The following is a 230,686-nucleotide window of genomic DNA, read 5'->3' as shown; positions in this document are numbered from 1 at the left end:
GGGTTTGATTGGTGGGGGGAATGGTTTTTACTCTTTTGCCCCTTACTCATTTTAGCGTTACATTCCAATCAAAAATATCAGTGTTAATATTGTGTAAAATTAATGTTATGAATCTCTTGGTTTAGAAGGATTTCAATGAAAAAATTGGTTTTAATCATCTTTTTAACGCTAACGCTTTCAATATCTGCAAAAGAAGTAAAAATAGTGTTTTTAGAAACTTCAGACATTCATGGGCGGCTTTTTTCGTATGATTATGCGACTGGCGAGCAAAAACCCAATAATGGCCTGACAAGGATTGCGACTTTAATCAAAAAGCAGAGGGCTGAGAATAAAAATGTGGTTTTGATTGACAGCGGGGATTTGTTGCAGGGTAATAGCGCGGAGTTGTTTAATGATGAGCCTATCCACCCGCTAGTTTTAGCCGAGAATGATTTGAAATTTGATATTCGTGTGCTTGGGAATCACGAGTTTAATTTTAGCAAGGATTTTTTAGAGAAAAATATCAAGGGGTTTAATGGCGATGTTGTGAATGCGAATATCATCAAAACTGCGGACAATAAGCCGTTTGTAAAACCTTATGCGGTTAAAAAAATTGATGGCGTGAGGGTGGCGGTTGTGGGGTATGTGGTGCCGCATATCCCCACTTGGGAAGCCTCTACGCCTGAACATTTTGCAGGATTGGAGTTTTTGGACGCTGAAGAAGCGTTAAAAAAGACCTTAAAAGAGCTAAAAGGGAAGTATGATATTTTGATTGGCACTTTTCATTTGGGGCGAGAAGATGAGAAAGGTGGCGATGGAGTCCCTGATCTGGCGAAAAAATTCCCGCAATTTGACATCATTTTTGCAGGGCATGAGCATGCGGTTTATAACACCAAAATAGGAAAGGTGCATACCATTGAGCCTGGAGCGTATGGAGCTTATCTGGCAAAGGGCGTGGTGGTGTTTGACACCAAAACGAAGAAAAAAATCATAACGACTGAAAATTTACCCACAAAAGGCGTGCCAGAAGATGAAGAATTAGCGAAAAAATATGAATATGTGGATAAAAAATCAAAAGAATACGCTAATGAAGTTGTCGGCGAAGTTACAAAAACCTTTATTGACAGGCCTGATTTTATCACAGGAGAAGAAAAAATCACCACGATGCCCACCGCCGCATTGCAAGAAACACCGGTGATAGAATTGATCAATAAAGTGCAAAAATATTATGCAAAAGCCGATGTTTCAGCGGCAGCCTTATTCAATTTTGGCGCCAATTTGAAAAAAGGGCCTTTCAAAAGAAAAGATGTCGCCTATATTTACAAGTTCGCTAATACGCTCATTGGAGTGAAAATAACGGGTGAAAATCTGTTGAAATACATGGAATGGTCGTATCAATTCTACAATCAGTTGCAACCAGGAGATTTGACGATCAGTTTTAATGAAAATATTCGTGGTTATAACTTTGATATGTTTTCTGGCGTGAAATACCAAGTTGATGTTACAAAACCCGCCGGATCAAGGATTATTAATCCGACGATCAACAACAAACCCATTGACCCCAAAGCGATCTATAAATTAGCGATCAACAATTACCGATTTGGGACATTATCCAAGACATTAAATTTGGTTACAGACGCTAATAGGTATTATAATTCTTACGATGAATTGCAAGATAACGGGCAAATACGAGATTTAATCGTCAAATACATCACAGAAGAAAAAGGCGCAAAAGTAACCCCTGAATTGGAGGGTAATTGGGAAATCATCAACTACGATTTCAAAAACCCGTTGCTGGAAAAATTGAGAGAAAAATTAAAAGAGGGGAGCATCAAAATCCCCACTTCAAAGGACGGGAGGACTTTGAATGTCAAATCCATTAAGGAAAGTGAAGTTAAATAAAATTTTTTATTTTTATTATTCATTATTTAAGCCTAACTTAAAAAAGGGTGTTATATAATCCTAGATTGTTGGCTTTTTCACTTTTTCAGTGGTTTTCAAATAACTGGGTTTTAATTTTATTTTGCGTCTCTCATTTTTCGGGGGGGGGCATTTAGAAGCTGAATCCTAAAATTAGGGTTTGACTTAAAAATGATTGATAGGAGATAAATGGTGTTTTTTTCAATGTTTTCTTCGTTGGGGACTCGTATTATGTTTGTCGTGTTAGCCGCTCTTTTAGGTTTAGGGGGGCTTTTTATTGGTTTTGTAAAGGTTATGCAAAAAGATGTGTTAACGCAACTCATGGAGCATTTAGAAACCGGGCAATACAAAAAGCGTGAAAAAACGCTCACTTACATGACAGAGATTATTGAACAGGGCATTCATGAGTATTACAAAAGTTTTGATAACGCTACTGCAAGAAAAATGGCGTTGGATTATTTTAAACGCATTAACGACGATAAGGGCATGATTTACATGGTGGTGGTGGATAAAAACGGGGTGGTATTGTTTGATCCGGTCAATCCTAAAACCGTAGGCCAATCAGGGCTTGACGCTCAAAGCGTTGATGGGGTGTATTATGTTAGGGGGTATTTGGAAGCGGCTAAAAAAGGGGGAGGCTACACTTATTATAAAATGCCTAAATACGATGGAGGCGTGCCGGAGAAAAAATTCGCCTACTCGCATTATGATGAAGTGTCTCAAATGGTGATCGCAACGACTTCTTATTACACTGACATTAACACAGAAAATAAAGCGATTAAAGAAGGCGTCAATAAGGTTTTTAATGAAAACACCACGAAATTATTCCTTTGGATACTGACAGCGACAATAGCGTTAGTGGTTTTGACGCTCATATACGCTAAATTAAGGATCGTGAAACGCATTGATGAATTGGTTTTTAAAATCAGCGCTTTCAGCCATGGGGATAAGGATTTGAGGGCCAAAATTGATGTGGGTGATCGCAACGATGAAATCTCGCAAGTGGGCCGTGGGGTCAATTTGTTTGTGGAAAACGCCCGCTTGATTATGGAAGAGATTAAAGGGATTTCCACCCTCAATAAAACTTCAATGGATAAATTAGTCCAAATCACGCAAGAAACCCAAAAGAGCATGAAAAATTCATCAACCACCCTAAATTCCGTAAAAAATAAAGCCACTGATATAGCGAGCATGATGAATGCTTCCATAGAGCAGTCTCAAGGGTTAAGGAAGCGTTTAATTGAAACGCAAGCGTTTGTCAAAGAGAGTAAGGATGCGATCGGGGATTTATTTTCTCAAATCACAGAGAGCGCGCACACTGAAGAGGAACTCTCTAGCCAAGTGGAGCAACTCAGCCGTAACGCTGATGATGTCAAATCCATTTTGGATATTATCAATGATATTGCCGATCAAACCAATCTTTTAGCCCTAAATGCGGCTATTGAAGCCGCAAGAGCCGGCGAGCATGGCAGGGGCTTTGCGGTGGTGGCTGATGAGGTTAGGAATTTAGCCGGGCGCACTCAAAAGTCTTTAGCCGAAATCAATTCCACTATCATGGTGATTGTCCAAGAAATCAATGCCGTAAGCTCGCAAATGAATCTCAATTCGCAAAAAATGGAGAGCTTGAGCGATATGAGTAAAAGCGTGCAAGAAACTTATGAAAAAATGAGTTCTAATTTAAGCTCAGTCGTGCAAGACAGCAATCAAAGCATGGACGATTACGCCAAATCCGGACACCAAATTGAAGCTATGGTAAGCGATTTTGTAGAAGTGGAAAAAGTGGCTTCTAAGACTTTAGCTGATTCTTCAGATATTTTAAACATCGCTACACATGTAAGCGAAACGACCATGAATTTAGACAAACAAGTGAATTTATTTAAAACTTAATTGGGGGGAGTTTATTAAAAAGGGTTGGATTGTTAAAAGTTTCTGTGATCACGGCGTGTTTTAATAGCGAAAAAACCCTTGAAGACACCATTCTTTCCGTGCTTAATCAAACTTATAAAAACATTGAATACATCATTATAGACGGATCTAGCACGGATGGCACTTTAGAAATCATTCAAAAATACAAAGATAGAATCGCTTGCGTAATGAGTGAAAAAGATAAGGGCATTTATGACGCTATGAATAAAGGCATAAAGCGTTCTAGTGGGGATATTATCGCTTTATTGAATAGCGATGATTTTTACAAAGATGAGTTTGTGGTAGAAAAAGTGGTGCATGAGTTTGAAAACAAAAATTGCGATAGCGTGTATGCGGATCTGGTGTTTGTCAAACCTGATTGTTTAGAAAAAGTGGTCCGTTATTATGAAAGCGGGGAGTTTAACCCTAAAACCTTGCTTTATGGTGTGGCGCCAGCACACCCTACGCTTTTTGTCAAAAAAGCCATTTATGAACGCTATGGGCTTTACAAAACCGATTATAAGATTTCAGCGGATTTTGAGATGATTATCCGCTTGTTTGTGGTGCAAAAAATAAGCTTTTCTTATTTGAAAGAAGTGTTAGTCGTCATGCGCACCGGTGGGGTTAGCACGAATGGGTTTAAAAGCCTTTTATTAAGGAATAAAGAAAATATAAGAGCATGCCAAGAAAACGGCATTCAAGCGAATGTTTTTTCCATGCTTTTAAAATACCCTAGAAAAGTCATGGGCTTATTTAAAAGAGAGTCTAAAGGGAGTCTAAAACGAAACGATTAAAGAAAGATTAGCATTAAATCGTGGTTTGAATCTTTCTTGATGGTTATTATAGGTGTAAAAAACATTCCTCACTAAAGGCACTTCAATCCCAAACTGCAAGGACAAATAGCCGATAAAATCCACGATAAAACCAAAGCGAAAAGGGGCTTGAAAAAAGGTTTTCTTGGTTCTAGGAATGATTGTTGTGATAGCGCCGGATTTAATCGTATCCACCAATAACACCCCTTGCTCTAAAGCGATTCCTAAATAGCTCCTAAAACGATAGGTTTTTTTATCCACAAAAATCCAAGAAAAATCTAACGCGCCCCCATAATTTTGCACCATTAGGATTTGAGGCTGGGAGAGCGAAACGGAATGGGAATAGTTATAGACGCTAAAGATTCTAAAACCGACTTTAGGGTGGTTTCTTAAAAAATGCTCCAAGCCCGTAGCGGTATTAAACCCTATGCTATTAGCCAGAATAGTCAAGTTTTGGTTAGTGGTTGAATAAGTAGCTTGCGAATAGTTGTATCCAAAAATAAAGAAAAATTTAAGGCTTTTTTCTAAAGCCCTTTTTAAGATTTCTTGGTTTTTGTCTAGAACTTTCTGTTTTTCATTGTTTTTATCAAGGGTTAGGGGTTTAGGTTTGTCGTCTTCATTCTTGTTTTTAAAATTCTCTAAGAATTGAGACCAAGTGATTTCTTTAGCTTCTAAAAAGAGTGGATTCAACGACAAAAAAAGATAAATACTAAATAGAGTTTTCAAATACAGCCTTAAACTTTTTGTGGCTATTGTGCCTAATTATCTTAAATTGATTTTAAATTACTTGTATGTTTTTATACAACCCCCCAACACGACCGCTTTTTTAAGAATTTATCGCTCAATTAAAGTTTGGCTTAGAGCAAATAAAACACCTTTTCTTCTTGAAAAATGCTTTTAATTTCCACAAAAAGGGTTTTTTCTATGCGTTCTTCTAGCACGATAATAGGGTTTATGCTCTCGCTCCCGCTCACTAACGCCCTTAAAGACAACTCTTCTTCATAATTTAAGGGGTTAAGGTTTAACTCTTTTAAATTATCGTAGTTTTTTGCCATAAGAGTATTAAGGCCTTCTAAAGTCAAAAACAAGGTTTCATCTCTTTGGCTATAACCCACTAGCGCGTTTAAACGCTGGGAAAAAACCCACCTTAAATCGTTAATCCTTACTTTAGCCTTACTTTTAGAGCGCGCTAGAATATAACAATTCAAAGGGTTTGAATTTTTAGAAAGCCACACGCCCCCATTCAATAAGCGGTAAGTTGCGATCGTTTTTTGGGCTAAAGAAGGCTTATTAGCATCCTTTTTAGCTGCGTCTAGTTCTCTAAAAACTTGCGTTCTTTCTTCAACGCTTGCGGGTAAAATCTGGCGTTTTAAAGGCGAGTAAAGCTCAAAGGGGCTTCTGTTTTGGGATTCTTTTTGGATTTTTAAAGCGAATTGGCAACCGCAATAATTTTGCCGATAAAGCTCGTTTTCTCTCGCTAAAGCTTGCAAGTTTAAATCCAACTCGCTCTTAAAATGTTCAAAATTATCGTTTCTAAACACAACAAATTCCAAATTGTGCCTTTGCGCGATGTGTTGTCCCTTAGCGATAAGCTGGTTAGGGTCTTTTTTAGGGCTTGTGAGTAAGGTGGTGGTGAATTTTTCTTCCCCTAATTCAAAGGCTTTTAGAGCGCTCGCTTCTAAGCGTAAATCAAAGCACTCAAAACAGCGCTCGCTTTTTTCCCCTAACAATTCCTTACCCTTAGCCTTATCTAAAAATTTTTCTAATTCATAATCGCCTTCAAGCAATTCAATTTCTAGCATCTCGCAAGTGCGTTTCACATCTTCTAAACGCAACAAGTATTCGCTATAAGGGTGGATATTGGGGTTATAAAAAAACCCTATTATTTTTTCACCCACAAAAGCCTCTTTAGCCTTTTTTAAAAAATAGAGGTTATCCACTGAGCAACAAATATGAATGAGCATTAAAACTGCTTTTTATTCACATCTTCTAAAATATCGTTAGAGACTTTGTCAATTTCTTGACTGATTTCTAAAGAATCGCTAGCGATTTTTAGATTGCCCTCAGTAACCGATCTTAAGGCTTCAATAGAAGCGTTGATTTCTTCCACTTCTTTAACCTGGTTTTTAATGCTCTCGCTCGTGTCTGAAATGCTTTGAACGAGAATATTAATATTAGCTTCAATCTCGCTGAGCGATTTTTGCGTCCTTTCAGCGAGCTTCCTCACTTCATCAGCCACCACCGCAAAGCCTCTGCCATGCTCGCCGGCTCTTGCGGCTTCAATAGCAGCGTTTAGGGCTAAAAGATTGGTTTGATCAGCGATGTCTCTGATGATTTCTACAATGCTTTTAATGTCTTGGCCTTGTTCAATCATGGCTTCACTTTGAGAGCTCACGCCTTGAATAGAAGTGGTGATATTTTCTATCGTTTTAGAAGTTTCCATCAAGCTTTTGTGTTGGGAGTTTGAAGCCTTTTCTAAATTCTGCACGCATTCTTTTAAATTCGCGCTATCGTTCGCTAAATCTTTGGCAAAATTAGACGAAGTTTCTAGCATTTTTTGGATTTCTTGCCCTAAAGCGTTAGTAACCAGTTCCACCCTACCCGAAGCGTTTTGGATCCGACCTCTAAAATCCAAACCAGAATAGCTTTCAAAGATTTTGAAAATGCTTGGCATGTGAGTCCCTACGCTTTCTTGCAAATAATCCATGATCCCATTTAGCGCATCTCTCAATTCTTTCAAATCAGGGCTTGCGGGCTCAGCCGTGATGCGCACCGCAAAATTCCCTTTTTTCACATCTGAAACCACTTTAATGGTGTCTTGAACGGCTTGCTTGTCTTCTTGCATGGTTTTTTGGGTTTGCAAGATATTTTTATTGATCGCTGTTTGCATGCGCCCTAATTCGTCATTAGATTTCGTTTCAACCAATTTAATATCGCTGGAATTGGCTTGATTGTTCAATAATTTGAAGAAATGAGATAAAGTGCTAGAAACGGCTTCCAAACGATTGCTCACAATCGCTCGCATTAAGAGAGTGATCGCTATAATCAAGGCTAACACCATGATCGCGCTCGCTACGATCACCACAAAACGCACCGAGCCTACTTGCTCATAGACCTTGTCTTTTTCAATGATTAAAGCGATCATCCAATTAAGATTGTCTTTACTTTCTGTTTTGCCTAGCATTCTAAAGGTTTCAACGGCTAAAAAATTCTCCTTATGGCTGAAGGGATCCAGGTATTCTAAAGTCGCTTTAGAGCCGTTTTCTAAAATAGCCATCACTTCGTTGGTGGCTTTAGGCACGCTCTTATAAATTTCTGCGATAGATCGGTCTTGCAAACTCTTATTCGCGCTCAAAAGCACTTTACCTTTAACGCCAATTAAAAACAAATCGCTCCTGTTTTTAGTGATTTCATTGCTGAAGCTGTCAATAGAAAAGAAAATCATCAAAGCCCCTACAACCTCTTTTGTGTTTTCACTCAATAAAGGTAAAGAAATATCAACCCCATAAACTTCCGCCCCATTAGGCATTTTCCTATAATAACCCAAGCTTTTAGAAATTTCTTTATTTTTCATCGTTTTTTGCACTAAAGGGTTATTCCCCAATGACGGATTTTCCATTAGCTTAATCGTATCGTTATCCCTTAAAAGCGTTAATCTTAAATCTTCTCTGTCTTTAAAAAACATGCTCACCCCAGCGACATGCGAATTGGCTAAAATGAAGTTTTTTAACAAGTTGATTTTGATTTCTCTTTTGGTGTCTTTAGGGAGCATTTCTTTGATAATGCCCATGCTCGTATAAGCGTTTTCTAGAACCCCTTGCACTTCCTTAACCTTGAAATGCAAACTATCTTGCATAGAACGCAGAGCGTTTTCTTTTAAAATCTCTTTCACCCTGCTGTTTAAGGACACCCCTAAAATGCTCACGCACACGATCACAATCAACGCCACGAACAATATGATTTTATTACCGATACTCAAACCTTTAGACAAAACACAACCTTACTATGATGGAATTTTTTGCCCATTTGCGGCAAAATTTTAAACCGCATTATAGTATTATAAGCATAAATCAAAAATTAAATTGGGTTAAAAAGACGATCAATCATTCTCATTAAAAAACCATTTAAGGTTGCATTCGCTCTTTTAGGGTATGCTACGACTTGAAATTATCCAAATATAAAAAGGAATCATCATGCCTTTTGCCCCCACCCGTTCTTTGAAAGAAAAAAAGATTGATTTTATTGAAGCGATATTAAACCCCAACGCCCCAAAAGGCGGGCTTTACACTTTAGAGCATTTTGAAACATTACAATGGCAGGATTGTTTGAATCTGAGCTATAACGAGCTGGTAGAATGCGTGTTTGAGCGCTTGGGTTTAGAGATTCCTAAGGGTTTATTGACAAGCGCTTTAAAACGCTATGAAAATTTTGATAACCCTAAAAATCCAGCCCCTATTTTTGCGCTCAATGAAAGGCTTTTTGTCCAAGAGCTCTACCATGGGCCCAGTTTGGCGTTTAAAGACATGGCGTTACAGCCTTTAGCGAGTTTGTTTTCTAATCTAGCGGTAGGAAAAAATGAAAAGTATTTAATGCTCGTTTCTACCAGTGGCGATACCGGCCCTGCGACTTTAGAAAGTTTGGCGGGCATGCCTAATGTTTTTGTGGTGTGTTTATACCCCAAAGACGGCACAAGTTTAGTCCAAAAACTCCAAATGGTTACCCAAAACGCTAGCAATTTAAAGGTCTTTGGGATCAGTGGGGATTTTGATGATGCGCAAAACGCGCTCAAAAACCTTTTAAAAGACGATGATTTTAACGGCGCTTTAAAAGCACGCCAATTAAAATTAAGCGTGGCTAATTCCGTGAATTTTGGGCGCATCGCTTTTCAAATCGTCTATCACATTTGGGGCTTTTTAGAATTGTATAAAAAAGGCGCGATCAATTCTAAAGAAAAAATCACCCTAGCCATACCTAGTGGTAATTTTGGGAACGCTTTAGGGGCGTTTTATGCCAAAAAAATGGGCTTGAATATTGCTAAAATCAAGGTTGTAACTAACAGCAATGATGTTTTAAGGGAGTTTATAGAAACAGGGCGTTACGATTTAACCCACCGCTCTTTAAAGCAAACTTACTCGCCGGCTATGGATATTTTAAAAAGCTCTAATGTGGAAAGGGTGCTTTTTGATCTCTTTGGGTTTGAACGCACGCTAGAATTGATGCAAGCTTTAGAAGAAGAGAAGTTTTATGCATTAAAGCCTAAAGAATTAGCCCTTTTACAGGAGCATTTTTCTTGCGCAAGCTGCTCAGATGAAGCTTGTTTGAAAACCATCCAAGAAGTTTATGCCGAGCACCAATACCTGATTGACCCTCACACCGCCACCGCTTTAAACGCCAGCTTGAAAACTAGTGAAAAAACCCTTGTTTCTGCCACCGCCTCTTATGAAAAATTCCCTAAAACCACCCTTTTAGCCCTAAACGAGCAAAAGAAAAACGATAACGACAAAACCGCCCTAGAAACGCTTAAAAACAGCTACAATACCCCGGATAGCCAACGCATTGATGACTTGTTTGAAAGAGGAATCAAACACCAAGAAGTTTTAAAACTCAATGAGATCAAATCTTCTATCCTTTTGTGGCTAGAAAACACGCATTAAAGCTTTTTTTGAGCTTTTAACCTTAATAAGAGTTACATTTTAAGTTAAAACACACTATAATAAATAAACTCTAAACAAAAATTAAACTGAATGAAAGGAGTTTGAATGAAAAGAATCGTTTTAGTAGCGATAGCCTTACTGATGAGCGCTTGCGCGAGCTATAAGATCACGCCTGAACATGTTACTTCCTATAATAATGGGATTCAAGTGATGACCTCCACGCAAGCCAAGTCTAAAGTCCAGCTAGAAATCGCTCAAAGCAAATTGAAAGGTTTGAATGAATCCCCCTTAGTGCTGTATGTAGCGGCACAAGTTATAGAGGGAAATCCTGTAGTGTTTAGCCGTAAAGCCATTTCAGTGTCTATCAACCAAACGAATTTACCAGTCTTAAGCCTGAGACAGGTGATGAAATCCAGTTTTGATTTTGAGGGTATTTTACAAAGTTTTAATATCGCCGTGCCGACCACCCCTATTGATAATGTCAATATGATCACCCCGCCTATGTTTTATTACGGGCAAGGGGGATTTTTAGCTTATAACGGCATGATGTATGGGGGAATGGGCTTGTATGGGCCAGGCTTTGGCATGATGATGATGGATGATGTAGAAGAGCAAGAAGTCATGCAAGAAAGCCGCCAAGCTTTAAAAATCCTAGCGATCAATTACCTTAAGAAAAACACCCTTAATGTTGAGAACAAGGCTAAGGGAGGGTTTGTGGTAGTGGATACCAAAAACCTTAAAACCCCGGGTGTGGTGGTGGTTAAAGTCTTTTTAGAAGATGAAATCCACACCTTTAAGATTGATATTTCTAAGATGTGATTATCCCCTTTAAAACCTTTGGGTCAATCCACCTAAAGGTTTTTTCTTAATTTGGTTAAAAACCATTAAACCTTACTCCATTGTTTAGATTTTATCCCGCTAGTGCAAAAAACTCTGTCCTTTAGGTCGCGAGATGCAAGCGCATAGCCGTTAGGCTATATTCAAGCTAAAATAGGTTAAAATCCCCCTAATCTTTTATAGGGTAGGGAATATCCATGCAGACTATAAAGAGCCTTTCGTGTTAGCGTTCAATGGGAACGCCTTAAATTAGGAAGCCCCTTTCTTTAGAGAGAGTCACTCTCACGGCAAAAGGGGAGAAAAGCCCAACAATTAAACCCCCTTTTTTTGCGTTTATTTTTGAGAAGCTAAAAAATCCTGGATATTTTCTTTGGTTTTTTCTACTAAGGTTTTCAAGCTGTCGCTATACGCCCATGCGATATGGGGGGTTAAAAGCAATTTATTTTGGATTTTTGGGTTCAAAAACGCATGATCTTTTTCAAAAGGCTCTTTCACAAACACATCGCTCCCGTAATACAAATCTTTGGTTTCTAAAATTCCAGCCAGATCCTTTTCATTCACAATGCCCCCACGCCCCACATTGATTAAAATCGCCCCGTCTTTTAGGCTTTGCAATTCTTTTAGAGCGATTAAATCGCGCGTGCTTTCATTTAAGGGGGCATGAATGCTGATAATATCGCTTGTTGCGAGCAGGTTTTTTAAATTCAAGCGCTCATACTCTTCTTTTTTATCTTTAGGGGAATAATACACCACTTTTGCCCCAAAAGCTTGTGCGAGATTAGCGACTCTTTTACCGATTGTGCCTAAACCAATAACCCCCCATTGACTCCCTTTAATAAGCCCCATTTTAATGTCGCTAATGTGCGTAAAAATATCGCTTTGACTATATTCCCCGCTTTTGCAATAATGATCGTAATCATTAATCCTCCCCAATAAAGACAACGCGCACGCTAAAGTGTGTTGGGCTACGGATTCTGTAGAATAAGCGTTCACATTTTTGACTTCTATGCCTAAAGCTTTCGCACTTTTTATATCCACATTATCCGTGCCTGTAGCGGTGATGCAAATGAGTTTGAGTTTAGGCAATTGGCTTAAAATTTCTTGAGTGATAACGACTTTATTCAGCACCACAATCTCAGCCTCTTTGCAGTGCTCAACCACTTGATTAGGCGAAGTGATCTCATAAAAATCAAAATCCGCCACTTCTTTTAAAACTTTTAGTGCTTTTAACCCCACGCTTTTAGCGTCTAAGACCACGCCTTTTTTGAATGTTTTCATCTCTTTACTCCTAGATTTAATTTTAAAGTTATATAATTAAACCACAAAATCCTTTTTTAAAAGAAACTAAGCATGCCAAAACCCAAGAAAAACACCCTCCCTTGTAGCCTTTCTATCAAAATGTCTTATTTCATGCGTCTTCTCATTAAATGGCGCACCCGCTCTTTAAGCCATAAAATGATGACTCTGATTCAAATCTTAAGCATTCTGGCTTTAGCGAGCAAGGCCAGTGAAGATTTAGAAGAGCAACTCAAAAAAATCAAAGATTACATTTATAGAACCCTAAACGCTAAAATCGCCTCTGATGTGTATAACCGAGTGCTTATTTTAGTGAATGAATATTGCGCTAATGAAGAATTGTTTGATAAAGAGAGCGTTAAAATTTCAGATTTACTCATTCAAGACATTCAGCTTTACGCTTTAGTGGATGAAATGCTTAAAGAAGATAAATACCAAGTCCAGCACACCATTTTAAAGGGCATCATCAAACGCAAATACGATGAAGCCTACTCGCTCAATAGCGAAGACAGGATTCTTTTAGAATACCAAGAACGCTTGCTAGAACCCTCATACGCATCTTTTTCAAATAAAAAATTCAAATGATTTGAAAGCGTTACTTGCCCCACTTTTTAGGCTTTTATTGAAAAAGGGCTTTAAAATGAGCTAAAATTAGCGTTTCATTTGACAAATAAAGGGATTGAATGGCTTTTAAGGTGGTGCAAATTTGTGGGGGGCTTGGGAATCAAATGTTTCAATACGCTTTTGCTAAAAGTTTGCAAAAACACCTTAATACGCCTGTGCTATTAGATATTACTTCTTTTGGTTGGAGTAATAGGAAAATGCAATTAGAACTTTTCCCTATTGATTTGCCCTATGCGAGCGCGAAAGAAATCGCTATAGCTAAAATGCAACACCTCCCCAAGCTAGTAAAAAATGCGCTCAAATGCATGGGTTTTGATAGGGTGAGTCAAGAAATCGTTTTTGAATACGAGCCTGAATTACTAAAGCCAAGCCGCTTGACTTATTTTTTTGGCTATTTCCAAGATCCACGATATTTTGACGCTATATCCCCTTTAATCAAGCAAACCTTCACTCTACCCCCCCCCCCAGAAAATAATAAAAAAAAAGAGGAAGAATACCACCGCAAGCTTTCTTTGATTTTAGCCGCTAAAAACAGCGTGTTTGTGCATATAAGAAGAGGGGATTATGTGGGGATTGGCTGTCAGCTTGGTATTGATTATCAAAAAAAGGCGCTTGAGTATATGGCAAAGCGCGTGCCAAACATGGAGCTTTTTGTGTTTTGCGAAGACTTAGAATTCACAAAAAACCTTGATCTGGGCTACCCTTTTATGGACATGACCACTAGGGATAAAGAAGAAGAGGCGTATTGGGATATGCTGCTCATGCAATCTTGTCAGCATGGCATTATCGCTAACAGCACTTATAGCTGGTGGGCGGCTTATTTGATAAAAAATCCAGAAAAAATCATTATTGGACCCAAACACTGGCTTTTTGGGCATGAAAATATCCTTTGTGAGGAATGGGTGAAAATAGAATCCCATTTTGAGGTAAAATCCCAAAAGTATAACGCTTAAAGCGGCTTAAAAAAAAGGGTTTACTGGTGGTTTAAATCTTTGATTTTAGATCGGATTTCTTTATAGCGAGCGTCTAATTCTGATTTCCTGTCCATTGATATTTTGACAAACTCGCTTTCTTTTTCTATGCCGATAAATTGCCTCTCCAAAAGATTAGCCGCAATGCCTGTGGTAGAGCTCCCGCTAAAAGGATCGCCAATGAGGGAATTTTCATCGCTCGCCATTAAAAGTAAGCGCACTAATAAAGCGAGGGGTTTTTGAGTGGGGTGTTTGCCATTAACTTTTTCCCACGGAGCGATCGCTGGGAAACTCCACACATCGCGCATTTGCTTGTCGTTATTGATCTTTTTTAAAATTTCATAATTAAAAACATGCTTATGTTTGTGGCTTTTTCTCGCCCAAATGATTTGCTCAGCTGAATGCGTCAAATAACGGCAGCTAAAATTGGGAGGAGGGTTGGTCTTTTGCCAGGTGATGAGGTTTAAAATCTTAAAATCCAATTTTTGTAAAATGCGCCCCAAAGAAAAAAGATTGTGGTAAGTCCCGCTGATTAAAAGGCTTCCTGTGTTTTTTAAAGCCTTTTTGGCGTTGTTTATCCACTGGTAATTGAACTCATCAATATCATTGACGCTCTCTTCTTTATCCCAATCGCCTTTATTGACGCTCACGATTTTACCGCTCTGTATGCTTAAGCCGTCATTAGAAAGGAAATAGGGCGGATCAGCAAAAATCAAATCAAACCGGTTTTCAAATTGGGGCAAAACCTCATTACAATCCCCTTGATAAAGGGTGAAAAGCTGGTCTTGGCTTTTAAAAATGGGGCGAGAAAGATAAGGCGCTTCCATTTTTTATTCCGCTTGAATGCCTTTGTCTTTGATGTGTTTTTGCATTTCTTCATCATCTAGCACTTTATCAAAACTTTTCATCTCGATTGGCGTATCAAGCCCTTTACCAATCTGCTTGTTAATTTCTTCCATAAAAGGCTTAAAATCCACCGGACTTTGTTCTACAAGCATGTTAAGTGTGGGTATATTAATCTCTCTTTCCCTAGCTGGTAACAAGATTTTGGAGTTTGAAATCTCAGATTCTAGCTTGATCACCCCTATACCAAAGCTTTGGTTGAGTCGCCTCAATTCGTCTAAAACATCCTTCTCATCCTTCTTATCAATACTTTTTACTACCAAATACCCCTCATTAGCCCAAGTAGAATTGCTCACCGCTTGAAAATAGCTCTCTTTTAAATTGGTAAGTTTAAGATTAACTTTAAGCTCAAAGGAAAAAAGCTTGTGTTTTTTTTGACCGGTATGGTGTAAAAATTTCAAAATTTCTCCGTCATATTTATCAAAGGGAGAATATTTATTATAGGGAAAATACACGCCCACGATGTCAGGATAATTCCACTCACACTTGCCTTTTTTGTCTTTTAGGCACTTTTCATGATAGATGGTTTTGCATTGGAGATTGAAATCTGGATTTTCATAGAGAAATTTCACAAGCAGTGGGTGTAAATCCCTTTCGTTAAAAGAGGTTTCTTGTTTTTTGGCTGTGCCTGAACACTCGCTCTGTTCATCATCTTCGGCGTTTGAGGTTTCTTGTGGTGGAAATTCTCTTTCACGAGATTTGAGCCAATAGAAAAAGGCTCCTCTCTCTTTGCGTGCAACATAGAATTGCTTGTCTTCCTCTTTAATGTTGTGCTCACCAAGCTGACTCCCAAGACTATGAGAAAGTATTTTTCCGTCGTTGCATTCTTTATCCAATCCCATTTCACAAGCTTTCTCAAAAATTTCTTTAACGCTCAAAGGCTTCCCTGCTTGTTCTAAAACTTTTTTACCTAATTCTATGTAAGTCATGTTCTTTCTTTTTTGCGATTATGAGCAGAGACGATTATACTCAAAATGTTTGAAAATACCGCAACCCTTATAGGGTTTAGGCTGGGTGTCTCTCTTCACCCAACCTAAAATTTGTATTTGTAAAATCTGTAAAAGGAGTGTCGTAAAAGGAATGCTTAGAAACTATGGTGTCTCGTTAATACATTCTAAACAAAAAGTTTTTAAAGGCAAAAAGGCTGGCGGACAGGGAGGGATTCGAACCCTCGGTAACCTTGACGGCTACGCATCCTTAGCAGGGATGTGGTTTCAGCCAACTCACCCACCTGTCCTTTAAAAAGTAGAATTATAGTAAAAATAAGTTAAAATAAACCTTAAACTTTAATGGTTTCTAAACAAAACTAAGGGCTTTTATATTACAATTTTAAATTATGGATTAATAAAATTTAAAGGATAACACCATGCAATACGCACTATTATTTCCAGGGCAAGGCTCGCAATGTATAGGAATGGGAAAATCATTCTATGAGAGCCACACCCTAGCTAAAGAATTGTTTGAAAGGGCTTCTAACGCGCTTAAAGTGGATATGAAAAAAACGCTTTTTGAAGAAAATGAGCTTTTAAAAGAGAGCGCTTACACCCAGCCTGCCATTTATTTAGTGAGCTATATCGCTTACCAATTGCTCAACAAGCAAGTCAATGGGGGGTTAAAACCCGTTTTTGCTTTAGGGCATTCGCTCGGCGAAGTGAGCGCAGTGTCTTTGAGTGGGGCGCTAGATTTTGAAAAAGCCCTTAAACTCACGCACCAAAGAGGCAAAATGATGCAAGAAGCGTGCGCGAATAAAGACGCTTCCATGATGGTCGTTTTAGGCGTTTCTGAAGAAAGCCTTTTGAGTTTGTGTCAAAGAACCAAAAATGTGTGGTGCGCGAATTTCAATGGCGGCATGCAAGTGGTTTTAGCTGGGATTAAAGATGATTTGAAAGCTCTAGAGCCGACTTTAAAGGAAATGGGGGCTAAAAGGGTAGTTTTTTTAGAAATGAGCGTGGCAAGCCATTGCCCTTTTTTAGAGCCTATGACTTTTAAATTCCAGGAATTGCTAGAAAAAAGCTTAAAAGATAAATTCCATTTTGAAATCATCTCCAATGCGACTAACGAAGCGTATCATAGCAAAGCAAAAGCCGTTGAATTATTGAGCTTGCAACTCACTCAGCCGGTGCGTTATCAAGACTGCGTGAAATCCAATAATGACCGAGTGGATGTCTTTTTTGAATTAGGCTGTGGGAGTGTGTTAAAGGGGCTTAACAAGCGATTGAGCAACAAGCCCACCATAAGCGTGGGGGATAATAAAGGGCTTGATGAAGCGATTGAATTTTTAGAAGAATACGTGTGATTGGGAGAAAATGGTGCAAAAAATTGGCATTTTAGGAGCGATGAGAGAAGAAATAACCCCTATTTTAGAATTGTTTGGCGTGGATTTTGAAGAGATCCCTTTAGGGGGGAATGTTTTCCATAAAGGCGTTTATCATGATAAGGAAATCATTGTCGCTTATAGCAAGATTGGCAAGGTGCATTCCACTTTAACCACAACGAGCATGATTTTAGCGTTTGGCGTTCAAAAGGTGCTTTTTAGTGGGGTGGCTGGAAGCTTAAATAAAGACTTAAAAATCAATGATTTGTTAGTGGCTATTCAATTAGTCCAGCATGATGTGGATTTGAGCGCGTTTAACCACCCTTTAGGGTTCATCCCAGAAAGCGCGATTTTTATTGAAACGAGCGAAAGTTTAAACTCTTTAGCTAAAAAAGTCGCTAATGAGCAACACATCGCGCTCAAAGAAGGCGTCATCGCATCAGGCGATCAGTTTGTGCATAGCAAAGAAAGGAAAGAGTTTTTAGTTAGCGAGTTTAAAGCGAGCGCGGTGGAAATGGAGGGGGCGAGCGTGGCGTTTGTGTGCCAAAAATTTGGCGTGCCATGCTGTGTGCTAAGGAGCATTAGCGATAACGCTGATGAGGAGGCTAACATGAGCTTTGATGCGTTTTTAGAAAAAAGCGCTCAAACTTCAGCGAAATTCCTAAAAAGCATGGTGGATAAGCTTTAGGGTTTGTTTTTACCAAACGCAAACCATTAAAACCCTATTTTTAAAGAATGGGGGTTTAAATTTTATTTTAAACTCATTTTATAATTAGAATTTAAGCTATTTTTTAGTAAAATAACAAAGGATTAGGTGTATCTTATCTTATAGACCTAGCTTTTGATTGAAAGCATGGGTTCTTTATTTTATGGAGTGTTCAATGAAAAAGAAAGCTAACGAAGAAAAAGCCCCAAAAAAAAACAAAACAGAAGCCACACAAGAAAATAAAGCCAAAGAAAACAAAATTAAAGAAAGCAAAATTAAAGAAGCTAAAATCAAAGAAAGCAAAATCAAAGAAACTAAAGCGAAAGAACCTGTTCCTGTTAAAAAGCTTAGTTTTAATGAAGCGTTAGAAGAATTGTTCGCCAATTCCTTAAGCGATTGCGTTTCTTATGAGTCTATCATTCAAATCAGCGCGAAAGTCCCCACTCTAGCCCAAGTCAAAAAAATCAAAGAATTGTGCCAAAAATACCAAAAGAAATTAGTCAGCTCTTCAGAATACGCTAAAAAACTCAATGCGATTGACAAGATTAAAAAAACTGAAGAAAAGCAAAAAGTTTTAGATGAAGAATTAGAAGATGGCTATGACTTTTTGAAAGAAAAGGATTTTTTAGAGTGGAGCAGAAGCGATAGCCCGGTGCGCATGTATTTGCGCGAGATGGGGGATATAAAACTTTTAAGCAAAGATGAAGAGATTGAATTGAGCAAGCAAATCCGCTTGGGCGAAGACATTATTTTAGACGCGATTTGCTCGGTGCCGTATTTGATTGATTTTATTTATGCGTATAAAGACGCTTTAATCAATCGTGAAAGAAGGGTTAAAGAGCTTTTCAGGAGCTTTGATGATGACGATGAAAATAGCGTGAGCGATCCTAAAAAAGATGACGACAGCGAAGAAGATGAAGAAAACGAAGAAAGGAAAAAAGTCGTTTCTGAAAAAGACAGGAAGCGTGTAGAAAAGGTTCAAGAAAGCTTTAAAGCCCTAGATAAGGCTAAAAAAGAATGGCTCAAAGCCCTTGAAGCCCCTGTAGATGAAAAAGAAGATGAGCTAGTGCGTTTATTGACCCTAGCTTACAAACGCCAAACGCTCAAAGACAGACTCTATGATTTAGAACCTACCAGCAAACTGATCAATGAATTAGTCAAAACGATGGAAACCACTTTAAAAAGTGGCGATGGGTTTGAAAAAGAGTTGAAACGCTTGGAATACAAACTGCCCTTATTCAATGACACTTTGATCGCAAACCATAAAAAAATCCTTGCTAACATCACTAACATGACTAAAGAGGACATTATCGCTCAAGTGCCAGAAGCGACTATGGTGAGCGTGTATATGGATCTTAAAAAGCTTTTTTTAACTAAAGAAGCGAGCGAAGAGGGCTTTGATTTAGACCCTAACAAGCTAAAAGAAATTTTAGAGCAAATCAAAAGAGGGAAATTGATTTCCGATCGTGCTAAAAACAAAATGGCTAAATCCAATTTAAGGTTGGTGGTGAGCATCGCTAAGCGATTCACGAGCAGAGGCTTACCATTCTTGGATTTGATTCAAGAGGGTAATATTGGCTTGATGAAAGCAGTGGATAAGTTTGAGCATGAAAAGGGCTTCAAGTTTTCTACCTATGCGACCTGGTGGATCAAACAAGCTATCAGCAGAGCCATAGCCGATCAAGCCCGCACTATCCGCATCCCCATTCACATGATTGACACCATTAATCGCATCAATAAAGTCATGCGCAAACACATTCAAGAAAACGGCAAAGAGCCTGATTTGGAAGTGGTGGCTGAAGAAGTGGGGCTTTCGTTAGATAAAGTGAAGAATGTGATTAAGGTTACTAAAGAGCCTATCAGTTTGGAAACCCCAGTCGGCAATGATGATGACGGCAAATTTGGGGATTTCGTGGAAGATAAAAATATCGTTAGCTCCATTGATCACATCATGCGAGAAGATTTGAAAGCGCAAATTGAAAGCGTTTTGGATCAGTTGAATGAGCGAGAAAAAGCGGTGATCCGCATGCGTTTTGGGCTTTTAGACGATGAAAGCGATCGCACTTTAGAAGAGATTGGCAAGGAATTGAATGTTACTAGAGAAAGGGTGCGCCAGATTGAAAGCTCTGCGATTAAAAAATTGAGAAGCCCGCAATATGGGCGCATTTTAAGAAACTATTTGCGCATTTGATGTTAAGGTTTCTCTAAAGCATGCGTTATTTTCTTGTAGTTTTCTTGTTTTTGTTTGTGGGTTGCATGCAAAAGGATTTCACGCTCAAAGATTTATCCTTGCCCCAAGAGGCTTCAAGCTATCTTGCAAGCTCTCAAAATGGCGGTAATAATATTGACCCCCAAACGATAAGAGAAAATCTAAAAGAGAGCTATCTCAAAGCGTGGTATTCCCCATGGCTAGACATGAAAGTCAAAAGCAATAAAAAAGAAGTGTTTTGGATCCTTAAGGAGATGAATAAATCCACCGGTTATGGCGAAGATCTAAAACCCAACGCAAAAGCTTTCAATGATGAGCTCATTAAAAACATGGATATTGAGCATTACCCTAGCGTTAAGATTAAGGCTGTTGTAGCGCGAGATAGCGATGTTAGGGCTGTGCCTACCAACAAGCCTTTTTACCTCTCTCAAAAAGGCTACCCTTTTGACAGGTATCAAAATTCATTGATTTTTCAAGGCACGCCGGTTTTAATCACGCATTTCAACACGGATAAAACTTACGCCCACATTCAAAGCAGTTTTGTTTATGGTTGGATCAAAGTTAGCGATTTAGCTTACATGCATGATAAAGACATAGAGCTTTTAACTCATCTTAAAGATTATGTCATGCCTATAAAGGATAAAATCCCCCTTTATACAGACTATGGGGATTTTTACACCAATGCCAGAGTGGGCGAATTGTTCGCTCTCATCCCCCAAAGTCAAAAAACGCCCGAAAAATCCCCAAAAAAGGGATTAAAAGCCTATGGTTTTTTGAGGGATGCTAAGGGCTATGCAACTTTACAAAGCGTGATTTTAGAAGAAAAGGATTTTTTTGTTTTCCCTAAAGCTTTTACTAGCGAGAACATGGCGTATTTTATAGACACCATGCTAGGGCAAAAATACGGCTGGGGTGGGCTATTGGGTAATAGGGATTGCTCGGCTTTCACTAGGGATAGTTTTGCTAATTTTGGAATTTTACTCCCCAGAAATTCCTACGCACAAAGCCGTTATGCGAACAATTATGTGGATTTAAGCTCCATGAAGGCCAAAGAAAAAGAAAACTACATCCTTAAAAACGCCACGCCTTTTGGAACGCTCATCTATTTAAAAGGGCATATCATGCTCTATTTAGGCGCACACAACCATCAAGCGATAGTCGCTCACAGCATTTGGTCGGTGCAAACCCAAAAGCATTTTAAAACCTTGAGCCATAAAATAGGAGGCGTGGTGATCACTTCATTATGGCTAGCTGAAGAACATAACGGGGCGTTTTCTAAAAAGAAATTATTGATTGATAGGGTGCTTGGAATGAGCGATTTGAAAGATTTTGTCAATAAAACTTCAAGCCCTTTGAAGGCGAATTGATTTTCTTATACTATGATTACGATTTATCAATTTAAAACATTTGGAGAAAGACAATGAGTATGGAATTTGATGCTGTGATTATTGGAGGTGGGGTTTCAGGGTGTGCGACCTTTTATACTTTGAGCGAATACAGCTCTTTAAAACGCGTGGCTATCGTGGAAAAATGCTCTAAATTAGCTCAAATCAGCTCCAGCGCTAAGGCTAATTCACAAACCATTCATGATGGCTCTATTGAAACGAATTACACTCCCGAAAAAGCTAAAAAAGTGCGTTTGAGCGCTTATAAAACCAGGCAATACGCGCTCAATAAAGGCTTGCAAAATGAAGTGATTTTTGAAACCCAGAAAATGGCTATAGGCGTGGGCGATGAAGAATGCGAGTTCATGAAAAAACGCTACGAATCCTTTAAAGAAATCTTTGTGGGGTTAGAAGAATTTAACAAACAAAAGATTAAAGAATTAGAGCCTAATGTGATTTTAGGGGCTAATGGCATAGACAGGCATGAAAACATTATCGGGCATGGGTATCAAAAAGATTGGAGCACCATGAATTTTGCGAAGTTGAGCGAAAACTTCGTTGAAGAAGCCCTAAAATTAAAGCCTAACAACCAGGTGTTTTTGAATTTCAAAGTGAAAAAGATTGAAAAACGCAACGACACTTACGCGCTCATTTCAGAAGACACTGAAGAAGTGTATGCTAAATTCGTGCTAGTCAATGCCGGCTCTTACGCTTTGCCTTTGGCTCAGAGCATGGGTTATGGCCTGGATTTAGGGTGCTTGCCTGTGGCGGGTAGCTTTTATTTTGTGCCGGATTTATTAAGGGGTAAGGTTTATACCGTTCAAAACCCTAAACTCCCTTTTGCAGCCGTGCATGGCGACCCTGATGCCGTCATTAAAGGAAAAACACGAATCGGGCCTACGGCTTTAACGATGCCTAAATTAGAACGAAACAAATGCTGGCTTAAGGGCATTAGCTTGGAATTGTTGAAAATGGATTTGAATAAAGATGTGTTTAAGATTGCGTTTGATTTGATGAGCGATAAAGAAATCCGTAATTATGTGTTTAAAAACATGGTTTTTGAATTACCCGTTATCGGTAAAAGGAAATTTTTAAAAGACGCTCAAAAAATCATCCCCTCTCTTAGCCTAGAAGATTTAGAATACGCTCATGGTTTTGGCGAAGTGCGCCCGCAAGTTTTAGACAGAACCAAGCAAAAGTTAGAATTAGGCGAAAAAAAGATTTGCACCCATAAAGGCATCACTTTTAACATGACCCCTTCTCCAGGTGCGACGAGTTGCTTGCAAAACGCCCTTGTGGACTCTCAAGAAATCGCTGCGTATTTGGGCGAGAGCTTTGAATTAGAACGCTTCTATAAAGATTTATCCCCAGAAGAATTGGAAAATTAAAACGCATGCAAAAAGAACAAGAAGCCCTAGAGATCGCTAAAAAAGCCGTTAAAATCGTGTTTTTTTTAGGGCTTGTGGTGGTGCTTTTGATGATGATAAACCTTTACATGCTCATCAATCAAATCAACGCGAGCGCTCAAATGAGCCACCAAATTAAAAAGATAGAAGAAAGGCTTAATCAGGAGCAAAAATAAAGGCTTTTTGGTATTTTTACGATCAAATAGTAAAGAACCTATTTTTTATCAAGCGGTCTTTTGGGGATTTAGTTAAAAGAAAATTTTTAAACTTTAAACTTTCCTTAAATTCAGCAATATTTAAGCTTATTTCCTTATAATATTCGCTTTAATTTTATCAAAGGATTCTCATGACAAAGACTGCTAAAGTCAATGACATCGTTCATGATTGGGTCGTTTTAGACGCTAAAGACAAAGTTTTTGGTCGCTTGATCACTGAAATCGCTGTGCTTTTAAGAGGCAAACACCGCCCTTTTTACACCCCTAATGTGGATTGTGGGGATTTTGTGGTGGTTATCAACGCTAATAAGGTTAAATTTTCAGGCATGAAATTAGAGGATAAAGAGTATTTCACCCATTCAGGCTATTTTGGTAGCACTAAGAGCAAGACTCTCCAAGAAATGCTAGAAAAAACCCCCGAAAAGCTCTACCACTTAGCCGTTAGGGGCATGCTCCCTAAAACGAAATTAGGGAAAGCGATGATTAAAAAACTCAAAGTTTATCGTGATGATAAGCACCCTCACACCGCACAAACTAGCAAAAAGGACGCTAAATGAGAAAAATCTATGCTACCGGTAAAAGAAAAACCGCTATCGCTAAAGTGTGGCTCACTCCGGGTAAAGGCGAATTGAGTATCAATGAACAGAGCTTGAATCAATGGTTAGGCGGGCATGAAGCCATTAAAATGAAAGTCATGCAGCCCTTACTTTTAACCAAACAAGAGCAATCTGTGGATATTAAAGCGGTGGTTTTTGGGGGGGGCTACTCAGCACAAGCGGAAGCCTTAAGGCATGGCATCTCTAAAGCTTTGAACGCTTATGATATTGCTTTTAGAGCCGTTTTAAAACCTAAAGGCTTGCTCACTAGGGATTCAAGGGTGGTTGAACGCAAAAAATATGGTAAAAGAAAGGCTAGAAGAAGCCCGCAATTCTCCAAAAGGTAATTTTTATTTCTTTTTGCCTCTCCTTTGGGGGGAGCTTTGGAGAGCTTTGGCCCTCTTTTATTTTCTGCTTTTTTGTTCTCTCTTGTTTTATTAAAATTTCAAATATAATGTATAATAATCATTCTCTATCACTTAGTTTTAAAAGGGCAAAAGGAATGAGATCTACAAGAATTGGTTCTAAAATTGTCATGATGGTGTGTGCGGTTGTCATTGCGATTAGTGCTGTTATGGGCGTTATTATCAGCTACAAGGTTGAAAGCGTGTTGCAAAGCCAAGCCACAGAATTGCTGCAAAAAAAAGCTCAGTTAGTCAGTTTTAAAATTCAAGGCATTATTAAGCGCATTTTTATTGGCGCTAACACCCTTGAAAAATTTTTAAGCGATGAAAATAGCACTATCAACGACACCCTAAAAAGGCGCATGCTCTCTGAGTTTTTGCTAGCAAACCCTCATGTGTTATTGATTAGCGCGATTTATACGAATAATAATGAACGAATTATCACTGCTATGAATTTGGATTCAAAAATCGCCTACCCTAATACCGCACTCAATGAAAATATGACCAATCAAATCCATTCGCTCAAAGATACAACCCATTCAGATCCCTACTATAAAGAAATTAATGGCAATAAAATCTATGGCATGGATATTACCCTCCCCCTAATGGGTAAGAATCAAAAGATTATAGGCGCGCTGAACCTCTTTTTAAACATTGACGCTTTTTATACGGATGTGGTAGGCAAGAAAAAGAGTAACACCTTTTTAATGGGGAAAGATGGCAGGCTTTTAATCAACCCTAATCATAAGATCCAAGATAAGATTTTAAGCGCTATCAATCCGGATAAAAGAGTCGCTAAAGCTGTGGAGTATTACAATCAAAACGAAGCAGGCACTTTGAGCTACCATTCATTGAGCGGGAATACAGAAACCTTTTTAGCCATACAGCCCTTTGATTTTTTTGAAGGAAAAGGGAATAACGGCAATCAGTGGCGTTGGGCAATTGGGAAATATGTCAATAAATCTTTAGTCTTTAAAGAAGCCACAAACACCAAATTCATTATTATCACCACTTTGATTTTAGGCGTGCTGGTGTTAGCCCTTTTAGTCTTTATCATTATTTCTAGTCTTATAACCAAACGCATCAGTAGGGTCAATAACACCCTAAACGATTTTTTCAACTTGCTTAACAACCCCAAAAACAACCATGCCATAAGCCTAACGCCCCCAAGCGCTTATGATGAAATCGGGCAAATGCAAGCTTCTATCAATGAAAACATTCTTAAAACCCAAGAAAGCATTCAAGCCGATAATAAAGCCATTCAAAACAGCATTGAAGTAACAAACCATGTGGAAAATGGGGATTTCACGCAAGAAATCGCATGCGTGCCTAAAAATAAAGATTTGCAAGCCCTAAAAAATACGATTAATAGCATTATCCAGTATTTTCGTAACCAAATTGGTGCCAATATTGAAGCCCTAAATAACGCCCTAGAGCATTATAAAAACCTGGATTTCACCCACCACATCCAAAATCCTAAAGCCAACATGGAAAAAGCGCTCAACACTTTAGGGCAAGAAATTTCTAGCATGCTTAAAGCTTCTTTAGGGTTTGCAAACGCGCTCAATCATGAATCCAAAGATTTAAAAACTTGCGTGGATAACTTGACTAAAACCGCTCACAAACAAGAAAGAAGCCTGAAAAACACCACTCAATCCCTAGAAGAAATCACTAATATTATTACAACCATTGATTCTAAAAGCCAAGAGATGATCTCTCAAGGCGAAGACATTAAAAGCGTGGTGGATATGATTAGAGATATTGCCGATCAAACCAATCTATTAGCCCTAAATGCTGCTATTGAAGCCGCAAGGGCCGGCGAGCATGGCAGAGGCTTTGCGGTGGTGGCTGATGAGGTGAGGAAGCTCGCTGAAAGGACGCAAAAATCGCTCAGCGAAATTGAAGCTAATATTAATATTTTAGTTCAAAGCATTGCCGATAACGCTGAATCTATTAAAATGCAAAACAAGGGCGTAGAAAACATCCACAACTCCATTAACGCCTTGCAACAAGATGTGCAGGATAATTTGACTATCGCTAACCATTCTTTACAAGTCAGCACCAAAATTGATGGGATCTCCCAAGATATTTTAGAAGATGTGAGCAAGAAGAAATTTTAATTTCTGCTTTTAATTTTGAGCGTCTAAAATATAAAACCGCCTAAAGCAAGGGGCTTTCTAATCGCCCTAACGAACGCTAATATAAAAGGCTCTTTAAAAAAGGGGTGTTCATCGCAAAATATCCCCCCTACCACCTTAAAAGAATCATTTTTACTATAAAAACATTCCTTAAAATTTTAGCTATCACTCTTTGATATTGGGGGGTCAATTCCCCATATCACCCATATCCCCCATGTCTCCCATATCGCCACCCATATCATCGTTCATATCCCCCATATCGCCCATGTCATCGTTGCTATTACCCATGTCATCGTTCATGTCGTTGGCGTTGTTCATGTCATCGCCCATGTCGTTTCCGTTGCTCATGTCGTCATTAGCGTTACCCATATCATCGTTGCCATTGTTCATGTTGCTCATATCATCAGTGTTACCGGTATCAGTATTGCCGGTGTCTGTGTTGCCGGTATCGGTATTATTCATATCGCCGGTATTGTTCATGCCGCCAGCATCTTTATCATCAGTGGGGGTGTCAGTGGTGCTGGTATCGTTTGTGGTGTTAGTGTCGGTGTGAGTGTCATCGGTGTGAGTGTCATCGGTGTTAGTGGCACTGTTAGGGTTTATGAGCACATTACCCCCTTGATCCTTGCTATCATTTGCATGGGTGTTGATTATGTTGTTGGTGGGCGTTTGTTGCGTGGGTTGTTGCATGGGGTTATTCATCGCATCATTCAAATCATCTCTATCATCGCCATCAATTTTCAAACTCCCATCTAAATAATTCCCCACCACATCGCTGCTATGGCTTAATTGTTGCACACTGTCTAGGGCTTTATCCACTTGAGCTTGTTGCTCGCTTGAAAGCCCTTTTTGATCTTTTAAGTCATTGTCTAGCTGGTTCAAGTTATTGTCTAATTTGTCTCTCACTTCCATAGCTTTATTGACAACTGAATCAATCTTACTAGGACTCGCCCCATCTTGCTTCATTTCTTTGATTTGCCCCACTAAATGGTTAAGCTCTTTGGCTTGAGAAGTTATCGCATCCACGCTTTTAGTGGGCATGGCTTTAGTGTGGAAAAGCGAATTGTCTTTGAGCATGCGGCTGTTGTCTAAATTGACTAAAGCGCTATTCAAGCGGTTGGTTTGAATGCCTTTGCTGAATTTGGGATCACGATAAAAGCTCATAAGATTTGCCTGCTGCAAGGATTTATCGTCCTTATCATCTCTGTCATCATCAGTAGGCGTATCAAGTTGATTGACAGAAGCGTCATGGTCTAAAATCTCTTCTTGATCGATCGCATACATATAATTTTCTAACATCAAGTAATCTTGAACTTGCATCATGAAAAACATGTTAGGGTAGAATCCATACATGCCATCATAAAAGTCATAAAAATCATACATGCCCATGCCATACATGCCATAATAAGGGCTATAGTAAGAGTTGTAATAGTTGTTGCTCCTGTAATAAGGGCTTTGAGCCTTTTCATTCTCTTGTTGTTTTTTAAGATACGCCCCTACCACGCTCAAATCAGCGAGCATTTTTTGAGCCGTTTTTTGATCTTTTAAAGAAATGCCTAAGGGGATATAAATACCGGTGCGGTAACTATAAAAAGAATCCCTAGCGATGATTTTAAGGCAATATTTCAAATTCTTTTGCAATTTTAGGGCTTGCCTTAAATGCGCATGCGCTCTTAAATTCCCCAAGATGCCAGAGCCAAAACGCATTTTTTCCACTAACGCGCTGAATTTTTTCGCATCGCCATTAGCCGCATTGATATAGTTTAAAGCCGTAGCTCCCCACTCTGTGGTGTTACTTTTATAACCCCCAAAATTCACTACTTTTGGCGTTAATTCCCCTTTTAATTGCGAATCTTTTAAGTCAAACAACGCCCTATTCACGCTAATAGCGTTTAAACTGAGTGTCATCATAAAAAGTATTTTTATAGCCTTCATTTATAACCTTAAAAAATATCTTGCGAGCATTATAGACTATTTTTAGAAATCAAAATGACTTTTGAAAAAACAAGCCAAAGTAAAAAATAAAACCTAAAAAACAAAAGGTTCTGTTTTGAGCGCTTTTTTAGTTTTTAAAAAACCCTCTCTCTAAATAAAAACCTAGCCCCCCAACACAACAAACACCGCAAAAAAAAGAAAAAGAAACCAACAGAGAGAAAACCCTCTGTTGGAAAGAAGAGAAAGGCTTAGAAGTTGATCATGTAGTTGAAATAGATAGAGAAGTTCCTTTTATAGAACACATCCACCGATCCATCTACACCCCTTTCTTTATAGAATTGGTTGGTAAATAAAGGCAATTTAAAGCCCACTTCAATCCCGCTGTGTTTAGAGAAATTGCTCCTAAAGCCAAATTCCACAGGCATTTGGAAATAGCTCGTGTTCATGCTCGCTGAACAGCCGGCGGTGTTGTTGCAAATTTGCATTTGAGATTTCAAGTAGCTCTCTCCTTGCACGATGAACGAATCCTCTCCTAATCCAAAGCCTAAGAACAACCCTGCTGTGTTGTAGCCCTCTTTGCTTTCATAGAAGTTATAGAGCGCATCAAAGCCCACGCCATAAGCGAAATTATTCACTTGAGACGCGCCCTCCATGATTCCAAGCTTACTGCCTACAAAGCTTAAATTCGCATGGTTATAGCTGTAGTATCCATAAGTCCTAAAGCCAAAGCGTTTGGTTTTACCAAAGAACCACTTATACCCTGCCATCGCATCTACCCCATACATTTGCCCGTAATTATTGGTGTTCATCACGCTTGGCTTGTAGGTTGCTTGGGCTTGAGCGACAGCGGTTTGAATGTTTTTATGCACATTCATAAAAGCGTCTTTTTGAGCCATTAAATTGGTTTTTAGCGCGTTTAAGAAATTTATGGCATCTATCGTTGTGCTACTAGCGCTGCTACCGGTAGTTGCAAACGTAACGGCTTGCGTTTTTTGCGTATCAGTTGTAACAAGATCGGCTAGAGCCGTATCCACTTGATTGATAGCTTTATCTAGCGCGCCCACAACCTCATTAGAGCCGTTTGTCAATTGCCCAATCGTTGCGCTAGAAGAATCCAAATAGCCTTTTAAAGTGTTTTGAGCGCTTTCTAATGCGCCAAACGTGCTGCTTAGCCCTTGAGCGTTTGAAATCACACTGCTTAAATCGGTACTGCTATTCAAAAGAGCGCTAATCGTTGTGGTTTGTTTAAACATGGTTTCTACCCCGCTTAAAGTGGTGTTCATGCCACTCACGCTCACACTCTTAAAACTATTAACCGTAGTGGTATCTTTAACTAGCTGGCTTGCCACGCTACTACCACTTGAACTTGGTGTGCTACCGCTACCGCTTGAACTTGGCTTCTCTTTAGCTGGTGGGGTTGATGGAGTTGGTTCGCTACTAGCGGTTTTTTTGCCGCATAATTACCAAAAACATGCGATAGTTTTTGCAATGCTGCGTAGGTTTCTAAATCGGTAGCGTTCATGCTCCCTAAAAGCACGCTACTGGTCGCTAAAGAAACAAAGCCTAATTTTTTGAATGACTTTTTCATGACTTGTTCCCTTATTTTTTCATCCAGATTGCACTTGGATTGACTTTAGTGTCCGGTTTGGAAGCGCTCTGCGTTTCTTGGGCTGGAGCTGTTTGATTGCTGCAAAACATTGAAGTATCTATCGGGGTGTTATTGTTAGCGTCTGGGGTGCGGGTGGTGTTTTGGTTTTCTAAATTAGAATATTGAAACCCTCCCCCTAAAAACGCACCGCTTTTTTCTGCCATGGAAACACTAATGGCTAACGCCATACCTAAAAAAACCTTTTTCATTTAAAACTCCTTAATGTGAGAAATCCTAAGAATTTCTTTTCTCATTGCATTCATGCATGGTGCAAAAATATAGGGAGCTATCAAAATTTGAGAGTTGTCTTCATGCATTCGCTTCTGCAGAATACAATCCGCTTTTACAAATATTAAGCTTTGGAGTTGTATCATAAAAAAGTGAATTTTTTGTTAAGAATGGGTTAAATAAAACTTTTTATTTTTTAAAAGTGTTTATATATATATATATATATATATATATATATATATATAGAATTTAAAATTATATTTAACTAGATTTTACGGAAGCTCTTGCACTGTTTTTGTGGGGCGAAAATTTGAAAAAAGCATGCTAGGGTTTTTGGCAAGAGTGGGTGGTTAAAAAAATGCTTGGGTGTTTTATCGCTTTTGGGCGTGTCGGGTAAAAATCTTATTCAAACTGGCTTTGGGCGTGGGCGATTAAAGGGTTAATCACTTCATCTAAATTCCCTGAAAGCATGATTTCTTCTAAACTATACAGAGTTAAATTGATTCGGTGTTCGCTCAAGCGGTTTTGCGGGTAATTATAAGTGCGGATCCTTTCGCTCCTGTCCCCACTACCCACTTGCTCCTTTCGGTCTTTGGCGTTAGCGAGTTGCTGCTCTTCAATTTGTTTTTCATAAAGGCGCGCTTTTAGGATTTTTAGGGCTTTATCCTTGTTTTTATGCTGGGATTTTTCATCTTGCATGCTCACGCTGATATTAGTGGGAAGGTGTGTGATGCGCACCGCAGAGTCTGTGGTATTGACGCATTGCCCCCCATGCCCGCCAGCGCGAAACACTTCAATCTTTAAATCGCTAGGGTTGATAGAAACTTCCACATCATCCACTTCAGGCATGATCGCTACTGTGATAGCGGAAGTGTGGATGCGCCCTTGAGATTCTGTTTCAGGGACTCTTTGGACTCGATGCGTGCCTGCTTCAAATTTGAGCCTTGAATACACGCCCTTACCCTTAATCAAAGCGATGATTTCTTTATAGCCCCCTACGCTGTTTTCGCTAGAGCTCACTATCTCTACTTTCCATTTTTTCAAATCCGCATAACGGCAATACGCCTTAAACAAATCCCCTACAAAAATGCCCGCTTCATCGCCCCCCGTGCCGGCCCTTAACTCTAAATAAATGTTTTTATCATCGTTAGGATCTTTGGGGATAAGGAGTTGCTTAATGGCGGTTTCTAGATCGCTTTTTTTGGTTTCTAAAAGTTTTAGCTCTTCTTTAGCCAGTTCGCTCAATTCCTTGTCCTCTAAAAGCTCTTTATTTTCTTTGATATTCTCTAAAACGCTCAAATACTCTTTACTCGCTACAGAGATTTCTTCAATGGAGCTTTGCTCTTTGCTCAATTCGGTGAGTTTTTTAATATCGCTAACCACTTCAGTGCTAGAAAGCAGTGCTGTGAGTTCGTCGTATCGCTTGAGAATGGAAGAAAGCTTTTCAGCTAGAATAGACATGCAAGACTACCTATAAAAAGATGTGAATAAAAGATGCAACAATCTAAAAAACGCAAAAAGAAGCCCAATAATAAAAATCCATTATTGAGCTTAAAGAAGTCAAAAACGCCCCAAAACTAAGCGAGAGCGATTTTTTTCACTGAAGCGTTAAGCCTTGAAACTTTCCTAGAAGCGGTGTTTTTCTTTAAAATCCCCTTGCTGACAAATTTATGCAACTCTTTATTAGCGATTTTCAAACGCTCTTGAGCTTTTGCTACATCATTGACAGCGACCGCTTCACGCACGGCCTTAATGATATTTTTAACTTTAGTTTTATAGAACCTGTTGCGTTCGGTTCTTTTAATGGTCTGTCTGATTCGCTTTTCTGCGGACTTATGATTTGCCATAGCCTTGTTTTAATCCCTTTGTAATATAAAATTTGGCATAATCCTATCTAAAAATTGATTAAAAATAGTTTAAAAGGTATTTTATAACGATGAAAATTTTTGGGACTGATGGCGTGAGGGGTAAAGCAGGGGTGAAACTCACCCCCATGTTTGTGATGCGTTTGGGCATTGCGGCCGGATTGTATTTTAAAAAACATTCTAAAACGAATAAAATTTTAATTGGTAAAGACACTAGAAAAAGCGGCTATATGGTAGAAAACGCTTTAGTGAGCGCTTTAACTTCCATAGGCTATAATGTGATTCAAATAGGGCCTATGCCCACCCCTGCGATTGCGTTTTTAACCGAAGACATGCGCTGTGATGCGGGTATTATGATAAGCGCGAGCCACAACCCTTTTGAAGATAATGGTATTAAGTTTTTCAATTCTTATGGTTATAAGCTTAAAGAAGAAGAAGAAAAAGCGATTGAAGAAATCTTTCATGATGAAGAATTACTGCATTCTAGCTATAAAGTGGGCGAGAGCGTCGGTAGCGCTAAAAGGATAGATGATGTCATAGGGCGCTATATCGTGCATTTAAAACACTCTTTCCCCAAACATTTGAATTTACAGAGTTTAAGGATTGTGCTAGATACGGCTAATGGCGCGGCTTATAAGGTGGCTCCGGTAGTTTTTAGCGAGCTTGGGGCTGATGTTTTAGTGATTAATGATGAGCCTAATGGGTGCAATATTAATGAGCAATGCGGGGCTTTACACCCTAACCAGTTGAGCCAGGAAGTGAAAAAATACCGCGCGGATCTGGGCTTTGCTTTTGATGGCGATGCTGACAGGCTGGTGGTGGTGGATAATTTAGGGAATATCGTGCATGGGGATAAGCTTTTAGGGGTGTTAGGGGTTTATCAAAAATCTAAAAACGCCCTTTCTTCTCAAGCAATTGTCGCCACGAGCATGAGCAATTTAGCCCTTAAAGAATACTTAAAATCCCAAGATTTAGAATTGAAGCATTGTGCGATTGGGGATAAGTTTGTGAGCGAATGCATGCAATTGAATAAGGCCAATTTTGGAGGCGAGCAAAGCGGGCATATTATTTTTAGCGATTACGCTAAAACAGGCGATGGCTTGGTGTGCGCTTTGCAAGTGAGCGCGTTAGTGTTAGAAAGTAAGCTTGTAAGCTCTGTTGCGCTAAACCCCTTTGAACTATACCCCCAAAGCCTAATAAATTTGAATATCCAAAAAAAGCTTCCTTTAGAAAGCTTGAAAGGTTATAGCACCCTTTTAAAAGAATTAGACAAGCTAGAAATCCGCCATTTGATCCGCTATAGCGGCACTGAAAACAAATTACGAATCCTCTTAGAAGCTAAAGATGAAAAACTTTTAGAATCCAAAATGCAAGAATTAAAAGAGTTTTTTGAAGGGCATTTGTGCTAAAAACCACAAAAAAAAGCCTGTTGATTTTTATAGGGGTTTTTTTTCTTATTTTTGGTGTGGATCAAGCGATTAAATACGCTATTTTAGAGGGGTTTCGCTATGAAAGTTTGGTTATAGATATTGTTTTAGTGTTCAATAGAGGCGTGGCGTTTTCCTTGCTCAGTTTTTTAGAAGGGGGTTTGAAATACTTGCAAATCCTTTTGATTTTAGGGCTTTTTATCTTTTTAATGCGCCAAAAGGAGCTTTTTCAAAACCATGCGATAGAGTTTGGCATGGTGTTTGGCGCTGGGGTTTCTAATGTTTTAGACCGGTTTGTGCATGGGGGCGTGGTGGATTATGTGTATTATCATTATGGCTTTGATTTTGCCATTTTTAATTTCGCTGATGTCATGATAGATGTGGGCGTGGGCGTTTTATTGTTAAGACAATTCTTTTTTAAGCAAAAACAAAACAAAATTAAGGCATAATTACCCTTTCTAAAATAAAGGGTCGCGTAGCTCAGTTGGTAGAGCACTACCTTGACATGGTAGTGGCCGCTGGTTCAAGTCCAGTCGTGGCCACCATTATTACTCCAATCTTAATTCTCATTAATTCTTGTTTTTTTGTGGGTTTTTGATCTTTATCATGATTCTAAAGGGTATTAAACGCGCTTACAAATAACGCTTTTATGGTGCTTCAAAGCTATAACACTAATTCATTTTAAATAATAATTAGTTAATGAACGCTTCTGTTAATCTTAGTAAATCAAAACATTGCTACAATTACATCCAACCTTGATTTCGTTATGTCTTCAAGGAAAAACACTTTAAGAATAAATAGGAGAATGAGATGAAACTCACCCCAAAAGAGTTAGATAAGGTTGATGCTCCACTATGCTGGAGAATTAGCTAGGAAACGCAAAGAAAAAGGCATTAAGCTTAACTATGTGGAAGCAGTAGCTTTGATTAGTGCCCATATTATGGAAGAAGCGAGAGCTGGTAAAAAAAGTGCGGCTGAACTGATGCAAGAAGGGCGCACTCTTTTAAAACCTGATGATGTGATGGATGGTGTGGCAAGCATGATCCATGAAGTGGGTATTGAAGCGATGTTTCCTGATGGGACCAAACTCGTAACCGTGCATACCCCTATTGAGGCTAATGGTAAATTAGTTCCTGGTGAGTTGTTCTTAAAAAATGAAGACATCACTATCAACGAAGGCAAAAAAGCCGTTAGCGTGAAAGTTAAAAATGTTGGCGACAGACCGGTTCAAATCGGCTCACACTTCCATTTCTTTGAAGTGAACAGATGCTTAGACTTTGACAGAGAAAAAACTTTCGGCAAACGCTTAGACATTGCGAGTGGGACAGCGGTAAGGTTTGAACCTGGCGAAGAAAAATCCGTAGAATTGATTGACATTGGCGGTAACAGAAGAATCTTTGGATTTAACGCATTGGTTGATAGGCAAGCAGACAACGAAAGCAAAAAAATTGCTTTACACAGAGCTAAAGAGCGTGGTTTTCATGGCGCTAAAAGCGATGACAACTATGTAAAAACAATTAAGGAGTAAGAAATGAAAAAGATTAGCAGAAAAGAATATGTTTCTATGTATGGCCCTACTACAGGCGATAAAGTGAGATTGGGCGATACAGATTTGATCGCTGAAGTGGAACATGACTACACCATTTATGGCGAAGAGCTTAAATTCGGTGGCGGTAAAACCCTAAGAGAAGGCATGAGCCAATCCAACAACCCTAGCAAAGAAGAACTGGATTTGATCATCACTAACGCTTTAATCGTGGATTACACCGGTATTTATAAAGCGGATATTGGTATTAAAGATGGCAAAATCGCTGGCATTGGTAAAGGCGGTAACAAAGACATGCAAGATGGCGTTAAAAACAATCTTAGCGTGGGTCCTGCTACTGAAGCCTTAGCCGGTGAAGGTTTGATCGTAACGGCTGGTGGTATTGACACACACATCCACTTCATTTCACCCCAACAAATCCCTACAGCTTTTGCAAGCGGTGTAACAACCATGATTGGTGGCGGAACTGGCCCTGCTGATGGCACTAATGCGACTACTATCACTCCAGGCAGAAGAAATTTAAAATGGATGCTCAGAGCGGCTGAAGAGTATTCTATGAATTTAGGTTTCTTAGCTAAAGGTAACGCTTCTAACGATGCGAGCTTAGCCGATCAAATTGAAGCCGGTGCGATTGGCTTTAAAATCCACGAAGACTGGGGCACCACTCCTTCTGCAATCAATCATGCGTTAGATGTTGCGGACAAATACGATGTGCAAGTCGCTATCCACACAGACACTTTGAATGAAGCTGGTTGTGTAGAAGACACTATGGGCAGCCATTGCTGGGCGCACTATGCACACTTTCCACACTGAAGGCGCTGGCGGCGGACACGCTCCTGATATTATTAAAGTAGCCGGTGAACACAACATTCTTCCCGCTTCCACTAACCCCACTATCCCTTTCACCGTGAATACAGAAGCAGAGCACATGGACATGCTTATGGTGTGCCACCACTTGGATAAAAGCATTAAAGAAGATGTTCAGTTCGCTGATTCAAGGATCCGCCCTCAAACCATTGCGGCTGAAGACACTTTGCATGACATGGGGATTTTCTCAATCACTAGTTCTGACTCTCAAGCTATGGGCCGTGTGGGTGAAGTTATCACTAGAACTTGGCAAACAGCTGACAAAAACAAAAAAGAATTTGGCCGCTTGAAAGAAGAAAAAGGCGATAACGACAACTTCAGGATCAAACGCTACTTGTCTAAATACACCATTAACCCAGCGATCGCTCATGGGATTAGCGAGTATGTAGGTTCTGTAGAAGTGGGCAAAGTGGCTGACTTGGTATTGTGGAGTCCAGCATTCTTTGGCGTGAAACCCAACATGATCATCAAAGGCGGATTCATTGCGTTGAGTCAAATGGGCGATGCGAACGCTTCTATCCCTACACCACAACCAGTTTATTACAGAGAAATGTTCGCTCATCATGGTAAAGCCAAATACGATGCAAACATCACTTTTGTGTCTCAAGCGGCTTATGACAAAGGCATTAAAGAAGAATTAGGGCTTGAAAGACAAGTGTTACCGGTAAAAAATTGCAGAAACATCACTAAAAAAGACATGCAATTCAACGACACTACCGCTCACATTGAAGTCAATCCTGAAACTTACCATGTGTTTGTGGATGGCAAAGAAGTAACTTCTAAACCAGCCAATAAAGTGAGCTTGGCGCAACTCTTTAGCATTTTCTAGGATCTTTAGGAGCGAACGCTCCTTAAATCCTTATTTTTTAGCTCTCTGATTTTTTGTTTATCAAAAAATTGGGGGCTTTTTTTGTTTTTATTTTTTGTCAATTTACTATTTTTCTTTATGATTAGCTCAAGCAACAAAAGTTATTCGTAAGGTGCGTTTGTTGTAAAAATTTTGTTTTGGAAGGATAAGGCAATGCTAGGACTTGTATTGTTATATGTTGGGATTGTTTTAATCAGCAACGGGATTTGCGGATTAACCAAAGTCGATCCTAAAAGCACTGCGGTGATGAACTTTTTTGTGGGTGGGCTTTCCATTATTTGTAATGTGGTTGTCATCACTTATTCTGCGCTCAACCCTACAGCCCCTGTAGAAGGTGCAGAAGATATTGCTCAAGTATCGCACCATTTGACTAATTTCTATGGGCCAGCAACTGGGTTATTGTTCGGTTTTACCTACTTGTATGCGGCCATCAACCACACTTTTGGTTTGGATTGGAGGCCCTACTCTTGGTATAGCTTATTCGTAGCGATCAACACTGTTCCTGCTGCGATTTTATCCCACTATAGCGATATGCTTGATGACCACAAAGTGTTAGGCATCACTGAAGGCGATTGGTGGGCGATCATTTGGTTGGCTTGGGGTGTTTTGTGGCTTACCGCTTTCATTGAAAACATCTTAAAAATCCCTTTAGGGAAATTCACTCCATGGCTTGCTATCATTGAGGGTATTTTAACCGCTTGGATTCCTGCTTGGTTACTCTTTATCCAACATTGGGTGTGAGATGATCATAGAGCGTTTAATGGGCAATCTAAGGGATTTAAACCCCTTGGATTTCAGCGTGGATTATGTGGATTTGGGATGGTTTGAAACGAGGAAAAAAATCGCTCGTTTTAAAACCAGGCAAGGCAAAGACATAGCCATACGCCTTAAAGACGCTCCCAAGTTGGGTCTCTCTCAAGGGGATATTTTATTTAAAGAAGAGAAGGAAATTATCGCCGTTAATATCTTGGATTCTGAAGTCATTCACATCCAAGCTAAGAGCGTGGCAGAAGTAGCTAAAATATGCTATGAAATAGGAAACCGCCATGCGGCTTTATACTATGGCGATTCTCAATTTGAATTTAAAACACCATTTGAAAAGCCCACACTAGCCTTATTAGAAAAGCTAGGGGTTCAAAATCGTGTTTTAAGTTCAAAACTGGATTCCAAAGATCGCTTAACCGTGAGCATGCCCCATAGTGAGCCTAATTTTAAGGTCTCACTAGCGAGCGATTTTAAAGTGGTCATGAAATAGAAAATAACAGATGGATAAAGGAAAAAGCGTGAAAAGCACTAAAAAAAGCGTGGGTATGCCCCCAAAAACTCCAAAGACAGACGACAATGCTCATGTGGATAATGAATTTCTGATTTTGCAAGTCAATGATGCGGTGTTCCCCATTGGCTCTTACACGCATTCTTTTGGGCTAGAAACTTACATCCAGCAAAAAAAGGTTACCCATAAAGAAAGCGCTTTAGAGTATTTAAAAGCCAATCTCTCTAGCCAGTTCCTTTATACGGAAATGCTGAGCTTGAAATTAACCTATGAAAGCGCCCTCCAACAAGATTTAAAAAAGATCTTAGGGGTTGAAGAAATCATTACGCTATCCACAAGCCCCATGGAATTACGATTAGCCAACCAAAAGCTGGGCAATCGTTTCATTAAAACCTTACAAGCCATGAACGAATTAAACATGGGCGAATTTTTTAACGCTTACGCTCAAAAAACCAAAGATCCCACCCATGCCACTAGCTATGGCGTTTTTGCGGCGAGTTTGGATATTGAATTGAAAAAGGCTTTAAGGCATTATCTTTATGCGCAAACTTCTAACATGGTGATCAACTGCGTTAAAAGCGTCCCACTATCTCAAAACGACGGGCAAAAAATCTTATTGAGCTTGCAAAGCCCTTTTAACCAGCTCATAGAAAAAACCCTAGAATTAGACGAAAGCCACTTGTGCGCAGCAAGCGTTCAAAACGACATTAAGGCGATGCAGCATGAGAGTTTATACTCGCGCCTTTATATGTCTTGAATTTTAATCTCAAATTGAAAGGAATTTTATGGTAAAAATTGGAGTTTGTGGTCCTGTAGGAAGCGGTAAAACCGCCTTGATTGAAGCTTTGACGCGCCACATGTCAAAAGATTATGACATGGCGGTCATCACTAATGATATTTACACTAAAGAAGACGCAGAGTTTATGTGTAAAAATTCGGTGATGCCACGAGAGAGGATCATTGGCGTAGAAACAGGAGGCTGTCCGCACACAGCTATTAGAGAAGACGCTTCTATGAACTTAGAAGCGGTAGAAGAAATGCATGGCCGTTTCCCTAATTTGGAATTGCTTTTGATTGAAAGCGGAGGCGACAACCTTTCGGCGACTTTTAACCCAGAGTTAGCGGATTTTACGATTTTTGTGATTGATGTGGCTGAGGGCGATAAAATCCCCAGGAAAGGCGGGCCAGGAATCACGCGCTCAGACTTGCTTGTCATCAATAAGATTGACTTAGCCCCCTATGTGGGAGCGGACTTGAAAGTCATGGAAAGGGATTCTAAAAAAATGCGCGGCGAAAAGCCCTTTATTTTTACGAATATCCGCGCTAAAGAAGGTTTAGACGATGTGATCGCTTGGATCAAGCGCAACGCTTTATTGGAAGATTGATGAACACTTACGCTCAAGAATCCAAGCTCAGGTTAAAAACCAAAATGGGGGCTGACGGGCGGTGCGTGATTGAAGACAATTTTTTCACGCCCCCCTTTAAGCTCATGGCGCCCTTTTACCCTAAAGACGATTTAGCTGAAATCATGCTTTTAGCGGTAAGCCCTGGCATGATGAGGGGCGATGCGCAAGATATGCAATTAAACATCGGTCCAAATTGCAAGCTAAGGATCACTTCGCAATCCTTTGAAAAAATCCATAACACTGAAGACGGGTTTGCCAGCAGAGACATGCATATTGTTGTGGGGGAAAACGCTTTTTTAGACTTTGCGCCTTTCCCGTTAATCCCCTTTGAAAACGCGCATTTTAAGGGCAACACCACGATTTCTTTGTGCTCTAGCTCTCAATTGCTCTATAGTGAAATCATTGTCGCAGGGCGAGTAGCGCGCAATGAGTTGTTCCAATTCAACCGCTTGCACACAAAAATCTCTATTCTACAAGATGAGAAACCCATCTATTATGACAACACGATTTTAGATCCCAAAACCACCGACTTAAATAACATGTGCATGTTTGATGGCTATACGCATTATTTGAATTTGGTGCTTGTCAATTGCCCCATAGAGCTTTCTGGTGTGCGAGAATGGATTGAAGAAAGCGAAGGGGTGGATGGGGCAGTGAGCGAAATCGCTAGTTCTCATTTATGCGTGAAAGCTTTAGCGAAAGGCTCAGAACCCTTATTGCATTTAAGAGAAAAAATCGCTCGTTCCATCACGCAAAAGATTTAAAAGCGCTTCAAAAAGATTAAATTCCTTTAGTCTTTTTAACCCCCCCTTTTTTAATCTCCTCCTTTTTTTGACCCTATAAGCTGAAGGGCTTGAATTCAGTATGGCTGTCTTTAGAGGCGTTTATCAGGCGCGCGTTGAGTTCGTGCAGCTTTTGTTCGCTTTTGAGAACGCTCAAGTTTTCCCTATTACACTTAAAGGCCAAGCGTTGTTTGAAATGGTTGTTTAACAATTCTTTTAACTTGTCAAGATTGTAATTGGCATTAATTTGTTTGAAGTCATGCGCAAAGATGATGCAATACTGCTCGTTGTCTGTGGCTTTTTCTAAAAACGATTTTAATTTTTCCACCCCTATTTTGTCGTGTAACTCTTTGGCTTCGTTTAAATTGTCTATCATCAGCACGCTATTAGGGCTCATGGCGGTGTCTAGAACGCTCCCTAGAGGGCTTTGCATGGGCGTGATGTGGTGTTTTTTCAACTCATCAAGTTCTCTCACAAGGCGTTTTTCAGCGTTATAAAAGAGCAACTCTTTGTTGGCAGCCTTGAAATTTTGAGCGAAGAGCTTCATCAAGGCGATGCGAGCGTTCAAATCTTGGCTCACCACCAACAAGTGCGATTCGTTACTTTCAAACTCAACTATCAAGTCCTTTTGCTCATAATCCACTTCTTTGCCCAGATGCAAACGCGTTTCATTAGCCTTAAGGGTGTTGGGCATTTCTAAAGCCGTTTCGCCATTATAGATTTTATGCTCTATGGGTGCGAGATTTCTTTGGTTAAATTCTTTATGGATTTTTTTGATAAAAAGCGTGAAATTATCAGGGGCTTTAGGGATACTCATCTTGGTGTGGTATTTTTGATGCCCCCCATTGTTATTAAAAATGCCTTCTGGCCTGACAAGCTCACAAGCCACATCATCACTCAAAATACTCCCGCTGTCTTTTGCATCCATAGGCAAAGCGATGCGGTTGGCGATTTGAGCCATAAGGCTTTTATTGCTGTCAGCGCCGCGCATGGTTTGAGTGGCTAAAATTAAATGCACGCCATAGCTACGGTCTTTTTTGAGATGGTGGTTAAATACGCTTCCACTCTGTCTTTTTCTTTAGTGGTGCTGTCGCTAAAAAGCACTTGAAATTCATCAATCACCACAATCAGTCTGGGCATTTCGCCATGCTTTCGGTAATCGCTCAAATCTTTCACATTAAACTGCTTGAACAGTTCGCCTCTTCTTTTCGTTTCTTTATCAAGCCAGCTTAAAAAACTAACGCCAAAACCTACCGAACTCGCCACGCTCACCAGTCTCGCATGCTCTAAAATCGTCGGATTTGTGTATGCGTTAAATTCCACTCCCTCTTTATAGTCTAACAAAAAGAGTTGGATCTCATTAGGCGCATAATAGAAGGCCAAATTTTGGATCAACACATGCAAGAAATTGGATTTCCCGCTCCCACTGCGCCCGCAAATGAGCGTGTGGTTTTGCGCTTCACCGATCTCAAAACACACCTCTTTGTGGTTAATATCCCACCCCACCAGCACAGACACTCTAAACTGAGAGCTTTTGGTCCAAAATTCTTGTTCTCTTTGTAAGTCTTTCAACTCCCTTTTAACTTGTTTCTTTTGCTCGTAATACGCTTTAATTCTAGTAGTGAAGTCTTGCATGTGCTTAGATTGGATACCATGATCATTGATCACTTCTGCATTAAGATATTTTAAGCGCTCAAAACTTGTCCTGTCTTTAAAAAACTCCGCATAGCGTTTCAAATCTTCTGCGGATTGATTGTTTTTTTCGCTCTCCAAATTGACAAAGCTCAAAACCCCATTTTTAGAGCCAAAACGCATGATTTTTTCCAAATAATAAAGCGCATCGCTACTCAAAGCATCTACCCCGCTTAAAAAAAGCGCTTTTAAAGGCAATTGGTCTTCTTTGTTTTCATTATAATGCGCGAAATCTTTATAACCGGCTAGTTTTGTTTGCAAATTGACCTTTAAATATTCATACAAATGCTTTAGGGCTTCTTTTATTTCCTCGCTTTCGGTTAAAATCCTTTGCTGGTAAATAAAATCATTGTCCTTGTTTAAAAGCCGTCGCGCCAGATTGAAAATGCCCCCTAGGCTCAGCGCATGATCACTTCTAATTGCACTAAAGGTGCGCTAGATAGCAAGCGCATGAGCATTTCTCTTAAAAACTGCCCGTCTTTTTCATGCTCTATATACAAGCTTTTAGGGGGGAAAGGATAAACTTTAGGCAAGCAAAAATCCATATTAGCGCCATTTTTGCCTTTAATTTCCAATAAACCACAGCTTAAAAAGTGGGGGTAAGCTTTCGTTTCATTGAATTGCGGTGCGTCTGTGAATTGCGCTTGGATTTGCCTGACACTCTTTTGATATTCCTCTATTTCTGAAACGATCGGCTTGAGAAAACTCTCTGGCTCTTTTTGATGGACGACTTTATCTAGGGCATCATCCAGTTTTTGCAACAAAATATTGACTTCAATCATTCTTTATCCTTAGATTTTAAGTATTCATCATAGCGTCTGTTGGCTTCTTTTTCATGCTCTTTAGCTTCACGCACAAGCTTATCAATCTCGCTCTGTGAGTGGAAATTCCTATCAATTCTCTTCATCAAACTCTTGGCTTCTTCAATTTGCTCATCAATCCTTCTTCTTTGGTATTGCGCATCTTGCTCTAAATTTTCTAAATCATGCGCGATTTTTAGCATATCCTCTAACACCTCATCTCTGATTTTCTGCCCTAAATCATCTTGCATGGCATTTTCTGCAAAATCATCGCAAATCTTTCTTAATTCAAGAGTGCAACTCTCCAAATAAACTTTATGAGAAAACATTCTAACCCCTTGATTCTAGTTTTTTTAAAAACATTTTAAGGTGCAACAGCGCATGTTTTGAGCCATCATCAGTGTCTAAAAACAGCACCACACCACTAGCCGTATTCAAAAGATAATACCCCATACCCGTCATTAGCAAAGATGATTTCTTCAGGATCTAACCATTCTTTTAAACTCTGCATGAAATCAATCAATAAGCCCTTGCCCTCTAAATTGAAATTCAAAACATGTTTGAATGTGTAAGATTTATTGCCCACCATAAAAGATCGCCATTGGCTAAAATCATAGTTTGATCGCTTGACAAAGTCCTTAAACGCATCGCTCAACCCCATTTTTAATTGATCTTCTAACCCACTCAACGCCTTTTCATTGAGTGGCTCTACAAATTCCCAATTCAGTTCTGAGTTTGTAGGAATTGTTTCCATAGTAAGTATCCTTTCGTGTGCTTCACGCCTAATAATAACCCTTCTCTCACCAACGCCAAATTCCCTAAAACATTCGCATCAAAATGCCACAAATACCCCCTAGGAATGAAACCTTTTGCGATCTGTTCCAACTCTGTCGCATCAAAGCCCAAATCCCTATTTTTAAGCGCGGCTTCTAAAGCCTTTAGGGCATGATGAGCGCATGCAGGTTTATCTAAATCCTCTAAAGGCACAATGACGCTAAAAACGCTATCAAACTCCGCTAAACGCAACTCATTAAAGCGGACTTCTTCTGGATAGGGGTTTTGCTCATCTACAATAAAGCCCTCTTTTTCTTTTTTTAAAAACTCGCCATAACCCAACGCATGGCGCTTATCATTTTCATACCGCTCTAAGATGGGCGCTGTTTTTTGGCTCAAATTTTCTGTAGCGCGCTCTAACTCTGTTTCCAAATTATTAAAAGTTTCGTTCATGGCGTTCAAATCATTAGGGGATTCTTTGATTTTTTCTGTAAAATCTTGTAAAGCTTTCTTGCAATTTTTAACGCAATGCTTTTTGGCTAAATTCAAGCTCTCATCATAAGAATGAACGCCTAAAGAACTCGGCATCAAATCCTCTAAATTCTTTTCAAATTCTTGCCCTCTAAAAGCTATGATGCGATCTAATTCATCGTCAGACAAAGCGTTATGATGGATTTTATCTTTCAAATCGGCGTATAAAGAAAAGCTAAAATCTTCCCTTAAATTTTTAAAGCGCTCATCATCGCTAACTCTTTCTAACTCTGTTTTTAAATGGTTAAAGGCTTCGTTCATAGCGTTCAAATCGTTGGGGGATTTTTTGATTTTTTCTGCAAAATCTTTTAAAGCTTCCTTAAAATTTTTAGCGTAATCCTTTTTGGCTAACGAAAAGCTCTCATCAAAAGAATACGCGCCGCTCATCAAATCTAGTTCTTGCTCTTTAGGCGCTTTAGCGCGATCTGACTTAGAAGAAGCGTTGATTCTGTCTTTCAAATCAGCGTATAAAGAAAGGCTAAAATCTTCCCTTAAATCTTTCAAGCGTTCATTAAAAACGCTTTTTTTAGGGTTATAAACAATCGTAGGGCTTTCAAAATCGCCCTCGTTCAAAATTTCTGGGGGCACGATATTGTATTGGTTATCTATCGCTTCACGCACATAGTTCAAGCTCTTGATAAAATCCTGGTGTTTATCGGTATAAAAGTTCAACGCCTTTTTAACGCTCTCCCAAGCTCCCTCCACAAGTTCCTTGCTCGCTCTGGCTTGAGTAGAGTAGATTTCAAGCGCTTGTTCTAGTAATCTTACATTTTTTCCCTATTTTTCTGTGTTTTCTTTCATAAATTTTAAAACCATTTCAGCGGCTGTAATTGCTTCCGTAGCAGCAATTCTGACAGGAGGAAAAATAAACGATAAAAGAGAACCAACTTGCAAGCCTCTTAAAACATATTTAGCGCCCTCTTCATTCCTTTTGGCTTTTCTTAATTTTTCTATATCGCCTTGCAACTTGAGTTCAATTTTTCTGCGCTTTAACAGGATTTCTCGCGCGTATCCATCAAGGTTTTTGATAAATTGAGCGCATTTTTCTTCTTGCAAGGATCCTTTAAAATCCCTGCATTTTTTAACGATTTGTTTGACTTCTTCGGTGTCCGTTTTCCATTCAGCCATAAACTATCCTTAATAATCTTCTTCTAAAACCCTAATCCTCTCTTTAAGCCATGCGATTTGTTCTTGCACGGCTTCATCAAACTCGTTGAAAGTGCTTTTCAAATTGTTGGTGTTGGCTAGAGCTTTATCGCTGTAGCGTATCTCTAACCCATCAAAGCCTCCCCATTCTTCTTTAGTTTGGAAAATCTGGTATTCATTAGGCTTTAGAGAATCCCGACCGATTTTAGCGTGGAATTTCCCTTCTTTTTCAACGCCCAAATCGTATTTAAACACAGGGTTGGCATCTATAGAGGGCATTTCAATCCCGCCTGCTTTGTTCCTGCTCTCTAAAAGCCCAAAAGCCACACCGGTTTTGCAAGTGGGCTTCACTTGTCTCCCCCAAACCTCAAAAGCATCTTTTCCTGTAAGTTCTAAAATCTGTTTGTCTGACGCTTCTGTGCCTAGCGACTCATAAAGAATGAATGCAAAATCATCTTTAGAAGCCATTTGCTTGTAAGCTTTTAGCTGCTTTTCTTTGGCGTTTTCAAACGCTTGTTTGACCAGCACCGATTTGCTCGCATTCCCTCCTAAGAAAATATGAAACGCCCGACACTGATTGTCAATATTTTCAGCCATCACTTTAGAAAATCCTGCAAAGAAGTTGGCAACGCCATCATCTATCTTGCTTTTTAAAAGCTCTAAAAGCTCTTTGCAATCAATTTTGAGTTCGATTTCTTCTACTTCTTTCCCATTCCTATCAAACAGCGTGATTTTAGAACCCTTTTCAAAGCCTTTTATCTCAAACTCTTCATTTTCTTCTATCGCTTCTATGATATGAGCGTCTAAATTTTCTAAAAAGCCGCGCAATGTAGAAGCAATCGTTTGCAAATTCAAGTGCTCTTCTCTGGATTTTTCATAAAAGATCCAAAGCGTTGCTCATTGATCCCGTCATAGTTGGGCTTAGCGATGACAATGTCTTTTTCTTTTAGCGTTTGAAAATTTTGGGCATACGTTTCAAAAGCCAACAATTCCAATAAATTTTCACCGCCTAAATACTTATCCCCTCCACTGCTGAAATGCGTCATTTTGTAAGCGAATTTAGGGTTAGTGCTTTTTTCCCATTTGCCAAAGTTAAAATCCGTCGTCCCACCCCCAAAATCAAACACCCCGTAATAAATGGGCTTGTCTAATTTTGCTGATTTATCAAACCCATAGCTTTTTAAAGCGCTAATGGCATACGCGCAAGGCTCGCTCGCTCTTAATTCCACTTTGAAATTTTTAGCTGTTTTTTCATCGTCAAAAACATGCCTGGGTAAGGATTTTCTCAAGCCTTTTTCAAAACTCTCTCTGATTTTTTCAGTCTGAGACTTTTCATACTTGATAGGATAGGATAAAAAGTATTTCAAAAACACGCCATTATGCATGTTGTTGATGCAGCGGCCAATATAGTAAGAATAGATTTCTATGGGGTTAAAATCCGTGCAGTGAGCAAAGCTTTCTAAAGAAAAATCCTCAAATAAATCCCTAAAATTCTGTTTTTCATCCGCTCCAGCCCATTGCTTCAATTTAGAAAAAAACCGATACAAATCATTACCCTTAGCGTCTGTAAAATACTTCTGGGCTTCATGCACCACTTCCATATCATTATGTTTTGTGAAAGGGCGGTGATCTAAAGCGTTGTAATCTTTAAGAAACTTTTCTTTGTTTCTGAACTCTACTATCGTGGGGTTTTCATACTTTTCTAAGCCCACTGCATCTACATCCCCACTAATAGAGAGCAAGCAGCATCTTCCGTTCTTATTCATATAGATTGCAGTCGCGCTTTAGTCCCAAAGTCAATAGCGACAAAACCATCCCTTTTTAAATCTTTCAAACTTGAACGGGCATAGAAATTCTCTTCTTTGCCATTATGGTCTTTGGGTAAATTATCAAACCTAAAGGTTACGCTTTCTTTAGACGAGCTAGGCACCCATAAATCACAATACCCTCCATCTAAATCAAGCAATTGGCTTTGACTATAACTCTAGGCCTACCGCTATTTCATCCACATTGAGCATCACCTTTTTAAACGCTTCAAAATCCACATCCACATCGCTATAAGAAACGATTTCTAAGGTTTTTCCTACAAGCTCATTAGTGATCTTTTCAGCTTGCGCTAAATTGTCTATGAATCTTTGATTCTCATCAGAAAGATACCTTAAAGAAGCCTCATTATTGACAATCGCATGAAGCACTCTCATTGCTTGCTTGAATTTGATTTTATCTTCTTCTGACACTTCTTTTTTGAAATGAATCGGACTTTTTTCATTGAATGCGGCTTTATCTTTTAAAGACAGCTTGCACAAAATCTCTACTAACGGGTGGCCAATAGGCAGTCTTAAACTTTTTAAGGGTGTTACCATAAATTTCTCCTTTATTGTGGTTTTGGTTGTTTTGAGGGTTGCTCTTTCAAGCCATCAACCCTCTCTTTGAGCGCTATATTCTATTCTTCTGATTTTCTGTTTTGGCGCTTTAAATCCTCTATCGCGCTTTTAAAACGCCTGTTTTACAAATCCAGCTCACTTTTGTCTGTGGCTTCTAAGCTCTTCAGGAGCGCCATTTTTCGCTCCAACTCTATTTTTTCTTTGGTTATTTTTTCTCTAGCCTGTAATAACTGATTGCTAGAGTTTGCTAAATTTTTTTGAGCGCTTTCTAACTTTTTGAGCTTGTCGGCTAGGCGTTGGTTGTCTTTTTCTGAATTAGCGCATAATTCTTTTAAAAACCCATGCGCATCTTGCAATTGTGCTCGCTCGTATTTTAGGCTATCTTGCTCTTTAGTGAGTGCGATAATTTGGTGGTTGAGCTTGTCGTTTTCTCTTTTTAACTCGGCGTTTGCTTTAACTAGATTATCTTTTTCTCTTAACAATTCGGCATTTTCTTTAGTCGGCCATTCTTTTGATGCTAATAAGCGTGTGTTTTCATCAGTTAGATTTTCGTTTTCATCTTCTAACTCACTGATGCGAGCTTCTAATTCTTCTCTCACTTGTCTCACTTGATAGAATCCCAAGCATTTTTCAATGAATGTTCCCATTTTATGATCCCATATCCACGATAGTGTAATAGGTTGTTTTTTTGTCGTATGTGTAGCCTATTAAGACCACTCTTTGCATCTTGCCAGAAGTGTTTTGCTCTGAGTATAGCTTTTTGCATGTAGAGTCATAAGCGCTTGGCTCTTTCAAACGCTCAAATTTATTATCCTTAACATATTCAAAAAGCAAATCAAACAATTCAGCTAATTTTTCGCCTTTATCGCTTCTCTTATCGCTTAATTCTTGGCTCGCTTTGTTATAAAGGCTTTCTAAATAGTATTTGCTGTCGCTAAGAACCGATGCGATCAAATCCATTGCGCTATGGGTTTCTTTCACAAACCCAAAATTCAAGCACCCTTTGACTTCCAAAAAGACTTCATAGAGTTTTTCTAATTTTTCGTATGGAGCGTATTTTTGCTCTAACTTGTCTTTTTCTTGGTTCGCTTGGATCACTTGATTTTTTATCTTTGATAGATCTGTATTGAGATTGTCTTTTTCTGTGGTTAGAGCTTTATTTTTGTCAGTCAGATCGGCGTTTGCTTTAGTTAGATTATCTTTATCTATAGTTAGTGCGGTGTTTTCTTCTTTTAATTTGTTGATTTCTTCTTTAACTCCTTTAAGCGCTTCCTCTTTTCTTTGAGAGTCTTTTGAATTTTCTTGGGTGTCGTTAGAGGATTTTCTAAAAAAGAGCCTATGCAACGAGAGATTTTGATAAGGGGTTCAAGGTCTTCTAATTGGACTTCTAATTTTTTAAAGCGATCTTCAAGATCTTTAAGAGATTTTAAAAGCTCTTCATTATTTAAAGGTTCTTCATTATTGGGAGGGGGTGGAAGCAGTTGTTCTTGAAATATTCGTATTTTTTTCTGTATTCGTATTTTCTACAATATGAACGCCACTCATCAGAATATCTCCTTTTATCTTAATATCAAAAAAGATTGCTATTGTAATTTGAGAAAACTTAAAATGAGCTTTATTATCCCCCCCCCTTTTTGCCCCCTCCTTATAAACCCCTAGAATGTAGAATCCCAGTGGTTTAAACTAGAAGAATAAGGGTCAAAAAAGCCCTTAGGCGTGTATTGCACTTCTTTTTTTGTAGAAGCGTCTTTTAGAGAATGGTCTTTAGGAAGACAAGCAAAGCGCTGAGTATCAAAGCTAGAACAACCGCTCAATAACAACGCACCGAGTGTGCCAATCATAATACCATTTTTAATTGTTTTCATTTTATATCCTTTGTTTTGTAAATCCGTTTAATTTAAAATCGTTTAATTGAATAAGCTAAATTTTAAATTACACGGCGAGAATGATAAAATTCATTTTTAAACGAAAAGTAAACGAACTTTTTAAACGATAAAAAATTCCTCTAATTTTTGTCTTAAGAGGTAAATAATTACCACTTTTAAAAAAATCAATTTTAATAATTAAATTCATTTAGTATAAAAACAACCACAAATTAAAAATCATTATTAAAAATGACCGCTTAAAAACCCGCTTAAAACATGCTACAATCAAGCCAAATTCTTAAATAAAAGGTAAGCTCATGCAAAAAATCATTGACGATTCATTAGAATTAGCCAAAAAACTGCAAGATAGTATCAGTAACCATTTGAGCGAGCAAGAAAAAGCGTTCCACTCTAAAATGCAAAAGCTTTTAAATAACCCTGAAAACAAAGTCATGCTCATAGAACTTATGGATCGGAGTTTTAGATGCCTGGATAATAAAGCCCGCTTTGAAATGATTGAGCATGTTTTAGACAAATACAAAAGCCGTGAGATTTTTTCTCCGTTTGAAAAATTGCTTTTAATGGGGTTTTTGAGCTTTGGGAAAATGCTCCCTGATATGAGCGTGCCTTTCTTTGTCAATAAAATCAGAAGCGACACGAAAGCGATGGTCTTGGATCAAGAAGAGAGCCAATTAAAAGAGCGGATTTTAAAAAGAAAAAATGAAAAAATCATTTTGAATGTGAATTTTATTGGCGAAGAGGTTTTAGGCGAAGAAGAAGCTAATGCGCGTTTTGAAAAATACTCTCAAGCCCTAAAATCCAACTACATTCAATACATTTCCATTAAAATCACAACGATTTTTTCTCAAATCAATATCCTTGATTTTGAATATTCTAAAAAAGAGATCGTCAAACGCTTAGACGCTCTTTATGCCCTAGCTTTAGAAGAAGAAAAAAAGCAAGGCATGCCTAAATTTATTAATTTGGATATGGAGGAGTTTAGGGATTTAGAGCTTACGGTGGAGTCTTTTATGGAGTCTATCGCTAAATTTGATTTGAACGCTGGCATTGTGCTGCAAGCTTATATCCCTGATTCTTATGAATATTTGAAAAAACTGCACGCTTTTTCTAAAGAAAGGGTTTTAAAAGGGTTAAAGCCCATTAAAATCCGCTTTGTTAAGGGAGCGAACATGGAGAGCGAAGAGACTATCGCTTCCATGAAAGACTGGGCGTTACCCACATTTTCTAATAAGCAAGACACCGATTCTAATTACAATAAAATGCTGGATTTTGTTTTAGAGGGCGATAATTATAAATACATTCATATTGGCGCAGCAAGCCATAATATTTTTGAAATCGCTTATGTTTATACGCACATCCATGCCCTTAATGACCCTGTTGTGTTAGAGCATTTTAGCTTTGAAATGCTAGAGGGCATGAGCTTGCAAGCGAGCCAGGAACTAAAAGAGATGCACAAACTCATTCTTTATGCGCCGGTGTGCGATGAAGCGCATTTTAACAATGCGATCGCTTACTTGGTGAGGAGATTAGATGAAAACACCTCAAGCGATAATTTCATGAAGGCTTTCTTTAACCTCAAAGTAGGCACGAGCGAATGGAAAGACCAAGAGCAACGCTTTTTAAACAGCCTTAAAGGAATCGCTACTTTAGACAATGCCACCCACAGGACTCAAGATAGAAACGCCAAACAAAGCGGGCATACCACCTACCCAAACCACTCCTTTAAAAACGAAAGCGATACCGATTTTATTTTAAAAGCCAACCGAGAATGGGCTAAAAAAGTGCGTGAAAAAATGCATAACGCTCCTATTTTAGAGCTTTACCCAGAAATGGATGGGAGGTTTGAAGATCCTAATTTAACCCCTTTAGAAGTCTTTGATAAAATCCATCATAGAAAAATCGCTAGCGTGCATTTAGCGGATAAGGGAGCGATTTTAAAAGCCCTAGAAGTGGCTAAAAGCGATAAGAGCCGTTTCAGTCAAAAAAGCTTTACAGAAATCCACGCCTTAATGAGTCAAACCGCCCAGCTTTTTAGAGAAAGGCGAGGCGATTTTGTAGGGATTTCGGCTTTAGAAGTGGGTAAGACTTTCGCTGAAACGGACGCTGAAGTGAGCGAAGCCATTGACTTTTTAGAGTTTTACCCTTACAGCTTAAGGGTGTTACAAGAGCAGAATAAAAAAACGAAATTCGCCCCCAAAGGCGTGGGTGTGGTCATCGCCCCATGGAATTTCCCTGTGGGCATTTCTGTAGGCACTATCGCTGCCCCCCTAGCCGCTGGCAATCGGGTGATTTACAAACCCTCAAGTTTGTCTAGCGTAACGGGTTATAAGCTTTGTGAGTGCTTTTGGGATGCGGGCGTGCCTAGAGATGTGCTCATTTACTTGCCCTCTAAAGGGAGCGATATTAGCGAGCATCTTTTAAAAGATGAAAGCATCAAGTTTGCCATTTTAACAGGGGGCGAAGACACCGCTTATAAAATGCTAGAGGCTAACCCCACTTTAGCCTTGAGCGCTGAAACAGGCGGTAAAAACGCCACTATTGTGAGCAAAATGGCAGACAGAGATCAGGCGATTAAGAATGTTATCCATTCAGCTTTTAGCAATTCGGGGCAAAAATGCTCCGCCACTTCGCTTTTAGTGTTAGAAAAAGAAGTCTATGAAGATGAGAACTTTAAAAAGACTTTGATAGATGCGACTCTAAGCCTTAGCGTGGGCGATCCTTTTGATTTCAAAAACAAAATCGGTGCTCTAGCGGACAAGCCTAATGAAAAGGTCATCAAAGCCATAGACGAATTGAAAAGCTATGAAAATTACGAAATCCCGGTAAGCTTTGTCAATGATAACCCCTATTTGATGAAGCCAAGCATCAAATACGGCACTAAAAAAGGCGATTTCACACACCAAACTGAGCTTTTTACGCCTATTTTATCCGTGATGAAAGCAAAAGATTTAGACGAAGCGATAGACATAGTCAATTCTACCGGTTACGGGCTGACGAGCGCGTTAGAGTCTTTGGATGAAAGGGAGTGGGAATATTATTTAAAACGCATTGAAGCCGGTAATATCTATATCAACAAGCCCACCACAGGAGCGATTGTCTTGCGCCAGCCTTTTGGAGGGGTTAAAAAATCCGCTGTGGGGTTTGGGAGGAAGGTAGGCATTTTTAACTATATCACGCAATTTGTGAATATCCACCAAGAAGAAGAAGATGAAAACGCCCTAAAAAACCCCTTAAGCGAAGCTTTAGAGGGCTTGACTCAAAAAGGCTATGATGAGCATACGCATGAGTTGAAGCACGCGATTTTTATGGCAAAGAGTTACGCTTATCATTACAAGCATGAATTCAGCCAAACTAAAGACTATGTCAAGATCAGAGGCGAAGACAACCTTTTTTCCTACACTAAAGTTAAAAGCGTGGGCTATCGCATCACCGAAAAAGACACTTTAAGCGATATGTTAGGCGTTGCTTTGGCATGTTTAATTTCTCAAATCCCTTTAACGATCAGCACAGAAAACGAACGAACGAACAAAGATTTAGCATTTTTCTTAGAATGCTTAAAAGCGCTCCAAGCAAACGCCCCTATTGTTTATGAAAGCTTGCAAAAATTTAGCGAGAAATTGAACGCTTTCAATCGTGTCCGTTATTTAAAAAGCGATTTGGATTTATTGCACAAACAAGCGAGCAGATTAGGGATTGTTTTAGCCACGGCTAAACCCTGCTTGAATGGGCGTTTTGAATTGCTGTATTACCACTTAGAGCGATCGGTTAGCATCTCTTATCATCGTTACGGGAATTTAGGCTCAAGGGTTTTAAGGCAACCAACTTGCCACAAATCATGCTGTGCTGAAAAATAAATATTGTATTAAATAAGGAGATTAAAATGGGACATGTTGTTTTAAGCACCCCTATTGTTACGATGTTTGTCGTTTATTCGCTGTTAATGCTCTATATTGGTTTTTATTTTTACAAACAAAATGAAACGACTGAAGATTATTTCTTAGGCGATCGCTCCATGGGCCCTATAATTAGTGCTTTGAGCGCGGGGGCGAGCGATATGAGCGGGTGGCTTTTAATGGGATTGCCTGGAGCTTTATATGTGGGGGGCTTAATCAATTCACACATCGCCATAGGGTTGAGTTTGGGCGCGCTCATTAACTGGGTTTTTGTGGCTAAACGCTTACGCATTTATACGAGCGTGATCGCTAATTCCATCACCATTTCAGATTATTTTGAAACGCGCTTTAGCGATGACAAACACATCTTGCGCTTGATTTCAGCTTTTGTGATTTTGATCTTTTTTATTTTTTACATTTCTTCAGGGCTGGTGAGTGGGGCTAAACTCTTTGAAGCGACCTTTGGCATTCAATACACCTACGCTTTAAGCATTGGCACGCTGATTATTGTATCTTACACCTTTTTAGGGGGGTATAGGGCGGTGTGCTGGACAGATTTGATTCAAGGGCTTTTGATGATGAGCGCTTTAATCGTGGTGCCGATCGTTATGATAATCCATCTTGGAGGGATTGGAGAGGGGATTAAGATCATTAGAGAAATCAAGCCTGAAAACCTTTCTTTCTTGCAAGGATCTAGTATAGTCGCCATCATTTCAAGCCTTGCTTGGGGGTTAGGCTATTTTGGGCAACCCCATATTTTAGTGCGTTTCATGTCTATCCGCTCCATTAAAGATGTCCCCAAAGCGACCACTATTGGGATTTCTTGGATGGTTATTTCTTTGATTGGGGCATGCGCTATGGGGCTTTTAGGCGTTGCGTATGCGCATAAATTTGATTTGAGCTTAGAAGACCCTGAAAAGATTTTCATTGTGATGAGTCAATTGCTCTTTAACCCTTGGATCACAGGCATTTTATTGAGCGCGATTTTAGCGGCGGTGATGAGTACGGCCAGTTCGCAACTGCTTGTAAGCTCTTCTACCATTGCTGAAGATTTCTATGCGACAATTTTCAATAAAAACGCTCCGCAAAAATTAGTGATGGTTATTTCTAGGCTTTCGGTTTTAGGGGTGGCTTGCATCGCTTTTTTCATTTCAACGGATAGAAACGCTAGCATTCTCAGCATCGTGAGCTACGCATGGGCTGGCTTTGGCGCGAGCTTTGGCTCTGTGATTTTGTTTTCACTTTTTTGGTCAAGAATGACGCGCATTGGTGCGATTGCTGGCATGCTCTCTGGGGCTAGCACGGTGATTTTATACGATAAATTTGGCAAAAGCTTTTTGGATATTTATGAAATCGTTCCGGGCTTTATTGTAGCGAGCATCGCTATTGTTGTGTTTAGTTTGTTTTCTAGCGTGCGAGCAGGCACTAAAGAGGCTTTTGAAACCATGCTTAAAGAAATTAAAGAAATTGAAAGCTTGAAGCATTAATACTTCAAATGAGTTTGGTTTAATCTTAATTAAGGAAAAAGTCATCAAACTAGCCCAAGCATTAGGAATCAACATGATCATTGGCGGACCTCCCTGTCAAGGCTTTTCTGATAAAGGGAAAAATTTAGGGCTAAAAGACCCTAGGAATTTTTTATTCTTAGAATATATAGAAATAGTAAAAGCCTTAAAGCCAGAAATTTTTATCATTGAAAATGTGAAAAACCTCATCTCTTGTGCTAAAGGCTATTTTTTAGAAGAAATTAAAGAAAGATTGAACGCTTTAGGGTATCAATTAAGCTATCAAATCCTAAACGCTAAAGATTATGGCGTGCCTCAAAACAGAGAGAGGGCCTTTATTGTGGGGGCTAGTCGTTTTAGTTTTGATTTTAATCTTTTAGAGCCTTCTCAAAGCGTGAATGTTCAAGATTTAGCCTATCTTTGTTCTAATGAGGGGGCGTTTGAGAGCGATTACTTAAACCCTATCCAATCAAGCTATCAAGCCTTGATGCGAAAAGATAGCCCTAAATTATACAACCATCAAGCCACCAACCACTCGCAAGCCGCTTTAGAGAAATTAAAGCTCATTAACAAAGAACAGGGCAAAGAATGCTTGCCTAAAAACTTGCATGGCAAACAGCAATTCAAAAGCACATGGGGGCGTTTGAGCTGGAATAAAGTAAGCCCCACTATAGACACACGATTTGACACTCCAAGCAACGGCACCAACTCCCACCCTGAATTGCACCGCTCTATCACGCCCAGAGAAGCCGCCAGGATACAAAGTTTTAGGGATAATTATATCTTTTATGGCAATAAAACGAGCGTTTGCAAGCAAATCGGTAACGCTGTGCCTCCCCTTCTAGCCCTAGCCTTAGGCAAAGCGATCTTAAAAAGCTTGAGAAAATGATACAAATTTATCACGCTAACGCTTTTGAAATCATCAAAGACTTCTACCAGCAAGATTTAAAAGTGGATGCGATCATCACAGACCCTCCTTATAACATTTCAGTTAAAAACAATTTTTCCACCCTAAAGAGCGCTAAAAGGCAAGGCATAGATTTTGGGGAATGGGATAAAAATTTCAGGCTTTTAGAATGGATCAAGCGCTACGCCCCCTTAGTCAATCCAAACGGCTGCATGGTTATTTTTTGCTCTTACAGGTTTATAAGCTATATCGCTGATTTTTTAGAAGAAAACGGCTTTGTAGTCAAAGACTTTATCCAATGGGTTAAAAATAATCCCATGCCAAGAAACATTAACCGGCGCTATGTCCAAGATACGGAATTTGCCCTGTGGGCGGTTAAAAAGAAAGCTAAATGGGTGTTTAACAAGCCCGAAAATGAAAAATATTTACGGCCCTTGATTTTAAAAAGCCCTGTGGTGAGCGGACTTGAAAGAGTTAAACACCCCACGCAAAAAAGCCTGGCTTTAATGGAAAAAATCATTTCCATCCACACAAACCCTAATGACATCGTGCTAGATCCTTTCATGGGGAGCGGCACCACCGGTTTAGCGTGCAAGCGTTTAGAACGGAATTTTATCGGTATAGAATCAGAAAAAGAATATTTTCAAATCGCCAAAGAGCGTTTGAATTTGCTTTAAAAACGCTATTTGAATGAGATTGTGTTATAGTTATTTAAAAGGATATTTTGAATGAAAAGAATGTTAGCGGAGTTTGAAAAAATCCAAGCGGTTTTAATGGCGTTCCCCCATGAGTTTGGCGATTGGGCGTATTGCATCAAAGAGGCTAGGGAAAGTTTTTTAAACATCATTCAAACCATAGCCAAACACGCTCAGGTGTTAGTGTGCGTCCATACTAACGATACTATCGGCTATGAAACGCTTAAAAACTTACCCGGTGTAGAAATCGCAAGGATTGACACTAACGACACATGGGCTAGGGATTTTGGAGCGATCAGTATTGAAAATCATGGCGTTTTAGAGTGCTTGGATTTTGGTTTTAATGGCTGGGGGTTAAAATACCCTTCCAATTTGGACAATCAGGTGAATGTCAAACTCAAAAGTTTAGGGTTTTTAAAACACCCTTTAAAAACGATGCCCTATATTTTAGAGGGTGGGAGCATAGAAAGCGATGGGGCCGGGAGTATTTTAACCAACACCCAATGCCTGTTAGAAAAAAATCGTAACCCCCATTTGAATCAAAATGGAATAGAAAACATGCTTAAAAAGGAATTAGGGGCTAAACAAGTGCTGTGGTATTCTTATGGCTATCTCAAAGGCGATGACACCAATAGCCATACCGACACGCTCGCTCGCTTTTTAGATAAAGATACTATTGTTTATAGCGCATGCGAGGATAAAAACGATGAGCATTACACGGCCTTAAAAAACATGCAAGAAGAATTAAAAACCTTTAAAAAACTAGACAAAACGCCCTATAAACTCATCCCCCTAGAAATCCCTAAAGCCATTTTTGATGAAAACCAACAACGCTTGCCGGCGACCTATGTGAATTTTTTATTGTGCAATGACGCTCTTATTGTGCCCACCTACAACGACCCTAAAGACGCACTCATTTTAGAAACCTTAAAACAACACACGCCCCTAGAAGTGATAGGGGTTGATTGCAATACTTTAATCAAACAGCATGGAAGCTTGCATTGTGTAACGATGCAACTTTATTGAATAAAATCACGCTTTTTGGCGTGGTTCAAGGCGTGGGCATGCGCCCTTTTATTTATACCCTAGCTCAAAAATTAGAGCTTGTAGGCTTTGTGCGTAACACCCAAGCGGCTTTAGAAATCATCCTACCCGCTCATAAAACAGAGTCTTTTTTAAACGCCCTAAAAAAAGGGTTGCCCCCTTTAGCGTTGGTTGAAAAAATCATTATTAACCCTTATGATAAAACGCTCAAATCCAATGATTTTAGGATTTTAGAAAGCAAGAACCACCCCCTAAATTTGCTCAGTCAAATCCCTAAAGATTTAGGCGTGTGTGAGGATTGCTTGTGCGAAATTAGAGATAAAAACTCCCCCTATTTTCATTACGCTTTCAATTCTTGCGCGAAGTGTGGGGCGAGATACAGCCTTTTAAACGCTTTGCCCTATGACAGAAAAAACTCCGCCCTAAAACCTTTCAAACTCTGTGGATTTTGCGCATTCGTTTATAAAGACGCCAATAACAAACGCTTCCACATTCAAGGCATCAGCTGCAAAAAGTGCGGTATTACGCTCAATTACAAGCACTTCAAAAATGATGACGCTCTTTTAGAATGCGCTAAAGACATTCAAAAAGGTAAAATCATCGCTCTTAAAGGTTTGGGAGGCTTTGCCCTCTTGTGCGATGCGAGAAATTTTCAAACCATAGAAAGATTACGGCTTTTAAAAAACCGCCCCCTAAAGCCTTTCGCGCTCATGTTTAAAGATTTAAACACAGCCAAACAGCATGCGTTTTTGAGTGCATTAGAATGCGAGAGTTTAAATTCCACAAGCGCCCCCATTCTTTTAGCGCGTAAAAAACCGGACACACCATTAGCCCCCAATATCGCTAAAAACTCCCCCTTTTATGGCGTCATCTTACCCTATACCCCTTTGCATGCTTTATTACTGGATTTATTGGATTTCCCTATTGTGTTCACGAGCGCGAATTTCAGCTCCCTCCCTTTAGCGAGCGATGAGGCTGAGATTGACGCCTTGAGTTTCATTTTTGATTTTAAACTCACGCACAATCGCGCTATCATTCATAGGATTGATGACAGCATCGTGCAATGCATAGACAACGCCATGCGCCCCATGCGTTTGGCTAGGGGGTTTGCCCCACTTTATCTCACTTTGCCTAAACGCTCTAATCATTCGCAAAAAAAGATTTTAGCGCTTGGAGCGGAGCAAAAAGGACATTTTAGCTTATTAGATAGTGGAACTTCCATTCTTTTACTCTCGCCTTTTTGTGGGGATTTGAGCGTTTTAGAAAATGAAAAACACTTTAAAGAAACTTTGAATTTTTTCTTAAAAACCTATGATTTTAAACCCACGCTCTTAGCTTGCGATAAGCATAAAAACTACACCACCACCAAAATGGCTTGTGATTTTAATACGCCCTTGATACAAATCCAGCACCACCATGCCCACTTTTTAGCGAGCGTTTTAGACGCATTATTACAAGACCCGCACTTAAACAACCCTTTTATAGGTATCATCTGGGATGGGAGTGGGGCTTATGAAAATAAGATTTATGGGGCGGAGTGTTTTGTGGGGGATTTTGAACGCATTGAAGAGGTGGCTAGGTTTGAAGAATTTCTGCTTTTAGGGGGGGAAAAAGCGATCAAAGAGCCTAAACGCCTGGTTTTAGAAATCGCTTTAAAACACCAACTCAACAAGCTTTTAAAACGCATTCAAAAACATTTTAAAGAAGACGAATTAGAAATTTTTCAGCAAATGCATGACAGAGAAATTCAAAGCACCGCTACCAATTCCATAGGGCGTTTGTTTGATATAGTAGCGTTTAGCTTAGATTTAACAGGAACGATTAGCTTTGAAGCAGAGAGCGGGCAGGTTTTAGAAAATCTAGCCTTACAAAGCGATGAGATCGCTTTTTACCCTTTTAAAATCAAAAACAGCGTGGTGTGTTTGAAAGAATTTTATCAAGCGTTTGAAAAGGATTTAGGCGTTTTAGAGCCCAAACGCATCGCTAAAAAATTTTTTAACAGCCTAGTAGAAATCATTACCGCTTTGATTGCGCCTTTTAAAGAGCATGTGGTGGTGTGCAGTGGGGGCGTGTTTTGCAACCAATTATTATGCGAACAATTAGCCAAACGATTGAGGGGGCTAAAGAGGCAGTATTTTTTCCACAAGCATTTCCCCCCTAACGATAGCAGTATCCCTGTCGGTCAAGCCTTAATGGCGTATTTCAACCCTACAATCATCAAAAAAGGATAAAAATGGATAGCGTAACTCTAGCATGCGGGAACGGGGGGAAAGAAACAAACGCTTTAATTGAGCGAGTCTTTATGCCCTATTTAAAAGAATTGATTAGCGCCTTTAATGAAGACGCCCCTAAATTTGAAGCTAGTGGGGAATATTGCGTGAGCACGGATAGTTTTGTCATCACGCCCTTAATTTTTAATGGGGGAGATATAGGCAAGCTTTGCGTTTGCGGGAGCGCGAATGATGTGAGCGTGCAAGGGGGCGAACCTTTGTATTTGAATATGGGTTTTATTTTAGAAGAAGGCTTAGAAATCCCTCTTTTAAAACAAATTTTGCAATCCATACAAAAAGAATTGCTTAAAGCCAACCTAAAACTCCTCTCCCTAGACACTAAAGTCGTGCCAAAGGGGAGCGTGGATAAGCTTTTTATCAACACAACCTGTATCGGTAAAACCATCAAGCCAGGGATTTCTTCACACCATTTAAAACAAGGCCAAGCCATTATCATAAGCGACACTATCGCCAATCATGGGGCAAGCTTGTTTGCGATGCGTCATGAAATCAAGCTTAAAACCAATCTAGAAAGCGATTGCCAACTGCTCTATCCCTTATTAAAACCCCTGTTTTTAAGCGATCTCAAAATCCATGCTTTAAGAGATGCGACCAGGGGCGGGTTAGCGAGCGTGCTGAATGAATGGGCGAACAGCTCCAAAGTGAAAATCGTTATAGAAGAAGAAAAAATCCCCTTAAAAGAAGAAACTAAAGGGATTTGTGAGATTTTAGGGCTAGAACCCTACGCACTAGCCAATGAGGGGGTGTTTGTTTTAGCGCTTGATCAAAAAGACGCCCCCAAAGCCTTAGAAATTTTAAAAAGTAATGAAAAAGCTAAAAACGCTTGCGTGATTGGCGGAGTGTTTGAAAACCCTTATCCTAGCGTGGTTTTAAAGAACGCATGGGGTTTTGAAAGGATCTTAGAAATGCCAGAAGGCGAATTATTGCCTAGGATTTGCTAAGGCTAAGGCGCTTTTTAGAATAAAATCACTATAACCAATCTATTTGAGAAAACTTGCAATAAGGGAGAGTTAATGGCGGGTGTTACAAAAAAGCGGGCTTGATGATAAAAAACGCTTGAGAGCGAAACGCGCACCAAACCCCTTTTAATGGCTAAAAAGCTTGTTTGAAACTAAATAACCACAATATCGTAACTACCGCCAGCCTGACACTTAATAGCGGAGCGTTTTTATAGCTCTATGATTTTATTTCAAACCTCTAAAAGCTTCAAATAATACTCATAAGCTTCTTTGATGCCCTGCTCTAAAGGGATTTCTAATTCCCATTTTAAAGCCTTTTGTTTGGAAATATCCATAAGCTTTTGCTGCATGCCCACTGGTTTGGACAAGTCTTTCACAAACGCGCCCTTATAATCTAAAACTTGGGCGATCATTTTGTAATACTCTTCAATGCTGTAATCCACTCCAGAGCCGACATTCATCACGCTAGGGATTGAAGCGATATTCTCATAAGCTAGAGAAATGAACCTGGCTAAATCTTTAGCGTTTAGATATTCTCTCCTGGCCGTGCCATCGCCCCACATCACAAACTCTTTTTCATTTTTTAATTTAGCGGTGTGCATCCTAGCAATAAGCCCTGGTATCATGTGCGCTATTTTTTCTTCAAATTTGTCAAACTCGCCATAAAGGTTGCAAGGCACTAGGGTTTTATAAAAAACGCCTTTTTCAGCGCTCACATATTCGCAATACTTCATCACAGAGAGTTTGGCTAAAGCATAGCCCTCGTTGGTTGGCTCTAAAGAGCCGTTCAATAAATCGCTTTCTTTTAAAGGGTTAGGGGCGAATTTAGGATAAGCGCAAGAGCTCGCTAAATTAATGGCTTTTTTCACGCCCAAATCTAAAGCGCTAGAAAAGAGGTACAAACCCATCAATAAATTCTCAACCATGTAAGTTGAAAGATCGTTCATGTTAGCGACAATGCCCCCCACTCTCCCGGCGCAATGGATAATGCCTGTAGGCTTGTGTTCTTTCAAATAAGCTTGAACATTGTCTTTATCCAATAAATACAATTCGCTTTTTTTAGGGGTGAGCAACGCCACATCAGGCTTATTTTTTTTAAAATACAACGCCGTGTTCTGCCCCACCATGCCATAGGCGCCGGTGATTAAAATAATCTCATTCATAAAAATTCCTTAAAATATAGCCCCCATCTTGCAAGTAAAGGTTTTTCTGGCATTCTTTTAAGTCATGTTCTAACATGTCCTTAACCAACTCTTTTAAATCGTATTCCCTGACCCAGCCTAGCTCTTTTTCTGCCTTAGTGGGATCGCCTAAAAGCAAATCCACTTCAGTAGGCCTGAAATAGCGCTCGTCTATGCGCACCACAATTTTGCCTTTTTCTAAATGGCTTAAGTTTAACTTTAAAGCGTTCGCTCTTTTTTCATCAACGCTTTTAATCAAACCGATTTCTTTAATCCCTGTATTTTGAAATTCTAAACCAATACCGATAAATTCAAAGCTCATTTTCACAAAATCGCGCACGCTTGTGGTCTTCCCTGTAGCGATCACATAATCTTGTGGAATGGGCGCTTGGAGCATTAAATGCATCATTTTCACATAATCTTTGGCATGCCCCCAGTCTCTTTTAGCGTCTAAATTCCCTAAATACAAGCAATCTGTTAAGTTATACGCTATCGCGCTAGCGGCTCGTGTGATTTTACGAGTGACAAAAGTTTCACCCCTTACCCTGCTCTCATGGTTAAAAAGAATGCCATTAACCGCAAACAAGTTATAGGCCTCTCTGTAATTTTTGGTGATGTAAAAGGCATACATTTTAGCGACCGCATAGGGGCTTCGTGGGTTAAAGGGGGTGTTCTCATTTTGTGGGGTTTCTAAAACTTCGCCATACAATTCGCTCGTGCTGGCTTGATAGAATCGTGTTTTCTTTTCTAAGCCTAAAATCCGCATGGCCTCTAAAATCCTTAGCGTGCCAATACCATCAGCGTTAGCGGTGTATTCTGGGGTTTCAAAAGAGACTTTCACATGGCTTTGAGCGGCTAAATTATAAATCTCTGTAGGCTTAGTGGTAGCGATTAAATGGATAAGATTAGAGCTATCGGTCATATCCCCATAGTGCAGGAAAAAACGCCTTTTATGATCGCTATGCAAATCTTCATACAGATGATCGATCCTAGAAGTGTTGATGCTAGAAGAGCGCCTTTTTAACCCATGCACTTCATAACCCAAATTCAGCAAGTATTCAGCCAGATAGCTCCCGTCTTGCCCGGTAACCCCGGTGATTAAAGCGATTTTTTCTTTCATTATTTTTCCTTCATTATTTTCCTTGATTCTGTCTGTTAAAATCATCATCAACCCTTACAATATCGTCTTCACCGACATACTCGCCCACTTGAACCTCTATAATAATTAAAGGGATTTTGCCATAATTAGCCAGGCGGTGTAAGGTGTTTTTAGGGATATAGGTGGATTCATTAGCTTGCAATTCAAACAATTGACAATCCAACTCCACGCTCGCCATCCCGCTAATCACCACCCAGTGTTCGCTCCTGTGGAAATGCTTTTGTAAAGAAAGCCTTGCGTTAGGTTTGACTTCTAAAATCTTAACCTTGTAACAACCGCTCTCATGCAAGACTTCATAACTCCCCCAAGGGCGATACACTTTAGTGTGCGTTTGTAGCAATTCTTGGTTGTTTACTTCTATCTCGCTCACTAAAGTTTTTAAATCTTTAGCCTTGTCTTTATGAGCGATTAAAAGAGCGTCTTTAGTGTCAATAATGGCTAAATTCTCAACCCCTAAAAGAGCGCTCACTTTATGGGAAAACACTAAATTATTCTGGCTTTCTTTGGCAAAAATAGGCGTTTGATTCAGGCTGACATTTTCTTTAGGATCGTTAGCCACTTCTTCAAAAAGAGCGTTAAAATTCCCTAAATCGCTCCATTTGGCGTTTAATCCTACCATTTTGATTTTGTGGCTTTGTTGCATTAAAGCTATATCCACGCTCACATCTTCTAAATCTTGCATGCTCTTTTCGCTCAAACGAGCGATCTTTTTTTCAAAAAAATACGCGTTTTCTAAAGATTCAAACGCTCTTTCGCACCCCTTTAAAATAGTGGGGGCATGCTTTTTCAGTTCGTCTAAAAAAACGCCCGCTTGGAAAACAAACATGCCGCTATTGAAATAAAAACCCCCGCTTTTTTGAAACTCTATCGCTTTTTCTAGGCTTGGCTTTTCAATGAAGCGCTTCACATCTAAACCATTAGGGCTTTCAATATACCCAAACTCCGTGTTGGGCTTTTCAATATTGATCCCAAAAGTGACTAAAAAACCTTTTTGGGCTAAATTAATCGCTTTTGTTATTGCATTTTCATACGCTTGAAGGTCTTTAATCAAATGATCGCTTGGCGTAACGATGAGTAAATCTTCCCTCTCGCTCATTAAAGCGCTCAAAGCAATAGCGTTAGCGGTGTTTTTACTCAAACTCTCTAATAAAAAACCCCCGCTTTTGTTTTTGATTTCGCTCTCTATTTCTTCTAGGGCTAAAAAATAATGCTTTTCATTGCACACAATGAGCGTTTCATCCACTAAGGAAGCGTTTCTTTTAAAACTCAATTTAAACAAGCTTTCATTGCCAAAAAGCTTTAAAAATTGCTTAGGGTATAGGCTACGGCTTAAAGGCCATAGGCGTTTCCCGCTCCCCCCACTCAGTAAGATATTTTTAATTTTCATGAGTTTTCTTGTCAGGCTCTCTTTTGTTTTTTAGGGTTATTATAGCGTTTTTAATCGGGCATTTTTGAGTCACTTCAAAAACTCAGCGATGACTTCATTCTCTCTGGGTATAGGAAAGAAGATGTCAGTATTGGGCGAAATGAAGACCCTACTTCCCTCTCTAATCACCACAATAGGAGCGATTTTGCTCTTGTCTCTTAAAATTTGATTGACCACTTGATTGATCCCCATGCCGCTTTGCCTCATCAATTGCAATAAAAGATAATCCCCAAAGAAATTGGTAGCTCCTTCTTTATTGCCCCTGTTGTTTAAAGCCGAAGTGATCCCAATCAATAAGCCGTTAGTGAGAGTAGAAAGCAGTAACGGCACGCCATAGCGCTGGAAATTCCTTTCAATCAATTCCCCCACCAAGCCGTTATAGCCTTTAATGTCCGCCCCTTTAGCGTTAGTGAGCATGATATTGATGCCATGGGGGGTGATGATGCGGCTCCATACAATATCCAAGCGGTATTCGCCCATTTTGTTGTTGTTGCTGTAATAGCCTATGATTTTAGAGCCTTTGGGGATTAAGACAGCCTTGCCCATGTGAGCAAAAATATCGCTTTCCACTTGCGCGATGACTTTACCGGCAATCTGGCTAGAAATAGGCGTGATCAAAAAGGCGGGTATCATTTTATCGGCTGTAATGGTGCGTAAAAGCTTGTTTTCATTGGTAGCGATGTCTTTTTCTTTAAGATTAGTAAAACCATCAATGCCCTTAGGGTTATCCATGGGGAAAATCAGGTTTTCTTCGTAATTTTTAGGGCTTTGTTTGAAAGGGGTGATGCGAGAGGCTAGTAAATCTAATTGCTTTAGAGAAAAGTCTTTTTTAGGGGGGGTTGTGTTTGCTTTTAAATCTATGGGAGGGCTAGTAAAAGTTTCTTCTTTAGAAGAGTTCATTTCTTTGGAGTTTAGGGCTTTTAAAGCGGCTTTTAGCTGTTCTTGTAAAGCTTTGATGGTAGCGTCTTTGGAGCTTTCTGTGTTGGTTGGCTGTGGGTTTTGAGTGAAGGTGTAGTCTTGTAAGGGGTATTTCACCTCATCGTCATTCAAAAGGTTGGGTTGGTTATTTAGGGGGGCTTTTGGCTTTTGATGATAGATTAAAGAAATTGTTGTAATCGTTGCAAAACCCCCTACAAAAATAAGCGCCCCCTTAATCCACTTATTCATCTTTACCCTTTTTGATAAAACGGATACACAAATAGTCCTTACCCAGCCTTAAAGTCCATTTAGCCGAAACATCTTCAGCGATAATGTAATCGCCCACAATCCTAGTATTTACCGGGTTATCATAGCCATCAACGACTTTATAAATCACCGGGAATTTAGAGAGCGCTAATTTTTTGTCAAATTTGAAATAAGTGAATTGCTTGTCGTTGAAAATTTCTTCAGGCATCAAAGAGAGTTTGGATTTTTTAGAACAAATCCCTAAACAATACCATTTCCTTTGAGAGCTTTTTAAAGCCCTATAACCTTTTTGAATGTCTTTTTTAACGATTTTCATTGCATTAGTGTTATCGCCAATGGTTATAGTCTCTTCTTCTTTGGATTCTTCTTTTTCTTCTTTTAAGGGTTTGTTGTTGTTTGTGGGGGCATTTTCAAGGGTATTTTCTTTGTTTTGTGGCTTCATAAAAGCGTTGGAATAATAATTTTTATCTTCTATGAAAACCTGTAAATTAGGGTGTTTGGAGCTAGTGAAAGTGGTAGAAAACACATAGAAAGAAAAAATCTTACCCTCATTATCAATCACGCTGATATTAGAATCCACGCCAATTTGTAGGGGTTTGATGAGCAAAATGCGATCGTTACTTTCTAAGATTTTCGCATCAAAGCCCACCTTATCCCCTAAAACAAAATCGCTAATGGGTTTTGAAAAAAACAATAAGGTCGCCATCGCATAACGCAAGCGGATTTTATAGGTTTGCCCTTGAAAGTAATCAACATTCAAAGTGTTGGACATTTTTGAGCGGTTTTTGTCAAAAAAACTCCCTTGAATAGCGTTTAAATCCTGCATGGGGTGGTTTAAATTCGCCGGGGCTGTTTCGTTAGTTTCTTCTAAAAAATCATCGGCTTTTAAAGCGTTAAAAACCAACAAAAAGCCCACAAGAGTGCATAAAACCTTACGCATCAATCGCCCCTATTAGTGATTTCAGTGATGCTGTAGCGAGTGATTTTAAAGCCGGTAGGGTTTTTAGGCATGGAAGCGTAATCAAAATCCGGGGTGTCAAACAAATAACTCAGCACGATTTTATAACGCTTTTCATACACTAGCTTGTTTTCATTCATGAGTTTAGCCGCAATGGAGACGCTCGCAATGGGGTTATTGTCTTGCTGGTAGATCGCAATATTGACGATGTGGACTTCTCTTTCCAAATGGCTTTGCGCATAAATGCTGTTTTGCGTTTTGATCAAATCCTCAAAGCGTTGCCACACTTTAGAACTGCTTTGCAAACGCACCAATTCATAGCGCGATTTATCGTCAATGCGATTAATGCTCTCTCGGTTTAACACATACGCCCCAATGAGCGAACGAGCCAACGCTTCATTACTAGAAATGCTTTTATCCGCTCTTTGGATAATGGCGTAATGCTTGTCCTGGTTTAAAAAATCCACGAAATGGTGTTCGGTTTTTTGTAAGGGTAAAATACTGATTAACACAATCGCTAAAACAAGAGCGATAAAACTCATCAAGCCTAAGAGTTTATAAGCGATTTTCAAGCGGTTCCTCTCTAATCTGAACACGCTTTGCATGTCCAAATCGCTCACCGAAAAACCAGAAAGCTTGTTTTCTAAATGCTTTTCTTGGTGGCTTAAAAGCTCTTCTAAATAGATCAATTGCTCGCTATTGAAAGGCTTTTCTTTCATGCAAGATTCAACCTGTTTTCATATAACTTTTCATGCAATGTGCAAGGGCTTTTTTTCATCTCATGCACCTTACTGGTGCAACCAAACAACATGATTCCCATAATGACAAAAAAAATTCTCATTAAATTCCTATTTATTTAAATTTCATTTTTTGTATTTATTGTATCCTTTTTAACCTTTTTTTGCTTGAAATTTGGGATTTTTACATCTAATTGAGTGGTTTCTACCTTGAATGTGGGGGAATGCGTTTCTTTTTCTTTAGTGGCACTTTCTCTCATAGAAGAAGAAACGCTAGAAGAAACGGATGGGGTCGTGATATATTGTAAGGAATTAAGGGCGTTTTGGCTAAGGTTGGCACTCAAATTGGTGGCGAGTTTGTAAGTTTCTTTAAGGCTGTTTTGCACCCTAAACAAAGCGTTGATGAAAAAAGGCACGCCTATGATAAAAACGCAACACAAAAATAACGCTACCACCAATAAAAGGCTTAAGTCTTGTTTTTCTTGCATATGCGCGTCTATTAAAGCCTTAGTAACCGACACATTCAAAAAGCCCACCAACAACAAAAAAGGCTTGTAAAACCCAAGAGCGAAGCATTTTTTTAGGCACGCCACCACAACGCTTCTCCATGTTTTAAAAAACCCAAACGCTAAAAACAGCACCCCTAAAGAGCACCACACATGCACTTCTAAATACACTAAAATAATGATCGCAAACAGCACGCTCAAAAAAAGCCCTTGCAAAATGCTTAAAAAAAGCCACACAGACATTTCATTATGGCTCAAATCGCTGATAAAACTAAGGGCATAAAAACCATGATTAAAGATAAAATCTAAAGAAAGCGTGTGGTTAGAAAAATTGCTCAAGCTTTGAGAGAGGCTTTGTGTGATCATGTTAGGCGCAATAAAAATAGCGTTTTGGAAAAATTCATAAAAACGCATGGGATTTTTTAAAGCGTAGTTAAAAAGCGCAAAAAACCCCACAAACAATAACGCTTCTGTTAGCGCGCTAACACTGAAGAAATTCTGTTCTTTCAAACTCCTATAAGCAAAGAGCATGAACGCCAAAGCGACCACGCTATTAAACACCAATTGCGCATGCAAAGTGTAGAGAAAAAATTCAGCGAAACGCCCTAAAATCGCCGTTAAAGGCGTGATAAACCAAGAAAGGATAATTTCATAAGCGTCATTTTTCATCAATATTTCAACGGACTTTAATGTAAAATTCAAAGCCTTTACGCCACACTAATAATTCAATTTTAGGCGCGCTTAACGCTTCTCTTAAAGCTTTTGGGTTGGACGCCACATTTTTACGATTCACCCATAAAATCCTATCCCCAAGCTTTAAAAAATCCAAGCCTTTGGGCAAATGACTGCCTATTTTAGCGATAATAAAACGCTTGTCTAAAGCGATGCCATAGCGCTCTAAAAAAGTGTCTTTGAGCAAAAACCCCCCATAACGCTTATTGACTTTGAGCGTTACTTCTTTGATTTTATGGTTTCGTTTGATGCTTACTTTTGCAAGGCTTTGGTATTTAAGATTGCTCACTACCCATTCAAACTCCGCTAACGAGCGGATCTTTTGGTGGTTGATTGCTAGGATTTCATCGTTTTTTAAAAAAGGGTTTTTAGGGAAAAAGGGATCAAATTGCGCCACCACTAAGCGCTTATTATCTTCTTCTAAACGCACCCCAATATCCCCATAATAAGGCTCTTGTTGGTTTAAAAAGCGCTTGATAAATTTCGTTTCTATAAAGCCATTCCCCCCTACCCCTAGCCCTAACATTTGATAGCAAATATTGCTGATAACGCCATTTTTTTGAATCTTTTGTGAAATTTGAGCGTAGCGCTCATAGCCTTTTTGCTTTGAGAGCAATCGCGTTTCTAGGGCTTCTTTATCCCCTATGCTAGCCATTGGCCTTATAAGGGCGTCTTTGTCTAAATCCCTTAAGGTATAAAAATACTCGCTTGGTGCACTTTGCAACAAATACAGCCCCACAAAGGGATCGGATTTGATGACTTTGGCGTGTTTAGGGTAGGTTTTGGAATAATACAAATACACGCCCTTAGGCAATTCTTTTAAAGCCACGCCCCCATTTTGAAGGCTCGCTTTTTTAAAAAAAGCCTGACAATGTTTGAAATCATAAGCCCCTAATCCGTTCAAAAAAACCAATAGAATGATAAGGGCTTTGTGAAACATCACAATTTGGCAAAATTCCCCAGCATGTTAAAGGCTAAATTTTTTCGGTTTTCTTCTACGGCTTTATACCCATCATTCAAAGCGCTCATCAAATAGATTTGCATCGCTTCTTTATCTTCTAACAGGCTGTCATCAATTTGCAAATCCACTAACTCCCCCATTCCATTAAAACTCACGCTCACCATTCCCCCACCGCTTTTGGAAGTGTGGATCGTGTCTTTATTCTTTTCTTCTAGTTGAGAAAACTCTTTTTTCATGCCGTCTAATAACCCACCCAATTGACTAAAATCCATCTCTAACCCCTTATTTTTCTAAAATTTCATTATTTTCATCCACTAGCACGATGCATGGCTTGTGCGCGTTGATTTCGTCTTCATTCATGCTCGCATAAGCTAAAATGATCACCACATCGCCTATGGCCACCTTTCTGGCTGCTGCACCATTGATGCAAATTTCGCCCCTTTTTTTCCCAAAAATCACATAGGTTCTGAAGCGTTCGCCGTTATTGACATCCACGACTTCTACCTTCATGCCCTCTCTAAGCTTGGCGAATTTGGCTAAATCCTCATCTATGGTGATCGAGCCTACATAGTTGATGTTAGCGTCTGTGATAGTAGCCCTATGGATTTTACTATAAAGCATTTCAAAAGTCATTTTCTTTCACCTTTTGTGTGCACTTGATTTCTTTCAAAACCAATTGGTTTTTTTCTAGCAAGCAAGCGATCTTACAAGGTTTTTTAAACGATTGCAAGAGCAGTAGATCGCTTAATGGGGTTTTGATCTCATTGTGAATGATTTTTTTAATTTCTCTCGCTCCTAAAATCGTTTGATAGCTTTTTTGCGCGATGAATTTCAAAACTTCTTTATGGAATTTTAAGGCTATGTCTTGCTCTAGCGCTAGGGCTTTTAATTTGTCTAATTCCACAGAAACAATGCGTTCAAAATCCTCCAAACCAAGTGCGTTAAACGGCACGATCGCATCAATCCTAGATCGCAATTCAGGGGTCAAAAGCTCTTTAACGGCCTTATCATACTTGGTGTTTTTAGCGTTAAAAAACCCTAGCGCATCCTTATCCTTACTCCCCACATTTGAAGTCATGATCAAAATCACATGCTTAAAACTCGCCTGATTGCCTAAATTATCGCTCAAAGTAGCGTTATCCATCACTTGCAACAACAAATCATACACATTAGAATGGGCTTTTTCTATCTCATCTAAAAGCAGCAAGCAATGCGGGTGTTTTTTAATCGCATTCACTAGTAACCCCCCTTGCTCAAACCCCACATAACCGCTAGGACTCCCGATGAGTTTTGCCACGCTGTGGGCTTCTTTGTATTCGCTCATGTCAAAGCGTTCAAAATGCAAATTCAAATTCAAGGCCAGTTCTTTAGCTAACTCTGTTTTCCCCACCCCACTAGGCCCCACGAATAAAAAGCTCCCCACAGGCTTATTTTTTGCAGAAAGCCCGCAATACTGGATTTTAATCGCATTGCTGACAAGATTGATCGCTTCTGCTTGGGCAAAAATCTTATTTTTAAGCGATTTTTCTAAATTCCTTAAAAGGGCTTTTTTATCGCTACTCAAACGCATTTTAGGGATTTTAAGCTTTATGGCGAGCGCTTCTTTCACATCATCAACGCTGATTTTTTTGCCCTTTTTAGGGCTGATTTTTTTCCTCGATCCCACCTCATCTAGTAGTTCAATCGCTTTATCCGGCAAGAATCTATCATGCATGTAATCACTCGTTAAATCCACGCATGCCTTAAACACGCTCTCATCATAACGCACCTGGTGGTATTCTTCATAAAGAGGAGCGATCTTTTTTAAGATCAAATAACACGCCTCTTTAGAAGGCTCTTCAACTTTTATTACTGAAAAACGCCTGTTGAAAGCCTTGTCTTTTTCAAACACGCTGCGGTATTCTTCAAAAGTGGTCGCTCCTAAACATTTCAAACTCCCATCCGTTAGAACCGGTTTTAATATATTCGCCGCATCTAAGCTCCCAGCGTTACTGCTCCCTGCGCCTAAAAGGGTGTGGATTTCATCAATGAATAAAATGATACGGCCGTTTTCTTGGATCTCTTTGAGCGTTTTTTTCAAGCGTTTTTCAAAATCCCCTCTGTATTTTGCCCCAGCCACCATTAAAGCTAAATCCAAAGAATAGACCTCATATTCTTGCAAAAACTCCGGCACTTCTTTTTGAGCGATCTTTAAAGCCAAAACTTCAGCGATGGAGGTTTTCCCTACGCCCGCTTCGCCAATTAAGAGCGGGTTATTCTTTTTTCTGCGCCCTAAAATTTCTATCACTCTTAAAATCTCTTCTTCTCTGCCAATGACTGGATCTAAAGCGTTATCTTGGGCTAAAGCGCTCAAATTCTTAGCGTATTTTTTTAGGGGAGTGTTTTTGGGTACTTCTTCATTATTGGTGTCACTAGGAATGCCATGGTTATCCAAATCCAATAAAGCAGGGTTAGAATACAAACGAGCGATACCAAAACTATCCATGAGTTTTGAAGCGTAACAATCGGGGTGATCCAGCATTAAAATAAGCAATTCTTCCACGCCCACGCTCTCAAAACCACTCGCATACATTCTTTTAAGCATTCTTAATAGCACAAAACTCCTGGCAGGCATTTTGGCTGGATCACTCTTTAAAGGCACATATTGGAACAAATAGTCTTTAAGGATTTGTTTTAATTTATCATAGTCATCTCTTTCTAAAGCGCCAATAATCTTTGCCCCGCTCTCATGCTCTAAAATGACCAACAGCACATGCTCTGTGGTGCAAAGGGCATGGTTAAGATCTAATGCTAAATTTAAAGCTCGGTTTAGGACTTCATTGAGATCTTGATTGAATTTAGCCATTATCTTATCTCTTCTACCAATAATTTTAAAGGGAGATCTAGCTCTCTGGCTTTATCCCTAACCCATTCTGCCCTATGCCTGGCAATATCATAAGGATAGACGCCACAAACCCCCTCGCCATCACGATGGATGCTTGATGTGAGGGCTTGAGCCTCTTCTAAAGACTTGTCAAAAAAATCCCTCAAAGCAGAGATGACAAATTCCGCTGTCGTAATGGGGTCATCAACCATGATCACTTGCGCCATGGTGGGGGTGGGTATGCTATACATTTTCATTTCATGTTGCTTATTCATGCTACTTGGCGATCACAACAGGGATACTGGATTGTTCAACAAGGCTATTTTGGTGCGAAATGAACAAACGATACAACAAATTGGATTCGCTCGCTCCAATCAATAACAAATCATAATCCTTAGGCCATATCCAAGACCACATCAATCAAATCACCGCTTTTTAGAACGCTCTCGCACTCTATATTTTCTTCTTTGAAAGCGTCTTCAAATTGCTTTAACAAAGCCTTAGCTTTTTCTTCTTCTAAGGCTTCTGTCTGGCCATAATCCATCATCCCGCTTTCGCTATAAATAAACACTTCCATGCTCACATGCAACAAGGTAAAATGGACCTCTTTAAGCGAATGGGCTAATTTGACAGCGAATTTAATAGCGTTATAACATTCTTGCGTGTCGCTAATCCCAAATAAAATATTCATAAGAACCAACCTTAAATGGAGTTTTGATATTATACCAAATAAACCCTAATTACCGCATGAAAGCTCAAAGATAAAGCACTGCAACCCCGCTTAAAGGAAAGCTCAAGGATAAAACGCTATAATATCGTTCAAAAAAGGGTATAAAAATGAGATTGAAAAAATACTCTCCTGTAAAATACTCTCCTGTGCCAAAGAGATATAAATTTTTACAAATTGTTAATGAAGCAGAAGCTACAAGTTTGGCTAGATAAAATAGGCCTAGATTCAAAGTAAAAGACAACTTCTTTTCTGGTGGTTATTGGGGAGTTAGGGGCTATAGCTCTATTGGAAGTCGTATTGAAGCGATATATCGTATTTATAGGATTTCTCACACAGCCCGCATTACTTTCTCTTTGGACGAGATAGAAAGGTGGGAAAAAAACATTTAGAGCAAGGACTGGGAAACAGCTTTAAACCAAAAAAGAAAAAGAAAACAAAAGCAAAAAGGAAAAAGTGAGTAAGACACTATTAGCTAAAGCGTTTGCTAACACCACAGACACCGATGCAAGCTATTGCTTTATCTCAGATTTAGCGGCACAACTTGATAATATCAGCCCAAGACTATCTAAAAGCATCATAACCGCTATAGAGCAAGCAGAGGGCGTTAGACTGACTCATGCGTTAATTGACAGGGTTTTGTATAACTCACTCCACAATATTTTAAGCTTCATTTTTGATAATGTGAAGTTGCCACAAATTAAAAATGCATTGACAGCTCAAATCTTTGAGAGTGCTTATCAGTTTAAAAATTAAACCATGCTCTTTATCAGCGCGACTAACACTAATGCCGGAAAAACCACATGCGCTAGGCTATTAGCCCAATATTGCAACGCTTGTGGCGTTAAAACGATTCTATTAAAGCCCATTGAAACAGGCGTCAATGACACAACCAACCACTTTAGCGATGCGCATTTATTCTTGCAAGATAACCGCCTTTTAGATCGCTCTTTAACCTTAAAAGACATTTCATTCTATCGCTACGCTAAAGCTTCAGCCCCCCTCATCGCCCAACAAGAAGAAAACCAAAACGCCCCCATTGACACGAATAATTTAATCCAACGCCTCCAAAATTTCACCAAAACTTACGATTTGGTCATCGTTGAAGGGGCTGGGGGGCTATGCGTGCCTATCACTTTAGAAGAAAACATGCTGGACTTTGCCCTACAATTAAAAGCCAAAATGCTTGTGATTAGCCATGACAATTTGGGCTTGATTAATGATTGTTTGCTGAATGATTTTTTATTGAAATCCCACCAATTGGATTATAAAATCGCTATCAATTTGAGAGAAAATAACACCGCTTTTCACAGCATCAGCTTGCCCTATATTGAGCTTTTTAATACACGCTCCAATAACCCCATTGTGATTTTCCAACAAAGCCTAAAAGATTTAATGAGCTTTGCTCTTAAATAAAGTGCAGACAGAACGCACGCTGATAAAAAAACCCATTAACAGCAAAGCGTATAAAATCCAGCTAAAAATGGGTTTTGAAATGTCAGCACTCTCTTTTAAGGGCTTTAAAAAAATCACATTAGGGAACATGTTAAACAAATTGATCCGCCAGCCATAGTATTTCACTTCCACTTGCTGATTGACTAAACTTTGAGCGAGGGCTGAAATATCAGCCGAATTAAACTTAAAATAAAAAGGGAAGCTAAAGCGCGTGTCTTCGTTACGATAAACGGTTACGCTTTTTTTATCCTTAGGGTCGTAAGTTTGCACAAAATAGACATCTCTAGCAAGGGTTTTTACTTCCTTATTATTGGGCGTGTTTTCATTTTCATTCATTCTTTTAACTTCCACCCCACTAATGACAGCCACGCTATAATGGGGCATGCAATAGCTCACTAATAGCATGAGCGCTAAAAAGATCGCCGTTAAAATGAACAAAACCACATTACGCACAAATTTTATCAACTTCATTCCTTATGATAGTATTAGCCTTTTTTCGCATTCAAACACCATTTAAGAGCTTAAAAAACGCTCTTTCACATGTTTTCAATCATCACGCTAGCAAATTCAGAGCATTTCACTTCTTTAGCCCCATCCATCAAACGAGCGAAATCATAGGTTACCTTCTTGCTCTTAATCGCTTTTTCCATAGCAGAAACGATCAAATCAGCCACTTCCACCCAGCCCATATGCCTTAACATCATTTCCGCGCTCAAAATAATAGACCCCGGATTGACTTTATCCAGCCCAGCGTATTTAGGAGCGGTGCCATGGGTGGCTTCAAACATGCCCACTGTGTCATTGAGATTAGCCCCAGGAGCGATACCAATACCCCCCACCATCGCCGCTAACGCATCAGAAATATAATCCCCATTCAAATTCATGGTCGCAATAACGCTGTATTCGCTAGGGCGTAAGAGGATTTGTTGCAAAAACGCATCAGCGATCATGTCTTTAATGATGATTTCTTTACCGGTTTTAGGGTTTTTCAAAGAACACCATGGGCCTTTATCAATGACTTGAGCGTTAAATTCTTTTTGAGCGAGCGCATAGCCCCATTTCATGAACGCTCCCTCGGTGTATTTCATGATGTTACCTTTATGCACAAAAGTTACGCTTGGCTTGTCGTTATCAATAGCGTATTCAATCGCTTTCCTAACCAGTCTCTCTGTGCCTTCTTTACTAATGGGTTTTACCCCTATGCCACTGCTTTCAGGGAAGCGGATTTTTTTAACCTTTAGTTCATCTTGTAAAAAATGGATGAGCTTTTTCGCTTCCGTGCTGCCTTCTTGCCATTCAATGCCCGCATAAATGTCTTCAGAATTTTCTCTAAAAATCACCATATCCACTTTTTGTGGTTCTTTAACTGGGCTTGGGCTACCATACCACCTAACCGGTCTCAAGCACACATACAAATCCATTTTTTGGCGTAACGCTACATTCAAAGATCTAAACCCTTCACCAATAGGCGTGGTCAAAGGCCCTTTAATAGAAACTTTATAGTGGTTAATCGCTTCAATAGTGTCCGGTAATAACCATTGCTCTTCTGGGCTTAATTCTTTATGATCTTTAAATTTTTGATAGCATTTTTCGCCCACAAACACCTCATACCATGCGATTTTTTTCTCGCCTTTATACGCTTTTTGAACCGCACTATCCACGACTTTAATCATCGCTGGGGTAATATCTGATCCAATGCCATCGCCCTCAATGAAAGGGATAATGGGGTGGTTTGGCACATGCAATTTGTTGTCTTTAATCGTAATTTCTTCGCCCTCTTTAGGCTTTTGTAAAATTTTAGGGTTGTAAGCCATCTCTCATCCTTTTTATAAAATTTGAGTAACTATACTAGCGCAAAAATACTATATAACCCCTAAAAATCTTTTTTTGAATGCGTGTTTAAAAGTAGCGATTGGAAATAACTTGAAAAAACGCAATGTTTTTAAAAAAATATTTAATTTTTTGGCTTATAATGGAGTGCTACCATTCTAAAAACTTTAAGGAAGTCAAATGTCTGTCACTTTAATCAATAATGAGAATAATGAACGCTATGAATTTGAAACGATTGAATGCACCCGTGGGCCTAAAGCGGTGGATTTTTCCAAGCTTTTTGAAACGACCGGGTTTTTTTCTTACGATCCAGGGTATTCTTCCACCGCCGGGTGCCAATCTAAGATCAGCTATATCAATGGCAAAAAAGGCGAATTGTATTACAGAGGGCATAGGATAGAAGATTTAGTCGCCAAATACAAATATGTGGATGTGTGCAAATTGCTCCTCACAGGGGAATTACCCAAAAATCAAGAAGAAAGCTTGGAATTTGAATTGGAATTACGCCACAGAAGCTTTGTGCATGAGAGCTTGTTAAACATGTTTTCAGCTTTCCCTAGTAACGCCCACCCTATGGCGAAACTCTCTAGCGGCGTGTCCATTTTATCCACCCTTTATTCCACGCACCAAAACATGCACACTGAAGAAGATTACCAGACTATGGCCAGAAGGATTGTCGCTAAAATCCCCACGCTTGCGGCTATTTGCTATCGTAATGAAGTGGGAGCACCCATCATTTATCCGGATATCGCGCGCTCTTATGTGGAAAATATCCTTTTCATGTTAAGAGGGTATCCTTATAGCCGATTGAAACACACCACTCAAGGTGAAGTGGGAATCACGCCCCTAGAAGTGGAAGCCTTTGATAAAATCCTAACCTTACACGCTGACCATGGGCAAAACGCCTCTTCTACCACGGTAAGGAATGTCGCTAGCACCGGCGTGCATCCTTATGCAGCCATAAGTGCGGGCATTAGCGCTTTATGGGGGCATTTGCATGGCGGGGCGAATGAAAAAGTGCTTTTGCAATTAGAAGAGATCGGCGATGTGAAAAATGTGGATAAATATATTGCACGCGTGAAAGACAAAAACGATAGCTTCAAACTCATGGGCTTTGGGCATAGGGTGTATAAAAGCTACGATCCGCGCGCAAAAATCTTAAAAGGTCTAAAAGACGAACTGCACCAAAAAGGCGTTAAAATGGACGAAAGATTGAGCGAAATCGCTGCGAAAGTGGAAGAAATCGCGCTAAAAGATGAGTATTTCATTGAAAGGAATCTCTACCCTAATGTGGATTTCTACTCCGGCACGATTTTAAGGGCTTTAAAAATTCCGGTGCGTTTTTTCACGCCGGTGTTTGTCATTGGCCGAACCGTAGGCTGGTGCGCTCAGCTTTTAGAGCATGTCAAAAGCCCGCAAGCTAGGATCACACGCCCAAGACAAGTCTATGTAGGGGATTAGGCTTTGTTTGAATAGAGCGTTGATGGAGCGTTGATTAAGCTTTAAGAAACGCTTCAAAGCTTGTTTAAAAGAGCCAAGCATCTTTGTGTCAAGCGAGCGATAATTTAACCGTATGCAACCAAAACTCAAGGATAACCACACCTTCACAAGCAAACCCTTGAGTTTTTGGAAAAAATGGTTGTAAAACATCTCTCTTAAGAAAATTTAAGAAACCATCTTTACAATAAATTTACAACAAACCCAAAACAATCAAAGTTAAAACCCCTTTTTTGTAACTACTCTCTTAAAGGGTTAGACGCAAAAATCAAAAGAAGCGTCATTCGCCACAAAATGCCCCCTATTAAAACCGCTTCTTGTGTAATCTTGTGTCGTGGCTTGTTGGTATTTGGCTAATCGTGTGTCTGTCTTAAACTCATAGCGTTTTTCAATATTATTTTTATCCACTAAATCCCCAAACAACACGCTCACGCCATAAATAGGGTTTTTTAACTCACTAGAATAACACACCGAATAAAAGTTATTTTTTAAAACTTTACAATCAATGTTAGTGAGAATACCATTAGCATAGGTCTTAGTGGGGTTAGCGCTATTTACTTGATCCTTGATTTCATTAAGCTTTTTAGTGGTGTAGCTGTTAATAGCCTTAGTGAAATTATCCAGCATGTCCGCTTGGAGCCAACTCATAGCGATCAGGCTAAAACAGAGCAGGTTTTTAAAGATTTTCATGTTTTGCTCCTTTTTGATTGGCTTGAATACTACAATAATATTTTTAATCGTTTGTTTTTACCCCCACAACTAATAATGATGAAAATAGTTCTTTTAAAATTATTTATTGTTAGTTCTGGTTTACTTGACATTAGATCGATAAACAGGTGGTTCTTAAAGTTTTGTTCGTCATTTGGATTTAGTATGAATGAGGTAATAAGTTTATTGGCAACTAGCTTATCAAAAATATTATGTTCTATTTTGCTAGTTTCCATAAAACTTTTTATCTCAGCCATTCTTTTCTTCATTCTCAGAAAAACCAAGAGTCTCAGTGATTTCTCAAATTCATTATGATCAACGCAATACTGATATGTTCCAAGACCAATAATATTTTCTGTATCTGTTTGACCAACACATGCACTAAAACTAGTTTGATACCACTGCACAAATAACCTTTCTTGAATAACTAACTCTACTCCGATAAAACTTTGAACAATTACACTCTAAAATAGAGTGCAAAATTTTTCAATTTAATTACGGTATGACAATTTCATGGCTTACTCCTTTTATAACTTAAAAATTACGGAGATGATAATATAATTATGATTTTTTTATTACCGATTACATATTCGTAATAATATTTTTTGTAGTTTGGGTATATTTTACACAATAAAGCGTCACTAAAGTAATTTTTAAAGATGTGAAAAGTGTTGAGGTTATCAGTATTGGTATAGGGATTTGCTAACTGACTAGCTTCTAAAGAAGGTGTTAGTTTTCTGTATAGTGGATTTTTAGCCAATTTTTTCTATCTAAAATCGCCTACAATCAACGCTAGGAAAAAAACTGAAGAAAAAAAAAGCTACCTACAACTAAAAATGCAAAAAACAAAAGCACACAAGCAAAAACAAGAGATCTTACAACTTATTACTGATATTGCTTTCACTCATCTCTAATTCCATGATATAATCTGTATCGCTTTAGTTTAAGCAAAAAAACCGGAGATGGATTATGGAATTAGAAAACTTTTACACTGGATTAGATGAAATTAGTTTTGATATTATTGAGACTCATTTCTTTTTTGGAGATTCTACGGCTTGTTGTGCTAGTGGAACTTGTGACTGGCTGAAGTAAGCTCAATGAAGAAAGATACAGAACCAAATCGTTTAAGATTGTATGAGACTCTCTTCAACAATTGGTTCAACCTTGAAGAGATTGTATCTATAGAAAAGTATATATCTAAGTATAGATATATACTTTTCAGACGAATGGAGTTCTTTTTAGTTCCGACCATTGCTAAACTAATATTTGATGCTAAACAAAATAAAATTCCCAACGCATATGAATACTACTTTAACAACACAAAAATAATTCTAAACAAACTGCATGAAATTGGTATTTTAAACAGAGTTCGCTCAAACCTTATCAATTTTACTATCCTAATAAAAAATACTATAGAAAAATCAATAGAAGCACTCTTGCTATCCAAGATTATTTCTTATAAAAATGATATTAAGAGCATTGAAGTAGAGTTTAGTGATTTGCATTCGCTCGATTTTACTTCCATATTAGTAACAATCAAAAAAAACAGAAAATTTTTTATTAAATCCTCACTAACAGACCCATCAAAAGTATTTTACGATGTATGCAAAATATTAAATATACACACAAAAAAGAAAAATATATATTGGCAATCGGACTTACTAAATGTAGCTGACTATATCGATTATGACCCTGATGTAAAGGATATAGAGTTTTTTTACAAAAGAGTTGCAGAATTAATGGCTGTTTCTGCAACATTAAATCTTACCGACATCCATCTAGAAAACTTGTTAGTCTCTGATGGATTACCAGTCATACTAGATTTTGAGACATTATTTACATTCAAAGAAACATCTTCTGGTCTTATTGATAACACTATAACAGATGTTGAGGCCACATTATTTATTGAACCAGTTCAAGAGCTTATCAATAACAACACACTTGACAATAAGAGGAGAAGTATTATTTCTGGGTTACAGGGTGGCGAGGTTAGGAACAAAAGTTTTCTCTACCCATTTGTGATTAATGATGGCAGCGATGAGTTTAGGGTAAGCTATAGAAAATTAAGTCATTATCAATCACATAATAGAATATCATCTAATAAAACTATTATACAACCGCATCTCTACTCAAAAACAATCACAAATTCCTTTACAGAAACAATGCTTGGAATTTGCAAAAACAAACAAAGATTATTAAATGTTCTTAATGAAAACTACTTATCTAATTTTAAATACAGACATATCCTGAGACCAACATCATTCTATAGTTTTATATCTGTCAGAAGTTGGCAACCTAAAGAATATATTAACTGGGACACTTACTGGAATAAGATTGAGCTAACACTGGATAACCAACAAGTAAATTGTTTCTCAAAGAATGCCAAAAAACAAATTATTCAATACGAAATACAAACCATACAAAAAGGACTTGTCCCATTATTCTATCGTGATATCAATACATGCAACTTGTATACAGCGGATTCACAAACAATAAAAAATGCCTTTAGGAAACCGCTAATTAAAAACATAAAAAGTAAAATTAGTCAAATATCCGATGAATACATTCATCAAAATGTTTTATCAATAGAAGAAAGCTTAAATTTATCCGGATCCATCAACCAGGAAGAGAAAAATATCGGATGGATACCATAAAAAACATTCCATTAAGGACTTTTATTTTACTCTATAAAAGCTCACCAAAATGTGTTGTGTTGGCATCAATTACAGTGCTATTTGTCGGCATTCTTCCATCTCTGAATATTCTTGTTATGATAAAATTGATTGATATTGTGGTGGATCTATTACAAAAGCATACGCATTTTGAATACAGCTTGCTGTTACCAACTTTACTACTATGGGGAGCCTTGCTGTTTTTAACGCATGTGTTCTCAGGAATTTTATCAAGCTTGCAGACCATTATTGCTGAACAATTTTCTATAAACATCATCACTCATCTTGCTAATAAACTCACACAAGTTAAAAATCTAAATTTTTTTGAGAACAAAGACCATACTATCAAGCTTAACACTATCCATAACGGACTGCACATCCGCCCCCTAAATTATGTCAGTAATCTTTTTTTCAATCTACAACGCATTATAGGGCTTATCAGTCTGTTTGGGATATTATTTTCCATTAGTATTTATCTACCCTTTATAATGATTTTTGCAACAGTACCTTGTATTCTCATCTTCAACCATATAGCAAAAAAACATAGTGCTTCCATAGATAAGCTTCAAGACCAAAAAGAAAGCATGCAAAATTACCTATACTCTGGACTAGATAACCAAAAGAACAAGGACAACCTATTATTTAACTTCATGCTAAATTTTCACCATAAATTTATTGAAACAAAAGAATTGTATCTCAATAATTTTGTGAAAGTAGCCCAAAAAAACTTAATATTTACCATATATGCTGATGTTTTAATCACCACTCTAAGTATTGCACTATTTTTTCTAATGGTTTTTATTATCCTTTCAAAATTAATTGGTGTGGGAGCAATTGCTGGCTATATCCAAGCATTTAGCTCTACCCAGCAGCAGCTACAAGATTTATCATTTTATGGAAAGTGGTTTTTTGCTATCAATAAATACTTTGAAAATTATTTCTGTATTTTAGATTACAAAATACCGAAACCAGAAACACAAATCAAATTAGAAGAAAAAATCCATAGCATTACATTTGAAAATGTTAGTTTCTCTTATCCTAATTCAAAGCTTATTTTTGAAAACTTTAATCTCTCTTTACACTCTGATAAAATTTATGCATTAGTCGGCAAGAATGCTAGCGGAAAAACCACGCTGATTAAATTATTGCTAGGGTTTTATATCCCAAATTCAGGTCAAATTATTATCAATAACAAATACTCGTTACAAGATTTAGAGCTAAACAGCTACCACCAACAAATGAGCGCTGTATTCCAAGATTTTTCTCTTTATGCTGGGTATAGCATTGATGATAATCTTTTCATGCAAAACAACCCCACAAAAGAGCAATTAAAACAAAAGAGAGAAATGCTAAAATCTTTTGATGAAAATTTTCAAAATTGTCTTAATGATTACAGCAACGCATTATTTGGAGCCCAATATAATGGTGTAGATTTTTCTTTAGGTCAAAAGCAACGCATAGCTATCATAAGAGCCTTTTTAAAACCAAGTCATTGTGTTGTTTTAGATGAACCAAGTAGCGCTATTGACCCCATTGTAGAAAAAGAGTTTTTGGATTTTATTTTTAAACAAACGCAATCTAAGATGGCTTTAATCATTACGCACCGCATGGGTAGTGTCAGACAGGCTAATGAAATTATTGTGTTAGACAAAGGCAAACTTGTAGAACAGGGCAACTTTGAAACCCTTATAAAGAAACAGGGCTTATTTTCTGAATTGTATTTGAAGCAGCAATACTAAAGCAACTTACCGCCGTTACTACAAACTTATAAAATCTTATAAAGAGCTATAAAATTCTCTTAATTTAGGATTTTTGTTGTATTCCTAGTTCAACCTTGCTAGTTGTTAAACGATTTTTGGATAAATCATTCAACAGAGCTGTCAAGTCCATAGGCGTAAATTCGGCAGTAACTCTACCTACTAAATGCTTTAAAAGATTGATAGCAGCGTTTATATCTCTATCTAATTCAAAGCCACACTCTAGGCATTGATAAATCCTATCTTTAAGTTTTAAATCTTGTTTAACCTTTTGACAATTAGAGCAAGTCTTAGAGCTTGGATAGTAAGTATCAGCTCTTAGAATTTCTTTATTAGAGTATTTAGCTTTATATTCTAATAGCGTGTTAAACACAGACATAGAAACATCGCTTAAAGATTTAGCTAACCTGTGATTTTTAAACATGTTTTTGACTTTCAAACTCTCTAAACAAAACGAGTTTGAGTGCCTTATAAGAGAGCTTGTGAGCTTGTGTAAAAAATCAAGTCTGATGTTAGCGATTTTTTCATGCAAGTGGGTAAGCTTTTTAGAATGCTTTAAGTAATTATTAGATTTCTTGGTTTTATCCCCTTTGGTTTTTGGGTGGATTTTTTTACTCAGTTGTCTGCTAATTTTTACAAGCTTTCTAGTAAGCTTATCTAAGGGCTTAGGGGCATAGATATTTAAGCCATTAGACAAACTCACAAAGGATTTAATCCCTATATCAATCCCTAGTTTATTATGACTCTCTTGGAGTTTATGGGTTCGCTTGTATTCACTCTCATCAACACCACAAGAGATTGAAACATAGAAATGATCGCCCTTTTGAGTGATGGTAGCGTTATTGATTTTGCCTTGAAATCTTAGTTTTTCAGTGAGTTTGATTGGGGGTAAGTTAGGTATTTTTAAATAATCAGTATTAGCTGTTTGAATGATTTTAATTTGATCACCCCCTATATAAAAAGAACCTTGAAACTCCCTTTTCTTTTTAAATTTAGGGTAACTCACTAAACCTTTTTTTAAATCCCTAAAAAACTTGTTAAAGGCTAGATTCAAGTGGATAAAAGGCTGTTGGGTGGCGTATTTAGTTACTTCATAAACGAAATTAAATTGCGATTTTTTAAGAGCGTTAAATTCTTTTTTAAGCTGTAGATGGTTAGTTTTAATACCCAGTTGGTAGTTTTCTTTCCATTTAGCTAACCCCCAATTATAAGCGAACCTAGTGCACCCAAAAGCTTTTTTAAAGTAAGTAGTATGCTTGTTATTAGGCTTTAAAGCGATTTTATGCGTGATTGAGATAGCTGACATTGTTAGTTATTACTTCTTGCATTTCATCTAAGAGTTTTTTGTTTTTCTTAGACCTAGAGCCATACAATCTAGTGCTAAAGACGGTTATAATTTCTAAAACATCTTTGGCTAATTCTTCTTCAAACCTCACATTCTCATCACCCTTATTGATGATAACCACTTCTACTCCTTTAGCTTCACAAATACTGAATACCAATTCGGCTCCAAAGCGTAATAATCTGTCTTTATGCGTTAATACAAGGCGTTTGACTTGATTGTCTAAGATTAAGTTTAAAAGCTTGGTTAAGCCTTTTTTATAATAGTTCATGCCACTCCCTAAATCTTGTATCACTTCATAGTTAAAGCCACATCTAGCGCAATAAAGCTCTAAAACTTGAACTTGTCTGATTAAATCATCTTGTTGGTCATGCGAGCTTACTCTAGCATAAGCTATTGTTTTTAATTCATCTTGATTAAAGACTACGCTTCTATTGATACGCCTTAAACTTTCTAACTTGTAACGCCTTTCACCGCCTTTAGTGAGTTCATCAGGTTTTAACAAATCTTTTTTATCCCAATTGCGTAAGGTTTGGATAGTTACACCCAAAATCTTACTCGCTTGACCGATTGATAGCATTCTTTTATTCATGCAAGCAGTATAACACAAAACTTAATAACCTATACAAAAATTATAGTATTTTATAGGTTATTATGGGATTTTAGTTTCTGTTTGTAACCCTTAAATAGCCTAGTGCCTAGCGTTTTGATGCGTTAAGCGGTGCGCATTGAATGATTAAAACTTAAGAATAAAAAATTTCATTGTATTTTTTAGTGATCTCATCTATCCCCCATGCGTCTTCGTCAATATCGCCCAAGCTTAAATAGTCTTCGTTAGAGTCTAAAAGCGCGCAATAAATCCTTTTTTGCTCGTTTAAATCTAAATTTTGGAACTCTTCGCTATGGATTTCACCAATCTTACAATCGGTGCGTTTTAAAAAGCGCCCATTAAGATCGTTAAAGATTTTTAGGCATTCGCTCTTGCTTTTAGCGTTAAGGATTTGTTTTTTAACTTCTAAATTCACTTCTTTCAATTCAGCATAGACAAAACTCCCGCCCCCTTTAAAATCGCATTTTTTAGAAATGCCCCCTTGCTCGCCCTCTATGACTTTTTTTAACCTTTCTTTGGTGATCGTTTCTATATAGTCCATTTGTTCGATGCCAATGTAGCGGCGTTTCATTTTGTGCGCCACCGCGCAAGTCGTCCCGCTCCCGGCAAAAAAGTCTAACACGAGGTCGTTTTCGTTGGTAGAAATCTCTAAAATTCTTTGAATTAAACTTTCTGGTTTTTTGCCATTTTTTAATGTTACTTGTCCTTCATTTGAAATACCTTGCCAAAAATCCTCTGTAAATATATTGCTTAATGGCTCTAATTTATAAATTATTTTTTTATTATCATCTGCTTTAATCAAATTTTTAAGCATCGTAATTGTTTGACTTTTATATAAAAAATATTGTGTTTTTATTCTCTTATCTTTGCCTTTTGATGGTGCATACTCATACATAAATAAATCTTCATCGTTTGTAAAATCAGTGATATGATTTTTTAATTTCTTCCCTATACCGCCACTTAGAGCTGTAGGTCTAAAAATCTCGTCTTTTAACCTATAAAAATCTTGCTCTGACATTGTCTTTACGGATAGTCTTTGTATATTGAAATTACCCTTTGATATTTTATAATATTTAATATTATCTTTTTCACATATAAATTCTTTTTTCCTATGATCAATATTATTGATAATAGAATTATATTGTTCGCTCGTTTTTGATTGAGAATTTATAATTTCTTTTGAAATTTTAATTGAATTGTAAGTTAAGTTTTCAAAAGATTTTGCATAAACTAGAATATACTCAGAGCAATTAAAAATCATTTCTGTATCAGTCGTTAAGCCACCCGCACTTTTTACCTTACAGGTAATCGTAGCCACAAAATTCTCCCTAAGAAAAATCTCATCCATCAACACTTTCAAGTAAGCTTGTTCGTTGTCATCGCATTGCACAAAAATCACGCCATCATCGCTTAAAAATTCCCTAGCCACTTCAAGCCTGTTTTTCATAAACACTAGCCATGAGCTGTGGTTGAAATTATCGTTATAATTAAAGCTGTCATTGCCCGTATTATAAGGAGGGTCAATGTAGATGCATTTAACTTGTTTAGCGAATTTCTTTTTTAAAGAATGAAGAGCGATCAGATTATTGCCTTTGATAAGGTAGTTTGTGTTTTTATCTTTTAAAGCGCTTTCTAAATCGCCCTCTCCATGCATTTCAAAACGGCACAGTGCTTTTTTCTTTAAAAGCGTGTCAATTTCTTTTTTATGCAATATCTCATGGTAAAAAAGCTCTTTAGATTTGGTGCTGTTATCTTTAGCATTGCCTAGTAAAACATTGTCTTTAAAAGGGAAATTCAAAACGACTAATTCGCTGGATTTTATAGGACGCCCTTGTGAATATAAGCCTATTTTATTTTCAAATCGTGTGAAAGAATTTTCTAATTCTTTGGTTAAACATTCTAATAACGCTTTTTGATTGAATACAAGAGAATTAGCGATCGTTTTAAAAAAAGCGTTTTTGTAGTCGTTAGCGTTTTTATCTTCAAGCATGAAAGTTAAAAGCTTTTCATCATTCTGTAGGATTAAAGTTTCTAAGCGTTCTTTAGTGAAACGATTGATTAAAGCGTCTAATAGGGTTTTTAGTGGGTTTTTTAACATTCTTGATCCTTAAAGATTTGATAGAAAGCGGTTGTAAATTCGCTATTTGCTACGCTATTTTTGAGCGTGAAAAACGGCAAGCCTTTTAAATCTAATTTTTTGTTATGGCTTTTAAGCGTGGCGTTTTCTAGCATTTCTAAAAATTCTTCTTTCCAAGCGCTAGAATGCTTTAAATGTTCGCCTTTAGCTTCCATGTAACAAGTGAAGCCTAAAAATTCATCGCTATGCGTTTGGGCAAAAAGGATAAAATCCGGCTCAAAACCTTGCGCGTAATAAGGGCTATTTTCTATATTGCAAAAAACTTTTAATTCAGTGAAACGATCATTCCTTAAAACGCACCATTCTTTGAATTTCTTGTCTAAAACCTCTTTATGGTCGTTGATGAAACCTAAAAACTCCCTTTCTAAATCGCTGTCTAGTTTTCTCATGTCTTTAAAAAGCAACCATTCATAAAGGGGAATGCCTTTTTCCAATTCGCTAGCGCTAAGGCTTCTGTTATGCGTTTCAAATTCTTTTAATTCTAATGCGCTCACATCGTATTTATCTTGCTCTTTTAAAAGCGTGTCTTTTAAGTTTTCAATGATATAGACAGCGAGTTTTAAAAGGATTTTGTTGTCGTCAAACTTTTGGTTTTTATGAAAGTTCGTTTTTAATGGAGAAATATAGCGCTCTATAAATCCCACTTTATTGCTAAAGGCATGTTTTTTAAAGGCTTTTTTAAGCGTTTTGAAATCCAGGTTTTTTAAATTAAGGGCTTTTAAAAAATAGTTTAGGGGGATCTTATCTAAGGTATGGGGTATATAATAAGTTGTATCGCCTTTATTTTTTTCTTTAAAATCCACTTTCTTTTCATGCACGCCAAAAGCAAATAAAGGGACATGCAAACTTTGGAGTTTGACTTTAACAGGGTCTGTATAGTCTTTATTGAATAGGTTTTTCTTTTTGTTTTTTGTGTTGCTCGCATAGTAGCATTTGAGATTCTTGGTGGGTGTTAAAGGGATAGTCTGTTTTTCTACAAATCCTAATCCTAAATCTTGTAACTCTTTTTTTAATTTAGCGATAAACTCGCTGTCATAAATGGCATGGTAGTCTAACCTTTCTAGCGCGCTTAAGGGGTTAAAAAGATCAAATTTGCATTGGTAAAACTCTATTTGGTTTGGTTTTAAATCGTTATAGCTAAAGGGGTAGTATCTCGCTCCTCGCCCTATGAGCTGGGCGTCTTTAGTGGTGTCTTTTTGACTCGCTTTATTTTTAAGCCTGACAATGTCAAACAAATTCAACACATCCCAGCCTTCATTGAGCTTATCCACGCTAAAAATCACTCTTTTAGGGTTTTGTCTGTCTTCTAGGGAGTTCAATAAAAGCATGCTCTTTTCTAATTCTTTTTCGTTATTGGTGTTAATCTGAACGCTTTTTTTGAATTTCGTTTGCAATAATGCAGCAAGGTTAGGGGTGTAATGTTGCTTGTCAAAAAAGTTTTTAGCGTCTTTAAAAAAAGCGTTGCGGCTGTGATTGAAAAAATTTTCTAAATCTAAAGGGCTTAAATTTTCTAAAGAGGCGTTGAAGCGCTCTTGATTTTCTTTGCTATCTTCAATTCTCTCGCTTTTAAACAAAATGCATGGTTTAAAGCTTTCAATATTGTGGTGTTGGGCTAATAATTCTTTATACAAACTTGAAACGCATGCCCCTAAAAAGCGCGTTTCTAATTCTTTATTTTCATAAGAAAGGGAGTAGATGTTTTTGCAAAATTTATCCTCGCTAAATTCTTTTAAGGTGTAAGTGATCACCTTTAAGTTTTCATATTTGTCTTTAACGCTTTTTTCATTAGGGATAGTGGCGCTAAATTCCAGCAATAAATTGTCTTTATTTTGTTCTAGGGCTAATTTCACAACGCTTTCCCAGTTGCGTTTTTCACTAAATTCTGCATCGCTTAATTTCTTTTTAGTCTCTGTGTTTAAATGGTGCGCTTCATCCGCTAAAAAAACCAATTTTTGATCTTTTAAATCCTCTATGCTGATAGTGTTTTCTTTAACTTTAGTGAATAATGAAAACAGGCCTTGAATGGTGCTAAAATAAATGTTGATAGCGCTTGTTTGGCTCTCGTTTAAATTATTGATGCTTTTAATTTCTGTGTTTTCATCATTGATATGGATATTTTCACTAAAAAGGTATTTTGATGAGACGCTGTCTGTAAAATTCAATTTCGTTTTTTCTAAAATGCTGGTGCTATTCACAAAAAAGATAAAGTTTTGATAGCCTTGCTTGTAGCATTCTAAAATCAAACCCGCCATCACTAAGGTTTTGCCGCTACCGGTTGCCATTTCAAACATGAAATGCTTTTGAAAGGGATTGGATTGTCGTTTTTCTAAATAATTGTGTATCGCTTGTTTTTGATAATCTCTAAACTCGTTTTTTAAATTACTGGTGATGTGAGTGGGTAGCTCTATTTCTCCATTATTGGGTGCGTTATTGGGTGCGTGATCTTTTATTGCTGATTGGGGGGGGGTAACCTTGAGTGAATAAATCTTGCATGAAATCCCTTAATGAAAAAGTGAGGAAATTATAGCGTAAAGTTTTGAGATTGACTTTAGAGACGCTAGCGAACAATTAAATTAAAATCAAATAAAGTTTTAGTTTTAATATTTAATGGAATAAAGCCCTTAAAATCAAAAGTGCTTCTTTTTCTTTGCTATAATCAATCTCAAAAAAACCAACTTTTTTAAAACAAAGGAATGATGATGCAAGAGATTTTTTTATGTTCTATTTCCAATGTGCGCAGTGGGGATTGCAAAGAAGATTGCGCTTATTGCACGCAAAGCTCACACCACCAAGGAGCGATTAAACGCTATAAATTTAAAGATGAAAAAGTGGTTTTACAAGAGGCTAGAGCGTTAAGGGAATTAGGGGCTTTAGGGTTTTGTCTGGTTACTTCAGGGCGCGAATTAGACGATGAAAAATGCGAATACATCGCCAAATTAGCTAAAGCCATCAATCAAGAAGAATTAGGCTTGCATTTAATCGCATGCTGTGGGCGTGCGGATTTGGAGCAATTAGAGTTTTTAAGAGATGCGGGCATTCATAGCTATAACCATAATTTAGAGACTTCGCAAAATTTCTTCCCTAAAATTTGTTCCACGCACACATGGGAAGAAAGGTTTATCACATGCGAAAACGCTTTAAGAGCGGGATTAGGCTTGTGCAGTGGGGGGATTTTTGGGCTTAATGAGAGCTGGGAAGACAGGATTGAAATGCTTAGGGCGTTAGCTTCGCTCTCCCCGCACACCACGCCGATTAATTTTTTCATTAAAAACCCGGTATTGCCCATTGATGCAGAGACTTTAAGCGCGGATGAAGCCCTAGAATGCGTGCTTTTGGCTAAAGAGTTTTTGCCTAACGCTAGGCTTATGGTGGCTGGAGGGCGTGAAGTGGTGTTTAAAGATAACGATAAAAAGGAAGCCAAGCTTTTTGAATACGGCATCAATGCGGTAGTGTTAGGGGATTATTTAACCACCAAAGGCAAAGCCCCTAAAAAAGATATAGAAAAACTGCTCTCTTATGGCTTGACAATGGCGACAAGCTGTCATTGATGAGAGAACTTTTTAAAAGCGTTAGAGGGTTTTTTCGCCTTCTTAGAATGATTTTCCCCGAGCGTCTGAAAAACGCCTTTTTGGGCTTGAGCGAATTGTTTTACTACGCTTCCAGCTTGAGTTTTTATACGATTTTGTCTTTATCGCCCATTTTGTTGTTTGTGTTTAGTCTTTTTGTGTCTAGTTACATGCAAGCGCACAGCGGTGAAATGGAAGCCTTGATTTTCCCCAACGCCCCTAAACTCATTGGCGCGATTAAGGATTTTTTAGAAAATTTTAAAAAAACAGACATAGCCTTAGGCACGCTTGAAGAAGTGTCTATTTTAGTGGCGTTGGTGCTTTTTTGTGAAAATTACCGCTCCATTGCGTCAAAAATTTTTCAAGCAAAGCCTAGAGATTATGCGCATTTTAAGGGTAAAGAAATCTTTTTATTTTGGGGTTTTGGCACGACTTTAGTGTTTTTATTCGCTCTGCCTTTGGTGGTTTTTTTTGACATTAAGATCCAAGTGTTTTTTGAAGATAAAAATTCAAATTTGTTGCATGTTTTAAGATGGATAGGCACTTACGCGTTTTTTTTGATCCTTTTTACCATTCCTACGAATAAGGTGTTTAAACATTATTTTTGGGTGTTTTTATGGGTGTTTTTTACGAGCGTTTCTTGGCATGTGCTGAAATGGGCTTTCACTTATTATGTGCTGTATAACCGCACTTACCATGAGCTTTATGGGAGCGTTTCTATTTTGTGGTTTTTGATGAGCTGGGTGTATGTGAGCTGGCTTGTGATTTTAATTGGCATGTATGGGTGCAAGGTGTGCGACACATTCGATCCTAAAGAAGTGTTTAAGAAATTTTTAGGCTTTTTAAAAAAAGAAACTTGATGAAAAAAGTTTTCTTTTAGATCGGTTCTAAAAATCTAAAAACACAAAAACCATTCAAACACAACTTCAAACCCCATACCAACCCCAAAAACCCCAACTAAAAAATTAAACACAAAAGAAATAAAAAGCCACACCAGCGGAATAAAGAAGAATAAAAGAATAAAAGAATAAAAGAATAAAAGAATAAAAGAATAAAAGAATAAAAGAATAAAAGAATAAAAGAATAAAAGAATAAAAGAATAAAAGAATAAAAGAATAAAAGAATAAAAGAATAAAAGAATAAAAGAATAAAAGAATAAAAGAATAAAAGAATAAAAGAATAAAAGAATAAAAGAATAAAAGAATAAAAGAATAAACCATAAACCCCTAAAACAAACCAACAACATTGAAACCAAACACTAAACATTAAAAATAAGATTAAAGAAAAAGATAAAAAAGCAAGACTAAAAAACATTTCCCTATCCCTGCACCGACCTACATTCCCACTCTTGAAAAGAGCAGTATTATCAGCGATGAAGAGCTTGACTTCCAGGTTCGGAATGGTTAACTGGGTAGTTCCTCTTCTCTAAAGGCACAAGGAAAAGGGAGCTAAAGATAAAACGCATTTACCCTTAACTCCCCTTTCTCTTTATAGGGAGCTGTTTTTAGAAGATAGTTAATAGCCCTTAATTAAAACAAGTTAGATTTTATCTTGTTTCTCATTAAAGTTTAATCGTATAAAAGTCTTTATAAAACTCCAACTCTCTTACACTCAGTAAGGCAGTGGTAACTTATCCGCGCTTATTGTCATTATCTTATACAAAAAGCAAAAAACAAGCCAAACGCTCTATTAGTAGTAGTCAGCTAAACGCATTACTGCACTTACACATCTACCCTATCAAGCACATAGTCTTTGTGCGAGCTTCAGGGAAAGTTTATCTTGGAGTTGGCTTCCTGCTTAGATGCTTTCAGCAGTTATCACATCCGTGTGTAGCTACCCAGCGATGCTCTTGGCAGAACAACTGGTGCACCAGTGACACGTCCATCCCGGTCCTCTCGTACTAGGGACAGCTCTCCTCAACTTTCCTACGCCCACGGCAGATAGGGACCGAACTGTCTCACGACGTTCTGAACCCAGCTCGCGTACCGCTTTAAATGGCGAACAGCCATACCCTTGGGACCTGCTCCAGCCCCAGGATGCGATGAGCCGACATCGAGGTGCCAAACCTCCCCGTCGATGTGAGCTCTTGGGGGAGATCAGCCTGTTATCCCCGGGGTACCTTTTATCCTTTGAGCGATGGCCCTTCCACACAGAACCACCGGATCACTATGACCGACTTTCGTCTCTGCTTGACTTGTATGTCTTACAGTCAGGCTGGCTTGTGCCATTACACTCAACTTGCGATTTCCAACCGCAATGAGCCAACCTTTGCAAGCCTCCGTTACTTTTTAGGAGGCGACCGCCCCAGTCAAACTACCCACCAAGCATTGTCCTGCCTGTGGATAACACAGGCCAGTTAGCTAACAGAAACATCAAGGGTGGTATCTCAAGGATGGCTCCATAAGAGCCAAAGCCCTTACTTCAAAGCCTCCCACCTATCCTGCGCATGATATTCCCGTTAGCAGTGCTAAGTTGTAGTAAAGGTCCACGGGGTCTTTCCGTCTTGCCGCGGGTAGGAGGAATTTTCACCTCCACTACAATTTCACTGAATCTCTGGTTGAGACAGCTCCCATCTCGTTACGCCATTCATGCAGGTCGGTATTTAACCGACAAGGAATTTCGCTACCTTAGGACCGTTATAGTTACGGCCGCCGTTTACTCGGGCTTCAATTCAACGCTTCATCTTGCGACTGACGCATCCTCTTAACCTTCGAGCACCGGGCAGGCGTCACACCTTATACTTCCTCTTACGAGTTGGCAAAGTGCTGTGTTTTTGGTAAACAGTCGGGAGGGACTCTTTGCTGAGACCGCATTGCTGCGGCACACCTTATCGCGAACTTACGGTGCTAGTTTGCAGAGTTCCTTAACCAGAGTTCTTTCACGCGCCTTAGAATACTCATCTCATCTACCTGTGTCGGTTTGCGGTACGGACGACTATGGATATGCTTAGAGGCTTTTCTTGGCACGACGGTATCAGCGATTCTCCCTTTGTCCTAAAAGGACTCAAAGAGCCTGTTTGGGTTTCAAATACAGAGGTGGATTTGCCTTCCCTCCAATCTACGCCCTTAGACTAGCGCTTCCATCAGCTAGCTCGCTTAACCCTATGCGTCCCCCCATCACGCTCCATAGTCGGTATTGGAATATTAACCAATTTGCCATCACCTACCCCTTTCGGACTCGGCTTAGGACCCGACTAACCCTACGATGACGACCATCGCGTAGGAAACCTTAGATTTACGGCGGATACAATTCTCATATATCTTATCGTTACTCATTCCTGCATGCTCACTTCATACCGCTCCAGCACTCCTTACCGGTATACCTTCAACGCTGGTATGAACGCTCTTCTACCACTGTGTTTAACACAATCTACAAATTCGGTGTCTATCTTAGCCCCGTTATATTTTCAGCGCATGACCACTAGACCAGTGAGCTGTTACGCTTTCTTTAAAGGATGGCTGCTTCTAAGCCAACCTCCTGGTTGTTTGAGTAGCCACACATCTTTTTCCACTCAGAATAGAACTTAGGGACCTTATTTGGTAGTCTGGGTTGTTCCCCTTTTGACGATTGATTTTATCACCCACCGCCTGACTCCCAAGATACGATAAAAGGTATTCGAAGTTTGATAGGGTTTGGTACCGCGGCGAGCAGCCCTAGCCCAATCAGCGCTCTACCCCCTTTTATTATCACTTGAGGCTATACCTAAATATATTTCGAAGAGAACCAGCTATCACTAAGTTTGTTTGGCCTTTCACCCCTATCCACAGCTCATCCCAACCCGTTTCAATGGGTACGAGTTCAGTCCTCCACGCGCTATTACACGCGTTTCAACTTGGCCATGGATAGATCACTTAGCTTCGGGTCTGCAACATCTGACTTAATCGCCCTATTAAGACTCGCTTTCGCTACGGCTTCGCATTCGCTTAACCTTGCCAGATACCACAACTCGCAGGATCATTATGCAAAAGGCAGTCCATCACCCTGATAAATCATAGGGCTCTGAATGATTGTAAGCAGATGGTTTCAGGTTCTATTTCACTCCGCTCACTGCGGTTCTTTTCACCTTTCCCTCACGGTACTTGTTCGCTATCGCTCAAAGAGTAGTATTTAGGGTTGGAGAGTGGTCTCCCCGGCTTCAACCTGGATTTCTCGTGTCCTGGCCTACTCTGGATCCTGCTACCTAAGAACGCCTTGTCGCATACAAGGCTATCACTTTCTATGGCTTACCTTTCCAGGTAACTCTGCTAAAGCGTTCTCTTGGATGTTGCAGTCCTCAACCCCGAATGCAAGCACTCGGTTTGCCCTTTTCCCCGTTCGCTCGCCACTACTTAGGGAATCTCGTTGATTTCTTTTCCTCTAGTTACTGAGATGTTTCACTTCACTAGGTTCGCTCTCTAAATTAGAGTAACTAATATCTCTATTAGTTGGGTTGCCCCATTCGGACATCTACGCATCAAAGCTCCTTGACAGCTCCGCATAGCTTATCGCAGTCTAGTACGTCCTTCATCGCCTCTCTTTGGCAAGGCATCCGCCATCTGCTCTTAAAAGCTTGTTTTAAATTTTAAAATATCCTTTAAAACCCGCCCTTTTATAATGAATAACGACAATTGCACGAATATTCTTCAGCGCTACCACTGCCTTAATGAATATAAGACAGAGTTATTGTAGTTTTACTTTACTTTTACATAGGCTATTAACAATATTAAATCAAATAACTTCGTTTTTCTTTAAAAACTTGCTATAATCGCTCTTAAATGTTAAACCCTTTAAAGAAGACTAAAAATGCTTGATCCCTAATCTTTAATCTTTTTTAATTGCCAAGTTTTATCAGCTAATGAGCTTTTTATTGTTGAAAGCTTTTTGGCTTTTATGACTTGAACTTGTTTAAAAACTTTTTAGCTTTTATAACTTGTTTGAGTTGTTTCAAATTAAAGAACTTTTTAAAGCTTGTCTTTAAAAACGAAATGTAATTATAGACATGCAATGCTTAAAGTTTGCTTAAACTTTTTAGAATTTGAAAGAAATGGATAAAAGCGATTTGGAAATGATTGGGAAGGGTGTAGGAATAAAAAGCTTTAAATTAAATAAAGCCTTAAATCAATAAAGCCTTAAATGAATTAAGATAAAGTGCATCGCAAAATAAAACGCATCATCAAATAAACGCATCATAAGATAAGAAGATAAAACGCATCATTAACCATTGATTAAATACCCACTAGATACAACACCCCATGTTATCTTTTTTTAAAAAGGGGTAGAAATGGCATTCAATCATTCAATCATTCAATCATTCAATCATTCAATCATTTAATCATTTAATCATTTAATCATCCAATCATTTAATCATTTAATCATTTAATCAATCAACGCTACTCTGTTGTTATAACTTTTACAAAAACCCATTTAAAAATCCCCTATTTTTTATTATTCCCCCTTTCATTAACCCACACAACATTTTTAAACCATTTGATTCGATAAGCCCCATTTTTCAATCAGTGGGGCTTACAGAGTTAAATTTAAAGGAGAAGTGATGGCTCAGTTAGAAGATTTGAAAGTGCATGAAAAATACAATTTGTTGTTGTGCATGGTTTCAGGCGCATACAAGGGAACCATTCTAGGAAATGAGAATTTTAAAGAGTTGTGCGATGAATGCACTTTGGGCTATTTTCGCTCACGACGGAACAAAGCGGCTCAGCACAAGCATTTTGAACTCATGCGTAAAGCGGATTACATCATTGGCATTGTGAATGAGGATTCAACGACTAGAGGGGCTGAAGTCCAACGGAGCGTTTTTGCCCTAAAGATTGACCATGACACTATTGGGATTGATGAAGAGGGAGCGCTAAAGGTTGAGGGCGTTTGTGCTCAAAAAGGGAGCCAGGAATACGAAGAATTGGTCAATAAAAACACTTGGCATTTCACGCACAGCACCCGACTTGGGCAACCAAAATTGATTGAACGAAAAAATTAAGGGTTATGGTTTTTACCCATAAGCCATCATTTAAGAAAGGATTTTAATGGAATTGTTGGATTTAGACGGAGTGATGGCAAAAGGCGTGTTTGAAATCCCGAGCTATCAAAGGGGGTATGCATGGCAAAAAAGGCAATTAAAAGATTTTTGGAACGATTTAGAGCATGTGTCCAAACTGGGAGATAAATTCCACTACATGCACAGCTTAACCTTAAGAGAGCTTGAAAATGAATTTGAAAATAGCGCTTTTGAAATCATAGACGGCCAGCAACGATTGGCTACAAGCCTGATCTTACTAGGCCTTTTAGCAAAAACCACCCAAAACAAAGACCCAAAGTATTCTTTAATCAACCTTGAACCCATTTTATCCTATAAGTATTATGGTTTGAGTGAAGCTTTTAGGGCGATCACTGAAGAAGAAAACGATTTGGAAGCGTTCAAAACTTCTTTTTACGCTAAAAATCTTATTGAGGCTTACGCATTTTTTCAAGAAAAAATCAGCGGTACGCCTATTGAAGCACTTGAAAAAATGTTTGATGCCCTTATAAAGAAAATGCTTTTTAGCGTGGTAGAATTGAACGACAACAGGATCGATCCTTTCAGCTCTTTTGAAACGATTAACAATCGTGGTAAGGATCTATCCACTCTGGAATTATTAAAAAACCGCTTGCATTTTGTGGCGCACAAGATTTGCGATGGCAAAAAATTAGAAAAGCTCCAACAAGAAATCAACGACACTTACACGCTCATTTATCACGATTTGAGGCAGTTTTAAGACGATCATTTAGAGGGTTTTTTAAAGCATTTCGTGGCGTATTATTATGGCGAGAAAGGGGATTTTAAAAAAAAGGTTGTTGGAGATGGAGTTTAACGCTCATAAAAGATATACCGACAACACCAACTTTAATGAGGAGTATGAAAAAATAGATGATTTGTTATTTTATCTTTCTTATTCTTCTAAAGTTTGGAATTTCTTGCACACGCTTGATGAAAAATCTATCACCCTTATTGTTGATGACAATAAAAAACTTGAGATTGAAATCACGCCTAAAATGCGCGGCTTGTTAGAAAAGATGCGGCGTTTAAACGCCTTGAATGATAACGCTTTTTTACCCTTATTGCTCTCTCTTTTAACCATACAGCGCGCTGGAAAAAGCGCTAATGAACAGCCTTATACCACCAAAGAATTAGAGGCTTATTTAGAACATTTAGAGAGTTTCGGGTTTTTAATTTATGGGGTTGCTGGCAAAAATACAGCTAAAAACGAATGGATTGAATTAGCCTTCAAAGCGATTCAAGCGTATAGATTTTGGGGAGATAAAATAACCATTGAAGATCTTCCAGCGCTAGAAAAGAATTTTTTCAACAGACAAGGAAATAGCGCTTTAGAATTGCTTGAAGAGAGTATCCATTCTCTAAAGAATGCTGAAAAATGGTATCAATGGGGCAAGGCGCTGAATTACTTGCTGTATGAATACGAGTTGCACCATAACCCTGAAACGACTCTGAATTTTGATGGCAGTATAGAAAGCATTGAGCATGTCTTGCCCCAAAATCCCGATCAAGGCTATAGCGCTAAAGAAAAAAATTGGGCCAAAAACCCTAACATCGTGCATGCTCTAGGGAACTTGCTCTTAATGGCTAAAAACGCTAACAGCTCTTTAAGCAACAAACCTTTTGATGAGAAAAGAAAGCAATACCTCAAAGGCTCTTATAGTGAAAAAGAAGTAGCCAAAAACGCTTCTTTTGGGGTCGAGCAAATCAAAGAAAGGAGCGAAAAATTATTAGACTTTTTAATCGCGCATTATCGTATCGCTGAGTTAGTGGGTGAAAGCGCCATTAAAGCTTTTAAAAACGCTTCTTTAGAAGACATTAAATGAGGCGATCACTCAAAAATAAAGAGTCTGTTTTTAGCGCTTCAAACCACAACAAGGAGGAATAACGCCATGCTGAAAAGATAAAGAACATTGAATAACTGATTGCAAGCGGATTTTAAAATTTTTATCAAGGAGTATTTTATGGGTTTTCAAAACGAAAATCAGTTAAAAGTAGGCGCGTTGGTCAAAGCCACGATCAACGGCAAAGTGGTGGAGGCTAAAGTCATTGGTATTGGGTTTAATCGTGTAACCCTAAGGAGTGAAAAAGGCAATGAAGTTTCTTACGCTTTCAATAGCGAAAAATTCTTAAAATGGTTTAATCAAGTGCCGTTGAATGAAATTGCGAAAAATCACGCCGAAAGCGGCAAGAAAGACATTTTAGAGGGTCTTAAAATCGTAACGAGCGGTCCGACTATTAAGCAAAGGACTACTACTCCTAAAGAGAAAGAGGACAAATATAAACTCGCTTTTGGATTTAATAGAGAGGGTATGTCTAGCTCGGAGATTATGATTGAGAGCTATACTTTAGAGGAGAGAAAAAGTAGGCTCGGCGTGTTATTATCTCCGATGTTTTATGAGGGTAAGGGAAATCAAATTACCGCTATCATTATTATTGCCCTTGCTCACGCTAAAGACTTAAATAAGCATAGCGATGCGGAGTGGTTTAAAATGATTGAGGCTCGCAACGAGGATGAGTGCGAGGTGGATACTTTTGATAATTTGGATAGGGTTGCGCTTACTTTGTATTGTAATGTAATTAAGGCTTATGCGGAGGGGCGTGAGGAGTTTCAAAACGATTTTAACGATTTCTCGCCGAGTGGTTTTTGGGCACAAGTCTTACCTAAAAACAAAAATGAGGCGTTGTTTGTGGCACAACTCTTATGCGATGGCGGTATCAATAAATACGGCTTAAGCTGTGCGGGTCTTACCGCTGGGTTATTAGCTGATAATCTCGATTATTATGGATTATCGGAGGCAATAGAGGAGGTAGAATAACCCCCCCACCCTTATGGGGTGGCTCTTTTTTTCTCTCTTATTTTTCTTTTTCTCCCCCTAATTTGTCTATTTAATTTGGAAGGGCTTAAAACCCTATCTTTGCATGTTATTTCGCATTCAAAAGGCGTTTTTCTTTAAATTCCTGGTATTCTTTGATCGCGTAATTCACAAAGGGCTTGATCGCAATCCCGCCCCTAGAGGCAAAATCCCCATACACTTCCAAATACTTTGGCTCTAGCAATCGGGCTAAATCTAGTAATATCGTATTGATACAGCTCTCATGAAAATTCCCATGGTTTCTGTAACTGAATAAATAGAGTTTTAGGGACTTGCTTTCTACCATCTTGTCTTTAGGGATATAGCGGATATAAATCACGCCAAAATCCGGCTGAGAAGTGATCGGACAAAGGCTCGTAAATTCCTTACACTCTAGCGTGATTAAGGGGTCTAAATTGGGGTTTGGGTTGGGGAAAGCTTCTAATAACTGGCTATTGTATTCAAAAATATAGGGCGTTTTAGCGCCTAAGGATTTTAATTCAGGGGTCATTAATCTTCCTTGATTTAAGTTATAATAAGGCTATTTTAACCCATTTTTTAGGAAACTCATGAACAAACGCATAGAAACCATTACGGCTTTATTAGATGAAAAAAAGGCTTTTGATATTACGCATATTGATTTGTCCAAAACCCCCTACTTGGTAGAAGATGTCATTATCGCCACCACGCTAGCGAATAAGCATGCCCTTTCTTTATTGGACGCGCTTAAAAACACCCTTAAGCCTTTAGGCGAAGTCTTTTACCAAATAGATGAGTCTAATGAAGAGTGGATCATTTTGGATTTAGGGGATTTGATGATCCATCTTTTCACCGAAGAATGCCGTAAAAAATTTGACTTAGAAGGGTTTTTGAATGCCTACAAGAGGGAGAGCGTTCATCAAAACGCCTAAGAAACTCGTCGCGCTTTTAGGGCCTAGCGGGAGCGGGAAAAGCGCTCTTTCCATTGAATTAGCCCAAGAATTGGACGCTGAAATCTTTTCTTTGGATTCTTTGAGTATTTATAAAGACATCAATATCGCTTCGGCTAAACCGAGCTTGAAAGAGCGAAAAAATATCAAGCATTACGCCCTAGATTACCTTAACATTGATGAAAAAAATAACGCTTCTCTTTTTAAAACCCTTTTAGAGGACGCTATGAGGGTGTCCTCTAAAGAGGTATTACTCATTGTGGGGGGGAGCAGTTTTTATTTAAAATCCATTTTAGAAGGTTTGAGCAGCATGCCAAAAATTAGCGGTGAAGAGGTTGTAAAAATAGAGCGAGAAATCAACTCTTTGGCTAACCCTTACGCATTTTTAAAATCCATTGACCCCACAAGCGCTTTTAAAATCCATCCAAACGACACTTACCGCATCCATAAGGCTTTAGAAATCTTTTATTCCACCCACACGCCCCCAAGCGAGTATTTTAAAACTAACCCTAAAAAACCCTTTGAGCATGCTATCTCATTATTCGCTCTTTCTATTGAAAAAAATGCGCTTGCAAACAACATCAAACAGCGCACCAAAAACATGCTCCATTCAGGTCTTATTGAAGAAATCAAAGCCCTTTATGCTCAATACCCTAAAGATTCACAGCCTTTTAAAGCCATAGGCGTTAAAGAAAGCATTCTTTATTTAGAAAAACAACTCACCTTAAAGGAGCTAGAAGAAGCGATTGTTTCTAACACCATCCAATTAGCCAAGCGCCAAAACACTTTCAATAAAACCCAATTCAACAACCTTTACACAGGAAGCGTTAAAGAAGTTAAGCATGCGATTTTAAACCACTCAAAAAGCGCTATTAAAGGATAATCTCATGGATACGCAAACTTTGCAAAATCAAATTATCCCTATTTTTATGAGTTTTGATAAGAATTACGCGCTAGGGGCTGGCGTGAGCCTTTATTCCTTGCTTTCACATGCGAGCAGGCACACAAGCATGATAGATTTTAGCCCCCTAAATCAAAACAACGAGCTTTTAGACGCTAACATCGTGTATAAAATCCATTGTTTGATTAAAGGAGTCACTTTAGAGCAGCAAAACAAGCTTTTAAAAACCCTTGAGCCTTTTAAAAAATTCGCTTCATTAGAGTTTATTAATATCAATTCGCTAGACAATTCCATAGAAAGCTGCCTTAATGAGTCTTGTTCCAAGCGTTATGGCGGGCTTCTTGTTTTGTGCCGGCTTTTGCTCGCTTCACTCTTCCCTAATTATTCTAAAATCATTTCTATAGATGTGGATACGGTGTTTTTGGGCGATGTTGCAAGCGCTTATTTTGCACTAGATAACGACCCCACTAAATCACTTGGCATGGTGAGAGACACTTTTTCCCACCTTCCTTTTGAAGCCTTTTGTCATTTTTGCGAGCGCGCTTGCAAGAATTTTAAAATGGATTTTTCACGCTTTAGCCCAGACGAATTAAAACGCATCCATCAAGGCTTTAACATGGGCTTTTTGGTGGCGCATCTGGATCGGTGGCGTCAAGACGGGTTTGAAAAAACCGCCTTGGAATTTCTAAAGATTAGGGGGAAAGACCTTTTCTACCCTGAGCAGTGTTTGGTCAATATGGTGTTTTGGGAGCGCATTTTAGAATTGCCCATTTATTATAATTGTTATTCTGATTTTTTCAACCAGCACTACCCTAAAAACATCGTCATGCTCCATTTCATCAAATACAAGCCGTGGCGTTCTGTCAGTTCTTTAAACGGACGTTTGATTTGCTATGAAGCTGAAGCGAGTTTTTGGCTTGCAAACCTTTTTTGCACCCCTTTTAAAAACGATTTTTTTAAAGAACGCCTTGAAATGGCTAAAGACCAACAAATGCAATCTTTTAAAACCCACATCCGATCAAAAACGATTAGGGATTATTTTTATTTTAGGATAAAAAATATTTTGAAAAAAGTTTTCAAACTTTCTTAAATGGCATTCATGGAAAAATTATTGAAGTTTTTAAAATTCTTTGCCAGCAGCGTAACTCTAGATGAAAAATTTTTAATGTTCCTTCTTTGCAACGCTCTTTCTAACGCTTACAAAAATAGCGATTTGTTTTCTTTCTCTAAAGGCTTTTTAGGCGCTTTTTTAATCGGGTTTGTGGTGTATTATGGTTGCGCGCTAATCCCTAAAAAACGCTTGAAATATTCATTAGAATGGCTGTTTATAGGAAGCGGTATTATTTTTAGCGTGGCAGAAATTTTTACGCTCTTTATGTTTAAAATGCCTTTTTCCAAAGGCTTGACTGACACGCTTTTAGCCACAAACAGCTCTGAAACGATGGCGTTTATAAAAAGCTATAAAAATTATTTGCTTTACTACGCTTTGATTTTGATCGCCTTATTGGTAACTATTAAAATGATTCGCTTTAGAGTGCTTGTGCCTGGTGTGATAGCGGGCGTTTTAGGGCTTTCTATCCTTACAATAGGGAGCGTTCGTAACATTAAACACCTTACAAAGAACGATGCGATTTTAAAAAGATCATTGTTTTCCCTTTCCTTAACTAGGGGGTTTTATTCCGCCTATTTGAGCTTGTTTGATCGCCAACAAGCCATAAAATTTTATAGCTTTTTAAATAACCTTTATTTACCAAGCGATTATCTTTCTAGCACGGGCGATGTTAAAAATGTCGTCTTAGTCATCGGCGAAAGCGCGAGCAGAAATTTCATGCAACTCTATGGCTATAACGCCCCTAATAACCCCTTATTGAGCGAACTCGCCAACGAGAGAGAGAGAGAGTAACAACCTGTTCGTGTTTTCTGACACGATAAGCAAAGAAGGTAGCACTTCTGATGTCTTTGAAAGCCTGCTCAATTATAGCGATGCTGAAACGACTAAACCTTGGTATCATTACCACAACATGATAGATATTTTCAAGCGATCCCATTATGAAACTTTTTGGTTAGAAAAACAATTCGTTGATCAATGGTCATTAATACAAGATCTAGTTTCTAGTCGCTCTAAAAACCGCTACCTCCTTCAACGCGATAGAAACCGCTACTTCCTTCCTAAAGAATGGACAAGCTATGATGAAGATATTTTAACTTTTTATTCCAAAAATATCCCATCCCAATTAAAAAGCAAGAATTTTATCGTGTTCCATTTGCGTGGCTCACACAAGACTTACAGCGAACGCTTCCCCCAAAGCTTTGCCAAATTCAAACCAAGCGATTTGTCTTTTTCTAATTTGCATGCGAGCAATGATAGAGACAAACAAATCGTTGCTGACTATGTCAATTCGCTTTATTATAACGACTTTGTTTTGAATGGGATTTTTAACCTCTTTAAAGATAAAGACGCTATTGTGTTTTATTTGAGCGATCATGCGCAAGATATTTTTGAAAGCGGCCCTACTTATGGGCATAGCTGTTCTAAAGCGGGATTAGAAATCCCTTTTATGATTTATGTGAGCGATATTTTTAAAGAAAAACACCCCGAGAAAGTGGAATTGATTAAAAACGCTTTAAACAAACCTTTCATGAGCGATGATTTAATCCATTCTCTTTTGCCTTTGGTGGGCATTCACACTAAAGATGAAATAGAGAGTAAAAACCTTTTTAGCCCTAAATTTGACACTCAAAGAAAAAGGACTACTTGTCGTTGTGGGTTTGGATCATGATAGGACTAAATAATAATAAGGCTCTGTTCTCATCAATAGGGATAAGCTTGATTCCACATAAAGCCTTTCAACCCTACCTTAAAATCTTCACTTCTTCTTCTAAATGAATGCCGTATTCTTGTAACACTCTGGTTTTGGCGAGTTCTATCAGATCTAGGGCTTCTTTAAACTCCGCGCCCCCCAAATTCACCAAAAAATTCGCATGCTCTTTAGCAAAGCCCACTCTTTTTAAGCGATAACCCCTTAAGCCCACGCCCTCTAAAAGCCTGCCCGCATGATCGTTAGGTGGGTTTTTGAAACAGCTCCCAAAATTAGGCAATTTGGGGTGGCTTTTGCGCATGCTTTTACACGCTTTTAAAACTTCTTCTCTAAAGCCATGCGTTTTTTTAAACCTAGCCTTTAAGACAACGCCATTAAATTTGCTGCTGCGATAATCTAACCCTAGCGCTTCACTCCCTAGCCATTGGTTATTAACACAAGCGCTTTCTAAAACATTTTTTATTTCAAATTCTTTCATGCCAGCATTCATTTTAACTAACGCCCCTAAAGTGCCAGGCAATTGCCCTAAAAACTCCAAACCCCCTAAATCATTCGCCCTAAAATAATTAAAAATTTTAGACGAGTTGGCCGCTCCCCCTATTTCAATACATTCGCCCTTATCGCAAATGTAATCGTAATTCTTGCCCAATAAAGCGAGATTTTTCGCGCCAGGAGCGACTAAAAGGTTGTTCGCTAAACCTATAATCTGGTGTTCTTGAGAAATTTCATTATCGTTTTCTAAAACGCTCACTTTTAAAGGCGCACCGATTTTCACGCTGCTGTAACGAGAAAAATCAATGATGGTTTCTAGCATTTTCTAGCCTATGATTTTAGGAATGAGCTTGATTAAAATTTTGGTGTAGTCTAAAAGCATGTTCGTCATCCACGGCATGGTTAAAATCAGCACCCCAATCACGGCTAAAATCTTAGGCACAAAAGACAAAGTCATTTCATTGATTTGAGTGGTCGCTTGAAAAATGCTGACTAATAGCCCCACCACTAAGCCCGCTAGTAATACCGGTAAAGAAATCATCAAAGTGATTTTATAAGTTTCAATGGCGAGTTTCATGAGCTGTGATTCCATGATATTCCTTTTATCTTAAGATTTCTTCTAATTGCTGAAAGCTTTGTTCAAAAGGCTGTAAAGCGTTTTCATCTTGCGCTAAAAATTGCTCCATTAAAGCCTTTTTCTTAATCGCTTCATCAAGCTCTTTATCATTCCCCATTTGATAAGAGCCGATGCGAATGAGCATTTCATTTTCTTTCAATAGTGCATACAAACGGCGGAATTTTCTCGCATAAAGGTTTTGAGACTCGCTGATGATGTCTTTAGCCACCCTTGATGCGGAGTTTAAAATATTAATAGGCGGGTAGATCCCATAATCGGTTAATTCCCTGCTTAAGACAATATGCCCATCTAAAATACTCCTGGCCTGATCGGCTATGGGATCGCTCAAATCATCGCCCTCTACTAGCACGCTAAAAAAAGCCGTAATGCTCCCCTTATTTTCTTCCTTGCCCGCTCTCTCCATTAATTGAGGTAATAAAGAAAGCGCGGATGGGGGATAGCCTTTGGAAGTGGGAGGTTCGCCTAAGGCTAAACCGATTTCTCTTTGAGCCATAGCGAAACGAGTCACTGAATCCATAATGAACAACACATCTAGCCCCTGGTTTTTAAAATACTCCGCCACGCTCATCGCACAAAAGGCCCCGTATTTGCGCATTAAAGGGCTATCATCGCTCGTAGCGACCACTAACACGCAAGAGCTTAAATCCCCTTTTAAGTTTTTCTCTATAAATTCAGGGATTTCTCTGCCCCTTTCCCCAATCAAAGCGATCACTTTAATAGGCGCTAAGCAACCCCTAGTGATCATGCCCATTAGCGTGGATTTACCCACCCCAGAGCCGGCAAAAATGCCCAGTTTTTGCCCCTTACCGCAAGTCAAAAGCCCATCAATGCTCTTCACTCCCACGCTAAAAACCTCATCAATCAAGCCTCTTTTTAAAGGGGCTATAGGCGTTGTAATCACAGGCGCTAACCGCTCATAATCTAGCGCCCCCTTATTGTCAATGACTTGCCCTAAAGGGTTAAGCACCCTCCCTAAAAGATTACGGCCCACAGGGAAATTCAACCCCTCTTTTAAAAACAGCACCTTATCGCCAGCCCTAGCCCCCTCTATAAAGTTAAAGGGCGTGAAACCAAACTGCTCTTTTTCTGCCACCACCACCATTCCCACGCATTCAGTGCCATCGCTTTTTTCAATCTTCACCACATCGCCCACAGACGGGTTAAAGCCATCCGCATAAACGATATTGGGCATGATTTTTTTCACGCTCCCGTAGCGAGGCGATAGTTCAAAATGCTGATTCAAGCGGTTTTTTAAGGATTTTAGGGGCATTTAAAGCTCTTTAGTCCATAAGACTTCAGCGATTTGGCGCTCATTGTTGATTCTATTCACATGCACGATCACATCAATCGCGCTTTTAAAATACGCTCGCATTAAATCCTTATCCAAAGAATGCGTATAACGCATGCTTAAATTCAACGAAAGGGCTTCCAAAGTGTTTTGAGCGCTATTAGCATGAATGGTTGAGAGCATGCCCTTATGACCGGTGTTTCCTAAACGCAAAAAGAGCGCTGCATTCCTAGTGTCAATCTCGCCCACAATGAGCCTGTCCGGGTTTAAGCGCATGGCCATATTGAGAGCGTCTTCATAATTAAAGCGCGTGTTCTCTTGCTTGCCCACTAAAAGCCCCACGCAATTACTAAACGCTTTTAAATCCAATTCTTGGCTGTCTTCAACGCTCACCACCCTTTCATCTTTATTGACGCAATCTAAAAGAGCGTTCAATAAGCTTGTTTTGCCGCTTGAAGTCTCCCCGCTAATGAGAATGTTATGCCCTTTAAGCGCTAAATCTTTCAAACCCTTTGGATTGCTTGCTTTGAAAGTAAAATCCTCTAAACTTAAGGGCTTAAGCCTAGGCACACGGATATTGAGCGTGATTTGATGGTTTGTGGTGATGCTAAAATGATTCGCGCTCACCCTATAGCGCGTGAAAGGGATAGAGCAATTTAAAGTGGGGTGCTCTTCATCAAAAAACAACCCCCTAAAACTAGCCAATTGCTCGCAAAATCTCAGCAAAAACGCCTTATCAAAAAGCGCATGCCCTCTTTTTTCTCGTGTGTTATTGATTTTATAAAGCCAAAGCTCCTGCTCGGTATTGATTATCAGCTCTGTGATTCCGCTTTCTAAAAAAGGGGTGAAATGGCCAATTAGGGCTTGTAAAACTCTATGGGTTTGTAAGGTTTCCAAAACCCTATCCTTTTATCATCGCTCTTTTAAAACCTGTTCGCAACGCTTGCAAGGGGCGTTTTCTAGCTCGCTTTTAAAACGCCAACACCTAGGGCATTTATAAAAGGGGGCTTTAAAGAGCGTGAATGCTGGCGTTTCGCTCAATTTTTCTTTTGCAATCCCTACAAAGCTTACCATCAGCAATTCTTCTACTAAATTTTCACACAACGCTTTTTCTCCCACTTCAATAGCGCATTCCAACGAATTTTTAATGACGCCTTCTTTTTTCAATCGGTCTAACTCTTCATTAAAGGCAGAGCGCAAGGCTAAAACGGCTTCAAAATTTTCTGGTTTTTTAAACTCTTTAAGGTGGAGTTTTTCTGAAACGCTAATGTCTTTTAAATCAAACACATCTTTGGCTTGTAAAAAAATGCGAAGCGCTTGGCTATGCTCTAAAACTTCTTCAATCGTGTGCGTTAAAATCGGGGCTAAAAAGTAGCACAATTTACTAGCTGTAGCGAGTAAGACCATTTGAATGGCTTGGCGTTTTTCATTATTTTTGCTATCGCAATACAAGCTATCCTTACAAGCGTCTAAATAAATCCCGCTCAATTCATTGGTAACAAACGCCATTAAAATATTCAAGCCTTTCACAAAATCATGCTCTTCAAACGCGCTATTGACTCCAGCGCTTATGGCTTCTAAAGCCTCTAATATAAAATGATCTAAAGGGCTGAAGTTATGGGAGCGTTCTAAATTCTTAAGATCCATATCGCTAAAATTGGCGAGTAAGAATTTCAAAGTGTTGCGGAATTTTTTATAATGCTGTTCTGTTTGAGTGAAAAAGGTTTGAGAAACCCTCAAATCGTTTTGGTAGTCATTAAACGCTACCCACAAACGCACCACATCGCTCCCATGCGTTTTGAGCAGCTTGTCCAAAGACACCACATTGCCCTTAGACTTGCTCATTTTCTCGCCCTTTTCATCTACGATGAAGCCATGCGTAATGACCTTTTTAAAAGGGGCTTGGTTGTTTAGAATGCAACCGATTAGAAGCGAGCTTTGAAACCACCCCCTATGCTGATCGCTCCCTTCTAAAACCACATCGCTAGGGCTTTGCCCTTTTTCTCCTTGATAGTCTTCTAAAACCGCCTTAAAGGTGCTACCACTATCAAACCACACGTCTAAAATGTGCATGACTTTTTCATAATGCGTGGCGTTCTCTTGATAGCTAGGGGGTAATAAATCTTTCACGCTGTATTCCCACCACACATCGCAACCTCTCTCTTCAAAGAGCTTAGCGGTATGCTCTAAAACTTCGCTTTCAAAACAAGGCTTATTGGTGCGTTTGTCTATGAAAAAGGCCAGTGGCACGCCCCATTTTCTTTGCCGGCTCAAGCACCAATCAGGGCGGTTTTCTATCATGGTTTTTAGGCGGTTTTTCCCGCTGCTTGGCACAAATTCCACCTTTTCAATCGCATTCAAAGCCACTTCTCTTAAGGTTTTTTGAGAGCCATCATTTTGGATAAAAGGCTCATCCATTAAAATAAACCATTGCGTGGTCGCTCTGTAAATCACAGGCTTGTGCGTCCTCCAACAATGCGGATAAGAATGCTCAATCTCTTGCTCTAGCAATAAAGAATCGCCCAATTGCTCTATAATGCGTTTTTGAGCCTTAAAAACATGCTCACCCAGATAGCTTTCATCTAATAATTGGTTATGGATAATGCTCTCATCATAGCAACCCTTTTCATCTACAGACATTAACACTTCTAAATTATATCTTAAGCCCAAATAGTAGTCCTCTTCACCATGCCCGGGCGCAGTATGCACGGCTCCTGTGCCATCTTCTAAACCGACATGCTCTCCTAGAGTGATTAGGGAATCTCTTTGGTTTAAAGGATTGAGCACTTTCAAGTATTCTAAATCATTGGCATTGAATTCATGCGTGATCTCACTATCCACCACCCCTAAAGCGGCTAATTTTTCATGCAAGGCTTTAGCGACTAAATAGCCTTTTTTTGTGAGCGCATAGATAGCGTCTTTTTTCAAAGCGATCGCCACATTCGCATACAAAGTCCAAGGCGTGGTCGTCCAAATCACCAAGCTCGCTTTTTTGACTTTTAATTTTTCTAAACTCTCCTTTTTCAAACCAAACGCCACGAAAATGGAGGGCGATTTTTTCATCTTGTATTCCACTTCAGCTTCCGCTAAAGCGCTCTCGCACGCATAACTCCAATAAATAGGTTTATGGCGCTCTTTCAAAAGCCCTTTTTTAGCCACTTCCACTAAAGCCCTATAAATGCTCGCTTCAAATTTAAAATCCATGGTTTTATAAGGATCGTCAAAATCTCCCAAAACGCCTAATTGCAAAAATTCATTCTTTTGGATTTCTAAAAACTTTTTCGCATGATCTCGGCACTTTTCTCTAAACAGCGTGGGGTTTTCTAGGCTTGTTTTTTCTTTTTCTAATTGCTCTAAAATTTGCTGCTCAATGGGCAAGCCATGGCAATCCCAACCGGGCGTGTAATAGATTTTCTTCCCTTTAAAATATTCTCTTTTAACGACAATGTCTTTTAAAATTTTATTTAAGACATGCCCTAAATGCAAATGCCCGTTCGCATAAGGCGGCCCGTCATGCAAAGTGAAATCCCCATGGTTATCTTTCCTATTCTGCATGCGTTTAAACGCTTGTTGCTCTTGCCATTTAGCGTAAGTCTTAGGCTCATTAACGCTCAAATTCCCTTTCATAGAAAAGGTGGTTGTGTTTAAGTTTAGGGTGTCTTTGTATTCTTTCACTGATTGATCCTTGGTCTTTTATTGATCTTTTATCTTATGATCCTTTTGTTTTAGGAGCGATATAAAGGTGCGTGTCTTTTCGTGGCACATTTTTTAAAGTGGGGATTTGTAAAATCGTGTATTCTTCTATCCCTTTTAAATAGTGCAAGCTAATCGCATCGCCCGCTTTCACTTCTTTACTAGCCTTAGCGCAACTCCCATTGAGCCACACTGCCCCCACATTGCACATATCTGTCGCTAAAACGCGCCGCTTCACTAAACCCACTGATTGTAAAAATTTGTCTATTCGCATGCGTTTATTTTACCCTATTCTTTAAGTTTTTATCCATAACTTATAAGGGTTTTAGTTTTAGCATGTTAGCATTCAGCCATCACTCTTTTTAAGGAATTTGTTTGAAGTTTCAAATTGTGAGTTTGTTAGCCGCTCTTTTATTAGCCTCTTGCTTGCCCCCTAAAGACCATCATTCTGGTTTGGTGAATCTTTATATCGCTCATCAAGGCCAAAGCGTGCGCACTTATTGGCGCAAAGTGGATAGAGAAGTCGTCGCCAAACACAATGAAGCGCTTAAAAAAAACCCTAAAGCAAAGATCAAAGACCCTAGGGGGCCTTTATTCATGCTAGGGAGTGAGCGCTTCATGCTTTTATGGAAAAACCGCTACGCTTTAGCCAAACCCCAATCGTTCAAGCTAGAGCCTGGGTTTTATTACTTGGACTCTTTTAGCGTGGAAACTCAAAAAGGCATCTTGCAGAGCGCTCCTGGCTATTCATACACTAAAAATGGCTATGATTTCAAAAACAACCGCCCCTTTTTCCTAGCCTTTGAAGTCAAACCTGATAGCAAAATCATTCTTCCTAGCGTGGAATTGAGCCTGATTAAAACCCCTAGAGGCTTTTTAGGGGTATTTTTATTTGATAATAATGAAAAGGGGGCTAACGCTAAGTGGATTGAGGGGAGTTTGAATTTAAAGCTTAAAAACGCTTCCTTTAAAGACGCATGGGGGTTGGAACCATAAAGCGCAAGGCTTTGTTTTATGGAGCGTTGGCATTAAACTTCCTTTTATTTTAGTTTTCTTGTATCTTTGGAATGTAGGTTATAATTTCTATGGATTTGTTAGCGTTTCTTTGGAATACAGATTTAAACCCTAGCATAGAATAAAAAGCTAAAAATAAAAATTGATTTTAAAAATGGAGGGCAACTTGCATATTCTTTGATTGAAAAATGGTTTTAATATTTTGAATGCTGTAAAGCATTAGTTTGATTGAATTCAATGGGTTTGGTTAGAATGGGTTAGATTTGAATGATTATATTTTGAAGCCAAAGCCAGAGACAACCCTAGTCAAGTTGCCCCTAGCCACACCGATATTACTCGTGATGCCCGTGGCAACAACCTTCTTCTTGATGATGACTATCGCTAGTGCTGCAACAACCTTCTTCATGATGAGAGCTGTGGTGGTGATGGTGGTGTTCACCGCCATGGTAGTGGTGGTGGTGTGTGTGATGGTGATGGTGGTGGTGTCCGCCGTGTTGTTCTTCATGGTGTGCCATGATGACTCCTTTGATTAAAAATTTAAATTCTAGCTCACTGGCTAGGATTTCATTCTACAATATAAAATCTAATCAATTGTTAATGGAAGGAATTTTAACGCTAATTTTTAATCCATAATTCCCTAAATTTTGAATTATCGCTTGAGTAAAACCAACACCCCCATTAAAAAAAAGACAAACGCCACAAAGAAGAGTTTTTAAATTTGTTGGGAGAGTTTTTTCTCCCTCAATTGCCCGCAAGCCGCTTCAATATCCAAGGCTTTAGACTCTCTAATGGTGCATAATAAGCCTTTGGAGTTTAAAAAATCCGCAAACATTCTAGCGCTCTCTAAACTGGGGCGCTCAAACTTAGAGCCTTCATGCGGGTTGAATAAAATCAAATTCACTTTGGATTTAATGCCGTTTAAAAGTTTTAAAAGTTTTTTAGCGCAATCCAAGCTATCGTTTAAATCTTTGATCAAAAGGTATTCAAACATCACTCTTTTGCGTTGCTCTAAAGGCCATTTCCTCACTTCATTCAAAATGCATTCAATGTTGTATTTTTTATTCAAGGGCATTAAAGATGAGCGCGTTTTGTCATCTACGGCGTGTAAGGATATGGCTAATTGCACGCCTAAGTTTTTGCCCGCTAAAATAGGGATTTTATCGGCTACGCCACTAGTGGAAATGGTGATTCTTTTAGGCGAAATTTGCATGCCGGTATTGAAAATCTCAATCGCTTTACACACCTCATCTAAATTGTTCAAAGGCTCGCCCATTCCCATAAAAACAATGTTGAGCGCTTTTTCAATGGGGAGGTTGTTGTCTTCTTTAATGAGTAGGACTTGCTGGATAATCTCGCTCGCTTTTAAGTTCCTTACAAAACCGCCTTTTTGAGTGAAACAAAACGCGCAACCCACTTGACAGCCTATTTGACAAGACACGCATACGGTGTATTTTTCCCCCTCTAAAACAGCGTTCGTCTCTTCGTCAATCTTTTTATCCTTCATTTTCAAAAACACCGCTTCAAAAGTATGGTTGTCTCTTAAAGACTTAAAAAGGTATTTTTTAGAGCCATCAACGCTCTTTCTCACATGCGTGATTTCTATCGTGCGCAAAGTAAATTCTTGCTCCAAATAAGCGATAAAATCTTTTGAAAAATTATTTTGCATGTCTTTAAAGCTTGTTTTATACTTCGCATAGAGCCACAAATAAAGCTGTTTAGCCCTAAAACTTGGTTTTAAAAGCTGGCTCAATTCCTTTAGAGTGAAATCATAAATACTCATTTTCATGCTTTAAGCCCTAATTCTAAAAGTTGGTGCAAGTGCAAGACTCCTAAAACCTTATTATGATCATCTACGCACACTAAAAGCTGGATCTTATGGTGCTCTAAAAATTCCAACGCTTCTAAAAGAAGAGCGTCTAAATTCTTAAAGCTTTTAGGCTTTAAAGTGGCAAAACGCTTCACCTCACTCTCCAAGTTAAGCCCTTTTAATAGCGCCCTACGGACATCGCCATCGCTCAAAATCCCCACAAGCTCGTTAGCCTCATTGACTAAAATCGCGCTGCCTAGGCGTTTTTCACTCATTTCTATGAGCGCGTCTTTAAAGCTTGTGCTAGGAGCGATTAAGGGGAGATTCGTGGTTTGCAGTAAGTCTTTAACCTTGACAAAAAGTTTTTTGCCTAAAAGCCCGCCCGGATGAAAGGAGGCAAAATCTTCTTGGCTAAAGTTTTTCGCTCGCATCAAGCATGCCATTAAAACATCGCCTAACGCTAGAGTTAGGGTGGTGGAAGTCGTTGGAGCGGTGTTAATCGGGCAAGCTTCTTTTTTAATTTTCAAGCTCAAATAATAATCGCCGAGTTTAGAGAGCGAGCTATTAGGGCTTTTAGTGAAAGTGATGATTTTATGGCTCAAGCGTTTTAAATGGCTCACTAGATTCAACAATTCTAAAGACTCGCCCCCATAGCTAATCATTAAAACCACATCGTTTTTTTCCACCATGCCCAAATCCCCATGCATGGCTTCTGTGGGGTGTAAAAACGCGCTTTTGTTACCGGTGCTTAGCATAGAAGCAACGATTTTTTGCGCCACTAAAGCGCTCTTACCCACGCCCACTATCACAAGCTTACCCCCTTTTTCTTGGCTTTTTAAAATGAGCTTGACAATCGCTTCTAAATCGTTAGGTTTTTGGAATTGCTTAACGCTTTCTAAAAGCGCGCTCGCTTCATCTCTTAAGACTTGCGCGGCGATAGCGTTATAATCAAGTGGCATGGACATGGCAAATGATAGCCGGGTATTTTCTAAACTTTTTAAAGAGCGCTTTTCTGATGAAATTACGGGTGTGATCTTCTAATTTTTTAGGGTTATTCAAAATTTCGGCGTTGCTGGATTTTAATAACAACTCCAATCCCCCTTGAATTTCTTTCATCAAATGCTTTTCATCTTTAAAGCCCACAAGCCCTAAACTGGAAAATTGAGAGCTTTCTAAAAGCGCTTGTTTGTTTTTATTCACAAAAATCGTAGCGGCAAACACCCCAGCGCTAGCGACTTCTTCTCTTTGTTGCACGATGCTTGTATCAATACTCAAATTGCTTTGGTTATCCACATAGCTTTTTCCGCTTTTAATCGTGCCTACTTTTTTAATGAACGCAGGGCCAACTTCCACTTGATCGCCATCTTCCATTAAATAGATATTTTTTTCAGGCACCCCGCAAGAAATAGCGGTTTGCTTGTGGCGCGCGACATGGTTATATTCCCCATGCACGGGTAAGAAAAACTTAGGCTTAATGAGTCTTAACATAAGCTTTTGCTCTTCTTGGGCGGCATGCCCGCTCACATGGATATTGTCAAATTCTTGATAAGCCACTTTAGCTTCTTTTTTGATTAAAAAATTCAATACCGCTGAAACGCTCGCTTCATTGCCAGGAATGGCTTTAGCAGAGATGATGACTAAATCGTTGGGTTTGATAGAAATGTGGCGGTGTTCATCAGTCGCCATGCGATAAAGCGCGCTCATGGTTTCGCCTTGTGAGCCGGTCGTTACGATTAAGACTTCATTGTCTGGGTATTTAGCGACTTCATTGGCTTCAATAAAAGATTGATAAGGCAAATGGATATAGCCTAATTCTCTGGCGATGTCTAGGTTTTTTTCCATAGAACGCCCGATCACAGCGATCTTGCGGTTGTATTTAATGCCGTATTGTATGGCTTGATACACCCGGTGGATATTGCTAGAGAATGTGCTCATAATCACCCTCCCTTGCGCTTCTTTAAAAAGCGTATCAAAAGCCGGCGCTATGGTGCTTTCACTCGGTGTAGTCCCGGATTTATGGGAGTTAGTGGAATCGCTTAAAAGAAGCATCACCCCCTTTTCGCCATAGTGCGCCAAACGATACAAATCAGTGGGCAAATTATCCACTGGGGTGTGATCGATTTTAAAATCGCCGGTGTGGATGATGGTCCCGGCTTTAGTTTGGATCGCTAAAGCGCTGCTGTCAATAATAGAATGCGTGATGTGAATCCATTCAATGATAAATTCGCCCACGCTAATGGGGCAACGCTTTTCTACGATTTTAAAATACGAGCGGTATTTTTTCAAACCATGTTCATCAAACTTGCTCCCAATCAACCCCAAACTCAAGGGCGTGCCATAAAGGGGGAATTGCAACTCTTTAAACAAATAAGGCGTGGCCCCTATGTGATCTTCATGGGCATGGGTGATGATAATGCCAGCGATTTTGTCCTTGATTTGGTGCAAGTAGGAAAAATCCGGGATTAAAATATCCACGCCAAAAAGCCCTTCTTTAGGGAAGCTCATGCCCGCATCAATCACGATCGCGCTTTTTGGGGTTTCAATGACCATCATGTTCCCCCCAATCTCACCCAAGCCCCCTAAAGGCGTGATTTTAACGCTCGCTTTAGAGTTTAAATTCATCTTATAATGCGGGTTTAAATGCTCCACTTGGATCTTGTTATTAGCTTCAACGCCCTTTTTTAGCTCCTTATGAAAGCCTAAAGTCCCTCTCTCATTCACATGCAAAATTTCCGTAACGCCCTCTACTTTATTGTTATCCAATTCTTCTTGGGCGTAATTTCTAGTCTTTTGGGGGGTGTGTTTGGCTTTGTGGTGGTGGTTTGGCTTTTTGTTGGGGTGGCGCTCTTTTTTATGGTGCGAAGGCGCTTCATGGTTTGAAGACTCTGCGTTTTTTTGCGCGTTTTCTCTAAAACGCTTTTTGCGGTTGGTGAATCGCTCAAACGCTCCGGCTCGTGCCTCATGATGAGCTTTTGGGTTTTCACTGCTGTTTTCATTGTTTTCATTGTTTTCATAATGGTTGTTATCAGTCATAACGATTATTCCTTTCAATTTTTTAAAAAGGCATTAGCCTTTTAAAAGGTATTCTAAGAGCTTGAGATAATCTTTTATCTCAGACGCCCTCACGCTTGTTGGTTGGTTTTCTAACGCTAAAAAACCTAACACCTTATCAAGCTTTTCTCTATAAGAAATGCTTTTTTTAAGATTGTTTGAAAGCGTCTTCCTGGGAGATGAGAAACAGGCTTTCAAAAAATCTTCTAATGTTTCAAACCCTTTTTGTAGGGCTTCTTCAAAAAATGGCGCTTGGAGTAATGAAGCTAACGCCTTCTCTTTCAGCGGCTCTTTAACCACTTCAAACACGCTAGAAAACACCTTTGGAGGCGGGCTAAACGCGCTAGACGGCACATCAAACAAAAGGGTAGCGTTCCCTATTGCTTGAGTTAAAACGCTTAAGGCGTTTTGTGAATCTTTAGCGCAAAATTTGAGTGCCACTTCCTTTTGCGTCATCACCAATAAGCCCCTGCATTTAGGGTCTTTGAGCGCGTTTAAAACAAGCCTGGTAGCGATATAATAAGGTAAATTAGAGATCAAAAAATAAGGCTCTTCTTCTTTTAAAAAAAGAGCGTCTTTTTCCACTAATTCTAATGCAAAAGGCTTTTTTTGCGCCTTTAGTTTTGATCGCATTTTCTCGCACAAACTGCTATCTATCTCATAAGTCTTTAAAGGATAGCGATCCAACAACTTAAGAGTCAAATCCCCTAGCCCCACGCCAATTTCAATTAATTTCAATGGGTTTAAGGGGGGCAAAGCATTAACAATTCTGTCTAAAAACGACTCGTCCGTTAAAAAATGCTGTCCTAAAGACTTTTTAGCTACTACCATAAGAAGCGCTTCTAAAATTTCTCATATTATACCTTAAAAAGGGGATTTGTCTTTCCTTTTTAATGCAACTTCTTTAATTATAGCTTTTTTCATTCAAAGATGTTGGTAGTTTTGACAAGAGAAGCGCTTAAATTGGCGCTCGTATTAAAAATTAGTATTAAAATCTTTTTCGTTAATAATTGGTTAGATTTCGCATTATAAAATGAGATCCTAGCCGATGAGCTAGAATTTAAATTTCAATTAAAGGAGTCATCATGGCACACCATGAACAACAACAACAGGCTAACAGCCAACACCACCACCATCACCATGAACACCACCACCATTACTACGGCGGCGAACACCACCACCATAACGCACAACAACACGCCGAACAACAAGCAGAGCAACAAGCTCAACAACACCAACAACAACAACAAGCACACCAACAGCAACAACAAAAAGCGCAACAACAAAACCAACAATATTGATTGGAGCGTTTGTGGGAGCGGCCTTAGGGCTACTCCTAGCTTTTAACCCTTTCTTTTAATCCAGTAAATCTTTAAACTAGCTCTTTTAACTCCATTAGATTTTTAAACTTTAAAATTCCTCTTTTTTATGATTGTCAATTGGCTCTGTTTTTTGTCAAATAAAGACAAGCTTTACTAATTGAGTGGTCGTAATGGGACACAAAAACTTCGCCATGCGTATTTGGCGCGATCTAGGGGTGTTTTAAGGGGGTTTGTTGTAGGATTTCATCACGCCCCATAGTTGCGATATGGGGCAAATCTGTTCTTAAAAGGGTTTATCATGAAAAGAAAACATGATAAAAACTCTTGGTTAGTATTATACATTAAAATCTCTTTTAAGGGGTTTAAAGTAATCTTTTCTATAGAAAAGTAATTATTAGCCAAAGTTCCCCTAAGCTTAAAAACTTAGGGGTTTCCTTGTAAAGCGGGTTTGTCCTTGACTTTTGGGGCGTTGGTCATTTTGTTATAAAACTTATTTTCTTAAGGGGATAGAAATAATTCTCCCCTATAAAACTAAATCCCCTCATAGAGTGCTTTTAAAAAATACCGCTTGCTCTAGCTTTTTGATTATTTGTCTTAAAAACTACTCCCTTAAAAACCCGTATTCATAGACTTTAGGCTGTATTTCTTTGGCGAGATCTTTTAGGGCGTCTTGCAAGTTAGCGTAAAGCTGTTTGTAATGTTCGTCTTTGGCTTTAGCGGGCAGGTTTAATTTGCCTTGCGCGTTACGGCCTTGAAAAAATTCTTTGATGTCATAAAGGCTTGCGTTAGCATTATAGTGGGGGTTTGTGGAATCTTGTGTGTGGTAATAGCGATAAATTTCTCTGCCAACATCAAACACCCTTGAAGCGCTTTGGCTAAATTCTAGGGGCTTGTTTTCTTTTTTAGCGTTTAAAAAGAGGCTATCGCCCTTCTCTTTGATCCCACCCTTTAAAAAGTCTAATAAAGCGTGGCTAGAATACCTTTCTTTGGCATTGACTTCAGTTTCGCTAAAGGGGATGAAATGGTTAGTCCCTTGAGTGGTGGTGATGCGGTTTTGGGTATGAAAAAGCATGAAAATCAAACAATTGTTTTTAAACTCGCTGTCGTCTTGGAAAGCGTCATCATAAGGGGCGTAAAATTGATCCCTATCGTTTTGCCATGTGGCTTTGATGCAATGGCGGATGGAGAAAAATACAGATACCAACAAAATTGTAGTTGCAATGATTGGAAAATATTTTACATGCGATTGTTGTGATTTATCAATAACGCTAATATGGACTAAATTTTGATGTTGAAAACTATTGCGACCAGGATCTAAATAGCCAAAAATAGTGTCTCTTTTCTTTGGCTGAAACTTTTGTAAATAGTCTGCTAAAAATAGAACCTTATTGCACGAGTGTATATTTTTATACCCCAAAAATTCACCAAGCGAGTCAAACACTTCCAAATTGAGTGCGTTGGTGGGTTTTAAGGGGGGGGTAGCGGTATCCCACACCAAAAAGCCGATGGGGAATTGCCCCTTCACATTATCAAAAGTGTCTGCTGGCACCATAAACCCCTCTAAAAATTTGGCTTTAAAGACTTCTCTGAATTTTTTAAAGTTGCTAGAATTAAGGTATTTGAGCTTTGAAAAACTCGCCATGATGCAGCCGTTCAATTCCATATAAATGCGCATGAAAAATTGAGCGAAAAGTTCGTTAGACCCAGACCCCAAAAGATCTTTATAGGTTTCATGAGTCTTATTGTTTCTTGCGACTTTGGATTTGTGTTCGCCTGTGCCGCTCATTTTAGCTTTGTTGCCCGCTTCCGCATACGGCGGGTTGATATAGATAATGAGCTTTTTTAACTTCTCTTTATCTTTTAAAATTTCTTGCAAGCTTTTTGGCGCTTTCTCAAAATTATCGTTTAAAAAGTCAAATTGGAAAACATGGTTTTCTAGCAGATTCAGTTTGTTGGCAGCGGCCAATTCTTTAACGATCGCTACATCGTTGCTGTCTAAAGTGGATAGAAAACAATTAGCTTTATTAGTCAAACCATTCAAAAGATTCCCAGTCCCCCCAGCGCAATCCCAAATGATATAATCCTCTTGATAATCTTGCCCCAAAGCTTTAGCTAAATATTCTTGACTCTTTTCTACCCAGATTCTAGGGGTGAAAAACGCTCCCTTCCTTTCCCTCACATCGCTTGGCACTAACAAATCGCGCCGCTCTAAAATAAACGCTTGAAACTCTACTTTAGGAGGCCTTTTATAAATCATCCAAAATTCTTTGTGGGCTTGTTGGCCGTCTGTGAAACCAACTTCCATAAAATCTATTTTACCTAACTCATTCACACCCCTTTTTAATTTATAATAACTGGAGCTTAAGATCGTTTGCAATTTCTCAATAATGGTTTTATCGCCATCGCTGAGCAAATCCGCTAAATAATAGTCTGCGTCTAAAATGCCTTTAGTTTTAGCCACCTCCCAATCTATGTCAATGGTGGGTTTGACAGCTTCGAACCACCTTTGATAGATCGTAAAGAAATTGTTTTTATCAATCTGGATTTTGTTGAGTAAATGGCTAGAGTTTAAATTGTTTTCAATAAATTCTTTGCATTCCTGGCTTTGGGTTTTAAAGTCAAAAACGAATTTATGGGATTTGCACATGGCTTTAAACTTATCTAAAGCGTGTTTAAAACCCTCTGTGTTGTGGTTGCTTGGAGTGATAGAAAAATTTATACCGCTTTGATAAAAAAAGCTTGTGATTACATCATCAAAGGCGATAAATTCCATTCTAAAAGCGTCAAAAGCGCACAAATAAGGCGGCGTGTGGTGGGTGTAAAACCTGTGCTTGCCTATGGTTAAAAGAAGTTGCGTGAAAGCTTTGTCCAAATCGCCAGAATTGCCCCTTTTAGCTTCGCCCCATAAAATGGGTAAGATAGTGTTAGGGTGCTTATAGCTTAGCATGAAGTCTATCTCACCCTCGCTATAAAGGAATTTTTTATCCTTAAAGAACTCGGCTTTGATCTGGATTTTTAAGGTTTCTTCATTGAGTTTGCTGCAATCTAAAGGCATTCAAAACACCACTGTTTTGTTTTCATGCACAAACACCCGATCTTCTAAAACCAGTTTTAAAGCCCTAGCCAAAACCAGTTTTTCTATATCCTTACCCGCTAGGCGCATTTTTTCCACGCTGTAATTGTGGTTAATGGGCAGAGTGTCTTGTATGATAATTGGCCCGGCATCAAGGCTTTCATTCACAAAATGCGCCGTGGCCCCGATGACTTTCACGCCCCTTTCAAACGCTTGCTGATAAGGGTTAGCCCCAATGAATGCGGGCAAGAAACTATGATGGATATTGAGAATTTGGTTTTCATAGTGCTTCGTAAAGTCATGGCTTAAAATGCGCATGTATTTGGCTAAAACGAGCAAGTCTGCACTCACTTTGTGTTTTAATTCTAGGTTTTTAATGATTTCTAAAACTTCTTTTTCATGCAAAATTTGATCAACGCAAGGCGCATAAAAATAAGGGATGTCAAATTTTTCCACTAAAGGGCGTAAAATCTCGTGGTTGGAAATAACGCCTAAAATTTGAGCGTTCAATTCCCCTCCATACACCCTTAAAAGCAAATCCCCTAAGCAATGGCTCTCTTTAGTAGCGAGCAGAATGATGTTTTTTTTATGCGTTAAAATGACTTCAATCAATAGTTCGCTAAAGTTTTCTAGGGCTTTAAAAAGAGCGGTTTTTAAGGATCGCTCTTCTTGCTCTTTAATTTCAACATTCAAGGGTTTAATTTCTTTTTGGATTTTTAGCCGCATGAAAAAGCGCTGTTTTAAGGGATCAACAAATTCATCGTTTTTGACAATGTTATAGCCCTTGTTAGCGATAGTGGTGCTAATGGCGCTCACCAAGCCTTTAGAATCTCTAGCTTGAATTTTTAAAATAAATTCTAACATGTTCATCTCATCAATAATTGATAGCCAAACGCTTGCGTGATGATATTTGTCGCTGATTGCGTGGCTTTTTCAATGAAGCGCTCCATGGGGCTTTTTTCTAGCCAATAAGCTTTTTTAACCTTACTCAATTCCATTAAGCGATTTTGCGCTTGCTTGATCGTGCTGATTTTGTCAATGAGCTTTAATTTTAGAGCGTTTTGAGCGCTAAAGACCTTCCCTTCAGCAAAATCCTTATAATCCTTAGCGTCTAATTTCCTGGCTTTTGCGACATCATTCACAAACATTTGGTATTGCTCATTGACTAAATTTTGCAAAAATTCTTTTTCGTTGGGTTTCCATGCCCTAGTGAAAGTGCCTATTTCTTTGTATTCGCCCGCATGCACGCCTTGAGTGGCTACGCCGACTTTATTGAGCAAATTTTCCACATTCGCGCCCGAAAAAATCACCCCAATGGATCCTATCAAACTCGCTTTAGAGGCATAAACTTCGCTCGCTTGCATGCCCGCATAATAACTCCCGCTCGCCATAACCCCCCTAGCATACGCTAAAACAGGCATTTTTTGCTTCAAATCAGCGATTTTTTCGCTCAATTCCACGCTCGCTGACACCGCCCCACCAGGAGAGTCAATCAAAAGTAAAACGCCCTTAATGCTAGGGGTTTTTAAGATTTTATCCACTTCTTTGTCAAAATCCTCTGTGCTAAAAATCGCCCCATTTAAATAGAGTTTAGCGAGATTGGGCGGGGCACTTGGCGCGCTTTCTTTAGCGCTAAAAAAGACTAGTACAATCAATAACAGCACAAACGACTTGAAATACTTCGTGATAAAATCTAAAGGCACGATGATTAAAGCCTTAAAGATTTTTTGAATGAAACTCCACATGCAATTTTCCTAGACTTAAAAGTTTGATTATAAGAGTGTATTATACTTCAAATGTTTTAAGGATTAAATCATGGCGTGTAAATTTTGCCCTAAGATCAGAAAAACAGATTGGATTTTTATTTTAATCGCTGCTTTAGGCTTTTATTTTGTCAATAAACTAGGGTATGCACCAAAATTCAATACCCCCACTTCAAAGCTTTCACACTCTCTTTCACGCCCTATTGAAAAGCCTGACAATATGACCGAAGAAGAAAGGAAAAAGCGCTTCATAGAGTTGCAAAAAGCATGCTTGCTCCATAAAGACAAAAAGGCATGCGAAGAGGTTTTTTAGATTGCATTTGTTGTTTTTGCGCTTTTTTAAGGTCATTGTAAATTGATACGCCCTTTTTGTTTGTAAAAAGGCTTTTTTTAGCGATGATTTTTAGCTATTCCAACAGCCCCTAAAACCCCCAAAATTTAGGCACTCTTAAGCTAAGTCTAAGTCTAGTATAATCAAAAGATTTTAAAGGAAACTTAAAATCGTGTTTGTAAAGGTTTGAAATGAGTGAAAACATTAAAAAAAATTACGAAAGCTTTTGTGGTTGATTTAGATAGTAGTGAAAATCAAAATATTTTAAAATCTAGCTCACGCCCTTTTAACAACCAGGCCCATCAAGTTAATGAAGTGGTTGAAAAGATTGCTGAAAAGATTTATAAATTGATTGAAAGTGCCAAACATCCTAACGATGGCATCATCTTAAATCACAATAAAATTAAAGAAGCCTTTTTTAGCCCGTTCGAACCGCAGCTAAAAGACGCTCAAGTGTTCCTATCGCATTCGCATGCGGATAAAAATAAGGCTTTAAAGGTTAAAAACTATTTAGAAAGCGAAACAGATCACAGAGTATTTATAGACTCGCTTTTTTGGGATTATAAAAATAATGTTCTAAAAGAAATGAAAAAACATCATATTGATGTTAGCAAAATTGAAGACACTTTCACGCTCATTCTCAGAGAATCTTTACAAGACATGATTGAAAAATGCCCTTATTTCGTATTTTTACAAAGCAACAACAGCGTTTCAAATCAAGGGCTATCGCACACCACTTATTCAGCATGGATTTATGAAGAATTAAAAATCGCCCATAGTTTGATAGCTGACAGCACTCTACAAGAATCACGCATTAAAGCCATGCGTGTTTCTCATAATATCACAAACTTATTAAGGAGGTTTAAATCTATCTCTCTTGATAGTTTGTGTAATGAAATTTTCTCAACTTTATTATAAAGGATCTAGAATGAAAACTTATCAAAAATTACTGGGCACGAGCTGTTTAGCGCTGTGTCTGGTGGGCTGTGGGAGCGGTGGTGGCGGTGAATCACCGGTTGAGATAAGGGTATCTAACAACGGTGATTTTCAAATCAGCTCTAAAGTAGATAGCGTTACTATTCAAGGCGTGAAGCTCAATAGAGGTAATTGTGTTGTCAATTTTGTTCCAGTAGAAGAGGCGGTTCAAATGGGTCTTTTAATTTTAAGTCAAATTACTCCAATTTCTGTGCAAGATTTTAAAGATATGGCAAGCGTTTATAAAGAATTTGATCAAAAGGAAAGGGTGGCAAACATAGAAAACAGAATTTCTCAATTAAAGCAAAAGGGTGTGATGATGGAGCCTCAAACCCTTAAATTTGGAGAAAAAATAGAGGGCATTTCTCAAGGGTGCGATATTATAGAAGCAGAAATACAAACCGATAAAGGCACTTGGACTTTCAATTTTAATAGATAAACGATGGACAACACCCCCACAGACAGAGAAAAAGAAAGAGCAAAAATCCTTGCCGAAGAGCTCAAAATCTTGCAGGGCGTTATCAACAGAATGGTGCAAAATTCTTTAGAGTGCAAGAAATGGACTCTCGCGCTCGCTGTGGGGGTTTTATCCCTCAAAATAGATGCAATCTCTCATCTTTATGGGTTATGCGTTTTAGGGGTGTTGTTAGCATGCTTTTATCTTTTAGACGCTTATTATCTCATGCTAGAAAGGTTGTTTAGGGAGCAATATAAATGGCTGATAAAAAACAGACTTAAAACCGATGAAAGGCTGTTTGAAGTCTTTCCTGCTCATCAAACTTGCCGGTGTGTGCTATGCTTATGTGCCATGCGTTAGTTTAGCCTTTTCCCTTATTGGGCGTTAGGTCTTTGTTTGGTGATCTATGGTTTTGTTTTTAATTCCGTTTCAATAAAGTGTTGGCTATAAAAGAGCTTGACTTCAATCAATAGTGAGACTTTATCCATTAACATACCAAACACTGGCATTTTTGAATTAGTTTGATGATCTTATTAATATGGTTGATTTATGAGTGGTTTTTGTTGTTTTAAGAGCTAAATATCTATTTAAAAACACTAAGTCGTTTCTCTAAATCAAGCCTTGAGAAATCTAATTGCATATTTATCTAACATAGCGGTATCCAAATTCGATCCGAAATGGTGCTATTACAGAGAGTTTTTGAATCCCTTGTATCTAGCACTCCCCCCACATAGGGATAGGGGGCAGAAATCCCCCTTTCTCTTTAAAATTTAGTGAATTTTAATCAAACTCCCTTGAGAATCATCATTCTGAAAATAAATATACTTTTGAGTTTGAGTATCTGCAGAATTTTTACTGACTTGATACTCAACTTCTCTCCTAACAAGCTCTTTCATATCCCTTCTAAGTTTATCAAAATCATTTTTAAGTTCTCTAAGCTCTTTGTTCTCATCTTTAAGATTCCTGTTTTCGGCTTCAAACTCTCCTACCTTATGTTCTAGTTTTGAACAATTTCTAGCTCTTCTCTCTACATCTTCAATGCCATTTGTAGCAATATCTAATCTAGTAGCCGCAACTCTTTGCTTTGGGTCGTTAAGTCCCTTAAAGTAAGTTTTGATCATTTAATTTTTTCCTTTCTTAATAATTTAAAAAACATCCTTATTATATCTAAACTCAAAATTAAAGCCAAAGTCTTATGAAAGGTTGTGAAATTCAAAATTAATTAAATGAAACTAATAAAACAAAGAAGATAACAAGCAAAACAAAAAGAAAGATTAAGCCCAATCCTTCAAAACTAAGCAACAAGAAGTTCTTTTGTCAGGTAATACTCTTGGCTTTCAATAAGCGAATATCAAAAGCTTTTCTCTAGAAAGGAGGTGATCCAACCGCAGGTTCACCTACGGTTACCTTGTTACGACTTCACCCCAGTCGCTGTGTGTGCCGTGGGCAGTAGCCAATTTAGCATCCTGACTTAAGGCAAACACAACTCCCATGGTGTGACGGGCGGTGAGTACAAGACCCGGGAACGTATTCACCGCAACATGGCTGATTTGCGATTACTAGCGATTCCAGCTTCATGCAGGCGAGTTGCAGCCTACAATCCGAACTGAGAGGTGTTTTGAAGATTGGCTCCACTTCGCAGTATTGCTTCTCTTTGTGCACCCCATTGTAGCACGTGTGTAGCCCTAGGCGTAAGGGCCATGATGACTTGACGTCGTCCCCACCTTCCTCCTCCTTACGGAGGCAGTATCCTTAGAGTTCTCAGCATGACCTGTTAGCAACTAAGAAAGGGGGTTGCGCTCGTTGCGGGACTTAACCCAACATCTCACGACACGAGCTGACGACAGCCGTGCAGCACCTGTTTTCAAGGTCTGGCAAGCCAGACACTCCACTATTTCTAGCGGATTCTCTCAATGTCAAGCCTAGGTAAGGTTCTTCGTGTATCTTCGAATTAAACCACATGCTCCACCGCTTGTGCGGGTCCCCGTCTATTCCTTTGAGTTTTAATCTTGCGACCGTACTCCCCAGGCGGGATGCTTAATGCGTTAGCTGCATTACTGGAGAGACTAAGCCCTCCAACAACTAGCATCCATCGTTTAGGGCGTGGACTACCAGGGTATCTAATCCTGTTTGCTCCCCACGCTTTCGCGCAATCAGCGTCAGTAATGTTCCAGCAGGTCGCCTTCGCAATGAGTATTCCTCTTGATCTCTACGGATTTTACCCCTACACCAAGAATTCCACCTACCTCTCCCACACTCTAGAATAGTAGTTTCAAATGCAGTTCTATGGTTAAGCCATAGGATTTCACACCTGACTGACTATCCCGCCTACGCGCTCTTTACGCCCAGTGATTCCGAGTAACGCTTGCACCCTCCGTATTACCGCGGCTGCTGGCACGGAGTTAGCCGGTGCTTATTCGTTAGATACCGTCATTATCTTCTCTAACAAAAGGAGTTTACAATCCTAAAACCTTCATCCTCCACGCGGCGTTGCTGCTTCAGGGTTTCCCCCATTGAGCAATATTCCCTACTGCTGCCTCCCGTAGGAGTCTGGACCGTGTCTCAGTTCCAGTGTGTCCGTTCACCCTCTCAGGCCGGATACCCGTCATAGCCTTGGTAAGCCATTACCTTACCAACAAGCTGATAGGACATAGGCTGATCTCTTAGCGATAAATCTTTCCCCCGTAGGGAGTATCTGGTATTAATCATCGTTTCCAATGGCTATCCCAAACTAAAAGGCACATAACCTATGCGTTACTCACCCGTGCGCCACTAATCAGCCTTCTAGCAAGCTAGAAAGCTTCATCGTTCGACTTGCATGTATTAGGCACGCCGCCAGCGTTCACTCTGAGCCAGGATCAAACTCTCCATAAAAGTGTTTGTCCTAAAGCTCTTTTGTTTTTTGATAGGCTGTTATCATTCCTAATAACAGCTCTAGCGTATCACAAGAACTCGTTTTATACTTTATTGAATAAAACGGGTTGTGTTCTTAAGTATTACAACAACAAAACAGAAAGAAACTTTTTAAAAAGGTTTATCTAAACGCTAACCTAAAAATACTCTCATGCTATTCAACCATCACATTATATATAACAATACAATCAATGGTATTGAATGGCACTAGTTGGATAAGAATTTCTTATAAAAGAATGAAAATGAATCCTCACTCTTTCAAATAAGTTATCCTTAAATAATGTTAGAATATCCCTTTAAAAAGAACTTCTATCAATTTGCTTAGTTTTCAAAGATCGTTTGCTTTAATCAGCTACCCTTGCAAGCTATCAAGCGGCTTTTTAAAAGCCCTTGCTGAAACAAGGAAATGAAAGTATAGTCATAGAAAGCTTAAGGTTTGCTTAAACTATAAAAATTTTTGACAAAGTAAGTTAAAATTTTAAAACGATCGGGTTTTGAAAAATCCAAATACCGCCAAAAATACGCGTGCATTCCCCATAAATACATCATTAAGCGCTAATTTCGTTTTCAAAAATCACTCCATAATAGAGAGCAAAAAGTGAAATCATGGGTTAGAAAAACCCGCTTGAGCTATCTTAACTCTTTTAAATTGGGTGCTTTTTTGTCCACTTGGTGGAGGAAGCGCGTTAGTTCTTCTTATAGAGATGGTCTTTAAATGGATTGTTAAAAGGCTCGTTGGAGTTCTCTTTCTTGGGGGTGTTACTTGTGGTGGCGGCTTTGGGCAACTTGGCTAAAATCTCAGCGGCACTACGCTCTCTCACATCGCAAGACTTCCTCAAATCTGGGGGGACAAGGTTAGGGCCTTCTTGAATGTTGGCGATGAAGACTTCAAAGCCTTTCTCCCAAGCGGCTTCTAACACAGGCACAAAATCGGTATCCTTGCTAAACAGCAAAATACACCCTCCTTGTTTGGTGCAATATAGCTTGGTAATATCGTGCGCCAACAGCGCATCAATTTGTTTTTGACGCAACTTTAAATGCGGTATGGGAATTTTAGCTTCTATAATTATAGACTTCTTTATCTTCGAACTCATATACGAATTCAAACATTACCCGACCGACTCGTAATTTCACTTGATTTTGTTGGGCGATCTCGTGGTTGAAAGCTTGGATAATCCCTGATTTATTCACTCTCTTCTCATAATCTTTGGGATTCTTGTCTTTATACTCCTCGAGTTCTTCGTTTTTATTGCCCTTGATTCTAGGCTCGAGTTCTGTGAAAGGCTCAGACGCATAAAAATAGATCCGCTTCAATTCCTCTTCAGACTCCAAAAACGAACGGATTAACGCTAAGAGCTGCTCGGGGTTGTTGAAATTGAAATGAGGAGGGCTAAAATGCTTGTCTGTTTTGAGGTTTTTTTTGGATTGCTATGAGATCGTGTAACAGATTTTGCCAATCCACAAAAATCGTGGTTTCAGTTTTCTCCATGTTTTCTCCCAAAATACGAACTTTGCCATAAGGGTTGAGTATAGCATGGGGATCTAAACATGCCTTGTTCCTTAAAGAAAATAAAAGTTCTGTTCTCATCCAATACGGACACTCAAAGCCTTTTAAAATCTGACAACCAACGCTCCCTTAAAAACAGAGTCAAAAATTCAGTTTAACAGATAACAAGTAGAGAAAAAAGTTATTGAAATTTTGCCTTGAAAAAACGAACGCTAACGCTAAAGAAAGTTTTAAAAAGTTGGTAATAAAAGTTAAAGAAAAACTATTCTTAAAAGAAAGGGTTAAAAACTTATTCTAACCCTTAAAAAAAATTAATGGCGGATTTCTTTAATCCTTGCTGCCTTACCTTTCCTATCGCGCAAATAGTAGAGCTTCGCGCGGCGCACCCTACCCACACGCAACACCTCAACACTCGCCAAACTTTCGCTATAGAAAGGGAAAATTTTCTCCACGCCGATATTGTTAGCCCCTATTTTACGCACGCAAAAAGTCTTATCCACGCCATTGCCTCTAATCGCAATGCACACGCCCTCAAAATACTGAGTTCGTGTTTTTTCGCCTTCTTTAATGGTGATACCAAGCCTCAAAGTATCGCCGGCTTTAAATATTGGCATGGTTTTGTCTTTTAATTGAGCGTCTTCAAACTGCTGAATGTAGCGGTTTTTCATGTGTTTTCCTTAATGTCAATTTCATGATTTGTGCTGTTTGAATAAATCAAGGCGGTAAAATTTTGTCCTTAATTTTGACAAATCAAGTTTTAGTTGCTTGATTTTAGCATGATTTCCTTTAGAATATTCTAAAGGTGCAGGGATTTTATTGATTTCTTTGGATTTAAAAACAGCGTTAGCGAAATTAGGGGCTTCCAAATAATGGTTTTCAAAGCTCTCATTCTCTAAAGATTGAGCGTTACCCAAAACCCCTTGAATGTGGCGAGCGATACTATCTATCAAGCACAACGCCCCAAGTTCGCCCCCTGTTAAAATAAAATCGCCTATACAAAAAACCTCATCAGCACCAAGTTCAATAGAGCGTTCATCAAAGCCCTCATAACGCCCGCACACCAAAACGACATGCTTTTTTTGAGCCAAACGCATCGCGTCTATTTGCTTGAAAGGCTTGCCCACCGCGCTTAAAAAAATCGTGTGTTTAGGGTTTTTAACAGAATGGAGCGCGTTTTCTACCATCTCAGGGTCTAAAATTTGCCCTGCACCCCCACCAATGAGCGTGTGATCCGCTTTTTGATATTTATTAGCGCTAAAATCCCTAAGGTTCAATACTTCTAATTCAAAAAGATTTTTTTCTAACGCTCTTTTTAAAATGGAGTCTTCAAAATAAGGCCATACGAGTTGCGGGAAAAGGGTTAAAACGCTGAATTTCACTCAACTATTCTCTAAAAGCGTTTTAGCGTTATTGGTGGTTATTTTTTTGTCTTGCAAAAGGATTTCTTTGATATAAAAATCCCTATAAGGGATTAAAAAAATCTTAGCCAAACCTTTTTCAATCAAACTTCTTGCGGTTTCAACCAGAAAATAATCTATTTGAGAAATCCTTTGGATTTCTATGACTTTTCCTAAAATCTCGTTTTCTTCCACCACGCTAAGCCCTACTAAATCGCAATAAAAAAACTCCCCATCTTTTAAAACACAGAGTTTTTTACTCTCTGCTTCGCTCATAAAAAGCCCTAAATTAGTCAGCTCTTTAGCCTTTTCTGGCGTATGGATAGTTTCTAAAAACAACAGGTTTTTAGCATGTTCATAAGAATGGATTATATATTCTTTAAAAGAAGAAACATAGGAGAAAGCATTCAAGGGAGCGACACTCACCTTAACGCCTTTTTTTAAACACTCCGGAAAATCGCTCTCTAAATGAAGCTTTAACCCTCCATTAAGCCCCACGCTTTTACCAATTCTGCCCACTAAAAGCATAGAAACCATTCAAGGCGTTTGATCGCCTAAAACATGGGGATTTTTATCGCTATTTTTACTAGCAAAAACAACGATTTTATAAGAAAACCCATCTTTGGCTTTCACACCAGAAACAAACGCCTTAATCGCGCTCACCATTTTGCCCTCTTTACCGATCACATGCCCCATGTCTGATGGGTGGGTATAAATAGTGATTTGTTTGACTTTATCTTCTAAAAGCGTGTACTCTACGCTCAAAGCTTGAGGAAAAGAAACAACCTTTTTTAAATATTTTTCTAAAAAAGTTGCCACGCAATACGAATAGTCCTTACACTCAGCTTGAGAAAAAGGCGTGTTCAAAGGATCTAATTCGCGCATTCAGCCTCACAAAACCTTAGGCTTTTTGAGAAAGTTTTTCCACCCTCTCGCTCATTTTAGCCCCTACGCCTTTCCAGTAACTCAAGCGCTCCTTATCAATTTTAATATCTTTAGGCTCGCTTAAAGGGTTATAATACCCAATGGATTCAATCCAACCTCCATCCCTTCTTTTCCTAGAATCGGTTACCACCACTCTGTAAAAAGGCTTTTTCTTTCTCCCAATGCGTGTGAGTCTAATGACTGTCATTACAAAAATCTCCTAAAATATTCATATTAAGTTTGAGATTATACAACAAAAGCGCCTAAAACATGCTTAAAAATCAGCGCATTTTAGGGGGTGTTTGATTTTTAGCCTGACTCATTAGATTCATCAAATCGCTAATGCCCTTTTTATTCGTTAAGCGTTTCGCCATTTTGCTCGCTTGATCAAAGCGTTTGATGATGCGATTGATTTCAGACACTTCTAAGCCGCTCCCTAAAGCGATCCTTTTTCTTCGGCTGCCGTTTAAAATCTCGGGGTTTTCTTGCTCTTTTTTGGTCATGGAATTGACCATAGCCTTGATTTTTTTCACTTCTAAAGAGCTTTCTAAATCCGTGTCTTTTAGCGCGTTTGCCATATTCCCTAAACCTGGAATCATAGAGATTAGAGAACTCATAGAGCCTAATTTTTTCACTTTTTCAATCTGGTTTAAAAAGTCATTGAAAGTGAATTGCCCTTTTTTGAGTTTTTTGCTCAAATCTTTGGCTTCATTAGGGTTTAAAACGCTGGCGGTTTTTTCAGCGAGCGAGATAATATCTCCAGCCCCCATCAAACGCCCCACAATCCTTTCAGGCACAAACACATCTAAATCAGGGATTTTTTCCCCGCTCCCAATAAAACGCAAGGGTAAGCCTAATTGGTAAGTGATGCCTAAGGCGATACCCCCTTTAGAATCGCTGTCAAATTTGCTTAACACCACCCCACTCACGCCTATTTCTTCATTAAATGTGTTCGCGCTTTTGACCCCATCTTGCCCGCTCAATGCGTCTGCGACATACAGCACCTCATGGGGGTTTAAGATTTCTTTAACTTCTTTTAATTCTTGCATAAGCTCTTTATCAATGGCTAAACGCCCCGCGCTATCCACGAGCAAAACATCAAATTGCGCTTCTTTAGCCCTTTTTAAAGCGTTGTTAGCGATTTCTTTCACGCTTTTATTTTCTTCATAAAAAACTTCCACGCCCACCTGTTTGCCCAAAACCTTTAATTGCTCCACTGCCGCTAGGCGTTGCAAATCGCATGCGCATAAAAGCACTTTTTTATTTTTGGTTTTTAAATAATGAGCGAGTTTAGCGGTGGTGGTTGTCTTACCGCTCCCTTGCAAACCTGCCATTAAAACCACGGTGGGGGGCGTTTGAGCGAAAGTAAAACCACTGCTCCCTTTAGCGCTTAAAATTTCTAACAAACTCTTTTCTAAAGCGTCTAAAAATTGCTGCTTACCAATGCCATTAAGTTTCGTTTGACTTTCCACTTTTTTGAGCAATTCTCTAGCCACTTTATGATGCATATCATTTTTTAAAAGCGTTTTTTTCAATTCATCTAACGCCCGATCTAGCGCTTTTTCATCATCTTGAAAGCGGATTTTATTGAGTGCGTTTTTAAACCCATCGCTTAATGCTTGAAACATTTTCTATCCTTTTATTATGGTTGTTCTAACAAATCCAATTCTTGCTTAATTTTACTTTCTTTTTCTAAAAGCGTTTTTAAACTCTCTTTGGCTTTTTCTAGCACGCTTTTAGGTGCGTTTTTGACAAAATTTTCATTGTGCAAATTGAGTTTTAATTTTTCTTTTTCCAGTTTTTCTAACTGCTTTTTTAAACGCGCAACAAGCGGGCTTAAATCAAGATTTTCTAAATTCGCATGAGTTTGGCAAAATTCCCCCACATCGCTCACGCTCTTTAAAGGTTTAGAACTAATCACGCTGACTTTTTCTAGCCTCGCTAATTTTTGGGCGTAAGTTTGCAAACGCTCTGTGTTTTCTATGGCTTCCCTTAATCCCACGCTCGCTTCTTTTAAAACAATCGGTGGGGTTTCTAGCATGATTTTTAAACGCCTTAAAGACACAATGCAATCTTTAATCACTTCAAATTCATGCTCTAATGGTTCATCTTGCGTTAAATCTTTAGGGTAAGGCATGATCATGATAGAATGGGTGTTTTCTAGATCCGTGTTACTGAGCTTGTGGTATAAAGACTCGCTGATAAAAGGCATGAAAGGGTGCAAGAGTTTTAAAGCTTCTTTTAACACGCTCCCTAATTCGTCTATCGCTTCATTTTCCACTTTAGAAAATTCAATGAACCAATCGCAAAATTCCCCCCACAAAAAGCGGTATAACAAAGTCGTCGCATCATTAAAGCGATAATTATCTAAAGCGTTACGCACTTCTTTAGTTACAAAATTTAAGCGCGATTTCGCGTAACGCCCCAAAGGCGTTTGGTATTCACTCAAACGCTCTCTGTCTTTAAAAGCTTCTTGTTTGAGCTTCAAATAACTCACCGCATTGAAAATCTTGTTGGCAAAATTCTTGTTATTTTCTAAATGCGCAGTAGAAAGCTTAATGTCCCTACCCGTAGCGCACAGATTGGCTAAAGTGAAACGCAAGCTATCTGCACCGTATTTTTCTATCATCTCTAAAGGATCGATCACATTACCTTTAGATTTGCTCATTTTTTCACCCTTTTCATCCCTGACTAAGGCGTGCAAGTAAATATCTTTAAAGGGCAATTCGCCTAAAAGCGATTCGCTGCAAAAAAGCATCCTAGCCACCCAAAAAAAGAGGATGTCAAACCCGGTAATGAGCGTTGTGTTAGGGTAGAAATCTTTCAAATCGTTTTCATTAAACAAATCGCTTTTTTCTTGCCCCCACCCCAAAGTAGAGAACGCCCATAGCCCTGAACTAAACCATGTGTCTAGCACATCTTTATCTTGCTCTAGTTTTTCACTCTTACAAGTAGGGCAGTTTAAAGGGGTGTCTAGGCTTACAAACTGGTGGTTATTTTCACAAGTAAATACCGGTATTTGATGCCCCCAAAACAATTGCCTACTGATACACCAAGGGCGTAATTCCCTCATCCAAGCGTTATAATTATTGATCCAATTAGAAGGGTAGAATCGTGCCAAACCCTGTTGGATTTTTTCAATAGAACTTTGAGCGATCTCAGGCTTGACAAACCATTGCTTAGACACATAAGGCTCTACCACATTATGACAGCGATAGCAATGCCCCACTTGATGCGTGTGCTCTTCTATCTTTTCCAATAAGGCGTTTTCTTTTAATTTTTCTACGACCTTATCTCTAGCCTCCAATCGCTCCAGGTTCTCAAATTCCCCGCAATGCGCGTTTAAAATCCCCTTTTCATCAAAGATTTTAATCGCCTCCAAATGGTGGCGTTTGCCCACTTCATAATCGTTAAAATCATGCCCAGGGGTAACCTTCACACACCCTGTGCCAAACTCCATTTCCACATGCAAATCAGCGATAATAGGGATCTTGCGATTAATTAAAGGCAAGATCACTTTTTGCCCCACTAAATGCTTGTATCTCTCATCATTAGGATTGACCATAAGAGCGCTATCGCCAAACAAGGTTTCAGGGCGTGTGGTAGCCACCACTAAATAATCTTTTTGATTTTCTAAATAATATCTAATATAATACAACGCCCCCTTACGCTCTTCATACTCCACTTCAATATCGCTCAACGCCCCATCTTTAGTGCACCAATTCACCATGTAATTATCTTGAATGATTAAGCCTTTTTCATACCATTTCAAAAACGCCAATTTAACCGCTCTTTGCAAGCCCTTATCCATCGTGAAACGAGTCCTAGAAAAGGCCGCGCTCACGCCTAAATGCTTCATTTGCTCTAAAATCGCTCCCCCGCTCTTTTCTTTCCATTCCCACACTTTTTGAACGAACGCTTCACGCCCTAAATCTTCTTTTTTAATCCCTTGATTTAAAAGTTGCTTTTCTACGACATTTTGTGTTGCAATGCCGGCGTGATCCAGCCCTGGCTGATACAAAGTCTTATACCCGTCCATGCGTTTGTAGCGTGCTAAAATATCTTGCAAACTTAAAGTTAGGGCATGCCCTATGTGTAAAATGCCAGTCACATTAGGAGGGGGCATCATCAAGCAGAATCGTTTGTTTTTTTCTTGGATTGCTTCATTGCCATCAATTTCAAAATACCCCCTATGAGAGCAAATTTCATAAATCTTTTTTTCTATCTCTTCTGGTTGGTAGGTGGTGGGTTCTTGTTTCATTATTATTATTATCCTAAAATAGAGCGTTCCTTAAAAAATGGTTGGATTTGGAACGCCTTTTGCTTTTACGCTTTTAATTGTTGCGTATTTTCTTAAAATTATACAACAAAGCATTTAAATTAAAAAGGATAGTCCAGTGAATTACTTTTTAAAAGCCCCTATTTTAGGATTTGAGCATATCCATGAAGTGCGTTTGGAAAAAATTGATTCCTTATTCAGCCGATTAATTGGCCAAACCAATTCCCCCATGGCGTTGGATATGGTTTTAGTGAATCCTTATTGTTTGAGGGAATACAGCTTTGTGATACCCAAATACATAGAATTACTGCTAGAATTAGATTCTCATTCCAAAGTTGAGGTGTATTGCGTGGTCGTGTTGCAAAAAAAATTAGAAGATTCTATGGTTAATTTCTTAGCCCCTTTGGTGTTTAATTCCAAAAATGGCTTTGGCGCTCAAGTCGCACTTTCTATGATGGATTATCCGGATTTTGGCTTTAGAGATCCTTTAAAAAGCTTTGTGATTCAAGAAAGAGAACGAGCTTAAGGGTTTTTAGCATGAAATTCGCTCTCACAGGGGGAGGCACAGGTGGGCATCTCTCCATCGCTAAAGCCTTAGCCATAGAATTAGAAAAACAAGGCATAGAGGCTATTTATTTAGGCTCAACTTATGGGCAAGATAAAGAATGGTTTGAAAATAGCCCCCTGTTTAGCGAACGCTATTTTTTCAACACGCAAGGCGTGGTCAATAAAAGCTTTTTTAAAAAAATAGGCTCTTTATTCTTGCAAGCTAAAGCCGCATTTAAGGCTAAAGAAATCTTAAAAAAACACCAGATCACGCACACCATTAGCGTGGGAGGGTTTAGCGCAGGGCCGGCGAGTTTTGCAAGCTTACTCAATAAAATACCCCTTTATATCCATGAGCAAAATGCGATTAAAGGCTCTCTTAATCGCTACCTTTCCCCTAAAGCTAAAGCGGTGTTTTCAAGCTATGCCTTTAAAGATAAAGGAAATCATGTTTTAACCTCCTATCCCGTGCAAAACGCTTTTTTTGATTTTGCTAGGACTCGCACTGAAATCAAGCATATTTTATTTTTAGGCGGTTCGCAAGGGGCAAAAGCGATCAATGAATTCGCTTTATTAAACGCTCCTAAACTCACCAAACAAGGGATTAAGATCACGCATATTTGTGGCTCAGACGCTCATGAAAGAATGCGTTTTTTTTACCAGGAATTGGGGCTGTTGGATAAGATAGATTTGTTTGCTTTCCACAATAACATCACAGAAGTCATGCACAGGGCGGATTTGTGTGTGAGCCGAGCGGGTGCTAGCAGCGTGTGGGAATTGTGCGCCAATGGCTTACCCACGATTTTTATCCCCTACCCTTTTGCAAGCAATAACCACCAGTATTACAATGTCTTAGAATTTGAAAAAGAAAACCTATGCTATGTCGTGCCTCAAAATGAATTATTGCCTAAAAAACTCTTTGAAGTCATTAGAAAGCTCAACCAAAAAGACGATCAAGGCAATAAAAACCTCACCACTATCAGCAACAAATTGCAACAAAAGATCGCTAAAGACGGCGCAAAAACCATCATTGAAACGATTTTGAACACCTAAAATAGCCCATTTTAATCAACAATTAAGCGACCAACCATTAAACTTAAGCGATAAATAAGATAAAATTTAGGATAGCTCAAATCTTTTAAAAAGAAAAGGATAACCCCTTGCAAGACTTTATTTTTAATAAAAAATGGCTTATCTGTTCTAGCCTACTCCCCTTATTTTTTCTTAATCCCTTAGCGGCTGAAGATGACGGGTTTTTTATGGGGGTGAGTTATCAAACTTCTCTAGCCATTCAAAGGGTGGATAACTCAGGGCTTAACGCTAGTCAAGACGCATCCACCTACATCCGCCAAAACGCTATCGCTCTAGAATCTGCGGCAGTGCCTTTAGCCTATTATTTAGAAGCGATGGGGCAACAAACTAGAGTTTTAATGCAAATGCTCTGCCCTGATCCTTCTAAAAGATGTCTGCTCTATGCGGGGGGCTATCCTAAAGAAAATAACGGCGATACAGGCAACAACCCCCCAAGAGGCAATGTCAATGCCACCTTTGATATGCAATCTCTGGTCAGTAATTTAGACAAGCTCACCCAACTCATCGGCGAAACTTTAATCCGTAACCATGAAAATCTTTCTAACGCCAAAGTCTTTAATGTCAAATTCGGCAATCAAAGCACTGTTATTGCCTTGCCTGAAGGTCTAGCCAGTGTCATGAACGCTTTAAACGATGATATTACCAACGCTTTAACCACGCTCTGGTATAACCAAACCTTAACGAATAAATCTTTTAGCACCCCTGATGGCAGTTCTGTGAGTTTTAGCCCTGAAGTCTTGCAACACCTTTTACAAGACGGCTTAGCCACAGCAAGCGGTAATCAAACCATTTGCAGCACTCAAAACCAATGCACCGCCACTAATGAAGCTAACTCTATCGCTCAAAACGCCCAAAACATCTTCCAGGCTTTAATGCAAGCAGGGATTTTAGGGGGATTAGCCAATGAAAAGCAATTTGGCTTCACTTACAACAAAGCCCCTAATGGCAGCAATTCCCAACAAGGCTACCAAAGCTTTAGCGGCCCAGGTTATTACACTAAAAACGGCAACGCTAACGGCACGCAAGCGCCCTTAAAAGAATTACCTGCTGGAGCGACAATTGGATCAGGTAATGGCCAATATACCTACCACCCTAGCTCGGCAGTCTATTATTTAGCTGATAGCATCATCGCTAATGGCATCACCGCTTCTATGATTTTTTCAGGCATGCAAAATTTCGCCAATAAAGCCGCTAAGCTGACAGGCACTTCAAGCTATAGCCAGATGCAAGAAGCGATCAACTATGGGGAAAGCTTACTCAATAACACCGTAGCGTATGGGGATTTCATCACCAATTGGGTCGCTCCCTATTTGGATTTAAACAATAAAGGTTTGAATTTCTTGCCTAGCTATGGAGGAAAAGCTAACACTAATAATTCAACCCCACAAAATAATTTAACCCCGCAACAAGCCCAACAAGAGCAAAAAGTCATCATGAACCAACTAGAGCAAGCCACAAACGCCCCCACCCCTGCACAAATAGACAAGATCTTAGCCAACCCCTATTCCCCCACGGCAAAAACTTTAATGGCTTATGGGCTTTATCGCTCTAAAGCAGTGATTGGCGGGGTGATTGATGAAATGCAAACTAAAGTGAATCAAGTCTATCAAATGGGCTTTGCTAGGAATTTTTTGGAGCATAACTCTAATTCTAACAACATGAACGGCTTTGGCGTGAAAATGGGCTATAAGCAATTCTTTGGCAAAAAGCGCATGTTTGGGCTTAGGTATTATGGCTTTTATGATTTTGGTTACGCGCAATTTGGCGCAGGACCTTCTTTAGTGAAAACCACTCTCTCTAGCTATGGGGCAGGCACAGACTTTCTTTATAATGTTTTCACCCGAAAAAGGGGGACTGAAGCGATAGATATAGGTTTTTTTGCCGGGATCCAACTTGCAGGGCAAACCTGGAAAACGAATTTTTTAGATCAAGTGGATGGCAACCATCTTAAGCCCAAAGACACTTCTTTCCAATTCCTTTTTGATTTAGGCATAAGGACTAATTTTTCCAAAATCGCTCATCAAAGAAGATCTCGTTTTTCTCAAGGGATAGAATTTGGCGTTAAAATACCGGTGCTTTATCACACCTATTACCAATCAGAAGGCGTTACAGCGAAGTATAGAAGAGCCTTTAGTTTTTATGTGGGCTACAACATAGGCTTTTGATTAAATATAAGGGAAAAATATGATAAGAAAAGCTAAAAAATTTATACCATTCTTTTTAATTGGCTCTCTCTTAGCTGAAGACAATGGCTGGTATATGTCTGTAGGCTATCAAATCGGTGGCACGCAACAATTTATCAATAACAAACAACTCTTAGAAAATGAAAGCAGTATCAATAGCATCACTCAAAGCGCGATCAATATTGCAGGGCCTACTACCGGCCTTATCACTTTAAGCTCTCAAAGCGTCATTGACGCTTTAGGCTATGGCGTGAGTAACACCGTGGGCAACCAATTAGAGGGCATTTCTAATATCTTAAATCAAATTGGCAAAAGAAAAGACTTTTATTCTAGCCGTCAAATCTCTAGCATTTCCCAACAAATCATAGGACTTAAAGGAAGCTCTGATCCTTTGAAAGCCCATTCTTCACAAATCACAGCCAAACTTCTCTCTAACACCCAGAGCGCGTTTGATCAAGGCATCGCGCTAAGCTCTAACATCATTAGCTCTATCAATGGCCTTAATCCTAGCAACAACACCAAAGAAGTCAAAGCCCAGCTCCAAAACACCGCACAATCCATGGCAGAATTGTTGCAACAAGTTGAACACAGCATCACTAAAACCACTAGCACCACTTACGCACAATCCTTACTCTCCAATCTAACCGATGCGGTGAATGCCTCTAGCAATAATACCGCTTATGTGAGCGCTCTTGTTAACGCTTTAAACACTTTAGGGGTAGGGGTTTTCCCCACCACAACCTCAACGCATGTGGTGTTAAACCCACCGGGACAAATCGTATTTTATCCCACTAATTCCATTTTAGGCTCTACTTCTTCAAACAGCAATAACCAACAACAATACAACAACACCCTTTTAATGAACACCTTACAAGGGGAATTAAGCGCTAATAATCAAAATAACCCCAATGGTTGCGCCAATCAAGTCCAATGCTTAGAGCAATTCATCCAAAATTTAGCCCCTTTAGCCGCAACCCCCACTTCAAATAACCAAGCCAACCAGCAAGTCCAAGCCATCGCTCAAAAGCTTCAAAGCGTTGCTATCAACACTTTAGACAACAATGCGATCAACAACACCACCTATAATTTAAACAACTTGCACAACGCTTTGAATTTCCAAGCCTATCAAAGCACGATAGAACAATACAATAACGCTTTAAAACAAATTTCTTGGATCAGTTTTACTGAGCCTAAAAACTTGCTCAAAAACACTTCCAATAACTACCAAATCGGCACCGTTACCAACGCTCAAGGGCAAAATATCAGCGCCTATGATTGCGCAAGCGCTACCGGGAGTATTACTAGCAACGCTTCTAGCGGGATTTCATGCTCAGCCACAAGCTCCACAAGTTCCACAAGCAGTTTTGATAATTCTTTAGTCGCTACATCCAAAGTCCAAACCATAGGGGGCAAAGAGCAGATCGGCGTGAATTCTTTTAACCTTGTTTCTCAAGTGTGGAGCGTTTATAACTCTTTAAAAACTTCAGAAGAAAATTTGCAAAAAAACGCTAAGATACTATGCCCAAATGGCAGTAACGGCTCGCAAGATGCATGCAATAACAACAATTCTTCAGGGGGTTTGAGCATCAGCGGGAACTCCCAATTGCAAAATATTTTAAGCTCTACTACTAGCGCTAATACTCAAGCTAAAAGCAACGCTTCTAAACTAAAAGCGATGGTAATGGTGAATAATGAAGAAGAAGCTAAAACGACTAGCTTCAATCAAAGCAGTGGGGCAACCACTCAATCCCCTAACAGCACGGTGATGGGCGCTTTAAATGCCGTATTGCAAAATGTCAGCAATTTCCAACAAAGCATTCAAAACGCTTTTCAAAACCAAGAAAGTAATATCCAAGCTTGGGCGAATGCGATTTATAACACTAATGGGAGTCAATCGCAAGAAATGACTCCTAACAATAACCAAGATTTACGCATCCAATTAAGAGCGAATTTTTACCAGCTCATCAATACCATTAACCAGCAAGTACCTACAGACATGAGCGCTTTAATCGCTCAGAGCCAACAAACCCAGCAAACAAGCGGATCAGCAAGCAATAATAACCCATGCGCGAGCGGAATGAATGGGAGTGGTAGTAACTGGTGCTATCAGCAATGGTCGGATTCTAAGGCTTATTACAGCGGGTTACAAAGCGCTTTAGGGTATCAAACACAAGCAACAACTCAAAGTGGCAATAGTGGTGGGAACAGCATCACCTACAATGTCCAACAAATCACGCTCACTAGCGGTGGTTTGCTCAATCAAATTATCACAAATCTTAAAGGCGTTAATGGGAGCAGTAATGGGGGTAATGGGAACGGAACTAGTCAAATCAACACAGCCTACCAAATGCTCACAGACGCCAGCGAGGGAAAGCTGGGGACTTATAGCAATAGTGGGGGTAGTGGAGGAGGTGGCGGGGGCGGAGGCAGTAGTAATAATAACGGCTATACGCCATGCAATAGCACCAACGGGAGCAATGGAACGAGTGGGAGCAATTGTTATGGACCCAATAAACAACAAAGTGCCACCACCGCAACCACTAGCGAAAATAATAGCTTGCAAAAAGTCTATAATGACGCCCAAAAAATAGCCAACATTATCGCCAGCTCTGGGAATAATAAGGGCGTTGAAAACGGCTTAAAACAATTCTTTGAAGCGTTAAAAAACAATAGTAGCAGTCTCAGTAATTTGTGTAATGGTAATAGTGGCACTAGCTCTACTTGCTCCGGTGGGCTTATCAACCTTTTAGGGGCAATCCCCACCAATGGGGTGAGCGATACGAATAATTTAATTAATTTGCTCACCGAATTTATTAAAACCGCCGGGTTTATCCAAAATAATGACAATAATAGCAGTAGTGCTAGTCTTACAAGCGCTTTTCAAGCCATTACGAGCGCTATTTCTCAAGGGTTTCAAGCCTTGCAAAACGACATTAGCCCTAATGCGATTTTAACCTTGCTCCAAGAAATCACTTCTAACACCACCACCATTCAGTCATTCTCGCAAACCTTACGGCAGCTTTTAGGGGATAAAACATTCTTTATGGTGCAACAAAAACTCATTGATGCGATGATTAACGCTAAAAATCAGGTTCAAAACGCGCAAAATCAAGCCAATAACTACGGCTCTCAACCCGTTTTAAGCCAGTATGTGGCCGCTAAAAGCACCCAACATGGCATGAGCAATGGCTTAGGGGTTGGTTTGGGCTATAAATACTTCTTTGGTAAGGCTAGGAAATTGGGCCTTAGGCATTATTTTTTCTTTGATTACGGCTTTAGTGAAATAGGCCTAGCCAATCAAAGCGTGAAAGCGAATATCTTTGCTTATGGGGTAGGCACGGATTTTTTATGGAATCTATTCAGGAGGACTTACAACACTAAAGCGTTGAATTTTGGGCTATTTGCTGGGGTCCAACTGGGCGGTGCAACCTGGCTTAGCTCCTTAAGGCAACAAATCATTGACAATTGGGGGAACGCTAATGACATCCATTCAACGAATTTTCAAGTGGCGCTGAATTTTGGGGTGCGCACCAATTTCGCGGAGTTTAAGCGTTTTGCTAAGAAATTCCACAATCAAGGGGTTATAAGCCAAAAGAGCGTGGAATTTGGGATCAAAGTGCCTCTCATCAATCAAGCGTATTTGAGAAGCGCTGGGGCTGATGTGAGTTACAGGAGGCTTTATACTTTCTATATCAATTACATCATGGGGTTTTAAAAAAGGGTGTGTCATGGAAATCTTACAATTCATCGGCTATGGGAATATGGCTCAAGCGATTTTAGAAGGCTCTCATGAAATTTTATCCAAGCGTTTTATTTTAGAGATTACCGGGCGAAACCCTGAAAAGATCGCCCCCTTTTTACAAGAAAAAAACATTCAAGCGCGCATCATTCCCTATAAAGACGCTATTGATATACACCAAAAATTCGTGTTTTTACTTTTTAAGCCTTATAACCTTAAGGATTTTAATTATCAAGGGCAAGCTAAAAGCGTTTTGAGCGTGCTAGCTGGTGTGGGTTTTAAAGCTTTAAGCGATGCGATAGATTCTTTGCATTACCTAAAATGCATGCCCAATATCGCGAGCAAGTTCGCCCTTTCTTCTACAGCGGTGTGCGAAAAATCGCCCATGCCCTTAATAAGCCAAAAGGCTTTGAGCATTATTGAGAGTTTTGGGAATTGCGTGCGAGTGGGTAATGAAGAGTTGGTGGATGCCAGCGTGGCGACAAACGGGAGCGCGCTTGCGTTTTTAAGCTTGGTAGCGAGCAGTTTGAAAGATGCCGGTATTAGGGAGGGCTTGAACGCTAGAGATTCTTTAGAATTGGTGAAAATGAGTTTTAAAGGCTTTGCCAGGCTTTTAGAAAAAGAACGCCCCGAGATGATTATAGAGCAAATTTGCACCCCTAAAGGCGCAACGATTGAAGGCTTGAGCGTTTTAGAAAAAAAGGGGGTTAGGGGAGCGTTTATCAAAGCATGCCAAAAGAGCGTGAAAAAAATGCGCCCTAAAAATTACACTCTTAAAAAATAAGCGCGATGCATTTAGACAGGCAGAGTTTAGAAAAAGCCAAGCATTTGATCCAAAGCGGTCTGATTGACACCATAGAAGTAGGCACGATCAAAGGCTTGCAAGAAATCCATCGGTTTTTGTTTGAAGGGTTGTATGAATTTGCTGGGAAAATCAGGGATAAAAATATTGCTAAAGGAAATTTCAGGTTCGCTAACTGCTTGTATTTGGATTTGATTTTACCCAGAATTGAGAGCATGCCGCAAAGCCATTTCAATCAAATCATAGAAAAATATGTGGAAATGAATATCGCTCACCCTTTTTTGGATGGTAATGGCAGAGCGGCTAGGATATGGCTTGATTTATTGCTTAAAAAGGAATTGAAAAAAATCGTGCTTTGGGATAGGATTGATAAAGCCGCTTATTTGAGTGCTATGGAAAGAAGTCCCGTGAATGATTTGGAAATCAAAACGCTTTTAAAAAAACATTTGAGTTCTAATATCAACGATCCCTTAACTTTCATTAAAGGCATCACGCAGTCGTATTATTATGAAGGGCTTTAAAATTCCATTCTTAAAAATTAAAAGCTTTATTTGTCAGCGTTAGAGAAGGTCTAAAACTAATCCTGTGCGCGTTCAATCAAACTCAAAGGCAAGTTAAAAGCTTTAATGAGTTCGCTCTCTTTTTGGCGTTGTTCGCCCTTATCTTTTTCATGGTCACAGCCTAACAAGTGCAACACCCCATGAATGAATAAAAGAGCGATCTCATCTTCTAAGCTATGCCCTAATTTCAAGGCGTTTGTTTGAGCTAATGGCATGTTAATCACCACGCTCCCTAAAGGGGTGTGAGGAATCGCTTCTAAAGGGAAGCTTAAAACATCGGTAGCGTAATCACAACCCCTAAAATCCCTGTTAATTTCTCGCATGGTTTTATCGCTCACTAAAACAAGCTCAATAATTTGAGTGGGGGCTAAAACATTTGCGATTTTTTCTAATAATAAAAAGTCTAATTCTAGCGGGGTTTGATTGTCTATTTCTAGCATTAAAGATATAAAAAGGAGTCTAAAAAGCCCTAAAATTTAGGGCCTATAAGATTAAGCGAAAGAACCTTTAATTTGTTCTACCCATTTTGAAATCCTCTCATCAGTGAGATCATCTTGATTGTCTTCATCAATCACAAGACCCACGAATTTACCGCCTTCTACCGCTTTAGAAGCTTCAAAATGATAACCATCAGTGGGAGTTTGCCCTACCACTTTACCGGCTTTGGCTTTTTCATAAATGTGGAAAATGCCTTCTGCAAAAGTTTCGCTGTAAGTGTCTTGATCGCCCAAGCCTACAAGCCCAATGGTTTTATTCGCAAAGTCGCTCGCTTCTAGCGTGCCTAAAAAGTCTTCCCAATCTGTTTGCAAATCGCCCGCACCCGCTGTTGGAGCGACCAAAATAACCTTTGTAAAGCTATCAAATTGCTCTTTAGAAGCTTTAGCCACATCAATCACCTCGGCATTACCAATAGCCTTGCTGATTTTTTCAGCGATAGCTTCAGCGTTCCCGCTGTCTGTCCCAAAAAAGATACCAATTTTTCCCATATTCTCAATCCTTATTTTTAAGATATTAACGCATCCGCTTATACGAATGCTTGTGGGCGTAGTTTAGCGCATTTAATTAAACATCTTGCTTAAAAACCCATTTTGCGCGAATATCGTTTCAATAAAAACCATATTAAAAGCAACACAAGAACCAAACCAATAAGAAAAAACGAAGTGTAATGAGAAAGCCTTTCATACAGCGTTTTCACCCAATCGCTCGCTTGAAAAGAAACGCTCCCCACGATCAGCGCCCACAAAAAACTGGATAAAACATTAAGCCATAAAAATCTTTTTAAAGGGTATTTGCTAAAACCAACCGCCAAAGGCACAACGCTTTTAATCCCATACAAATATTTATTGACAAAAATCATGAGCAAGGCGTAGCGTTTCACCCACAAACTCGCTAAAGCAAGCTTTCTTCTGTGCTTTTGGAAATATTGCAAAAATTCTCTTTTTTGATAGCGGGCAAAGATTACAAGAGCCCCACTCCCTACCATATTCCCTAAAAAAGCGACAAGAATGGTTATTTTTATGTCCAAAGCGTGCGTGGTCACGCTCAAAATAGAAGCGATGACAATCCCCACATACCCACCCCCCAAAGAATACACAAACAAAATAAGATAACCCCACTCCTTAAAACCCTCTTGAAAACGCAACAACGCTTCTTGCATAAAACCCTCTTTTGATTCGTTTTTATTTTCATGTTATCCAAACTTATTCAACCTATTGGTGATTTAAACGCTATCTTTTAGTATAATGACAGCGTTATTCTAATAACCTAAAAAAATAGAGATGAATACAGAAATTTTAACCATCATGTTAGTTGTCTCAGTGCTTATGGGATTGATAGGCTTAATAGCGTTTTTATGGGGGGTTAAAAGCGGTCAGTTTGACGATGAAAAACGCATGCTTGAAAGCGTGTTGTATGACAGCACAAGCGATTTGAACGAAGCGATTTTACAAGAAAAACGCCAAGAGAATTAAAAAGAAAATAAAAGGATAGAAATGAACCAAGAAATTTTAGATGTGTTGATAGTGGGTGCAGGGCCTGGGGGCATTGCCACAGCCGTAGAATGCGAAATAGCCGGCGTTAAAAAGGTGCTTTTATGCGAAAAAACCGAAAGCCATTCAGGCATGATAGAGAAGTTTTATAAAGCCGGTAAAAGGATTGATAAAGATTATAAAAAGCAAATCGTGGAGCTTAAAGGGCATATCCCTTTTAAAGACAGCTTTAAAGAAGAAACTTTAGAGAATTTCACTAACCTTTTAAAAGAGCATCGCATCACGCCAAGCTATAAAACCGATATTGAGAGCGTGAAAAAAGAAGGCGAACACTTTAAAATCACCACCACTTCTAATACAACCTATCATGCTAAATTTGTGGTGGTTGCGATCGGGAAAATGGGCCAACCAAACCGCCCCACTACTTATAAAATCCCTGTTGCACTCTCCAAACAAGTGGTTTTTAGCATCAACGATTGTAAGGAAAATGAAAAAACCCTTGTGATCGGCGGAGGCAACTCAGCGGTGGAATACGCCATTGCTTTGTGTAAAACCACCCCTACCACTCTCAATTACCGCAAAAAAGAATTCAGCCGCATCAATGAAGACAACGCTAAAAACTTGCAAGAAGTCCTAGACAATAACACGCTTAAAAGCAAGCTTGGAGTGGATATTGAAAGCCTAGAAGAAAATGGCGCTCAAATTAAGGTCAATTTCACCGATAACACGAGCGAAAGTTTTGATCGCTTGCTGTATGCCATCGGCGGTTCTACCCCTTTAGAATTTTTTAAACGCTGTTCCTTAGAATTAGATCCCAGCACCAATATCCCTGTAGTGAAAGAAAATTTAGAGAGCAACAATATCCCTAATTTATTCATCGTGGGCGATATTTTATTCAAATCAGGGGCGAGCATCGCTACCGCTTTAAACCATGGCTATGATGCCGCTATAGAAATCGCTAAAAGGTTGTAGTTTTATATTTTATTCTATAGCAAAACCCATTTCCTTAAGGGGATAGGGGGTACGATAATACCCCCTTAACCCCCTTAATAAACCCCCTAACCCCCAAGACCGCTTTTTAATAAGCTATCGCTTGACTAGCGTCAAGCTCTTTTACATTTTCATTTAAAAAATGCTTTTTGGCATTTTTTGCATTCTATATTCATCACTCAGCAAACGGCTTAGCCTTATACAAAAAGAAAAAGAGCGCTATAAGCGTTAAGGCAAAATGCATGGTTATGATAGTTAGGGGCGAAAAGTAACGCAACTCCAGGCTGCTGAGCGATAAGATTAGCACAGAGACCACGCGCACACAGCTTGATAAAAGCGATGAGAGCGATGAAATGTTGTTTTTAGAAACAAATTTGGAGAATTGATACCCCAAGCAATAACTCATATAAGTGAAAAACGCCACCATGAACGCATACACCCCTATGAAACAATAAGGGATATTCGTAAGTAATAAGGGGCTAACGCCCAGCAACACCAAAAGCGAACTTAGGGCGATTTTTTGGCTGTAATTTGAAGCTTTTAAAAAATGAATGAGGATGGAAATCACTTGAAAAGCGATATAAAATATAAAAAGGTATTGCTCTTTAATGCCTTGTTTTAAAAAATACGCTTGCCACATTTGAAAATGACTCATAAAAAAGACGGGCGTAATCAAATGCCCCACTAACAAAATTTTAAGCTTGGGGTTATCTTTAAGCTCTTTAAGACTGCCTTTGACCTGCTCTTTAAGGAGTTTCAAACTTTTTTGGCTTTTAAAATCTTCTTCTTTTTCTTTAAAATAAATGACGATCGTTAGCGCACAGAGCATGATTAAAAAAATCCCCACGACATACAGCATCGCATGGACTTTGAGATACAAAAACGACCCCAAAGAACTCCCTATAATCATGCCCAAATAAGCGATTTGATTGTTTTTAGCTAAAAACCGGGACAAATCCTTTTTATTTTCTTTAATATCTGTGATGAGTGAAGCTTCAATCGTGCCGCTAGAGCATGCGCCATACAAACCATACAGCCCCCATGCTAAAAGCATGAAGATAAAGCTATCAAAAAATAGCACAAACGAAAAACTAGCGATTAAAAAGGTATTAGAAACAAGGAATAAATTTTTCCGGCTCATCAAATCCGCTAAAACGCCGCTTGGGTATTCAGCCACTAGCACGCAAAAGCTAAAAAAGGTTTGCACGAGCAAGATTTCACTCAAACTAAGCCCTTTAGAAAGCAACAGGGGAGTTAAAATCGCATGGGGCAAGCTTTGAGCGATGATTAAGAGAAAATTCGCCCCATAGTAAGCTAAAATGTTTTTTCTTAACATTTGAAAATTGTAATTAAAACTAGCTTATAATACAGCGTTATATCTTTTAATTGAAGGGGTATTGATGCTAACCCAATTAAAAACTTATCCAAAATTACTCAAACATTATGAAGAAATCAAAGAAGCACATATGCGCGATTGGTTTTCTAAAGACAAAGAGCGAGCGAGCCGTTATTTTGTGCAATTTGAAAGCTTGAGCTTGGATTATTCCAAAAACCGCTTGAACGATACCACTTTAAAGCTTCTTTTTGAATTAGCGAATGACTGCTCTTTAAAAGAAAAAATTGAAGCGATGTTTAAGGGCGAAAAAATCAACACCACCGAAAAAAGGGCCGTTTTACACACCGCTTTAAGAAGCTTGAATGACACTGAAATTTTACTAGACAACATGGAAGTGTTAAAAAGTATTAGGAGCGTTTTAAAACGCATGCGAGCCTTTAGCGATAGCGTGAGGAGCGGTAAAAGATTAGGCTATACCAATCAAGTGATCACCGATATTGTCAATATCGGCATTGGGGGGTCAGATTTGGGCGCTTTAATGGTTTGCACCGCCTTAAAACGCTACGCCCACCCGAGATTAAAAATGCATTTTGTGTCTAATGTGGATGGCACACAGATTTTAGATGTTTTAGAAAAACTCAATCCAGCCAGCACGCTTTTTATCGTGGCTTCTAAGACTTTTTCTACTCAAGAAACCTTAACCAACGCCCTAACCGCTAGAAAATGGTTTGTAGAAAGAAGTGGCGATGAAAAGCATATCGCTAAGCACTTTGTAGCGGTATCCACTAATAAAGAAGCCGTGCAACAATTTGGCATTGACGAGCATAACATGTTTGAATTTTGGGATTTTGTAGGGGGGCGCTATAGTTTGTGGTCGGCTATTGGCTTATCCATTATGATCTATTTAGGGAAGAAAAATTTTAACGCTCTTTTGAAAGGAGCGTATTTGATGGATGAGCATTTTAGAAACGCCCCTTTTGAAAGCAATTTACCCGTTTTAATGGGGCTAATTGGCGTGTGGTATATCAATTTTTTCCAATCCAAAAGCCATTTAATCGCTCCTTACGATCAGTATTTAAGGCATTTCCCTAAATTCATTCAGCAATTAGATATGGAAAGCAATGGCAAACGCATCAGCAAAAAAGGCGAAATCATCCCCTATGACACCTGCCCTGTTGTTTGGGGCGATATGGGCATTAACGCTCAGCACGCCTTTTTCCAGCTCTTGCATCAAGGCACGCATTTAATACCCATTGATTTTATCGCTTCCTTAGATAAAAAGCCTAACGCTAAAGGCCACCATGAAATTTTATTCAGCAATGTTTTAGCGCAAGCGCAAGCTTTCATGAAAGGCAAGAGTTATGAAGAAGCGCTTGGGGAATTGCTCTTTAAAGGCTTAGACAAAGATGAAGCTAAAGATTTAGCCCACCACAGGGTGTTTTTTGGCAACCGCCCTTCTAATGTCCTTTTATTAGAAAAGATTTCACCAAGTAATATGGGGGCTTTAGTGGCTCTTTATGAGCATAAAGTCTTTGTGCAAGGGGTTATTTGGGATATTAACAGCTTTGATCAATGGGGCGTGGAGCTTGGGAAAGAACTGGCCGTGCCGATTTTACAAGAATTAGAAGGGCATAAAAGCAACGCTTATTTTGACAGCTCCACTAAGCACTTAATAGAATTGTATAAAAATTACAACCAATAGGTTTTATCTTACAATAAGATAAAACCTAAAAACAATCAAGCAAAACTTAACCCCATTCTCAAGCACTCCGTTCACAATAATCCGTTAATCATAACGGATTTTATCGCCATATTAGCCATTTGAATTTAAAGAGAGTAAATTTTCCACAAATTAATCGTTTTTAGCTTTTAAAAGCTTAACTTTCTCATCATATGCATTATTTTACATATTATAATTATTTCAAAGCTAAGAATAATAAAAACTAAAGAATAGATTTATCTTTAAAAGCATTTGCATTTATCAATCTCATTTTAGGAGGCATGCATGAAAAAGGCAAGTCAGGTTTTATTCTTTGGGGCACTTTTAAGCTCTTCTTTACAAGGTTTTGAAGCTAAGCTCAACGGCTTTGTGGATCAATCCAGCACTATCGGTTTTAACCAGCATAAAATCAATAAAGAAAGAGGTATCTACCCTATGCAGCAATTCGCAACGATTGCGGGCTATTTAGGGCTTGGTTTTAGCCTGTTACCCAAAAAGGTTTCAGACCATGTTCTAAAAGGCAAAATAGGGGGCATGGTCGGATCTATTTTCTATGACGGCACGAAGAAGTTTGAAGACGGATCTGTGGCTTACAACCTCTTTGGTTATTATGATGGGTTCATGGGGGGTTATACAAACATCTTACAAAGCGATGATTTAGCGACACAAAACATGAAACACAACAAAAATGTCCGCAATTATGTCTTTAGCGATGCGTATTTAGAATACGCTTATAAGAATTATTTTGAAATAAAAGCCGGACGCTATCTCTCCACTATGCCTTATAAAAGCGGTCAAACGCAAGGCTTTCAAGTTTCTGGGCAATACAAGCATGCGCGCTTGACTTGGTTTAGCTCTTTTGGGATGGCGTTCGCTTATGGTTCGTTTTTGAAGGATTGGTTTGCCGCTAGAACCACTTATAGCGGAGGCTTTACTAAAAACGATAAGGGAGGTTATGATAGCCATGGGCGAAAGGTGCTTTATGGCACGCATGCCGTGCAACTCACCTATAAACCTCATCGTTTCCTCATAGAAGGCTTTTATTACCTTTCGCCTCAAATCTTTAACGCTCCAGGCGTTAAGATTGGTTGGGACTCTAACCCTAATTTTAGCGGCACAGGCTTTCGCTCTGATACAGCTATCATAGGGTTTTTTCCTATTTACTACCCTTGGATGATCGTTAAATCCGACGGGAGTCCGGTCTATAAATACGACACGCCTGCCACTCAAAACGGGCAGAATCTCATTATCCGCCAACGCTTTGACATCAATAATTACAATGTTTCCATCGCTTTTTATAAAGTCTTTCAAAACGCTAATGGTTGGATAGGCAATATGGGGAATCCAAGCGGTGTGATAATGGGGAGTGACAGCGTCTATGCGGGTTTTACAGGCACAGCCCTTAAAAGAGACGCCGCTACCATTCTCCTTTCTTGTGGCGGCACTCATTTTGCCAAAAAATTCACATGGAAATTCGCCACACAATACTCCAATTCAGTGGTTTCTTGGGAAGCGAGAGCGATGATCTCTTTAGGCTATAAATTCTCTGAATATTTGAGCGGCAGCGTGGATCTTGCGTATTATGGCGTGCATACTAACAAAGGCTTTAAACCGGGTGAAAACGGGCCTGTGCCTAAAAACTTCCCTGCCCTTTATTCTGACAGGAGCGCGTTATACACGGCCCTAATAGCGTCATTTTGACGCTATGATCACAAAAGATAGCAGGCGTCATTTTGATGCTATGATCACAAAAGATAGCAGGCGTTTTTTTGATGCTGTCTCCTATGATGGGATAAGCGTTTTTTTAACGCTGTTTCTCTAATCTCTATATAAAATTTCTTTTCAAGCCAAAGCCCTTTTTTAAATCATACCCATTAAGCAAAATACCTATCATCTTTAAATCATCTTTAAATCATCTTTAAAATTGAGCTTTTAAAAAATCAAGCGATAGCTTTTTAAGAGCCAAAAATAAAAACCCCAAACACCTTTAGTGTTTGCACGCTTCACGAACAAAATCAAACTTTTTTGGATTTAAAGGGGGGTTAAAACCCCTTTTTATTCAAGAGGCTTTGATATAGGGCGTTTCAGCCAATGGCGGGTAAATTTGATTTTTAAAATAAGCGTTTGAGCAAATCCTAACGCTCACTATTAAAACCAGTAGCGCTACAAGCATGAAAAACACGCACAAAATCGCATCAATAGCGTGGTTAAAAAAGGATTTTTGGAGCGTTTTTAGCGCTTTTTCATCGGTAGTGAGCGCGATTTTTTCTTTGATGATTTGCATTTGCGCCACATGCGAAACATTATTCAGCACGCTATCATTACTCTTTGGCACCACCTTTAAAATACCGCTATAAAAAGTGATAAATAAAATCAAAACTGCCGGCAAAGCGCTTATCATCGCCCCTTTAAAACGCCCCATTTTAAACAACACCACCGTAACCAACAACAACGCCATGCCCGCTAACATCTGATTGCTCACGCCAAATAAAGGCCATAGCGTATAAATCCCCCCTTTAGGATCAATCGTGCCTTGATACAAGAAATACCCCCACCCCGCCACGCACAAAAGAGTGGCAAAAATCCCAGCCTTATAAGAGCTAAGATTGCCCAAAGGCTTATAAACATTACCGAGCAAATCTTGGATCATGAAACGAGCGGTTCGTGTGCCAGCATCCACAGCGGTTAAAATGAACAAAGCTTCAAACAAAATCGCAAAATGATACCAAAACGCCATCACGCTTGGATCCCCTAAAATGTGATACACAATCATCGCTAAACCAATCGCAAAAGTGGGCGCCCCACCGGTGCGGCTCAAAATGGAGCTTTCGCCGATGTTTTTGGTCATCTCACTGATTTCTTCAGCGCTGATACTAAACCCCCATGAGCTAATCACCGAAGCCGCATCAGCTATATCTTTACCGATGCTCACTTCTGGCGAATTGATAGCGAAATAAAGCCCTGGGTGCAAAATCCCTGCGCACACCAACGCCATAAGAGCTACAACGCTCTCCATCACCATAGAGCCATAGCCCACTAGCCTTGCGTCGCTTTCTTTAGCGAGCATTTTAGGGGTCGTGCCTGAAGAAATTAAAGCATGAAAACCGCTAATCGTCCCGCAAGCCACCGTGATAAACAAGAAAGGGAACACGCTTCCTGCAAACACAGGCCCACTGCCATCTACAAAGGGCGTGATTTTAGGGATTTGTAAGGGCGGAGCGACAAAAATAATAGCCACAACCAACACCCCTATAACGCCAATTTTTAAAAAAGTGCTTAAATAATCTCGTGGAGCGAGTAAAAACCATACCGGTAAAATAGAAGCCACAAAACCATAGCCCATGATCATCCACGCTAAAGAACTGGCATCAAAGGTGAATATTGACGCTAATTTAGGATCTAAAGAAACGTATTTACCCGCATAAATCGCTATAATCAATAAGATAAAGCCAATAACAGAAACTTCTAAAATCTTATGAGGCCTGAAAAACCGCATGTAAAGCCCCATAAGAATCGCAATGGGAATGGTCATAGCGATCGTAAAAAAGCCCCAAGGCGAATGCGCTAAAGCCTTCACCACCACCATCGCTAAAATCGCAATGATAATGAGCATGATCCCTAAAATGCCCAGACTTGCGATCATGCCTACAAATTGACCCATTTCAAGCTTGATCATTTCGCCTAAAGACTTGCCATCGCGCCTAATGGAAGCAAAAAGCACCACAAAATCATGCACGCAACCCCCTAAAACCGAGCCTATCAAAATCCATAAGATAGAGGGCAAGTAACCCATTTGAGCGGCTAGTATCGGGCCTACTAAAGGGCCAGCCCCAGCAATAGCGGCGAAATGATGCCCAAAAGTGATCGCTTTATCGGTTGGCACAAAATCCCTGCCATCATTCCTTACGCATGCGGGCGTGGCTCTGTTATCATCTAGCTTTAACACCCTATAAGCGATAAAATGGCTATAAAAACGATAGCCTATGCTATAAATGCAAGCGCTCGCTACTACAAGCCATAGCGTGTTAATGCTCTCGCCCTTGTGTAAGGCTAACACCCCTAAACAGATCGCCCCTAAAATAGCGGCAACAACCCAAGCCAAAGAAACTAAACTTTTTTGCATGTCCTCTCCATTTAATGGTTGTTTAACCATTATTGTTAATTTCAGCCAGTTTTTTATTATAATTCAAAATTTCTTTGAATAAAGACTGAATGGCTCATAAACTTTCAATAATAAAGGCTTGGTTTTTCCAAACTTCTAACAATTAGGGTAAATAAGAGCCGTTTTTAAACATGATGCTTTAAAGCGTCATTAATTTTAAGGTATAGCGTTATGGCATTAGATTGGGATTTTATGCTTCACTCCATCCCTGCGTTTCTTAAGGGGTTAGAACTCACGCTTTATATTTCTTTTTTTGGGATTTTGCTCTCTCTTTTGGTGGGGTTTTTGTGTGCAATCATTTTGTATTTTAAAACGCGCTTTATCTCCCCTATCGTCTATATCTATGGCGAAATCGCTAGGAACACGCCCCTACTCATCCAGCTTTTCTTTTTGTATTACGGGTTGAATGAAATCGGTTTGAGCGCTTTAGAGTGCGCGATTTTAGCGTTAGGGTTTTTGGGTGGGGGGTATATGAGTCAAAGTTTTTTGCTTGGGTTTAAAAGCTTAGCTTCCATTCAAAAAGAAAGCGCTTTGAGTTTAGGGTTTGGCCCTTTGAAAATGATGTATTACATCATTTTGCCTCAAAGTTTAAGCGTTTCTATGCCTTCTATAGGGGCGAATGTGATTTTTTTACTCAAAGAAACTTCTGTGGTGGGCGCGATAGCCCTAACCGATATTATGTTTGTGGCGAAAGATTTTATTGGCATTTATTACAAAACGACTGAAAGCCTTTTGATGTTAAGCATCGCTTATTTGATCGCTTTGCTCCCTTTAAGCGTTTTGTTTGTGATCTTAGAGCGTTTCTTTAAAAAGAAAGTGGCTTAAAAATGGGAGTTTTACTAGAATTAGACAACCTTAAGCGTTTGCTAGAAGGGTTTGAGATTACGCTTTTGATCGCTCTTAGCTCTGCGGTTATTTCAATCGTTGTTGGGATACTTTTGGGGAGTTTGATGGCGTTTGGTTCTAAAATAGTGGTTTTGGCGTGTCGTGTGTATTTAGAAAGCATTCGCATTATCCCGCTTTTAGCATGGCTTTTTATCGTGTATTTCGGGTTAGCAAGCTGGTTTGATTTGCATATTAGCGCTGTTTTGGCGAGCGTGATTGTTTTTAGCTTGTGGGGTGGCGCTGAAATGATGGATTTAACCAGAGGGGTTTTAACTTCCGTGAGCAAACACCAAATAGAAAGCGCTCTGGCTTTAGGCATGGATTCAAAAAGGGTGATTTTTAACATTATTTTCCCCCAAAGCTTTTTGTCTTTATTGCCCTCAAGCCTTAATTTATTCACGCGCATGATTAAAACCACGGCTTTAGTCTCTCTCATTGGAGCGATTGATTTGTTAAAAGTGGGCCAGCAAATCATAGAGCTTAACCTCTTACGCATGCCCAATGCGAGCTTTGTGGTTTATGGCGTTATCTTAATGTTTTATTTTAGTTTATGCTATAGTTTGAGCCTGTATAGTTCCTATTTAGAAAAAAAATTCCAACACATTAGAGGGTAAAATGAGCGTGATTTTAGAAACCAAAGGGTTAAAAAAAACCTATCAAAACCATTTGGTTTTAGACGGCATCAATTTCACTTTAAATAAGGGTGAAGTGGCAGTGATTTTAGGGCCTAGCGGGTGCGGGAAAAGCACTTTTTTAAAATGCCTAAACGGGCTTGAAAAGATTGATGAGGGTGAAATTCTTTTTGAAAACACTAACCTTAACACCAACGCCACTAACTGGAATAAAATGCGCCAAAAAATAGGCATGGTGTTTCAAAATTATGAATTGTTCCCGCATTTAAATGTGTTAGATAATATCTTACTCGCTCCTATGAAAGTGCAAAAACGATCCAAAGATGAGGCCATTTCTCAAGCCATAGAGCTTTTAAAACGAGTGGGTTTGGAGCATAAACAACAAGCTTACCCTAAAGAATTGAGCGGCGGGCAAAAACAGCGAGTAGCGATCGTGCGTTCTTTATGCATGCGGCCAAAAATCATGCTTTTTGATGAAGTAACCGCCTCTTTAGACCCTGAAATGGTTAAAGAAGTTTTAGAAGTGATTTTAGAATTAGCCACAACGGGCATGAGCATGGTGATTGTAACGCATGAAATGAAATTCGCGCAAAAAATCGCTCATAAAATCGTGTTTTTTGATAGCGGTAAGATCGCTGAAGAAAACAGTGCTAAAGAATTTTTTAATAACCCAAAATCTCAAAGAGCGCAAAAATTTTTAGAAACTTTTCATTTTTTAGGGAGCTGTTAAATAAAGTTTGCTAAAAAGATGATTTCAATTTCAAAAAAAAGGTGTTTTTATGAAAACAAACGGGCTTTTTAAGGTATGGGGGCTATTTTTAGTTTTGATCGCTTTAGTCTTTAGCGCATGTTCTGATAGCCATAAAGAAAAAAAGGACGCTTTAGAAGTCATTAAACAAAGAGGGGTTTTAAAAGTGGGGGTCTTTAGCGATAAGCCTCCTTTTGGCTCTGTGGATTCTAAAGGGCAATATCAAGGCTATGATGTCGTCATTGCTAAACGCATGGCCCTTGATTTATTGGGCGATGAAAATAAGATTGAGTTTATTCCTGTAGAAGCTTCGGCTAGGGTGGAATTTTTAAAAGCCAATAAAGTGGATATTATCATGGCTAATTTCACGCGCACCAAAGAAAGAGAAAAAGTCGTGGATTTTGCTAAGCCGTATATGAAAGTCGCTTTAGGGGTGATTTCTAAAGATGGGGTCATTAAAAATATAGAAGAATTGAAAGATAAAGAGTTGATTGTGAATAAAGGCACGACAGCGGATTTTTATTTCACTAAAAATTACCCCAATATCAAACTTTTGAAATTTGAGCAAAACACAGAGACTTTTTTAGCCCTTTTAAACGATAAGGCTATCGCTCTAGCCCATGACAACACTTTATTGCTCGCTTGGACAAAACAGCACCCTGAGTTTAAATTAGGCATTACAAGCCTTGGCGATAAGGATGTGATCGCTCCAGCGATTAAAAAAGGCAACCCTAAGCTTTTAGAATGGTTGAATAACGAAATGGATTCCCTCATTTCTAGCGACTTTTTAAAAGAAGCTTATAAGGAAACTTTAGAGCCTGTTTATGGCGATGGAATCAAACCGGAAGAAATCATTTTTGAATGATTTTTTAGGCTTTGTTTTCTTGATAGAGCGTGTTTTGATCGCTAAATTAGCGGTTTTGTGATCTTTTTGTTTTTAATTTTGAGATATATTTGTTTGATTTTACATTGAAAGGATTTGTTGATGAGTTATTTTTATAAGCGTTGTTTGAAATTTTCATTGGTTGGGTTGCTAGGGCTTTTGAGCGTTCAGCTTGATGCTAGGAGTTTTATTGATGGGGATTTAGACATTCAAAAATTCAGTTATGAAGATTCTCTGCTTAAAAAGGGAGACCCTAATGGTGCACATAAGGTGCAGGTGCGAAACTATAATGGCAAAATGCAAGAAGCTGAGATCCACTCAGAAATACGCATCGCGCTCAAACCGGGGGTTAAAAAAGAAGTTAAAAAAGGCAAGATTTATAGCGCTCAAATCAATGATGGCATGTGCTATGCTTTTAGAATGCTCCAAACCGGCGATAATACCACGGGCCTTGACTCTAAAGAGTTCCCCAAGCAAAGTCGTGAAAAAAAGGGCCGAGTGGTTACTTTAATCGGTAAAGATGAAGTGCCTTATCTTATTTTAGAGACAGATTGCCAAGTGGGCGATATTGCAAAGATCTCTTTGGTGGGTAATTTTGATGGCACCGGGTTTCTTACAGAATATAAATTCAAAGACGCTAAACCCATTTACTAGCCTTTATTCTTTGCTTCATTCTTAAAATCTCTTAATCTTTTGTGGTTGGGAGATTTTCTTATTCGTTGGGGGTATTTGTGATCGCATCTTAAAATTTTAAAATTTGCATGCCTTTTGATTTCAAACGCTAACCAATCAAACCTTATTTAATTTAGCATTTTTACATTTTTAAAAACAAGCCAAAAAGAAAGAAATAAAAAGAAAGAAAATAAAAGAGAAACCCCCCCCTTTTTTTAGGAGTTTTCTTCTTGCTTATACCCTTTAAGCGCAAAGAAGAGGATATAAAAATAGCACAACAACGGCACACCATAAGCGTAGAGCAGATTTGACTCGGTTGCTGTTAGCATGTCTGTAACCACGCCTTGAATGGGGGGGATTAACGCTCCTCCCACAATCGCCATGCTAATCACCCCAGAAGCTTTAGAAGTGAGATGCCCTAAATTGAGCGTAGCCAAAGAAAAGATTGTAGGGAACATGATGGAGTTGAAAAAGCCCACAAAAGTCAGAGCGAATAAAGCGATCTTGCCTCCAATCATAATGGCTAAAGCAATGAGAACAATAGAGCTTAAGGCGTTGAAAGCCAGGTATTTATTAGGGGCAACTTTATTCATCAAAACGCTACCCAAGAAACGGCCCACCATCGCGCCTCCCCAATAATACACCAAGTAATGCGCGCTTGATTGAGGGTCTAAATTCAAAAGCTTTTCAAAGCTTAGCACCAAGAATGAGCCAATCGCAACTTCTCCGCCCACATAAAAAAAGATCCCTAAAGCCCCAAAAACAAAGTGTTTGTGCGAAAACAGGCTTTTTTGAGTCGTTTCTTTAGGCATTTCTTTTTCCACATCAGGCAATTTCAAAAGATACATGATGAGCGCTAAAAGAAGCGAAAACACTGCCAAGCCCAAATAAGGCATTTGAACGCTTTTAGCGTCGGCTAATTTATCTATCAAACTTGCATTATCGCCCATTTTAGTCGTGCTAAAAATCAACAAGCTCCCAAAAATAGGCCCTAAAGTCGTGCCAAGCGAATTGAACGCCTGAACTAAAACCAGGTTTCTGGCTTCTTTACCTTTTGAAAGCAAGGTTACAAAGGGATTACCGGCGGTTTGCAAGCACACAATCCCGCTCGCTAAAATAAACAACGCGCCCAAGAAAAACCCATAAGAGCCAAAATGCGCCGCCGGATAAAACAACGCACACCCGGCTCGCTGTGATCACAAAACCAAGCACCACACCAAAAGGGTAGCCGATTTTACTGATCACATTCCCAAAAACGCCTCCCATGATGAAATACGCCCCAAAAAAGCAAAATTGAATGAGCGAAGCTTCAAAATAGGTCAAGTCAAAAATGGGTTTTAAATGCGGGATTAAAATATCGTTTAAAACCGTGATGAAACCCATTAAGAAGAATAGCGCTGTTAAACTCCCCAGCGCCAAGGTGTTAGAAGTTTTTTGCATACCATTTCCTTTTATTGAACTGATACAATAATAATAATGCTATTGTAATTGTTTTGAGATAATAAATTACCCAAATTAAGGAAAAAAGCCACAAAATGGGTAAAAAATGCAAAGCTCTTTAAAAAGAGCTTAACGAAAGATAAATACAGAAACAGAAATGATGCAGAGAATGATAATGCCAGAATTGATGGCTTTGAAGTCTTTTTGGACTAATTTGATGATACCATAAGACAAAAAGCCAAAGGCTAAGCCATCGGTGATGGAGAAAGTTAAAGGCATCATCACCACGGTTAAAAAAGTGGAAACGCTAACGGCCATGTCTTTAAAATTCACCCCCTCTAACACGCTAAACATCAAAACCCCTACTATCACTAGCACTGGGTAAATCGCATTGCTGGGAATGGCTTTTAAAAGAGGCAAGCAAAAGAGCGTTAAAACAAAAAATAGCCCGGTAAAAACCGCTGTAAGCCCTGTGCGGCCCCCCTCTTCAACCCCACTCGCGCTTTCTATAAAAGCGGTCGTGGTAGAAACGCCCACCACCGCGCTCCCTAAAGAAGCCACCGCATCCGCTTCTAAAGTCCTTTCTAATTCCTTGTTTTTTTCTTCATCATTGAAAAAATCAGTCTTGTGGCCAATCCCTGCAAGCGTGCCCAAGGAATCAAACAAATCGGTTACAAAAAAAGTGATGATGACTGGCACTAACGCTAAAGTGAAAGCCCCACTCGCATCAAAAAAAATGCCCTTAAAGTCTAATTGAAAAGCGATAGGGCTAATGCTAGCGGGCATGGAAAAAAATTCGCTAGGGTAAGGAGCCAGCTTTAAAACCCATGCGAGAATGGAAGTGATTAAGACCGCTATAATAAAAGAACCCTTGATTTTGAGCGTGTAGAGTGCAAAAGTTAAAACAATCCCCACAACCCCCAATAACACATGCGGATCGCTAAAATCGCCTAAAGTTACAAGCGTAGCCTTATGGGTAACTACAATATGCATTTCTTTAAGGCCAATAAACGCAATAAAAGCCCCTATCCCCGCGCTCACCGCACGCCTTAAATCGATAGGAATGCTTCGCATGACCCAACTCCTAAATTTAGTGAAAGACAGGATCACAAAAATCGCTCCAGAGAGCGCTACGATGCCTAAAGCGCTCTGCCAAGGGAGTTTTAACCCTTGAACCAACCCGAAGCTAAAATAAGCTGACAGCCCTAAGCCCACGCTCATAGCGATGGGGGTGTTTGCCCATAGTCCGTTAAACACGCTCGATAAGATAGTGATAATGGCCGTTGCACTCAAAAGGGCTTCATAGGGCATGTTGGCTTGAGAAAGGATAAGAGCGTTTAAGGGCACGATGTAAATCATGGTGATAAAGGTCGTTAAACCCGCTCTAAACTCGGTGGCGATGTTAGTGTTGTGTTCTTTAAGCTTGAAAAACCCCATGTTAGATAACTCCTTACTATTTGGTATAGATTAATTTAATAAGGGGCTTTGGAGTCATGCTAGCGCTATTTTATTTTAAATTGCCTTAAGATTCTTGATTGTGTTGTTTAAATCAAGAGAAGTGAGTAAAAAACCCTTTTTTTAGAAAAACTCCGCTAAAAAATTTTTTAATAAAAACCACAAAAAAGCTCATCTTGTAAGGTCATTTTACTCTTTAAATGGTTTTTAAAGAGAGCGTTTTTTAAATTTGAAAAGATTGTTGTAAAACGAACGCCCCCATAAGCACAATTATGGGGATAAATTCTAAAAAGGAGTTTGCCATGGAAAATTAAAAGTGGCGAAAGTATTATACCTTAAAATTTCTTTTTTAGAGCTTAATCATTGTTTTTTGAAAATTTTTAGCTTTAGAGATTTTTTAGAAACCCCCCCTTTTTAAAAAAGAGGGTTTTTAATAAGCGAACACATAATTGAGATACACGCTATAAAGCCTTCGGTATTCTAGTTTAGTGTCTAAAAAAGAATAGTAATTCGTGTTAATGGTAGGGATTTTCACGCCCAATTCCATGCCATGCTGAGCCACATGATGGCTATCTTTTTTCTTAGGTCTAGCGAGATTAGTTCTCAAGCCTAAATTGAATAAAAATTGGAAGTTGGCCGTATTCACTTTAGCGCTATAGACATTGCTGATGGTTTTTAAATTCACAAATTGAGAATTAAGCCATGAAGTCCCTGCTAAGGCAATGCCTCCAAAAAGCCCCATAGAAAAATGGTTGTTCTTGCCTAAAAAGTTGGTGTTTTTATCATTGATGAAATTAAACAACAAATCGCTACCCACCCCATAAGTCCAAACATCAGAAGCCGAGTTAAAGAAATTGGATTTGATATAGGCGTGGTTGTAATCAAAGAAACCATAATACCTTAACCCCCATCTTTTCTTTTTGCCAAAAAATTGCTTATAGCCCGCTTGCACCCCAAGGCCATTCATCGCCCCGTTATTCGTGGTTGAAGAAGCGATCATTCCCATATTCCTAAAAGGGTTGTTGCCAAGTTCTTGAATAAGGGTGTTGGCTAGGTTTTGCGCTTGATTGATTTGAGGCGTTTGGCTGTTAAAATCAGCGGCGCTTGTTTTTAATGAAGACAGAGTTTCTTTCACGCCAGCGCACCCGTTCCCCCAATTGTTCTTTTGATTTTGCATTGTCATATTCGTGCTGCTTATAGCGCTCGCATCGCATTTCCCTATGTAGTCTTTAAGATGGCCTAAAGAAAGTTTGTTAAAATCGCTCTCCACTTGATTGGCTAGTTTTAAAATTTCTGCTTGAGATTGCGCGTTTTTGAGCATTTTTTGAGCTAAAGCCGTAAGACTGCTAGGGGTGTTAAGGTTGAGATTATGGGGTTGTGTGATATTTTTTGGTTGGTTGGCGCTGAGTTGTTGGGTTTTTTTAACGATTTCTTGCGCGTTATTGAGCATGTCTGAAGCAGCGCTAAACTCCGCACCAAAAGTCTCGCATGCATTTTTGCCACCACCGGCTGTTTGCCATGAAGGGGCGTTTGTATTATTAGTCATACCACTGCTAGATTTCGCTATCAACATGGGGCAATAATCTTTAAGGGTATTGACAATCGTTTGTGCTTGAGTTAAAAGATTTTGCGCGCCGTTTGTTGTATCGATCACAGAAGTTGTCGTTTTAGTTTGATTACTTCCTTGATACTTTGATGTGGTTACATGCGCTTTTAACTTTTCCCCTTTGCTATTTAAAGGAGCAAGTCCGGCTTGTTTTAAAGCTTTTGAAAGGATTTGATAGGCTTCATGGATGGCTTCGTATTGCTCAATAGATAGAGAAACATTTTTGTCTGCTTTTAATGTATTTGCGCCATTAGAACTATGAGTGCCATCACTATTTATGCTCCCACCGCAATTGATTGTAGTGCCGTTGCCATTCTCATCGGTGTAGTGGAAATCTTTTTGATTGTTTTCGCCTGGACTTTTGGTATAACCTCCACATACGACCGCATAACCCATGCTATTCCATAGCCCTAACACCGATCTTAACGCTAAAAGCGTGGCTTGATAGGCAGGGGAATTGGTTGTCCCACCGGCTAAAGTTTTTGCGCGTTCGTTCAAATTATTAACCGCTTGATTGATCGCTTGCGTGCTTGTCTTTGAGTTTGTGCCATTATCGTTGGTTAAAAGCCTGCTTAATTGTTCATAAGTGTCTGAAAGTTTTTGCACCTTGTCGGCGTTTTTCACTTTTTGAACCGCTTCACCGATTTGATAACCCACGCTTAAAAAAGCGCCGTTGTCTTCAGCATGGAGCAATGACGCCGCAAGAGTTAGAGAAAGTAGAATCGTTTTTTTTGTTTTTTTCATAAATGTTCCTTAAAGTAATGTTTTAATTGCAAAATGTATCAAAATGAGAATTTATTTACAATTAGTTTAATTGTAGCATAAATTTATTGAATTTCAAAAAAAGTTTTAGGGTGTTTTGACATGCTCAATCAAGCTTTTAAAAGTGTTTTTAGAAAGATTGTTGTAGAATAAACACCCCCATAAGTCGGATTATGGGGATAATTTTTAATGGGAGTTTGCCATGAAAACAGAAAATGGTAAAAACTCTTGGAAAACATTATACCTTGAAATTTCGTTTTTGGGGTGTAAAGTTGTTGTTTTATTGAAGCGATAGTTTTGTAAAACGGGGTGTAAAGTTGTTGTTTTATTGAAGCGATAGTTTTGTAAAACGAAGTTTCTGTAAAACGATAGCTTTTGTTTTTCAAAAGTTCCCTTAAGGCTTTTAGCTTTAAGGGTTTTCCTTTAAAGTTTATCCTTAAACTTATGGGGGCAAAAAATAAAGTTTAAAAAGATCGTTAACCCATCATCTCTAAAGCCAGAATTATCATGTTATCAAAGCTTTCTACCCTTTCTTTAGGGCTTAAGGCTTCTTTAGTGATCAAGTGATCTGAAACCGAGCATAAGCATAAAGCCTTAGCATTCAATTCCATCGCCGTGGCGTATAACCCTGCCGCTTCCATTTCAATAGCCAAGTGGTTGTATTGGGCCATTAAATCAAAGGCATGCGTTTCAAAAGAGTAGAAAAAATCGCTTGAAAAAACATTGCCCACTTTCAAATCAATACCCAAACGCTTTGTCGTTTGATATGCTCTTAAACTCAATTCAAAATCAGGCGTTGCGCTCAAATCGTGGTTTAAAAAACGCACCCGATTGGTTTTAGAATCCGTTGAAGCCCCCATCGCCATGATGATGTCTTTCAGGCCAACTTTTGGGCTAATCGCCCCGCAAGTGCCAATCCTTAAAAGCTCTTTAACCTGATAGGTTTTAATGAGTTCTGTAACATAAATCGTGCATGACGCAATGCCCATGCCATGCCCCATTAAAGAAATCCCCTTACCCTTATACTTCCCGCTAAAGCCTAGCATGTTACGCACATTCGTGATCTCTTTGGCGTCTTGTAAGAATTTTTTCGCAATGTAGCTCACCCTTAAAGGATCGCCGCATAAAAGGCATTGAGGATAAAAATCGCCGATTTTGGCGTTGATGTGAGGGGTCATGGTTGTCCTTTAAAGTTTAATAAGTTTTTGCCATAATCTAAGGGGCTTAATCCCAAAAAATAAGCGATACTTTGCCCAATATCCGCAAACGACTCGCTCTTGCCTAAAAAGGCTGGTTGTAAATCTTTATGATAGAACAAAACAGGAATGTATTCTCGTGTGTGATCCGTGCCTTTAAAGCTGGGATCGCACCCATGATCGGCGCAAAGAATGAGCAAATCGTTTTCCCTTAAATTTTCTAAAACCTCTTTTAAGCGCGCATCAAAATACTCTAAAGCGTTAGCATACCCGCTAATATCGCGCCTATGCCCATAATCGCTATCAAAATGCACAAAATTCGTAAAAATCAAGCTGTTGTTTTGAGCGTTTTTGACCTGCTCTAAAGTAACATCGCATAATTCCATTAAACTACCGGCTTTGAACTTTTGAGTGATCCCCACATGAGCGTAAATATCAGCGATTTTTCCAATGCTAATGACTTCGCCTTGTTTTTCTTCAATGAATTTTTCAAAAAGCAATTTTTTATGGGGCTTTATCGCATAGTCTTTGCGGTTAGCGGTGCGTTTGAAATCCTCTCTATTTGCGCCAATAAAGGGCCTTGCGATCACTCTGGCAATCTTTAAAGGCTCTAGAATTTGAAACGCTTCTTCACAAAGAACGTATAAGTTATCAAGCCCAAACTTTTCTTCATGCGCAGCGATTTGAAACACCGAATCCGCTGATGTGTAAAAAATGGGGTATAGAGTTTCTAAATGCTTTTCGCCTAAATCTTTAATGATTTCTGTCCCTGATGCGTGGCAATTCCCTAAATAGCCCTTAATCTTAGTTTTACGCGCAATTTCATCTAAAATTTCTTTAGGGAAGGAATTGTTTTTGTCTTTAAAATACCCCCATTCAAAAAGAACGGGCGCACCCATCATCTCCCAATGCCCAGAAATCGTATCCTTAGCGCTAGAAAGTTCTTTGGCGTAAGCGTAAGCCCCTATTAAATTAGGTTTAGATTCAAAGCCTAAGGGCAATTCATTGGCGGCTTCTAAAGCGCTCAACCCTAAACCCAAACTCTCTAAATAAGGCAGTTTCAAAGCCCCACTGCGATCGTTAGAATCAGCTAGGTTGTTGAAACAAGCCTTAGCGATATTGCCTAAAGTGTTCGCTCCCAAATCGCCAAAATCTTTAGCGTCTTCACTAGCCCCTATACCAAAAGAATCCAATAATAAGATTACCACTCTTTTTTGCATGTTTTGTCCTTTTAATGAGCGTTTAGCCCTATGAATAACCCAGCGATAGTCGCGCTCATGAAATTAGAAAGCGTGCCTACAAGCACCGCTTTTAAAGCAAGCCTTACAATGAGATCTTTCTTTTTAGGCACTAAACTGCCAAGCCCTCCAATGAGCATAGCGACTGAACTTAAATTAGCAAATCCGCACAACGCAAAAGTGATGATCGCTTTAGTTTTCTCGCTCAAGATTAGAGGAGGGTTATCGCCCAAATAAGGTAAAAATTGCATATAGCCCACAAATTCATTGAGCGCGATTTTAATGCCTATGATTTCTCCAGCAATCCCGGCCTGACTCCAAGGAATGCCTAGCATAAAGGCTAAGGGTTTTAAGAGCGTGCCTAAAATCAACCCTAAAGACAAATGCTCCATGCCTAAAAAACCCCCCTACAACCCCTAAAAGCCCGTTAATGAGTGCAAGCATTCCCACAAAGGCTAAAAGCATCGCTCCCACATGCAAAGCTAAATTTAGCCCTGTGCTTGCCCCATTAGCGATAGCTTCTATGGCATTGACATGCTTTTCTGCAGAAGCATCTGCATGGCTAGAAATGGTTTCGTTTTGCGGGTAAATGATTTTAGCGAACAACAAACCCCCAGGAGCGGACATAAACGAAGCGGCTATTAAATAAGGTAAAGGAATGCCCATGCTCGCATACCCGGCTAACACAGGCCCCGCAACGCTAGCCATGCCCACGCACATGACCGCAAAAATCTCTGAATCGCTCATGCTTTTCAAATAAGGTTTAATGACTAAGGGCGCTTCTGTGTGCGCTACAAAAATATTAGCCGCTGCGCTCATGCTTTCTGCTTTAGAAGTGCCTAAGCATTTTTGCAACGCCCCACCGATGAGATTGATCACTAAAGGCATGATTTTTAAATAGTATAGGAGTGAAATCAAACTAGCAAAAAAGATAATTATCGCTAAAACATTGATCGCAAAGATAAAGCCTCCTATCCCTTGATCGCCCTTAGCGTTTGGAGCGAGATTGCCAAATAAGAAACGCACCCCTTCATAGCCATAACCAATCACGCTTTGTATGCCACTGGCTAAACCTTGCAGCATTTCCCTACCCAAAGGCACATATAAAGCCAACGCCCCTAAAGCCACCTGGATCACAAATGCGCTAATAATCGTGCGATAATTAATAGCCCTTTTATTGCTAGAAAACACCCAAGCAATAAGAAAAAGCACCGCCATCCCTACAACACTAAAAAGAGAGCTAAAAATCATCGTCAAATCCCTAATGTAAGAAATTAAAAGATGCAAGGCTATTGTAGTTTAGATTTGCTAAAAAAAAGATTAAACGGATATTAAATGAAGCTTGAATCAAATCATGGTGTCAAGAGGGGGACTTGAACCCCCGACCTCCGGCTTATGAGACCAGCGCTCTAAACCAGCTGAGCTACCTTGACACAAGCAATTTTATAAAAATAAAGAATGAGATTATACAAAAAATTTTCTTAAAAATCCATTAAAATTACATTAAATTTTTATTACAATCTTACTTTCCTAAATTAATGATAAAAATTAGATATTTTCTTGTAAAATAACCCGCATGTTTAAAAAAATTTTTCCATTAGCGTTAGTGTCGTCGTTGCGGTTTTTGGGGCTTTTTATTGTTTTGCCTGTCATCAGTTTGTATGCGGATAGTTTCCATTCAAGCAGTCCCTTACTCGTGGGGTTGGCTGTGGGCGGAGCGTATCTTACGCAAATTATTTTTCAAACCCCCATGGGCATTCTTAGCGATAAGATAGGCCGTAAAGTGGTGGTTATGGTGTGCTTGTTATTGTTTTTAGCTGGCTCGTTAGTGTGCTTTATAGCAAATGATATTGTTTGGCTCGTTATAGGGCGCTTCATTCAAGGCATGGGGGCTTTAGGGGGGGTTGTTAGCGCGATGGTGGCGGATGAAGTGAAAGAAGAAGAGCGCACTAAAGCCATGGCGATCATGGGAGCGTTTATTTTCATTAGTTTCACTATAAGCATGGCGATTGGCCCTGGGGTTGTGGCGTTTTTTGGGGGGGCAAAATGGCTCTTCTTGCTCACTGCGATCTTAACTTTATTGAGTTTATTGATGCTTTTAAAAGTCAAAGACGCCCCTAAAATTTCTTACCAAATCAAAAACATAAAAGCTTACCAACCCAACTCTAAAGCCTTGTATCTTTTGTATCTAAGCTCTTTTTTTGAAAAAGCGTTCATGACGCTTATTTTTGTGCTGATCCCTTTAGCCTTAGTGAATGAATTTCATAAAAATGAAAGCTTTTTGATCTTGGTGTATGTGCCTGGTGCCTTATTAGGGGTTTTAAGCATGGGAGTAGCGAGCGTTATGGCTGAAAAATACAACAAGCCTAAAGGGGTGATGCTTTCTGGTGTGCTGTTGTTTATTGTGAGTTATTTGTGCTTGTTTTTAGCCGACTCTAGCTTTTTAGGAAAATATTTATGGCTCTTTATTCTTGGGGTGGCGTTTTTCTTCATTGGCTTTGCCACCTTAGAGCCTATCATGCAATCTTTAGCGTCCAAATTCGCCAGAGCGCATGAAAAAGGCAAGGTTTTAGGGCAATTCACTACTTTTGGCTATTTGGGGAGCTTTGTTGGGGGCGTGAGCGGTGGGTTGAGCTACCATCATTTAGGCGTTTCTAACACAAGCTTAATTGTTGTAGCTTTAGGACTTATTTGGGGACTATCGCTCTTTTTACTCAACAACCCTTCCAAGCAAAAAAATGTCTATTTCCCCTTAGACGCTTATAATGAGGAACAATTTGAAACTTTAGAGGACAAAATCATTGAATGGTATGTTAATATTAGCGAAGAAATCATTATTGTGAAATATAATTCCGATCACATTAGCGAAGAAGAAATCATTCGCTTAGCACAAAACTTTAGAAAATAAAACTATCAAGGATCAAAAATGGCTTATGAAATTTCTAAAAAAGTCTTACACATTGTAGGCAAGACCAACGCCACTTACAAACTCATAGAAGAAGGCGATAAAGTCTTATTAGGATTGAGTGGGGGCAAGGATTCTATCATGCTCGCTTGCATCTTAGCCAGGATGCAAAAACATGCCCCTTTCAAATTTGATTTTAAAGCGGTTACCGTGCATTATGGTTTGGGCGAAGATTTGAAATGGTTGAGCGATTTGTGCCAAGAGCAAGGCATTGCGCATGAGATTATTTACACCCAAATCGCTGCCACCATCAACGAAAAACGCCGTGAAAAAAGCTCGTTTTGTTCGTTTTGTTCTCGTTTGAGGAGAGGGACTTTGTATTCTAAAGCTTTAGAAGAAGGCTATAATAAAGTCGCTATCGCGCACCATTTAGATGATGCGGTGGAAAGCTTTTTTATGAATTTCACTTATAACGGGAGTTTAAGGAGCATGCCCCCCATTTATAGGGCTGAAAACGGCTTGTTGGTGATCCGCCCTTTGATTAAGGTTCGAGAAGCCAGCAGCATTCATTTTGTCACTTCTCAAAATATCCCCGTCGCCCCTGATTGCAATTGCCCAGCCAAACAGCCCACCTCTGATAAACCCCCTATCGCGCGATTAGCCACTAAAAATTTCTTAAAAGAAATGCAAAACTTGCACCCTCATTTCTTTGACAGCTTGGAAAACGCGTTTAATAATGTTCAAGCGAACAGCTTTAGCGACTCTAAATATTTAGACGCTTAAAGCTTTCACTCAAGCTTTTTTATTGAGCATTTTAATCGCAATCGTGAATAATACCCCTTCAAAAATAGCCGCCATGAGCAATGCGTAGTAGGTGTTTTGTGGGATCGCTTGTGCTTTTAAGCCTACCGCTGCTGTGGTTACTAAAAAAGTTAAAGGCATAGAAGCCCCTAAAGCGAATGAAAATAAATGCTTAGCTTCTTTAAAGTATTGGCGCCACAATAAGGTTGAAGTGATTAAGTGCAAACTTAACATCGCTATGACAATCAATATCCCTTGGAGAATCAAATGCGGGTTTAAAAACACTAATTTTAAGTCTAAAGTAGAGCCTACGTGGATGAAAAACAAAGGCACAAAAAACCCAAAACCCACATCATTGAGTTTGTGGATCAACTCTGATTTATGAGGGAAAAAAGTAGAAACGACTAACCCTGCTAAAAACGCTCCTAAAACCATTTCTATTTTGAGCCACACCACGATCGCAACTAGTGAAAAAAAGAGCATGAGCGAAAAACGCACATCCTGGTTAAACTGACTGCTTTTAGGCATCACAAAAAGCTTTAAATGCGGGAACCACCAAAACAAAGTCTTAAAGATTTGAAACGCCACGATAATTAAGATTAAAAAAACAATGAGAATGCCTAAATCTTTAATCAAATCCATGCCCAAACCATGCGAATACACCCCATCCACGACCACCAAACCAAAAATGCTTAATAATTCCCCAATAACGCCCACTTTTAAAACCAAATCAAGCCACAAAATCTCTTTACGATAATCTTTGACTAAAGTCATGATCATGCCCAAACTAATAATAGGGAAAATCACCATGAAAATAGGCTCTAAATTAAGGCTAAAAGTAAGGATGAACGAAAGTGTGTATAAAATCAACAGATAAGCAAAAATGCGTTTTAAAAGAGAAACCCCTAATTTTTTAAACAAATAAATCTCTACTTCCAAACCGCATAAAAACATTAAAAATAAAAAGCCAATCTCAGACATGATTTCAAAGCCCTTGGTTGGCTCAATAAAACCCACATACGCCCCAACAGACCCAAATAAAATCTCCACAACCGTGATAGGCAAACGAGAGATTCTAGACATATAAGGGGCCATCACAATTAAAAGCATAATGAGCGCGAAGGTGAAAAATTCTGCATGCATGTCTTAATTTTACCTTATTTATTGATTAAGTTTTCAAAGCGATAGGGTTTTTCTCTTTATAAGCGCTAAAAACCCCTTTTTTGATTTCGTAATAAGTTACCCCTAACGCTACTAAAAACGCTAAAAATTGCGCGATAGGGTAAGTTACCCAAACCCCATTAATCCCATAAAAATGACTTAAAATCGGCAATAAAATAACCATAAACCCTAGCGTGTGCGAAATTGTGATGATAAACGAACTTTTAGCGCATTGGATGGATTGGAAAAACACCGCGCACAACAAAGTCATGCCTAAAAAAACATAGCCAACATAATAAATATTCATCGCCCTTTTAGTCTCTTGCATAAAGAGAGGGTCTTGTTCGCTTGGCTGCAAATAAAGCTTGATTAAAAATTCATCTAAGAAATAATAAGCGCCATAGAAAACAATCCCTATACAAAACGCCACTTTCAAACCAAAAACAAACACCTCTTTCACACGCTCTAAATTTCTAGCCCCATAGCTAAAACTCGCAATCGGTTGGATGCCTTGAGAAATCGCAAATAAAGTCGTAAAAAAGATAATCGCATTATACATAACGATCCCATACATGCTCACAAATCTTTCCCCTGCAGTGTGCATGATAGCGGTATTAAACAACAAAATCATAATAGAAGCGCTAAATTCTGCCGTGCTTTGAGGCACGCCGCTTTTGGCTGAAGAAATGACTGAAGACAAAGAAAAACGCTTGATGAAATACAATTGCCCTTTTTTAAACCAAAAATGTTGCATTAAGACTAAAACCCCTATCGCATGCCCTATCACGGTGGCTATCGCACTGCCTTGAACCCCCACTTCCAAAACAAAAATAAACAAGTAGTTGAAAAAAATATTCGCTAACGAGCCAATCAGCATCGCTACCATCGCTAAAATGGGGCGTTTGTCATTCACCACAAAAACATCCGCCAAAGGGTGCAAAACCATAAAAACCGCGCCCATTAAAATGATTTCAATATAGCGTTTGGACATACTCAATAAAGCGTCATTGCTCCCAAAAAGGCGCGCGATAGTTTCGCTAAAAGGCAATAATACCATGCTCAAAATAAAGACGCTTATAGCGACAAAATAAAACACGCTGCTAAACACAAGCCTAGCCCTATGGGTTTTATTTTGACCCAAAAAATACCCCACAATACTCGCTGCCCCAAAACCAAAAAGCAATTCATACGCTACCAACGCCGGGAAAATAGGCCATGCGATATTGACCGCAGCGATAGCTTCTTTACCCAGTTTCTTGCCCACAAACATGCCATCTATCATAGAGTAAGTGGAAAGTGAAATCATAGAAAAAGCTAAAGGGATAAAATAATAAAAAAAGAGCTTCCTTATAGAATCTTTATGCAAATCAATCTTTTTTTTTAGCATTTAAACCACACATTAAAATTTATGACAAATTTTTCTATTTTAACATAAAAAGAAAGACAATCTTTAGCGCACTTAGATTTAAGCAGTATCATTAAATTTTAAAAAATGGTTTTTAGCGCAAAAGGGATTTTCTTTATTGGGCTAATCCTTTTAACGCTCTTTATGTTTTTTTAAACTTTATCGTAATGAATCTAAGCCAAAACAGCGCCAACAACCCTAAAGCCCCACCCACAAAGCCAATATACCCTAGCCCTAATTGGTGGATCACAATACTGCCAAACAATGCTCCTGCCCCAATCCCCACATTATAGCTCCCCGAATAAATCGCGCTCGCAACATCCGTGGCATCTGGTGCGAGCTGTAACACCCTCATTTGCAAGGAAATCCCAAGCGAAGTGATCCCAATCCCCCATAAGAAAATTTGCAAGAAAACCACCCACTCTGAATTTTTAAACACAAAAAGCAAGAGTTGCGGGCAAATGACTAAAACCATCGCAAAAGCGATAAATTTTCTTGAATTTTTCGCATACAAACGGCCGAATAAAAAACTCCCCACCACGCCTGCTAACCCAAACACAAACAACATTAGCGTCGTAATGTCAGGGGAAAATTGGCTGATTTGAATGATAAAAGGTTCAATATAGCTATAAGTGGTGAAATGCCCAGAAATAACCATGATCACAAGCAAATAAATCCCCATTAAAAGCGGTCGTTTCATTAATATAGGGACACTTGCGAGCGTGCCTGCGTTTTTACTCGGCAAAGGCGGGAGCAATTTATACATCAGCAACGCTATAAGAGTCGCAACGCCCCCAATCACGCCAAAAGTGGAGCGCCAATCTAGAATCTGCCCAATAATCCTCCCAAGCGGCAACCCTAAAATCATCGCTAACGAACTCCCTAGCGCTAATAGCCCTAAGGCCTGTTGTTTTTTATTTCTTGGCGCGACACGAATGACTAAAGAAGCCGTAATGGACCAAAACACTGAGTGGGCTAAAGCGATTCCAGCGCGAGAAATCAGTAACACCCAAAAATTCCACGCTAACGCTGAAAGGATATGGCTGAGAATAAAAAGGGCAAAAAGGAAAAGCAACAAGCGTTTCCTTTCAATTTTAGCGCTAAGCAGCATCAAGGGCAATGATCCAAGAGACACCAGCCACGCATAAAGAGTGATCATAAGCCCCACGCTTGCACTCTCCATTTCAAAACTTTTCGCAATGTCTGATAGAAGCGCGACAGGGACAAACTCCGTGGTGTTAAAAATAAACGCTGAAAGCGAAAACACAAAAACCCGCATTAAAGCGAACTTTTGATACGATTGTTTGGTTATCATCATTTAAATCTTAAGGGGTTAAATTTTATTCAATTTGAAAATTTAGAGTATAAGACAAAAATTTTAATCGCTTATAAATTAGGGGCTGGTTAAAACAAATATTTCCGCTCCATAGGCGCATTAATTTAAGGGAGTTGTTACTATATAAAACAGAATTTAAAATCATTTCTAACTTTTAACCAATCTATTTTTTGTAACTGCGGTCATTATTGATTAAGCGCTAAAATTAGCCCGTTGCTTTTTAATATTTTAGAATTTTAGAACAAAGGATAATTAAAATGAAAAAAACTTTTTTGATCACTTTAGCGTTAGCAACTTCTCTTATAGGCGCTGAAAATACCAAATGGGATTATAAAAATAAAGAAAATGGCCCGCACCGCTGGGACAAATTGCACAAAGATTTTGAAGTGTGCAAAAGCGGTAAAAGCCAATCGCCCATCAACATTGAGCATTACTACCACACGCAAGATAAAGCCGATTTGCAATTCAAATACGCCGCTTCTAAACCTAAAGCGGTTTTTTTCACTCACCACACTTTAAAGGCTTCGTTTGAGCCAACTAACCACATCAATTATAGAGGGCATGACTATGTGTTGAATAATGTGCATTTCCACGCCCCTATGGAGTTTTTAATCAATAATAAAACCAAGCCTTTGAGCGCGCATTTCGTGCATAAAGACGCTAAAGGGCGTTTGTTGGTGTTAGCGATTGGTTTTGAAGAAGGGAAAGAAAACCCCAACCTTGATCCTATTTTAGAAGGCATTCAAAAGAAACAAAATTTTAAAGAGGTGGCTTTAGACGCTTTCTTGCCTAAAAGCATCAATTACTACCATTTTAACGGCTCTCTCACCGCTCCTCCTTGCACAGAAGGGGTGGCATGGTTTGTCATAGAAGAGCCTTTAGAAGTCTCTGCCAAACAATTGGCTGAAATCAAAAAACGCATGAAAAATTCGCCTAACCAACGCCCCGTCCAGCCTGACTACAACACCGTGATTATTAAAAGCTCAGCTGAGACCCGCTAAAGACCCACTAAAATTAAAACCCCCTCTTTTAAAAGAGAGAGGTAAAAATCATTCTTCATAAAACACCGCTAAAAATTGCAACCGCTTGTATTTTGTGAAACGCTCAAACGCTAAAGACGATTGGAATTCCTACTAAGGAGTTTAAAAAAGGCTCTGTTCTAATTGGGTAACATAGAGTTTTTAAAATACTATAAATAAGCTAAAAACGATTTTATGGTGTTCTTATTTCTTATGCCTACACCCTTTTACTATAACCATAACCCACTTTTTCTGCTTTCTTTTCAGTATTAGCCGCTACTTCTATTTCTTTATTAATATCAGCAACGATGTTTTGAAGGATTGAAAAGCTTTGAGAGGCTGAAAGGTTGGCTTGTGGGTATGGTTTTACATTCCTCATTTCAAGCATTTTAGCTTGAGCTTTAGAGCGTATTTTCAGGTTTTCGTTTTGCCATTCTTCTGCAACCTTAAAATCTCTAGGGTCTAGCTCTAAATAAGCGATAGAACTTGGTTTATAAAAATTCACTTGTTTAGCGATAGCTTTTTGTGAATAGGGCAGAGATTCTAGCTCTTTTTGCAAATAAGCGATAAGCTCTTGCGCTTTTGATCCTCTTTGAGAGTGGGGTTGTTTAGGGTTTGGAAGGTGTTTTGGCTGGATAGGGGTTTGATTGGTTTTTGCAGGTTTAGGGGTTTTGCATTCAGCTTCTACTTCTATAGCAATACCACCCTTAATTCCTAATTTTTTAATAAAGAATTGACTATGATTTTCTTGGCAATTTTGTTCTGCTTTTTTAACCAAATCTTTTTGTTCTTTAACCAAATCTTTCTGTTCTTTAACCAAATCTTTCTGTTCTTTAACCAAATCTTTCTGTATATTGCTTGTCTTTTGTTTTTCTTGTTCTGTCTTTTGTTCTTCTTGTTCTGTCTTTTGCTTTTCTTGTTCTAGTTCTATTTGTTTATCAATATCACCAGCGCTACAAGCAGCTAATAATAAACTTGTCGCTATGGTTAATCCTGAATACTTCCACCAATTGATTTGATTCTCTTTTTCAGCTTGTTTGGATTTATCCTGGACTTTATCGTCTAATTCTTTCGCTTTCTTGCATGCAACATGGGTTAATACTACTAATGCCGCACTGCTTTTCTCGGGATGTTTTTTTATAAGTTCTCTAACTTTCTTTACAATTTTTGTAAAAAACCCACCAATTGATCTGAACATATTTTTAATAGCACCCACTCGTTTAAAATGAGTCTCTTTATTTGCCTTTGTGTTAGCTGTCTCTGCGTTTTTGCCAACTTTATTTGTTCTTCCTATTTTCACTGATTCCATTACCAACCTTCCAAAATCTTATTATTGTAGTATATATAGTCATATTTAATCGCTATTAAACGATTGGTTTGAAAAATTGTAAGGGTCAATCCAATCAGATTTTTCTAATCCATTCCAATAAAACTTGATACAAGTTTTCCTTATACCCAAACTCACACCCTTTTAAATGGAATAATAGGCAATAACTCGCTAGCTAAACATTCACTCTCTGCTTGAGTGTAAGCCTTTCATTCCTTTTGACCTACCAAATATTAGCATTTCTCTCAATCAAGCCTTGAGAAATTCAATTGCACCCTTGTTTAACATCGCAAGCCTAGTAACTTAAAGCTCTTTTTTAGAGATTGGGTTAGATTGATCCTTATCCTTAATTCAAGTGCATGCGCATTCATCTTTGTTATCTTTGAGCGAACTCAAGCGTTCTTAATGTAATATAGAGCAATTTTGAGCGCATTGGTGGCTGCCCCCACTCTTAATTGATCCGCCACGCAAAAGCCATGCAAAGTTTTCTTATCAAACAAATCCTTCCTCAAGCGCCCAATAAAGGCGCTATCCGTGTGGCTCGCTTTTAAGGGCGTGGGGTAGAGATTATGGCTAGGATCATCGCAAACAACCACGCTATGGGCGTTTTTTAAAACTTCATAGACTTCTTTAAGATCGAATTCTTTTTCAAAAACGATACTCAAACTCTCGCTATGACTCCTCAATACCGGCACACGCACGCAAGTCGCGCTGATAGGGAAATCCACGCCCATGATTTTATGGGTTTCATGCACCATTTTTAGCTCTTCTTTCGTGTAACCATTCTCATTAAAAGTATCAATATGAGCGATCGCATTGAAAGCGATCGGATAAGGGAAAGCCCCAGCTTGCAAGACCTGGTTTAAATCAATAGCAGGGTCTTTTTTTAAACATTCTAAAGCGGTTTTTAACTCATTTTTTAAACTCTCTATGCCCTTATTCCCTGCCCCACTCACGGCTTGATAGGTGCTAACAATAACGCTTTTTATCTTAAAATGAAGGTGTAAGGGGTTTAAAATTTGCGTCATTTGAATGGTAGAGCAATTAGGGTTAGCGATGATATTTAAAGGAGCGTTAAAAATTTCTTTAGCGTTGATTTCAGGCACGATCAAAGGCACTTTTTCATTCAATCTAAAAAAGCTCGTGTTATCAATCACTAAGGCCGTTTTTGCAGCGCTTGTGGCAAATTCTTCGCTCACGCTCCCCCCAGCGCTAAAAAAGGCGATGTCTATTCTTTCTTTTTCAAAAACTTCATGCGTGGTTTCTAAAATCTCATAGTCTTTATGGAAAGCTTTAATCTTTTTACCGGCACTCCTAGTGCTAGCGAGCGGGACAAATTTTTTAATTGGGAAAGAAGAATTTTCTAAACCCTTAATCAGCTCTTGGCCTACCGCCCCACTAGCCCCAACAATAGCGACATTATAAGTCTTCATCGTTTTCTCCAATGATTTCAAGGGCTTTTAAAAAACTCAAGCAATTCAACTGCATGCCTGAATGCATGTTTTTTAGGCTTAAGGTTTCGCTTTTAAATTCTTCTTCGCCAATGACAGCCACAAACTCATGCCCCCTATGGTTAGCATAAGAAAAGGGTTTTTTGATCTTTTGAGCTTCTGGATAGACTTCGCTAAAAATCCCGCTTTGCCTTAAAGACTCCGCTAAGCGGTTTGCATAAGAAAAATACTCTTCATGCATGCAAGCGATTAAGACTTTAGCTTGGGTGGAGCGCTCGTCTAATAATTGCATTTCACTCAAAGCCACAATCAATCGATCAATCCCAATAGAAGCCCCCACCCCTTGTAAATTCTCTTTAGAAAAATTTTTAGTCAAATGATCGTAACGACCCCCTGAACACACGCTCCCTAAAGACTTCATGCCATTAAGCGTGGTTTCATACACAATCCCTGTATAATACCCTAATCCCCTAGCGATAGAAAAATCAATTTTATACAAGTTTTGAGAAATTTGTAAATCCCCTAGCAACTGGTATAGCCTTTCTAAATCCTGTATGCCCTTTTTTAGATTTTCATTATAGTCTTTCAAATAAGCAATTTTTTCAAAAAATTCCGCATGGCTTAAATCGTTTTGTTTGATTTGAACCATTTCTAAAAGCTCTTTAATGGTGTTTAAATTTAAATCGCACTCTTTTTTTAATTCTTCTTCAACCCCATTCAGGCCAATCTTTTCCAATTTATCCACAATGCGCAGCACTCCATTCACTTGAGAAACGCCAAAATATTCGCATATCCCATTCAAAATTTTTCTATGATTGATAGAGATGCAAAAATCTTCTAAATCCAAAGCTTTTAAAGAAGCGATAATCACTTGAACGATCTCAGCATCGCACACCAAGCTTTCGCTCCCTATAAAATCAAAATCGCATTGCGTAAATTCCCTGTAACGCCCTTTTTGCGCCCTTTCGCCCCTAAAGACATTGCCTATAGCGTAGCGTTTAAAGGGCATGCCTAGCGTTTGGTGGTGCAAAGAAACAAAGCGGGCTAATGGCACGGTCAAATCAAACCTTAAAGCCACATCCCTATCCCCATGGTCTTTAAAACGATAAATTTCTTTTTGAATATCACTGCTCGCATCAGGCAATAATACTTCAGCGTATTCCAAATGAGGGGTTTCAATCGGCACAAAACCAAAACTTTGAAACACGACTGAAACTTTAGAAAGCAACTGGGCTTTTTGTATCGCATCTTTAGGCAAGCGGTCTTTAAACCCGCTCAACACTTTAGGGGTAATCATTCCATTTCCTTGTATTTGTATGCTAAAATTTTAGCTTAAAATCTTTAAAAAAGGGCTATTGATGAGCGTAAATGCGCCAAAACGCATGCGTATTTTATTGCGTTTGCCTAACTGGTTAGGCGATGGGGTGATGGCAAGCTCGCTTTTTTACACCCTTAAACACCACTACCCTAACGCGCGTTTTATCTTAGTGGGCCCACAAATGACTTGCGAACTTTTCAAAAAAGATGAAAAAATAGAAGCCGTTTTTATAGATGACACCAAAAAATCCTTTTTCAGGCTGCTAGCCACTCACAAACTCGCTCAAAAAATAGGGCGTTGCGATATAGCAATCACTTTAAACAACCATTTTTATTCCGCTTTTTTGCTCTATGCGACAAAAACGCCTGTTCGCATCGGTTTTGCTCAATTTTTTCGTTCTTTGTTCCTCAGCCATGCGATAATGGCTGCCCCTAAAGAGTATCATCAAGTGGAAAAGTATTGCTTTTTATTTTCGCAATTTTTGAAAAAAGAATTGGATAAAAAAAGCGTTTTACCCTTAAAATTGGCCTTTAATCTCCCCACTCACACCCCAAACACCCCTAAAAAAATCGGCTTTAACCCTAGCGCAAGCTATGGGAGTGCTAAAAGATGGCCAGCTTCTTATTACGCTGAAGTTTCTGCTATTTTGTTAGAAGAAGGGCATGAAATTTATTTTTTTGGGGCTAAAGAAGACGCTATCGTTTCTGAAGAAATTTTAAAACTCATTAAAGGCTTATTAAAAAACCCCTTATTATTCAATAACGCTTACAATCTGTGCGGGAAAACAAGCATTGAAGAATTGATAGAGCGCATCGCTATTTTAGATTTATTCATCACTAACGATAGCGGTCCTATGCATGTGGCTGCTAGCACACAAACCCCCTTAATCGCTCTTTTTGGCCCCACTGATGAAAAAGAAACTCGCCCCTATAAAACTCAAAAAACGATCGTATTGAACCACCATTTAAGCTGTTCGCCATGCAAGAAACGAGTTTGCCCCTTAAAGAATGAAAAAAACCATTTGTGCATGCGATCTATCACGCCCCTTGAAGTCTTAAAAGCCGCTCACACTCTTTTAGAAAAGCCTTAACGCCTTTTATGCGCTTTTTAAAAACACAGCCGTATTGACAAAATTCTAGATACATATATAAAAGATTCAAATTTTACTTTTAAAGGCACAAGAAGAGCGATAAATCCTATCAAGGGTTTTACAAAATGGTAAGAAAAATTATAGAATGGTATCTAAAGAAGCGTTTTTAAAAACGCTTCTTTAGAGTCAAAGCCATTAGGCCACTGAGTTTTTAGGTTTTTTGGCGTCTTTTTTATCTTTGTGAGCCACTAATTGAGAGCTTAACTCAGGTTTTTTGGCGTCTTTTTTATCTTTGTGAGCCACTAATTGAGAGCTTAACTCAGGTTTTTTGGCGTCTTTTTTATCTTTGTGAGCCACTAATTGAGAGCTTAACTCAGGTTTTTTGGCGTCTTTTTTATCTTTGTGAGCCACTAATTGAGAGCTTAACTCAGGTTTTTTGGCGTCTTTTTTATCTTTGTGAGCCACTAATTGAGAGCTTAACTCAGGTTTTTTGGCGTCTTTTTTATCTTTGTGAGCCACTAATTGAGAGCTTAACTCAGGTTTTTTGGCGTCTTTTTTATCTTTGTGAGCCACTAATTGAGAGCTTAACTCAGGTTTTTTGGCGTCCTTTTTTATCTTTGTGAGCCACTAATTGAGAGCTTAACTCAGGTTTTTTGGCGTCTTTTTTATCTTTGTGAGCGTATGCAGAACTCACAGCCAAAACTGATAATAAAACACCTGTCAAGATTTGCTTTTTCATACGAAAACTCCTTATGATGATTTTAAAAGCGAGAGAATTATATTTCTCAAAAGTAAATGAATAGAAACCAATAGAATTTTCACTAAGAAATTTGCAGATTGCGTTTTGTTATATAAAAAACGCCTGGGAGCAATCAGCCATTTTTCTTAAAAAATGAAAACGCTCAAAAGCATTTTAAGATTGAAGACAAAAAAGCTTGTGATTAGTGAATTTCTTAATAATGCGATCTTATGGGCGTTAAGAGAAAAAGTTATTTCAAAATACCCCCTATCCCTTGAAAAAATGAGTCTTAAGTGAAACTGCCCCTTTCTAAAAAAAGGGGCTTCCTAACTAAAGTATTCCATTGAATGCTAACACGAAAGGCTTTGTTCTTTAAAGTCTGCATGGATATTTCCTACCCTATAAAAGACTAGTGGTATTTTAACCTATTTTAGCCTAACGGCTACGCACTCACATCTTGCACCCTAAAGGACAGAGTTTTTCGCACTAGTGGGATAAATTTTACTATAAAGCAAAGTAACTAAAACCCCATTTTTAAAAAATTAAAAAATTTAGTTACTCCTGTTTGACAATAGAGCCAAGAATCAATTTCATAGCAAAAAAAGATAATTAGAGAGATAAAAAGGGATAAAAACCCTCAAAAAAGTCTTTTCAAATCCAAAAGAGAAAAAGTTTAAATAGCACCTACAACACTCTCTCACAAGAGAGCGTTATGATAAAATCAGCCTTTGCGTTTTTCTACAATTTCCTTAGCGATATTGCTAGGCACTTCGCCATAATGATCAAACTCCATGGAGTAAGTCCCACGCCCTTGAGTGGCTGATCGTAAATCCGTAGAATAACCAAACATTTCCACCAACGGCACAAAAGCATTCACGATTTTCAAGCCTAATCGGTCGTCCATAGAATTGATTTGCCCTCTTCTTCTATTCAAATCGCCAATCACATCGCCCATGTATTCTTCAGGGACTTCCACTTCCACTTTCATCATAGGCTCTAGTAAAACCGGGTTAGCCGCACGACTCGCTTCTTTAAACGCCATAGAGCCAGCGATTTTAAACGCCATTTCTGAAGAATCCACATCATGGTAGCTCCCATCATAAAGGGTAACTTTAAAATCCACCACCGGATAGCCTGCCAAAACGCCATTTTGCATCGCTTCTTGGATGCCCTTATCCACCGCAGGGATATATTCTTTAGGGATCACGCCCCCAGAAATTTCATTCACAAATTCATACCCACTGCCAGGCTCTTTAGGCTCAAGCTTGATAAACACATGCCCGTATTGCCCACGACCACCGCTTTGCTTAGCGTATTTATGCTCTTTGCTCACGCTTGAGCGGATAGTCTCTCTAAAGGCGACTTGCGGCTGACCGATTTCAGCTTCCACCTTAAATTCTCTCTTCAATCTATCCACGATGATTTCTAGGTGCAATTCACCCATGCCACCAATGAGAGTTTGCCCGGTTTCTTCTTGAGTCATCACCCTAAAGCTTGGATCTTCTTCAGCAAGCTTACCTAACGCCACGCCCATTTTTTCTTGGTCTGCTTTGGTTTTAGGCTCCACAGCGATGTGAATGACTGGCTCAGGAAATTCCATCCTCTCTAGAACAACCGCATTTTTTTCATCGCAAAGCGTGTCCCCAGTTAGCGTGTCTTTTAAGCCCACAAACGCACAAATCTCGCCCGCATAAACCTCTTTAATATCTTCTCTCTTATTGGAGTGCATTTTAAGGAGTCTTCCCACGCGCTCTTTTTTGTCTTTGGTGGAGTTATACACATAGCTACCGGACTCTAGATTGCCACGATACACGCGCACAAAAGTGAGCTGGCCCACAAAAGGATCCGTCATGATTTTAAACGCCAAACCGGCAAACTCGCCATCATCGCTGGATTTCACAAAAACTTCTTCTTCAGTTTTTGGATCAATCCCCTTAATATCCACAACCTCCGTAGGCGCTGGCAAGTAATCAATGACTGCATCCAATAAAGTCTGCACACCTTTATTTTTAAAAGAAGAACCACAAAGCATAGGGACAAGGCTCATGTTCAAACAACCTGTTTTAATGCCTTTTTTGATTTCTTCAACACTCAATTCTTCACCGCCCAAATACTTTTCCATCAAGGCTTCATCTTGCTCGGCTACGGCTTCTACAAGCTTTTCTCGGTATTGTTTAGCCTTTTCTAACAAATCGCTAGGGATTTCTTCCACATCGTATTTGGCTCCCATGGTTTCATTATTCCAAACAATCGCTTTCATTTGGACTAAATCAATCACGCCAATGAAAGTGTCTTCAGCCCCAATAGGGATATTAATAGGCACAGGATTAGCTTTCAAGCGAAGCTTAATCTGGTTTTCTACATTATAGAAATTCGCCCCAATCCTATCCATTTTATTGACAAAAACAATCCTAGGCACGCCGTATTTATTCGCTTGACGCCACACGGTCTCGCTTTGAGGTTGCACGCCCCCAACCGAGCAAAACACCGAAACCGCACCATCTAGCACGCGCATGGATCGCTCCACTTCAATAGTGAAATCCACATGCCCTGGAGTGTCAATCAAATTGATTTGGTGATCCTTCCAAAAGCAAGTCGTTGCCGCAGAAGTGATGGTGATCCCTCTTTCTTTTTCTTGCTCCATCCAATCCATTGTCGCCGCGCCGTCATGCACCTCGCCAATCTTATGGCTCACGCCTGTATAGAATAAAATCCTTTCAGAAGTGGTGGTTTTTCCGGCATCAATGTGAGCGGCGATACCGATATTCCTAATCCTATTTAATGGGGTTTTTCTAGCCATTCTAACTCCAATTACCAGCGATAGTGCGCGAACGCTTTATTCGCTTCTGCCATTTTATGCACATCTTCTTTTTTCTTAAAAGCCGCACCCTTATCACTAGCCGCATCCATAAGCTCGTTAGCCAATCTATCCACCATCATTCTTTCATTGCGTTTTCTGGTCGCTTCTAAAATCCAACGAATAGATAGCGACTGCTGACGGCTCGCTCTCACTTCTACGGGCACTTGATAGGTAGCCCCACCCACTCTTCTGCTGCGCACTTCCACTAAAGGACGCACTCTTTCTAGGGCTTTTTCAAACACTTCAATCCCTTTTTCACCGCTTTTTTCTTCAATCTTATTAAAAGCTTTGTAGATGATTTTTTCCGCTACGCTTTTCTTGCCGTCGAACATCATCTTATTGATAAACTTAGTAACCACTTTGTTCCCATAAACAGGATCGCCCAAAACCTCCCTAACGGGTGCTTTTCTTCTTCTCATGTTTTTGTTTTCCTCTTATTTTTTCTTGCTGTCTGTTGCTTTTTTGTCGGTTGCTTTAGCTTTTTTAGTCCCGTATTTAGAGCGTGAAACCGTTCTTTTATTGACCCCTGCAGTGTCTAAAGCGCCACGAACGATGTGGTATTTCACACCGGGTAAATCCTTAACCCTACCCCCACGCACTAACACAATGGAGTGCTCTTGCAAGTTATGCCCTTCACCAGGGATGTAACTGATCACTTCAAATTTACTGGTCAAACGGACCTTAGCGACCTTTCTTAAAGCCGAGTTAGGCTTTTTAGGGGTAGTCGTATAAACCCTAGTACAAACCCCTCTTCTTTGAGGGCATTCCACTAATGCAGGTGATTTCGTTTTTTTAACCACCTTTTTCCTTTCTTTTCTAATCAACTGATTGATAGTAGGCACTATTTTTCCTTATTCTAAAAATTTAAAACTAAAAGTTCCCCCATTTTACCCTAATTTTTCTTTTAAAAATCTTAACCGATTTTTTTGTCAAAATTCATGGTCATCTTCAAGCGTTCTTAGCACGATTTTTTTATTCTTATACATGCCCGTTCCCACAGGGATCATCCTCCCCAACACCACATTCTCTTTCAAATCTTCCAAAAAGTCTTTTTTCATAGCGATACTGGCTTCTGTTAAAACTTTAGTCGTTTCTTGGAAAGAGGCCGCTGAGATGATGCTATCGCTCCCAATAGCCGCTCTAGTGATCCCTAAAAGCACCGGTTCAGCAATCGCTGGCTCGCCTTTTAAAGCGATCACACGAGCGTTTTCTTCTTTGAAGAGTTTTTTACTGACTAAATCCCCTTCAATAAACTTGCTATCCCCGCTGTCTAAAATACGCACTTGCCTTAGCATTTGAGAAACAATGATTTCAATGTGCTTGTCCGCAATGCTTACCCCTTGCCTGCGATACACTTGCTGGACTTCGCTCACAATGTATTTATAAAGCTCTTTTTCGCCGCTGATCCTTAAAATATCATGGCTTGAAACCACTCCGTCCGTCATCGCTTCTCCCGCATGCACAAATTCATCGGCATGCACTAAAATTTGCTTGCCTTTATCCACAAAATAATCCATGGAACGGCCATCTTTAGAAGTGACGATGATGTGTTCTTTATTGCGAATGGGTTTGCCAAAACTCACAATCCCATCAACTTCAGAAAGGATCGCCATGTCTTTAGGCTTGGGTTTTCTCGCTTCAAAGAGTTCAGAAACCCTTGGGAGACCCCCGGTAATATCCCTAGATTTAACGGTCGCTTTAGGGATTTTCGCTAACACTTCGGCCTGTTCCACGCTAACGCCATCGCTAATAGCGATAGAAGTTTTTGGCTCTAGGAAATAACGCACTTCTTCGCCATTAGCCCCCTCTAAAAACAAGCTTGGTTTGTATCCGCTTGGAATGTAATCATTCACCACTAAGCTTGTGATACCGGTATTTTCGTCTTCTTTTTCAGCGACCGTAACCCCTGCGATAATATCCACAAAACCCACCTTACCTTTAAAGTCCGCAATGATAGGGGTGTTGTAAGGATCCCATGTGGCAATCGTTTTGAAAGTGTTAGTCGTGGGTTTAGAAATCACGCTATTAGCGCCCACTTCACTATTATCATCAATCAAGATCTCAGAACCCCTAGCGATATAATGGCGAGCGGCTTCCCTACCATTATCATCAGCTATCACCGCAAACAAGCCTTTTTCGCTCACAATATCGCCCTTTTTGATCCCATGGGTGCGCTCTAAATGATTGGCCTCTAAAACATAGTATTTGATTGCGCCTTTTTCTTTGGCATACACATCTTGTGCAATAGGGTCATTATCCTTGACTAGCAATTCGCTCGCATAAGGGATGCGATTAGGCACATTCCAACCCTCTTGGATAATATCAGCGATACTTCCCCCCTTATGCACCTTATGCCCACTAGCATAAGGCAAATACACTTTCCCCTCAATCTTACCGCCAACGCCGGCCAATTCGCTTGGCTTGACAATATCGCTTCTTCTTAAAACAAATTTAGCTTCTTGCTCGCCATTTTTCACGCTCACAACGACTTCTTCATAGACCGTTTCAATGCGTAATTCCCCATCAAAAGGCGCTTTAATCTTAGGCTCTACCACTAAAATAGAAGCGTTACGGCGGTTAGCGATAATGTTTTTACCCTCTTTATTCGTGTAAGTCCTAAGGTTGTAGAAACGCACAAAACCTTCTTTGTTCGCTACAATTTCGCGCTCATCCTGACTCCTGCTCGCTGTCCCGCCCACATGGAAAGTCCTTAAAGTGAGCTGAGTTCCAGGCTCCCCGATAGATTGCGCAGCTACCACGCCCACCGCTTCACCCGGATAACTCATCTTGCCTTCGCCCAAATTCAAACCATAGCATTTCGCGCACACGCCCTTTGGCGCTTTACAAGTTACTGGGGTGCGGATCGTAATGGATTTAATCCCAGCTTCAACCACCTTTTTAGCGCCCTCTTCATCAATCAAAGTGTCCGCATAAAGCAAGATTTCATTCGTAATGGGATCGATCACATCTTCTAATAAAACGCGCCCAAAAATACGCTCTTCTAAAGGTTCAATCAGCTCACTCCCCACCGCAATATCCGTGATTTCAATCCCTTCATGCGTGCCGCAATCATCAGACACCACCTTGACATTTTGCGAAACATCAATGAGTTTTCTTGTCAAATACCCCGCATTGGCTGTTTTTAACGCTGTATCCGCTAATCCCTTTCTAGCGCCATGCGTGGAGTTAAAGTATTCTAAGACATTCAACCCCTCTTTAAAGTTAGAAATAATGGGCGTTTCAATGATGCTGCCGTCCGGCTTTGTCATAAGACCCCTCATCGCTGAAAGCTGACGGATTTGCGCCGCGCTACCCCTTGCACCACTATCTGCCATCATATAAATAGAGTTAAAGCCCTCTTTATCTTGCGCGATAGCGCTCATCATTTCTTTACTCATTTTGTCATTGACTTCAGTCCAAGTGTCAATGATCTTATTGTAACGCTCTTGGTCAGTGAGCAACCCTTGATCGTATTGTTGCTGGATTTTTTTAACCTCTACTTTGGCTTTTTCCACCATTTTTTGCTTGTCTTTTGGCGTGATAATATCCTCCATAGAGATAGAAATACCAGCCTTAGTCGCATACCTAAAGCCAAGCGTTTTTAAATTATCCAAAAAGGTTGCGGTAATACCGATACCACCGACTTTATGCACATAGTCCACAAGCACGCCAATATCTTTTTTCTTCATGGGTCTGTTCCACAAATCAGTAGGGATAAAATCAGGCAAAATGGACTTAATGATCATGCGCCCCACGCTCGTAGCGATAATATTCCCTTGATCTAAAACCCTAATCTTTGCGTGGATGTCTAATTCTTTCGTATCAATAGCGGTGATGATTTCATTCACGCTAGAAAAAAGTTTATGCTCGCCCTTGACCCCGCTCTTTTCTAAAGAAAGATAATAAAGCCCTAAAACCATATCCTGGCTAGGAATGGCTACGGCTTTACCGCTAGCGGGCAGAAGGATATTCATAGAGCTTAGCATCAGCACCTTGCATTCAGCGATCGCTTCCTGGCTTAAAGGCACATGCACCGCCATTTGATCCCCATCAAAATCGGCGTTGAACGCTGAACACACTAACGGATGCAATTGGATCGCTTTGCCGTCAATAAGCTTTGGATGGAACGCTTGAATGGATTGCTTGTGCAAGGTAGGAGCGCGGTTGAGTAGCACCGGATACCCCTCTGTGATTTCTTGCAAACACTCCCACACTTCATTGCTTTTTTGCTCAATCATGCGTTTAGCCTGTTTGAGCGTGGTGGCATAGCCTCTCTCTTCAAGCTTGGATAACAAATGCGGTTTGAAGAGTTCTAACGCCATGTTTTTAGGCAATCCGCACTCGTCCATCTTGAGGTTTGGCCCAACCACAATCACGCTTCTGCCTGAAAAATCCACGCGCTTGCCTAAAAGGTTTTGCCTGAAACGCCCTTGCTTGCCTTTAATGATTTCACTGAGCGATTTTAAAGGGCGTTTGTTAGCCCCTTTAACCGCATTGGTGCTGCGGCCGTTATCAAAAAGCACATCCACGGCTTCTTGCAACATCCTTTTTTCATTGCGCACAATGATTTCTGGAGCCCCAAGCTCCATTAGGCGTTTCAAGCGTTGGTTACGATTGATGACACAACGATACAATTCATTCACATCGCTGACCGCAAACTTCCCGCCATCTAACGCGACTAAAGGCCTTAAATCCGGTGGCAATACTGGTAACACCGTGAGCATCATCCATTCAGGCCTGTTACCAGAATTTAAAAAGCTTTCTACCACTTTCAAACGCTTAATGAGTTTTTTCTTTTTCGCATCGGAATTGGTGTCTTTCACTTCTTCTTTCAAACTCTGCAATAAGGCGATCAAATCAATTTCTTCTAGCAAATCCTTGATCGCTTCACCGCCCATTTGCGCTACAAATCCCCTGTCTTCGTATCTTCGTGAGATATTTTGATACTGCTCTTCATTCAAAATATCGTATTTCATCACAAGCTTAGTGCCTTCATTGTCATAAGCGGCTTCGCCTGGCTCTTTAACGATATAAGCTTCATAATACAACACGCGCTCTAAGTCTTTCATCTTAACGCCTAAAAGCGTGCCGATACGGCTAGGCAAGGAATTGACATACCAAATATGCGCTACAGGAGTGGCTAATTCAATATGCCCCATTCTAAAACGCCTGACTTTGGAGTGCGTGATCGCCACGCCGCATTTTTCGCATGCGCCAATGTCTTTGAAGCGAGGTTTTTTGTATTTACCGCACAAGCATTCATAATCTTTAGTGGGGCCAAAGATTTTCATGCAAAACAAGCCGTCTCGTTCAGGTTTTAGGGTGCGATAATTGATCGTTTCTGGCTTTTTGACTTCCCCATAACTCCAAGAATGGATTTTTTCAGGGCTGGCTAGAGTGAGCTGGAAAGAGCTAAAGTCTTTAGGCCTGTCATCTTCTTTAATGACAATGGGTTTAGGCGCTCCATCCTCATCCACATCGTCCCCAAAAATATTAATATCCAAAGCGAGCGATTGCAATTCTTTAGTCAAGACATAAAAAGTCTCAGGGATTTCACTCTCGCCCACTTGCTCACCTTTAGCGATAGCCCTATAAGCGTTCTCTCTGCCTCTAATATCATCGGATTTAATGGTGAGCATTTCTTTTAGAGTGTGCGCCGCGCCATAAGCTTCTAGCGCCCACACTTCCATTTCCCCAAATCTTTGACCCCCAAAGAGCGCTTTACCCCCAACAGGCTGGTGCGTTACCAAGCTATAAGGGCCCGTGCTTCTGGCATGGACTTTTTCATCCACTAAATGGTGGAGTTTGATCATATACATGTAGCCCACATTCACGCGCTCCCTCATTTTTTCGCCTGTGCGCCCGTCATACAGATCCATTTTGCCATCCATAGCGATCTTGGCTAATTCAAATAGCTTATAAAATTTTTCTTGCGAGATGCCTTCAAACACAGGGATAGCCATCTTAACGCCCTTGCTCCAATCTTTAGCGTATTCCAAAAGCTCTTCATCAGAACAACTCTCAAGAACATGGATTGTCAAGGGGTCTTTTTCATTAATAGCGTTAGCGATTTCTAGCATTTTAGTGCGCAATTCTTTGGCAAAATCTTTGGTTTTATCCTCTAGCATGTTAGCGATTTGCTTCCCAAATTCTTTCCCCACTAAGCCTAAATGCATTTCTAAAATCTGCCCAATGTTCATGCGGCTTGGCACGCCTAAAGGGTTTAAGACAATATCTACAGGCTCGCCATCAGCGGTATAAGGCATATCCGCAACCGGCACGATATTAGACACAATCCCTTTATTCCCATGCCTTCCTGCCATTTTATCGCCCACTTTAAGCTTTCGTTTTGTAGCGATATAGAGCTTGACTTTTTTGATCACGCCATTAGGCAAAATATCATCTTTTTCTAAAATAGAAAGCTTTTCTTCATGCTCTTCGCCCAAAACTTTTTTTTGCTCTAAGAAATTATTTTTAGTGATTTCATAGTGGTTTTGCACTTCTTTAGAATACTTTTTCACCAAACTAGCCAAAGTGAAGCGGTTGATTGAAGCGATTTCTTCTTTAGGGATTTGATCGCCTTCTTTATAATCCTTACCATTATGGCTGAAAGGCTCTTCTAAAATCGCTTGAGAAAGGAGCGAGCTAACGCGCAACAATTCTTCTCTATTGAGCATGGTCAAGCGGTCAAAATGCTCCATATCAAGCTTGGCTTTTTCTTCTTCATACGCGCTCAAAACCCGCGCGTCTTTCTCATAACCTTTTTTAGTGAAGACTTTCACATCAATCACCGTGCCTTCCAAACTTGGAGGGCAATACAAACTCTTATTGACCACATGCCCGGCTTTATCCCCAAAAATAGCCCTTAAAAGCCGCTCTTCAGGCGTGCTTTTAATCTCGCCTTTAGGAGAAGTCTTACCCACTAAAATCATGCCAGCGCTCACATAAGTGCCAACTTTAACGATCCCGCTTTCATCAAGATGAGCGAGCGCTTCTTCTTTCACATCAGGAATATCAGCGGTAAATTCTTCCACGCCATGCTTAAGCTCCCTAGCATCCACTTCTTTTTCATAAATGTGGGTGGAAGTGAAAATATCATCTTTAGTGATGCGCTCACTCACCACGATGGCGTCTTCAAAGTTATAGCCATTCCAAGGCATGAACGCCACGCGCACATTTTTCCCTAACGCCAACTCGCCTCTATCCATGCTAGGGCCATCAGCGATGATTTGCCCGGCTTCCACTTTATCGCCCACTTTAACAATAGGGATTTGATTGAAACTGGTGTTTTGGTTGGTGCGCAAGTTTTTTTGCAAAGAATACGCATCAATATAGGCTTCTTCTTTGCCTTCGCCTAAAATATAAATATTTTTAGAATCAATTTTTTCTACAACGCCTGCACGATTGGCTTTGATCGCTCCCCAAGAATCCCTAGCGATAATTTTTTCAATCCCTGTGCCTACAATGGGAGCATCGCTTCTTAATAACGGCACCGCTTGGCGCTGCATGTTAGTCCCCATTAAGGCGCGGTTGGCGTCATCATGCTCTAAGAAAGGAATGAGCGATGCGGCGACCCCTACTAGCATGCTAGAGCTTAAATCCATTAAGGTTACTTTGCTTTTTTCGTTTAAAATAATCTCGCCTTCCACGCGCGTTTCAATCAAATCGCCTAAAATATTGCCCTCTTCATCAATGGGGGTGCTTGCAGGAGCGATGATGTGGCTGTCTTCTTGAATAGCGGTCAAATAAATCGTCTCACCCACTACCTTACCATCTACAACCTTTTTATAAGGGGCTTCAATAAAGCCTAAATCATTCACTCTTGTGAAAGTGGAAAGGGTGTTGATCAAACCAATATTTTGACCTTCTGGGGTTTCAATGGGACAAATTCGGCCATAATGCGTGGGGTGCACATCCCTAGCTTCAAACCCTACCCTGTCTTTCACCAATCCCCCTTCACCGAGCGCTGAAAGGCGGCGTTTGTGCGTAACCTCACTCAAGGGGTTAGTTTGATCCATGAATTGCGAGAGCTGACCACCCATGAAAAACTCCATGATGGTGCTTGTGATCATTTTAGAATTGACCAAGTCATGGGGCATGAGCGAATCAAAAGTCCCGCTCATGGTAGTGAGCTTGTCTTTAATGGTCTTTTGCATTTTCACTAAGCCTGAATGCAATTCATTGGCTAGTAATTCCCCTACCGCCCTGATCCTACGATTACCCAAGTGGTCCCTGTCATCAATCTTGCCCTGATTGTTTTTGATCTTCATGAGGTATTTAACGGTGGTGATAATATCTTCATGCGTTAAAGTCGTAATGTAATCAGGCACATGCAAGCCTAACTTGTGATTCATTTTCATACGGCCAACCATGGTCAAATCATAGCGTTCAGGATCAAAGAAAAGTTTTTTGACAAACTGCTTAGCCACTTCAGTCGTAACAGGATCGCCTGGCTTCATAACCTTATGGATACGAATCGCCGCTAGAGCGTTTTCATCATCAATTTTTTCAGTTTGCTTGAGTAATTTCAAAGACTCAGAATCGGCTGAAAAAGAATGGATAATGGAAGCGTCATGCCCTAACGCTAGATCGTTGATGATCACAAATTCTTGCACGCCTAAATCGTGGATTTTTTCTAATCTGTTTTTATCTAGCTGAGTGAGCATGTCCAATAAGACTTCTTTCCCTACCATAACCGGCTCAGCTAAATGACGATTGAGTAAAATATCCATAGGGTATTCCACCCATTCTAAATGGTTTTCTTTAAGCTCTTTAATCTTTCTTGAAGTGAGCTTTTTACCCGCTAAAAGAATAACCTTGCCTTGAGGATCTTTCAAGTCAAATTCCATTCTTTGATTGGCGTCTAATGAAGCAAACGGAATCAAATATTTATCGTTTTCATAACGCACTTTAACAAGCGGGTAGAACATTTTGATAATGTCTTGTTTTTGATAATCCATCGCCCTGAATAAAATAGTCACAGGCACTTTACGGCGTTTGTTGATACGAGCGTATAAAACATCTTTAGAATCGTATTCAAAATACAACCACGAACCCCTATCAGGGATGATTTGCCCTGTGTAAATGAGCTTGTTTAAAGAAGTGCTGGACTCTTCTTCTTTGAAAATCACACCGGGGCTTCTGTGGAGTTGATTGACAACCACGCGCTCCACCCCATTGATAATAAATGAAGTGCGTTCCGTCATCAAAGGGATCTCACGAATGAAAATGCTTTGTTCTTTAATATCCTTAATGCCGTTCTTTTCGCCACTTTTGGTATCTTTTTCCCACAAGATCAAGCGCACTTTAATTTTAAGCGGGATAGAATAGGTAATGCCCCTTTCCATCGCTTCTCTAACAGTGTATTTAGACTTGCCAAATTCACAGCCTACGTATTCTAAAGTGATGCGGTTATGCTCATCTTGGATAGGGAAAATGGATTTAAAAACCTTTTCAATCCCGCTCTCTTTACCATCTTTAGAATACAAGAAAGAATCATAGCTGTCTCGTTGTAATAATAATAAATTAGGGACTTCTAAATCTGTTGGGGTTTTTGTAAAATCAGCTCTCAAGCGGTTTTTTAGGGGAATTTTTTTTGACATATTTCAAGCCTTTGAACAAAAATTTTGAGTTATTTAATGCATTAATTCAAGTAAGCATTGCAAAAGGATCTTTAAACTTCATAACCATTCCATGATAAAAATACCAAAAACCCACCTGCAATACTAACCACTTTAGGCCACACGCTCACAAACAAAATCATGGAGCAAAATCATCTGCCACGCTAGATCAGAGAAAGGCACAAAGGCCTTTCTGTCTTTAAGTCTTACTTGACTTCAACCTTAGCGCCCACTTCTTCAAGTTTCTTCTTGATGTTTTCAGCTTCTTCTTTATTCACGCCCTCTTTAAGCACATGAGGGGTTTTTTCGGTAGCGTCTTTCGCTTCTTTCAGGCCAAGTCCGGTGATTTCACGAACCACTTTAATCACCTTGATTTTTTCAGCACCGCTATCAGCCAAAATCACATTAAATTCGGTTTTTTCTTCGCTCTCAGCCGCTGCACCGCCAGCTACAGCCGCACCCGCTACGACCGTTGGAGTTGCGCTCACGCCAAATTTTTCCTCAAACATTTTAACCAATTCAGAAAGCTCTAAAACGCTCAATGAACCAATATACTCTAACACTTCTTCTTTTGAAATTGCCATAATCCAATCCTTCAAATATTTTTAATTAAAGCCATCATAGGCTCTTAGTCTTCTTCTTTCGCTTTACGCAAATTGTCTAAACCGGTCACAAAATAACGCGCCGGAGCCGTCCAAACAGAAAGCAACATTCCCATAAGCTCTTCTTTGCTTGGGAGTTTTGAAACCGCTTCCACATGAGCTACGCTAACGCTTTCTTTATCAAACAAGCCCGCTTTCAACACAAAATGATCTTTGTGATCTTTTTGGAAGTCAAACACGAGCTTAGAAAGAGCGATTTGATCATCGCCCCACAAAAACACATTGGTTTCTTTCAAATCCAAATCAGAATAACCGGTCTCTTTCATGGCAATATGAGCAAGAGTATTCTTAATCACTTGCACTTTAATACCTTGAGCACGAGCCTTATTCCTCAAAGCTTCCAACTTTTTCACGCTAAGACCCTTATAATCGCAAATTAAAAGGGCTTTGGCATCTGCAAATTGCAACTTTAAGTTAGCGACTAGCTCTACTTTATGCTGCCTTTGATGTTGTTTTTGCATCTTTTCCTCCTTTCTAGACTAGACCTCTGCAAGATTATCTTTTTAAAAAAGAAATTTTAAGCTTTTTAGCTCTTACGATCTTCAGCCTAAGATTAAAAACTCCTAACGCTATTTAATATCCATCAATTCTTGTGCGTCCAAATTCACTGAAGGCGACATGGTGAGCGAAAGAGCGGCGTTTCTAATATACTTGCCTTTCGCGCTGCTGGGTTTTAGGCGGTTGATCGTTTTAACCAACTCAAGCATGTTTTCTTTGATTTTTTCTTCAGGAAAACTCGCTTTACCAATAGGGGCATGAACATTGCCCTTTTTATCCACCCTGAAATTCACTTGACCGCTTTTAGCGTTACTAACCGCTTTAGCAATATCCATCGTAACGGTTCCGGTTTTGGGGTTTGGCATCAAACCTTTAGGGCCTAAAATCCTACCCACTTTACCGACAACCGCCATCATATCAGGCGTTGCGATCACCATGTCAAAATCAATACGACCATTTTTGATTTCTTCAGCTAAATCGTCTCCGCCAACGACATCAGCCCCAGCGTTTTTGGCTTCATCTTGCTTAATGTCTTTTGCAAAAACAGCCACTCTTACTTTTTTCCCTGTTCCATGAGGAAGCACCACCGCACCGCGCACCATTTGATCTGCATGCCTTGGATCAACCCCTAGTCTTAACGCTACTTCCACGGTTTCGTCAAATTTGGCTGAAGCGAGGGATTTAACCACCTCTACGCCTTGCTCTACGCCATACGCTTTATCGTTTTGAATTTTAGAAAAAAGTTTTTCCAATCTTTTAAATACTTTTTTTGCCACGATTCTAATCCTTAAAAATTTCTTTCAATTCCAACAAAACCCAATCAATCCACAACTTCTACGCCCATGCTCCTAGCGCTGCCCATAACGATTTTTTTGGCCGCTTCCATGGTGCTTGTGTTTAAATCTTCCATTTTCAATTGTGCGATCTCTTCCACTTGTTTGTGGGTGAGCTTTGCAATCTTATTTTTAAGCGGATTGTCAGAACCTTTTTCAACCCCAGAAGCTTTTTTGATCAAATCGGTTACCGGAGGCTTTTTAGTGATAAAGGTGAAACTCTTATCTTGATAAACCGTGATAATGACTGGGATATTAAAACTCCCCATGTCTTTAGTCCTCTCGTTAAAAGCCTTACAAAATTCCATGATATTAACCCCTCTTTGACCCAACGCTGGCCCTACGGGAGGTGAAGGGTTTGCCTTACCGGCAGGAATTTGAAGTTTGATTTCTCCGACTACTTTTTTAGCCATGTTTTCTCCTTAAAAAGTTATATAATTTTTTCCACTTGCGAATGCAAAATCTCTATTGGAGTGTTCCTACCAAAAATAGAAACATTGAGCTTGAGCTTGCGGTGTTCCACATCATACTCTTCCACCGTAGCGGTAAAATTCGCAAAAGGACCTTCCACCACACGCACCACTTCGCCTTGCTCAAAAAAGATTTTTGGCTTGGGGGCTGCTCGGTTATTCATTTTTTCTAAAATATGCCCAATATCCGCTTCACTCAATGGGGTTGGCTTTTTGTTTTCTCCAATAAAACGGCTCACTCTTGGCAAAGATTGTATCTTATGCCACAAAACCGTATCTAAATCCACCTTAATAAAAACATACCCAGGATAAAGGCTTCGTTCCGTTACTTTCGTCTTGCTTTTTTTAGAAACCTCTATAATATCTTCAGTAGGCACAATAATTTCTTGTATCCTATCTCTTATATTATGGTCGTTCGCTAGATTCTCAATCGCTTTCTTAACGGACTGCTCGCTCCCTGAATAAGTTTGTATGGCATACCAATCCATCATTATTCTCCTTATTTAAAGCCACCAACCTATAGAACACTAGAGACAAAAGCCCCTAGAGAAAAATCCAACAAAGCTAAAAATAGCGTGATAGCACTCACCACCACCAAAACAGAAACAAGTGCGTTGCGTATCTGCTCTTTAATAGGAAATATCACTTTAGAAAGCTCTTCTCTAGCTAATTTATATTGCATGAGCCATTTATCCATAGTTTCTTTTTGCCCTCACTTAAACTTAATATATTTATACATTAAAAGAATTTTCAATTTTATCCAAAATAGCTTAAACTAAAATTAAAAAATTTAAAAACAATCCAATTGAAACACAAATTTGATAGAATAAATTAGTAGATGGCAGGCCAGGAGGGACTCGAACCCCCAACAACCGGTTTTGGAGACCGACGCTCTACCATTGGAGCTACTGACCTAACCTCCCCTCCTTTTAAATTGCAACACCAAAGAAAGAGCTAGCTCTTCAATTTGATTTCTTTATGAAGAGTGTGCTTATTTTCCCTTGGGCAGAACTTCTTAAGCTCCAGTTTTTCAGTGTTAGTTTTAGCGTTCTTGGTTGTGCTGTAATTGATGTCTTCGCAATCAGAACACTTCAACCCTATTTTAACTTTCATAATGACCCTTTATGGTGACTCTTTTTGCTAATATTATTCAATAATATTGCTCACAACACCAGCACCAACGGTCCTACCGCCTTCACGAATCGCAAATTTAGTTCCCAATTCCAATGCAACAGGGCTAATCAACTCCACAGTGATTTTAACATTATCGCCAGGCATAACCATTTCTACGCCTTCAGGAAGGGTGATAGAGCCAGTCACATCAGTCGTGCGCACATAGAATTGCGGGCGGTAGTTGGTAAAGAATGGAGTGTGTCTTCCGCCTTCTTCTTTAGAAAGGACATAAATTTCTCCCTCAAATTTCTTGTGCGGAGTGATAGAACCTGGTTTGCATAGAACCATACCGCGCTCTACTTCTTCTTTTTTAGTTCCTCTCAAAAGCACGCCCACATTATCGCCGGCTTCACCTTTTTCTAACTCTTTTCTAAACATTTCTACACCGGTTACAGTCGTTTTTTGTGTAGCTCTGATACCAACGATTTCCACTTCATCGCCTACTTTCACCACACCTCTTTCAATCCTGCCTGTAACTACAGTTCCTCTACCCGCAATAGAGAACACATCTTCAACCGGCATCAAGAAAGTTTTTTCGGTGTCTCTTTCTGGAGTAGGGATATAGGCATCCACTTCAGCCATGAGTTTAAGCACTTTTTCACCCCATTCACCCACATTGCCAGCCTTTGCTTCTTCTAAAGCTCTTAAAGCTGAACCCGCTACGATAGGAGTGTCATCGCCAGGAAATTCATACGCACTCAACAACTCGCGCACTTCCATTTCTACCAACTCTAACAATTCTTGGTCATCTACCATGTCTTGTTTGTTTAAGAAAACAACGATGTGAGGCACGCCTACTTGACGAGACAATAAGATATGCTCCCTGGTTTGAGGCATAGGGCCATCAGCTGCAGAAACAACCAAAATCGCTCCGTCCATTTGCGCCGCACCGGTGATCATGTTTTTTACATAGTCAGCGTGTCCTGGGCAATCCACATGCGCATAGTGTCTGTTTTCAGTCTCATATTCAATGTGAGAAGTAGCGATAGTGATCCCTCTTTCTTTTTCTTCAGGGGCGTTATCAATATTATCATAGTCTTTCATTTCTGCAAGACCTTTCAAAGAAAGCACCGCTGAAATCGCTGCACTCAAAGTCGTTTTACCATGGTCTACATGCCCAATGGTTCCAATATTAACATGCGGCTTAGTTCTATTAAACTTTTCTTTTGCCATTTGTATTTCTCCTTAATTTTTTGAAATGGATTTTAGAATTATACTAAACAAAATCCTAAGTATTCCTAAATGCTACCACAAAATTTAAGACATTTTTGTCTTATCGCCATTCAAGAGATTATAAACTGGAGCCTATAAGCGGAATTGAACCGCCGACCTCTTCCTTACCAAGGAAGTGCTCTGCCTCTGAGCTATATAGGCGTCTCAAAAACTAAAATGTTATCCTAAAAATGGAGCGGGAAACGGGGCTCGAACCCGCGACCCTCAGCTTGGAAGGCTGATGCTCTAGCCAACTGAGCTATTCCCGCATCTATAAAACAAAATGGTGGTGAGACGTGGATTCGAACCACGGAAGACATAGTCAGCAGATTTACAGTCTGCCCTCGTTGGCCACTTGAGTATCTCACCAAAAACTTTGCAAAATAACATTCCAACTGGAGCTGGCTAAGGGACTTGAACCCCCGACCTGCTGCTTACAAGGCAGCTGCTCTACCAACTGAGCTAAGCCAGCAACAAATTAAACAAATTAAAGACTTGGGATTATAGCAGTTTTATACTTAACTTGTCAAGAAACGATGACAGAAAGCTAAATTATTCGTATGGCACAGAGCATGGTTAAAATTTTAGCTATAATCTAGCTCAATTTGGCTTAACACAGCTCAAAGCTCATTAAATAATATAAAAGAATTTATGGACACTTAAATTATGGCAAGAAAAAAACATAAAATTTCTACTTTAAAATACTTTTTGCGCTCTTTAAAGCAAATCTACATGCTCATCACTTTCAAGGAAAAAATGGTTTTTTTCCTGCTTGTGCTGATGGCTGTTTTTTCTTCTTTTGTGGAAGTGATGTCCCTAACCCTCCTAATGCCTTTTATCACTCTCGCTTCCGATCCCAATAGGGCTTTAGACGATAAAGATTGGAAAATGGTCTATGATTTTTTCCATTTTTCATCTCCCGTTCGTCTTATGTATTTCTTTAGTTTTTGCTTGGTGGGGATTTATTTATTCAGGATGTTTTATGGGGTGTCTTTCACTTATTTGAAAGGGCGTTTTTCCAATAAGAAAGCTTATCAAATCAAGCAACAACTTTTTTTACAGCACATTAAAAGCAACTACCTCTCCCATCTTAACCACAACTTAGATTCTTTAAGAGATATTATTAACAATAAAGCAGAGGGCATGTTTATGAGCTTTAACGCTTTTTTGAATTTGCTCACTGAATTAACCGTGATCGTTTTTTTCTATTCCACGCTATTAATCACTAACTGGAAGATAACGCTTGTATTCACTCTAATCATCTCTATACAAATTTTTATTATCACTAAAAAAATCACCGTTCTTATTCAAAAAAAGGGCGAGATAGCGGCAAAATCTAGGGCGCAAACGCTTAAAGTTTTTTCAAAATTTTTCAGCAATTTCAAAATCACTAAACTCAAAGACAATCACGAAGAAGCCCACAAGCTTTTTGGAGAAAATAGCCGTAAAGCCCATGACACCGAGATCATTTACGCCACTTTGCAAGTAGTCCCCAGGTATTCATTAGAAACGGTGGGCTTTAGTTTGTTGATTTTAGCGGTCGCTTACATTTTATTCAAATACGGCGAAGCTAAAATGGTGCTTCCTACCATTTCTATGTATGCTCTAGCGCTTTATCGCACGCTCCCTTCTGTTACTGGCGTTTTGAATCAATACAATGAAATCGCTTACAACCAGCTTGCGACCAACATTGTTTTTAAAAGCCTTTCTAAAACCATCGTTGAAGAAGATTTAGTCCCTTTAGACTTTAATGAAAAAATCACTCTTCAAAACATTTCATTCGCTTATAAGTCAAAACACCCGGTTTTAAAAAATTTTAATCTCACCATTCAAAAAGGTCAAAAAGTCGCTCTCATAGGCCATAGCGGGTGCGGAAAATCCACGCTAGCGGATATTATTATGGGGCTTACCTACCCTAAAAGTGGGGAGATTTTTATTGATAACACCCTTTTAACCAACGAAAACAGGCGCTCATGGCGTAAAAAAATAGGCTATATCCCCCAAAATATTTACCTTTTTGATGGCACTGTGGGGGATAATATCGCTTTTGGGAGCGCCATAGATGAAAAACGCTTGATTAAGGTGTGCAAAATGGCTCATATTTATGATTTTTTATGCGAACATGAGGGCCTTAAAACCCAAGTGGGCGAAGGGGGTGCTAAGCTTAGCGGCGGTCAAAAACAGCGTATAGGCATTGCAAGGGCTTTATACGATAACCCTGAAATTTTGGTTTTAGATGAAGCCACTTCAGCCCTAGACAATGAAACCGAGAGTAAAATCATGGATGAAATCTATCAAATCGCTAAAAATAAAACCCTAATCGTTATCGCCCACCGCTTAAGCACGATTGAACGCTGTGAAGTCATCATTGATATGAGCCAACACAAAGACAATCTTGGCTAAAGTTGGCTTCACTCTTTTATAAAGTTTTGCAAATCAAACCCTTTAAAGCTCTCCAAATACTTCCCTTGATAGCCGTTTTGACCCACTAAATTTTTCAAAACCTTGCTGTTATAGCCCAAAAACGCCACTTGATTAGCCTTAGCGCTTTCATAGTCATTGACGCTATCGCCTATCATTAGCATGCGGCTTGGGTTATAGGCATATTTTTGAATGATATTAGCGATAATTTTGGGTTTATTAGGCGGACTCCCTTCAACGCTCTTAAAATATTTAATGATCCCTAAAAACTCGCACAACACCTGCAATTCGCTATGCAAGGCCGCTGAAGCGATATGGAAAACATGATTTTTATAATGCTTATCAATAAACGCCATCACTTCGCTATTCAAATGCCCCCTATCAAAAAGCTTTTGTTCTATAATAGCGCCAAACTCTAGGGCTAATGCACCCACTTCTTCTTGAGCGATAGGGGTTTTTAAAATCTCGTTATAAAAATATTGGATTTTTTCATCCCTTGAAATCCCCCCGCTTTGATAATGATAAACTTCAAATTGTTTCAAATTTTCTTGATTCTTGTTGCCATGCTTTTGAAACAACGCCTTAAACCCTTCATATTTTAAATGCATGCTGTCAAAAATCACGCCATCAAAATCCCATAAAACCACTTCAAGTGCCATGATTTCCCCTTTTTTATAGGCTTATTTTGGTTTCATTTTACCTTATTCAAGCGGTATTTAAGCGATTATTTTTGCCATTTAAAGGTTGGAGCTATCTTGACTCCTATTTGATAAGAATATGCAAACACTCTGTGGTGTGTGCGGCTTTGTGGGCGCGTTTGCTATCCGCTTTAAAACGCATGTAGGTTTTAGTAATCAAGGAGTAAGCGCCGTATTTTTTTAAAATATTCCCAATCTCTGTTTCACTCATAAGCCCTTCATTGTTATAGCTTAAAAAGATATATTTGAATCGCGCTGTTTTGATTAAATTTTCAAAAGCGTTTAAGATTTTAGCGCGATAGCAAAACGATGATTTCTGGTAACTGGGCAAGCCGGTTTTACCTTTTGGAGCAAAGGGCGTATAAATAGCAATCGTGTTTAATAAATGGTAATTCGCCCCATATTGCCTCGCATTATAAGGAGGGTCTAAATACAAAATATCCCCTGAAATCTTTCCAATCAGTTCGCTAGCGTCTTGCTGATACACTTCGTTAGCGTTTGAACTCAAATCAAAATCAGCGCCTTTTAAGATGAGTTCTTTTTGAGCGCTTTTTTTAAGGCGTTTTAAAAAAGCCCCATAAACTGAAGCGGTGTTAGCTACCTTGTCCGCGCTTTCTAATAGCGATGCGAGCAAAAAATAATACGCGCAATTATCAATGTTTTGAGAAAGCTTAAGCTCTTCAATTTTCAAACGCATCGCATCAATTTTTTGAGCGTTTGTTTCGCTAAAATACTGCCTTGAACTCCCCCCTAAAGAATAGTGCGAATAGATAAAGCCTTTTTTTAAAGCAACGCTATTAACCTCATCAATAAGCTCTTCTTTATTAGGGATTTCTTGAATGTTGCCGATATAATTTTGATTCAAAACAAAGCTATAATATTCCAAATCATTAGAGATGATTTTATGGACAGCCTTTTTAAACGCGCGCCCAACAATGCCCGTCCCAGCGAATAGATCACAAAAAATCGCGCCAGAGAGATCATTACTTGCAACCGCATGGATATTTTCCTTAATAAAGGGAATGAGCTTGTATTTAGAGCCGATGTAGTTCATTGCAACCGCTATAAAGTAGTTTTTTGATTGTATCCAATTTGATACCCTTCATTAAATATCCTATCATTACAAATTTTCCTGTATTGTATGGGGTCATACTGATAGCAACCCACACAACCATCATATTCAAACGCCCCCTCATAGAAAGGATAACGATTGCCAGGAATTTTTGTTGCATCAAATCTATAGCCACTTTCTTTGCATTTTTTACAAATCTGGCGTTTCTTGTCATTACAAGCTTTACATAAAGCCTGGAAATCATCAAAAGTCTGTGTGTTTAAATCAGAAACTCTTAAATCATCCTTGCGGCCGTCTTTATGATCTATTTCTATTTGAGTGTTTTCAGAGTTGCCACGCGCACCGCACATCGCGCAACATTGTTGGCTATAGTAATTTTTAATGTCTTGACGGATACTTTGGTTAAAAACACATCTAGTATTATAGCCATTCAAGCGTATTCTATCAATAGAATTTCCTGGAGTTTGCCTTTTATCAAATTCTAATTCAAATTCTTTAGCCAAAGATGAGTTATTCCTGCACCAACTCCCCCCATTACCTAGCTGTAATCCTTGATATTTTCCTATAAATTCTATAGCGCTTACCCAACGACTCATTCCGTTTTTATCAGGTTGTGCAAGTTCCAAAAATAACTCTTTTTTACTTTTACTCATTTTAAAAATTCTCTCTTTACTTAAAATTAACGATCCTTTGTGATGGTTTTAGCTTTAGCGCCTACAGCCGTAGAACCCGTGGGTAAATCTGAAAGCACCACCGCATTAGCCCCAATCTTCACATCATCACCCACGCAAATCGCACCCAAGACCTTAGCCCCAGCCCCCACTACCACTCGGTTGCCTAAAGTAGGGTGGCGCTTGCCCTTGAACTTGCCCGTGCCCCCTAGAGTTACGCCATGATAAATGGTAACATCATCTCCAATCTCTGTGGTCTCGCCAATCACCACACCCATGCCATGATCAATAAAGAGCCCTCTCCCAATCTTAGCGCCCGGGTGGATTTCTATCCCAGTAATAAAGCGCGCTAACTGAGAAAGCGCGCGCGCAATAAAATAAAACCCTTTCTTGTGCAACGCATGCGCTAGGCGGTGGCAAAGCAGTGCATGAATGCCCGGATAAAGCAAAAGAACCTCCCACTTATTCCTAGCTGCCGGGTCTTCTTGCAAGACACGCTCCAGGCTATAAGACAAATCCAGCATGATAGAGTCTCCGGTTGAAATATATTTGAATCGACATGACTTAAGCAGATTTTTTCTCATCCATTCCAGTGAGAGCGCCCCTTTCTAAAGAAAGAAGCTTCCTAACTAAAGCATTCCATTGAATGCTAACACGAAAGGCTTTGTTCTTTAAAGTCTGCATGGATATTTCCTACCCCAAAAAATTAGTGGGATTTTAACATCTTTTAGCTAAATCATTATACCTAAACTCACACTCCTTTTATAATGGGTTAAACAATCCTTTAAAAAAGGCTCAAAACTCACTAATCCATCTATTTGGCATTTATTTGGAATAAAACTATTTTAAATGAAAAAATAAAAAACAAGTTGAAAAAGATTATCAGCAATGGTGCCGAAGGTCGGACTCGAACCGACACGGGATTGCTCCCACCAGATTTTGAGTCTAGCGTGTCTACCAATTCCACCACTTCGGCGTATATATAGAGCAAAGAGTGAGATTATACCCACTTATTCCTTAAAGAAACTTAATGGTGCACTGGGCGAGACTCGAACTCGCACGAGATTGCTCCCACCACCCCCTCAAGATGGCGTGTCTACCAATTCCACCACCAGTGCTAAAAATTTGAAGCAAATATTATAGCTAAATTACGCTTTTTAAGCAATAATTTAGCCCATCAAAACCCTTAACTTAAGAATGGGTTACTATAAATAGCGATAATAGCAAACACTAGAGTATAAATCACTTGCGCTTCAATCATCGCCATGGCCACAAACATAGTGGTGAGCAATTTACCGCCCACTCCTGGGTTTCTCGCTGTGCCTGTAATGGTCGCTGCGGCCGCATTCCCCATGCCGATTGCCCCACCAAAAGCGGCAATCCCTAGACCGATCATCGCTCCTAAGATAGAATAAGATTTAATCATATCCATCCCCTCCATTCCACCATCATGAGCGAAAGCAATGCCCGCTAAAGCCAGAAAAAATAACGCTAAAAATTTCATTTTCGCACTCCGTTTTCAAATGTTCTGCGCTTGATTTTCATTTCGAATCGTTCCTCTACTTTCAAAAATACAAGCAAGAATTTATTTTAATACAAACTAGCTTAAAATCTCTTTTAAAAAACGCTTTTTAAAATTTTAAGCCAAATCCAAAGCGATTTTACCCTTATTGAAACTAATCACCCTACACCTGATACTATCGCCTTCTTTTAAAACCACTTGACACCTGTCCATGTTTTGCTTTCTTAACAAGCCTTCGCCCCCCTTAGGCAAGCTTAAAAACGCCCCAAAATCTACGATTCTCTTCACTTGAGCTTCTAACACCTCATCAATAGCGTATTGCTCCAATTCTTGATCTAAAGAATGCAAATAGTTTAAAATAAATTCCTTCGTTTTTAAAACCCGCTCTTTATTCCCCATGATTTTCACTTCACCGCTCGGTTTATTCAAATCAATTTTAACCTCAAACTTTTCTACTATCTCTCTGATCACACGCCCTCCTTGACCGATAATTTCTACAATTTTATCGGGCGCGACATTAAAAATCTCCGTTGCAGGCAAATGGGAAAAATTGATCACAATCTTTTCTTTCGCTTCATGCATGATTTTTAAAATATGCTCTCGCGCTTTTTTAGCTTGGAGTAAAGCTTGGTATAAAACCTCTAATTGGATACCGCTCATTTTGGTATCCATTTGCATGGCCGTAATGCCTTCTAAATTCCCGGCAATCTTAAAATCCATATCGCCTTCTGCGTCTTCTAAACCGCTAATATCGCTTAAAATGGCGTGATCTTGCCCTTCGCTCACCATGCCCATAGCCACCCCAGCGACTAGATCATAAATTTCCACACCGCTTGCATAAAGGGCTAAAGAGCCTGCGCAAACGCTCGCCATTGAGCTTGAACCATTGCTTTCTAAAATCTCAGAAACCAATCGTATCACCTGCTCTTTATTTTTAATGCTCGTTTCTAAGGCCCTTTTAGCCAAATTCCCATGCCCTAATTCGCGCCTTGAGGTCGCGCCAATAGAGCTCGCTTCGCCCACGCAAAAAGGAGGGAAATTATAATGAAACATGAAGCGCTCTTTAATAGGGGCTTTATGCTCCAAACTCTCATGGGTTTGAGCGTCATTATCCGTGCCTAAAACCCCTACCACTAAGCTTTGCGTTTGCCCCCTAGTGAATAAAATGGAGCTATGCGCCATAGGGAGCAAATCGCTCTCTATCAAAATGGGGCGCACTTCTTCTAATGCGCGCTTATCCGGGCGGATTTTATCCTTAATGATCATGCGCCTTATCTCAGTTTTTTTCACTTTTTCTAAAGACAATTCAATTTCTTCTAAACTGAATTCTGAGTGGGCTTCACTGATTTTTCTGGCAATTTCATTGAAAACATTTTCTCGCTCGCTCAAAGCAGAACTTTCAATGCCTTTGATGATTTCATCAAAATACTGATTTTTTAATAAATCTAACAGCCTTTCATTAAAAATTATTCCTTGGCTCTCTTTGAAAAGCAGCTCGTTTTGGTGGGGCGTGAAAACCTCTTCATAAAGCGTGCAAGTTTCTTTCAAACTTTTTTGAGCCAATTCTAAAGCTTTTAGCATTAAAGGCTCTTCTAAAGCGTTTAATTGTTGCCCCAAAGAGCGCATTTCTATCATGTTCAAACTCTCTTTTGTGCCGGACACGAACAGATCCAAACTGGATTGATTCAAAAGGCTTATGCTAGGGTTAATGATAAATTCGTTATCAATCCTAGCAATCCTGCAAGCGCTCACGCTTTTAATGGGAGCGATATGGGATAAAAAGAGAGCGGCTGAAGCAGCGTTTAAAGCAGAAACTTGCAAATCATTTTCAATATCATGGCTTAAAACCATTAAAGTGATCTGTGTAGGGTAGCGGTAGTCTTTAGGGAATAAAGGGCGTAAAGTCCTGTCTATAAGCCTAGAGGTTAAGATTTCAAAATCTTGTGCTCTGCCTTCTCTCTTAACAAAGCCGCCCGGGATCTTTCCGGCTGCATAAGATTTTTCTAAAAACTGCACCACTAAAGGCAGAAAATCTTCACTCACAGGCTCTCTTTCTACGCACACGCTCGCCAAAATGATGGTTCTTCCTAAGCGATACATTAGAGAGCTGGTGGCTTGTTTGGCCACTTGCTTGAGAGCGAATTCTTCGGTTTTGTTACTAGAAGTGATGGTGATAAAATCCATATTTAATGTTCCTTTTTTAAATTAGGCGCGTTGTTAGCGCCCAAGTATTTTTCAATTTCTTCATTGCTTAATCGCTTGAGTTCTTTATAATGATGCTCCACAGAGACAAAACATTCAGGGCGATACACGCTAATCACCCCATCGCACAAACTTTCTAAGCCTTGAGCGACATTTTGCGCGAGAATGGGGGTTAAAATATAAATGTCTTGGCATTCTTTTTTCAAGCAAGTTTGCACGCCCAACCCTGCTCTAAACCCGGTTTCAATCCCCCTATCTACGATAAAAATATTTTTATTTTTTAAGCTTTTGATCGCATTGCCTTTGCGATACTGATAAATCTGGGACAAAATGTCTTCTTCATAAGCTCGCTTGGCTTCCCAATAAACATAGTCTAAAGTGATGTCAAAGGAATCGATCAAACTTTCATTCATCACTATATCCATGCTCTCACTCACCAAAGCGATCTCGCATTTTGAATTTAAAGGGGCTAGGATAGGTTCTAAAAAAAGTATATCATAAGTCGCTCCAAATTTTTGCGCTAAAGCGTTAGCCAAATACAGAGCGTTAAAACTCAAAGCGAGCATGATGGAATCTTTTAAATCAATGTGGCGCGTGTGGATTTCATTAATCAATTTGTTCAAAGCGTCTTCTTCATTGATAAAACGCATGCCCTCTATATCGGTGATATGGCTAAAATCCGTATTCAAATGCATTCCTTTTTTACTTACGCTGTAAAGAGCGGTAAGTTACATTGGTTTTAGTGATCGGTGAAAAGTCTAATTCTAGCTTAACATAGTTATTTTCAAACACTCTTATAGGTTGGTTGGGATCGCCGGTGAGGATAGGGCGCCGTTGGTTAACGAATTGAAAGCCAATCCCAAAACAACGGATTTTTTTATAAATCCCCACATTCCAATTTAAAACCACATTATTTCTAATATCATAACCCACATCCGCGCTCATGGAAAAATAACCAAAGTCGTTGCTAAAACCCGCCTTTAAATAATCCGCAGGATTTTCTACAATGCTATTAATCCCACTGCTAAAATTGTTTCTTAAAAAATAAGAGAGGTTAAAGCTTAAAAACTTGCGTTGGTAATTGGCGTTCACAGAGATTTCTTCTAAGCGGTTTTGATAAAACGAATAAAAGACATTCCCAAAGATATTCAATCCTGTTAAGGGCGAAAACCCGATCTTGCTCTCTAATGGCATCCTGAAGGGCGAAACTTTATCGTCAAGATTGATGAGTTGCGATATTTTAAAATACAATAACTCTTGCCCCCCTAAGCCATAAAGGTATTGCGTTAGGGTTAAATTCACCGTCTTATTGCTCGCATCGCTAGGTAAAATGCTGTTAGGATTCCACACAGAGTCATACAAACGCCCTTGATAATCATAATCCATCAATAAAGGCGAAGTGTAGCTGTTTAAGGCTTGCGCGCTCAAAGCATACATGTTTTGAGAAAATAAGCCGTTTTTAAAGGTGTAATAAGGGATGTTGAAAATCGCTTCCAATTGGATCGTATGGAAAAGCTTGTTGTATTCTCTGGCTAAATCCGTATTGACATACATGGAAAAATTTGAAGACACAAAGTTCCCAAATTCCCTTGATTCATTAGGGATCGTAGGCACGAAGGAATTTTTAGATTGCATTAAAGCCACATTAGATAGTTGGAGATCGTTCCAAAGCCCTATAGACAAATACTTTTTAAACAAAGAAAATTGCAAGCCCACCGGCACATTCAAAGCGTTTTGCACATAGCCATAACCAATCTCTCTTGCGGTGTTTCTAAACTGATAATCCACCGAATACAACAAATTTTTAAAATACAAAGAATTTAAATATTTATGGTATTGCAAATTAGGGACAGATTGGAAAGTGCGGTTATTGTTGATTTTATTCAGGTTTAAAAAATACTTGATATTCAAGCCGTAATAATGATTTTCTGTTTGCAAGTAGTAATTCGCCCTAGACATGTGCGTGGCGTCCGTGATACGCTTATTAACCTTTTCAAAACGCACATAGTCCAAATCGTTCATGTATAAAAAACCAATGTAATGCCCGTTGTCAATATTAGACTTAAGATGAAAGTATTTTTGTAGAGTGTCCCTGCTAGAGCTTAAAAATTCAAACCCATAGATATTTTGATTCCTCAAATCATAGCGTTTGACATATTGAGTGTAATTCCTAAAATAGCGCGCATTGAATAAAAACCTGTCGTCTTTAGAGTTGATGTAGCGCGCTTCAAAATTCAAGCCAAAACCCCTTTTATAACGGATTTGTGGGGTAAAGGTCATATCCCATGAGTTTTTGGGGGCTAAATAAAAGGGTTGCAAATAAATAAAGCCGTCTAAATTAGAAGTGCCAAACTCAGGGTATAAAAACCCGGTCGTTCTTTTATTGCTCGTGGACATGAAAATATAGGGCAAATACAATACAGGAATATCACCGACATAGATCTTAGGATTCCACATAGACAAATGCGATTTTTGCATGTTGAATGAGCCTGAAGTCGCATTGACATGCCAAATGGGGTTATCAATGCTACACCCTGAAGCGCTCATGTTTTTAACCTTATATTTTTGATCCTTCCCGCTAGCAATATCCGCGCTCACCCAAATCCCGCTCACGCTATCTTGGACATAAAAGGGGAAAATGATTTCATATTTTTCATTCAAACTCAATTTCACATAATCGGTTTTAATGAGTAGGCCCTCGCCCTTATAAACCTTGATATTCCCCTCTAATAACGCTTCTTTAGTCTTGGTATCATAACGCACCTTGTCCGCTAAAATATACACATCATAATTCAATAAGATCGCATTCCCTGATGCGGTTATCACATTGTCTTTAGCGCTCACTTTATCCGCAAGGATTTCAAAAATCTTATGGTTTTGTTTGTCAAATCGTTGCATAGCGATTTCTTTAGCGTCTAATGCGCTCAACAAAAAAAAGACCGCCAAATACAACCAATAAATCATGATTAAAACAACACCAAAAGACTTTTGCTTTTTTCTTCATGCCATGCCCTATGATAGGGGTTTTTAAACACTACAAACCATAAAAATGGGCATAGAAAAACCACAATCTTTAACCCTAAACGCTTCAATAGAATAGCCCTATTGGGGCAATCTGCTAAATAAATATCAATAATTTTAATCCTAAAAACCAGTTTAGCCAAACTCATCTTGCACAAACACACAAAAAAGATTTCATAAACGCCATACAAGATGATAAAACCCATCGCAACAAACACGCCATGATAAATGGGGTTAGCCAGCCAGTATAAAGAATGCAAGAAATCGCACGCCCTCAAAAGATCGCTCAATAAAAACGCCACCAACAAACCATCGGTTAAAAACGCTAAGATGCGCCAATACAAGGGGCATAAACGCATTTTTTCACGCATAAGGAGTGTTTCTATGATTTCAGTTTCTTCTTTTTCTAAATTTGGAGAGCGCATTCAAAAACAAACAAGACAAACTCTTTGGTTTGTCTTAAACTTCAAGAGTATTCTTTCAAATCTAACACCTTAAAACCAATATCCTTGCGATAAAACATGCCTTCAAAATGCACCTTTTGAGCGATTTCATAAGCATGGTTTCTGGCTTCTAATAAGGATTTTCCTCTGCCAATGGCAAAGATCACCCTCCCCCCACTGCTTTCAAACACGCCGTTATCCTGCTCCACCTCCCCTAAAATCAAATGGCCCTTTTTTTCATCAACCGGATCAATATAAAGGGTTTGTTTGGGTGAAGAGCTGGTGGGGTAATTCCTAGAAACAAGCGCGACACTCATCACAAATTCCTTAGAAAACACCAATTCAAGAGAATTTAATTCCCCTTTGGCTGTGGCTAAAAACAAATCTAGTAGCGGATTTTCTACAAGAGGTAAAATCGTCTGGCATTCAATATCTTTAAAACGCACGCTAAAATCCAATAAATACGGCTCTAAAACGCCCTTTTCTTCTATGACCACAATTTCAGCGAGTAAAACCCCTTTAAAAAGCGTGTTATCAGCCTGAAATTTCTCTAAAGCGGGTTTAAAGATATGATTTTTTATCTTCTCTTCCAATTCATTAGAGAAAAAGTTTGCAGGAGCGATGGCCCCCATACCCCCCGTATTGACTCCATTATCCCCCTCTAATAAGCGTTTGTAATTTTGGCAAAAGGGCAACAAGATAAAATCATCATTGGCTATAAGCGCTGTAACTGAAAGCTCAAACCCCTCTAAAAAAGGCTCTATGATCACAGACTCATTATTTTGTTTGAAAGCGTCTTCAAGGATTTTTAGCGCTTCTTCTTGATGGTGGACAATGCTTGTGTTTTTATTCAACGCTTTAATCACTAAAGGGAAGGAAGCGTTTTGAATGTAATTGAGAGCTTCTTTTAAATCGTTTGTTTCAAAGTAAGATGCGCTTTTGATGCCGCACTCTTTAACAAAAGCCTTCATATAGCTTTTAGAAGCCTCTAACTTAGCCGCTTCTTTAGAAGCCCCAAACACTAAAATCCCCGCTTTTTCTAGCATCTCTGTAAGCCCTAAAATCAAAAGCTCTTCTTCTGAAATGATGGCTAAATGGATCTGTTTTTTCAGGGCTAATTCCACGATATGCTCGTAATGTTCGCATTCCAGATTCTCGCCTAAATCTTGAGTGCCACCATTACCCAAACAAAAATACAAAGCATTCACTCGCTCATCTTGCTGAAGCCTTTGAGCCAAAGCATACTCTCGCCCCTTATTCCCCACAATTAAAACATTATAGTTATTGTTATCTTTCATGTCTTCCCTAAAATGCGGTCGTTTAAAACCCAGATGACCGCTACTTTTACATGCGCATAAGTTCAACAAACCTACACTAATAAGGCTAGGAGGATTTTCTTAGGGGCAGATTTAAAAAATGCCATCACACAAAAACCACTACCTTAGCCTAACTTATTTTTTCAACGAACTTGCCATCATAAGAAACACGAATCATCTAGGCGATGCTTACAATTATACTTAAATTTTAAAGAAATTCCATGCAAAAATATTCAAGCGATCTGTGATAGTTTTGATTGGCGTTTAGGCGTTTTAAGACAAACTGACTGATTTATTTTAGCCTTTCTTTATACGCCGCTTCCAAACTGCTATACCCTTTTTTCAATTCTCCCACACCTCCAAAAGCCACCACTTTAGCTTCTTTTAAAAAAATCGCGCTGTCTAAATACTTTTCCACATCCACCACCAAATGTGTAGAAACTAACAAGCTTGCGTTTTGGCTAAATTCCTTAGCGATGAGTTCAAAAATCTCTTCTCTTGCAATAGGGTCAATCCCAGCCACCGGCTCATCAAAAAGATACAAAGAAGCGTTTCGTGATAGGGTTAAAATCAGCTGTAATTTTTCCCTCATGCCTTTTGAAAGGGCTTTAAACTCTCTTTTTAAAGGCACGCTGAAGCGTTTGAGTAAATCTAGGGCTTTTGATGAATCAAAATCGCTAAAAAAATCCTTGTAAAAAGCGATCGCTTTTAAGGGCGTTAATTTAGGGTCTAAAAAATCGCTATCGCTTAAAAACGCCACGCTTTTTTTAGTTTCTATGCCGATCTTTTGATTTAAAATTTTCACTTCCCCTTGATAGTTCAAATTCAATCCGGCTAAAATTTTTAACAGAGTGGTTTTACCCGCCCCATTAGGGCCTAAAAGCCCTATAAATTGCTGTTTGGGTAGTTTCAAATTGATATTGTCTAACGCTTTTAAACTCCCATAAGTTTTAGTCAAATTCTCTATTTCTACTAGCATTTTAATTCCCCGAATTTGCGCACTCTTTTGTAAAAATCGCTAATGATATTTTCTAAATCTTTAGGGGTGAAATCAGGCCATAAAATCGGCGTGAAAAACAATTCCGCATAGCTGGATTGCCACAATAAAAAATTAGACAAGCGCATTTCCCCCCCCGTTCGTAACAATAAATCCACTTCTGGCAAATTGCGCGTGTCTAAACGATTAGAAATTTCATTTTCTAAACTTTCTAAAAGGCTTATATTGCTAGGCGGGCTTTCTAGCAAGCTTTTAAATGCCCTTGAAATCTCGTTTTTAGATCCGTAATTGAGGGCTAAAACTTGCGTAAAATCCTTAAAATGCCTGGTATCGTTTTCAAGCTTTAAGATCGTGTCTCTCAATTCTTTAGAAAAGCCCTCTAAATCCCCTATCGCTTTAAAGCGTATGTGATTATCCAAATAAGTGGATCGCTCATCTTTAAGGTATTTTTTAAGCATTTTCATTAAAAAATCCACTTCACTTTTAGAGCGTTTCCAATTTTCTGTAGAAAAAGCGTATAAAGTCAAGCATTCTAGCTTATGATTAGCGCACCAGATCGTAATGTCTTTAAGGGTTTTTACGCCCTTTTTATGCCCATAAGCCCTAGCTTTATTCTTTAATTTAGCCCACCTGCCATTACCATCCATAATAATGGCAAGATGTTTGAGAGTGTTATCCAATGCCTTTACCCTTTAAAGAAATTCTTCAATTATACACCATTTAAAGCGTGCAAGCATCCACTAAATAAGCGATATGCTGCCAAGAAAAGTGGGTTTTTTCACTCAAACCGATCTCGCAAGTGCTGGAAGTGGAAAAGCCCCTTTTAAGATCATAGGATTGGTAAAACGCTTGAAAGCCGTTTAAAGCGCTCTCGTTCAATTCAGGGGTAAAAAAGCCCTTATTCCCCGCAAAGCCGCAACAACCCGTCTCTTTGTGGATAACAATCTCGCCCAAAGTGCATTTTTTAGCCAAATTGAATAACAACTCTTCTTTATTTTCTAACTTTAAAGCGCACATCGTGTATAACCCTATGTCTTCGTTAATGGGGTTGAATTTTAATTTAGGGCTTAGAACTTCTTCAATATAGACGCTCAAATCATAGACTTTCAAATCCTTATAGGCTTTCATCTGCTTGAAAAAATGCGTCGAACATGCGCTATGGTCTAAAACGATCGGTATTTTTCCCCTATCGCTTAATTCTAAAAAAATCGCATGGTTTTTTTCGTTGTTTTGTTTGGTCAAGTCGGTGTAATTGATAAAGGCTTTCCCGCAACAAAGCGCATTCAATCCATTAGGATACATTACCGAAACTTTGGCTTTTTGGCATAAGGATTCAAACACTTCTTGAATGCATCTTTTATCCGCCATTTTGGTTGATGGAGCGAACGAGCGGTTGATGCAGGTGCTGAAATAAATGACTTTTTCTTCGCTCTTAAGCGTTTTATTTTCTAAAGGATAGGCGTTGTTTTTGGGCATGTAATTAAAGGCTTTAGGGAAAGGCTTGATGAATTTTTTAATCCCTTTGGTCAGGCTCACTAAGTTGTGAGAGCCTATGAGGTTTTGAACTAAGCGAGCGCTTTTTAAAGAAAAACGAGCCATGCTTGTGGTTGTTTGCATGTTATTAAGGATCTTTGAAGCGATCTTTTCGCCTTTAGGGTTTTTTTGATAATAATTTAGGGCGATCTTTCCGGTATCAATTCCTAAAGGGCATAGCACAGAACACATATGGCACACCGCGCAAGTAGCGTGCGCTAAATATTCAGACTCTTTTAAAAGCTCATCTAATAAAACTTGATCTTCATTATGGCCATGACTTACCCTTTCTTTTAAGCGCTCTATCTCTCTGTGGATAACGATTCGTTGTCGTGGCGTTAAAGATAAATCTTTGCTAGGGCAAACCCTTTCACAAAACCCGCATTCCATGCACATGTCCAAATGCTCTTCAATAGGGTGAATGCTCTTTAAATTTTTAGTGTGGATTTCTTTATCGTTTGTGATGATCACATCAGGGTTTAAAATGCCGTTAGGATCAAACAATTCTTTGATTTGTTTGTGGATTTTATAGGCTTTTTCTCCCCACTCCATTTCCACAAAGGGGGCCACCATCCTGCCTGTGCCATGCTCGGCTTTAATAGAGCCAGAGCTTTTGCTCACCATTAAAAACATGTCAGAAACTAAATTTTCAAACGCTTTTCTTTCAGTTTCATTTTCCAAAATCGGCGTAACGACAAAGTGCAAATTCCCGCTTAACGCATGCCCAAAAATAATGCTGTTATCCTTAAAGCCATGTTTTTTCAAAAGCCCTTCAATCGCTTTTGTCCCCTCTACAAAATTTTCTTGACTGAAGCACACATCTTCAATAATTACAGAGCTTTGGCTTTTTCTTTGAGACGCTGCGATAGGGAAAATGCCTTTTCTGATCTTCCACCACGATTGATAAATAGTAGGATCACTGCTGATTTGAGAATCTAAAACGACCGGTATCGTGCTCAAAGCGTTTAAAATCGTTTGCATGTTGTTTTCTAAAATTAAAGGATCATCGCTTTCGCTTTGAATGAGTAAGCATGCGTTAGGCTCTTTGATTTCTAAAATCACTCTGGGCATGCCCTCCAAACCTTTCACGCTTTTTAAGCACGCATAATCCATAAGCTCTGCTGAAGAAATCATTTCAGGCTGTTTGGCTTTTAAAGCGGCTAAAATTTGAGCGGCTTTGGCGCATTGCTCTAAATTTTCATAAAACAATAACGCACAAGTTTTATAAGCGTAGTCTTTCACGCATTCTAATTCCACGCTTGAAATAAAGCCTAAAGTCCCCTCAGAGCCTATGAATAAATGGCTAATGATTTCAATAGGGTCTTCAAAATCAATGAGAGCGTTTAAGCTGTAGCCGGTGGTGTTTTTGATCTCGTATTTTTTCTTAATGAGAGCGTGCAATTCTTTATCTTCTAAAATCTCTTTTCTTAAATTCAAAACCCCTTCAATCAAATCTTTACGCGCGTTTTTGAAACTCTCAACGCTCTCCTGATTGGCCGTGTCTAAAAGAGTGCCATCAGCTAAGATCACTCTTAAGGATTTTAGGGTTTTGTAGCTGTTTTGCTCCACCCCGCAACACATCCCGCTAGCGTTATTAGCAACAATCCCCCCTATCATAGCGGTGTTTATCGTAGAGGGATCTGGGCCTATTTTTTTATGGTAAGGTTTCAATAAGGCGTTCGCGTTGCTTCCTATGACTCCGCATGAGAGCTGGATGCTTGTAGCGTTGTCTAAAATTTTAGCGTCTTTGAAAAAATGCGTAGCCATCACCAGCACCCCATCACAGCTCGCTTGCCCTGATAAGGAACTCCCAGCCGCTCTAAAAGTCAATGAAACGCCATGCTTTTTGGCTAAAACACAAAGCTTTTGAACTTCTTCTTCATCCTTCACCCAAACGACTATTTTAGGGATATAACGATAACATGATGCATCAATGCCATAAGCCAAACGGCGTAAATAATCCTTAAAAACCCTCTCGTTTAAAAACCCTCTCGCTTCGGTAAAAAAAGCGTCATAATTTTCTTGCACACACACTCCTTAAACATTCCTATTTATCAAATCATTGTAACATAACCTTACTTTAAAAATTAAGGATAAACATGCTTGAAGATTATGCAATCAGTTTAGAAGAAGTCAATTTCAATGATTTTATTGTCGTAGATGTGCGCGAGTTGGACGAATATGAAGAATTGCATTTGCCTAACGCTACGCTCATTAGTGTTAATGATCAAGAAAAGCTCGCTGATTTTTTATCCCAGCACAAAGATAAAAAAGTGTTGCTCCATTGCAGGGCTGGTCGCAGGGCTTTAGATGCGGCTAAAAGCATGCATGAATTAGGCTATACGCCCTATTATTTAGAGGGCAATGTCTATGATTTTGAAAAATACGGCTTTAGAATGGTCTATGATGACGCTTGCGATAAAAAAGATAAGAAAAACTAGGCATGAGGGAGGTTGTATGGGTGCATTCTCAAAGAATCGCCCCTTATAAGACTCTCATTTTAAACGAATTTTGCTACTATCCCTTAGAATTAGATCCAACCCCTTTTAACGCCCTTATTTTCACTTCTAAAAATGCGGTATTTTCCTTGCTAGAAACTCTAAAAAACAGCCCCAAACTCCAAATTTTACAAAACATTCCTGCTTACGCTTTGAGCGAACCCACCGCAAAAACTTTACAAGATCACCATTTTAAAGTCGCCTTTATAGGGGAAAAAGCCCATGGCAAAGAGTTCGTTCAAGAAATCCTTCCTTTATTGGAAAAAAAAAGCGTTTTGTATCTCAGGGCAAAAGAGATTGCCTCTTCTTTAGACACCATTCTTTTAGAGCATGGCATTGATTTCAAGCAAGCTGTTGTTTATGAAAACAAGCTCAAACATTTAACCTTAAGCGAACAAAGCGCCCTAAAACCCAAAGAAAAGAGCATTCTTATTTTTACCGCTATAAGCCATGCAAAAGCCTTTTTACACTATTTTGAATTTTTAGAAAGTTACACCGCTATAAGCATTGGCAACACGACCGCTCTTTATTTGCAAAAGCAAGGCATTCAAAGCTATAGCGCTAAAAAGCCCTCCTTAGAAGCGTGTTTAGAACTGGCTTTAAGTTTGAGAATTAAGGAATGTTAAAAACACCTCATTATAATGCTCTCATTTATTTTTTAAAGGATGATGCATGAATTTTGTCTTTTTATGGGCCGCTTTAGGGGGGGCTATAGGGAGTTCGCTAAGGTATTTTGTGGGCAAAATGATGCCCAGTAAATTTTTAATGTTTGAAAGTTTCCCTTTAGGGACTTTTAGCGTGAATATCATAGGGTGTTTTGTCATCGGCTTTATGGGGCATTTGGCTGTTAAAAAAGTTTTTGGTGATGATTTTGGGATTTTCTTTATAACTGGGGTTTTAGGGGGTTTTACGACCTTTTCTTCTTACGGGTTAGACACTTTAAAGCTCTTGCAAAAATCCCAATACATTGAAGCCGTTTCTTATGTCTTAGGCACTAACATTTTAGGGCTTATTGGGGTAGCCATTGGTTGGTTTTTGGCTAAAAATTTTGTAGGCATTAATTAAAAAATGCTTTTTAGCGTTTTTATTAACGCTTGATTAACAGAGCCTTACAACAGCCACAAAGCCATTTCATCGGCCATGAAAAAATCGCTCGCTACCAATCGGTTATTTTTAATGAAAGCCTTATTTTCTTCAATCAAAAACCTTACTTTATTTTCATCTAAGAAATTAAGCTCAACCCCCAGCACGCACCTTAGGCCTAAAAACAGCTTTTCTAAACGCTTGTCTTGTTTATTAAGCGTTTCAACTTGGCGTTTTAAGGGGTCTTTGATGTAGCTTTCTATGAGCTTTTTCGCATAAAAGCGCTCATTCGCCACGCAGCCTACAGCCCCAGCCCCGCACCCTAAATAATCTTTAGCCCCCCAGTAAGCTAAATGGTGTTTGACTTGATAACCTCTAGCGTAATTAGACACTTCGTATTGCTTGAAAGAAAAGCCCTCTAAAATTTCTTTTATTATATTGTCAAAATGGGTGCATGAGGGTTTTTTGGCGTTTTTTTCTAAATTCGTGTTTTTTTCAACGCTCAAAGCATAAGCGCTCAAGTGGTTGATAGGGAGTTCTTTAGCGAGTTTTAATTCTTCTTTTAAAGAGTTTTCATTGTCTAATGGGGTGTTATAAATCAAATCAATGCTGACATTTTCAATCCCGCTTTTTAAAATAGTTTCTACCACAGGAGCGATATTTTTGGAATGTTGGCGCTCTAAAAACAATAATTTATCCTCTCTAAAACTTTGCACCCCTAAACTCAAGCGGTTGATCCCTAAATCTTTTAAGCCTTGACACCAAGCTTTAGAAATCAATTCGGGGTTAGCTTCAGTGGTGATCTCACAATCTGAGCTCAAGTTTGCATTGCGATAAATGCTTTCAAAAATCCTTTCAAAAGACTCCACGCTCAAAGTGTTAGGCGTGCCGCCGCCAATAAAAACGCTCTCAATGGGTTCATCAGTTTGGCTTAAGGCATGCTTTAAATCCAGGCATAGCGCTTGAGTGTATTCTTCTTTTAGCCCATGCTTATCTTCATAGGAATTGAAAGCGCAATAACCGCATTTATTTTCACAAAAGGGGATATGAATGTATAAAATCATATTTATTTCTCTCATTTTCATTTCATTTTAAGCGAAACTTAAACTTGTAATTGTATCATTTTAAGATTATTTTGATAAGCATGAGGAGACAAACTATGAAAAAGGTTATTATGGCTTTAGGCGTTTTAGCGTTCGCAAATGTTTTAATGGCAACAGATGTTAAGGCTCTTGCAAAAAGTTGCGCCGCTTGCCATGGGGTTAAGTTTGAAAAGAAAGCTTTAGGAAAAAGCAAAATCGTCAACATGATGAGTGAAGCAGAAATTGAAAAAGAGCTTATGGATTTTAAAAACGGTGCCAACAAGAATCCTGTCATGACCGCGCAAGCTAAAAAATTAAGCGATGAAGACATCAAAGCTTTAGCCAAATATATCCCCACTCTCAAATAAACTCTCTTATTTTTAATAGCGCTGTTTGGGCGCTATTAAAATGAGTTTCAAGCCCTTTTTTTAATTTTTGATTTTAATGGCATTCTTAACCCTACTTAAAGCCAGCATGCACTATAATACCATCTTAATCAAACAAGAAAGAGCCAGAATAAAGACCTATGCTACATAAAAAATATCGTCCTAATGTTGCGGCCATTATCATGTCGCCAGATTACCCTAATACATGCGAAGTTTTTATCGCTGAGCGCATAGATATTGAAGGGGCGTGGCAATTCCCCCAAGGGGGCATTGATGAGGGCGAAACCCCTTTAGAAGCGCTCCATAGAGAATTATTAGAAGAAATTGGCACGAATGAAATAGAGATTTTAGCGCAATACCCTAGATGGATCGCCTATGATTTCCCAAGCAATATAGAGCATAAATTCTATTCGTTTGACGGGCAAAAGCAACGCTATTTTTTAGTGCGCCTAAAGCATGCCAACAACATTGATTTGAACAAACACACGCCAGAATTTAGAGCCTATCAATTCATTCATCTTAAGGATTTGCTTAAAAAAATCGTTCCCTTTAAACGCCAAGTGTATCGCCAAGTCATTGCTTATTTCAAAAGAGAGGGGTATTTAGGGTGTTAATCGTTCAAAAATACGGCGGCACGAGCATGGGCAGCGTGGAAAGGATCCACAATGTCGCCCAAAGGGTTTTAGAAAGCGTTAAATTAGGGCATCAGGTGGTGGTGGTGGTTTCGGCGATGAGCGGCGAAACCGATAGGCTTTTAGAATTTGGCAAGAATTTTAGCCATAACCCTAACAAGCGAGAAATGGACAGGATTGTAAGCACGGGGGAATTGATTTCAAGCGCGGCTTTGAGCATGGCGTTAGAGAGGTATGGGCATAGAGCCATTTCATTGAGCGGGAAAGAAGCGGGCATTTTAACCAGCTCGCATTTTCAAAACGCCGTGATCCAATCCATTGACACCAAACGCATCACAGAGCTTTTAGAAAAAAATTACATTGTGGTGATCGCTGGGTTTCAAGGCGCTGACATTCAAGGCGAAACAACGACTTTAGGGCGTGGGGGGAGCGATTTGAGCGCGGTCGCTTTGGCCGGGGCTTTAAAAGCGCATTTGTGCGAAATCTATACGGATGTGGATGGCGTTTATACCACTGATCCGCGCATTGAAGAAAAGGCTCAAAAAATCACGCAAATCAGCTATGATGAAATGCTTGAACTGGCTTCTATGGGGGCTAAAGTTTTATTAAACCGCTCGGTAGAATTAGCCAAAAAACTCAGTGTGAAGTTAGTGACTCGCAATTCGTTTAACCATAGCGAAGGCACGCTCATTGTGGCTGAAAAAGACTTTAAAGGAGAACGCATGGAAACCCCTATAGTGAGTGGGATCGCATTGGATAAAAATCAGGCTCGTGTGAGCATGGAGGGCGTGGAGGATAGGCCAGGCATTGCCGCTGAAATCTTTGGCGCTTTAGCGGAGTATCGCATTAATGTGGATATGATCGTCCAAACGATCGGCAGAGACGGCAAAACCGATTTGGATTTTACGATCGTTAAAACCCAAATAGAAGAAACCAAGCAAGCCTTAAAGCCTTTTTTAGCGCAAATGGATTCCATTGATTATGATGAAAATATCGCTAAAGTTTCCATAGTGGGCGTAGGCATGAAGTCGCATTCTGGGGTAGCGAGCACCGCTTTTAAAGCCCTAGCCAAAGACAATATCAATATCATGATGATTTCTACAAGCGAGATTAAAATTTCGGTTTTGATTGACATTAAATACGCTGAATTAGCCGTTAGAACTTTGCATGCGGTATATCAATTGGATCAATGAAAAATTTCTACGACTGGATTAAGGAATTTGTGCGCGATCAGGGGGAGTTTATTGCCCAACAAAGCGGGTGGCTGGAATTGGAGCGATCCAGCTATGCCAAACTCATCGCGCAAACCATCTCGCATGTGCTTAATGGCGGATCGCTGTTAGTGAGTGCTGATTCTTCTAGGCACTGGTTTTTAAACTACATTCTTTCTAACCTAAACCCCAAAGATTTAAAAGAGCGCCCCTTATTGTCAGTCATTGATTTTAACGCTTCTTCTTTCTACCCCAAAAACGATGCGAATCTCTCTCTAGCCACCATAGAGATGACTTATCAAAACCCCATGTTTTGGCATGTTGGGAGAGTTGAAAATGAAGGCTTGAAAACGATACTACTGAGTAAAATCCCTAGTTTTTTATGGCTTTTTGAAGAGCTTAAAGAAGATTGCTTGCTTTTAAAAGAGCATGACATCTTATTGGATTATAAATTATTGCAACTCTTCAAACTCTTTGAAAACGCGCTTTTTAGCACGCTATACAATAAGATCACTCTGTGAAAAACTTCAACCGCCTTATTTATACGGACAATCTTGAAGAGAGCCTAGAAGAGACTGCAAGCTTTTTCAAGCGCCACATTAAATTCTACACCGAGATCATTGAAAAAGACAAAAAGGTGATCAAAACTTTTAACAAGGACTTTAAAATAGAGCATGCCAAAGAAGTTATTTCAAAGGCTCATTTAAAACACAGCGAACCAAACGCCTTTTTAATCGCTGCACCTAGTTATGGCACAGAAGCCCAAAACGCGCTTTTAAAGATCTTAGAAGAACCCCCGAATAATGTTTGTTTTATCATGTTTGCTAAAAGCCCAAACCATGTTTTAGCCACCATTAAATCCCGCTTAATCAAAGAAGACAAGCGCCAAAAAATCCCCCTAAAACCTTTAGATTTGGATTTATCAAGGCTGGATTTGAAAGATATTTATGCGTTTTTAAAAAATTTAGACAAAGAAAATTTTGATTCCAGAGAAAATCAGAGGGAAAAAATTGAAAGCCTGTTAGAGAGCGTTAATAGGCATAAGATCCCCTTAAACGAGCAAGAATTGCAAGCCTTTGATTTAGCGATTAAGGCTAACAGCTCTTATTACAAGCTCAGTTACAATCTTTTACCCCTGCTTTTAAGCCTTTTATCCAAAAAGAAAACGCCATGATTGTAAAACGCCTTAACCCTGATGCACTCAAAAACGCTTTACAAAAAATAGGCCCAGAAAAGATCGCACAAGATCGCATGCGCCAAAAAGGCGTTAGCTTTATTTTTGAAATCCAACACCTGCCCTTAAGTGCTACATTGATTTTAAAGCAAGAGGCCATAAGCGTTGGGGGTGATTTTGCCACGCCAAGAGATTGTATTTTAGCTAAAGAGCCTTTTTATGATGGGGTGTTGATTGTGAGCGCTAAGCAATTAGAACGCCTGATTGTTAAGTGCCATTCCCAACCCTTTGGGCTTAAACATTTAGCGCAAGAATTAAAAAGCCACCTTAAATCCCAAAAGCCTAACAACCCACAGATCATGGCAATCTTGAATCTCACGCCGGATAGTTTCTATGAAAAGAGCCGGTTTAGTAGCAAAAAAGCGCTTGAAGAAATCTATCAATGGCTAGAAAAGGGTATCAAACTCATTGATATAGGCGCGGCCAGTTCAAGGCCAAAGAGTGAAATCATTGATCCAAAAGTAGAGCAAGATCGCTTAAAAGAAGTTTTATTAGAGATCAAATCCCAAAAACTCTACCAATGCGCCCAATTCAGCATAGACACCTACCATGCCACAACCGCCCAAATGGCTTTGGAGCATTATTTTTCCATCCTTAATGATGTGAGCGGTTTTAGTCGTATTGAAATGCTAGAAGTCGCCAGAGATTACAAGCCCACTTGCATTTTAATGCACGCTCAAAAAACCCCCAAAGACATGCAAGAAAATGTCTTTTACCACAATCTGTTTGATGAAATGGATCGCTTCTTTAAGGAAAAACTAGAGGTTTTAGAAAAATACGCGCTACAAGATATTATTTTAGATATTGGGTTTGGATTCGCTAAATTAAAAGAGCATAATTTAGCCTTAATCAAGCATTTAAGCCACTTTCTCAAATTCAAAAAACCCCTATTGGTGGGAGCGAGTCGTAAAAACACGATCGGGCTTATCACCGGGCGTGAAGTTCAAGACCGGCTCGCCGGCACTTTGAGTTTGCATTTAATGGCACTGCAAAATGGAGCGAGTATTTTAAGAGTGCATGACATTGATGAGCATATAGACCTCATCAAGGTGCTTAAAAGTTTGGAAGAAACAAATTGAAAAGCACCTCGCCCTAACCCCATTTTAAAGGGTAACATCCATAGAAGAAGGGTTGTTATAAGCGTTCTGGTAGCGTTGCAAAAAAGCGTTATGGTTGGTAGCGTTAAAGGTTTGTAGGGCTTTTTTGTGCAAGCCATTTATCGGTTGTTTGGGAGCGTTTTCCACTTCTTTAGAGAATTTCCCGTTATAAAAATCCGTCAAACTATAGAGCGACTGAGCGGCCAAGCGTTTTTGGCTCTCATCCATTCCGGCCGTAGCCCTCAAAAAAGCCTCATACTCTCTGTCGCTCATCAATTCTAAAACCAAAAAGCCGTAAGTTTCTCGCTTGTCAGGGTTAAAGGGGAGGTTTTCTGTTGGAGCGTCCTTTTTTTCTCGCTCTACTTTTTCTGTGTTTTCAATAGGAGCTAGGTCTTCTTTAGGAGCGCTTTTAGCGTTTAAAAGCCCATAGAGGTTAGAGTCAAACTGATTGATAGAAGAAACAGCCATGCGAATTTCCTAAAATTGGATTTTACGCTAATATTAAGCAAAATCCATTCCCCAATGAGATAATCCTCATAGCATGGGGTTTTTAACAAAACAAGGGACTTGAAAAGCTTAAAAGAGTTTTCTAAGTGGTGGCGTTCAAACCCTTTAAAAAGGGTCTAGGAGTTTATTTCAAAAAGGATTCGTGTTTTTATGTTTTCATGTTTCAAGGAGTTTGAAGTGCTAAAGCTTCTAGAATCATTCTAGACAAAAGGTAAAACTCCTAGAGCATTGTTATAACATGATTTTACCAACCAATGCAACTTTTATGCTTTTAAAGCTTAAAAACTTTAAGTCTTAATTAGAGATTTTAGGTTAAACTACCCTAAAAATCTTTACGGGTAAAAGGCATGCGTAACACCATTTTATTTGGCGTTTCAATGATACTCTTGGCGAATTTTTGCTTTGGGATCATGAGCGCGTTTGTTAAAATCACAGCGGATTATTTTTCCCCTATGGAAAATGTGTTTTACCGCTCCATTACCATGACGCTCTTACTCTTACTTATTTATCCTTTCAAACCCTACCGCTTAAAAAGCTACAAACAAGGCGGTTTTAAAAAGCTCGCTTTTAGGGTCGTTGTAGGGGGCTTAGCCATGCTAGCGTTTTTTTATAATATTGAAAAAATTTCGCTCGCTACAGCGACGGCTTTCTCGCAGTGCGCGCCTATTTATACGGTGCTTCTTTCCCCTTTGCTTTTGAAAGAAAAGCTCAAAAGAAGCGCGTTAATTTCCGCATGCATCGGGCTAGTGGGGGTGGTGTTGATTTCAGATCCTAGCGTGGAAAATGTGGGGCCGGTTGAAATTCTTATGGGCATATTGAGCGGGATCTTTGTGTCTTTAGCGTATATCACTTTAAGGGATTTGAGAGAATATTACGACAAGCAAGCCGTGATTTTAGCGTTCGCCTTTGGCATGAGTGTGCTAGGGCTTGTGGGCATGTTCATTGATATTCCTTTTTTATCCACAGGCGTTCATATTCCCAGAAAAGAAGACATTTTGTGGATTTCTTTAATAGGGATTAGCGGGACTTTAGGGCAGTATTTCTTAACTTATGCTTACATGAACGCTCCTGCTGGGATCATTGCCCCGATTGAATACACCCGCATTGTTTGGGGGCTGTTGTTTGGGCTGTATTTAGGCGATCAATTTTTGGATCTTAAAAGCTCTTTGGGGGTGGCTTTGATTTTATGTTCAGGCTTACTCATTGCTTTGCCCGCTCTTTTAAAAGAATTAAAAAAATTTAAGTCATGCAACTAAGCCCCTTACAAAGCGCTCTGTTATACTTTAGCTATTTTATTTATCCAGAGAAAAAAACAAGAAGCTTTGATTTAAGCGATTTAGTCTTTATCGTCATGGTTTTTTTAGTCCTGGCTTTGGGGCTGTTGATGAGTAAAGAAATTTCTATCAGCTACAATGAAGCGAAGGATTTTTTTTATAGCAGCGCATGGTTTGTTCAAATCGCTCAAAAAAGCACTGAAATTTTAGGTCAAAACGATTTGGCTTTGAGATTGCCTTTTTTGATCGCTCATCTCATTAACATGTTTTTATTTTATTTGATAGGGCGAAAGATTTTAAAAAAGCCTAAAGACGCCCTTTATGTGGTATTGACTTACGCTTTATTGCCTGGAGTGAATCTCTTTGCGATTTTACTGGCTAAAAGCGTGCTGGTGTTAAGCCTTGGGCTTTTGATTAGCTATTTATATATTAAAACCCAAAAAATCCCTTATTTAACCCTCAACGCTTGCGCGTTTTTAGACGACGCGTTTATCCCGCTTTTATTAGGGGTTTTTGCCTACACTTTAAGAAAACGCTATTTTAAGAGCGCGATCTTTGCTTTGGTGGTTTTAATTGTGAATACCGCTCTTTTTAGCGGGAGTTTCAATAAGGGCTTGCCTAGTGGGTATTTTATAGACACATGTCTAGAACTCATGCTTTTATATTCGCCCTTATTGTTCCTCTACTACCCTTATACGCTCTATAAAGCCCTTTTGGATAAAAAGCCATCGTTACTAGCCTTTATGAGCGCGAGCGGTTGGCTTTTCCCTTTGCTTTTGAGCATGCGCCAAGAGATAGATTTAAGAACTTTCGCCCCTTTAGCGTTAATTGGTTTGCCTTTGTTTGTTAAAAGCGTTTTGAATAGCCTTAGGGTGCGTTTGAAGGAATTTAGGGGGCAGTATTATTTGCGCGTTTTCAGTTTGTATCTTTTAATGCTCACTGAAACGCTTTTTTTATGGGGGAGTAAAATTTCTGGCGCTAATGAAAAATTATTAAACCGGCATTTCTTAGCCAAAGAAGTCGCCACAGCCTTGCAATTAAGGGGTATCCATCAAATCCGCACTAACGATAAGCAACTCGCTTTAAGGCTCCAATTCTATGGCATTAAAGAAGGGGGGAGGTTAAGACTGATTAACGCTAAAATTTCTAAAAAACGCCCGGATATTACAATCATCTACGCTGATAAAATTCTACAATCCTATAGTTTGGTGCGCCATTAAACCCATTTTTTAAAAAGCATTTTATCTAAAGAATGATAAAATACGCTCTAAAAATAAATAAAATATGCGAGAAAAATCATGAGACTCAAACTAACCCATATAAACCATATAAGCCATAAGATTGCCAACGACTTTATCCATTCAAAACTATTAGAATTAAAAGCCCCTAGAGAATTATTGTGTGAATTGATAGAAGGGATTTTGGAAAAAAGCGTTAAAAAAGAAAACGCCATAGATGAGCAAGCCAGAGAGCTTTTAGAAGAAAACACCGATGAGATAGAATTCATGCGGATGGATGAAAGGCAGCTTTTTTGGATGATTAAAAGACAGATCGCTCAAAAAGAGGGCTTCCATTTGTTTTGGGAAGAAAGGTGCAACGATTTGTCGCACCAGATTTTGAATAAAATCTTAGATGAGGATTTGATCATGTTTAGCGTGTCTGAAAATTTGATAAGAAACTTGATTTACAAATCCATTGACACCTATTCTAAAGCGTATGAAAGCATTGAAAATGAAGTGCATGAAAAAATCAAACATTACAAACGCAAATTACCCGTAGGGAGCGATGAATATGAGCTTGTGTTTGAAAGGCTCTATGAAGAAGAATTAAGGCGTAAAGGCTTTTTATAATGATCTCTCTCTATTTAGAAAATGGGCTTTTTTTGCAAGCGCAAAGTTTTGGGGCTAGCGGCACGCAAGCAGGCGAGCTTGTTTTTAACACTTCTATGAGTGGCTATCAAGAAGTCATTAGCGACCCTAGCTATAAGGGGCAATTTGTGGTTTTTAGCATGCCTGAAATTGGGGTTGTGGGCGCTAATTCTAAAGATGATGAATCCTTTTTTTCATGCACAGGGATTTTAGCGCGCCATTACAACGAATTTTTTTCTAATTCAAGGGCGGATTTTAGCCTGAGCGCTTATTTGAAAGAGCGTGGCGTTTTAGGGATTTGTGGCGTTGATACCAGGAGTTTGATCAAAACCTTACGCCATCATGGGTGCTTGATGATGGTCGCTTCCACGATAGAGCATGACAAAAACAAGCTTGAAGAAATTTTAAAAAACGCTCCTAAAATTTCTCACTCCCCCTTAGTGTCTAGCGTTTCTACGCCAAAAATCACCACGCACCAGCGCACGGCTTTTGATTTCAAAACCCTAGATTACAAGCCTTTTGATGAAAAAATCTCTCATAAAATTATCGCGGTGCTGGACTTTGGGGCTAAGGGCAATATTTTAAACGAGCTTCAAAATGTGGGGTTAAAAGCCCTTATTTACCCGCACCACACTAAAGCTAGCGAGCTGATTAAGGCCTATGAAAAAAAAGAAATTAGCGGGATTTTCCTCTCTAACGGGCCAGGCGATCCTTTGAGTTTGCAGCAAGAAATTGAAGAAATCAAACAACTCATTGACGCTAAAATCCCCATGTTTGGCATTTGCTTAGGGCATCAATTGCTCTCTATCGCGCAAGGCTACCCTACTTACAAACTCAAATTTGGCCATCATGGGAGCAACCACCCCGTTAAAAACCTAAAAACAAACGCCGTTGAAATCACTGCGCAAAACCACAACTATTGCATCCCTGAAGAAATTGAAGAAATCGCTGTTATCACGCACCGCAACCTTTTTGACAACACCATTGAGGGCGTGCGTTACAAAAACGCTCCCATCATCTCTGTCCAGCACCACCCAGAAAGCAGCCCCGGCCCCAAAGAGAGCCACTATATTTTTAAAGAATTTGTGGAATTGTTAAAGGGTTTTTAGGGGTTTTTAAAGCAATACCCATAGAGGTTGAAAAGCGCTTTAAAAATAGATTTAAATCTTTTTATCAAAAAATCTCGCGTTTACTCTAAATTAGTTCTCTTGCAATAGTATTCTCTCGCAATAACATTATTGTTATTGCGACAAAACTTTTAGAAGGAGTTATTATGGGAAGTATCGGTAGTATGGGCAAACCTATTGAAGGGTTTTTAGTGGCAGCCATTCAGTTTCCTGTGCCAATTGTCAATAGCCGTAAGGATATTGATCACAATATTGAAAGCATTATCAGAACCTTGCATGCGACTAAAGCGGGGTATCCGGGAGTGGAACTTATCATTTTCCCTGAGTATAGCACGCAAGGTTTGAATACCGCTAAGTGGCTTAGCGAAGAGTTTTTACTAGATGTCCCGGGTAAAGAGACAGAGTTATACGCTAAAGCGTGTAAAGAGGCGAAAGTTTATGGTGTTTTTTCCATCATGGAACGCAATCCTGATTCTAACAAAAACCCCTACAACACCGCCATCATCATTGATCCGCAAGGTAAAATCGTTTTAAAATACCGCAAGCTATTCCCATGGAATCCCATTGAGCCATGGTATCCTGGGGATTTAGGAATGCCTGTGTGCGAGGGTCCGGGCGGATCAAAATTAGCCGTGTGCATTTGCCATGACGGCATGATTCCAGAACTCGCTAGAGAAGCGGCCTATAAAGGGTGCAATGTGTATATCCGCATTTCAGGCTATAGCACTCAAGTCAATGATCAATGGATTTTGACCAACCGCTCCAATGCGTGGCACAATTTGATGTATACCGTGAGCGTGAATTTAGCCGGCTATGATAATGTCTTTTACTACTTTGGTGAGGGGCAAATCTGTAACTTTGATGGCACGACTCTTGTTCAAGGACACCGCAACCCTTGGGAGATTGTAACTGGGGAAATCTATCCTAAAATGGCAGACAACGCCCGCTTAAGTTGGGGCTTAGAAAACAACATTTACAACCTAGGCCATAGAGGGTATGTGGCTAAACCGGGCGGAGAACATGACGCAGGCTTAACCTACATCAAAGACTTAGCCGCCGGTAAATACAAATTGCCTTGGGAAGATCACATGAAAATCAAAGATGGCTCTATTTATGGCTACCCTACCACCGGTGGGCGTTTTGGGAAATAATCCCTAACCTTGTATTTTTGCTAGAACCTGTTTTTAAAGGTTCTAGTTTCTCCCGTATTTTAATTTTTCCAATCAATTTTTACGAATAGTCTTCTATTGTAGAACATGTAAAAAAACCCATAATAAGCGTAAGCCCCCATAAAGCGATATAGCCCACACAAAACCATGTTATTTTTGATAAAGACCACCACCACATTGTAGATGATAGAGTGCTAAAATCTGTAATAATGCCATAGCCAAAATAGATCATTCCCGTTAAACATGCCAATTTATTAGCATGGCAACAAGCACTAATCCCAAAACCACCACCAAAATTGATAAAAGAATACGAGACCAAGACCCCATGACAACTCCTTAAACATCAAATGCTAGAGTATATCGTTTTTTTGTTTGTCAAGGGGGTTTATCAGTCAGTGGATAGTGTTTTAATGCCTATAAAATAATAGCGTTTATAATGATGAAAGTTTAGCCTCTAATTTTAGCGCCCCTAACAAGCCTCCCACATTCAGCCCCAACCCCACGCTTAAATTCTCGTTTGAACTTTTAATATAGGGCTTATGAAAATCCTCTAAACGCACACAGCCTGCACTTTCTTGCCACAAACCGCTCTCTAAATATTTTTCTATCTCGCTAGGATCAAACGCCTTTAAACGCGCTCTAAAAACCGATAGATCCAGCCATTCTAATGCGGGAGAAATGAACGCAGAGCAGGTTAAAACTTCTATTTCATTACCATTTTGGCATTTTAAAAATTCAAGGGCTTCTTGCCTGTTTTTAGCTTTTCGTTGCATGCGATTACCCACGCTCACCACGCTATCAGCCACCACAATAGTGCGGTTGTTTGTGAGCAACTCTTTAGCTTTTTCTAATTTCCCCTTGCACGCTAAATAGACAAACTCCCTAGGGTCTGTGGTTTTTAGGCTTTCTTCATCAAAATGAAGCGCTTTTTGTTCAAACTTAATCCCATGCTCTTTTAAAAGATTCGCCCTAGCGCTAGATTGAGAGCCTAAAATAAGCTCCATGCTATCCCTCTAAAGCTTTAAGAGCGGTATTTTTCGCCAAATTGAGCGCGGCTTGCAATTTTTCAATATCCTTGCCTCCAGCGCTCGCAAAATCGCCTCTTCCGCCCCCTTTGCCCCCTAAAATTTGCGCCACTTCATTAGCCCACGCATTCGCTTTTATAGGCGCGTTTTTCACCCCGCATGCAAGAGTGATTCGCTCATTTTCTTTTTTAAACACCATAGCGAGCAATCTTTCATGCTTACTTTTCAACCGATCAATCATTTCTTTAATGTCGCCCTGTTCCACTACGCCCACCACTAAATTCACGCCATGGATTTTTTCAACCGGTAAATCCACAGAAACGGGGGCTTTTTGGCTGTTTTTCACGCTCCCTTTAAGCTTGTTAATGCCGGCTATCACATCGTTATTTTTTAATGCAACCTTAGCGTTTTTAAGCTCTTTATTTTCTTCTTTAGCCAGTTGGTAAAAGGCTTTCCCGCACACCGCTTCAATGCGTCTGACCCCACTACTCACCCCGCTTTCTTTTACAATCCTAAACCCCCCAATCAGCCCGGTATTTTCCACATGAATGCCCCCACACAATTCAATGGACGCTTCTTTAAAGCTCACCACCCGCACATTTTCAGCGTATTTTTCACTAAATAACGCTAACGCTCCCTTATCTTTAGCCTGATTTAAGGGCATATGCTCCACCTGGCTATTTAGGTGCTTGAAAATTTGAGCGTTGACTAAATCTTCTACTTTTTCTAGCTCTTCATCATTGAGCGCTTTAGGGTGCGAGAAATCAAAGCGCAATCGTTTGGATTCCACTAAACTCCCTGCTTGACTCACATGCGAGCCTAAAACTTCTCTTAAAGCGCTCTGCAATAAATGCGTCGCGCTATGGTGTTTGGCGATTTCTAAACGCTCATCGCTCACTTGCGCGATCACTTGATCGCCTTTTTTTAGCGCTTTTTTGATTTCAAGGAGCGAAAAATTAAGCCCAAAAAAGTTTTTTGTATCCAACACTATAGCC

Annotated in this window: 187 protein-coding genes, 10 tRNA genes, 3 rRNA genes and 18 pseudogenes (2 of these 218 only partly in view); 89 read left to right on the top strand and 129 right to left on the bottom strand. The window is 39.3% G+C overall.

The window, feature by feature from the left end:
• The 4 genes from P6280_RS02330 to P6280_RS02315 form a co-directional block, all read left to right on the top strand.
• Positions 1-8 carry the 3' end of an S-ribosylhomocysteine lyase gene (locus P6280_RS02330; protein ID WP_283236877.1) on the top strand. The gene continues 460 nt to the left of window position 1, outside the view, so only the last 8 of its 468 coding nucleotides appear in the window; the start codon falls outside the window, past its left edge; it ends in the stop codon at positions 6-8.
• Positions 9-180: 172 nt separating this feature from the next.
• Positions 181-1,881, top strand: a complete 1,701-nt coding sequence (locus P6280_RS02325) for a bifunctional metallophosphatase/5'-nucleotidase (protein WP_349306388.1) — start codon at positions 181-183, stop codon at positions 1,879-1,881.
• Between the two features lie 207 nt (positions 1,882-2,088).
• The gene (gene tlpB, locus P6280_RS02320; protein WP_283236875.1) at positions 2,089-3,786 is read left to right on the top strand and encodes a methyl-accepting chemotaxis protein TlpB; all 1,698 of its coding nucleotides are present in this window, start codon (positions 2,089-2,091) and stop codon (positions 3,784-3,786) included.
• A gap of 29 nt (positions 3,787-3,815) precedes the next feature.
• A complete protein-coding gene (locus P6280_RS02315; RefSeq protein WP_283236874.1) occupies positions 3,816-4,598 on the top strand; it encodes a glycosyltransferase family 2 protein in 783 nt (260 codons plus the stop codon).
• Here P6280_RS02315 and P6280_RS02310 read toward each other — a convergent pair.
• The 3 genes from P6280_RS02310 to tlpA form a co-directional block, all read right to left on the bottom strand.
• On the bottom strand, positions 4,581-5,342 hold the full coding sequence (locus tag P6280_RS02310) for an outer membrane beta-barrel protein (RefSeq protein WP_120818797.1): 762 nt from the start codon (positions 5,340-5,342) through the stop codon (positions 4,581-4,583). The genes P6280_RS02315 and P6280_RS02310 overlap by 18 nt on opposite strands.
• A 131-nt stretch (positions 5,343-5,473) precedes the next feature.
• Complete coding sequence (locus tag P6280_RS02305; RefSeq protein ID WP_180584103.1) at positions 5,474-6,580, bottom strand: epoxyqueuosine reductase QueH; 1,107 nt, start codon at positions 6,578-6,580, stop codon at positions 5,474-5,476.
• Positions 6,580-8,607: a methyl-accepting chemotaxis protein TlpA gene (gene tlpA, locus P6280_RS02300; protein WP_283236873.1), complete on the bottom strand. Its 2,028-nt coding sequence runs from the start codon at positions 8,605-8,607 to the stop codon at positions 6,580-6,582. Before tlpA ends, P6280_RS02305 begins: the two co-directional genes overlap by 1 nt.
• A gap of 202 nt (positions 8,608-8,809) precedes the next feature.
• Between tlpA and thrC the strand changes: the two genes are divergently transcribed.
• Both thrC and P6280_RS02290 read left to right on the top strand, forming a co-directional pair.
• Positions 8,810-10,270 carry a threonine synthase gene (gene thrC, locus P6280_RS02295; RefSeq protein WP_283236872.1) on the top strand — a complete coding sequence of 487 codons (1,461 nt, stop codon included), beginning with the start codon at positions 8,810-8,812 and terminating at the stop codon, positions 10,268-10,270.
• 105 nt (positions 10,271-10,375) lie between these two features.
• Positions 10,376-11,089, top strand: a complete 714-nt coding sequence (locus P6280_RS02290; RefSeq protein ID WP_283236871.1) for a hypothetical protein — start codon at positions 10,376-10,378, stop codon at positions 11,087-11,089.
• A gap of 351 nt (positions 11,090-11,440) precedes the next feature.
• Here P6280_RS02290 and P6280_RS02285 read toward each other — a convergent pair whose 3' ends face one another.
• A complete protein-coding gene (locus P6280_RS02285) occupies positions 11,441-12,385 on the bottom strand; it encodes a D-2-hydroxyacid dehydrogenase (RefSeq protein ID WP_283236870.1) in 945 nt (314 codons plus the stop codon).
• 72 nt (positions 12,386-12,457) lie between these two features.
• On the opposite strand from P6280_RS02285, the gene P6280_RS02280 reads away from it, so the two are divergent.
• Together P6280_RS02280 and P6280_RS02275 are read left to right on the top strand one after the other, a co-directional pair.
• Positions 12,458-12,988, top strand: a complete 531-nt coding sequence (locus P6280_RS02280) for a hypothetical protein (protein ID WP_001125771.1) — start codon at positions 12,458-12,460, stop codon at positions 12,986-12,988.
• Positions 12,989-13,086: 98 nt separating this feature from the next.
• Positions 13,087-13,980, top strand: coding sequence for an alpha-1,2-fucosyltransferase (locus tag P6280_RS02275; protein WP_349306358.1), 894 nt, complete (start codon positions 13,087-13,089; stop codon positions 13,978-13,980).
• A 20-nt stretch (positions 13,981-14,000) separates the two neighbouring features.
• Here P6280_RS02275 and P6280_RS02270 read toward each other — a convergent pair whose 3' ends face one another.
• The 3 genes from P6280_RS02270 to P6280_RS02260 all read right to left on the bottom strand — a co-directional run bounded on the left by P6280_RS02270 (position 14,001) and on the right by P6280_RS02260 (position 16,138).
• Positions 14,001-14,825 carry a DNA-methyltransferase gene (locus tag P6280_RS02270; protein ID WP_283236869.1) on the bottom strand — a complete coding sequence of 275 codons (825 nt, stop codon included), beginning with the start codon at positions 14,823-14,825 and terminating at the stop codon, positions 14,001-14,003.
• A gap of 3 nt (positions 14,826-14,828) precedes the next feature.
• The gene (locus tag P6280_RS02265) at positions 14,829-15,830 is read right to left on the bottom strand and encodes an HTH domain-containing protein (RefSeq protein WP_283236868.1); all 1,002 of its coding nucleotides are present in this window, start codon (positions 15,828-15,830) and stop codon (positions 14,829-14,831) included.
• 216 nt (positions 15,831-16,046) lie between these two features.
• Positions 16,047-16,138: transfer RNA gene (locus P6280_RS02260), tRNA-Ser, on the bottom strand.
• Between the two features lie 129 nt (positions 16,139-16,267).
• On the opposite strand from P6280_RS02260, the gene fabD reads away from it, so the two are divergent.
• From fabD to tlpC, 9 genes are all read left to right on the top strand, one after another.
• On the top strand, positions 16,268-17,197 hold the full coding sequence (gene fabD, locus P6280_RS02255) for an ACP S-malonyltransferase (protein ID WP_001199043.1): 930 nt from the start codon (positions 16,268-16,270) through the stop codon (positions 17,195-17,197).
• 10 nt (positions 17,198-17,207) lie between these two features.
• Complete coding sequence (locus P6280_RS02250; RefSeq protein ID WP_283236867.1) at positions 17,208-17,903, top strand: 5'-methylthioadenosine/adenosylhomocysteine nucleosidase; 696 nt, start codon at positions 17,208-17,210, stop codon at positions 17,901-17,903.
• Positions 17,904-18,096: 193 nt separating this feature from the next.
• Positions 18,097-20,112, top strand: coding sequence for an RNA polymerase sigma factor RpoD (rpoD, locus tag P6280_RS02245; RefSeq protein WP_283236866.1), 2,016 nt, complete (start codon positions 18,097-18,099; stop codon positions 20,110-20,112).
• 20 nt (positions 20,113-20,132) lie between these two features.
• Positions 20,133-21,497, top strand: coding sequence for an SH3 domain-containing C40 family peptidase (locus P6280_RS02240; protein WP_283236865.1), 1,365 nt, complete (start codon positions 20,133-20,135; stop codon positions 21,495-21,497).
• A 53-nt stretch (positions 21,498-21,550) separates the two neighbouring features.
• Positions 21,551-22,903: an FAD-dependent oxidoreductase gene (locus P6280_RS02235; RefSeq protein WP_283236864.1), complete on the top strand. Its 1,353-nt coding sequence runs from the start codon at positions 21,551-21,553 to the stop codon at positions 22,901-22,903.
• Positions 22,904-22,908: 5 nt separating this feature from the next.
• Positions 22,909-23,097, top strand: coding sequence for a DUF5408 family protein (locus P6280_RS02230; protein ID WP_001168417.1), 189 nt, complete (start codon positions 22,909-22,911; stop codon positions 23,095-23,097).
• A 170-nt stretch (positions 23,098-23,267) separates the two neighbouring features.
• Positions 23,268-23,693 (top strand): 50S ribosomal protein L13, encoded by a 426-nt coding sequence (gene rplM, locus P6280_RS02225; RefSeq protein WP_120842100.1) that lies wholly within the window; start codon positions 23,268-23,270, stop codon positions 23,691-23,693.
• Positions 23,690-24,079: a 30S ribosomal protein S9 gene (gene rpsI, locus P6280_RS02220; RefSeq protein ID WP_001227270.1), complete on the top strand. Its 390-nt coding sequence runs from the start codon at positions 23,690-23,692 to the stop codon at positions 24,077-24,079. The genes rplM and rpsI overlap by 4 nt, the downstream gene beginning before the upstream one ends.
• 155 nt (positions 24,080-24,234) lie before the next feature.
• Positions 24,235-26,256, top strand: a complete 2,022-nt coding sequence (gene tlpC, locus P6280_RS02215; RefSeq protein WP_283236863.1) for a methyl-accepting chemotaxis protein TlpC — start codon at positions 24,235-24,237, stop codon at positions 26,254-26,256.
• A gap of 204 nt (positions 26,257-26,460) precedes the next feature.
• On the opposite strand, the gene P6280_RS02210 is transcribed toward tlpC, so the two are convergent.
• The 5 genes and pseudogenes from P6280_RS02210 to rpsT all read right to left on the bottom strand — a co-directional run bounded on the left by P6280_RS02210 (position 26,461) and on the right by rpsT (position 31,932).
• Positions 26,461-28,209 carry a dentin sialophosphopreproprotein gene (locus P6280_RS02210; RefSeq protein ID WP_283236862.1) on the bottom strand — a complete coding sequence of 583 codons (1,749 nt, stop codon included), beginning with the start codon at positions 28,207-28,209 and terminating at the stop codon, positions 26,461-26,463.
• Positions 28,210-28,457: 248 nt separating this feature from the next.
• Positions 28,458-29,797, bottom strand: a pseudogene (locus P6280_RS02205) (outer membrane protein).
• 11 nt (positions 29,798-29,808) lie between these two features.
• Positions 29,809-30,066 (bottom strand): hypothetical protein, encoded by a 258-nt coding sequence (locus P6280_RS02200; protein ID WP_283236861.1) that lies wholly within the window; start codon positions 30,064-30,066, stop codon positions 29,809-29,811.
• 421 nt (positions 30,067-30,487) lie between these two features.
• Positions 30,488-31,546 (bottom strand): peptide chain release factor 1, encoded by a 1,059-nt coding sequence (gene prfA / locus P6280_RS02195; protein ID WP_180398519.1) that lies wholly within the window; start codon positions 31,544-31,546, stop codon positions 30,488-30,490.
• A 116-nt stretch (positions 31,547-31,662) separates the two neighbouring features.
• A complete protein-coding gene (rpsT, locus tag P6280_RS02190; protein ID WP_001273632.1) occupies positions 31,663-31,932 on the bottom strand; it encodes a 30S ribosomal protein S20 in 270 nt (89 codons plus the stop codon).
• 89 nt (positions 31,933-32,021) lie between these two features.
• Here rpsT and glmM point away from each other — a divergent pair, with 89 nt between their 5' ends.
• The 10 genes and pseudogenes from glmM (at position 32,022) to P6280_RS02140 (ending at position 40,101) form a co-directional block, all read left to right on the top strand.
• Positions 32,022-33,359, top strand: coding sequence for a phosphoglucosamine mutase (glmM, locus tag P6280_RS02185; RefSeq protein WP_000688352.1), 1,338 nt, complete (start codon positions 32,022-32,024; stop codon positions 33,357-33,359).
• Positions 33,353-33,826 carry a signal peptidase II gene (gene lspA / locus P6280_RS02180; RefSeq protein ID WP_283236860.1) on the top strand — a complete coding sequence of 158 codons (474 nt, stop codon included), beginning with the start codon at positions 33,353-33,355 and terminating at the stop codon, positions 33,824-33,826. Before glmM ends, lspA begins: the two co-directional genes overlap by 7 nt.
• 20 nt (positions 33,827-33,846) lie before the next feature.
• Positions 33,847-33,922, top strand: a tRNA-Val gene (locus P6280_RS02175).
• Positions 33,923-34,187: 265 nt separating this feature from the next.
• Positions 34,188-34,905 (top strand): annotated as a pseudogene (gene ureA, locus P6280_RS02170) (urease subunit alpha).
• Positions 34,906-34,908: 3 nt separating this feature from the next.
• Positions 34,909-36,619, top strand: a pseudogene (ureB, locus tag P6280_RS02165) (urease subunit beta).
• Between the two features lie 192 nt (positions 36,620-36,811).
• A complete protein-coding gene (gene ureI / locus P6280_RS02160) occupies positions 36,812-37,399 on the top strand; it encodes an acid-activated urea channel protein UreI (RefSeq protein ID WP_000901257.1) in 588 nt (195 codons plus the stop codon).
• Position 37,400: 1 nt separating this feature from the next.
• A complete protein-coding gene (ureE, locus tag P6280_RS02155) occupies positions 37,401-37,913 on the top strand; it encodes an urease accessory protein UreE (RefSeq protein ID WP_283236859.1) in 513 nt (170 codons plus the stop codon).
• Between the two features lie 10 nt (positions 37,914-37,923).
• On the top strand, positions 37,924-38,688 hold the full coding sequence (locus P6280_RS02150) for an urease accessory protein UreF (RefSeq protein WP_212866550.1): 765 nt from the start codon (positions 37,924-37,926) through the stop codon (positions 38,686-38,688).
• 28 nt (positions 38,689-38,716) lie between these two features.
• Positions 38,717-39,316, top strand: coding sequence for an urease accessory protein UreG (gene ureG, locus P6280_RS02145; RefSeq protein ID WP_000238762.1), 600 nt, complete (start codon positions 38,717-38,719; stop codon positions 39,314-39,316).
• Positions 39,316-40,101 carry an urease accessory protein UreD gene (locus tag P6280_RS02140; protein WP_283236858.1) on the top strand — a complete coding sequence of 262 codons (786 nt, stop codon included), beginning with the start codon at positions 39,316-39,318 and terminating at the stop codon, positions 40,099-40,101. Before ureG ends, P6280_RS02140 begins: the two co-directional genes overlap by 1 nt.
• A gap of 73 nt (positions 40,102-40,174) precedes the next feature.
• Here the strand turns inward: P6280_RS02140 and P6280_RS02135 are convergent.
• From P6280_RS02135 to P6280_RS02095, 9 genes and pseudogenes are all read right to left on the bottom strand, one after another.
• Positions 40,175-42,593: pseudogene (locus P6280_RS02135) on the bottom strand (FtsK/SpoIIIE domain-containing protein).
• A complete protein-coding gene (locus P6280_RS02130) occupies positions 42,590-42,940 on the bottom strand; it encodes a hypothetical protein (protein ID WP_212853788.1) in 351 nt (116 codons plus the stop codon). Before P6280_RS02130 ends, P6280_RS02135 begins: the two are co-directional and overlap by 4 nt.
• 1 nt (position 42,941) lies before the next feature.
• Positions 42,942-43,365 (bottom strand): annotated as a pseudogene (locus tag P6280_RS02125) (SMI1/KNR4 family protein).
• Complete coding sequence (locus P6280_RS02120; RefSeq protein WP_283237448.1) at positions 43,335-44,657, bottom strand: HNH endonuclease; 1,323 nt, start codon at positions 44,655-44,657, stop codon at positions 43,335-43,337. The pseudogene P6280_RS02125 and the gene P6280_RS02120 overlap by 31 nt, the downstream one beginning before the upstream one ends.
• Positions 44,658-44,693: 36 nt before the next feature.
• Positions 44,694-45,044, bottom strand: a complete 351-nt coding sequence (locus P6280_RS02115) for a hypothetical protein (RefSeq protein WP_126131520.1) — start codon at positions 45,042-45,044, stop codon at positions 44,694-44,696.
• Between the two features lie 9 nt (positions 45,045-45,053).
• A pseudogene (locus P6280_RS02110) lies at positions 45,054-47,425 on the bottom strand (hypothetical protein).
• Positions 47,426-47,436: 11 nt separating this feature from the next.
• Positions 47,437-48,093: pseudogene (locus P6280_RS02105) on the bottom strand (hypothetical protein).
• 1 nt (position 48,094) lies between these two features.
• Entirely contained in the window at positions 48,095-48,790 is a 696-nt protein-coding gene (locus P6280_RS02100) for a M protein (RefSeq protein ID WP_283236857.1), read from the bottom strand.
• A 311-nt stretch (positions 48,791-49,101) separates the two neighbouring features.
• Positions 49,102-49,311 carry a hypothetical protein gene (locus P6280_RS02095; RefSeq protein WP_000849012.1) on the bottom strand — a complete coding sequence of 70 codons (210 nt, stop codon included), beginning with the start codon at positions 49,309-49,311 and terminating at the stop codon, positions 49,102-49,104.
• A 317-nt stretch (positions 49,312-49,628) separates the two neighbouring features.
• Between P6280_RS02095 and P6280_RS02090 the strand changes: the two genes are divergently transcribed.
• The 7 genes and pseudogenes from P6280_RS02090 to hypE all read left to right on the top strand — a co-directional run bounded on the left by P6280_RS02090 (position 49,629) and on the right by hypE (position 60,608).
• The gene (locus P6280_RS02090; RefSeq protein ID WP_283236856.1) at positions 49,629-53,186 is read left to right on the top strand and encodes a bifunctional proline dehydrogenase/L-glutamate gamma-semialdehyde dehydrogenase; all 3,558 of its coding nucleotides are present in this window, start codon (positions 49,629-49,631) and stop codon (positions 53,184-53,186) included.
• 26 nt (positions 53,187-53,212) lie between these two features.
• A complete protein-coding gene (gene putP, locus P6280_RS02085; RefSeq protein ID WP_283236855.1) occupies positions 53,213-54,712 on the top strand; it encodes a sodium/proline symporter PutP in 1,500 nt (499 codons plus the stop codon).
• A gap of 28 nt (positions 54,713-54,740) precedes the next feature.
• Positions 54,741-55,619, top strand: a pseudogene (locus P6280_RS02080) (DNA cytosine methyltransferase); the annotation flags it as partial.
• A complete protein-coding gene (locus tag P6280_RS02075) occupies positions 55,616-56,314 on the top strand; it encodes a DNA-methyltransferase (protein ID WP_283236854.1) in 699 nt (232 codons plus the stop codon). The pseudogene P6280_RS02080 and the gene P6280_RS02075, both read left to right, overlap by 4 nt.
• Before the next feature lie 51 nt (positions 56,315-56,365).
• A complete protein-coding gene (locus tag P6280_RS02070; protein ID WP_283236853.1) occupies positions 56,366-57,358 on the top strand; it encodes an agmatine deiminase family protein in 993 nt (330 codons plus the stop codon).
• Positions 57,355-59,607 (top strand): carbamoyltransferase HypF, encoded by a 2,253-nt coding sequence (gene hypF / locus P6280_RS02065; RefSeq protein ID WP_283237447.1) that lies wholly within the window; start codon positions 57,355-57,357, stop codon positions 59,605-59,607. Before P6280_RS02070 ends, hypF begins: the two co-directional genes overlap by 4 nt.
• 2 nt (positions 59,608-59,609) lie before the next feature.
• Positions 59,610-60,608 (top strand): hydrogenase expression/formation protein HypE, encoded by a 999-nt coding sequence (hypE, locus tag P6280_RS02060; RefSeq protein WP_212852121.1) that lies wholly within the window; start codon positions 59,610-59,612, stop codon positions 60,606-60,608.
• Between the two features lie 248 nt (positions 60,609-60,856).
• On the opposite strand, the gene P6280_RS02055 is transcribed toward hypE, so the two are convergent.
• From P6280_RS02055 to P6280_RS01990, 14 genes and pseudogenes are all read right to left on the bottom strand, one after another.
• Entirely contained in the window at positions 60,857-61,789 is a 933-nt protein-coding gene (locus P6280_RS02055; protein ID WP_001002433.1) for a GDP-L-fucose synthase family protein, read from the bottom strand.
• Positions 61,782-62,927 carry a GDP-mannose 4,6-dehydratase gene (gene gmd, locus P6280_RS02050; protein WP_283236852.1) on the bottom strand — a complete coding sequence of 382 codons (1,146 nt, stop codon included), beginning with the start codon at positions 62,925-62,927 and terminating at the stop codon, positions 61,782-61,784. The genes P6280_RS02055 and gmd overlap by 8 nt, the downstream gene beginning before the upstream one ends.
• Before the next feature lie 13 nt (positions 62,928-62,940).
• Complete coding sequence (locus tag P6280_RS02045; protein WP_283236851.1) at positions 62,941-64,353, bottom strand: mannose-1-phosphate guanylyltransferase/mannose-6-phosphate isomerase; 1,413 nt, start codon at positions 64,351-64,353, stop codon at positions 62,941-62,943.
• Between the two features lie 69 nt (positions 64,354-64,422).
• The gene (locus tag P6280_RS02040) at positions 64,423-65,559 is read right to left on the bottom strand and encodes a DNA type IV secretion system protein ComB10 (protein ID WP_283236850.1); all 1,137 of its coding nucleotides are present in this window, start codon (positions 65,557-65,559) and stop codon (positions 64,423-64,425) included.
• Positions 65,552-66,517, bottom strand: a complete 966-nt coding sequence (locus tag P6280_RS02035) for a TrbG/VirB9 family P-type conjugative transfer protein (RefSeq protein ID WP_283236849.1) — start codon at positions 66,515-66,517, stop codon at positions 65,552-65,554. The genes P6280_RS02040 and P6280_RS02035 overlap by 8 nt, the downstream gene beginning before the upstream one ends.
• The gene (locus P6280_RS02030) at positions 66,517-67,254 is read right to left on the bottom strand and encodes a VirB8 family type IV secretion system protein (RefSeq protein ID WP_283236848.1); all 738 of its coding nucleotides are present in this window, start codon (positions 67,252-67,254) and stop codon (positions 66,517-66,519) included. The genes P6280_RS02035 and P6280_RS02030 overlap by 1 nt, the downstream gene beginning before the upstream one ends.
• Complete coding sequence (locus tag P6280_RS02025) at positions 67,251-67,376, bottom strand: hypothetical protein (protein WP_001217867.1); 126 nt, start codon at positions 67,374-67,376, stop codon at positions 67,251-67,253. Before P6280_RS02025 ends, P6280_RS02030 begins: the two co-directional genes overlap by 4 nt.
• 15 nt (positions 67,377-67,391) lie before the next feature.
• Positions 67,392-68,447, bottom strand: coding sequence for a type IV secretion system protein (locus P6280_RS02020; RefSeq protein ID WP_283237446.1), 1,056 nt, complete (start codon positions 68,445-68,447; stop codon positions 67,392-67,394).
• A 7-nt stretch (positions 68,448-68,454) separates the two neighbouring features.
• Complete coding sequence (locus P6280_RS02015) at positions 68,455-69,450, bottom strand: PDZ domain-containing protein (protein WP_283237445.1); 996 nt, start codon at positions 69,448-69,450, stop codon at positions 68,455-68,457.
• A complete protein-coding gene (locus P6280_RS02010; protein ID WP_000347916.1) occupies positions 69,450-69,743 on the bottom strand; it encodes a YbaB/EbfC family nucleoid-associated protein in 294 nt (97 codons plus the stop codon). The genes P6280_RS02015 and P6280_RS02010 overlap by 1 nt, the downstream gene beginning before the upstream one ends.
• 10 nt (positions 69,744-69,753) lie before the next feature.
• Positions 69,754-70,104: an aspartate 1-decarboxylase gene (gene panD / locus P6280_RS02005; protein ID WP_180506420.1), complete on the bottom strand. Its 351-nt coding sequence runs from the start codon at positions 70,102-70,104 to the stop codon at positions 69,754-69,756.
• A complete protein-coding gene (locus tag P6280_RS02000) occupies positions 70,094-72,316 on the bottom strand; it encodes an AAA family ATPase (RefSeq protein WP_283236847.1) in 2,223 nt (740 codons plus the stop codon). Before P6280_RS02000 ends, panD begins: the two co-directional genes overlap by 11 nt.
• On the bottom strand, positions 72,316-72,591 hold the full coding sequence (locus P6280_RS01995; RefSeq protein ID WP_283236846.1) for an ATP-dependent Clp protease adaptor ClpS: 276 nt from the start codon (positions 72,589-72,591) through the stop codon (positions 72,316-72,318). Before P6280_RS01995 ends, P6280_RS02000 begins: the two co-directional genes overlap by 1 nt.
• A gap of 19 nt (positions 72,592-72,610) precedes the next feature.
• A pseudogene (locus P6280_RS01990) lies at positions 72,611-73,025 on the bottom strand (universal stress protein).
• A gap of 492 nt (positions 73,026-73,517) precedes the next feature.
• Between P6280_RS01990 and P6280_RS01985 the strand changes: the two are divergent.
• Together P6280_RS01985 and bioD are read left to right on the top strand one after the other, a co-directional pair.
• Positions 73,518-73,817, top strand: a complete 300-nt coding sequence (locus P6280_RS01985) for a hypothetical protein (RefSeq protein WP_283236845.1) — start codon at positions 73,518-73,520, stop codon at positions 73,815-73,817.
• A 3-nt stretch (positions 73,818-73,820) separates the two neighbouring features.
• Positions 73,821-74,477, top strand: a complete 657-nt coding sequence (gene bioD, locus P6280_RS01980; protein ID WP_283236844.1) for a dethiobiotin synthase — start codon at positions 73,821-73,823, stop codon at positions 74,475-74,477.
• On the opposite strand, the gene P6280_RS01975 is transcribed toward bioD, so the two are convergent.
• Both P6280_RS01975 and icd read right to left on the bottom strand, forming a co-directional pair.
• Positions 74,454-74,981 carry a DUF1523 family protein gene (locus P6280_RS01975; protein ID WP_283236843.1) on the bottom strand — a complete coding sequence of 176 codons (528 nt, stop codon included), beginning with the start codon at positions 74,979-74,981 and terminating at the stop codon, positions 74,454-74,456. The two genes, bioD and P6280_RS01975, sit on opposite strands and share 24 nt — an antisense overlap.
• Before the next feature lie 71 nt (positions 74,982-75,052).
• On the bottom strand, positions 75,053-76,330 hold the full coding sequence (gene icd / locus P6280_RS01970; protein WP_283236842.1) for an isocitrate dehydrogenase (NADP(+)): 1,278 nt from the start codon (positions 76,328-76,330) through the stop codon (positions 75,053-75,055).
• A gap of 196 nt (positions 76,331-76,526) precedes the next feature.
• Between icd and P6280_RS01965 the strand changes: the two genes are divergently transcribed.
• The gene (locus tag P6280_RS01965) at positions 76,527-77,807 is read left to right on the top strand and encodes a citrate synthase (protein ID WP_108325216.1); all 1,281 of its coding nucleotides are present in this window, start codon (positions 76,527-76,529) and stop codon (positions 77,805-77,807) included.
• 278 nt (positions 77,808-78,085) lie between these two features.
• Here P6280_RS01965 and P6280_RS01960 read toward each other — a convergent pair.
• Together P6280_RS01960 and P6280_RS01955 are read right to left on the bottom strand one after the other, a co-directional pair.
• Positions 78,086-78,533, bottom strand: a pseudogene (locus P6280_RS01960) (DNA/RNA non-specific endonuclease); the annotation flags it as partial.
• A gap of 59 nt (positions 78,534-78,592) precedes the next feature.
• Positions 78,593-78,958, bottom strand: a pseudogene (locus P6280_RS01955) (ThiF family adenylyltransferase); the annotation flags it as partial.
• Positions 78,959-79,648: 690 nt separating this feature from the next.
• Here P6280_RS01955 and P6280_RS01950 point away from each other — a divergent pair.
• Positions 79,649-81,205, top strand: coding sequence for a DUF4135 domain-containing protein (locus P6280_RS01950; protein ID WP_283236841.1), 1,557 nt, complete (start codon positions 79,649-79,651; stop codon positions 81,203-81,205).
• Positions 81,193-82,962 carry an ATP-binding cassette domain-containing protein gene (locus tag P6280_RS01945; protein ID WP_283236840.1) on the top strand — a complete coding sequence of 590 codons (1,770 nt, stop codon included), beginning with the start codon at positions 81,193-81,195 and terminating at the stop codon, positions 82,960-82,962. Before P6280_RS01950 ends, P6280_RS01945 begins: the two co-directional genes overlap by 13 nt.
• Before the next feature lie 64 nt (positions 82,963-83,026).
• Here P6280_RS01945 and P6280_RS01940 read toward each other — a convergent pair whose 3' ends face one another.
• The 5 genes from P6280_RS01940 to P6280_RS01920 form a co-directional block, all read right to left on the bottom strand.
• On the bottom strand, positions 83,027-84,286 hold the full coding sequence (locus P6280_RS01940) for an RNA-guided endonuclease InsQ/TnpB family protein (protein ID WP_283236839.1): 1,260 nt from the start codon (positions 84,284-84,286) through the stop codon (positions 83,027-83,029).
• Positions 84,261-84,914: an IS607-like element IS607 family transposase gene (locus tag P6280_RS01935; RefSeq protein WP_283236838.1), complete on the bottom strand. Its 654-nt coding sequence runs from the start codon at positions 84,912-84,914 to the stop codon at positions 84,261-84,263. The genes P6280_RS01940 and P6280_RS01935 overlap by 26 nt, the downstream gene beginning before the upstream one ends.
• Positions 84,915-85,065: 151 nt before the next feature.
• A complete protein-coding gene (locus tag P6280_RS01930) occupies positions 85,066-87,030 on the bottom strand; it encodes a site-specific DNA-methyltransferase (protein WP_283236837.1) in 1,965 nt (654 codons plus the stop codon).
• Positions 87,024-89,519, bottom strand: a complete 2,496-nt coding sequence (locus P6280_RS01925; RefSeq protein WP_502868310.1) for a DEAD/DEAH box helicase family protein — start codon at positions 89,517-89,519, stop codon at positions 87,024-87,026. Before P6280_RS01925 ends, P6280_RS01930 begins: the two co-directional genes overlap by 7 nt.
• Positions 89,497-89,637 carry a type III restriction endonuclease subunit R gene (locus P6280_RS01920; protein ID WP_283236836.1) on the bottom strand — a complete coding sequence of 47 codons (141 nt, stop codon included), beginning with the start codon at positions 89,635-89,637 and terminating at the stop codon, positions 89,497-89,499. The genes P6280_RS01925 and P6280_RS01920 overlap by 23 nt, the downstream gene beginning before the upstream one ends.
• Positions 89,638-89,768: 131 nt before the next feature.
• Between P6280_RS01920 and P6280_RS01915 the strand changes: the two genes are divergently transcribed.
• Together P6280_RS01915 and P6280_RS01910 are read left to right on the top strand one after the other, a co-directional pair.
• Complete coding sequence (locus P6280_RS01915; RefSeq protein WP_001155622.1) at positions 89,769-90,617, top strand: biotin synthase; 849 nt, start codon at positions 89,769-89,771, stop codon at positions 90,615-90,617.
• A complete protein-coding gene (locus P6280_RS01910) occupies positions 90,617-91,495 on the top strand; it encodes a YihY/virulence factor BrkB family protein (RefSeq protein ID WP_283236835.1) in 879 nt (292 codons plus the stop codon). The genes P6280_RS01915 and P6280_RS01910 overlap by 1 nt, the downstream gene beginning before the upstream one ends.
• A gap of 461 nt (positions 91,496-91,956) precedes the next feature.
• Here the strand turns inward: P6280_RS01910 and rrf are convergent.
• Both rrf and P6280_RS01900 read right to left on the bottom strand, forming a co-directional pair.
• Positions 91,957-92,074, bottom strand: a 5S ribosomal RNA gene (gene rrf / locus P6280_RS01905).
• A gap of 229 nt (positions 92,075-92,303) precedes the next feature.
• Positions 92,304-95,190, bottom strand: a 23S ribosomal RNA gene (locus P6280_RS01900).
• A gap of 975 nt (positions 95,191-96,165) precedes the next feature.
• Here P6280_RS01900 and P6280_RS01890 point away from each other — a divergent pair.
• From P6280_RS01890 to P6280_RS01880, 3 genes and pseudogenes are all read left to right on the top strand, one after another.
• The gene (locus tag P6280_RS01890; protein WP_283236834.1) at positions 96,166-96,606 is read left to right on the top strand and encodes a hypothetical protein; all 441 of its coding nucleotides are present in this window, start codon (positions 96,166-96,168) and stop codon (positions 96,604-96,606) included.
• 46 nt (positions 96,607-96,652) lie between these two features.
• Positions 96,653-98,486 (top strand): annotated as a pseudogene (locus P6280_RS01885) (DUF262 domain-containing protein).
• Between the two features lie 138 nt (positions 98,487-98,624).
• Positions 98,625-99,479, top strand: a complete 855-nt coding sequence (locus P6280_RS01880) for a hypothetical protein (RefSeq protein ID WP_283236833.1) — start codon at positions 98,625-98,627, stop codon at positions 99,477-99,479.
• A 106-nt stretch (positions 99,480-99,585) separates the two neighbouring features.
• On the opposite strand, the gene queF is transcribed toward P6280_RS01880, so the two are convergent.
• The gene (gene queF, locus P6280_RS01875) at positions 99,586-100,026 is read right to left on the bottom strand and encodes a preQ(1) synthase (protein WP_283236832.1); all 441 of its coding nucleotides are present in this window, start codon (positions 100,024-100,026) and stop codon (positions 99,586-99,588) included.
• A gap of 58 nt (positions 100,027-100,084) precedes the next feature.
• Between queF and rsfS the strand changes: the two genes are divergently transcribed.
• The 5 genes from rsfS to P6280_RS01850 are packed head-to-tail and all read left to right on the top strand — an operon-like array spanning position 100,085 to position 104,125.
• Positions 100,085-100,426 carry a ribosome silencing factor gene (gene rsfS, locus P6280_RS01870; RefSeq protein ID WP_001042226.1) on the top strand — a complete coding sequence of 114 codons (342 nt, stop codon included), beginning with the start codon at positions 100,085-100,087 and terminating at the stop codon, positions 100,424-100,426.
• A complete protein-coding gene (miaA, locus tag P6280_RS01865) occupies positions 100,389-101,327 on the top strand; it encodes a tRNA (adenosine(37)-N6)-dimethylallyltransferase MiaA (protein ID WP_283236831.1) in 939 nt (312 codons plus the stop codon). Before rsfS ends, miaA begins: the two co-directional genes overlap by 38 nt.
• Positions 101,328-101,331: 4 nt before the next feature.
• Positions 101,332-102,435 carry a glycosyltransferase family 8 protein gene (locus P6280_RS01860; protein WP_283236830.1) on the top strand — a complete coding sequence of 368 codons (1,104 nt, stop codon included), beginning with the start codon at positions 101,332-101,334 and terminating at the stop codon, positions 102,433-102,435.
• Between the two features lie 9 nt (positions 102,436-102,444).
• Entirely contained in the window at positions 102,445-103,248 is an 804-nt protein-coding gene (locus tag P6280_RS01855; RefSeq protein WP_283236829.1) for a sulfatase-like hydrolase/transferase, read from the top strand.
• A 10-nt stretch (positions 103,249-103,258) separates the two neighbouring features.
• Positions 103,259-104,125, top strand: a complete 867-nt coding sequence (locus P6280_RS01850) for a phosphoethanolamine transferase (protein WP_283236828.1) — start codon at positions 103,259-103,261, stop codon at positions 104,123-104,125.
• A gap of 73 nt (positions 104,126-104,198) precedes the next feature.
• Here P6280_RS01850 and P6280_RS01845 read toward each other — a convergent pair whose 3' ends face one another.
• The 6 genes from P6280_RS01845 to P6280_RS01820 are packed head-to-tail and all read right to left on the bottom strand — an operon-like array spanning position 104,199 to position 110,548.
• Positions 104,199-104,978 carry a UDP-N-acetylmuramate dehydrogenase gene (locus P6280_RS01845; RefSeq protein ID WP_283236827.1) on the bottom strand — a complete coding sequence of 260 codons (780 nt, stop codon included), beginning with the start codon at positions 104,976-104,978 and terminating at the stop codon, positions 104,199-104,201.
• Between the two features lie 3 nt (positions 104,979-104,981).
• Positions 104,982-105,248, bottom strand: coding sequence for a flagellar biosynthesis protein FliQ (fliQ, locus tag P6280_RS01840; RefSeq protein ID WP_283236826.1), 267 nt, complete (start codon positions 105,246-105,248; stop codon positions 104,982-104,984).
• Positions 105,249-105,258: 10 nt separating this feature from the next.
• On the bottom strand, positions 105,259-106,563 hold the full coding sequence (fliI, locus tag P6280_RS01835) for a flagellar protein export ATPase FliI (RefSeq protein ID WP_001128784.1): 1,305 nt from the start codon (positions 106,561-106,563) through the stop codon (positions 105,259-105,261).
• Positions 106,564-107,478: a CpaF/VirB11 family protein gene (locus P6280_RS01830; protein WP_154424034.1), complete on the bottom strand. Its 915-nt coding sequence runs from the start codon at positions 107,476-107,478 to the stop codon at positions 106,564-106,566. It abuts the gene before it with no gap.
• Between the two features lie 15 nt (positions 107,479-107,493).
• Complete coding sequence (gene ileS, locus P6280_RS01825) at positions 107,494-110,256, bottom strand: isoleucine--tRNA ligase (RefSeq protein ID WP_283236825.1); 2,763 nt, start codon at positions 110,254-110,256, stop codon at positions 107,494-107,496.
• A gap of 34 nt (positions 110,257-110,290) precedes the next feature.
• Complete coding sequence (locus P6280_RS01820; RefSeq protein WP_001217153.1) at positions 110,291-110,548, bottom strand: RNA-binding S4 domain-containing protein; 258 nt, start codon at positions 110,546-110,548, stop codon at positions 110,291-110,293.
• A gap of 101 nt (positions 110,549-110,649) precedes the next feature.
• On the opposite strand from P6280_RS01820, the gene P6280_RS01815 reads away from it, so the two are divergent.
• On the top strand, positions 110,650-111,270 hold the full coding sequence (locus P6280_RS01815; RefSeq protein WP_283236824.1) for a hypothetical protein: 621 nt from the start codon (positions 110,650-110,652) through the stop codon (positions 111,268-111,270).
• A 413-nt stretch (positions 111,271-111,683) separates the two neighbouring features.
• Here the strand turns inward: P6280_RS01815 and P6280_RS07710 are convergent.
• The 5 genes and pseudogenes from P6280_RS07710 to rsmA form a co-directional block, all read right to left on the bottom strand.
• Positions 111,684-111,803, bottom strand: a pseudogene (locus P6280_RS07710) (hypothetical protein); the annotation flags it as partial.
• Positions 111,804-112,000: 197 nt separating this feature from the next.
• Positions 112,001-113,074 carry a dual-specificity RNA methyltransferase RlmN gene (rlmN, locus tag P6280_RS01805; protein ID WP_283236823.1) on the bottom strand — a complete coding sequence of 358 codons (1,074 nt, stop codon included), beginning with the start codon at positions 113,072-113,074 and terminating at the stop codon, positions 112,001-112,003.
• Positions 113,071-114,060, bottom strand: coding sequence for a KpsF/GutQ family sugar-phosphate isomerase (locus tag P6280_RS01800; RefSeq protein ID WP_283236822.1), 990 nt, complete (start codon positions 114,058-114,060; stop codon positions 113,071-113,073). The genes rlmN and P6280_RS01800 overlap by 4 nt, the downstream gene beginning before the upstream one ends.
• Positions 114,044-116,128, bottom strand: a complete 2,085-nt coding sequence (locus tag P6280_RS01795; protein WP_283236821.1) for a ribonuclease J — start codon at positions 116,126-116,128, stop codon at positions 114,044-114,046. Before P6280_RS01795 ends, P6280_RS01800 begins: the two co-directional genes overlap by 17 nt.
• A 33-nt stretch (positions 116,129-116,161) precedes the next feature.
• Positions 116,162-116,977, bottom strand: a complete 816-nt coding sequence (gene rsmA / locus P6280_RS01790; protein ID WP_283236820.1) for a 16S rRNA (adenine(1518)-N(6)/adenine(1519)-N(6))-dimethyltransferase RsmA — start codon at positions 116,975-116,977, stop codon at positions 116,162-116,164.
• Positions 116,978-117,231: 254 nt separating this feature from the next.
• On the opposite strand from rsmA, the gene hpnL reads away from it, so the two are divergent.
• Positions 117,232-117,447, top strand: a complete 216-nt coding sequence (hpnL, locus tag P6280_RS07705; RefSeq protein ID WP_502868307.1) for a nickel-binding protein HpnL — start codon at positions 117,232-117,234, stop codon at positions 117,445-117,447.
• 622 nt (positions 117,448-118,069) lie between these two features.
• Here hpnL and P6280_RS01775 read toward each other — a convergent pair.
• Genes P6280_RS01775 through sppA form a run of 3 tightly spaced genes read right to left on the bottom strand, consistent with a single transcriptional unit; the run spans position 118,070 to position 122,286 of the window.
• On the bottom strand, positions 118,070-120,523 hold the full coding sequence (locus P6280_RS01775) for a hypothetical protein (RefSeq protein WP_283236819.1): 2,454 nt from the start codon (positions 120,521-120,523) through the stop codon (positions 118,070-118,072).
• Positions 120,524-121,405 carry a formyltetrahydrofolate deformylase gene (gene purU, locus P6280_RS01770; RefSeq protein WP_283236818.1) on the bottom strand — a complete coding sequence of 294 codons (882 nt, stop codon included), beginning with the start codon at positions 121,403-121,405 and terminating at the stop codon, positions 120,524-120,526. It lies immediately after the preceding gene.
• A 2-nt stretch (positions 121,406-121,407) separates the two neighbouring features.
• Positions 121,408-122,286 carry a signal peptide peptidase SppA gene (sppA, locus tag P6280_RS01765; RefSeq protein WP_283236817.1) on the bottom strand — a complete coding sequence of 293 codons (879 nt, stop codon included), beginning with the start codon at positions 122,284-122,286 and terminating at the stop codon, positions 121,408-121,410.
• 70 nt (positions 122,287-122,356) lie between these two features.
• Here sppA and P6280_RS01760 point away from each other — a divergent pair, with 70 nt between their 5' ends.
• The 4 genes and pseudogenes from P6280_RS01760 to P6280_RS01745 all read left to right on the top strand — a co-directional run bounded on the left by P6280_RS01760 (position 122,357) and on the right by P6280_RS01745 (position 124,517).
• Entirely contained in the window at positions 122,357-122,617 is a 261-nt protein-coding gene (locus P6280_RS01760; RefSeq protein ID WP_024774171.1) for a hypothetical protein, read from the top strand.
• Between the two features lie 213 nt (positions 122,618-122,830).
• A complete protein-coding gene (locus P6280_RS01755; RefSeq protein ID WP_283236816.1) occupies positions 122,831-123,553 on the top strand; it encodes a toll/interleukin-1 receptor domain-containing protein in 723 nt (240 codons plus the stop codon).
• A 10-nt stretch (positions 123,554-123,563) separates the two neighbouring features.
• Positions 123,564-124,049, top strand: a complete 486-nt coding sequence (locus tag P6280_RS01750) for a hypothetical protein (protein ID WP_283236815.1) — start codon at positions 123,564-123,566, stop codon at positions 124,047-124,049.
• A gap of 3 nt (positions 124,050-124,052) precedes the next feature.
• A pseudogene (locus tag P6280_RS01745) lies at positions 124,053-124,517 on the top strand (hypothetical protein).
• A 320-nt stretch (positions 124,518-124,837) separates the two neighbouring features.
• Here P6280_RS01745 and P6280_RS01740 read toward each other — a convergent pair.
• The 10 genes and pseudogenes from P6280_RS01740 to valS form a co-directional block, all read right to left on the bottom strand.
• Positions 124,838-125,188 carry a hypothetical protein gene (locus tag P6280_RS01740; protein ID WP_212890632.1) on the bottom strand — a complete coding sequence of 117 codons (351 nt, stop codon included), beginning with the start codon at positions 125,186-125,188 and terminating at the stop codon, positions 124,838-124,840.
• A gap of 248 nt (positions 125,189-125,436) precedes the next feature.
• Positions 125,437-126,941: ribosomal RNA gene (locus P6280_RS01735) — 16S ribosomal RNA — on the bottom strand.
• Positions 126,942-127,666: 725 nt separating this feature from the next.
• Positions 127,667-128,469, bottom strand: a pseudogene (locus P6280_RS01730) (NYN domain-containing protein).
• A 329-nt stretch (positions 128,470-128,798) separates the two neighbouring features.
• Positions 128,799-129,155 carry a 50S ribosomal protein L19 gene (gene rplS, locus P6280_RS01725; RefSeq protein WP_283236814.1) on the bottom strand — a complete coding sequence of 119 codons (357 nt, stop codon included), beginning with the start codon at positions 129,153-129,155 and terminating at the stop codon, positions 128,799-128,801.
• 21 nt (positions 129,156-129,176) lie between these two features.
• Complete coding sequence (gene trmD, locus P6280_RS01720; protein WP_000672971.1) at positions 129,177-129,866, bottom strand: tRNA (guanosine(37)-N1)-methyltransferase TrmD; 690 nt, start codon at positions 129,864-129,866, stop codon at positions 129,177-129,179.
• Positions 129,867-130,421: a ribosome maturation factor RimM gene (gene rimM, locus P6280_RS01715; RefSeq protein WP_283236813.1), complete on the bottom strand. Its 555-nt coding sequence runs from the start codon at positions 130,419-130,421 to the stop codon at positions 129,867-129,869.
• Positions 130,422-130,769: a KH domain-containing protein gene (locus tag P6280_RS01710; RefSeq protein WP_015642469.1), complete on the bottom strand. Its 348-nt coding sequence runs from the start codon at positions 130,767-130,769 to the stop codon at positions 130,422-130,424. It lies immediately after the preceding gene.
• A gap of 16 nt (positions 130,770-130,785) precedes the next feature.
• Complete coding sequence (gene rpsP, locus P6280_RS01705) at positions 130,786-131,016, bottom strand: 30S ribosomal protein S16 (protein ID WP_000216130.1); 231 nt, start codon at positions 131,014-131,016, stop codon at positions 130,786-130,788.
• Between the two features lie 73 nt (positions 131,017-131,089).
• Positions 131,090-132,436: a signal recognition particle protein gene (gene ffh / locus P6280_RS01700; protein ID WP_283236812.1), complete on the bottom strand. Its 1,347-nt coding sequence runs from the start codon at positions 132,434-132,436 to the stop codon at positions 131,090-131,092.
• Between the two features lie 14 nt (positions 132,437-132,450).
• Positions 132,451-135,069, bottom strand: coding sequence for a valine--tRNA ligase (gene valS, locus P6280_RS01695; protein ID WP_283236811.1), 2,619 nt, complete (start codon positions 135,067-135,069; stop codon positions 132,451-132,453).
• A gap of 136 nt (positions 135,070-135,205) precedes the next feature.
• Here valS and fliW point away from each other — a divergent pair, with 136 nt between their 5' ends.
• The 6 genes from fliW (at position 135,206) to fic (ending at position 143,970) form a co-directional block, all read left to right on the top strand.
• On the top strand, positions 135,206-135,613 hold the full coding sequence (gene fliW, locus P6280_RS01690) for a flagellar assembly protein FliW (protein WP_096469388.1): 408 nt from the start codon (positions 135,206-135,208) through the stop codon (positions 135,611-135,613).
• An 11-nt stretch (positions 135,614-135,624) separates the two neighbouring features.
• Positions 135,625-136,686, top strand: coding sequence for an undecaprenyldiphospho-muramoylpentapeptide beta-N-acetylglucosaminyltransferase (gene murG, locus P6280_RS01685; protein WP_283236810.1), 1,062 nt, complete (start codon positions 135,625-135,627; stop codon positions 136,684-136,686).
• 107 nt (positions 136,687-136,793) lie between these two features.
• The gene (hopI, locus tag P6280_RS01680; RefSeq protein ID WP_283236809.1) at positions 136,794-138,890 is read left to right on the top strand and encodes a Hop family outer membrane protein HopI; all 2,097 of its coding nucleotides are present in this window, start codon (positions 136,794-136,796) and stop codon (positions 138,888-138,890) included.
• 19 nt (positions 138,891-138,909) lie between these two features.
• Positions 138,910-142,623, top strand: coding sequence for a Hop family outer membrane protein HopL (hopL, locus tag P6280_RS01675; RefSeq protein WP_283236808.1), 3,714 nt, complete (start codon positions 138,910-138,912; stop codon positions 142,621-142,623).
• A gap of 13 nt (positions 142,624-142,636) precedes the next feature.
• Complete coding sequence (gene proC, locus P6280_RS01670) at positions 142,637-143,431, top strand: pyrroline-5-carboxylate reductase (RefSeq protein ID WP_283236807.1); 795 nt, start codon at positions 142,637-142,639, stop codon at positions 143,429-143,431.
• A gap of 5 nt (positions 143,432-143,436) precedes the next feature.
• Positions 143,437-143,970 (top strand): protein adenylyltransferase Fic, encoded by a 534-nt coding sequence (gene fic / locus P6280_RS01665; protein WP_283236806.1) that lies wholly within the window; start codon positions 143,437-143,439, stop codon positions 143,968-143,970.
• 56 nt (positions 143,971-144,026) lie between these two features.
• Here the strand turns inward: fic and ybeY are convergent, their stop codons facing one another.
• The 3 genes from ybeY to P6280_RS01650 all read right to left on the bottom strand — a co-directional run bounded on the left by ybeY (position 144,027) and on the right by P6280_RS01650 (position 145,666).
• Positions 144,027-144,449, bottom strand: coding sequence for an rRNA maturation RNase YbeY (gene ybeY / locus P6280_RS01660; RefSeq protein ID WP_283236805.1), 423 nt, complete (start codon positions 144,447-144,449; stop codon positions 144,027-144,029).
• Positions 144,450-144,500: 51 nt separating this feature from the next.
• Positions 144,501-144,995 (bottom strand): flavodoxin, encoded by a 495-nt coding sequence (locus P6280_RS01655; protein ID WP_021306790.1) that lies wholly within the window; start codon positions 144,993-144,995, stop codon positions 144,501-144,503.
• An 89-nt stretch (positions 144,996-145,084) separates the two neighbouring features.
• Positions 145,085-145,666 (bottom strand): DedA family protein, encoded by a 582-nt coding sequence (locus P6280_RS01650; protein WP_283236804.1) that lies wholly within the window; start codon positions 145,664-145,666, stop codon positions 145,085-145,087.
• A 121-nt stretch (positions 145,667-145,787) separates the two neighbouring features.
• Between P6280_RS01650 and ccoS the strand changes: the two genes are divergently transcribed.
• Together ccoS and P6280_RS01640 are read left to right on the top strand one after the other, a co-directional pair.
• Positions 145,788-145,979, top strand: a complete 192-nt coding sequence (ccoS, locus tag P6280_RS01645) for a cbb3-type cytochrome oxidase assembly protein CcoS (RefSeq protein ID WP_001090943.1) — start codon at positions 145,788-145,790, stop codon at positions 145,977-145,979.
• A gap of 21 nt (positions 145,980-146,000) precedes the next feature.
• Entirely contained in the window at positions 146,001-146,969 is a 969-nt protein-coding gene (locus tag P6280_RS01640) for an NAD(P)-binding domain-containing protein (protein ID WP_126130858.1), read from the top strand.
• A gap of 193 nt (positions 146,970-147,162) precedes the next feature.
• Here P6280_RS01640 and P6280_RS01635 read toward each other — a convergent pair whose 3' ends face one another.
• Positions 147,163-148,323: an HP1165 family MFS efflux transporter gene (locus P6280_RS01635; RefSeq protein ID WP_283236803.1), complete on the bottom strand. Its 1,161-nt coding sequence runs from the start codon at positions 148,321-148,323 to the stop codon at positions 147,163-147,165.
• Between the two features lie 64 nt (positions 148,324-148,387).
• Between P6280_RS01635 and pgi the strand changes: the two genes are divergently transcribed.
• Positions 148,388-150,025, top strand: coding sequence for a glucose-6-phosphate isomerase (gene pgi, locus P6280_RS01630; protein ID WP_220825918.1), 1,638 nt, complete (start codon positions 148,388-148,390; stop codon positions 150,023-150,025).
• A gap of 303 nt (positions 150,026-150,328) precedes the next feature.
• Entirely contained in the window at positions 150,329-151,744 is a 1,416-nt protein-coding gene (hofH, locus tag P6280_RS01625) for an outer membrane beta-barrel protein HofH (RefSeq protein WP_283236802.1), read from the top strand.
• 358 nt (positions 151,745-152,102) lie between these two features.
• On the opposite strand, the gene P6280_RS01620 is transcribed toward hofH, so the two are convergent.
• Positions 152,103-154,196, bottom strand: coding sequence for a carbon starvation CstA family protein (locus P6280_RS01620; RefSeq protein WP_283236801.1), 2,094 nt, complete (start codon positions 154,194-154,196; stop codon positions 152,103-152,105).
• Positions 154,197-154,376: 180 nt separating this feature from the next.
• Between P6280_RS01620 and P6280_RS01615 the strand changes: the two genes are divergently transcribed.
• From P6280_RS01615 to P6280_RS01595, 5 genes are all read left to right on the top strand, one after another.
• Entirely contained in the window at positions 154,377-155,030 is a 654-nt protein-coding gene (locus tag P6280_RS01615) for an amino acid ABC transporter permease (protein WP_060758412.1), read from the top strand.
• Positions 155,031-155,032: 2 nt separating this feature from the next.
• Positions 155,033-155,704 (top strand): ABC transporter permease subunit, encoded by a 672-nt coding sequence (locus P6280_RS01610; protein WP_000538498.1) that lies wholly within the window; start codon positions 155,033-155,035, stop codon positions 155,702-155,704.
• Between the two features lies 1 nt (position 155,705).
• Positions 155,706-156,452 (top strand): amino acid ABC transporter ATP-binding protein, encoded by a 747-nt coding sequence (locus P6280_RS01605; RefSeq protein ID WP_000111317.1) that lies wholly within the window; start codon positions 155,706-155,708, stop codon positions 156,450-156,452.
• 49 nt (positions 156,453-156,501) lie between these two features.
• On the top strand, positions 156,502-157,335 hold the full coding sequence (locus tag P6280_RS01600; protein WP_000856033.1) for a transporter substrate-binding domain-containing protein: 834 nt from the start codon (positions 156,502-156,504) through the stop codon (positions 157,333-157,335).
• A gap of 120 nt (positions 157,336-157,455) precedes the next feature.
• Positions 157,456-158,007, top strand: a complete 552-nt coding sequence (locus P6280_RS01595) for a hypothetical protein (RefSeq protein ID WP_283236800.1) — start codon at positions 157,456-157,458, stop codon at positions 158,005-158,007.
• A 233-nt stretch (positions 158,008-158,240) separates the two neighbouring features.
• Here the strand turns inward: P6280_RS01595 and P6280_RS01590 are convergent.
• From P6280_RS01590 to P6280_RS01550, 9 genes and pseudogenes are all read right to left on the bottom strand, one after another.
• A pseudogene (locus P6280_RS01590) lies at positions 158,241-159,465 on the bottom strand (sugar MFS transporter).
• 129 nt (positions 159,466-159,594) lie between these two features.
• Positions 159,595-160,902 (bottom strand): NCS2 family permease, encoded by a 1,308-nt coding sequence (locus tag P6280_RS01585; protein WP_108280355.1) that lies wholly within the window; start codon positions 160,900-160,902, stop codon positions 159,595-159,597.
• Positions 160,903-161,069: 167 nt separating this feature from the next.
• Positions 161,070-161,249, bottom strand: coding sequence for a hypothetical protein (locus P6280_RS01580; protein WP_283237442.1), 180 nt, complete (start codon positions 161,247-161,249; stop codon positions 161,070-161,072).
• Positions 161,250-161,350: 101 nt separating this feature from the next.
• Complete coding sequence (gene hopQ / locus P6280_RS01575) at positions 161,351-163,270, bottom strand: Hop family adhesin HopQ (RefSeq protein ID WP_283236799.1); 1,920 nt, start codon at positions 163,268-163,270, stop codon at positions 161,351-161,353.
• Positions 163,271-163,398: 128 nt separating this feature from the next.
• Positions 163,399-163,674, bottom strand: a complete 276-nt coding sequence (locus P6280_RS01570; RefSeq protein WP_502868306.1) for a hypothetical protein — start codon at positions 163,672-163,674, stop codon at positions 163,399-163,401.
• Positions 163,675-163,764: 90 nt separating this feature from the next.
• Positions 163,765-164,466 carry a purine-nucleoside phosphorylase gene (deoD, locus tag P6280_RS01565; protein ID WP_017280772.1) on the bottom strand — a complete coding sequence of 234 codons (702 nt, stop codon included), beginning with the start codon at positions 164,464-164,466 and terminating at the stop codon, positions 163,765-163,767.
• Complete coding sequence (locus P6280_RS01560; RefSeq protein ID WP_283236798.1) at positions 164,463-165,704, bottom strand: phosphopentomutase; 1,242 nt, start codon at positions 165,702-165,704, stop codon at positions 164,463-164,465. Before P6280_RS01560 ends, deoD begins: the two co-directional genes overlap by 4 nt.
• An 11-nt stretch (positions 165,705-165,715) precedes the next feature.
• A pseudogene (locus P6280_RS01555) lies at positions 165,716-166,973 on the bottom strand (NupC/NupG family nucleoside CNT transporter).
• Between the two features lie 104 nt (positions 166,974-167,077).
• Positions 167,078-167,155: transfer RNA gene (locus P6280_RS01550), tRNA-Met, on the bottom strand.
• 182 nt (positions 167,156-167,337) lie between these two features.
• Between P6280_RS01550 and P6280_RS01545 the strand changes: the two genes are divergently transcribed.
• Together P6280_RS01545 and P6280_RS01540 are read left to right on the top strand one after the other, a co-directional pair.
• Complete coding sequence (locus P6280_RS01545) at positions 167,338-168,630, top strand: MFS transporter (RefSeq protein ID WP_349306338.1); 1,293 nt, start codon at positions 167,338-167,340, stop codon at positions 168,628-168,630.
• 18 nt (positions 168,631-168,648) lie between these two features.
• Positions 168,649-169,410: a tRNA 2-thiocytidine biosynthesis TtcA family protein gene (locus tag P6280_RS01540; RefSeq protein ID WP_283236796.1), complete on the top strand. Its 762-nt coding sequence runs from the start codon at positions 168,649-168,651 to the stop codon at positions 169,408-169,410.
• A gap of 9 nt (positions 169,411-169,419) precedes the next feature.
• Here the strand turns inward: P6280_RS01540 and P6280_RS01535 are convergent, their stop codons facing one another.
• The 3 genes from P6280_RS01535 to P6280_RS01525 form a co-directional block, all read right to left on the bottom strand.
• The gene (locus tag P6280_RS01535; protein WP_000542873.1) at positions 169,420-170,571 is read right to left on the bottom strand and encodes a cation:proton antiporter; all 1,152 of its coding nucleotides are present in this window, start codon (positions 170,569-170,571) and stop codon (positions 169,420-169,422) included.
• A gap of 25 nt (positions 170,572-170,596) precedes the next feature.
• On the bottom strand, positions 170,597-171,976 hold the full coding sequence (locus P6280_RS01530; protein ID WP_283236795.1) for an HP1184 family multidrug efflux MATE transporter: 1,380 nt from the start codon (positions 171,974-171,976) through the stop codon (positions 170,597-170,599).
• Positions 171,977-172,136: 160 nt separating this feature from the next.
• Complete coding sequence (locus P6280_RS01525; RefSeq protein WP_283236794.1) at positions 172,137-173,312, bottom strand: sugar transporter; 1,176 nt, start codon at positions 173,310-173,312, stop codon at positions 172,137-172,139.
• Between the two features lie 275 nt (positions 173,313-173,587).
• Between P6280_RS01525 and P6280_RS01520 the strand changes: the two genes are divergently transcribed.
• Positions 173,588-174,331 carry a carbonic anhydrase gene (locus P6280_RS01520; protein WP_283236793.1) on the top strand — a complete coding sequence of 248 codons (744 nt, stop codon included), beginning with the start codon at positions 173,588-173,590 and terminating at the stop codon, positions 174,329-174,331.
• 235 nt (positions 174,332-174,566) lie between these two features.
• On the opposite strand, the gene P6280_RS01515 is transcribed toward P6280_RS01520, so the two are convergent.
• The 3 genes from P6280_RS01515 to hisS all read right to left on the bottom strand — a co-directional run bounded on the left by P6280_RS01515 (position 174,567) and on the right by hisS (position 178,424).
• Complete coding sequence (locus P6280_RS01515) at positions 174,567-175,658, bottom strand: DUF874 family protein (RefSeq protein ID WP_283236792.1); 1,092 nt, start codon at positions 175,656-175,658, stop codon at positions 174,567-174,569.
• A 410-nt stretch (positions 175,659-176,068) separates the two neighbouring features.
• Positions 176,069-177,109, bottom strand: a complete 1,041-nt coding sequence (gene asd / locus P6280_RS01510) for an aspartate-semialdehyde dehydrogenase (RefSeq protein WP_283236791.1) — start codon at positions 177,107-177,109, stop codon at positions 176,069-176,071.
• Positions 177,096-178,424, bottom strand: a complete 1,329-nt coding sequence (gene hisS, locus P6280_RS01505; protein WP_283236790.1) for a histidine--tRNA ligase — start codon at positions 178,422-178,424, stop codon at positions 177,096-177,098. Before hisS ends, asd begins: the two co-directional genes overlap by 14 nt.
• A gap of 61 nt (positions 178,425-178,485) precedes the next feature.
• Here hisS and waaF point away from each other — a divergent pair, with 61 nt between their 5' ends.
• A complete protein-coding gene (gene waaF / locus P6280_RS01500) occupies positions 178,486-179,535 on the top strand; it encodes a lipopolysaccharide heptosyltransferase II (protein ID WP_283236789.1) in 1,050 nt (349 codons plus the stop codon).
• A 366-nt stretch (positions 179,536-179,901) separates the two neighbouring features.
• Here the strand turns inward: waaF and P6280_RS07700 are convergent.
• The 18 genes and pseudogenes from P6280_RS07700 to P6280_RS01405 form a co-directional block, all read right to left on the bottom strand.
• Positions 179,902-180,274 (bottom strand): annotated as a pseudogene (locus P6280_RS07700) (flagellar protein); the annotation flags it as partial.
• Positions 180,275-180,995: 721 nt separating this feature from the next.
• Positions 180,996-183,074, bottom strand: a complete 2,079-nt coding sequence (gene fusA / locus P6280_RS01485) for an elongation factor G (protein WP_000101843.1) — start codon at positions 183,072-183,074, stop codon at positions 180,996-180,998.
• Positions 183,075-183,085: 11 nt separating this feature from the next.
• Positions 183,086-183,553 carry a 30S ribosomal protein S7 gene (gene rpsG, locus P6280_RS01480; protein ID WP_001254357.1) on the bottom strand — a complete coding sequence of 156 codons (468 nt, stop codon included), beginning with the start codon at positions 183,551-183,553 and terminating at the stop codon, positions 183,086-183,088.
• Between the two features lie 15 nt (positions 183,554-183,568).
• Positions 183,569-183,976 carry a 30S ribosomal protein S12 gene (gene rpsL, locus P6280_RS01475; RefSeq protein WP_001142322.1) on the bottom strand — a complete coding sequence of 136 codons (408 nt, stop codon included), beginning with the start codon at positions 183,974-183,976 and terminating at the stop codon, positions 183,569-183,571.
• A gap of 87 nt (positions 183,977-184,063) precedes the next feature.
• On the bottom strand, positions 184,064-192,736 hold the full coding sequence (locus P6280_RS01470; protein ID WP_283236787.1) for a DNA-directed RNA polymerase subunit beta/beta': 8,673 nt from the start codon (positions 192,734-192,736) through the stop codon (positions 184,064-184,066).
• A 224-nt stretch (positions 192,737-192,960) separates the two neighbouring features.
• Positions 192,961-193,338 (bottom strand): 50S ribosomal protein L7/L12, encoded by a 378-nt coding sequence (gene rplL, locus P6280_RS01465; RefSeq protein ID WP_033122779.1) that lies wholly within the window; start codon positions 193,336-193,338, stop codon positions 192,961-192,963.
• Positions 193,339-193,382: 44 nt separating this feature from the next.
• A complete protein-coding gene (gene rplJ / locus P6280_RS01460; RefSeq protein WP_283236786.1) occupies positions 193,383-193,877 on the bottom strand; it encodes a 50S ribosomal protein L10 in 495 nt (164 codons plus the stop codon).
• Between the two features lie 108 nt (positions 193,878-193,985).
• Positions 193,986-194,690, bottom strand: a complete 705-nt coding sequence (gene rplA, locus P6280_RS01455; protein WP_001085838.1) for a 50S ribosomal protein L1 — start codon at positions 194,688-194,690, stop codon at positions 193,986-193,988.
• A 44-nt stretch (positions 194,691-194,734) separates the two neighbouring features.
• A complete protein-coding gene (gene rplK, locus P6280_RS01450) occupies positions 194,735-195,160 on the bottom strand; it encodes a 50S ribosomal protein L11 (protein WP_001085997.1) in 426 nt (141 codons plus the stop codon).
• Positions 195,161-195,177: 17 nt separating this feature from the next.
• Entirely contained in the window at positions 195,178-195,705 is a 528-nt protein-coding gene (gene nusG / locus P6280_RS01445) for a transcription termination/antitermination protein NusG (protein ID WP_001846772.1), read from the bottom strand.
• 29 nt (positions 195,706-195,734) lie between these two features.
• Positions 195,735-195,914 carry a preprotein translocase subunit SecE gene (gene secE / locus P6280_RS01440; protein WP_000362125.1) on the bottom strand — a complete coding sequence of 60 codons (180 nt, stop codon included), beginning with the start codon at positions 195,912-195,914 and terminating at the stop codon, positions 195,735-195,737.
• A 142-nt stretch (positions 195,915-196,056) separates the two neighbouring features.
• Positions 196,057-196,132, bottom strand: a tRNA-Trp gene (locus P6280_RS01435).
• A 39-nt stretch (positions 196,133-196,171) separates the two neighbouring features.
• Positions 196,172-196,330: a 50S ribosomal protein L33 gene (gene rpmG, locus P6280_RS01430; protein WP_000865159.1), complete on the bottom strand. Its 159-nt coding sequence runs from the start codon at positions 196,328-196,330 to the stop codon at positions 196,172-196,174.
• 33 nt (positions 196,331-196,363) lie between these two features.
• Positions 196,364-197,563 (bottom strand): elongation factor Tu, encoded by a 1,200-nt coding sequence (tuf, locus tag P6280_RS01425; RefSeq protein ID WP_001040578.1) that lies wholly within the window; start codon positions 197,561-197,563, stop codon positions 196,364-196,366.
• Positions 197,564-197,689: 126 nt separating this feature from the next.
• A tRNA-Thr gene (locus P6280_RS01420) sits at positions 197,690-197,764 on the bottom strand.
• 30 nt (positions 197,765-197,794) lie between these two features.
• A tRNA-Gly gene (locus P6280_RS01415) sits at positions 197,795-197,871 on the bottom strand.
• 15 nt (positions 197,872-197,886) lie between these two features.
• Positions 197,887-197,971, bottom strand: a tRNA-Tyr gene (locus tag P6280_RS01410).
• Between the two features lie 27 nt (positions 197,972-197,998).
• Positions 197,999-198,074: transfer RNA gene (locus tag P6280_RS01405), tRNA-Thr, on the bottom strand.
• A gap of 194 nt (positions 198,075-198,268) precedes the next feature.
• On the opposite strand from P6280_RS01405, the gene P6280_RS01400 reads away from it, so the two are divergent.
• Positions 198,269-200,005: an ABC transporter ATP-binding protein/permease gene (locus P6280_RS01400; protein WP_015645912.1), complete on the top strand. Its 1,737-nt coding sequence runs from the start codon at positions 198,269-198,271 to the stop codon at positions 200,003-200,005.
• Between the two features lie 8 nt (positions 200,006-200,013).
• Here the strand turns inward: P6280_RS01400 and P6280_RS01395 are convergent, their stop codons facing one another.
• The 15 genes from P6280_RS01395 to P6280_RS01325 form a co-directional block, all read right to left on the bottom strand.
• Complete coding sequence (locus tag P6280_RS01395; protein ID WP_283236785.1) at positions 200,014-200,682, bottom strand: HAD family hydrolase; 669 nt, start codon at positions 200,680-200,682, stop codon at positions 200,014-200,016.
• A 103-nt stretch (positions 200,683-200,785) separates the two neighbouring features.
• Entirely contained in the window at positions 200,786-201,775 is a 990-nt protein-coding gene (locus tag P6280_RS01390) for a DNA adenine methylase (RefSeq protein WP_283236784.1), read from the bottom strand.
• A gap of 8 nt (positions 201,776-201,783) precedes the next feature.
• A complete protein-coding gene (locus P6280_RS01385; protein WP_283236783.1) occupies positions 201,784-202,446 on the bottom strand; it encodes an NlaIII/IceA1 family type II restriction endonuclease in 663 nt (220 codons plus the stop codon).
• A 26-nt stretch (positions 202,447-202,472) separates the two neighbouring features.
• Positions 202,473-202,988 carry a serine O-acetyltransferase gene (gene cysE, locus P6280_RS01380; protein WP_000886316.1) on the bottom strand — a complete coding sequence of 172 codons (516 nt, stop codon included), beginning with the start codon at positions 202,986-202,988 and terminating at the stop codon, positions 202,473-202,475.
• A 365-nt stretch (positions 202,989-203,353) separates the two neighbouring features.
• Positions 203,354-203,440: transfer RNA gene (locus P6280_RS01375), tRNA-Leu, on the bottom strand.
• 55 nt (positions 203,441-203,495) lie between these two features.
• Positions 203,496-203,582, bottom strand: a tRNA-Leu gene (locus P6280_RS01370).
• Between the two features lie 68 nt (positions 203,583-203,650).
• Positions 203,651-203,968, bottom strand: a complete 318-nt coding sequence (locus P6280_RS01365; protein ID WP_000669957.1) for a F0F1 ATP synthase subunit C — start codon at positions 203,966-203,968, stop codon at positions 203,651-203,653.
• A 135-nt stretch (positions 203,969-204,103) separates the two neighbouring features.
• Positions 204,104-206,170, bottom strand: a complete 2,067-nt coding sequence (locus P6280_RS01360; RefSeq protein WP_283236782.1) for a polyribonucleotide nucleotidyltransferase — start codon at positions 206,168-206,170, stop codon at positions 204,104-204,106.
• 2 nt (positions 206,171-206,172) lie between these two features.
• Positions 206,173-206,877: a phosphoribosyltransferase gene (locus P6280_RS01355; RefSeq protein ID WP_283236781.1), complete on the bottom strand. Its 705-nt coding sequence runs from the start codon at positions 206,875-206,877 to the stop codon at positions 206,173-206,175.
• A 13-nt stretch (positions 206,878-206,890) separates the two neighbouring features.
• Positions 206,891-209,152 carry an LPS-assembly protein LptD gene (locus P6280_RS01350; RefSeq protein WP_283236780.1) on the bottom strand — a complete coding sequence of 754 codons (2,262 nt, stop codon included), beginning with the start codon at positions 209,150-209,152 and terminating at the stop codon, positions 206,891-206,893.
• 2 nt (positions 209,153-209,154) lie between these two features.
• Positions 209,155-209,634 (bottom strand): RDD family protein, encoded by a 480-nt coding sequence (locus tag P6280_RS01345; protein ID WP_180656718.1) that lies wholly within the window; start codon positions 209,632-209,634, stop codon positions 209,155-209,157.
• 41 nt (positions 209,635-209,675) lie between these two features.
• On the bottom strand, positions 209,676-210,950 hold the full coding sequence (purD, locus tag P6280_RS01340; protein ID WP_283236779.1) for a phosphoribosylamine--glycine ligase: 1,275 nt from the start codon (positions 210,948-210,950) through the stop codon (positions 209,676-209,678).
• A gap of 310 nt (positions 210,951-211,260) precedes the next feature.
• The gene (locus P6280_RS01335; RefSeq protein WP_283236778.1) at positions 211,261-211,947 is read right to left on the bottom strand and encodes an ABC transporter ATP-binding protein; all 687 of its coding nucleotides are present in this window, start codon (positions 211,945-211,947) and stop codon (positions 211,261-211,263) included.
• Positions 211,941-212,645 (bottom strand): di-trans,poly-cis-decaprenylcistransferase, encoded by a 705-nt coding sequence (locus P6280_RS01330; protein ID WP_283236777.1) that lies wholly within the window; start codon positions 212,643-212,645, stop codon positions 211,941-211,943. The genes P6280_RS01335 and P6280_RS01330 overlap by 7 nt, the downstream gene beginning before the upstream one ends.
• 40 nt (positions 212,646-212,685) lie before the next feature.
• Complete coding sequence (locus P6280_RS01325) at positions 212,686-215,526, bottom strand: FAD-binding and (Fe-S)-binding domain-containing protein (RefSeq protein WP_283236776.1); 2,841 nt, start codon at positions 215,524-215,526, stop codon at positions 212,686-212,688.
• Between the two features lie 71 nt (positions 215,527-215,597).
• Here P6280_RS01325 and P6280_RS01320 point away from each other — a divergent pair, with 71 nt between their 5' ends.
• From P6280_RS01320 to crcB, 3 genes are read left to right on the top strand one after another with little or no spacing between them, the layout of a single operon-like run.
• Positions 215,598-215,939: a rhodanese-like domain-containing protein gene (locus P6280_RS01320; RefSeq protein WP_220908807.1), complete on the top strand. Its 342-nt coding sequence runs from the start codon at positions 215,598-215,600 to the stop codon at positions 215,937-215,939.
• A 2-nt stretch (positions 215,940-215,941) separates the two neighbouring features.
• Positions 215,942-216,622, top strand: a complete 681-nt coding sequence (locus tag P6280_RS01315; RefSeq protein ID WP_283236775.1) for a uroporphyrinogen-III synthase — start codon at positions 215,942-215,944, stop codon at positions 216,620-216,622.
• A gap of 46 nt (positions 216,623-216,668) precedes the next feature.
• The gene (gene crcB / locus P6280_RS01310) at positions 216,669-217,061 is read left to right on the top strand and encodes a fluoride efflux transporter CrcB (RefSeq protein WP_154436965.1); all 393 of its coding nucleotides are present in this window, start codon (positions 216,669-216,671) and stop codon (positions 217,059-217,061) included.
• A 44-nt stretch (positions 217,062-217,105) separates the two neighbouring features.
• Here the strand turns inward: crcB and hemW are convergent, their stop codons facing one another.
• Positions 217,106-218,143 (bottom strand): radical SAM family heme chaperone HemW, encoded by a 1,038-nt coding sequence (hemW, locus tag P6280_RS01305; RefSeq protein ID WP_283237440.1) that lies wholly within the window; start codon positions 218,141-218,143, stop codon positions 217,106-217,108.
• 95 nt (positions 218,144-218,238) lie between these two features.
• Here hemW and P6280_RS01300 point away from each other — a divergent pair, with 95 nt between their 5' ends.
• The 6 genes from P6280_RS01300 (at position 218,239) to folP (ending at position 222,703) form a co-directional block, all read left to right on the top strand.
• On the top strand, positions 218,239-218,529 hold the full coding sequence (locus P6280_RS01300; protein ID WP_212881073.1) for a c-type cytochrome: 291 nt from the start codon (positions 218,239-218,241) through the stop codon (positions 218,527-218,529).
• A gap of 158 nt (positions 218,530-218,687) precedes the next feature.
• Complete coding sequence (locus P6280_RS01295) at positions 218,688-219,161, top strand: RNA pyrophosphohydrolase (RefSeq protein ID WP_000902583.1); 474 nt, start codon at positions 218,688-218,690, stop codon at positions 219,159-219,161.
• Positions 219,155-220,372 carry an aspartate kinase gene (locus tag P6280_RS01290; protein WP_000909709.1) on the top strand — a complete coding sequence of 406 codons (1,218 nt, stop codon included), beginning with the start codon at positions 219,155-219,157 and terminating at the stop codon, positions 220,370-220,372. The genes P6280_RS01295 and P6280_RS01290 overlap by 7 nt, the downstream gene beginning before the upstream one ends.
• Positions 220,369-220,911, top strand: coding sequence for a DNA replication regulator HobA (gene hobA, locus P6280_RS01285; RefSeq protein ID WP_000788244.1), 543 nt, complete (start codon positions 220,369-220,371; stop codon positions 220,909-220,911). The genes P6280_RS01290 and hobA overlap by 4 nt, the downstream gene beginning before the upstream one ends.
• Entirely contained in the window at positions 220,908-221,564 is a 657-nt protein-coding gene (locus P6280_RS01280; RefSeq protein ID WP_283236774.1) for a DNA polymerase III subunit delta', read from the top strand. The genes hobA and P6280_RS01280 overlap by 4 nt, the downstream gene beginning before the upstream one ends.
• A complete protein-coding gene (gene folP / locus P6280_RS01275; protein WP_283236773.1) occupies positions 221,561-222,703 on the top strand; it encodes a dihydropteroate synthase in 1,143 nt (380 codons plus the stop codon). Before P6280_RS01280 ends, folP begins: the two co-directional genes overlap by 4 nt.
• Before the next feature lie 24 nt (positions 222,704-222,727).
• Here folP and P6280_RS01270 read toward each other — a convergent pair whose 3' ends face one another.
• Positions 222,728-223,189, bottom strand: a complete 462-nt coding sequence (locus P6280_RS01270) for an HP1233 family protein (RefSeq protein WP_000301287.1) — start codon at positions 223,187-223,189, stop codon at positions 222,728-222,730.
• 386 nt (positions 223,190-223,575) lie between these two features.
• Between P6280_RS01270 and P6280_RS01265 the strand changes: the two genes are divergently transcribed.
• From P6280_RS01265 to P6280_RS01245, 5 genes are all read left to right on the top strand, one after another.
• Positions 223,576-224,484 (top strand): DMT family transporter, encoded by a 909-nt coding sequence (locus P6280_RS01265; RefSeq protein ID WP_283236772.1) that lies wholly within the window; start codon positions 223,576-223,578, stop codon positions 224,482-224,484.
• Positions 224,475-225,722: a hypothetical protein gene (locus P6280_RS01260; RefSeq protein WP_283236771.1), complete on the top strand. Its 1,248-nt coding sequence runs from the start codon at positions 224,475-224,477 to the stop codon at positions 225,720-225,722. The genes P6280_RS01265 and P6280_RS01260 overlap by 10 nt, the downstream gene beginning before the upstream one ends.
• Before the next feature lie 78 nt (positions 225,723-225,800).
• Positions 225,801-226,352: a DUF507 family protein gene (locus P6280_RS01255; RefSeq protein WP_001237418.1), complete on the top strand. Its 552-nt coding sequence runs from the start codon at positions 225,801-225,803 to the stop codon at positions 226,350-226,352.
• Positions 226,352-227,479 (top strand): glutamine-hydrolyzing carbamoyl-phosphate synthase small subunit, encoded by a 1,128-nt coding sequence (gene carA, locus P6280_RS01250; protein WP_283236770.1) that lies wholly within the window; start codon positions 226,352-226,354, stop codon positions 227,477-227,479. Before P6280_RS01255 ends, carA begins: the two co-directional genes overlap by 1 nt.
• 164 nt (positions 227,480-227,643) lie before the next feature.
• Positions 227,644-228,648: a formamidase gene (locus tag P6280_RS01245; protein ID WP_033595750.1), complete on the top strand. Its 1,005-nt coding sequence runs from the start codon at positions 227,644-227,646 to the stop codon at positions 228,646-228,648.
• Positions 228,649-228,727: 79 nt separating this feature from the next.
• On the opposite strand, the gene P6280_RS01240 is transcribed toward P6280_RS01245, so the two are convergent.
• The 3 genes from P6280_RS01240 to alaS form a co-directional block, all read right to left on the bottom strand.
• Positions 228,728-228,985, bottom strand: coding sequence for a hypothetical protein (locus tag P6280_RS01240; RefSeq protein ID WP_283236769.1), 258 nt, complete (start codon positions 228,983-228,985; stop codon positions 228,728-228,730).
• Between the two features lie 112 nt (positions 228,986-229,097).
• The gene (gene maf / locus P6280_RS01235) at positions 229,098-229,670 is read right to left on the bottom strand and encodes a septum formation inhibitor Maf (protein WP_283236768.1); all 573 of its coding nucleotides are present in this window, start codon (positions 229,668-229,670) and stop codon (positions 229,098-229,100) included.
• A gap of 1 nt (position 229,671) precedes the next feature.
• Positions 229,672-230,686 carry the 3' portion of an alanine--tRNA ligase gene (gene alaS, locus P6280_RS01230; protein ID WP_283236767.1) on the bottom strand. 1,529 nt of this gene lie beyond the right edge of the window, so only the last 1,015 of its 2,544 coding nucleotides appear in the window; its start codon lies off the right edge, out of view; the stop codon is at positions 229,672-229,674.

The organism is Helicobacter sp. 219-2, from assembly GCF_030053225.1.
In the GTDB taxonomy this organism is placed as follows: Bacteria; Campylobacterota; Campylobacteria; order Campylobacterales; family Helicobacteraceae; genus Helicobacter; species Helicobacter pylori_C.
The sequence above is the reverse complement of the archived record's forward strand: the minus strand, read 5'-3'. Positions and strand labels throughout refer to the sequence as shown.

What these genes read in the sequence shown, in the direction of transcription:
- tlpB (WP_283236875.1), top strand. Translation starts at nt 2,089, where the DNA reads ATGGTGTTTTTTTCAATGTTTTCTTCGTTGGGGACTCGTATTATGTTT.
- P6280_RS02305 (WP_180584103.1), bottom strand. Translation starts at nt 6,580, where the DNA reads ATGCTCATTCATATTTGTTGCTCAGTGGATAACCTCTATTTTTTAAAA.
- thrC (WP_283236872.1), top strand. Translation starts at nt 8,810, where the DNA reads ATGCCTTTTGCCCCCACCCGTTCTTTGAAAGAAAAAAAGATTGATTTT.
- P6280_RS02290 (WP_283236871.1), top strand. Translation starts at nt 10,376, where the DNA reads ATGAAAAGAATCGTTTTAGTAGCGATAGCCTTACTGATGAGCGCTTGC.
- P6280_RS02285 (WP_283236870.1), bottom strand. Translation starts at nt 12,385, where the DNA reads ATGAAAACATTCAAAAAAGGCGTGGTCTTAGACGCTAAAAGCGTGGGG.
- P6280_RS02280 (WP_001125771.1), top strand. Translation starts at nt 12,458, where the DNA reads ATGCCAAAACCCAAGAAAAACACCCTCCCTTGTAGCCTTTCTATCAAA.
- P6280_RS02275 (WP_349306358.1), top strand. Translation starts at nt 13,087, where the DNA reads ATGGCTTTTAAGGTGGTGCAAATTTGTGGGGGGCTTGGGAATCAAATG.
- P6280_RS02270 (WP_283236869.1), bottom strand. Translation starts at nt 14,825, where the DNA reads ATGGAAGCGCCTTATCTTTCTCGCCCCATTTTTAAAAGCCAAGACCAG.
- P6280_RS02265 (WP_283236868.1), bottom strand. Translation starts at nt 15,830, where the DNA reads ATGACTTACATAGAATTAGGTAAAAAAGTTTTAGAACAAGCAGGGAAG.
- fabD (WP_001199043.1), top strand. Translation starts at nt 16,268, where the DNA reads ATGCAATACGCACTATTATTTCCAGGGCAAGGCTCGCAATGTATAGGA.
- P6280_RS02250 (WP_283236867.1), top strand. Translation starts at nt 17,208, where the DNA reads ATGGTGCAAAAAATTGGCATTTTAGGAGCGATGAGAGAAGAAATAACC.
- rpoD (WP_283236866.1), top strand. Translation starts at nt 18,097, where the DNA reads ATGAAAAAGAAAGCTAACGAAGAAAAAGCCCCAAAAAAAAACAAAACA.
- P6280_RS02240 (WP_283236865.1), top strand. Translation starts at nt 20,133, where the DNA reads ATGCGTTATTTTCTTGTAGTTTTCTTGTTTTTGTTTGTGGGTTGCATG.
- P6280_RS02235 (WP_283236864.1), top strand. Translation starts at nt 21,551, where the DNA reads ATGAGTATGGAATTTGATGCTGTGATTATTGGAGGTGGGGTTTCAGGG.
- P6280_RS02230 (WP_001168417.1), top strand. Translation starts at nt 22,909, where the DNA reads ATGCAAAAAGAACAAGAAGCCCTAGAGATCGCTAAAAAAGCCGTTAAA.
- rplM (WP_120842100.1), top strand. Translation starts at nt 23,268, where the DNA reads ATGACAAAGACTGCTAAAGTCAATGACATCGTTCATGATTGGGTCGTT.
- rpsI (WP_001227270.1), top strand. Translation starts at nt 23,690, where the DNA reads ATGAGAAAAATCTATGCTACCGGTAAAAGAAAAACCGCTATCGCTAAA.
- tlpC (WP_283236863.1), top strand. Translation starts at nt 24,235, where the DNA reads ATGAGATCTACAAGAATTGGTTCTAAAATTGTCATGATGGTGTGTGCG.
- P6280_RS02210 (WP_283236862.1), bottom strand. Translation starts at nt 28,209, where the DNA reads ATGAAGGCTATAAAAATACTTTTTATGATGACACTCAGTTTAAACGCT.
- P6280_RS02200 (WP_283236861.1), bottom strand. Translation starts at nt 30,066, where the DNA reads ATGAAAAAGGTTTTTTTAGGTATGGCGTTAGCCATTAGTGTTTCCATG.
- prfA (WP_180398519.1), bottom strand. Translation starts at nt 31,546, where the DNA reads ATGTCTATTCTAGCTGAAAAGCTTTCTTCCATTCTCAAGCGATACGAC.
- rpsT (WP_001273632.1), bottom strand. Translation starts at nt 31,932, where the DNA reads ATGGCAAATCATAAGTCCGCAGAAAAGCGAATCAGACAGACCATTAAA.
- glmM (WP_000688352.1), top strand. Translation starts at nt 32,022, where the DNA reads ATGAAAATTTTTGGGACTGATGGCGTGAGGGGTAAAGCAGGGGTGAAA.
- ureI (WP_000901257.1), top strand. Translation starts at nt 36,812, where the DNA reads ATGCTAGGACTTGTATTGTTATATGTTGGGATTGTTTTAATCAGCAAC.
- ureE (WP_283236859.1), top strand. Translation starts at nt 37,401, where the DNA reads ATGATCATAGAGCGTTTAATGGGCAATCTAAGGGATTTAAACCCCTTG.
- P6280_RS02150 (WP_212866550.1), top strand. Translation starts at nt 37,924, where the DNA reads ATGGATAAAGGAAAAAGCGTGAAAAGCACTAAAAAAAGCGTGGGTATG.
- ureG (WP_000238762.1), top strand. Translation starts at nt 38,717, where the DNA reads ATGGTAAAAATTGGAGTTTGTGGTCCTGTAGGAAGCGGTAAAACCGCC.
- P6280_RS02140 (WP_283236858.1), top strand. Translation starts at nt 39,316, where the DNA reads ATGAACACTTACGCTCAAGAATCCAAGCTCAGGTTAAAAACCAAAATG.
- P6280_RS02130 (WP_212853788.1), bottom strand. Translation starts at nt 42,940, where the DNA reads ATGTTTTCTCATAAAGTTTATTTGGAGAGTTGCACTCTTGAATTAAGA.
- P6280_RS02115 (WP_126131520.1), bottom strand. Translation starts at nt 45,044, where the DNA reads ATGGCTGAATGGAAAACGGACACCGAAGAAGTCAAACAAATCGTTAAA.
- P6280_RS02095 (WP_000849012.1), bottom strand. Translation starts at nt 49,311, where the DNA reads ATGAAAACAATTAAAAATGGTATTATGATTGGCACACTCGGTGCGTTG.
- P6280_RS02090 (WP_283236856.1), top strand. Translation starts at nt 49,629, where the DNA reads ATGCAAAAAATCATTGACGATTCATTAGAATTAGCCAAAAAACTGCAA.
- putP (WP_283236855.1), top strand. Translation starts at nt 53,213, where the DNA reads ATGGGACATGTTGTTTTAAGCACCCCTATTGTTACGATGTTTGTCGTT.
- P6280_RS02075 (WP_283236854.1), top strand. Translation starts at nt 55,616, where the DNA reads ATGATACAAATTTATCACGCTAACGCTTTTGAAATCATCAAAGACTTC.
- P6280_RS02070 (WP_283236853.1), top strand. Translation starts at nt 56,366, where the DNA reads ATGAAAAGAATGTTAGCGGAGTTTGAAAAAATCCAAGCGGTTTTAATG.
- hypE (WP_212852121.1), top strand. Translation starts at nt 59,610, where the DNA reads ATGGATAGCGTAACTCTAGCATGCGGGAACGGGGGGAAAGAAACAAAC.
- P6280_RS02055 (WP_001002433.1), bottom strand. Translation starts at nt 61,789, where the DNA reads ATGAATGAGATTATTTTAATCACCGGCGCCTATGGCATGGTGGGGCAG.
- gmd (WP_283236852.1), bottom strand. Translation starts at nt 62,927, where the DNA reads ATGAAAGAAAAAATCGCTTTAATCACCGGGGTTACCGGGCAAGACGGG.
- P6280_RS02045 (WP_283236851.1), bottom strand. Translation starts at nt 64,353, where the DNA reads ATGAAAATTAAAAATATCTTACTGAGTGGGGGGAGCGGGAAACGCCTA.
- P6280_RS02040 (WP_283236850.1), bottom strand. Translation starts at nt 65,559, where the DNA reads ATGAATAAGTGGATTAAGGGGGCGCTTATTTTTGTAGGGGGTTTTGCA.
- P6280_RS02035 (WP_283236849.1), bottom strand. Translation starts at nt 66,517, where the DNA reads ATGCGTAAGGTTTTATGCACTCTTGTGGGCTTTTTGTTGGTTTTTAAC.
- P6280_RS02030 (WP_283236848.1), bottom strand. Translation starts at nt 67,254, where the DNA reads ATGAAAGAAAAGCCTTTCAATAGCGAGCAATTGATCTATTTAGAAGAG.
- P6280_RS02025 (WP_001217867.1), bottom strand. Translation starts at nt 67,376, where the DNA reads ATGAGAATTTTTTTTGTCATTATGGGAATCATGTTGTTTGGTTGCACC.
- P6280_RS02020 (WP_283237446.1), bottom strand. Translation starts at nt 68,447, where the DNA reads ATGAAAAATGACGCTTATGAAATTATCCTTTCTTGGTTTATCACGCCT.
- P6280_RS02015 (WP_283237445.1), bottom strand. Translation starts at nt 69,450, where the DNA reads ATGTTTCACAAAGCCCTTATCATTCTATTGGTTTTTTTGAACGGATTA.
- P6280_RS02010 (WP_000347916.1), bottom strand. Translation starts at nt 69,743, where the DNA reads ATGGATTTTAGTCAATTGGGTGGGTTATTAGACGGCATGAAAAAAGAG.
- panD (WP_180506420.1), bottom strand. Translation starts at nt 70,104, where the DNA reads ATGACTTTTGAAATGCTTTATAGTAAAATCCATAGGGCTACTATCACA.
- P6280_RS02000 (WP_283236847.1), bottom strand. Translation starts at nt 72,316, where the DNA reads ATGGCTAAATTCAATCAAGATCTCAATGAAGTCCTAAACCGAGCTTTA.
- P6280_RS01995 (WP_283236846.1), bottom strand. Translation starts at nt 72,591, where the DNA reads ATGAAAATGTATAGCATACCCACCCCCACCATGGCGCAAGTGATCATG.
- bioD (WP_283236844.1), top strand. Translation starts at nt 73,821, where the DNA reads ATGCTCTTTATCAGCGCGACTAACACTAATGCCGGAAAAACCACATGC.
- icd (WP_283236842.1), bottom strand. Translation starts at nt 76,330, where the DNA reads ATGGCTTACAACCCTAAAATTTTACAAAAGCCTAAAGAGGGCGAAGAA.
- P6280_RS01965 (WP_108325216.1), top strand. Translation starts at nt 76,527, where the DNA reads ATGTCTGTCACTTTAATCAATAATGAGAATAATGAACGCTATGAATTT.
- P6280_RS01950 (WP_283236841.1), top strand. Translation starts at nt 79,649, where the DNA reads ATGAAGAAAGATACAGAACCAAATCGTTTAAGATTGTATGAGACTCTC.
- P6280_RS01945 (WP_283236840.1), top strand. Translation starts at nt 81,193, where the DNA reads ATGGATACCATAAAAAACATTCCATTAAGGACTTTTATTTTACTCTAT.
- P6280_RS01940 (WP_283236839.1), bottom strand. Translation starts at nt 84,286, where the DNA reads ATGTCAGCTATCTCAATCACGCATAAAATCGCTTTAAAGCCTAATAAC.
- P6280_RS01935 (WP_283236838.1), bottom strand. Translation starts at nt 84,914, where the DNA reads ATGAATAAAAGAATGCTATCAATCGGTCAAGCGAGTAAGATTTTGGGT.
- P6280_RS01930 (WP_283236837.1), bottom strand. Translation starts at nt 87,030, where the DNA reads ATGTTAAAAAACCCACTAAAAACCCTATTAGACGCTTTAATCAATCGT.
- P6280_RS01915 (WP_001155622.1), top strand. Translation starts at nt 89,769, where the DNA reads ATGCAAGAGATTTTTTTATGTTCTATTTCCAATGTGCGCAGTGGGGAT.
- P6280_RS01910 (WP_283236835.1), top strand. Translation starts at nt 90,617, where the DNA reads ATGAGAGAACTTTTTAAAAGCGTTAGAGGGTTTTTTCGCCTTCTTAGA.
- P6280_RS01890 (WP_283236834.1), top strand. Translation starts at nt 96,166, where the DNA reads ATGGCTCAGTTAGAAGATTTGAAAGTGCATGAAAAATACAATTTGTTG.
- P6280_RS01880 (WP_283236833.1), top strand. Translation starts at nt 98,625, where the DNA reads ATGGGTTTTCAAAACGAAAATCAGTTAAAAGTAGGCGCGTTGGTCAAA.
- queF (WP_283236832.1), bottom strand. Translation starts at nt 100,026, where the DNA reads ATGACCCCTGAATTAAAATCCTTAGGCGCTAAAACGCCCTATATTTTT.
- rsfS (WP_001042226.1), top strand. Translation starts at nt 100,085, where the DNA reads ATGAACAAACGCATAGAAACCATTACGGCTTTATTAGATGAAAAAAAG.
- miaA (WP_283236831.1), top strand. Translation starts at nt 100,389, where the DNA reads ATGCCTACAAGAGGGAGAGCGTTCATCAAAACGCCTAAGAAACTCGTC.
- P6280_RS01860 (WP_283236830.1), top strand. Translation starts at nt 101,332, where the DNA reads ATGGATACGCAAACTTTGCAAAATCAAATTATCCCTATTTTTATGAGT.
- P6280_RS01855 (WP_283236829.1), top strand. Translation starts at nt 102,445, where the DNA reads ATGGAAAAATTATTGAAGTTTTTAAAATTCTTTGCCAGCAGCGTAACT.
- P6280_RS01845 (WP_283236827.1), bottom strand. Translation starts at nt 104,978, where the DNA reads ATGCTAGAAACCATCATTGATTTTTCTCGTTACAGCAGCGTGAAAATC.
- fliQ (WP_283236826.1), bottom strand. Translation starts at nt 105,248, where the DNA reads ATGGAATCACAGCTCATGAAACTCGCCATTGAAACTTATAAAATCACT.
- fliI (WP_001128784.1), bottom strand. Translation starts at nt 106,563, where the DNA reads ATGCCCCTAAAATCCTTAAAAAACCGCTTGAATCAGCATTTTGAACTA.
- P6280_RS01820 (WP_001217153.1), bottom strand. Translation starts at nt 110,548, where the DNA reads ATGCGAATAGACAAATTTTTACAATCAGTGGGTTTAGTGAAGCGGCGC.
- rlmN (WP_283236823.1), bottom strand. Translation starts at nt 113,074, where the DNA reads ATGAAAATGAGTATTTATGATTTCACTCTAAAGGAATTGAGCCAGCTT.
- P6280_RS01800 (WP_283236822.1), bottom strand. Translation starts at nt 114,060, where the DNA reads ATGTCCATGCCACTTGATTATAACGCTATCGCCGCGCAAGTCTTAAGA.
- P6280_RS01795 (WP_283236821.1), bottom strand. Translation starts at nt 116,128, where the DNA reads ATGACTGATAACAACCATTATGAAAACAATGAAAACAATGAAAACAGC.
- rsmA (WP_283236820.1), bottom strand. Translation starts at nt 116,977, where the DNA reads ATGGTAGTAGCTAAAAAGTCTTTAGGACAGCATTTTTTAACGGACGAG.
- hpnL (WP_502868307.1), top strand. Translation starts at nt 117,232, where the DNA reads ATGGCACACCATGAACAACAACAACAGGCTAACAGCCAACACCACCAC.
- P6280_RS01775 (WP_283236819.1), bottom strand. Translation starts at nt 120,523, where the DNA reads ATGCCTTTAGATTGCAGCAAACTCAATGAAGAAACCTTAAAAATCCAG.
- purU (WP_283236818.1), bottom strand. Translation starts at nt 121,405, where the DNA reads ATGTTAGAATTTATTTTAAAAATTCAAGCTAGAGATTCTAAAGGCTTG.
- sppA (WP_283236817.1), bottom strand. Translation starts at nt 122,286, where the DNA reads ATGTGGAGTTTCATTCAAAAAATCTTTAAGGCTTTAATCATCGTGCCT.
- P6280_RS01760 (WP_024774171.1), top strand. Translation starts at nt 122,357, where the DNA reads ATGGCGTGTAAATTTTGCCCTAAGATCAGAAAAACAGATTGGATTTTT.
- P6280_RS01750 (WP_283236815.1), top strand. Translation starts at nt 123,564, where the DNA reads ATGAAAACTTATCAAAAATTACTGGGCACGAGCTGTTTAGCGCTGTGT.
- P6280_RS01740 (WP_212890632.1), bottom strand. Translation starts at nt 125,188, where the DNA reads ATGATCAAAACTTACTTTAAGGGACTTAACGACCCAAAGCAAAGAGTT.
- rplS (WP_283236814.1), bottom strand. Translation starts at nt 129,155, where the DNA reads ATGAAAAACCGCTACATTCAGCAGTTTGAAGACGCTCAATTAAAAGAC.
- rimM (WP_283236813.1), bottom strand. Translation starts at nt 130,421, where the DNA reads ATGGTTTCTATGCTTTTAGTGGGCAGAATTGGTAAAAGCGTGGGGCTT.
- P6280_RS01710 (WP_015642469.1), bottom strand. Translation starts at nt 130,769, where the DNA reads ATGCGCGAATTAGATCCTTTGAACACGCCTTTTTCTCAAGCTGAGTGT.
- rpsP (WP_000216130.1), bottom strand. Translation starts at nt 131,016, where the DNA reads ATGACAGTCATTAGACTCACACGCATTGGGAGAAAGAAAAAGCCTTTT.
- ffh (WP_283236812.1), bottom strand. Translation starts at nt 132,436, where the DNA reads ATGTTTCAAGCATTAAGCGATGGGTTTAAAAACGCACTCAATAAAATC.
- valS (WP_283236811.1), bottom strand. Translation starts at nt 135,069, where the DNA reads ATGAAACAAGAACCCACCACCTACCAACCAGAAGAGATAGAAAAAAAG.
- murG (WP_283236810.1), top strand. Translation starts at nt 135,625, where the DNA reads ATGAAATTCGCTCTCACAGGGGGAGGCACAGGTGGGCATCTCTCCATC.
- hopL (WP_283236808.1), top strand. Translation starts at nt 138,910, where the DNA reads ATGATAAGAAAAGCTAAAAAATTTATACCATTCTTTTTAATTGGCTCT.
- proC (WP_283236807.1), top strand. Translation starts at nt 142,637, where the DNA reads ATGGAAATCTTACAATTCATCGGCTATGGGAATATGGCTCAAGCGATT.
- fic (WP_283236806.1), top strand. Translation starts at nt 143,437, where the DNA reads ATGCATTTAGACAGGCAGAGTTTAGAAAAAGCCAAGCATTTGATCCAA.
- ybeY (WP_283236805.1), bottom strand. Translation starts at nt 144,449, where the DNA reads ATGCTAGAAATAGACAATCAAACCCCGCTAGAATTAGACTTTTTATTA.
- P6280_RS01655 (WP_021306790.1), bottom strand. Translation starts at nt 144,995, where the DNA reads ATGGGAAAAATTGGTATCTTTTTTGGGACAGACAGCGGGAACGCTGAA.
- P6280_RS01650 (WP_283236804.1), bottom strand. Translation starts at nt 145,666, where the DNA reads ATGCAAGAAGCGTTGTTGCGTTTTCAAGAGGGTTTTAAGGAGTGGGGT.
- ccoS (WP_001090943.1), top strand. Translation starts at nt 145,788, where the DNA reads ATGAATACAGAAATTTTAACCATCATGTTAGTTGTCTCAGTGCTTATG.
- P6280_RS01640 (WP_126130858.1), top strand. Translation starts at nt 146,001, where the DNA reads ATGAACCAAGAAATTTTAGATGTGTTGATAGTGGGTGCAGGGCCTGGG.
- P6280_RS01635 (WP_283236803.1), bottom strand. Translation starts at nt 148,323, where the DNA reads ATGTTAAGAAAAAACATTTTAGCTTACTATGGGGCGAATTTTCTCTTA.
- pgi (WP_220825918.1), top strand. Translation starts at nt 148,388, where the DNA reads ATGCTAACCCAATTAAAAACTTATCCAAAATTACTCAAACATTATGAA.
- hofH (WP_283236802.1), top strand. Translation starts at nt 150,329, where the DNA reads ATGAAAAAGGCAAGTCAGGTTTTATTCTTTGGGGCACTTTTAAGCTCT.
- P6280_RS01620 (WP_283236801.1), bottom strand. Translation starts at nt 154,196, where the DNA reads ATGGTTAAACAACCATTAAATGGAGAGGACATGCAAAAAAGTTTAGTT.
- P6280_RS01615 (WP_060758412.1), top strand. Translation starts at nt 154,377, where the DNA reads ATGGCATTAGATTGGGATTTTATGCTTCACTCCATCCCTGCGTTTCTT.
- P6280_RS01610 (WP_000538498.1), top strand. Translation starts at nt 155,033, where the DNA reads ATGGGAGTTTTACTAGAATTAGACAACCTTAAGCGTTTGCTAGAAGGG.
- P6280_RS01605 (WP_000111317.1), top strand. Translation starts at nt 155,706, where the DNA reads ATGAGCGTGATTTTAGAAACCAAAGGGTTAAAAAAAACCTATCAAAAC.
- P6280_RS01600 (WP_000856033.1), top strand. Translation starts at nt 156,502, where the DNA reads ATGAAAACAAACGGGCTTTTTAAGGTATGGGGGCTATTTTTAGTTTTG.
- P6280_RS01595 (WP_283236800.1), top strand. Translation starts at nt 157,456, where the DNA reads ATGAGTTATTTTTATAAGCGTTGTTTGAAATTTTCATTGGTTGGGTTG.
- P6280_RS01585 (WP_108280355.1), bottom strand. Translation starts at nt 160,902, where the DNA reads ATGGGGTTTTTCAAGCTTAAAGAACACAACACTAACATCGCCACCGAG.
- hopQ (WP_283236799.1), bottom strand. Translation starts at nt 163,270, where the DNA reads ATGAAAAAAACAAAAAAAACGATTCTACTTTCTCTAACTCTTGCGGCG.
- deoD (WP_017280772.1), bottom strand. Translation starts at nt 164,466, where the DNA reads ATGACCCCTCACATCAACGCCAAAATCGGCGATTTTTATCCTCAATGC.
- P6280_RS01560 (WP_283236798.1), bottom strand. Translation starts at nt 165,704, where the DNA reads ATGCAAAAAAGAGTGGTAATCTTATTATTGGATTCTTTTGGTATAGGG.
- P6280_RS01540 (WP_283236796.1), top strand. Translation starts at nt 168,649, where the DNA reads ATGGCTTATGAAATTTCTAAAAAAGTCTTACACATTGTAGGCAAGACC.
- P6280_RS01535 (WP_000542873.1), bottom strand. Translation starts at nt 170,571, where the DNA reads ATGCATGCAGAATTTTTCACCTTCGCGCTCATTATGCTTTTAATTGTG.
- P6280_RS01530 (WP_283236795.1), bottom strand. Translation starts at nt 171,976, where the DNA reads ATGCTAAAAAAAAAGATTGATTTGCATAAAGATTCTATAAGGAAGCTC.
- P6280_RS01525 (WP_283236794.1), bottom strand. Translation starts at nt 173,312, where the DNA reads ATGATGATAACCAAACAATCGTATCAAAAGTTCGCTTTAATGCGGGTT.
- P6280_RS01520 (WP_283236793.1), top strand. Translation starts at nt 173,588, where the DNA reads ATGAAAAAAACTTTTTTGATCACTTTAGCGTTAGCAACTTCTCTTATA.
- P6280_RS01515 (WP_283236792.1), bottom strand. Translation starts at nt 175,658, where the DNA reads ATGGAATCAGTGAAAATAGGAAGAACAAATAAAGTTGGCAAAAACGCA.
- asd (WP_283236791.1), bottom strand. Translation starts at nt 177,109, where the DNA reads ATGAAGACTTATAATGTCGCTATTGTTGGGGCTAGTGGGGCGGTAGGC.
- hisS (WP_283236790.1), bottom strand. Translation starts at nt 178,424, where the DNA reads ATGATTACCCCTAAAGTGTTGAGCGGGTTTAAAGACCGCTTGCCTAAA.
- waaF (WP_283236789.1), top strand. Translation starts at nt 178,486, where the DNA reads ATGAGCGTAAATGCGCCAAAACGCATGCGTATTTTATTGCGTTTGCCT.
- fusA (WP_000101843.1), bottom strand. Translation starts at nt 183,074, where the DNA reads ATGGCTAGAAAAACCCCATTAAATAGGATTAGGAATATCGGTATCGCC.
- rpsG (WP_001254357.1), bottom strand. Translation starts at nt 183,553, where the DNA reads ATGAGAAGAAGAAAAGCACCCGTTAGGGAGGTTTTGGGCGATCCTGTT.
- P6280_RS01470 (WP_283236787.1), bottom strand. Translation starts at nt 192,736, where the DNA reads ATGTCAAAAAAAATTCCCCTAAAAAACCGCTTGAGAGCTGATTTTACA.
- rplL (WP_033122779.1), bottom strand. Translation starts at nt 193,338, where the DNA reads ATGGCAATTTCAAAAGAAGAAGTGTTAGAGTATATTGGTTCATTGAGC.
- rplJ (WP_283236786.1), bottom strand. Translation starts at nt 193,877, where the DNA reads ATGCAAAAACAACATCAAAGGCAGCATAAAGTAGAGCTAGTCGCTAAC.
- rplK (WP_001085997.1), bottom strand. Translation starts at nt 195,160, where the DNA reads ATGGCTAAAAAAGTAGTCGGAGAAATCAAACTTCAAATTCCTGCCGGT.
- nusG (WP_001846772.1), bottom strand. Translation starts at nt 195,705, where the DNA reads ATGGATTGGTATGCCATACAAACTTATTCAGGGAGCGAGCAGTCCGTT.
- secE (WP_000362125.1), bottom strand. Translation starts at nt 195,914, where the DNA reads ATGGATAAATGGCTCATGCAATATAAATTAGCTAGAGAAGAGCTTTCT.
- rpmG (WP_000865159.1), bottom strand. Translation starts at nt 196,330, where the DNA reads ATGAAAGTTAAAATAGGGTTGAAGTGTTCTGATTGCGAAGACATCAAT.
- tuf (WP_001040578.1), bottom strand. Translation starts at nt 197,563, where the DNA reads ATGGCAAAAGAAAAGTTTAATAGAACTAAGCCGCATGTTAATATTGGA.
- P6280_RS01400 (WP_015645912.1), top strand. Translation starts at nt 198,269, where the DNA reads ATGGCAAGAAAAAAACATAAAATTTCTACTTTAAAATACTTTTTGCGC.
- P6280_RS01395 (WP_283236785.1), bottom strand. Translation starts at nt 200,682, where the DNA reads ATGGCACTTGAAGTGGTTTTATGGGATTTTGATGGCGTGATTTTTGAC.
- P6280_RS01390 (WP_283236784.1), bottom strand. Translation starts at nt 201,775, where the DNA reads ATGAACTACATCGGCTCTAAATACAAGCTCATTCCCTTTATTAAGGAA.
- P6280_RS01385 (WP_283236783.1), bottom strand. Translation starts at nt 202,446, where the DNA reads ATGAGTAAAAGTAAAAAAGAGTTATTTTTGGAACTTGCACAACCTGAT.
- cysE (WP_000886316.1), bottom strand. Translation starts at nt 202,988, where the DNA reads ATGCTGGATTTGTCTTATAGCCTGGAGCGTGTCTTGCAAGAAGACCCG.
- P6280_RS01365 (WP_000669957.1), bottom strand. Translation starts at nt 203,968, where the DNA reads ATGAAATTTTTAGCGTTATTTTTTCTGGCTTTAGCGGGCATTGCTTTC.
- P6280_RS01360 (WP_283236782.1), bottom strand. Translation starts at nt 206,170, where the DNA reads ATGGATTTTATCACCATCACTTCTAGTAACAAAACCGAAGAATTCGCT.
- P6280_RS01350 (WP_283236780.1), bottom strand. Translation starts at nt 209,152, where the DNA reads ATGATTTATTGGTTGTATTTGGCGGTCTTTTTTTTGTTGAGCGCATTA.
- P6280_RS01345 (WP_180656718.1), bottom strand. Translation starts at nt 209,634, where the DNA reads ATGCGCTCTCCAAATTTAGAAAAAGAAGAAACTGAAATCATAGAAACA.
- purD (WP_283236779.1), bottom strand. Translation starts at nt 210,950, where the DNA reads ATGAAAGATAACAATAACTATAATGTTTTAATTGTGGGGAATAAGGGG.
- P6280_RS01335 (WP_283236778.1), bottom strand. Translation starts at nt 211,947, where the DNA reads ATGCTAGTAGAAATAGAGAATTTGACTAAAACTTATGGGAGTTTAAAA.
- P6280_RS01320 (WP_220908807.1), top strand. Translation starts at nt 215,598, where the DNA reads ATGCTTGAAGATTATGCAATCAGTTTAGAAGAAGTCAATTTCAATGAT.
- P6280_RS01315 (WP_283236775.1), top strand. Translation starts at nt 215,942, where the DNA reads ATGAGGGAGGTTGTATGGGTGCATTCTCAAAGAATCGCCCCTTATAAG.
- crcB (WP_154436965.1), top strand. Translation starts at nt 216,669, where the DNA reads ATGAATTTTGTCTTTTTATGGGCCGCTTTAGGGGGGGCTATAGGGAGT.
- hemW (WP_283237440.1), bottom strand. Translation starts at nt 218,143, where the DNA reads ATGATTTTATACATTCATATCCCCTTTTGTGAAAATAAATGCGGTTAT.
- P6280_RS01300 (WP_212881073.1), top strand. Translation starts at nt 218,239, where the DNA reads ATGAAAAAGGTTATTATGGCTTTAGGCGTTTTAGCGTTCGCAAATGTT.
- P6280_RS01295 (WP_000902583.1), top strand. Translation starts at nt 218,688, where the DNA reads ATGCTACATAAAAAATATCGTCCTAATGTTGCGGCCATTATCATGTCG.
- hobA (WP_000788244.1), top strand. Translation starts at nt 220,369, where the DNA reads ATGAAAAATTTCTACGACTGGATTAAGGAATTTGTGCGCGATCAGGGG.
- folP (WP_283236773.1), top strand. Translation starts at nt 221,561, where the DNA reads ATGATTGTAAAACGCCTTAACCCTGATGCACTCAAAAACGCTTTACAA.
- P6280_RS01270 (WP_000301287.1), bottom strand. Translation starts at nt 223,189, where the DNA reads ATGGCTGTTTCTTCTATCAATCAGTTTGACTCTAACCTCTATGGGCTT.
- P6280_RS01265 (WP_283236772.1), top strand. Translation starts at nt 223,576, where the DNA reads ATGCGTAACACCATTTTATTTGGCGTTTCAATGATACTCTTGGCGAAT.
- P6280_RS01260 (WP_283236771.1), top strand. Translation starts at nt 224,475, where the DNA reads ATGCAACTAAGCCCCTTACAAAGCGCTCTGTTATACTTTAGCTATTTT.
- P6280_RS01255 (WP_001237418.1), top strand. Translation starts at nt 225,801, where the DNA reads ATGAGACTCAAACTAACCCATATAAACCATATAAGCCATAAGATTGCC.
- carA (WP_283236770.1), top strand. Translation starts at nt 226,352, where the DNA reads ATGATCTCTCTCTATTTAGAAAATGGGCTTTTTTTGCAAGCGCAAAGT.
- P6280_RS01245 (WP_033595750.1), top strand. Translation starts at nt 227,644, where the DNA reads ATGGGAAGTATCGGTAGTATGGGCAAACCTATTGAAGGGTTTTTAGTG.
- maf (WP_283236768.1), bottom strand. Translation starts at nt 229,670, where the DNA reads ATGGAGCTTATTTTAGGCTCTCAATCTAGCGCTAGGGCGAATCTTTTA.